General features: G+C 37.4%; 237 protein-coding genes, 3 other RNA genes, 4 riboswitches and 1 other annotated feature. Of the genes, 165 read left to right on the forward strand and 75 right to left on the reverse strand.

Annotation, left to right across the window (positions count from 1 at the left end; genetic code table 11):
• Both ACHUFV_RS00005 and ACHUFV_RS00010 read right to left on the reverse strand, forming a co-directional pair.
• A partial coding sequence (locus tag ACHUFV_RS00005) for a hypothetical protein (protein ID WP_394231245.1) occupies positions 1–1,047 on the reverse strand: 1,047 nt, incomplete at its 3' end.
• A 258-nt stretch (positions 1,048–1,305) separates the two neighbouring features.
• Positions 1,306–3,573 carry a nitric-oxide reductase large subunit gene (locus ACHUFV_RS00010; protein WP_394231247.1) on the reverse strand — a complete coding sequence of 756 codons (2,268 nt, stop codon included), beginning with the start codon at positions 3,571–3,573 and terminating at the stop codon, positions 1,306–1,308.
• A gap of 199 nt (positions 3,574–3,772) precedes the next feature.
• Here ACHUFV_RS00010 and ACHUFV_RS00015 point away from each other — a divergent pair, with 199 nt between their 5' ends.
• A complete protein-coding gene (locus ACHUFV_RS00015) occupies positions 3,773–4,699 on the forward strand; it encodes an aldo/keto reductase (protein ID WP_394231248.1) in 927 nt (308 codons plus the stop codon).
• A gap of 91 nt (positions 4,700–4,790) precedes the next feature.
• Here the strand turns inward: ACHUFV_RS00015 and ACHUFV_RS00020 are convergent, their stop codons facing one another.
• On the reverse strand, positions 4,791–5,399 hold the full coding sequence (locus tag ACHUFV_RS00020; RefSeq protein ID WP_394231250.1) for an undecaprenyl-diphosphatase: 609 nt from the start codon (positions 5,397–5,399) through the stop codon (positions 4,791–4,793).
• Between the two features lie 213 nt (positions 5,400–5,612).
• On the opposite strand from ACHUFV_RS00020, the gene ACHUFV_RS00025 reads away from it, so the two are divergent.
• From ACHUFV_RS00025 to ACHUFV_RS00090, 14 genes are all read left to right on the forward strand, one after another.
• Positions 5,613–5,960, forward strand: coding sequence for a PadR family transcriptional regulator (locus tag ACHUFV_RS00025; RefSeq protein WP_394231252.1), 348 nt, complete (start codon positions 5,613–5,615; stop codon positions 5,958–5,960).
• The gene (locus ACHUFV_RS00030) at positions 5,941–6,579 is read left to right on the forward strand and encodes an HAAS signaling domain-containing protein (protein WP_394231254.1); all 639 of its coding nucleotides are present in this window, start codon (positions 5,941–5,943) and stop codon (positions 6,577–6,579) included. The genes ACHUFV_RS00025 and ACHUFV_RS00030 overlap by 20 nt, the downstream gene beginning before the upstream one ends.
• A gap of 117 nt (positions 6,580–6,696) precedes the next feature.
• On the forward strand, positions 6,697–8,151 hold the full coding sequence (locus ACHUFV_RS00035; protein WP_394231255.1) for a DUF4153 domain-containing protein: 1,455 nt from the start codon (positions 6,697–6,699) through the stop codon (positions 8,149–8,151).
• 230 nt (positions 8,152–8,381) lie between these two features.
• Positions 8,382–9,041 (forward strand): hypothetical protein, encoded by a 660-nt coding sequence (locus ACHUFV_RS00040; protein ID WP_394231257.1) that lies wholly within the window; start codon positions 8,382–8,384, stop codon positions 9,039–9,041.
• 203 nt (positions 9,042–9,244) lie between these two features.
• On the forward strand, positions 9,245–9,787 hold the full coding sequence (locus ACHUFV_RS00045) for a glutathione peroxidase (protein WP_394231259.1): 543 nt from the start codon (positions 9,245–9,247) through the stop codon (positions 9,785–9,787).
• A 168-nt stretch (positions 9,788–9,955) separates the two neighbouring features.
• Positions 9,956–10,606, forward strand: a complete 651-nt coding sequence (locus tag ACHUFV_RS00050; protein WP_394231261.1) for a TetR/AcrR family transcriptional regulator — start codon at positions 9,956–9,958, stop codon at positions 10,604–10,606.
• A 16-nt stretch (positions 10,607–10,622) separates the two neighbouring features.
• Entirely contained in the window at positions 10,623–11,507 is an 885-nt protein-coding gene (locus tag ACHUFV_RS00055) for an ABC transporter ATP-binding protein (RefSeq protein WP_394231262.1), read from the forward strand.
• Positions 11,508–11,513: 6 nt separating this feature from the next.
• Complete coding sequence (locus tag ACHUFV_RS00060; protein ID WP_394231264.1) at positions 11,514–12,311, forward strand: ABC transporter permease subunit; 798 nt, start codon at positions 11,514–11,516, stop codon at positions 12,309–12,311.
• A 42-nt stretch (positions 12,312–12,353) separates the two neighbouring features.
• Positions 12,354–13,154 carry an ABC transporter permease subunit gene (locus ACHUFV_RS00065; protein ID WP_394231266.1) on the forward strand — a complete coding sequence of 267 codons (801 nt, stop codon included), beginning with the start codon at positions 12,354–12,356 and terminating at the stop codon, positions 13,152–13,154.
• 233 nt (positions 13,155–13,387) lie between these two features.
• On the forward strand, positions 13,388–14,476 hold the full coding sequence (locus ACHUFV_RS00070; RefSeq protein WP_394231267.1) for a metallophosphoesterase: 1,089 nt from the start codon (positions 13,388–13,390) through the stop codon (positions 14,474–14,476).
• 281 nt (positions 14,477–14,757) lie between these two features.
• Entirely contained in the window at positions 14,758–15,081 is a 324-nt protein-coding gene (locus tag ACHUFV_RS00075; protein WP_394231269.1) for a BC1872 family protein, read from the forward strand.
• Between the two features lie 221 nt (positions 15,082–15,302).
• Positions 15,303–16,229, forward strand: coding sequence for a TIGR01777 family oxidoreductase (locus tag ACHUFV_RS00080; protein ID WP_394231271.1), 927 nt, complete (start codon positions 15,303–15,305; stop codon positions 16,227–16,229).
• A 71-nt stretch (positions 16,230–16,300) separates the two neighbouring features.
• Positions 16,301–16,531 carry a hypothetical protein gene (locus ACHUFV_RS00085; RefSeq protein ID WP_394231273.1) on the forward strand — a complete coding sequence of 77 codons (231 nt, stop codon included), beginning with the start codon at positions 16,301–16,303 and terminating at the stop codon, positions 16,529–16,531.
• A gap of 167 nt (positions 16,532–16,698) precedes the next feature.
• The gene (locus tag ACHUFV_RS00090) at positions 16,699–17,454 is read left to right on the forward strand and encodes an AAA family ATPase (protein ID WP_394231275.1); all 756 of its coding nucleotides are present in this window, start codon (positions 16,699–16,701) and stop codon (positions 17,452–17,454) included.
• A 78-nt stretch (positions 17,455–17,532) separates the two neighbouring features.
• Here ACHUFV_RS00090 and ACHUFV_RS00095 read toward each other — a convergent pair whose 3' ends face one another.
• Together ACHUFV_RS00095 and ACHUFV_RS00100 are read right to left on the reverse strand one after the other, a co-directional pair.
• A complete protein-coding gene (locus ACHUFV_RS00095; protein WP_394231277.1) occupies positions 17,533–18,342 on the reverse strand; it encodes a 3D domain-containing protein in 810 nt (269 codons plus the stop codon).
• A gap of 249 nt (positions 18,343–18,591) precedes the next feature.
• The gene (locus ACHUFV_RS00100; RefSeq protein ID WP_394231279.1) at positions 18,592–19,623 is read right to left on the reverse strand and encodes a GIY-YIG nuclease family protein; all 1,032 of its coding nucleotides are present in this window, start codon (positions 19,621–19,623) and stop codon (positions 18,592–18,594) included.
• A 248-nt stretch (positions 19,624–19,871) separates the two neighbouring features.
• On the opposite strand from ACHUFV_RS00100, the gene ACHUFV_RS00105 reads away from it, so the two are divergent.
• The 9 genes from ACHUFV_RS00105 (at position 19,872) to ACHUFV_RS00145 (ending at position 26,494) form a co-directional block, all read left to right on the forward strand.
• Positions 19,872–20,633, forward strand: a complete 762-nt coding sequence (locus ACHUFV_RS00105; protein ID WP_394231281.1) for a SagB/ThcOx family dehydrogenase — start codon at positions 19,872–19,874, stop codon at positions 20,631–20,633.
• 119 nt (positions 20,634–20,752) lie between these two features.
• The gene (locus tag ACHUFV_RS00110; RefSeq protein ID WP_394233325.1) at positions 20,753–21,490 is read left to right on the forward strand and encodes a YjjG family noncanonical pyrimidine nucleotidase; all 738 of its coding nucleotides are present in this window, start codon (positions 20,753–20,755) and stop codon (positions 21,488–21,490) included.
• 338 nt (positions 21,491–21,828) lie between these two features.
• Positions 21,829–22,181, forward strand: a transfer-messenger RNA (tmRNA) gene (ssrA, locus tag ACHUFV_RS00115).
• Positions 22,182–22,359: 178 nt separating this feature from the next.
• Positions 22,360–22,602, forward strand: coding sequence for a hypothetical protein (locus tag ACHUFV_RS00120; RefSeq protein ID WP_394231282.1), 243 nt, complete (start codon positions 22,360–22,362; stop codon positions 22,600–22,602).
• Positions 22,599–22,970, forward strand: coding sequence for a hypothetical protein (locus ACHUFV_RS00125; RefSeq protein WP_394231284.1), 372 nt, complete (start codon positions 22,599–22,601; stop codon positions 22,968–22,970). Before ACHUFV_RS00120 ends, ACHUFV_RS00125 begins: the two co-directional genes overlap by 4 nt.
• 20 nt (positions 22,971–22,990) lie before the next feature.
• A complete protein-coding gene (locus ACHUFV_RS00130; protein ID WP_394231285.1) occupies positions 22,991–23,242 on the forward strand; it encodes a hypothetical protein in 252 nt (83 codons plus the stop codon).
• 128 nt (positions 23,243–23,370) lie between these two features.
• Positions 23,371–23,745 (forward strand): c-type cytochrome, encoded by a 375-nt coding sequence (locus ACHUFV_RS00135; protein WP_394231287.1) that lies wholly within the window; start codon positions 23,371–23,373, stop codon positions 23,743–23,745.
• A gap of 362 nt (positions 23,746–24,107) precedes the next feature.
• The gene (gene abc-f / locus ACHUFV_RS00140) at positions 24,108–25,739 is read left to right on the forward strand and encodes a ribosomal protection-like ABC-F family protein (protein ID WP_394231289.1); all 1,632 of its coding nucleotides are present in this window, start codon (positions 24,108–24,110) and stop codon (positions 25,737–25,739) included.
• Positions 25,740–25,963: 224 nt separating this feature from the next.
• Positions 25,964–26,494: a CueP family metal-binding protein gene (locus ACHUFV_RS00145; protein ID WP_394231291.1), complete on the forward strand. Its 531-nt coding sequence runs from the start codon at positions 25,964–25,966 to the stop codon at positions 26,492–26,494.
• Between the two features lie 74 nt (positions 26,495–26,568).
• Here ACHUFV_RS00145 and ACHUFV_RS00150 read toward each other — a convergent pair whose 3' ends face one another.
• Entirely contained in the window at positions 26,569–27,144 is a 576-nt protein-coding gene (locus tag ACHUFV_RS00150; RefSeq protein ID WP_394231293.1) for a hypothetical protein, read from the reverse strand.
• A 347-nt stretch (positions 27,145–27,491) separates the two neighbouring features.
• Here ACHUFV_RS00150 and ACHUFV_RS00155 point away from each other — a divergent pair, with 347 nt between their 5' ends.
• Positions 27,492–28,862, forward strand: coding sequence for a polysaccharide deacetylase family protein (locus ACHUFV_RS00155; RefSeq protein ID WP_394231295.1), 1,371 nt, complete (start codon positions 27,492–27,494; stop codon positions 28,860–28,862).
• Between the two features lie 79 nt (positions 28,863–28,941).
• Here ACHUFV_RS00155 and ACHUFV_RS00160 read toward each other — a convergent pair whose 3' ends face one another.
• From ACHUFV_RS00160 to ACHUFV_RS00185, 6 genes are all read right to left on the reverse strand, one after another.
• Positions 28,942–29,367 carry a hypothetical protein gene (locus ACHUFV_RS00160; protein ID WP_394231296.1) on the reverse strand — a complete coding sequence of 142 codons (426 nt, stop codon included), beginning with the start codon at positions 29,365–29,367 and terminating at the stop codon, positions 28,942–28,944.
• Positions 29,368–29,648: 281 nt separating this feature from the next.
• A complete protein-coding gene (locus ACHUFV_RS00165; RefSeq protein ID WP_394231298.1) occupies positions 29,649–30,098 on the reverse strand; it encodes a MarR family winged helix-turn-helix transcriptional regulator in 450 nt (149 codons plus the stop codon).
• A gap of 10 nt (positions 30,099–30,108) precedes the next feature.
• A complete protein-coding gene (locus ACHUFV_RS00170; protein WP_394231300.1) occupies positions 30,109–30,585 on the reverse strand; it encodes a glutathione peroxidase in 477 nt (158 codons plus the stop codon).
• A 123-nt stretch (positions 30,586–30,708) separates the two neighbouring features.
• Complete coding sequence (locus ACHUFV_RS00175; RefSeq protein ID WP_394231302.1) at positions 30,709–31,800, reverse strand: TDT family transporter; 1,092 nt, start codon at positions 31,798–31,800, stop codon at positions 30,709–30,711.
• Between the two features lie 362 nt (positions 31,801–32,162).
• Positions 32,163–33,161: an HAAS signaling domain-containing protein gene (locus ACHUFV_RS00180; RefSeq protein ID WP_394231303.1), complete on the reverse strand. Its 999-nt coding sequence runs from the start codon at positions 33,159–33,161 to the stop codon at positions 32,163–32,165.
• On the reverse strand, positions 33,148–33,495 hold the full coding sequence (locus ACHUFV_RS00185; RefSeq protein WP_394231305.1) for a PadR family transcriptional regulator: 348 nt from the start codon (positions 33,493–33,495) through the stop codon (positions 33,148–33,150). Before ACHUFV_RS00185 ends, ACHUFV_RS00180 begins: the two co-directional genes overlap by 14 nt.
• A gap of 238 nt (positions 33,496–33,733) precedes the next feature.
• Here ACHUFV_RS00185 and ACHUFV_RS00190 point away from each other — a divergent pair, with 238 nt between their 5' ends.
• Positions 33,734–35,248, forward strand: a complete 1,515-nt coding sequence (locus ACHUFV_RS00190) for a catalase (protein ID WP_394231307.1) — start codon at positions 33,734–33,736, stop codon at positions 35,246–35,248.
• A 92-nt stretch (positions 35,249–35,340) separates the two neighbouring features.
• Here the strand turns inward: ACHUFV_RS00190 and ACHUFV_RS00195 are convergent, their stop codons facing one another.
• Positions 35,341–35,586 carry a DUF1450 domain-containing protein gene (locus tag ACHUFV_RS00195; RefSeq protein ID WP_394231309.1) on the reverse strand — a complete coding sequence of 82 codons (246 nt, stop codon included), beginning with the start codon at positions 35,584–35,586 and terminating at the stop codon, positions 35,341–35,343.
• Between the two features lie 283 nt (positions 35,587–35,869).
• Here ACHUFV_RS00195 and ACHUFV_RS00200 point away from each other — a divergent pair, with 283 nt between their 5' ends.
• Positions 35,870–36,151: a DUF2325 domain-containing protein gene (locus tag ACHUFV_RS00200; protein WP_394231311.1), complete on the forward strand. Its 282-nt coding sequence runs from the start codon at positions 35,870–35,872 to the stop codon at positions 36,149–36,151.
• 190 nt (positions 36,152–36,341) lie between these two features.
• Positions 36,342–36,743, forward strand: coding sequence for an IDEAL domain-containing protein (locus ACHUFV_RS00205; RefSeq protein ID WP_394231313.1), 402 nt, complete (start codon positions 36,342–36,344; stop codon positions 36,741–36,743).
• An 82-nt stretch (positions 36,744–36,825) separates the two neighbouring features.
• On the opposite strand, the gene ACHUFV_RS00210 is transcribed toward ACHUFV_RS00205, so the two are convergent.
• The 3 genes from ACHUFV_RS00210 to pdxR form a co-directional block, all read right to left on the reverse strand.
• Positions 36,826–38,076 (reverse strand): erythromycin esterase family protein, encoded by a 1,251-nt coding sequence (locus ACHUFV_RS00210; RefSeq protein ID WP_394231315.1) that lies wholly within the window; start codon positions 38,074–38,076, stop codon positions 36,826–36,828.
• Positions 38,077–38,167: 91 nt separating this feature from the next.
• Positions 38,168–38,740 (reverse strand): biotin transporter BioY, encoded by a 573-nt coding sequence (locus tag ACHUFV_RS00215; RefSeq protein ID WP_394231317.1) that lies wholly within the window; start codon positions 38,738–38,740, stop codon positions 38,168–38,170.
• A gap of 153 nt (positions 38,741–38,893) precedes the next feature.
• Positions 38,894–40,327, reverse strand: coding sequence for a MocR-like pyridoxine biosynthesis transcription factor PdxR (gene pdxR, locus ACHUFV_RS00220; RefSeq protein ID WP_394231319.1), 1,434 nt, complete (start codon positions 40,325–40,327; stop codon positions 38,894–38,896).
• Between the two features lie 149 nt (positions 40,328–40,476).
• On the opposite strand from pdxR, the gene ACHUFV_RS00225 reads away from it, so the two are divergent.
• Together ACHUFV_RS00225 and ACHUFV_RS00230 are read left to right on the forward strand one after the other, a co-directional pair.
• Positions 40,477–41,736 carry a benzoate/H(+) symporter BenE family transporter gene (locus ACHUFV_RS00225; protein ID WP_394231321.1) on the forward strand — a complete coding sequence of 420 codons (1,260 nt, stop codon included), beginning with the start codon at positions 40,477–40,479 and terminating at the stop codon, positions 41,734–41,736.
• Between the two features lie 132 nt (positions 41,737–41,868).
• Positions 41,869–42,423: a class I SAM-dependent methyltransferase gene (locus ACHUFV_RS00230; protein WP_394231323.1), complete on the forward strand. Its 555-nt coding sequence runs from the start codon at positions 41,869–41,871 to the stop codon at positions 42,421–42,423.
• Between the two features lie 39 nt (positions 42,424–42,462).
• Here ACHUFV_RS00230 and ACHUFV_RS00235 read toward each other — a convergent pair whose 3' ends face one another.
• Entirely contained in the window at positions 42,463–45,024 is a 2,562-nt protein-coding gene (locus ACHUFV_RS00235; RefSeq protein ID WP_394231325.1) for a YfhO family protein, read from the reverse strand.
• A 202-nt stretch (positions 45,025–45,226) separates the two neighbouring features.
• Between ACHUFV_RS00235 and ACHUFV_RS00240 the strand changes: the two genes are divergently transcribed.
• Positions 45,227–45,988 carry a DUF3050 domain-containing protein gene (locus tag ACHUFV_RS00240; RefSeq protein WP_394231327.1) on the forward strand — a complete coding sequence of 254 codons (762 nt, stop codon included), beginning with the start codon at positions 45,227–45,229 and terminating at the stop codon, positions 45,986–45,988.
• 78 nt (positions 45,989–46,066) lie between these two features.
• Here the strand turns inward: ACHUFV_RS00240 and ACHUFV_RS00245 are convergent, their stop codons facing one another.
• The 5 genes from ACHUFV_RS00245 to dapA all read right to left on the reverse strand — a co-directional run bounded on the left by ACHUFV_RS00245 (position 46,067) and on the right by dapA (position 49,752).
• Complete coding sequence (locus ACHUFV_RS00245) at positions 46,067–46,786, reverse strand: toast rack family protein (RefSeq protein ID WP_394231329.1); 720 nt, start codon at positions 46,784–46,786, stop codon at positions 46,067–46,069.
• Between the two features lie 229 nt (positions 46,787–47,015).
• Positions 47,016–47,281: signal recognition particle sRNA large type (gene ffs, locus ACHUFV_RS00250), an RNA gene on the reverse strand.
• Positions 47,282–47,346: 65 nt separating this feature from the next.
• An RNA gene (gene rnpB / locus ACHUFV_RS00255) (RNase P RNA component class B) lies at positions 47,347–47,737 on the reverse strand.
• A 105-nt stretch (positions 47,738–47,842) separates the two neighbouring features.
• Positions 47,843–48,688: a carbonic anhydrase gene (locus ACHUFV_RS00260; protein ID WP_394231331.1), complete on the reverse strand. Its 846-nt coding sequence runs from the start codon at positions 48,686–48,688 to the stop codon at positions 47,843–47,845.
• A 158-nt stretch (positions 48,689–48,846) separates the two neighbouring features.
• On the reverse strand, positions 48,847–49,752 hold the full coding sequence (gene dapA / locus ACHUFV_RS00265; protein ID WP_394231333.1) for a 4-hydroxy-tetrahydrodipicolinate synthase: 906 nt from the start codon (positions 49,750–49,752) through the stop codon (positions 48,847–48,849).
• 125 nt (positions 49,753–49,877) lie between these two features.
• Positions 49,878–50,057: riboswitch (Lysine riboswitch) on the reverse strand.
• Between the two features lie 393 nt (positions 50,058–50,450).
• Here dapA and ACHUFV_RS00270 point away from each other — a divergent pair.
• The 7 genes from ACHUFV_RS00270 (at position 50,451) to ACHUFV_RS00300 (ending at position 57,822) form a co-directional block, all read left to right on the forward strand.
• A complete protein-coding gene (locus tag ACHUFV_RS00270; protein ID WP_394231335.1) occupies positions 50,451–51,419 on the forward strand; it encodes an alpha/beta fold hydrolase in 969 nt (322 codons plus the stop codon).
• 19 nt (positions 51,420–51,438) lie between these two features.
• Positions 51,439–52,332: an efflux RND transporter periplasmic adaptor subunit gene (locus ACHUFV_RS00275; protein WP_394231336.1), complete on the forward strand. Its 894-nt coding sequence runs from the start codon at positions 51,439–51,441 to the stop codon at positions 52,330–52,332.
• Positions 52,332–53,015 carry an ABC transporter ATP-binding protein gene (locus ACHUFV_RS00280; protein ID WP_394231338.1) on the forward strand — a complete coding sequence of 228 codons (684 nt, stop codon included), beginning with the start codon at positions 52,332–52,334 and terminating at the stop codon, positions 53,013–53,015. Before ACHUFV_RS00275 ends, ACHUFV_RS00280 begins: the two co-directional genes overlap by 1 nt.
• On the forward strand, positions 53,015–54,187 hold the full coding sequence (locus tag ACHUFV_RS00285) for an ABC transporter permease (RefSeq protein WP_394231340.1): 1,173 nt from the start codon (positions 53,015–53,017) through the stop codon (positions 54,185–54,187). The genes ACHUFV_RS00280 and ACHUFV_RS00285 overlap by 1 nt, the downstream gene beginning before the upstream one ends.
• A 55-nt stretch (positions 54,188–54,242) precedes the next feature.
• Entirely contained in the window at positions 54,243–55,301 is a 1,059-nt protein-coding gene (locus ACHUFV_RS00290) for a flavin-containing monooxygenase (protein ID WP_394233327.1), read from the forward strand.
• A gap of 168 nt (positions 55,302–55,469) precedes the next feature.
• Positions 55,470–57,245, forward strand: a complete 1,776-nt coding sequence (locus tag ACHUFV_RS00295) for an ABC transporter ATP-binding protein (RefSeq protein WP_394231342.1) — start codon at positions 55,470–55,472, stop codon at positions 57,243–57,245.
• Positions 57,246–57,339: 94 nt separating this feature from the next.
• Positions 57,340–57,822, forward strand: coding sequence for a DinB family protein (locus tag ACHUFV_RS00300; protein WP_394231344.1), 483 nt, complete (start codon positions 57,340–57,342; stop codon positions 57,820–57,822).
• A gap of 42 nt (positions 57,823–57,864) precedes the next feature.
• Here the strand turns inward: ACHUFV_RS00300 and ACHUFV_RS00305 are convergent, their stop codons facing one another.
• Both ACHUFV_RS00305 and ACHUFV_RS00310 read right to left on the reverse strand, forming a co-directional pair.
• Positions 57,865–58,356: a PCYCGC motif-containing (lipo)protein gene (locus ACHUFV_RS00305; RefSeq protein WP_394231346.1), complete on the reverse strand. Its 492-nt coding sequence runs from the start codon at positions 58,354–58,356 to the stop codon at positions 57,865–57,867.
• A gap of 494 nt (positions 58,357–58,850) precedes the next feature.
• Entirely contained in the window at positions 58,851–59,405 is a 555-nt protein-coding gene (locus tag ACHUFV_RS00310) for an LOG family protein (RefSeq protein ID WP_394231348.1), read from the reverse strand.
• Positions 59,406–59,660: 255 nt separating this feature from the next.
• Between ACHUFV_RS00310 and ACHUFV_RS00315 the strand changes: the two genes are divergently transcribed.
• From ACHUFV_RS00315 to ACHUFV_RS00330, 4 genes are all read left to right on the forward strand, one after another.
• Positions 59,661–60,134, forward strand: coding sequence for a CarD family transcriptional regulator (locus tag ACHUFV_RS00315; RefSeq protein ID WP_394231350.1), 474 nt, complete (start codon positions 59,661–59,663; stop codon positions 60,132–60,134).
• A gap of 138 nt (positions 60,135–60,272) precedes the next feature.
• Positions 60,273–60,491, forward strand: a complete 219-nt coding sequence (locus tag ACHUFV_RS00320; protein ID WP_394231352.1) for a YdbC family protein — start codon at positions 60,273–60,275, stop codon at positions 60,489–60,491.
• A gap of 265 nt (positions 60,492–60,756) precedes the next feature.
• Entirely contained in the window at positions 60,757–62,631 is a 1,875-nt protein-coding gene (locus tag ACHUFV_RS00325) for a hypothetical protein (protein WP_394231354.1), read from the forward strand.
• 257 nt (positions 62,632–62,888) lie between these two features.
• Positions 62,889–63,710: a glycerophosphodiester phosphodiesterase gene (locus ACHUFV_RS00330; protein WP_394231356.1), complete on the forward strand. Its 822-nt coding sequence runs from the start codon at positions 62,889–62,891 to the stop codon at positions 63,708–63,710.
• A gap of 131 nt (positions 63,711–63,841) precedes the next feature.
• Here the strand turns inward: ACHUFV_RS00330 and brnQ are convergent, their stop codons facing one another.
• Positions 63,842–65,200: a branched-chain amino acid transport system II carrier protein gene (brnQ, locus tag ACHUFV_RS00335; RefSeq protein WP_394231358.1), complete on the reverse strand. Its 1,359-nt coding sequence runs from the start codon at positions 65,198–65,200 to the stop codon at positions 63,842–63,844.
• A 52-nt stretch (positions 65,201–65,252) separates the two neighbouring features.
• Positions 65,253–65,496: a binding site (T-box leader), on the reverse strand.
• Between the two features lie 91 nt (positions 65,497–65,587).
• A complete protein-coding gene (locus tag ACHUFV_RS00340) occupies positions 65,588–66,751 on the reverse strand; it encodes an acyl-CoA dehydrogenase family protein (RefSeq protein WP_394231360.1) in 1,164 nt (387 codons plus the stop codon).
• A 269-nt stretch (positions 66,752–67,020) separates the two neighbouring features.
• Here ACHUFV_RS00340 and ACHUFV_RS00345 point away from each other — a divergent pair, with 269 nt between their 5' ends.
• The 10 genes from ACHUFV_RS00345 to ACHUFV_RS00390 all read left to right on the forward strand — a co-directional run bounded on the left by ACHUFV_RS00345 (position 67,021) and on the right by ACHUFV_RS00390 (position 75,292).
• Positions 67,021–67,845: an electron transfer flavoprotein subunit beta/FixA family protein gene (locus tag ACHUFV_RS00345; RefSeq protein ID WP_394231362.1), complete on the forward strand. Its 825-nt coding sequence runs from the start codon at positions 67,021–67,023 to the stop codon at positions 67,843–67,845.
• Between the two features lie 2 nt (positions 67,846–67,847).
• Positions 67,848–68,882, forward strand: coding sequence for an electron transfer flavoprotein subunit alpha/FixB family protein (locus ACHUFV_RS00350; protein ID WP_394231364.1), 1,035 nt, complete (start codon positions 67,848–67,850; stop codon positions 68,880–68,882).
• A complete protein-coding gene (locus ACHUFV_RS00355) occupies positions 68,866–70,161 on the forward strand; it encodes an FAD-dependent oxidoreductase (RefSeq protein WP_394231366.1) in 1,296 nt (431 codons plus the stop codon). Before ACHUFV_RS00350 ends, ACHUFV_RS00355 begins: the two co-directional genes overlap by 17 nt.
• The gene (locus ACHUFV_RS00360; RefSeq protein ID WP_394231368.1) at positions 70,161–70,457 is read left to right on the forward strand and encodes a ferredoxin family protein; all 297 of its coding nucleotides are present in this window, start codon (positions 70,161–70,163) and stop codon (positions 70,455–70,457) included. Before ACHUFV_RS00355 ends, ACHUFV_RS00360 begins: the two co-directional genes overlap by 1 nt.
• A 272-nt stretch (positions 70,458–70,729) precedes the next feature.
• The gene (ggt, locus tag ACHUFV_RS00365; protein ID WP_394231370.1) at positions 70,730–72,385 is read left to right on the forward strand and encodes a gamma-glutamyltransferase; all 1,656 of its coding nucleotides are present in this window, start codon (positions 70,730–70,732) and stop codon (positions 72,383–72,385) included.
• 91 nt (positions 72,386–72,476) lie between these two features.
• On the forward strand, positions 72,477–73,064 hold the full coding sequence (locus ACHUFV_RS00370) for a chromate transporter (protein ID WP_394231371.1): 588 nt from the start codon (positions 72,477–72,479) through the stop codon (positions 73,062–73,064).
• Positions 73,061–73,591, forward strand: a complete 531-nt coding sequence (locus ACHUFV_RS00375; protein ID WP_394231373.1) for a chromate transporter — start codon at positions 73,061–73,063, stop codon at positions 73,589–73,591. The genes ACHUFV_RS00370 and ACHUFV_RS00375 overlap by 4 nt, the downstream gene beginning before the upstream one ends.
• Positions 73,592–73,732: 141 nt before the next feature.
• The gene (locus ACHUFV_RS00380; protein ID WP_394231375.1) at positions 73,733–74,128 is read left to right on the forward strand and encodes a DUF488 domain-containing protein; all 396 of its coding nucleotides are present in this window, start codon (positions 73,733–73,735) and stop codon (positions 74,126–74,128) included.
• A 142-nt stretch (positions 74,129–74,270) separates the two neighbouring features.
• Entirely contained in the window at positions 74,271–74,633 is a 363-nt protein-coding gene (locus tag ACHUFV_RS00385; RefSeq protein WP_394231377.1) for a group I truncated hemoglobin, read from the forward strand.
• 194 nt (positions 74,634–74,827) lie between these two features.
• The gene (locus tag ACHUFV_RS00390) at positions 74,828–75,292 is read left to right on the forward strand and encodes a DinB family protein (protein ID WP_394231379.1); all 465 of its coding nucleotides are present in this window, start codon (positions 74,828–74,830) and stop codon (positions 75,290–75,292) included.
• 108 nt (positions 75,293–75,400) lie between these two features.
• Here the strand turns inward: ACHUFV_RS00390 and ACHUFV_RS00395 are convergent, their stop codons facing one another.
• Positions 75,401–75,994 carry a hypothetical protein gene (locus ACHUFV_RS00395; RefSeq protein ID WP_394231381.1) on the reverse strand — a complete coding sequence of 198 codons (594 nt, stop codon included), beginning with the start codon at positions 75,992–75,994 and terminating at the stop codon, positions 75,401–75,403.
• Between the two features lie 228 nt (positions 75,995–76,222).
• Here ACHUFV_RS00395 and ACHUFV_RS00400 point away from each other — a divergent pair, with 228 nt between their 5' ends.
• The 3 genes from ACHUFV_RS00400 (at position 76,223) to ACHUFV_RS00410 (ending at position 78,206) form a co-directional block, all read left to right on the forward strand.
• Positions 76,223–76,681, forward strand: coding sequence for a DinB family protein (locus tag ACHUFV_RS00400; protein ID WP_394231383.1), 459 nt, complete (start codon positions 76,223–76,225; stop codon positions 76,679–76,681).
• Between the two features lie 167 nt (positions 76,682–76,848).
• Positions 76,849–77,424 (forward strand): LemA family protein, encoded by a 576-nt coding sequence (locus tag ACHUFV_RS00405; protein ID WP_394231385.1) that lies wholly within the window; start codon positions 76,849–76,851, stop codon positions 77,422–77,424.
• A complete protein-coding gene (locus ACHUFV_RS00410; RefSeq protein WP_394231386.1) occupies positions 77,424–78,206 on the forward strand; it encodes a TPM domain-containing protein in 783 nt (260 codons plus the stop codon). Before ACHUFV_RS00405 ends, ACHUFV_RS00410 begins: the two co-directional genes overlap by 1 nt.
• Before the next feature lie 77 nt (positions 78,207–78,283).
• Here ACHUFV_RS00410 and ACHUFV_RS00415 read toward each other — a convergent pair whose 3' ends face one another.
• Positions 78,284–79,555: an ATP-binding protein gene (locus tag ACHUFV_RS00415; protein ID WP_394231388.1), complete on the reverse strand. Its 1,272-nt coding sequence runs from the start codon at positions 79,553–79,555 to the stop codon at positions 78,284–78,286.
• A 313-nt stretch (positions 79,556–79,868) separates the two neighbouring features.
• On the opposite strand from ACHUFV_RS00415, the gene ACHUFV_RS00420 reads away from it, so the two are divergent.
• The gene (locus ACHUFV_RS00420) at positions 79,869–81,572 is read left to right on the forward strand and encodes a methyl-accepting chemotaxis protein (protein WP_394231390.1); all 1,704 of its coding nucleotides are present in this window, start codon (positions 79,869–79,871) and stop codon (positions 81,570–81,572) included.
• A gap of 76 nt (positions 81,573–81,648) precedes the next feature.
• On the opposite strand, the gene ACHUFV_RS00425 is transcribed toward ACHUFV_RS00420, so the two are convergent.
• Complete coding sequence (locus ACHUFV_RS00425; protein WP_394231392.1) at positions 81,649–83,322, reverse strand: ABC1 kinase family protein; 1,674 nt, start codon at positions 83,320–83,322, stop codon at positions 81,649–81,651.
• A gap of 270 nt (positions 83,323–83,592) precedes the next feature.
• Between ACHUFV_RS00425 and speD the strand changes: the two genes are divergently transcribed.
• Together speD and ACHUFV_RS00435 are read left to right on the forward strand one after the other, a co-directional pair.
• Complete coding sequence (speD, locus tag ACHUFV_RS00430) at positions 83,593–84,411, forward strand: adenosylmethionine decarboxylase (RefSeq protein ID WP_394231394.1); 819 nt, start codon at positions 83,593–83,595, stop codon at positions 84,409–84,411.
• A gap of 128 nt (positions 84,412–84,539) precedes the next feature.
• Positions 84,540–85,325 carry an SPOR domain-containing protein gene (locus tag ACHUFV_RS00435; protein WP_394231396.1) on the forward strand — a complete coding sequence of 262 codons (786 nt, stop codon included), beginning with the start codon at positions 84,540–84,542 and terminating at the stop codon, positions 85,323–85,325.
• A 35-nt stretch (positions 85,326–85,360) separates the two neighbouring features.
• Here ACHUFV_RS00435 and ACHUFV_RS00440 read toward each other — a convergent pair whose 3' ends face one another.
• Together ACHUFV_RS00440 and ACHUFV_RS00445 are read right to left on the reverse strand one after the other, a co-directional pair.
• Positions 85,361–85,546 (reverse strand): hypothetical protein, encoded by a 186-nt coding sequence (locus tag ACHUFV_RS00440; protein WP_394231397.1) that lies wholly within the window; start codon positions 85,544–85,546, stop codon positions 85,361–85,363.
• Between the two features lie 230 nt (positions 85,547–85,776).
• Positions 85,777–86,037, reverse strand: coding sequence for a small, acid-soluble spore protein, alpha/beta type (locus ACHUFV_RS00445; RefSeq protein ID WP_394231399.1), 261 nt, complete (start codon positions 86,035–86,037; stop codon positions 85,777–85,779).
• A 149-nt stretch (positions 86,038–86,186) separates the two neighbouring features.
• On the opposite strand from ACHUFV_RS00445, the gene ACHUFV_RS00450 reads away from it, so the two are divergent.
• The 5 genes from ACHUFV_RS00450 to trpB all read left to right on the forward strand — a co-directional run bounded on the left by ACHUFV_RS00450 (position 86,187) and on the right by trpB (position 91,779).
• Positions 86,187–86,516 (forward strand): hypothetical protein, encoded by a 330-nt coding sequence (locus tag ACHUFV_RS00450; RefSeq protein ID WP_394231401.1) that lies wholly within the window; start codon positions 86,187–86,189, stop codon positions 86,514–86,516.
• Positions 86,517–86,712: 196 nt separating this feature from the next.
• The gene (locus ACHUFV_RS00455) at positions 86,713–86,940 is read left to right on the forward strand and encodes a hypothetical protein (RefSeq protein WP_394231403.1); all 228 of its coding nucleotides are present in this window, start codon (positions 86,713–86,715) and stop codon (positions 86,938–86,940) included.
• Positions 86,941–87,037: 97 nt separating this feature from the next.
• Complete coding sequence (gene adhE / locus ACHUFV_RS00460) at positions 87,038–89,659, forward strand: bifunctional acetaldehyde-CoA/alcohol dehydrogenase (protein ID WP_394231405.1); 2,622 nt, start codon at positions 87,038–87,040, stop codon at positions 89,657–89,659.
• A 377-nt stretch (positions 89,660–90,036) separates the two neighbouring features.
• Complete coding sequence (locus tag ACHUFV_RS00465) at positions 90,037–90,375, forward strand: hypothetical protein (protein ID WP_394231407.1); 339 nt, start codon at positions 90,037–90,039, stop codon at positions 90,373–90,375.
• 237 nt (positions 90,376–90,612) lie between these two features.
• On the forward strand, positions 90,613–91,779 hold the full coding sequence (trpB, locus tag ACHUFV_RS00470; RefSeq protein WP_394231408.1) for a tryptophan synthase subunit beta: 1,167 nt from the start codon (positions 90,613–90,615) through the stop codon (positions 91,777–91,779).
• 43 nt (positions 91,780–91,822) lie between these two features.
• Here the strand turns inward: trpB and ACHUFV_RS00475 are convergent, their stop codons facing one another.
• Positions 91,823–91,945 carry a bacitracin ABC transporter ATP-binding protein gene (locus ACHUFV_RS00475; RefSeq protein ID WP_394231410.1) on the reverse strand — a complete coding sequence of 41 codons (123 nt, stop codon included), beginning with the start codon at positions 91,943–91,945 and terminating at the stop codon, positions 91,823–91,825.
• 146 nt (positions 91,946–92,091) lie between these two features.
• Positions 92,092–92,235, forward strand: a riboswitch (cyclic di-AMP (ydaO/yuaA leader).
• Between the two features lie 136 nt (positions 92,236–92,371).
• On the opposite strand from ACHUFV_RS00475, the gene ACHUFV_RS00480 reads away from it, so the two are divergent.
• Both ACHUFV_RS00480 and ACHUFV_RS00485 read left to right on the forward strand, forming a co-directional pair.
• A complete protein-coding gene (locus ACHUFV_RS00480) occupies positions 92,372–94,198 on the forward strand; it encodes an APC family permease (RefSeq protein WP_394231412.1) in 1,827 nt (608 codons plus the stop codon).
• A gap of 290 nt (positions 94,199–94,488) precedes the next feature.
• Entirely contained in the window at positions 94,489–94,680 is a 192-nt protein-coding gene (locus ACHUFV_RS00485; RefSeq protein WP_394231414.1) for a hypothetical protein, read from the forward strand.
• 179 nt (positions 94,681–94,859) lie between these two features.
• Here ACHUFV_RS00485 and putP read toward each other — a convergent pair whose 3' ends face one another.
• The 6 genes from putP to ACHUFV_RS00515 all read right to left on the reverse strand — a co-directional run bounded on the left by putP (position 94,860) and on the right by ACHUFV_RS00515 (position 100,057).
• Positions 94,860–96,332 carry a sodium/proline symporter PutP gene (putP, locus tag ACHUFV_RS00490; RefSeq protein WP_394231416.1) on the reverse strand — a complete coding sequence of 491 codons (1,473 nt, stop codon included), beginning with the start codon at positions 96,330–96,332 and terminating at the stop codon, positions 94,860–94,862.
• Complete coding sequence (locus ACHUFV_RS00495; RefSeq protein WP_394231418.1) at positions 96,322–96,474, reverse strand: hypothetical protein; 153 nt, start codon at positions 96,472–96,474, stop codon at positions 96,322–96,324. Before ACHUFV_RS00495 ends, putP begins: the two co-directional genes overlap by 11 nt.
• A 35-nt stretch (positions 96,475–96,509) precedes the next feature.
• Positions 96,510–97,631, reverse strand: coding sequence for a glutamate 5-kinase (gene proB / locus ACHUFV_RS00500; RefSeq protein ID WP_394231419.1), 1,122 nt, complete (start codon positions 97,629–97,631; stop codon positions 96,510–96,512).
• A 105-nt stretch (positions 97,632–97,736) separates the two neighbouring features.
• Positions 97,737–98,600, reverse strand: a complete 864-nt coding sequence (gene proC / locus ACHUFV_RS00505) for a pyrroline-5-carboxylate reductase (protein WP_394231421.1) — start codon at positions 98,598–98,600, stop codon at positions 97,737–97,739.
• Between the two features lie 303 nt (positions 98,601–98,903).
• Positions 98,904–99,722, reverse strand: coding sequence for an EcsC family protein (locus ACHUFV_RS00510; protein ID WP_394231423.1), 819 nt, complete (start codon positions 99,720–99,722; stop codon positions 98,904–98,906).
• 143 nt (positions 99,723–99,865) lie between these two features.
• On the reverse strand, positions 99,866–100,057 hold the full coding sequence (locus ACHUFV_RS00515; protein ID WP_394231425.1) for a hypothetical protein: 192 nt from the start codon (positions 100,055–100,057) through the stop codon (positions 99,866–99,868).
• Between the two features lie 288 nt (positions 100,058–100,345).
• Here ACHUFV_RS00515 and ACHUFV_RS00520 point away from each other — a divergent pair, with 288 nt between their 5' ends.
• Both ACHUFV_RS00520 and ACHUFV_RS00525 read left to right on the forward strand, forming a co-directional pair.
• A complete protein-coding gene (locus tag ACHUFV_RS00520; RefSeq protein WP_394231427.1) occupies positions 100,346–100,897 on the forward strand; it encodes a GNAT family N-acetyltransferase in 552 nt (183 codons plus the stop codon).
• Positions 100,898–101,011: 114 nt separating this feature from the next.
• The gene (locus tag ACHUFV_RS00525) at positions 101,012–101,707 is read left to right on the forward strand and encodes an alpha/beta hydrolase (protein WP_394231429.1); all 696 of its coding nucleotides are present in this window, start codon (positions 101,012–101,014) and stop codon (positions 101,705–101,707) included.
• Positions 101,708–101,786: 79 nt separating this feature from the next.
• On the opposite strand, the gene ACHUFV_RS00530 is transcribed toward ACHUFV_RS00525, so the two are convergent.
• From ACHUFV_RS00530 to ACHUFV_RS00540, 3 genes are all read right to left on the reverse strand, one after another.
• On the reverse strand, positions 101,787–102,929 hold the full coding sequence (locus ACHUFV_RS00530; RefSeq protein ID WP_394231431.1) for a glycosyltransferase family 4 protein: 1,143 nt from the start codon (positions 102,927–102,929) through the stop codon (positions 101,787–101,789).
• 36 nt (positions 102,930–102,965) lie between these two features.
• Positions 102,966–103,496 carry a phosphatase PAP2 family protein gene (locus ACHUFV_RS00535; protein ID WP_394231433.1) on the reverse strand — a complete coding sequence of 177 codons (531 nt, stop codon included), beginning with the start codon at positions 103,494–103,496 and terminating at the stop codon, positions 102,966–102,968.
• A gap of 88 nt (positions 103,497–103,584) precedes the next feature.
• Positions 103,585–104,925 (reverse strand): UDP-glucose dehydrogenase family protein, encoded by a 1,341-nt coding sequence (locus tag ACHUFV_RS00540; RefSeq protein ID WP_394231435.1) that lies wholly within the window; start codon positions 104,923–104,925, stop codon positions 103,585–103,587.
• A gap of 255 nt (positions 104,926–105,180) precedes the next feature.
• Between ACHUFV_RS00540 and ACHUFV_RS00545 the strand changes: the two genes are divergently transcribed.
• Complete coding sequence (locus ACHUFV_RS00545; protein WP_394231436.1) at positions 105,181–106,341, forward strand: TIGR04053 family radical SAM/SPASM domain-containing protein; 1,161 nt, start codon at positions 105,181–105,183, stop codon at positions 106,339–106,341.
• A 43-nt stretch (positions 106,342–106,384) separates the two neighbouring features.
• Here ACHUFV_RS00545 and ACHUFV_RS00550 read toward each other — a convergent pair whose 3' ends face one another.
• The 4 genes from ACHUFV_RS00550 to aspA all read right to left on the reverse strand — a co-directional run bounded on the left by ACHUFV_RS00550 (position 106,385) and on the right by aspA (position 111,729).
• Entirely contained in the window at positions 106,385–107,410 is a 1,026-nt protein-coding gene (locus ACHUFV_RS00550; protein WP_394231438.1) for an LLM class flavin-dependent oxidoreductase, read from the reverse strand.
• Positions 107,411–107,593: 183 nt separating this feature from the next.
• On the reverse strand, positions 107,594–108,622 hold the full coding sequence (locus tag ACHUFV_RS00555; RefSeq protein WP_394231440.1) for an LLM class flavin-dependent oxidoreductase: 1,029 nt from the start codon (positions 108,620–108,622) through the stop codon (positions 107,594–107,596).
• 165 nt (positions 108,623–108,787) lie between these two features.
• Positions 108,788–109,735 carry an amidohydrolase family protein gene (locus ACHUFV_RS00560; RefSeq protein ID WP_394231442.1) on the reverse strand — a complete coding sequence of 316 codons (948 nt, stop codon included), beginning with the start codon at positions 109,733–109,735 and terminating at the stop codon, positions 108,788–108,790.
• Positions 109,736–110,289: 554 nt separating this feature from the next.
• Positions 110,290–111,729 carry an aspartate ammonia-lyase gene (gene aspA, locus ACHUFV_RS00565; RefSeq protein WP_394231444.1) on the reverse strand — a complete coding sequence of 480 codons (1,440 nt, stop codon included), beginning with the start codon at positions 111,727–111,729 and terminating at the stop codon, positions 110,290–110,292.
• Between the two features lie 215 nt (positions 111,730–111,944).
• Here aspA and ACHUFV_RS00570 point away from each other — a divergent pair, with 215 nt between their 5' ends.
• Entirely contained in the window at positions 111,945–112,781 is an 837-nt protein-coding gene (locus ACHUFV_RS00570; protein ID WP_394231446.1) for a YitT family protein, read from the forward strand.
• A 76-nt stretch (positions 112,782–112,857) separates the two neighbouring features.
• Here the strand turns inward: ACHUFV_RS00570 and ACHUFV_RS00575 are convergent, their stop codons facing one another.
• From ACHUFV_RS00575 to ACHUFV_RS00595, 5 genes are all read right to left on the reverse strand, one after another.
• The gene (locus ACHUFV_RS00575; protein WP_394231448.1) at positions 112,858–114,054 is read right to left on the reverse strand and encodes an MFS transporter; all 1,197 of its coding nucleotides are present in this window, start codon (positions 114,052–114,054) and stop codon (positions 112,858–112,860) included.
• Between the two features lie 185 nt (positions 114,055–114,239).
• Positions 114,240–114,545, reverse strand: a complete 306-nt coding sequence (locus ACHUFV_RS00580; RefSeq protein ID WP_394231449.1) for a hypothetical protein — start codon at positions 114,543–114,545, stop codon at positions 114,240–114,242.
• Between the two features lie 336 nt (positions 114,546–114,881).
• Positions 114,882–115,772, reverse strand: a complete 891-nt coding sequence (locus tag ACHUFV_RS00585; protein ID WP_394231451.1) for a glycine betaine ABC transporter substrate-binding protein — start codon at positions 115,770–115,772, stop codon at positions 114,882–114,884.
• A complete protein-coding gene (locus tag ACHUFV_RS00590) occupies positions 115,772–116,620 on the reverse strand; it encodes an ABC transporter permease (protein WP_394231453.1) in 849 nt (282 codons plus the stop codon). Before ACHUFV_RS00590 ends, ACHUFV_RS00585 begins: the two co-directional genes overlap by 1 nt.
• Before the next feature lie 2 nt (positions 116,621–116,622).
• Positions 116,623–117,882, reverse strand: a complete 1,260-nt coding sequence (locus ACHUFV_RS00595; RefSeq protein WP_394233329.1) for a quaternary amine ABC transporter ATP-binding protein — start codon at positions 117,880–117,882, stop codon at positions 116,623–116,625.
• A gap of 262 nt (positions 117,883–118,144) precedes the next feature.
• Between ACHUFV_RS00595 and ACHUFV_RS00600 the strand changes: the two genes are divergently transcribed.
• From ACHUFV_RS00600 to ACHUFV_RS00610, 3 genes are all read left to right on the forward strand, one after another.
• The gene (locus tag ACHUFV_RS00600; protein WP_394231455.1) at positions 118,145–118,678 is read left to right on the forward strand and encodes a GbsR/MarR family transcriptional regulator; all 534 of its coding nucleotides are present in this window, start codon (positions 118,145–118,147) and stop codon (positions 118,676–118,678) included.
• A gap of 146 nt (positions 118,679–118,824) precedes the next feature.
• Positions 118,825–118,932 carry a YjcZ family sporulation protein gene (locus ACHUFV_RS00605; RefSeq protein WP_084786733.1) on the forward strand — a complete coding sequence of 36 codons (108 nt, stop codon included), beginning with the start codon at positions 118,825–118,827 and terminating at the stop codon, positions 118,930–118,932.
• A gap of 35 nt (positions 118,933–118,967) precedes the next feature.
• Complete coding sequence (locus tag ACHUFV_RS00610; RefSeq protein WP_394231458.1) at positions 118,968–119,093, forward strand: YjcZ family sporulation protein; 126 nt, start codon at positions 118,968–118,970, stop codon at positions 119,091–119,093.
• Between the two features lie 64 nt (positions 119,094–119,157).
• Here the strand turns inward: ACHUFV_RS00610 and ACHUFV_RS00615 are convergent, their stop codons facing one another.
• Genes ACHUFV_RS00615 through ACHUFV_RS00635 form a run of 5 tightly spaced genes read right to left on the reverse strand, consistent with a single transcriptional unit; the run spans position 119,158 to position 122,728 of the window.
• Positions 119,158–119,922, reverse strand: coding sequence for a TatD family hydrolase (locus ACHUFV_RS00615; protein ID WP_394231460.1), 765 nt, complete (start codon positions 119,920–119,922; stop codon positions 119,158–119,160).
• A gap of 9 nt (positions 119,923–119,931) precedes the next feature.
• Entirely contained in the window at positions 119,932–120,663 is a 732-nt protein-coding gene (locus ACHUFV_RS00620) for an ABC transporter ATP-binding protein (RefSeq protein WP_394231462.1), read from the reverse strand.
• Positions 120,660–121,427: an ABC transporter permease gene (locus ACHUFV_RS00625; RefSeq protein ID WP_394231464.1), complete on the reverse strand. Its 768-nt coding sequence runs from the start codon at positions 121,425–121,427 to the stop codon at positions 120,660–120,662. Before ACHUFV_RS00625 ends, ACHUFV_RS00620 begins: the two co-directional genes overlap by 4 nt.
• Complete coding sequence (locus tag ACHUFV_RS00630; RefSeq protein WP_394231466.1) at positions 121,424–121,714, reverse strand: thiamine-binding protein; 291 nt, start codon at positions 121,712–121,714, stop codon at positions 121,424–121,426. Before ACHUFV_RS00630 ends, ACHUFV_RS00625 begins: the two co-directional genes overlap by 4 nt.
• 12 nt (positions 121,715–121,726) lie before the next feature.
• Positions 121,727–122,728, reverse strand: a complete 1,002-nt coding sequence (locus ACHUFV_RS00635) for an ABC transporter substrate-binding protein (protein WP_394231468.1) — start codon at positions 122,726–122,728, stop codon at positions 121,727–121,729.
• A gap of 146 nt (positions 122,729–122,874) precedes the next feature.
• A riboswitch (TPP riboswitch) is annotated at positions 122,875–122,987 on the reverse strand.
• Positions 122,988–123,193: 206 nt separating this feature from the next.
• On the opposite strand from ACHUFV_RS00635, the gene ACHUFV_RS00640 reads away from it, so the two are divergent.
• Complete coding sequence (locus ACHUFV_RS00640) at positions 123,194–124,774, forward strand: peptide chain release factor 3 (protein ID WP_394231470.1); 1,581 nt, start codon at positions 123,194–123,196, stop codon at positions 124,772–124,774.
• A gap of 102 nt (positions 124,775–124,876) precedes the next feature.
• Here the strand turns inward: ACHUFV_RS00640 and ACHUFV_RS00645 are convergent, their stop codons facing one another.
• Positions 124,877–125,074, reverse strand: a complete 198-nt coding sequence (locus ACHUFV_RS00645; protein ID WP_394231471.1) for a small, acid-soluble spore protein, alpha/beta type — start codon at positions 125,072–125,074, stop codon at positions 124,877–124,879.
• Between the two features lie 244 nt (positions 125,075–125,318).
• On the opposite strand from ACHUFV_RS00645, the gene ACHUFV_RS00650 reads away from it, so the two are divergent.
• From ACHUFV_RS00650 to mntR, 17 genes are all read left to right on the forward strand, one after another.
• On the forward strand, positions 125,319–126,677 hold the full coding sequence (locus tag ACHUFV_RS00650; RefSeq protein WP_394231473.1) for a TrkH family potassium uptake protein: 1,359 nt from the start codon (positions 125,319–125,321) through the stop codon (positions 126,675–126,677).
• Positions 126,678–126,856: 179 nt separating this feature from the next.
• Positions 126,857–127,087 carry a glutaredoxin family protein gene (locus tag ACHUFV_RS00655; RefSeq protein ID WP_394231475.1) on the forward strand — a complete coding sequence of 77 codons (231 nt, stop codon included), beginning with the start codon at positions 126,857–126,859 and terminating at the stop codon, positions 127,085–127,087.
• 159 nt (positions 127,088–127,246) lie between these two features.
• Positions 127,247–128,365 (forward strand): GerAB/ArcD/ProY family transporter, encoded by a 1,119-nt coding sequence (locus ACHUFV_RS00660; RefSeq protein ID WP_394231477.1) that lies wholly within the window; start codon positions 127,247–127,249, stop codon positions 128,363–128,365.
• Between the two features lie 5 nt (positions 128,366–128,370).
• Positions 128,371–128,517: a hypothetical protein gene (locus ACHUFV_RS00665; RefSeq protein WP_394231479.1), complete on the forward strand. Its 147-nt coding sequence runs from the start codon at positions 128,371–128,373 to the stop codon at positions 128,515–128,517.
• 93 nt (positions 128,518–128,610) lie between these two features.
• Positions 128,611–130,218: a spore germination protein gene (locus tag ACHUFV_RS00670; protein WP_394231481.1), complete on the forward strand. Its 1,608-nt coding sequence runs from the start codon at positions 128,611–128,613 to the stop codon at positions 130,216–130,218.
• Between the two features lie 11 nt (positions 130,219–130,229).
• Positions 130,230–131,414, forward strand: a complete 1,185-nt coding sequence (locus tag ACHUFV_RS00675) for a Ger(x)C family spore germination protein (protein ID WP_394231483.1) — start codon at positions 130,230–130,232, stop codon at positions 131,412–131,414.
• Between the two features lies 1 nt (position 131,415).
• Positions 131,416–131,661: a hypothetical protein gene (locus ACHUFV_RS00680; protein ID WP_394231485.1), complete on the forward strand. Its 246-nt coding sequence runs from the start codon at positions 131,416–131,418 to the stop codon at positions 131,659–131,661.
• Between the two features lie 53 nt (positions 131,662–131,714).
• Positions 131,715–132,833 (forward strand): GerAB/ArcD/ProY family transporter, encoded by a 1,119-nt coding sequence (locus ACHUFV_RS00685; protein ID WP_394231487.1) that lies wholly within the window; start codon positions 131,715–131,717, stop codon positions 132,831–132,833.
• Between the two features lie 196 nt (positions 132,834–133,029).
• Positions 133,030–134,295: a S1C family serine protease gene (locus ACHUFV_RS00690; protein ID WP_394231489.1), complete on the forward strand. Its 1,266-nt coding sequence runs from the start codon at positions 133,030–133,032 to the stop codon at positions 134,293–134,295.
• 47 nt (positions 134,296–134,342) lie between these two features.
• A complete protein-coding gene (locus ACHUFV_RS00695) occupies positions 134,343–134,801 on the forward strand; it encodes a hypothetical protein (RefSeq protein WP_394231491.1) in 459 nt (152 codons plus the stop codon).
• 16 nt (positions 134,802–134,817) lie between these two features.
• Positions 134,818–135,489 carry a PspA/IM30 family protein gene (locus ACHUFV_RS00700; RefSeq protein WP_394231492.1) on the forward strand — a complete coding sequence of 224 codons (672 nt, stop codon included), beginning with the start codon at positions 134,818–134,820 and terminating at the stop codon, positions 135,487–135,489.
• Between the two features lie 230 nt (positions 135,490–135,719).
• Positions 135,720–136,424, forward strand: coding sequence for a winged helix-turn-helix domain-containing protein (locus ACHUFV_RS00705; protein ID WP_394231494.1), 705 nt, complete (start codon positions 135,720–135,722; stop codon positions 136,422–136,424).
• Complete coding sequence (locus tag ACHUFV_RS00710) at positions 136,414–137,823, forward strand: sensor histidine kinase (protein WP_394231496.1); 1,410 nt, start codon at positions 136,414–136,416, stop codon at positions 137,821–137,823. The genes ACHUFV_RS00705 and ACHUFV_RS00710 overlap by 11 nt, the downstream gene beginning before the upstream one ends.
• Positions 137,824–138,006: 183 nt before the next feature.
• A complete protein-coding gene (locus ACHUFV_RS00715; protein ID WP_394231498.1) occupies positions 138,007–138,546 on the forward strand; it encodes a hypothetical protein in 540 nt (179 codons plus the stop codon).
• Positions 138,533–139,213, forward strand: a complete 681-nt coding sequence (locus ACHUFV_RS00720; protein ID WP_394231500.1) for a PspA/IM30 family protein — start codon at positions 138,533–138,535, stop codon at positions 139,211–139,213. Before ACHUFV_RS00715 ends, ACHUFV_RS00720 begins: the two co-directional genes overlap by 14 nt.
• Positions 139,214–139,470: 257 nt before the next feature.
• The gene (locus tag ACHUFV_RS00725; protein WP_394231502.1) at positions 139,471–140,196 is read left to right on the forward strand and encodes a hypothetical protein; all 726 of its coding nucleotides are present in this window, start codon (positions 139,471–139,473) and stop codon (positions 140,194–140,196) included.
• Between the two features lie 201 nt (positions 140,197–140,397).
• Positions 140,398–140,829, forward strand: coding sequence for a transcriptional regulator MntR (gene mntR, locus ACHUFV_RS00730; RefSeq protein ID WP_394231503.1), 432 nt, complete (start codon positions 140,398–140,400; stop codon positions 140,827–140,829).
• A 65-nt stretch (positions 140,830–140,894) separates the two neighbouring features.
• Here mntR and ACHUFV_RS00735 read toward each other — a convergent pair whose 3' ends face one another.
• Complete coding sequence (locus ACHUFV_RS00735) at positions 140,895–141,107, reverse strand: DUF3892 domain-containing protein (RefSeq protein ID WP_394231505.1); 213 nt, start codon at positions 141,105–141,107, stop codon at positions 140,895–140,897.
• Between the two features lie 232 nt (positions 141,108–141,339).
• Positions 141,340–142,677, reverse strand: a complete 1,338-nt coding sequence (locus ACHUFV_RS00740; RefSeq protein WP_394231507.1) for a S1C family serine protease — start codon at positions 142,675–142,677, stop codon at positions 141,340–141,342.
• A gap of 246 nt (positions 142,678–142,923) precedes the next feature.
• On the opposite strand from ACHUFV_RS00740, the gene ACHUFV_RS00745 reads away from it, so the two are divergent.
• Positions 142,924–143,625 (forward strand): AIM24 family protein, encoded by a 702-nt coding sequence (locus ACHUFV_RS00745; protein ID WP_394231509.1) that lies wholly within the window; start codon positions 142,924–142,926, stop codon positions 143,623–143,625.
• A 75-nt stretch (positions 143,626–143,700) separates the two neighbouring features.
• On the opposite strand, the gene metA is transcribed toward ACHUFV_RS00745, so the two are convergent.
• Complete coding sequence (gene metA, locus ACHUFV_RS00750) at positions 143,701–144,609, reverse strand: homoserine O-acetyltransferase MetA (protein WP_394233331.1); 909 nt, start codon at positions 144,607–144,609, stop codon at positions 143,701–143,703.
• Between the two features lie 132 nt (positions 144,610–144,741).
• Here metA and ACHUFV_RS00755 point away from each other — a divergent pair, with 132 nt between their 5' ends.
• The 10 genes from ACHUFV_RS00755 (at position 144,742) to ACHUFV_RS00800 (ending at position 155,413) form a co-directional block, all read left to right on the forward strand.
• Positions 144,742–145,266: a hypothetical protein gene (locus ACHUFV_RS00755; protein ID WP_394231511.1), complete on the forward strand. Its 525-nt coding sequence runs from the start codon at positions 144,742–144,744 to the stop codon at positions 145,264–145,266.
• Between the two features lie 362 nt (positions 145,267–145,628).
• Positions 145,629–146,825, forward strand: coding sequence for a coiled-coil domain-containing protein (locus ACHUFV_RS00760; RefSeq protein WP_394231512.1), 1,197 nt, complete (start codon positions 145,629–145,631; stop codon positions 146,823–146,825).
• 101 nt (positions 146,826–146,926) lie between these two features.
• A complete protein-coding gene (locus ACHUFV_RS00765) occupies positions 146,927–148,807 on the forward strand; it encodes an ABC-F family ATP-binding cassette domain-containing protein (RefSeq protein ID WP_394231514.1) in 1,881 nt (626 codons plus the stop codon).
• A 118-nt stretch (positions 148,808–148,925) separates the two neighbouring features.
• Positions 148,926–150,053, forward strand: coding sequence for a conserved virulence factor C family protein (locus ACHUFV_RS00770; RefSeq protein ID WP_394231516.1), 1,128 nt, complete (start codon positions 148,926–148,928; stop codon positions 150,051–150,053).
• 163 nt (positions 150,054–150,216) lie between these two features.
• The gene (locus ACHUFV_RS00775; RefSeq protein WP_394231518.1) at positions 150,217–150,651 is read left to right on the forward strand and encodes a BrxA/BrxB family bacilliredoxin; all 435 of its coding nucleotides are present in this window, start codon (positions 150,217–150,219) and stop codon (positions 150,649–150,651) included.
• 71 nt (positions 150,652–150,722) lie between these two features.
• Entirely contained in the window at positions 150,723–151,496 is a 774-nt protein-coding gene (locus tag ACHUFV_RS00780) for a class I SAM-dependent methyltransferase (RefSeq protein ID WP_394231520.1), read from the forward strand.
• Between the two features lie 318 nt (positions 151,497–151,814).
• On the forward strand, positions 151,815–152,399 hold the full coding sequence (locus ACHUFV_RS00785) for a YpjP family protein (RefSeq protein WP_394231522.1): 585 nt from the start codon (positions 151,815–151,817) through the stop codon (positions 152,397–152,399).
• 771 nt (positions 152,400–153,170) lie between these two features.
• Positions 153,171–153,821, forward strand: coding sequence for an anthrax toxin lethal factor-related metalloendopeptidase (locus ACHUFV_RS00790; protein ID WP_394231524.1), 651 nt, complete (start codon positions 153,171–153,173; stop codon positions 153,819–153,821).
• A gap of 114 nt (positions 153,822–153,935) precedes the next feature.
• A complete protein-coding gene (locus ACHUFV_RS00795; protein ID WP_394231526.1) occupies positions 153,936–154,892 on the forward strand; it encodes a thymidylate synthase in 957 nt (318 codons plus the stop codon).
• A 35-nt stretch (positions 154,893–154,927) separates the two neighbouring features.
• Entirely contained in the window at positions 154,928–155,413 is a 486-nt protein-coding gene (locus ACHUFV_RS00800; protein ID WP_394231528.1) for a dihydrofolate reductase, read from the forward strand.
• 52 nt (positions 155,414–155,465) lie between these two features.
• Here the strand turns inward: ACHUFV_RS00800 and ACHUFV_RS00805 are convergent, their stop codons facing one another.
• Positions 155,466–155,765, reverse strand: a complete 300-nt coding sequence (locus ACHUFV_RS00805) for a hypothetical protein (RefSeq protein ID WP_394231530.1) — start codon at positions 155,763–155,765, stop codon at positions 155,466–155,468.
• A gap of 330 nt (positions 155,766–156,095) precedes the next feature.
• Here ACHUFV_RS00805 and ilvA point away from each other — a divergent pair, with 330 nt between their 5' ends.
• The 20 genes from ilvA (at position 156,096) to msrB (ending at position 174,275) form a co-directional block, all read left to right on the forward strand.
• Positions 156,096–157,364 carry a threonine ammonia-lyase IlvA gene (gene ilvA / locus ACHUFV_RS00810; RefSeq protein ID WP_394231532.1) on the forward strand — a complete coding sequence of 423 codons (1,269 nt, stop codon included), beginning with the start codon at positions 156,096–156,098 and terminating at the stop codon, positions 157,362–157,364.
• 179 nt (positions 157,365–157,543) lie between these two features.
• Complete coding sequence (locus tag ACHUFV_RS00815) at positions 157,544–157,747, forward strand: twin-arginine translocase TatA/TatE family subunit (RefSeq protein ID WP_394231534.1); 204 nt, start codon at positions 157,544–157,546, stop codon at positions 157,745–157,747.
• A 139-nt stretch (positions 157,748–157,886) separates the two neighbouring features.
• Positions 157,887–158,648, forward strand: a complete 762-nt coding sequence (gene tatC, locus ACHUFV_RS00820; protein ID WP_394231536.1) for a twin-arginine translocase subunit TatC — start codon at positions 157,887–157,889, stop codon at positions 158,646–158,648.
• Between the two features lie 196 nt (positions 158,649–158,844).
• Positions 158,845–159,912, forward strand: coding sequence for a hydrogenase small subunit (locus ACHUFV_RS00825; protein ID WP_394231538.1), 1,068 nt, complete (start codon positions 158,845–158,847; stop codon positions 159,910–159,912).
• Positions 159,912–161,633, forward strand: coding sequence for a nickel-dependent hydrogenase large subunit (locus tag ACHUFV_RS00830; RefSeq protein ID WP_394231540.1), 1,722 nt, complete (start codon positions 159,912–159,914; stop codon positions 161,631–161,633). Before ACHUFV_RS00825 ends, ACHUFV_RS00830 begins: the two co-directional genes overlap by 1 nt.
• Positions 161,634–161,645: 12 nt before the next feature.
• Positions 161,646–162,416 (forward strand): Ni/Fe-hydrogenase, b-type cytochrome subunit, encoded by a 771-nt coding sequence (gene cybH / locus ACHUFV_RS00835; protein WP_394231542.1) that lies wholly within the window; start codon positions 161,646–161,648, stop codon positions 162,414–162,416.
• Complete coding sequence (locus ACHUFV_RS00840) at positions 162,406–162,894, forward strand: HyaD/HybD family hydrogenase maturation endopeptidase (RefSeq protein ID WP_394231544.1); 489 nt, start codon at positions 162,406–162,408, stop codon at positions 162,892–162,894. Before cybH ends, ACHUFV_RS00840 begins: the two co-directional genes overlap by 11 nt.
• On the forward strand, positions 162,891–163,337 hold the full coding sequence (locus ACHUFV_RS00845) for a Rieske (2Fe-2S) protein (RefSeq protein WP_394231546.1): 447 nt from the start codon (positions 162,891–162,893) through the stop codon (positions 163,335–163,337). Before ACHUFV_RS00840 ends, ACHUFV_RS00845 begins: the two co-directional genes overlap by 4 nt.
• Before the next feature lie 10 nt (positions 163,338–163,347).
• Positions 163,348–163,725 carry a hydrogenase maturation nickel metallochaperone HypA/HybF gene (locus ACHUFV_RS00850; RefSeq protein WP_394231548.1) on the forward strand — a complete coding sequence of 126 codons (378 nt, stop codon included), beginning with the start codon at positions 163,348–163,350 and terminating at the stop codon, positions 163,723–163,725.
• Positions 163,685–164,350 (forward strand): hydrogenase nickel incorporation protein HypB, encoded by a 666-nt coding sequence (gene hypB / locus ACHUFV_RS00855; RefSeq protein WP_394231550.1) that lies wholly within the window; start codon positions 163,685–163,687, stop codon positions 164,348–164,350. Before ACHUFV_RS00850 ends, hypB begins: the two co-directional genes overlap by 41 nt.
• Entirely contained in the window at positions 164,329–166,623 is a 2,295-nt protein-coding gene (gene hypF / locus ACHUFV_RS00860) for a carbamoyltransferase HypF (RefSeq protein WP_394231552.1), read from the forward strand. Before hypB ends, hypF begins: the two co-directional genes overlap by 22 nt.
• Positions 166,614–166,856: a HypC/HybG/HupF family hydrogenase formation chaperone gene (locus ACHUFV_RS00865; protein WP_394231554.1), complete on the forward strand. Its 243-nt coding sequence runs from the start codon at positions 166,614–166,616 to the stop codon at positions 166,854–166,856. Before hypF ends, ACHUFV_RS00865 begins: the two co-directional genes overlap by 10 nt.
• Positions 166,822–167,934 carry a hydrogenase formation protein HypD gene (gene hypD / locus ACHUFV_RS00870; protein WP_394231555.1) on the forward strand — a complete coding sequence of 371 codons (1,113 nt, stop codon included), beginning with the start codon at positions 166,822–166,824 and terminating at the stop codon, positions 167,932–167,934. The genes ACHUFV_RS00865 and hypD overlap by 35 nt, the downstream gene beginning before the upstream one ends.
• The gene (gene hypE, locus ACHUFV_RS00875) at positions 167,934–168,938 is read left to right on the forward strand and encodes a hydrogenase expression/formation protein HypE (protein ID WP_394231557.1); all 1,005 of its coding nucleotides are present in this window, start codon (positions 167,934–167,936) and stop codon (positions 168,936–168,938) included. The genes hypD and hypE overlap by 1 nt, the downstream gene beginning before the upstream one ends.
• 129 nt (positions 168,939–169,067) lie before the next feature.
• Positions 169,068–169,913: a DegV family protein gene (locus tag ACHUFV_RS00880; RefSeq protein ID WP_394231559.1), complete on the forward strand. Its 846-nt coding sequence runs from the start codon at positions 169,068–169,070 to the stop codon at positions 169,911–169,913.
• A gap of 287 nt (positions 169,914–170,200) precedes the next feature.
• On the forward strand, positions 170,201–171,814 hold the full coding sequence (locus tag ACHUFV_RS00885; protein ID WP_394231561.1) for an ATP-binding protein: 1,614 nt from the start codon (positions 170,201–170,203) through the stop codon (positions 171,812–171,814).
• 111 nt (positions 171,815–171,925) lie between these two features.
• A complete protein-coding gene (locus ACHUFV_RS00890) occupies positions 171,926–172,498 on the forward strand; it encodes an SCO family protein (protein WP_394231563.1) in 573 nt (190 codons plus the stop codon).
• A gap of 198 nt (positions 172,499–172,696) precedes the next feature.
• Positions 172,697–173,290 carry a YpmS family protein gene (locus ACHUFV_RS00895; protein WP_394231565.1) on the forward strand — a complete coding sequence of 198 codons (594 nt, stop codon included), beginning with the start codon at positions 172,697–172,699 and terminating at the stop codon, positions 173,288–173,290.
• A gap of 20 nt (positions 173,291–173,310) precedes the next feature.
• Entirely contained in the window at positions 173,311–173,847 is a 537-nt protein-coding gene (gene msrA / locus ACHUFV_RS00900; protein WP_394231567.1) for a peptide-methionine (S)-S-oxide reductase MsrA, read from the forward strand.
• Entirely contained in the window at positions 173,847–174,275 is a 429-nt protein-coding gene (gene msrB / locus ACHUFV_RS00905; protein ID WP_394231568.1) for a peptide-methionine (R)-S-oxide reductase MsrB, read from the forward strand. Before msrA ends, msrB begins: the two co-directional genes overlap by 1 nt.
• Before the next feature lie 41 nt (positions 174,276–174,316).
• Here msrB and ACHUFV_RS00910 read toward each other — a convergent pair whose 3' ends face one another.
• Entirely contained in the window at positions 174,317–175,405 is a 1,089-nt protein-coding gene (locus tag ACHUFV_RS00910; RefSeq protein WP_394231570.1) for a GDSL-type esterase/lipase family protein, read from the reverse strand.
• A gap of 392 nt (positions 175,406–175,797) precedes the next feature.
• On the opposite strand from ACHUFV_RS00910, the gene ACHUFV_RS00915 reads away from it, so the two are divergent.
• The 17 genes from ACHUFV_RS00915 (at position 175,798) to ACHUFV_RS00995 (ending at position 193,052) form a co-directional block, all read left to right on the forward strand.
• Positions 175,798–177,264, forward strand: coding sequence for an NAD(P)/FAD-dependent oxidoreductase (locus ACHUFV_RS00915; protein ID WP_394231572.1), 1,467 nt, complete (start codon positions 175,798–175,800; stop codon positions 177,262–177,264).
• An 82-nt stretch (positions 177,265–177,346) separates the two neighbouring features.
• Positions 177,347–178,336, forward strand: a complete 990-nt coding sequence (locus ACHUFV_RS00920) for a S66 family peptidase (RefSeq protein WP_394231574.1) — start codon at positions 177,347–177,349, stop codon at positions 178,334–178,336.
• Positions 178,337–178,569: 233 nt separating this feature from the next.
• The gene (locus tag ACHUFV_RS00925) at positions 178,570–179,832 is read left to right on the forward strand and encodes an ammonium transporter (RefSeq protein WP_394231576.1); all 1,263 of its coding nucleotides are present in this window, start codon (positions 178,570–178,572) and stop codon (positions 179,830–179,832) included.
• Between the two features lie 93 nt (positions 179,833–179,925).
• Positions 179,926–180,906 carry a DUF294 nucleotidyltransferase-like domain-containing protein gene (locus tag ACHUFV_RS00930; RefSeq protein ID WP_394231578.1) on the forward strand — a complete coding sequence of 327 codons (981 nt, stop codon included), beginning with the start codon at positions 179,926–179,928 and terminating at the stop codon, positions 180,904–180,906.
• 2 nt (positions 180,907–180,908) lie between these two features.
• Entirely contained in the window at positions 180,909–181,640 is a 732-nt protein-coding gene (locus ACHUFV_RS00935; RefSeq protein ID WP_394231580.1) for an exonuclease domain-containing protein, read from the forward strand.
• Between the two features lie 196 nt (positions 181,641–181,836).
• A complete protein-coding gene (locus ACHUFV_RS00940) occupies positions 181,837–183,195 on the forward strand; it encodes an aspartate aminotransferase family protein (RefSeq protein WP_394231582.1) in 1,359 nt (452 codons plus the stop codon).
• The gene (locus ACHUFV_RS00945; RefSeq protein ID WP_394231584.1) at positions 183,188–183,880 is read left to right on the forward strand and encodes a CoA transferase subunit A; all 693 of its coding nucleotides are present in this window, start codon (positions 183,188–183,190) and stop codon (positions 183,878–183,880) included. The genes ACHUFV_RS00940 and ACHUFV_RS00945 overlap by 8 nt, the downstream gene beginning before the upstream one ends.
• Positions 183,865–184,533 carry a 3-oxoacid CoA-transferase subunit B gene (locus ACHUFV_RS00950; protein WP_394231586.1) on the forward strand — a complete coding sequence of 223 codons (669 nt, stop codon included), beginning with the start codon at positions 183,865–183,867 and terminating at the stop codon, positions 184,531–184,533. Before ACHUFV_RS00945 ends, ACHUFV_RS00950 begins: the two co-directional genes overlap by 16 nt.
• Before the next feature lie 28 nt (positions 184,534–184,561).
• On the forward strand, positions 184,562–185,830 hold the full coding sequence (locus ACHUFV_RS00955; protein ID WP_394231587.1) for a peptidase: 1,269 nt from the start codon (positions 184,562–184,564) through the stop codon (positions 185,828–185,830).
• A gap of 29 nt (positions 185,831–185,859) precedes the next feature.
• Positions 185,860–187,176, forward strand: a complete 1,317-nt coding sequence (gene gabT / locus ACHUFV_RS00960; protein ID WP_394233333.1) for a 4-aminobutyrate--2-oxoglutarate transaminase — start codon at positions 185,860–185,862, stop codon at positions 187,174–187,176.
• A 152-nt stretch (positions 187,177–187,328) separates the two neighbouring features.
• On the forward strand, positions 187,329–188,180 hold the full coding sequence (ablB, locus tag ACHUFV_RS00965) for a putative beta-lysine N-acetyltransferase (protein WP_394231589.1): 852 nt from the start codon (positions 187,329–187,331) through the stop codon (positions 188,178–188,180).
• Positions 188,181–188,281: 101 nt separating this feature from the next.
• The gene (locus ACHUFV_RS00970; RefSeq protein ID WP_394231591.1) at positions 188,282–189,673 is read left to right on the forward strand and encodes a sigma-54 interaction domain-containing protein; all 1,392 of its coding nucleotides are present in this window, start codon (positions 188,282–188,284) and stop codon (positions 189,671–189,673) included.
• Between the two features lie 178 nt (positions 189,674–189,851).
• Positions 189,852–191,261, forward strand: coding sequence for a lysine 2,3-aminomutase (kamA, locus tag ACHUFV_RS00975; protein ID WP_394231593.1), 1,410 nt, complete (start codon positions 189,852–189,854; stop codon positions 191,259–191,261).
• A 1-nt stretch (position 191,262) separates the two neighbouring features.
• Positions 191,263–191,538 carry a YokU family protein gene (locus ACHUFV_RS00980; protein ID WP_394231595.1) on the forward strand — a complete coding sequence of 92 codons (276 nt, stop codon included), beginning with the start codon at positions 191,263–191,265 and terminating at the stop codon, positions 191,536–191,538.
• A gap of 156 nt (positions 191,539–191,694) precedes the next feature.
• Positions 191,695–191,886: a hypothetical protein gene (locus tag ACHUFV_RS00985; protein WP_394231597.1), complete on the forward strand. Its 192-nt coding sequence runs from the start codon at positions 191,695–191,697 to the stop codon at positions 191,884–191,886.
• Between the two features lie 142 nt (positions 191,887–192,028).
• Positions 192,029–192,250 (forward strand): YozE family protein, encoded by a 222-nt coding sequence (locus ACHUFV_RS00990; protein ID WP_394231599.1) that lies wholly within the window; start codon positions 192,029–192,031, stop codon positions 192,248–192,250.
• A 118-nt stretch (positions 192,251–192,368) separates the two neighbouring features.
• Entirely contained in the window at positions 192,369–193,052 is a 684-nt protein-coding gene (locus tag ACHUFV_RS00995; protein ID WP_394231601.1) for a hypothetical protein, read from the forward strand.
• 12 nt (positions 193,053–193,064) lie between these two features.
• Here ACHUFV_RS00995 and ACHUFV_RS01000 read toward each other — a convergent pair whose 3' ends face one another.
• Positions 193,065–193,232, reverse strand: a complete 168-nt coding sequence (locus tag ACHUFV_RS01000; RefSeq protein WP_394231603.1) for a hypothetical protein — start codon at positions 193,230–193,232, stop codon at positions 193,065–193,067.
• Between the two features lie 148 nt (positions 193,233–193,380).
• On the opposite strand from ACHUFV_RS01000, the gene ACHUFV_RS01005 reads away from it, so the two are divergent.
• From ACHUFV_RS01005 to ACHUFV_RS01020, 4 genes are all read left to right on the forward strand, one after another.
• Positions 193,381–193,554, forward strand: coding sequence for a YozD family protein (locus tag ACHUFV_RS01005; protein WP_338447902.1), 174 nt, complete (start codon positions 193,381–193,383; stop codon positions 193,552–193,554).
• 429 nt (positions 193,555–193,983) lie between these two features.
• Entirely contained in the window at positions 193,984–194,778 is a 795-nt protein-coding gene (locus ACHUFV_RS01010; protein ID WP_394231605.1) for a serine/threonine protein kinase, read from the forward strand.
• A 41-nt stretch (positions 194,779–194,819) separates the two neighbouring features.
• Complete coding sequence (locus ACHUFV_RS01015) at positions 194,820–195,590, forward strand: sporulation protein (RefSeq protein WP_394231607.1); 771 nt, start codon at positions 194,820–194,822, stop codon at positions 195,588–195,590.
• A 171-nt stretch (positions 195,591–195,761) separates the two neighbouring features.
• On the forward strand, positions 195,762–196,070 hold the full coding sequence (locus ACHUFV_RS01020) for a YodL domain-containing protein (protein WP_394231609.1): 309 nt from the start codon (positions 195,762–195,764) through the stop codon (positions 196,068–196,070).
• Between the two features lie 33 nt (positions 196,071–196,103).
• Here the strand turns inward: ACHUFV_RS01020 and ACHUFV_RS01025 are convergent, their stop codons facing one another.
• Positions 196,104–196,238 (reverse strand): hypothetical protein, encoded by a 135-nt coding sequence (locus tag ACHUFV_RS01025; RefSeq protein ID WP_394231611.1) that lies wholly within the window; start codon positions 196,236–196,238, stop codon positions 196,104–196,106.
• 275 nt (positions 196,239–196,513) lie between these two features.
• Between ACHUFV_RS01025 and ACHUFV_RS01030 the strand changes: the two genes are divergently transcribed.
• The 3 genes from ACHUFV_RS01030 (at position 196,514) to ACHUFV_RS01040 (ending at position 199,959) form a co-directional block, all read left to right on the forward strand.
• On the forward strand, positions 196,514–197,323 hold the full coding sequence (locus ACHUFV_RS01030) for a M15 family metallopeptidase (RefSeq protein WP_394231613.1): 810 nt from the start codon (positions 196,514–196,516) through the stop codon (positions 197,321–197,323).
• A gap of 186 nt (positions 197,324–197,509) precedes the next feature.
• Entirely contained in the window at positions 197,510–198,976 is a 1,467-nt protein-coding gene (locus ACHUFV_RS01035; protein WP_463515149.1) for a lmo1851 family serine protease, read from the forward strand.
• A gap of 74 nt (positions 198,977–199,050) precedes the next feature.
• Positions 199,051–199,959, forward strand: a complete 909-nt coding sequence (locus ACHUFV_RS01040; protein ID WP_394231615.1) for a CobW family GTP-binding protein — start codon at positions 199,051–199,053, stop codon at positions 199,957–199,959.
• 99 nt (positions 199,960–200,058) lie between these two features.
• Here the strand turns inward: ACHUFV_RS01040 and ACHUFV_RS01045 are convergent, their stop codons facing one another.
• Positions 200,059–200,301, reverse strand: a complete 243-nt coding sequence (locus tag ACHUFV_RS01045; protein WP_394231617.1) for a DNA alkylation repair protein — start codon at positions 200,299–200,301, stop codon at positions 200,059–200,061.
• A 234-nt stretch (positions 200,302–200,535) separates the two neighbouring features.
• Here ACHUFV_RS01045 and ACHUFV_RS01050 point away from each other — a divergent pair, with 234 nt between their 5' ends.
• The 4 genes from ACHUFV_RS01050 to ACHUFV_RS01065 are packed head-to-tail and all read left to right on the forward strand — an operon-like array spanning position 200,536 to position 204,054.
• A complete protein-coding gene (locus ACHUFV_RS01050; protein WP_394231619.1) occupies positions 200,536–201,498 on the forward strand; it encodes a YncE family protein in 963 nt (320 codons plus the stop codon).
• 4 nt (positions 201,499–201,502) lie between these two features.
• Complete coding sequence (locus ACHUFV_RS01055; protein ID WP_394231621.1) at positions 201,503–202,183, forward strand: response regulator transcription factor; 681 nt, start codon at positions 201,503–201,505, stop codon at positions 202,181–202,183.
• Positions 202,180–203,586 carry a sensor histidine kinase gene (locus ACHUFV_RS01060; RefSeq protein WP_394231623.1) on the forward strand — a complete coding sequence of 469 codons (1,407 nt, stop codon included), beginning with the start codon at positions 202,180–202,182 and terminating at the stop codon, positions 203,584–203,586. Before ACHUFV_RS01055 ends, ACHUFV_RS01060 begins: the two co-directional genes overlap by 4 nt.
• 36 nt (positions 203,587–203,622) lie before the next feature.
• A complete protein-coding gene (locus tag ACHUFV_RS01065; RefSeq protein WP_394231625.1) occupies positions 203,623–204,054 on the forward strand; it encodes a FixH family protein in 432 nt (143 codons plus the stop codon).
• Positions 204,055–204,119: 65 nt separating this feature from the next.
• Here ACHUFV_RS01065 and ACHUFV_RS01070 read toward each other — a convergent pair whose 3' ends face one another.
• The 6 genes from ACHUFV_RS01070 to ACHUFV_RS01095 all read right to left on the reverse strand — a co-directional run bounded on the left by ACHUFV_RS01070 (position 204,120) and on the right by ACHUFV_RS01095 (position 209,830).
• Positions 204,120–204,596, reverse strand: a complete 477-nt coding sequence (locus ACHUFV_RS01070; protein WP_394231627.1) for an Hsp20/alpha crystallin family protein — start codon at positions 204,594–204,596, stop codon at positions 204,120–204,122.
• A 51-nt stretch (positions 204,597–204,647) separates the two neighbouring features.
• Complete coding sequence (locus tag ACHUFV_RS01075; protein ID WP_394231629.1) at positions 204,648–205,136, reverse strand: Hsp20/alpha crystallin family protein; 489 nt, start codon at positions 205,134–205,136, stop codon at positions 204,648–204,650.
• A gap of 181 nt (positions 205,137–205,317) precedes the next feature.
• Positions 205,318–206,685, reverse strand: coding sequence for an MATE family efflux transporter (locus ACHUFV_RS01080; RefSeq protein WP_394231631.1), 1,368 nt, complete (start codon positions 206,683–206,685; stop codon positions 205,318–205,320).
• Positions 206,686–206,904: 219 nt separating this feature from the next.
• Positions 206,905–207,456 carry a GNAT family N-acetyltransferase gene (locus tag ACHUFV_RS01085; RefSeq protein ID WP_394231633.1) on the reverse strand — a complete coding sequence of 184 codons (552 nt, stop codon included), beginning with the start codon at positions 207,454–207,456 and terminating at the stop codon, positions 206,905–206,907.
• 353 nt (positions 207,457–207,809) lie between these two features.
• Positions 207,810–208,943, reverse strand: coding sequence for an amidohydrolase (locus ACHUFV_RS01090; protein ID WP_394231635.1), 1,134 nt, complete (start codon positions 208,941–208,943; stop codon positions 207,810–207,812).
• 107 nt (positions 208,944–209,050) lie between these two features.
• Complete coding sequence (locus ACHUFV_RS01095; protein WP_394233337.1) at positions 209,051–209,830, reverse strand: undecaprenyl-diphosphate phosphatase; 780 nt, start codon at positions 209,828–209,830, stop codon at positions 209,051–209,053.
• A 236-nt stretch (positions 209,831–210,066) separates the two neighbouring features.
• On the opposite strand from ACHUFV_RS01095, the gene ACHUFV_RS01100 reads away from it, so the two are divergent.
• The 7 genes from ACHUFV_RS01100 to dapF all read left to right on the forward strand — a co-directional run bounded on the left by ACHUFV_RS01100 (position 210,067) and on the right by dapF (position 216,903).
• A complete protein-coding gene (locus tag ACHUFV_RS01100; protein ID WP_394231637.1) occupies positions 210,067–210,390 on the forward strand; it encodes a DUF4870 domain-containing protein in 324 nt (107 codons plus the stop codon).
• Positions 210,391–210,521: 131 nt separating this feature from the next.
• Complete coding sequence (locus ACHUFV_RS01105; RefSeq protein ID WP_394231639.1) at positions 210,522–211,301, forward strand: hypothetical protein; 780 nt, start codon at positions 210,522–210,524, stop codon at positions 211,299–211,301.
• Positions 211,302–211,443: 142 nt separating this feature from the next.
• Positions 211,444–211,588, forward strand: a riboswitch (FMN riboswitch).
• Between the two features lie 274 nt (positions 211,589–211,862).
• On the forward strand, positions 211,863–212,513 hold the full coding sequence (gene ribE / locus ACHUFV_RS01110) for a riboflavin synthase (protein ID WP_394231641.1): 651 nt from the start codon (positions 211,863–211,865) through the stop codon (positions 212,511–212,513).
• Between the two features lie 54 nt (positions 212,514–212,567).
• Positions 212,568–213,764 (forward strand): bifunctional 3,4-dihydroxy-2-butanone-4-phosphate synthase/GTP cyclohydrolase II, encoded by a 1,197-nt coding sequence (locus ACHUFV_RS01115; protein ID WP_394231643.1) that lies wholly within the window; start codon positions 212,568–212,570, stop codon positions 213,762–213,764.
• A 120-nt stretch (positions 213,765–213,884) separates the two neighbouring features.
• Positions 213,885–214,355, forward strand: coding sequence for a 6,7-dimethyl-8-ribityllumazine synthase (gene ribH, locus ACHUFV_RS01120; protein ID WP_394231645.1), 471 nt, complete (start codon positions 213,885–213,887; stop codon positions 214,353–214,355).
• A gap of 190 nt (positions 214,356–214,545) precedes the next feature.
• Positions 214,546–215,814 (forward strand): EAL and HDOD domain-containing protein, encoded by a 1,269-nt coding sequence (locus ACHUFV_RS01125; protein WP_394231647.1) that lies wholly within the window; start codon positions 214,546–214,548, stop codon positions 215,812–215,814.
• A gap of 105 nt (positions 215,815–215,919) precedes the next feature.
• Complete coding sequence (dapF, locus tag ACHUFV_RS01130; RefSeq protein ID WP_394231649.1) at positions 215,920–216,903, forward strand: diaminopimelate epimerase; 984 nt, start codon at positions 215,920–215,922, stop codon at positions 216,901–216,903.
• Positions 216,904–217,002: 99 nt separating this feature from the next.
• Here the strand turns inward: dapF and ligD are convergent, their stop codons facing one another.
• Entirely contained in the window at positions 217,003–218,865 is a 1,863-nt protein-coding gene (gene ligD, locus ACHUFV_RS01135) for a DNA ligase D (protein ID WP_394231651.1), read from the reverse strand.
• Between the two features lie 139 nt (positions 218,866–219,004).
• On the opposite strand from ligD, the gene ku reads away from it, so the two are divergent.
• The 7 genes from ku (at position 219,005) to ACHUFV_RS01170 (ending at position 225,553) form a co-directional block, all read left to right on the forward strand.
• The gene (gene ku, locus ACHUFV_RS01140) at positions 219,005–219,844 is read left to right on the forward strand and encodes a non-homologous end joining protein Ku (protein WP_394231653.1); all 840 of its coding nucleotides are present in this window, start codon (positions 219,005–219,007) and stop codon (positions 219,842–219,844) included.
• 117 nt (positions 219,845–219,961) lie between these two features.
• A complete protein-coding gene (locus tag ACHUFV_RS01145; protein WP_394231655.1) occupies positions 219,962–220,621 on the forward strand; it encodes a phosphatase PAP2 family protein in 660 nt (219 codons plus the stop codon).
• A 48-nt stretch (positions 220,622–220,669) separates the two neighbouring features.
• Positions 220,670–222,160: a glycerol kinase GlpK gene (gene glpK, locus ACHUFV_RS01150; protein ID WP_394231657.1), complete on the forward strand. Its 1,491-nt coding sequence runs from the start codon at positions 220,670–220,672 to the stop codon at positions 222,158–222,160.
• Positions 222,161–222,818: 658 nt separating this feature from the next.
• Entirely contained in the window at positions 222,819–223,019 is a 201-nt protein-coding gene (locus ACHUFV_RS01155; protein ID WP_394231659.1) for a cold-shock protein, read from the forward strand.
• 288 nt (positions 223,020–223,307) lie between these two features.
• Positions 223,308–224,756, forward strand: coding sequence for a DEAD/DEAH box helicase (locus tag ACHUFV_RS01160; protein ID WP_394231661.1), 1,449 nt, complete (start codon positions 223,308–223,310; stop codon positions 224,754–224,756).
• A 113-nt stretch (positions 224,757–224,869) separates the two neighbouring features.
• On the forward strand, positions 224,870–225,070 hold the full coding sequence (locus ACHUFV_RS01165) for a cold-shock protein (RefSeq protein WP_394231663.1): 201 nt from the start codon (positions 224,870–224,872) through the stop codon (positions 225,068–225,070).
• A 75-nt stretch (positions 225,071–225,145) separates the two neighbouring features.
• Positions 225,146–225,553: a cytosolic protein gene (locus ACHUFV_RS01170; RefSeq protein ID WP_394231665.1), complete on the forward strand. Its 408-nt coding sequence runs from the start codon at positions 225,146–225,148 to the stop codon at positions 225,551–225,553.
• Positions 225,554–225,590: 37 nt separating this feature from the next.
• On the opposite strand, the gene ACHUFV_RS01175 is transcribed toward ACHUFV_RS01170, so the two are convergent.
• A complete protein-coding gene (locus tag ACHUFV_RS01175; protein ID WP_394231667.1) occupies positions 225,591–225,881 on the reverse strand; it encodes a DUF6509 family protein in 291 nt (96 codons plus the stop codon).
• Between the two features lie 156 nt (positions 225,882–226,037).
• Here ACHUFV_RS01175 and ACHUFV_RS01180 point away from each other — a divergent pair, with 156 nt between their 5' ends.
• Positions 226,038–227,468 (forward strand): NAD(P)H-hydrate dehydratase, encoded by a 1,431-nt coding sequence (locus tag ACHUFV_RS01180; protein WP_394231669.1) that lies wholly within the window; start codon positions 226,038–226,040, stop codon positions 227,466–227,468.
• Between the two features lie 98 nt (positions 227,469–227,566).
• On the opposite strand, the gene ACHUFV_RS01185 is transcribed toward ACHUFV_RS01180, so the two are convergent.
• The 3 genes from ACHUFV_RS01185 to ACHUFV_RS01195 all read right to left on the reverse strand — a co-directional run bounded on the left by ACHUFV_RS01185 (position 227,567) and on the right by ACHUFV_RS01195 (position 229,645).
• Entirely contained in the window at positions 227,567–228,256 is a 690-nt protein-coding gene (locus ACHUFV_RS01185; protein ID WP_394231671.1) for an LrgB family protein, read from the reverse strand.
• Positions 228,253–228,621 (reverse strand): CidA/LrgA family protein, encoded by a 369-nt coding sequence (locus ACHUFV_RS01190; RefSeq protein ID WP_394231673.1) that lies wholly within the window; start codon positions 228,619–228,621, stop codon positions 228,253–228,255. Before ACHUFV_RS01190 ends, ACHUFV_RS01185 begins: the two co-directional genes overlap by 4 nt.
• 133 nt (positions 228,622–228,754) lie before the next feature.
• Entirely contained in the window at positions 228,755–229,645 is an 891-nt protein-coding gene (locus ACHUFV_RS01195; RefSeq protein WP_394231675.1) for a LysR substrate-binding domain-containing protein, read from the reverse strand.
• A 136-nt stretch (positions 229,646–229,781) separates the two neighbouring features.
• Here ACHUFV_RS01195 and ACHUFV_RS01200 point away from each other — a divergent pair, with 136 nt between their 5' ends.
• Entirely contained in the window at positions 229,782–230,642 is an 861-nt protein-coding gene (locus tag ACHUFV_RS01200; protein ID WP_394231677.1) for a Cof-type HAD-IIB family hydrolase, read from the forward strand.
• Positions 230,643–230,686 lie beyond the last annotated feature (44 nt).

Consider the following 230,686-nt stretch of genomic DNA (forward strand, 5'->3'; position numbering starts at 1 on the left):
AGTGTTATCGCTATCAGCAAGCTCTAGCGCAGTCTCATCAGCAGGTAAGTCGACCTCAGTGTTATCGCTATCAGCAAGCTCTAGCGCAGTCTCATCAGCAGGTAAGTCGACCTCAGTGTTATCGCTATCAGCAACCTCTAGCGCAGTCTCATCGTCAGGTAAGTCCACGTCAGTGTTATTAGGAATATTCTCATTATTTGTTTCAACTTGGTCGGTAACATCCAAATCTCTAGATGGTTCACTGGCAGCTGAGCCTTCAACTAAATGATCGTCTGTCAAATCTTTAGTCATCTCAACAATAGATGGACCTTCAACCGCATTATTGACAGGCTTTGCTGCATTGTCACTTGTATGCGAACTTTCAGCCTTTTGGTCAGTGGAGAAGTCATTAGTGTGGTTAATGGAAAGTGATTTGATGTTCTCTAAAATGATTGTAATGGATTCGACATTGTTAGAAATAGGTAAAACCTGGTTAGCAGGATTCACTGCTTGCTGTGGTTGTTGTGGTTGTTGAATCAGATTTGGTGAAGTTCCTCCGGTACAATTTGCACAAAGAGAAATCGTTAGGTCTTGATTAGCAAGCTGTTTGATTTTAGATATTGTTAGTAATTTTCCATTTTTAGGATTAATACCGGAATACATAAAACGCGCTGAATGGTGTCTTCCGATTTGATTTTGTTGTAAAAGAAGCGTAAAGATTCCGGTAGTGTGTTCTCCTGTTTTAGGATTTGTAGCCATACCAGTTCCAGAAGATAGTAAGTATATCCCTTCAGGTGTTGAATAACTAACAGGAGGATTAAAACTTGTTGGAGTAAATTGATGTTTCGTTTTAACTGTAATTTGACTGTTAGAAGTGGAATTGTTAGGAGAAATATTTGCTCGAATGATTCCTGCTTTTGTGGAACCGCTGCATTCACATGCACCTGTAACATTCGTCAAACTATTATTACTTCCACCATTAAGTTGAATCGTGGGTTTCACCTCAATGTGTGGCATAAAATTAGGATGAAATTTATTCTTAACTTTTACTTTTCTCTTTTTACCCATTAAAACCATCCCCTTCCTGAGATACAGATTATGTTACAGACCCCCATGCTGTACAAGGTATCTACCTATTGTCATATAAATAATAAAAAGGCACAGACAGAGGTCGGTTCTTCTACATCTATTGACAGATTCCAACAGCTGATAAACTTCATAGTTTTACAGAATGTGGAACAAACTGTGCCGTAAGGATGAGTTAAATTTATCGACAAAAAAGCATGGTACTTTCATACCATACTTTTAACAGTGTTTAACTTTTTCTTATTGTTTGATCTCGTTACGACTATCTTTAATAGACCAGCCTGTTTTTAATCCTAGAATGAACCATCCAAGTGCAAGGGCTCCTATTCCAAAAATGGTATCTCCAATCATTCTAAGCCAAATAAAGGTTTGTACCGTATCCTGATGGAGGAAATCAGCAGACCTAGCATACCACATTCCGTGCTCAACGCTAGCCCATGTCTGCATAAGTCCAACTGGAAGGAGACTTAATAGAACCATTAACGCAAGTCCGATATTAATAGCCCAAAAAGCAAAGCTGAGCATTTTTGTTTTCCATACCTTTTGACCTGTCAAGCCTTTTAAACAGAACAGCATGAGCCCGATGCCAAGAACTCCGTAAACACCAAAAAGGGCCGTATGTCCATGTACCGGTGTTGTATTAAGTCCTTGCATATAATAAAGCGCAATCGGAGGGTTGATAAAAAATCCGAAAAGACCGGCACCTACTAAATTCCAAAAAGCGACTGCCACGAAACAATAGATTGGCCACTTATAGGCTTTGACCCATGGCTTAACACGGCTATGTGTCAGATTTTCATAGGCTTCAAATCCGATTAACACAAGCGGTACAACCTCTAATGCACTGAAAACAGCCCCAAAGGCCATAACTCCCATCGGTGTTCCGCTGAAGTATAGGTGATGAAACGTTCCAATGATGCCTCCAAATAAGAAAATAATCGTTGAAAAAAGTACAGACGCCGTTGCAGTTGTTGTACGTAAAAGTCCCATTCTGGTAAAAAGAAAGGCCATAACAACCGTCGCAAATACTTCAAAAAATCCTTCTACCCATAAATGCACAACCCACCAGCGCCAATATTCAGCCATGGATAAATGGGTTTGCTGACCCCATAATAAACCTGGGATATAGAATAGTGGAATTGCAGTTGCAGCAATGATAAACATCATTAAGAGATGACGGTCCTCTTTCGATTTTTTAAAGGCAGGTAACAGGGCTCTCCCCATTAAATATAACCAGAGGAATAGACCAATTGTTAAGAAAAGCTGCCAGAAACGACCTAAATCTACATATTCATACCCCTGGTGGCCAAACCAGAAGTTTGTTGCAAGGTCGAATTTCTGAAACACACCCATCCATTGTCCAGCCATCGAACCCACAACAATTATTAATAGGCAAACAAATAGAAAGTTTACGAGTGCCCGTTGAAATTTTGGTTCATGACCTGAAACAGCAGGGGCCATGAACAAACCGGTAGCAAGCCAAGCGGTTGCAATCCACAAAATTCCCAATTGGGTATGCCATGTACGCACAACAGAATAGGGGATCCATTCTTGAATCGGAATGCCATACAAACCAGAGCCTTCCACTGCGTAATGGGCAGAAAGTACCCCTAGTGCAATTTGGACGACAAATAAAGCCGCGACAACCCAGAAATATTTTAGGGTCGCTTTCATAGAAGGTGTTGGGGATAGTGCCAATAATGGATCCTTTTCTGGATACACCTCCTCAATATGCGGTTCCTTTTGCCTTTGGACTGCAAAATACCAAGCTAAAGCACCGACTCCTGCCAATAGCATAACAAAACTTACAACAGACCAAACGACCATTTCGCCAGTTGGTTTATTATCAATTAAATCTTCATTTGGCCAGTTATTTGTATAGGTAATATCGCTTCCAGGGCGATTTGTTGCCGCTGCCCATGTACTCCAAAAGAAAAAGGTATTCATTGCGCTCATCCGTTCAGTATCCTTTACCGTATTCTTTGGGATGGCATATTGATCACGAAGCTCGGTAAAATCCGGATCATCCATAAATAATCCTGTATAATAATTATTTAAATATTGAAAGGCATCTGCACGATCATTTGAAATGACAAGTGTTTTAGTTTCCTTATCAAAGGTATTCGTCCGTATTTCCTTCTTTAAGCGGGCTTTCAATTGGGCTTGCTGCTCTTCATTTAAGCCTTCAAAGTCCTTCCCAAACTCTGCTTTTCCCCATTTATTCAAAATAAACAGTGATTCCCGATGGAGCCAATCTGCATTCCAGTCAGGAGCGACATAAGCCCCATGTCCCCAAATACTTCCTACCTCCTGACCTCCAATGGATTGCCATACATTTTGACCATCTTTAATATCTTGGCCTGTAAATAGTACAGTACCATCTTCTGTAACAACAAGTTCAGGAACGGGAGGCATAACCTGATAAATACGACCACCAAAATAACCTAAAATAGCAAAAGATAGAATGATTACTAAACTTAATGTTATCCATAAACGACGATAGTTCATAACATTCCTCCTCATTTCAAATGGAATTCTTCCTAAATATTTTGTAAACCAAGCATTGCTAGTTATATTTACCAAAGATGTTTATTTTATGTATGTTTATAGCTCTTTACTATTTTTGAAAGAATAAAGTCAATCTTTTTTGGTTCGTTCAAGCAGTTTGGTATGATGAAGTTAGTATGTATTAAGGAGATGATTGTCAGTGGAGAAGAAAGTTCAAATTGGAAAAACAGAGCTTTATGTTCATCCGATTGGATTGGGTACGAATGCGGTCGGAGGTCATAATATATTCCCAAATCTAGATGAAGAGGCAGGCAGAGAATTAGTACGTTCAGGCTTAGAGAATGGGATTAACTTTATTGATACAGCCTATATGTATGGTCCCAAACGCTCTGAAGAAATTATCGGTGAAGTCATAAAGGAAAGGGCGAATCGATCTGAAATCGTGATTGCCACAAAAGCTGCTCATCAATTTATTGGGAATGAAATAAAAGTAAATAATTCGCCTGCTTTTTTAAAGCAGTCAGTAGAGGAAGCCTTACAACGCCTTCAAACAGACTATATCGATTTATTTTACATACATTTTCCTGACCAGGATACACCAAAGGATGAAGCGGTCGGGGCATTGAAGCAGCTGAAGGATGAAGGGAAAATACGCTCAATTGGGGTATCGAATTTTTCCATGGATCAATTACTAGAAGCGAATAAAGATGGCTATGTTGATGTTATTCAGAACGAGTATAATCTATTAAATCGTGAGGCTGAGAAGGAGTTGTTTCCATATGTAGTAGAAAATAAAATTTCCTTTATCCCATACTTCCCGTTAGCTTCAGGATTACTGACAGGAAAATATGATAAACATACAAATTTAGCAGAAAAACGTGGGAAGTTTTTTGAAAGGGAATTGTTTGAATCTACCCTGGAAAAAGTAGAGAAAATCCGCAAGCTGGCGTCAACCAAGGATGCAGAAGTGGCTCATCTTGTGTTGGCTTGGTATTTGACTCGTGAGGCTATAGATGTGATTATTCCGGGCGCGAAAAGGGCTGAACAAGTTCTGCAAAATCTTAAAACGTTAGAGGTTCGGCTGAATGAGGACGAGATACGAGAGATTGATCGGATTTTTCAATAGTAAAAGGCTTGATAGTAAGTAAATAAAACAACAACTAGGGGACTTCTACTGAAGATCCCCCCTATGTTGTTTGTGGAATGTAATCAACCTATTAGTAGTCTTTTGAATTAGACTTTTTGGATTTTAGCTGGGAAACTATTAATTGTTCCAGACGTTCATAAAGGTTCAACAGTTTCTTTGTGAAGTCTTGTTTCGGAATGATCTGAAAAACGACTAATGCAACAATGCTGCTAATTAAGGCTCCAGTTAGAACGTCTGCGGGATAGTGGACACCTATCCAGATGCGTGAAATTCCTACAAAAAGAGGGGGAATTAACCATAAAAATCCGATCTTTTTGTTAAAAAGCCAAAACGTAACACAAAACGAAAAAAATAAGATTGTATGGTCACTTGGAAAGGAATTATCAACAGCTTTCTCAATTAATTGATTCACGTCGGATAACTCGGCAAAGGGTTGATTGTTTGAGTGAAAGAGACCTGCCACCTTTCCTGTTATCTCGGACAAGATAAATGTAATGGAAGCACATAAAATCATAATTCTATTCTTTTTAACCCGAGAAACCCAAAATATTATAATCATTGCTGCTAAAAATAAGATCAAATACTCAGCGATGAAAATCATAACTGGATTTAAGAATGTGTAGTGTTTCCCTAATTCATTAATCATTCTAAATAAATGGATATTTAATGTTGATTCCATACCGTACTACTCCTTCCAAAATAAAACTCATAGATGTATTCTAGAAAAAAAGCATTCTATTCCCCATCGATTCTCCTTACAGTTTCAAGGTCAAACATTACATTTTTGTAATCTTTGAAGGCAGAACGTCAGTCTTTCCCAAAATTTGCTTTACAAGTCGACTAATTAGTTATAGAATTCCTATGTACCTAAAAATTCTAGGTAGGTGAGAACATGTTTGATCGTGAGTTAGTGAAGGGAAGTACATCGCTATTATTGCTACAGCTGTTAGGCGAGCGGGATATGTATGGATACGAGCTTGTCAAGGAGCTGGAAAAGCGAAGCGGAAATGAGTTTTCTATAAAGGAAGGCACATTGTATCCGGCATTACATAAGCTTGAAAAGCAGGAATATATCGAGTGCTATTGGCAGGAGCAGGAAAAAGGACCAGCCAGAAAGTATTATTGTATTACTGAGGCTGGTAAAGAAATGCTTCAAGAAAAAACCCGTGAGTGGAATGACTTTGTTTCCGTTATTAACAAGGTGATAGGGAGAAAAAATCATGGAACGGCTAAAGAATGAGTTCTTAACAGAGCTTGCTAATTGTCTTAACGGTCATCAAGAAAAGGCTTCCATCCTTTTGGAATATGAAACCCATCTTAATGAACTGCTTATAGAACTTGATCAAATAAATGATGAATCTGAAATCCGTGATCAAATGAATAGGAGATTTGGGACACCAAAAGAAATTGCTGCCATGTGGGAAGAAGAGCTTTCTGTTACGCCGAGTAACATGAAATGGCTATTTATTGCTGTTAATATTCTTTTTTTCGGCGGTGGCTCCATTTTCACTCTCGCACATAATCTCTTTGATTGGAAGTGGCTTACGACTCTTTGGACTCAATTAACCTCAATTCCAATCTTGATTGCGCTGGTTTACATGGTTTTCTGGGCATTGCTAGGCTATGAAATAGGCAAGGGCTTTGGTCACAAAGGCAAGAGGCTGATGAAAAAGACATTCATATTAGCTTTAATTCCGAATCTAACGCTTATGGGTTTAACGGTTTTCCGAATTATACCGCATAAATGGTTTTATCCTTTATTAAACGAAAGCTTTATGGCTATCTGTATTTTGCTTACACTTCTTTTATACCCAGTTTGTTTGATAAGCTATCAATGGGGGAAAAAAGCTTCTATATAAGCTTTTTTTTACCATTCTACATAGAAATACTATATATGTAGAATATCGATAATGATGGTTCTTTTTTTACTCTTATACATAGAAAATCTATGTATATAAAATCAGGAGGTTTTGAACATGGAGATTAAATTGGAAAAGCAGGATTGGATTTTTTTTCTATTGTGTCTGCTTGTTGGTGTGCTTGCAGAGGAGTCTTTCTTTAGAGGTCAGATCGGTATTTCCTATTTTGTGTTTATCATAGTCTTTTATTCCGTATTTTTTTGGAGGTTTCGCTTATTTTCACTCTCAAACCAGCGGCTGGGATATCTTGTACTAATCATCATCTGGATATTGGCAGCATGCTATGCTTTGTATGACATGACTCTTTTTTATGGAATGAATATACTGGTGATTCCTGGACTTGTTATCTTTCATCTTGCTTTGAGTACATCTCCAAAGAACTTGAATGGGAGTCAACTATCTTTCTTTGTATGCATGATCATTCGTATTGCTGATAGCATTCGCTACAACGCCTTTTTTACAAAACATCTATCCACAATGTTTAAGGGGAAACATGGTAACAAGCACTTTGCTGTAGGGACAAAAATACTAATTGGAATCCTGATTTCAGTCCCCTTTTTATTTATTATATTAAATTTATTAATTGAGGCAGATACCCAGTTTGAAAGATTGATAAGTAGTATCCCGCATTTGCTAAGTTTTCGGGTTGAATATATTTTCCGTGTGGCAATTATCCTAATCTATACTTTTGGCTTCTTCGGCTATCAACAGGTGCTATTAAAAAAAGATTTTCAAATTATGAAGCCTATTCAATGGAGGGGAGTGGCGATAGATGGGATTATTACTTTAACTGTACTTGTTCTGCTAGATTTAGTGTACATCCTATTTGTTGCCGTTCAATTTACGTACTTCTTCAGCGGCACATTGGAAGCCGGCTACACCTATGCAGAATATGCACGCCGTGGATTTTTTGAGTTACTATTCGTCACCTTAATTAACTTATCCGTAACAACAGCGGTCATTACCTTGACGAAACATACACATGGGTTCCTGAAAAACTCAATTCGATCAGCTTTGACCATTTTAGTTCTATCCAGTGGTGTTCTGCTTGTTTCAGCTTTTATGCGTATGTCGATGTATGAAGAAGCATATGGTTTCACGTTCACAAGAGTACTGGTCCATTCCTTTATGATTTTCTTATTCGTTATTTTTGCTTATACTCTAGTGAAAATTTGGTTAGAGAGACTATCCTTGTTTCATTTCTACTTTATTGCGGCCCTAATATATTATGCGGGTATGAATGTCATTAACATGGACGAAATTGTAGTCGACCGTAATATTGCACGCTTTGAGAAAACCGAGAAAATAGATATCTACTATTTAAATGAGTTGTCGTCCACCGGAACCCTCGGGCTGATTAAGCTTTATGAAAAAAATCCTCAGATACCAGGGTTAAAGGAGCTGCTTCAACAACGAAAAGCAGAAAGCGAGTATTCCCATATCAGCTCGTGGCAGTCTTATAATCTAACTAGAGATAGAGTACATGAAAAGCTTGGTGAATTAGATTTATGATTTATAAAGCATAGGGACGGTTCTTTTGCTTCCTTGAAGCAAAAGAACCGTCCCCATGCTTATATTTTTGATTAGAGAAATGATTTTTTTTGAAATATATTGTTAGTTTGGAGCAATTGATGATGAAAATAACAAGTTTGTTACATACAAGGAATGCATTTTTTCGCATGCCCTTTGTTATATAGTTGCATATGAATAGAATTTTCTAGATGAAGAACGGGAGGTATTAGATGGTAGATTACGTTTATGCCGAACAACTGAAAAAGGAATTCAAAGTCGTGGCCAGCTTTTATAATCAGAAGGTAAAAGGGAAAGTTTTTCCATGCCGAAACCACGCATATGTTATCCGAAAAGGGAACCAGTTGAATCATGAAGTAAACGCCATCTTGATTCTAATGAATCCGGGAACATCCTCACCAATCCGAAAGGAAGCATTTGTTCCTACACTTAACCTGGAGCTTCCAAGCTGTATTCCTTACATTGAAGCTAAGCCGGATCCGACTCAATATCAAGTCATGCGGCTAATGAAAGTAAAAGACTGGACACGTGTTTCTATTTTAAATCTATCCGATTTATGTGCCGGGAATTCAGAAGATTTTAAGAAACTATTGCAGGAGGCAGAAGACTCCGGTTTTCATTTTCATAGTATATTTTCAGTAGAAAGAGAGAAAGAACTGCAATCTCAATTATCGACTGCAAACGGACCCATTCTACTCGCTTGGGGAACAAACGGAATACTCGAACCACTAGCAAACAAAGCATTAAAAAAATTACCCTCAGAAAGAATAAAAGGACTCAAATCTACCAACAAACCATTCTATTATCACATCAATCCCATCCTAAAAGAAAAACAAATAGAACTACTAACAAAAATGAATCAAACTATTTAAGAAGCAGGGGGACGGTTCTTGTGCTTCCGAATGAATAAGAATATAACGGGTTTAGAGTTATTCTCTTACCCGTTTTTTTGTGTTATGGCTTGGTAAAAATGGAAAAGAATAATAAAGATGATAAAATGAATGGTGCCAAATTTGAATTGTAAATCTGTTATGTTTACCGTTCACGTAAAAAAGAAAAGAAGGAGAGTGCAAAGATGTCAGTTCATACTTATAAAGCAACATTATCAAACGGAGAGGAAATTGGTCTCGATACCTATAAAGGAAAAGTAATGTTAATTGTAAATACAGCAAGTAAATGTGGCTTAACCCCGCAATATGAGGGCTTGGAAAAATTATATGATACATATAAGGACAATGGTTTTACAGTACTGGGCTTCCCGTGCAACCAATTCGGCGGTCAGGAACCGGGCACCGATGAGGAAATCAGCTCCTTTTGCTCACTAAATTATCAGGTAGAATTTCCGCTTTTCCAAAAAATTGAGGTAAATGGCGATCAGGCACATCCGCTATATCAATATTTACGTGAGCAGGCACCAGAAGACGTAAACTTTGATAAAAACAGTGGCTTATACAAACATTTAAGCACAAACGCACCTGAACTATTAGAAGGATCAAACATAAGATGGAACTTTACCAAATTCTTAATTGATCAGGATGGAAACGTAGTAAAACGCTTCGCTCCTACCACTACTCCTGAAGAAATAAAAAATGACATAGAAAAATTGTTAATGAAATAATAAAGCAAAGGGACGGTTCTATTGCTTCAAAAGAAGCAGCAGAACCGTCCCTTCACTTTTTGTAACATTAACTGTAGTGTTGGAAAATAATGTTTAACCGCCTATTGACCAGATAGGTCAGCGGGATTAAAATGGAATTGACTGATATGGTCAATGTCATAAAATTTGATGAAAAGAATGGGGCTGCTGCGCATGTTTACAAAATTTTTAAATTTGGATTCTGAAAAACAAGACCGTATCGTCAATGCGGCGATGAAGGAATTTGCCCAGAAAGGATATGATCTTGCGTCGACCAATGAAATGGTAAAAGAGGCAGGGATTTCAAAAGGATTGCTGTTTCATTATTTCAAAAACAAAAAGCAGCTGTATTTATTTCTGTTTGACTATTGCTATGACATGATTGTCGAGGAATTTTATCAGAAAGTAGATTTATCTGAGGATGATTTTTTTAAGCGCACGAGGGATGCAGTCATGATTAAAATGGAGCTGCTGACAGGCTATCCGGATATTTTTCAATTTATGGAAGAGGCCCTATTGGAGGATTCAGCAGAAGTGAAAGCTGAATTGGAAAAAAAGAAAAAGGAATTTATCGACATAAATATGGAGAAATTCTTTGAGAACATTGATTATTCGAAGTTCAGAGAAGATGTCGATCTAAAAATTGTCCTGAAAATTATTACCTTTACATTTGAAAAATTGAGCGATGAGGCTCTCTATAAAGCAAAGCTGTCACCAACACATGAAATCGATTATGAAAAAGTCCGCCTTGAAGCAGAAGACTATTTTGAAGTATTAATGAAATGCTTTTATAAACAATAATCGGGAGGCCATGACAATGAATGTCATTGAAATCAACAACCTTACCAAGAGCTATGGCAAGTCCAGAGGAATCACAGATGTCAGCTTTACTGTAGAAGAAGGGGAGATTTTCGGGTTTATCGGTCCAAACGGTGCTGGAAAATCGACGACCATCCGAACATTATTGTCATTGATTTATCCAACAAGCGGGAGTGCAAAGATTTTTGGCAAGGATTGTGTCAAATTTGCCCCTGAAATAAAGAAGCAGATTGGCTATCTACCTTCAGAGGTCTTCTATTATGACAATATGAAGGTAATCGATTTGTTAAAATACTCAGCCAGCTTTTATAAAAAAGACTGCAGTCAGCGAATCAAGGAATTAGCGGAAATCATGAACCTTGACCTAACGAAAAAAATTGATGATTTATCGCTAGGAAATAAAAAGAAGGTTGGAATTGTTCAAGGTTTGCTTCATGAGCCAAAGCTGATTATCCTTGATGAGCCAACTAGCGGGCTTGACCCGTTAATGCAGCAAAAGTTCTTTGAACTACTCGAGCAGGAAAATAAAAAGGGTGCCACAATTTTATTCTCGTCCCATATTTTAAGTGAGGTCCAACGATTATGTAATCGTGTCGCCATCATTAAAGAGGGGAAAATTGTTACCGTAGAAAAAATTAAAACATTAAAAGAAAACAACTATAAAAAGTTTAAAATTGAAACCATTGGCCTTGTGGAAACTAACATCTTCCAACTGCCAGGCGTGACGAAATTAGAAAGGAACGGAAGTACCATTAGCTTTTTATTTAAAGGCAATATTAATACAGTGTTAAAAAAGTTATCCGAATTAACAGTTGCGAATCTTTGGATTGAAGAGCCGGACCTTGAGGAGATATTCCTGCATTACTACGAAAAGGAGGCGTAAGTAACGATGAATATATTCCTGCATGAATTACGGGCTAATGGGAAATCAACGTTTATATGGTCAATATCCTTAATCATGGTGGTCGTTTTGTTTATGTCGTTCTATCCTTCTTTTGCAAAAGATGCAGAGGCCTTTACGAAGATAATGGAGGGCTACCCGGAAACGGTTCGGAATCTATTGGGTGTTAACCTTGGAAGCTTCTTTACGATTCTAGGCTTCTATTGTTTTCCGTTGACCTTTATTACACTTTGCGGTGCTATACAGGCAATGAATCTTGGAACTTCAATTATAAGCAAGGAAGTGCGGGAAAAAACAGCTGATTTTCTATTAACAAAACCAGTTACACGGACAAAAGTGGTAACTGCCAAGCTGCTGGCAGCATTCACCTCCCTTGTGCTAACAAATCTCGTGTATCTTTCCGCTGCAAGTATTATCGCTTTTCAAGTCAAGAATGAGAATTTTAGCTTCAAAGTGTTTATTATGCTTTCTCTAACCATGTTTTTCGTTCAACTAATCTTTTTAGCAATAGGTTTCATGCTTTCGGTCATGATTCCAAAATTAAAATCCGTTCTCCCGGTGTCTCTCGGAACGGTATTTGCCTTTTATTTTCTTGGAATGTTCAGTGACACGACAGGGGAAGATGCCAAACGGTATTTATCTCCATTTAAATATTATGATACCGCTTATATTGTGAAGCATGCTGAATACGAAGCAGCCTTTTTGTTTGCAGGTGTTGTTATCATCATCATTGCGGTTATTTCTAGCTATGTCGTTTATACGAAAAAGGATATCCATTCTGTTTAAGTAGTCCAGCTTGTTTGTCACAAGCTAATGGAGGATAGAATCATGAATATATATTTAAAAGAATTGAAGTCCCATAGAAAGTCTCTTATCATTTGGAGTATTGGCGTTGTCCTGATGGTTGTATCAGGGATGGGCAAATATGAAGCCTACTCCTCACAAGGACAATCGATTAATGACCTAGTCTCAGGAATTCCAAAATCATTGAGGGCAGTGCTGGGATTTAGTGATGTCGATTTATCAACACTTGTTGGATACTATTCAATCCTGTTTCTCTACTTGTTATTAATGGCCACCATTCATGCGGCGATGCTTGGTGCCACTATCATTGCGAAAGAGGAGAGTGACAAAACGTCTGAGTTCTTATTTGTCAAGCCTGTCTCAAGAAACTCGGTTATTTCGGCAAAGTTAGCAGCCGCTTTTACGAATATTTTAGTTTTTAATCTAGTAACCTCTGTGTCATTGTTTGCTATCCTGGGACATTACAACAATAACGGTGAAGAGGTGAATAAAGCTATCGTGGGAACGATGATTGGTATGTTTTTATTACAGGTGTTGTTTATGGTTATCGGCAGCGCACTCTCATCAGTTAAAAAGAAACCAAAAGCAGCAGTGTCACAAGCATCAATTATCCTTTTAGTAACCTACATGCTCTCTATTTTGATCGATTTAAATGAGAACATCGAAGGTTTAAAATACCTAACACCGTTTAAATATTTCGAAGCCAAAAACGTTATCTACGGCAGTGGACTCGAAACAATCTACATTGTCCTTACAGCCATGCTCATAATTGGATTAATCACGCTCACTTATATAGCCTTCCAAAAACGGGATTTAAATACCTAAACGAATGTACAGTTTCCTGCTTCTAAATAGGGGCATATAAGAATAGTGCGAGAAGCTGAATGTCTGTTGTATCAGACTTTCAGCTTTTTTGTTAAGGGTAACTATTAGCTACTGTGTTTATGACCAAGATATACTGTATAATGTGAATTGTCATTTTTTCGATCAAACAAGTTCAAAGAAAGCAGAGATAATTCTATACAAGAATTAATACAAAAAAGAGGTGAGAAGAACCCATGTCACTACCTACTATTCTATTTGTTCTTCTATTCGTCATCGTCTATAGTCTCCTCTGTATTTACATCGGTAAAAACGTCTGGGTGTGGCTGAAAACGTACACAAAGGGGAAGTATCAAAAATCCTTTTATTTTCTCTTCATTATGTTAGCGGCTTCCCCTTTTCTAGCACGAACAGTTACGATTCCGTTATTTGCCTGGATCAGCGGGTTTTGGATGGCGATAATTGGCTACAGCCTCATTCTGCTGCCAATAGCCAACCTACTGTATTTTATTTTTAAAAGGAAAGGTATTCAGTGGATTGGGCTTGGAATAATCCTGTTCTTTGCTATTATCTTTAGTGTGGGCACCTATAATGCTTGGAATCCCATTGTTCGTCATTACGAAGTGAACATACCGAAGAAATCTGAACTACCTGCAATTAAAATCCTCGCTGCCTCGGACCTTCACTTAGGTCCTATTGTCGGTGTCACACACTTGAAAAAGTTAATTAACATCTCAAATCATGTCAAACCAGATATCATCCTCCTTGCCGGCGATACTATTGATGACGATATCGAGCCATTTCTTGAAAATAATATGCAGGCAGTTATGCAAAATTTACACGCTCCTCTTGGGGTGTACGCTATTTCGGGTAACCATGATGTCTATGGAAATGATCTTGTGAGGCTGGAACATTATTTAACAAAAGCGGGAATTCAAGTTCTAAGAGATGAAACGGTTTTAATTAATGACCAATTTTATCTTACAGGGAGAAAAGATCCAGCAGAAGGTGAGCGTCTTGAAATTCAAGCACTGCTAAAGGATTTTGATAAGAAAAAGCCCATAATCATGATGGATCATCAGCCGAACGAATTGGATTCTGCTGAAAAATATGGTACAGATTTATTGGTTTCAGGTCATACTCACAATGGACAGCTGGCACCAGCCAATCTTATAACCGGTATGCTGTTTGAAAATGATGGCGGTTATTTACATAAAGGAACCATGCATTCATTTGTCTCTTCGGGATACGGAACATGGGGGCCGCCGCTGAGAATGGGAAGCCGTTCAGAGGTGATGGTAATTGACCTTCATTTTGAAAAATAAATGTTTATCATTAACCTAGTCCCTTTCAAACCGGAAGGGTCTATTTTTGTGGGGAAATAGTGAAAACATCAAAAACTACATTTTTTTCAAAAAATTTCAAATTAATAGTAGATATCATGTTAAAACTGTTATATAATTTCATTAATCAATTTTAGTTGTACTATAACAATCAAACAGTTATAAAAAGAAATTGGTGACATATAACAGATTGTAATGGACTTACCTACTGTCACCAGATGACAAAAAAATAAAAAATATTAAAAAGAAAAGAGGAATGTAGGATGTCAAAAACAGATTCCATTGCACGTAGAATATTAGGTTGGAAGTTAAATAGATGGGATAGATGGTATGATTATGAAAAAGGAGTTTTCATTCATGACTCTGAATTTCAACCAGAACAAAATCTTTGCCACGCCATGCTCATTGTAGAAAGACTGGAGAAATTTGGTTATAAATTCTCAAACAATGGCAATTCCGAGGTTCGTTTCAATAACATCTCAGCAACCGGTGATACGCTTGCAGAAGCTATCACTAATGCAGCCTACAACCTCATCGAACTTAACTCAGTTGAAGACACAAGCGATATTTGGGCACAGCTTTGCTAAAATAAACGTTTCTTGTGCCTCCTTTACATGACGTTAATCATGTAAACAACCCAATAATTTTATAATAAAGGGAAAGAAGTTCACCTCAGGGGAAGTGAACTTCTTTTTTAATGTATACGAGCAGGAATAAACTGACTGTTATCGAATAAAAGCTATTATACTATTAAAAATAAGCTTGTTTGAAAAGGAGTCCTTTCACTTGTGATAAAAGGAGGGGTACGATGAGAATTGTTATTGCCGGAGGTTCCGGATTTATCGGACAAAAATTGACTGAGCTTTTGCTTGCTAAGGGTCATTCCATTGTCATTTTAACAAGAAAGGATAGGTCAGCAACTGATTCTATTTCCTATGTTAAGTGGCTTGAACAAGGTGCCAATCCTGAAAAGGAATTAGGCGATGTAGATGCTGTAATAAATTTAGCAGGTGTGTCAATTAATAATGGAAGATGGAATGCAAATCATCAAAAAGAGATTTATGAAAGCCGAATGTCAGCGACCGCAGAGCTGTTAAGAATCATGACAGCTTTGCCAAAGCAACCCACCGTCTTAATAAACGCGAGTGCCATTGGAATTTATCCTGCCTCCTTTGACGCACGATACACTGAAGAATCGACTGCAAGAGCAACTGATTTTCTTGCAAAAACCGTTTCCGATTGGGAGGAAAACGCGCGAAAGGTAGAGGAACATTCTGTTAGGGTTGTCACTATGAGATTTGGTGTGGTGCTTGGGAATACCGGCGGAGCGCTTCCGTTGATGGTGCTTCCATATAAGTTATTTGTCGGAGGGACAGTTGGTTCTGGTAAACAGTGGGTGTCGTGGGTGCATGTAAAGGACGTAGCACGGTCCATTCTCTTTGCAATAGAACATAGCAATATAAGCGGTGCCGTTAATGTCACGTCACCTGTACCCGTTAGAATGCGTCAGTTTGGACAAACCATTGGCACCGTCCTCCATCGTCCACATTGGTTTCCTGTCCCTTCTATGATCATGAGGATCGTCCTTGGGAAAAAAAGTACTCTTGTGCTGGAAGGACAGCAGGTTATTCCTACAGTGTTGATGCAGGAAGGGTTTGAATTTATGTTTCCATCACTTCATGATGCATTAGAAGATTTACTTGTAATAAATAAAATGAAGGATTTTATCTTTTAAATGAAGATTGAATAAATTACTTGTCGATGGTAAACCCTAATACAAAACTTTGAAAAATAAGGAGAGTAATTGTGAAAGCATATGAATTACACAACATGATCATCGACAATGATTTTGACGGTGAAGAGTACGTCACAGCAGACTTTACCCATGAGGATCAAATTTATAGCATTACCTTCAAAAAGGCTGACCTCGAAATTATCAATACCTGGGTGTTCCAAGGTGATGGTACATCCTTACCAGCTAGCCTGCCCGATTATATTATTGAATCAATCAGAGAAGATGTACAAAAGAAAATCTAAGACCTTCAAAAAGGCTGTCCCAGAGCAAAACTACAGGCATAACCACCTGTTATCCAGTACCATGCCGCATAAAATTGACTGGTTGTAAAAAAAGGAGGTCCCTGCACTTTTGGGGACAGCCTCTATGCATTATGTGGTAAGCTGTTGTATAAGGGGTGAGCAAAAGGATGAAGTTAGATTTTGATACTCAATATGTAAAACGTGTATTTCTTAATGAACATCTTATCTCCTCATATGATCAATTTCCTCTTAGTCTGCCCGTAATGAAAAACCTGCACGAAATTGAATTCCATCCAAATGTAACCTATATTGTTGGCGAGAATGGAATGGGTAAATCTACTTTGCTTGAGGGAATAGCGGTGGCGTTAGGCTTTAACCCGGAAGGCGGGACATTAAACTTCAATTTTTCAAGCTATGATTCACATTCGAATCTTGATCAGTATCTAAGAATTGCCAAAGGTGTGTACAGGGCAGAGGATCAATTTTTTTTTCGAGCAGAATCCTTTTATAATTTAGCTACTAATATAGAAGAATTAGATAGGGAACCCGGTGGCGGGGGAAGAATTATTGATCGTTTTGGAGGGGAATCCTTACATCAGCAATCACATGGCGAGGCCTTTTTTGCTACATTTATGGAGCGGTTTCAAGGCCGCGGTCTGTATATTTTAGATGAGCCTGAAGCAGCGCTCTCACCATTAAGACAGCTGTCCATGCTGGCTAGGATTAATGAATTAGTAAACCAGGAATCACAATTTATTATATCAACCCATTCTCCAATCATCATGGCCTTCCCTGATGCGAAAATTCTACAGCTATCAGAAGAGGGGATAGCAGAAACTAAACTTGAGGACACCAACCACTATATCATGATGAAACAATTCTTCGATGACAAAGAGCGCATCCTGCATCATCTATTTCAGTAAGTAAAAAAGCCCTGCAAAAGTTGCAGGGCTTTCGTAAATTTAGTTGTAAGAACAATAGAAGACTTCACTATTACTAACTTAGTCTACAATTGTGACTTTCACTTGTTTTCTTCCCCATTGGAGGGCGTCATGTTGATTTTGAACATATACATCGATTTCGTGTCCATTAATTCCGCCGCCGATATCTTCAGCTGTTGCATATCCATACCCCTCAACATAGACTTTCGAGCCTAAAGGAATAACCGCTGGATCGACTGCAATCACTTTTGCATCTGGGTTTGCATTAAGGTCTACACCTGTTTTTGTAATCCCTGAACAGCCTTCACATTCAGCTGTATAGGCAGTTGCTTCAACTATGATTTCCTTACCTGCTGGTTCAGCAGCTGCAGCTGGTTCGGCCTGTACTACCGGCTCCGCTGGTGTTGGATTTTCAGCTGGAGCATTACTTTCAGCAGGCTGTGGATTATCCTGAACAGCTTGTCCAGCAGCTGATGCTGCTTCTTCTTTAACAGCTTCCACACTACTGTTATTTGTATAAATTGTTAAATTTAACCCAGGATGAATAAGGTCTGTAGCAAGATTATTCCAAGTCTTTAAATCATCAACGGAAACTCCGTAATTTTGTGATATGTTCCACAGTGTATCACCCTTTGTTACAAGTAAATGTTTAATAGGGGATACTTCTAAAAGATCATCTGGATGAATCAAATCACTTGAAAGATTGTTCCATTCCTTAATCGATTCTACCGATACTTTATTTTCCTTCGCAATTCCCCACAAAGTGTCTCCCTTATGTACAACAATTTGTTCCGCATGAACATTATTTGTTCCGACTATAAAAAATGCTGTTGCCGCGACAGCTGATAACCATCTTCGTTTCTTAATCATTTTTGTACCTCCCACAAGTTGTCTTGTTCGTATTTATGTCAATTATCGTAACATAGTACCTTTACAGAACATGGACAGGGAGATATTAATTAGATAACGATAATAACAGATTGATAACAGGATGTAACAATCTATAACAAATTCAAAAGACCTGTAATAAAAGAAGCAGGGGGCTTCCCTGCTTCCAAACCATTGGATTTAGCTTTTGTTAATCTGCAGAAGCAAGGGGACGGTTCTCCTGCTTCCAAACTATGGCATACAGCTTTTTTTCCTCTTTGAAACCAATTTCCGAACTTCCTTTTTAATCAAACTCTCTGATTCAAGCCATGAGTCTTGAATAATAATATAGCTACAGTTATTGCTTTTCATATAGTTATAGATAATCTGAGCCTCATCGATTTCATTAGGTGTAAGCTCTTCATCAGTAATGGGTGAGTGAAAGTACTTCATTATATTTGCAGATATAAGGGTAACAAACTCACTATTTTCTTTCGTATTACCGTACGTTTCACTAAATAATACTTCATTTCTTTTAACATAAAAGAGTTTATTTCGGTCTCCATCTATTCTTTCAAGCATAACGATATTATGATTTTCCTCTGTGAAATCTATTATTCTTTCTTTATGAATTAGTGTGTTCATATAATTTATGCTATTTCTATATGTGGCCGCTGTTTCGAAATCGTAGCTTTCCGCTGCAGTCACCATTCTTTCCTTCATTTCCTCAAGCAGAAAACTGTTGGAACCGTTGAGTAATGCGATAAGTTTATTAATAATGGAATGGTAATTGATGAGTGCGTCACCGCCTTGGCACATACCAATACACAATCCAATTGTATAATTAAGGCAAGGTGAATTCTTCCCTTTGAAGCTGTTACAGTTTATTTTATAGCAATCCTTCAATCCTGCGATCGCTTTTTCAGCTGTACTTTTGCTTGTATATGGACCAAAGCATAGATGATCCTTGTTCTTCCTACTCATATTATGACAGACTTCAATTCTAGGGATTGCTTCATCCCTTCTGATGACAATGTACGCATAGGAACGAGGATTTTTCATTAGTTTATTAAAATAAGGCTTTAATTCCTTTATTAAATGGCATTCGAGCATAAAGGCTTCAAACTCAGTATCCGTTTCTATATAATCGAAATCTTTTAAGGTTTTTACAAGCTTTTCAACCTTTCGCGAATGTGCTTTCGATTGATAAAAATAAGATTGAACCCTGCTTTTTAAATTCTTTGATTTGCCGACATAAATAATCGCTCCTTGCGAATCCTTCATAAGATAGACCCCAGGTGTTGAGGGAAGATTTTTTATTTTGTCGTTTATAAGCTGCAATGAAATCCACCTCATTCATACAAGATAGAATTGATTTTAATGGATTAGGCAAAAAGGTACAATATGTATAGAAAAGGACTTTATCAAGATTATGCGGTTTAGCTAGAGTCCTAACCGTGATACAGGACACAGTATATTTTATATAAGAGGCTATTATAGTAGATAGGAAAGACATCACGGGAGGAACTATCATGGCAAGATACGAGTTGCAAAGAAATTTATTAAAATCAAACTTTATAGAATTTAAAAAGATAAAAACAGACAAAATGAAAGGTATACAGAAGCCGCCTATAGTAAAACCGTATGATCCCAATTCTACTATCATTGAACTGCCATCTGTAAGTGATGAGGCTGTAAAACATGCGAGTATTTTTGATTGTATTAGGGATCGAAGAAGCACAAGATTTTATAGCCAAGACTCATTGAGTCTATCGGAATTATCCTATCTATTATGGGCTACACAGGGAATTACAGCCACAAATAAAGCTGGATTGACCCTTCGAACGGTTCCATGCAGCGGGGCTACCCATTCCTTTGAAACCTATCTATTCATTCAGAGGGTTGAGGGACTTCAGGAAGGCATTTATCGGTATCTGCCGGTAGAACACAAATTACTATTCATGTTTGAATTAAGTGAAATGGACCAGAAAATCGATGAAATTACGCTAGAACAGCCCTTTGTACCAAACTTCGCTAAAAAGGCTGCAGTGGTCTTTGCATGGAGTACCACTCCGTATCGTTCGGAATGGAAGTACGATATTTCCGCTCACAAAAAAATCCTGATAGATGTTGGACATGTTTGCCAAAATCTATATCTTGCTAGTGAATCTGTTGGCGCAGGAGCATGTGCGATCGGGATATATGATCAAAAACTTATTGATGAAATATTAGAATTAGACGGTGAAGAGGAGTTTGTCTTATATCTAGCAGCTGTTGGAAAAAAGAGAAATTAGTTTCGAGGAATCCTTAACTGTAAAATGTAGATTCCATGATATGTAAGAAAAAAAGAACTTCATATTTTCATGCTATAATAGTAAATATGGTAGAAATGATAGATATGGAGAGATTGAATTTGAAGAACTATCGAACTTTATTATTTGATGTGGATGATACATTATTGGATTTTGGAGCCGCTGAAAAATCAGCGTTGCGCTCGCTTTTTGAGGAGCAGCAAATTTCTTTTACACCACAACTTGAAGAACAATATAAAAAGATAAATCAAGGACTCTGGAAATCCTTTGAAAAAGGAGAAATTAACCGGGATGAAGTAGTGAACACACGATTTTCTCTTTTATTTAAAGAACTAGGTCAAGCTGTAGATGGAGTCTTATTAGAGAAAAAATACCGCAGTTATTTAGATGAAGGACATCAGCTTATCGAGGGTGCGTTAGAATTGATTACAAATCTGCGTCAGCATTATGATTTATATATTGTTACGAATGGTATTTCTAAAACTCAGCACAAACGTTTGTCTGATTCGGGGCTATTTCCTTTGTTTAAAGACATTTTTGTTTCAGAGGATACGGGTTACCAAAAGCCGATGAAGGAATATTTTGATTATGTTTTTGCGCGGATTTCTACTTTTTCAGCAGAGGAGACCTTGATCATTGGCGACTCCTTAAGCTCAGATATAAAAGGAGGACTGCAGGCTGGAATTGACACCTGTTGGTTTAATGCTAATGAAAAGTCAAATGTTGCTGATATAATACCTACCTTTCAAATAAAAAGACTTGATGAATTTTATCAAGTTTTAGGGTTTGAAAATGGGGAGGAGCTACCAACATCACGACAAATGACCGCTACTAAATAACATTACCTTGAAACGGACTTATCGACTGTAGTAAGTCCGTTTTTTTTGCGGAATGGCATCGATATGTACTATTTCTTATTATAAGAAATCAAGGTAATTCATACTTATTCTTTGCTATTAAAACTGTGTTTATTATGTATTTTAAAGAAAACGCAATGATAGAAAGCAGATATTTCCCAGTAACTTACAATTGAAACAAGCAAAATATATGTTATGATAATACATGTCAGCAGGAGCTGGCAAACATAATCTTTGCTCGGCCTTTGAGCATTCCTAACGTCAGCGCATTAGGCGCGAATCGAAAAGATAATTCAGTTTATCATCGATTTTCTCATCATGGGGACGCTACGGATTCGACAGGGGTAGTTCGAGCTTAGGTTGCGAGTCGAGGGGATCGGCCTCGTTAAAACGTCAAAGCCTATAACTGGCAAACAAAATCAACTTTTAGCTGCCTAATTAAGTCAGCTGTTCGCCCTTCCATTGCCTGCGTGGTAAGGTAGCGGACCCAAACTTTGCAGGATACGCCGGATTTCACCGTCTGAGGATGAAGGAAGAGAACAATCAGACTAGCCAGCCCGGACGCCCGTCGATAGGCATATGGTGCGGCGAAGCTCAAATATATCGACTACACTCGTAGAAGCTTAAGTGACGATATCTTTGGACGTGGGTTCGACTCCCACCGTCTCCACCATACATAAGCAATGGTGGTAAAATAAAAAATAGTACAAAACGAATGGAATGTGTTAAGATAAACGGGTCAGATGATGCTATCATCTGGCCTTTTTTATTTCCTATCTATTTAGGTTGATTAACAAAAAGTTTCGATAGGAATATGGCATTACAAATATCTAATTAAATCAGGTGAGGATATGGATCGCGATCATGTAATAAACGATGAAATAATTGAGGATAATTATAAAGTTTTTGCTTTACTAAACAACTATCTGAATCATGCACCTGACCTTATTAATCAAAAGGAAATAAATGAAATTGTTAAAAGCGGTGTTTCATATGAGTATGCATTCGCTGTCATATTGGCTGTTGAATTCGGACTGGATATCATTGACATGTTGAAGAGAAGGAATTGTTTCATAACTATTTTAAAAGGATGAATCACCTTGATGTAAATGACTATAACAACAATCCGTTTTATAAAAATATTAAGATACCAACGATAAAAGTTGGTAATAGTGAATTGAAATATGAAAAATATAAACCATTTGAAGGCTTTGTTTGTAATGATATCATTCAAACAAAAGCGGGCAGGCAAATTCCCCAAATCGGATTTTTTGAAACAGAATTCAAGTTTCCAGCTATTTTAGAAAATGAACGAATTTGGATGACCGTCACACCCAATGAAGTTGAAACAATGAAAGAAGCCGTTGACCAAGCTTTTGGCCATGTTCTTACCTTTGGACTTGGCTTGGTTATTACACCTACATGGTTTCTGAAAAAGATAATGTGGAAAGCATCACGGTAGTAGATATCAATGAAGATGTTATGAAGTTATTTACAGAATATGTATTACCACAATTTAAAAACGCTAATAAGATTACCATTATCAAAGAGGATGCCTTTGAATATGCACGAAAACATATCTGCCCGGGAAAATATGATTATGTGTTTACAGATTTATGGCATGATGTCTCTGATGGCATAGACTTATATCTAAAAATGAAACAATATGAAAAACAAAGTCCTCAAACAGTATTCTCGTATTGGATTGAAAAGTCTATTTTATGCTACTTATAAAGTAAACAGACCTGCTGACGATTCAATAGCGAGTCCGATTCTGCTTCAAAAGGAATATTCAAAAGACCAAATAAATATATATTTTAAGTGTTAATTTTGTTTATTATCGCTTGGATAGAGGTGTTGAGTTGAGAAGACTGTTTGGGGTATTTTTAATTGTTTTCCTTTTTGCTGCAGTAAGTGCATGCAATGGTAACGAAAAGGCAGGCGGTGATGCCGCATCATCGACCGAGCAGACAGGCAGCAATAGTACTTCCACTGATGAATCAGCCGAGCCTATTGCCGGGAATGAGGTTTTTCAAAAAAGCTGTATTTCCTGTCACAGTTCAGGAGACATTTCTGGAGGACATACGAAATTAGATGCTGCCGTAATCCAATCAAGCTATAAGACGCAAGAGGAACTATTTGCATATGTATCGGAAAGAATGCCATTGTCAGCACCTGGATCTTTAACAGAGGAAGAGTATCAGGCGGTCGTAAAATATCTATGGGACCAAAAGTAAGGTGTAAAAGCCGGGAGGAATGCTACCGGCTTCCTTTTCATACCTATAGAGCAAATTAAACGTAGATAGTATGGAAACCCATTTTTTTGGAACAGTTTAAATTCAACTAAAGGTATGTTATTATGAAGATACAAATCAAAAAAGAGGTGATGGGTGGACGATGATTAACTAATCTTATTTTTTACAGTTTGAAATAGCATATTTCAAATCAGTTAAAATAGGATTAGTCTGCCCATTTTTCAATACTAAAAAATTAAGCTATTTACGATAATAGTTTATTTAGATTTATTAAAATGCGACTAATCCTTCCAGTTAATTTGGGAGGATTTTTTTATTCTCCCTTTAAAGAAAGGGATGATTGGATGAAAGAACTACTTAAATTACAAAATATTAGTTATGAAATAATGGACCAGGTTATTTTTGAAAACGTCACTGCTAGTGTTCATCAAGGTGATATCATTGGAATTATTGGAAAAAATGGTTCAGGCAAATCAACTTTGCTGCAATTACTAGAAAATCAATTAGCACCTACAACAGGAGAGATTCTGTGGCTGCAAGACAATCTGGATATTGTTATGGTTGAACAGGAAACGGAGACACATTCTTTTACTGAGATGACATCATTAGAAGCTTGTTTATTAGAAAAAATGGACGTACCTACCCATGATTTTTCACAATTAAGCGGTGGAGAAAAGCTGAAAGCTAGACTAGCCAGAGGCTTTGCTCAGGAAGCGCCGTTGTTACTCTTAGATGAGCCGACTAACCATCTGGATCAGTCTAGCACGGAACTTCTTCGAGACCTTATGATGAGCTATAAAGGTACAATCATCTTTGTATCACATGATCGATATTTTTTAGATAAGGTGGCAGCAAAGATTTGGTCAATTGAACATAAAAGGCTGATTGAGCATAGGGGTAATTACTCTAGCTATATGAAGGCAAGGGAACAGAAACGATTGACACAGCAGCGTGAATATGAAAAACAGCAAAAAAAGATCAATCAAATTGAAGCGCAAATGAATGAACTCACTTCCTGGTCGAATAAGGCACATGCTCAATCGACGAAGCAGGAGGGCTTTAAAGAATATCACCGCGTGAAAGCAAAACGATTGGATTCGCAGGTGAAATCAAAACGAAAACGCCTTGAAAATGAACTAGAAAAGACCAAGGTAGAACGGCTTGAGCCAGACTATCAGGTACAATTTTCTCTTAAAGCAACTAACAAAATCGGGAAGCGGTTTTTAGAGGTAAAGAATTTATGCAAGTCCTTTAATGGGGTATCTTTATTTCAAAATGCCAATTTTACGATTCAGCATGGTGAGAGGATTGCGATTATTGGACCGAATGGAAGCGGCAAGACTACATTGCTGAAGGTTATCATGGGGCAGGAAAGTGCAGAAGGAGATGTATGGGTATCACCGTCTGCGGATATTGGTTATTTAACACAGGAGGTCTTTGATCTGCCAATTGAAAAAACACCTGCTGAGCTTTTTTATAAAGAAACCTTTGTAGAAAGAGGCAAAGTACAGAATTTAATGAAGCACTTAGGATTTACAGCGGCACAGTGGACTGAGCCAATCCAGAAGATGAGCATGGGAGAGCGAGTTAAATGCAAGCTGATGGCCTATATCCTTGAAGAAAAAGATGTATTGATAGTAGATGAGCCGACCAATCATCTTGATTTGCCATCTCGTGAACAGCTTGAACAGACCTTATCAAATTATAACGGAACACTCTTAGTTGTTTCACATGATCGTTATTTTCTTGAAAAAACGACAACTATCCAATTGTCCATATTAAATGGGACGATTAATAAACAATTGAAGGTAGATTCCGTACTAGTAAATGACAAGGAAGAAGAACGCTTAAAGCTTGAAACCGAAAGACAGGAAGTACTAGGAAAGCTCAGCTTCATGACACCAAAAGATAAAGCATACAAAGAACTTGATAACAAATTTAACGAGCTAACGAAAAAAATAAAAGAGTTTCAATAGAAGCAGGGGGACGGTTCTCCTGCTTCCAAAAATCAAAAAACGTCAGAATAGTACATTTATATAACAGTAAGTTGATGTGTTAACAGATATTTCACAAAGTTTTAATAGGTAATAATACTATTTTACGATAAAATATATTTATAAATTGTGAATGAATACAGGGCACCTGTGACATTTAAAAGGCAGGGGGAAATTTTAGTAAGAGAATGAGAGGTGAATACAACATGAAACGAACTCTCTTTCCATTTTTCTTATTTATTGCCATTAGTCTACTAACAGCTTGCGGCGCAAATGATGAAAAGATGGTGACAGAAAAGGAAACAACGGATATTAAGGCATTAGTGAATGATTTTACAGAGGGTAACATCCAAGATCAATCTGCTTCCATTACATCACATGAACTAATGGTCACAAACAGTGATGAAAGTCAAGAGGTCTATGATCTATCTGAAGAAGACTTCTTTGTCTCAATCGCTCCTTATATTAAGGGGACACATCCTTGACAAGCTCATAACTTGACAGGTTGTCAAGGTGAAATGGTGAAGCAGGACTTTGCTCTACACATAGTGGACAAAGAAGGCAACGTGATAATGGATGAAACAGTGAAATCTCAAGCTAACGGTTTTATTGACCTATGGCTGCCACGCGACAATACTTATCACGTAACGATCACGCAAGGCGATAAGTCAGTAGAATCAGAGATTTCTACGTTCAAGGGTGACAATACTTGTATTACCACGATGCAGCTAAAGTAGAAAAGACACCTGGATAATATAAGAAACAGCTCCGTTCAAGTGAACAGAGCTGTTTTTATTCTATTTCCATTCAATTATTTTACTTTAAATTCTACCTGTGCTTTTAAGTGGTATTTATCCGGCTCAAGATTTGGATCTTTTGGTACCATAAAGTCAGCATAACCATTTACAACATAGTATCCTGTTGGAAAACCATTCTCGATAAAGTCCTTCATAAATTCAATGTATGCTTTCTTATCCTGCTCGCTATAAGCACCGCTGCCTGTATAGTTAACTCTAAGCGGTTCGTCTTTATTCAGCGTGGTAGTCACTAGAGGCTCAGGCATTGGATAAGGAATGTCAATCCCACGGATTTTTTCCTCTATTGGAAAATAAAACGGTGATGCCGCATGCTGGATAGTAATTTCCTGTTCATTACCTATATACTCCAGTTCCCCATATAATGTAACAGATTGACCATTAGGATACACCTTTTGCTCAGAAACAAGACGATAAACAAAATCCCCCTCCTTTACTTCTGCATTTGGATTTTGAACATCATATTGATCCAATTCTCCTGCCACATCCTTACTACTTTTTCCTTCTGTACCGCAGCCACTGCCAATAACGAAAAACGCTAGAATACTAATGAATACTAACCATTTTTTCATAATCAATCACCTCATTCATATAGACGTAATGAAACGTGGAAAAGTTAGCAGGGGGACGGTTCTTTTGCTTCTTTTATTAGGAAGCAAGAGAACCGTCCCCCTGCTTCTTGAACCAAAAGTACCTCTTTTGGATGGGTCTCTTGTTCTATATTCTTGTTGTTGAATTTTGGTTAAAATTGTTAATGGGGAGTAGGTTTGTTTGAAATGCAAAAGATTCAAAGAATGAAAATAAACCAGCTTAATATAATGATATTATCATGCGGTTATTCTGATATAAATCGATTTACATCGAATAGGAGAAAGCATTATGTTCATTTTTATAACCGATCTGAAAGGAAATAAAAAGCTTGATTAGACGTATAGGGTGGATAATTGGAACGGTCATTATTTTATCCTTGATGGTAGCGTTTGCAGGGACAGCACAGGAGGAAATCACTCGATCGCCTGTTGTTTCGACAGAAAAAATAGAGTCAGTAACAAATCTTCCTGATTTTCAACGGAGAACAAGTACAAAAGAAACTAGTACGTATTACTATTCTGTTAGTACCATTTTCACTACTAGCGAACCAATAAATCAGTATATTCAAATGTGGCTGGAGAAGGAGACAGACCAGTTTCTTGGATATGTTGAAGAAAATAAACAAAACAATTTTAAAGAGCATCGAGCCCAATTACATATTTCGGTAAAACTAGATACCGTAACAGATGAAATACATACTCTAACCTTTTCCATAAAAAATAAGGGAACTGATAGGCAGGATGCTACCAAAATTTTTAATCTTGATCTTACAGATAACAAGATTTTAAGTTTATCAGATGTTTTGAATGTAGATGAAAGCAATGTGGAAGGATTTCGTTCAATTTTAAAAGAACAGTCCAATACAGAAGCGGAAATCAGCCTATCTGAATGGCTGGGAGCGGCATTCGACAAGCCTGAGCAATTCAATTGGCAAATGAACCAATCATTTTTGACTCTTTATCAGGTTGAACGGGAAAACAGTAACAAAATAGAAATTCCAGTTGAATCATTGTGGCCGTATGTAACAGAGTATATCATAAATCGCTTACAACTGACTCCACCGAAGGAAGGAGTCAAGTTACTTGATCCTGCAGAGAAGTACGTTGCGCTTACTTTTGATGATGGACCAAGTCCAGCTGTGACACCGCTGATACTTGAAATACTTAAGCAGAATGGGGCAAAGGCAACCTTTTTTATGATTGGGAACCGGGTACAAAACTATCCTGAAATTGCCAAACAGGTAGCAAATGAAGGGCATGAGATTGGAAATCATACAGGCAGCCATCCAAATCTGACAAAATTAAGTGAGGCACAAATTTGGCAGGAAATAGTAGGAAACAGTCAACTGATTGAAGGGGTTATTGGACGTTCACCCACCTGCTTCCGACCTCCTTATGGGGTGTACAATCCAATTGTTGAAAAAGTGGCCTTCGAACATTATGTGCCAATTGTATTATGGTCAGTTGATTCACTCGATTGGAAAAATCGGAATCCGGAGGGAGTCAATACGCGGGTAGAGGAAACCGTTACACCTGGATCCATCGTACTTTTACATGACATTCATCAATCAACAGCAGAGGCTTTACCTGCTTTAATGACGGGGCTACGAAATCAGGGGTACCAGTTCGTTACCATTTCTGAGCTTATTTCGTTGCAAGGGATAAGCGGTAACGGCCCATTTTATGGAGTGGCAAAATAAAATAGGGCAGGGAGATAACCTGTCCTATTGTAGTTGCAAAAAATAAGCGAACAGCTGCTGCAAGCTGTTCGCTTAACTATTACCAACGTAAAGCAATTAGCAGATCGCAGCAATCTCCCCCATACTTTGCGTTATCCAGGATGATCCGAATACCTGTTGGAGTAAAGGCGGTTTTAACCTTAATTGTAATGCCTGTTGATTTAATTAATTTCATTACTTTTTTTTCATCTGACACTTGGGCTGCACTCATCAAATCATGGGCAAATTGTTTGGAGTTAGCAAGCTTATTTATCAGTAATTCAGCCTGTTTAATAAGCTGCTGGAATCTGTGGACAGATGCTTCAAGTTGTTGAGTATCAACGTTAGGATATTGTCTTTGCTGTGGAATAGAATTCCATCCTTGCATGGGTACTTGATTATGCCATGAATAATGTTGGAAACAAAAAGGCTCTGTTAAAGGCGGATTATAATAAGGAACTGCCGGATAAGAAAACTGGTAATACAAAGGAGCTCCTCCTCAAATGTATTTGGCTGTGTGAATGTGAACGACATTTACAGGTAATAAAACAGGAATACACAATACGCATCTATCCATGTAATCATTACCAAAAAAAGTGAAACAATGATATCATATGGCAATCATTTCTAATGGTTACCATCATGCATGTGTTAATTTTGGATTCAAACGATGTTCAGTTAGGTTTCTCGAAGAAAATGAGGAAAGAGTGTTTGTTATTTTGAGAGCGATGCTACATTAAAAAGAAGCAAGACAAGCTTACTTCTTTGTTAGTTTTCATTGCGATTTTTTAATTTATTATGCAACTTTTTTAATTGCTCCATGAGCTGTTCATATTCCCGGAGTTCAATATGACAGGATAGGATTTCTTCCTTCACTTTTTGTGTGATTTCCTGCTGTTCTTGAATGGCTTTTGGTTGTATATAAATATACACTTTTCTTTCATCCGTTTTGGAGCGTTCTTTTCTAAGCCAGTCATTGTCGGACATTCGTGTAATCATAGGTGTTAACGTTCCAGTTCCAAGGTTTAACTTTGACCCTAATTCTTTTAATGTAACTCCGTCTTTTTCCCATAAAGCCAATAGAACTAGATATTGAGGATAGGTAAGTCCGAATGGCTGAAGGACGCTTGTATAAAGTTTATTAAATTCACTCGATGTTTCGTAGACAGCGAAACATAACTGTTTTTCTAATGATAAAAAGTTTTCCACAAGAATCACCTAGAGCTTCTTAGAATAATTTGACTAAATCCTCTTCAATTTTGGCAGGGTCTGTAGTTGGTGCATAGCGTTCCACAACCTGACCCTTAGAATCAATAAGGAATTTCGTGAAATTCCATTTAATCTTTTTAGAAAGGACACCCTTTTTCTGTTCTTTTAAGAAGGTGAATAAGGGGTCTTCATTGTCACCATTTACATCAATTTTTGCGAACATTGGAAAGGTTACACCATAATTCATTTGGCAAAATTGAGTGGTTTCATCAATATTATCGAATTCTTGGTTATTAAATTGGTCACAGGGAAAACCTAGAACCTCCAATCCTTGCTCCTTGTATTTATCATATACCTCTTGAAGTCCTTTAAATTGAGGAGTTAATCCGCATTTACTGGCTGTATTTACAATAATGAGCGGTATTCCTTCAAATTCCTTTAAGGGTTTGTCCTTACCATTCGGCATTTTTACTGTAAAATCGTAGATTGAAGACATGATGATTCCTCCTGGGGATAAATAATTAGATACAATTAAATCGTTTACGATTAAATCTTACACGATTTAAATCTATTTAGCAAACCATCCATAAAAAAGAAGCAGAAGAACCGTCCCTCTGCTTCAAAATGGCAATTGTTGCTGCTGTTGATGTGTTTGCTTTTGTTTCATATTTTTATAGGTGTGCATGCTGAGTAGATAGATTTCGATGAGTATGTGTACGACGATGACAATGGGTAAGTATGTGAGTACTAGGTGTCGTAGGATTTCTATTGGCACCCAATTGTTTAAAGGCAGTTTTTCTGTGAAAAATAAAAGCATCCCGAATGTAAAAATTCTCGCCCATTGGGTAGGGGAGTATATCCATATCCCTTTTGTCCATCCATATAGTTTGATTCGCTGAACTGCCCGAATAACTTCAATTGTTTCAACTGTAAGAAAGAGAGTGAAAGCTGTTAACCAAATGAATTCAATTATCATAGCGGCTTCAAGATGGGAAATAGTCAAGGATACTCCGGTAATCGATAGTGCGCCATGAATAATACAATTGGTATTTTTCCAGCTTTCAGTAAAATCTCCATTTTTTCTGAGACTATAATGAAGGACAATGAGTCCAAGATTTAATAGGTAAAAAATAAGACCTATAATTAGTAGAATGCTCGCGAACAATGGTGGAAAAGAGCGTCCAAATGAATGATACCCAGAAATGACAATGGATTGGGTAGCCACACATGACAGGAGCAATCCCCCGTGAATGTTATGTATATAGGAGGGAAACTTTCGGAATATAACCAAATAATTCCTTACAAGCAAAACAATATATAAAAACCAAAAGAGCAGATTTAGAAATAAAAGGATATGCGATATGAGCTGAAACTGCTTATCCGCAAGGATAATGATTATAATGGATGTTGCTGCAATCCATGTACCGATTGAAAAACTGGCCAATGGATCTTTTATATGTGATGAAAAAAATACTCCCTGAAGCAGATCTAACATGTAATGAATAATCACCCAATAGGCTACACAGATGATGGCGTAAAAAAGAAAAGCATGTATGAAAGGACTTTCTAATTCCGTAAATATTCCCTTCAACATGATCCCCATAGCCATAATAGGGGCACCTGCAACGGTTGAAATAGTAGGCCGATCCATTTTCACGTTAACGAAAATCGCTAATAGAAGTATGGGTACTAATAACAAAATACAAATCATATTAAGCTCCTATGTTGTCAAAATAGTATTGTTTCATTAATAAATTTGAATAGCTATTCTTCCTTTATCATAATCCATTTAAATAATATTGCGAAGAAAATTTTCACTATTTCAATATTATTAATAGTATTATATAACATTACCGTGTTTTAAAGGAGAAATCACTTCTTTCCTTTTCAATAGACGCCCATACAAAACGCAAGTGTAGGTATTGCTGCCATGGTGGTGCGATTCAAAAAACGGCAGATAAGTTATTTATCTTTTCTCAAGAAAACTAAAAATGATCAAGGCAGAAGATAATAAATTATCGTTTGACTAATAAAAAAAGCGAACAATTTTGTTCGCTTTTTTGTGCATAAATTCTATCGAATGCGAGCTTTCCGGAAACCATCAATAATTGAGAGAATCGAAAACACGACAAACATGAGAATGATACCGCCAGTCAGCCATGCAGTAAATTGCTCTGGGAGTATTGAAAAGATGTCGGCCATATACGAAACAAACTCTTGCTGTAATAGATTGTTGTTACTGATAATGAATATAAATAAACCAGTAGCAATAATCTCGTGAGCAGTGTTCCATATGGCCATTTTTTGCGTCCACTGTCCTTTAATAAACTTGTAGAGATATAGTGCAATCTCAATTGTAATGACAGCTATTACAGCCGGCCAGTAAGAAAGAAGCACCTCTTGGTTTAAAGCAGGCATAATGAAATCAAGCCGGCCGCCACCGCCTTCATAGACACCAACTAAATGATCAGCATAAAAATATATACTTGCCCAAATCGCTGTCCATAGAAAACCACCAAACACTTCACATTTCGTAATGGCCTTTTTCTTTGGTATATAAGGGAGGTCTTTCAAATCATCAGGGGTCCATGGTTTATAGTTTTTTGTCAATGGTGAGTTATCATTACTTTTATCAGCTCGTTCAATGATCGCAAATGTAAGTGTTAACCAGAAAAAGACTTGCATGCCGACTTCAATTAATACCCAAATGCCTTTAGAAAAAATCGTGATAATCACATTCATAACCGCTTCCTCACCATTGTAGCTGACAAAATAAGAAGCGAACATCGAAATGAGTGCAATCGTTCCGGCAATTGGTAAAATCATTTTCAATAACGAGACATATACATCATAATATCGCGGACCAATCAGATGCATAGGCTGATCCCGATACCTGCTGGCTAACAAAACGGGACTACCTAATTTTTTAAGAACGGATTTCACATCTTCCTCCGAATAATCATCAGGTAGCATATCCTCAATAGTGGACCTCAGCTCAAGACCAATATCCTCACGATTTTTCTCCGGCAGCCGTCTTGTAACCTCATGAATATAAATCTCAATAAGATTCATCGTCTTCCTCCCCTTTTAATAATCCGTACAGCTCCTTAGAATTCTTAATCCATTCCTTTTTTAGCTGTAAAAAAATCTCCAACCCATAATCACTTAACACATAATACTTTCGCGGTCTGCTTTCTGAAGTATCCCAACTGCTTGTCACCAGCTCTTGCTTTTCTAAACGGCGAAGTAATGGATATAAGGTACTTTGGTCAATTGAAATGCCTGATTGTTCTAAGAGCTGTACAAGTGAATAGCCGTACTGGGGCGATCGTAATTGGCTAAGCACTGCTAACGTCAATGTTCCTCGCCTAAGCTCTGTTAATAATGAATTCAGTAATGTACTCATTCACCCACCTCATTTATTAATACTATATGACATACACTATATGGTTTATACTATGTATCATACACTATTGTTGTTCCAATAACAATTGAAAATCAGCAATATCCTTATATATTTAATAAATAAAAATAATATTGATAACTTGAACGATAATTGCATACTGTCTTATAATGGAATTTTTTTAATATAAACTAAATATCTTTTAATAATGAATCTAACTGGGTAGGGAGGATATCTCTTAATGGCAGATAAAAACAACCAAAACGGTAATGAAGAGAAAAAGCAGGATAAAAAAATGACAACGGCCTTTGGTGCTCCGGTGACAAATGATGATGATAGCAAAACAGCTGGAAAACGAGGTCCATTGTTAATGGAGGATGTTTGGTTTCTAGAAAAGCTTGCTCATTTTGATAGAGAAGTAATTCCTGAAAGGCGAATGCATGCGAAGGGCTCTGGAGCATACGGTACCTTTACGGTAACTAATGATATAACAAAGTATACAAAGGCAGCGATTTTTTCAGAAGTGGGCAAGAAAACAGACATGTTTATTCGATTTTCTACTGTGGCAGGGGAGAGAGGGGCAGCTGATGCTGAACGAGATATTCGCGGTACGGCTATGAAATTTTATACAGAGGAGGGGAATTGGGATTTAGTTGGTAATAACACACCGGTATTTTTCTTAAGAGATCCAAAGCGCTTTCCAGATTTGAACCATGTCGTAAAACGTGATCCGAAAACAAATATGCACAGTGCGCAGGCAAACTGGGATTTTTGGACATCATTGCCGGAGGCTCTTCATCAAGTAACTATTACCATGAGTGACCGCGGGATTCCAGCATCGTATCGAAATATGCATATGTTCGGCAGCCATGCATTCAGCTTCATTAACGCAAATAGTGAACGTGTATGGGTAAAATTCCATTTTGTCACACAGCAGGGTATTAAAAACTTAACAGATCAGGAATCAGTCGAAATAATTGGAAAAGATCGTGAAAGTCATCAACGAGATTTATTCGAAGCAATTGCACGCGGTGATTATCCAAAATGGAAATTGTATATTCAGGTCATGACAGATGAGCAGGCAGCAAATCTGCCGTACAATCCATTCGATTTAACAAAAGTGTGGTATAAGAAGGATTTTCCACTGATTGAGGTAGGGGAAGTGGAGCTTAATAGAAATCCGGAGAATTATTTTGCTGAAGTAGAGCAGGCGGCATTTGCCCCAACCAATATTGTGCCAGGTATAGGCTTTTCACCGGATCGAATGCTGCAAGGGCGTTTATTCTCATACGGTGATGCGCAGCGCTATCGTTTAGGAGTTAACCACTGGCAGATACCTGTGAACTATCCGAAAAAGGCGAAGAACTTCCACCCCTATCATCGGGACGGCGCAATGCGAATCCATCATGCTTCAGAAGGAGTAGTATCCTATTCACCGAACAGCAGCGGGGAATGGCAGGATTCAAAGGAACACCAAGAACCCGTTTTCAATCCTCAAGGCGGTACGGATTTTTACAATTTCCGTGATGATGATGATCTTTATTATGAGCAGCCAGGTAAGTTATTTAATCTAATGACAAAAGACGAGCAGCAGCGATTATTTGATAATACAGCCAGAAATATGCAGGGGACGACAAAGGAGGTTCAATTAAGACATATAAATAACTGCTACAGAGCGGACCCAGCCTATGGAACAGGTGTTGCGAAAGCACTCAGCATTCCGATGAGTGAGGTTGAGGCAGCGAAAGGAAACTAATAAGTGAATAAAAGCAATGCCCTTCCTCCGGTAAAAGAGTTAGTGCATTGCTTTTATCTTAGAAATCAGTCCTATTCATTTATTAGAAAAGCTTAACGAACGGGCTCTACTTCTAACTGTTGATAGATCTTTTCAACTAATTGGTCAGAGGTATCCGCATAAACGTACTCACCGTTTACAACCGCATACAACGACTTAGCACATTGATGACAATTTGTCATACATCCATAAGCTGTTGTTTCAATGTGTAAATCCCTTTCAATCATTTGACGAGCCTTTTTCGAACCATCCCGTCTCTCTAAATTCAACATACAAAATTCAATCTTCGGGTTTATCATTCTATTACACTCCATATCTCTATAATTTTCTGCAAGAAAAAGAATCCAATAATTAATCCTTATTTTCTACTAATAGTAAGCCATTTAAAAACATTTCACAATATTTATAATTTGGAAGCAGGTGGACGGTTCTCCTGCTTCCTTTAATTTTATATTTTTAGAATTTGTTGACAATGATAATCGTTATCACTTAGAATAATACATATACAAATGATAATCATTTTCAATTAATGAATAAAAATCTTTTAATACAAACAAAAATAGACTATTGGAGGAGATTGACGTGAATTCCCTGCTTATTATTGGAGGAGATAGTCTAGGAGTAATCCCGGATAAATTATCTTCATATGGTTTTGATGAAATTTTACATACAAACGGAAGAAAGGTAAAAATGATTAATCAAAAAATTCCCGAACACATTAACTGCATCCTTGTGTTAACAGACTACGTAAATCATAATCTATCAACTGTAATCAAAAAAAGGGCTAAAAATAAATCAATTCCTATCTTCTATGCAAAGCGCTCCTGGTCTTCCATCCATCAAGCGCTCGAAGGAGTTATATAGGTGGGAATTCTATTCGCACAATTGATAACTTAATGGGCATGTATTTGCATGATAGAAAGAATCTCCTACTGCATCCTCAAGACTATACCCACACCAACAGAATGCAGATTCTGTCCTTTTACCAAACAACCTGTATAGAGAGTCAAACTGATCATATGAATCATAGCTTGAATAAAAAGGAGAGAAAAGAATGTACCGGCATTTTATTGTAAAAGAAACCTTTAAACATAGAAAAGAATGTTTTTGCCCTGATCAAGCACATGCGCATGATGTTACTATTTATGAAGGAGATATTATTGAAATCATCAATGATCGCAGATATATCGATGATAAAGGGTGGTATTTTTTAATCAGTATAAATAGTCTGAATGAATTCTATCTGTCACTTGAAGAATTAGAAAACTATTATGCAAGTGGAGTAATAGTATCAGCCACAGATATTGAATTATCGTTAAACTACTTTCAATTTAAAATCGATGAAGCGTTAGATATGGGAGATGAAGAGCGATTTTTCCAGTTTACACAGAATTTTATTGAAGCACGGTCACTTTTGCAAAAAATTGAGAATTATGTACTTAAAGTGCCGCTATGACCGGTATACAGGTAGTTTATCATTTCCAAAAGGTACCCCGACAAAATTCAGGGTTACCTTCTTATTCTTATAAATTTACCACTTATAGTGGAGATAATGCCTTTGTCTTTTCTATATGAATAAAAGCATCGTACCGTTCAGAAAGCCGTGATGGAACATAATTTCCATGATGTTCATACTGTGGGTGATAGACAACGCCAATGGCACGGTGTCCGATTACATCACAAAATACATTTCTATTTTCTTCAGTAAACATCAAATATTGATTTGCAGGAAGTGCTCTGTGGAGGGATTCTTCCCAGCTGCCATTCGTTGCCTGTGGGACAGGCATTATTTCATAAGGGACTCCCCACTTTGTCGCAGCAATTACGGTTCCTTGGTAGGTACCAAATCCAATGGCATAAATGTTTTCGCGGCCGTATTTTTCACGTGTTAATTGACCGACATTGACCATGCCTTCACTGGCCATATCTGTGGCCCGAGCATCTCCAATATGTGTGTTATGTTCCCATACAATCCCTTTTGCATTTGTACCATAGAATTGTCCAATATAATCAAGGGTCTCAACCATATGGCGGTCGCGAATATTCCAGGATTCATTATCATCGGTAATCATGGTATGATAATAATGCTCGGCATTGCTTGTAACGATCGCATTAATTTTCATATTAAGCTCAGATTCAGACTCATCTGGATCCAGTTCTTTATTTTTCCATATTGAATGTAAAAGCTCTAAGATCTCATCTACGCAGTTTTCACCGTAAAAAGCAGCGGAGATACCATACTTTTCGGATTTTCGTTCAAACGGGTCAAAGCATTCAATGGCCTTTAGAGCTTTCTCTAAAACGGGTGAATGACTTTTTTGCAGGTAATCAACTATTGCTTCCATTGATTCCCATAAGCTGTATACATCAAGACCGTAAAATCCGACTTTTTTTCCTGTTTGGGTTTGGTTATAGGAGTAGAGCCAGTCTATTAGTTCAACAATTTCTGCATTAGCCCACATCCATCCAGGCCAGCGGTTGAAGGATTTCTTTAAGACATCCATTGCTGAAGCATACTCCGGTGCCATACCTTTTATGTAGCGATTTACCTCGTAACAGGCCGGCCAGTCACCCTCAACAGCCACAAATGAGAAGCCATGCCCCTGTATAAGCTGCTTTGTTAAGCCTGCACGGGTTGTGTAAAACTCACTTGTGCCATGGCTTGCTTCCCCAAGCAGGACATATTTTGCCCGGCTTGCCATCGTAATTATAGGATTTAGCTCTGATAATGATGAAAATGGAACAGTATATTGTTTAATCTGATCAATTAATTGGACTGTTTTAAGCATTTTTTCACCTCTATCACGTAGTATGTACAAAAAATAAAGCAAAAGAAACCGTCCAATAAATGGATGGTTTCTTTTGCTAAAGTGGGCATTTTTACATATTCACATTTGTATGTGATGATAATAAAAGCTTTGAGGATATTAATCGCTTTCTGACAACGACGCCAATCCACGAAGCGAGGGCAGCTTTAATGATTCCAACAATAATAAAAGGTGTAAAACCGCTGGCTAATGCGGCAGTCCAAGAAAGGTTAGCAGATATTTTCAACCATACAGTTCCAAAAGCAAGGGTGATCAACATTCCGATGATATTAGCAATTAGTGCATTTGTAAAAGTAAATCCCCATTTTTCCATATAAAAGCCGATAATAAATGCCGCTGGGATAAAGCCAACTAAAAATCCTCCCGTTGGTCCAACAAGCTTGGATATCCCTGCTGAAAATTCAGCAAAAACGGGAACTCCGGCTGAACCAATGATTAAATACAAAAGGACAGCAAGCGTACCATTCCGGGATCCCAGAATTGTTGCTGCAATTCCAATCGCTAACGTTTGCCCTGTAATGGGAACAAGCGGGAGAGGAATTGTAATTTGAGCAAGAATCCCTATTATAGCAGCAAACAAAGCAATCATAATCATGGATCTTAATTTTATTTGATCTTTTGTCATCAAGCATTCTCCTTTATGTTAACTAAAAAAAAATATAGTTTACATATAAACTATAAGGTTGGCAGAATTATTTGTCAATAGAAAATTTTAATATTATAGTATATCAGAAAGAGAGGTACCAGTTTCATCTTCTGAACCTCTCAAATTATTGGATTATATTTGTTCAAGAACCTCAGCAAATCGTGAAACAGCCTCTCTGATGGATTCCTTTTTTAAATGGGCAAAGGTTAAACGAACATAACCGTTTGGTGAGCCATACACACTGCCAGGCATAAAAAGTATTTTATGCTTGATTCCCTCATCAACCAGTTTTTGATCGTCCACATCCCGGTTTATTTTACACCAAATAAAAAGACCGCCTTTTGGGACAGTAAACGCCACTTTATTCCCCAAAATCTCATGAAGTACAGTAACCATTTCATTTCTTCTTTCTACTAATTCATATCGCAAAAAATCCAAATGCCTTGGATATTCAGGCGATTGTAAAAACTGATTGGCAATCATCTGAGGAAATACACTTAAACCAAAGTCAATTTGTTCCCGTGCATCAGCCAATCGGTTAATAACTGATTGAGGACCAATCAACCAGCCGATTCGCAAACTGGAGCCGATCACTTTGGAAAGTGAACCAACATATAATACGTTCCCACTGCGGTCAAGGGATTTCATCGGCATATGCTGTTCATCCTCAAAGGTGAGCAAGCTAACAGGATCATCCTCTACAATCGGAATCCCTAGTTCAGCCGATATTTCCAATACTTTCTTTCTGCGTGTTTCACTGAGAATGGCACCGGTTGGACTATGATAGGTTGGATTCAAGAAAATCATTCTAATTTTATGCTTTTCGTGTAACGTCAAGATATCATCCGGATTAATCCCGTTTGCATCGACGGGGAGTCCAAAGATTCTTAGACCCGCAGATTGAAACAACGGCAGGGAATAACAATAGGAGGGTGCTTCAATTGCAACTGCATCACCAGGGTTCAGTAAACACTGTGTAATCAAATGCAATGCCTGCTGCGCTCCTGAAGTGATGAGGACAGAAGAACTTGTAGTATGAATTTGATGATATTCCTTTACATAGTTGGCAATCGTCTCACGGAGAGATAATAAACCTTGTGAATGCTCATACTCTAAATCATTTGGAAAAGGTTGTTTAGAGAGCACGGACTGCAGGTACTCCGTTGGGAACAGGTCTGATGATAATTTCCCATTTGCTAAATTAAAGCCGTTCTCCATTATTTTTGCTTCGCCCCTGATGCGTCTTATTAAGGGATAGGAAGGGATAAAGGATCCGCCTTCAATATATCTCCGCCAATTTGTCACACCTTTTGGGAGAATACCCCATTTATGTGAGCTGACACGGGTACCACTGCCTTTTTTCCTTTCCACAAGCCCGGATGCCTGAAGTTCATCATACACATGTGCGATTGTCATCCTGTTTACATTTAATTGCTGTGCTAATTTCCGTTCCGACGGTAAAAGGCTGCCTGGCGGATATTCCCCATATGAGATTTTTTCTTCTATATATTCGTAAATTTGCTGATAAAGCGGTTTATCATCATCGCGGTTTACTTTCCATTCCATTCTATAACACCTCAGCCAATCATGACTTATCTTTTTCTGAATTGGATTATTCGACGACAATCCAATTGGATGAGTACAAAGTGAATTTTTTAACTTATCATATAAATTACATATTATCATTAAATAATCATGTTCGAAAGGAGTTAGAAATGAATACATTTCGTACGAATCTTAAAGATCTACGCCAAAATCTTAATGTAAATACAGTAAGTGCTGGTTTAGTAGCGGCTATTTTTGGCTGTACAGGTCCGGCGTTAATCATCATTGGCGGTGCAACAAATGGTGGGTTAACTTATACGGAAACAATCAGCTGGATATTTGCTGTTTACTTCTTCAGTGGATTACTTGGTATGTATTTAGCATTAAAATACCGTCAGCCAATTTCTGCTGCACATTCCATTGCGGGAGCTGTATTAGTTGCAGGGTCATTAACCCATTTTTCTATAAGTGAGGCAGTGGGAGCCTATTTGGTCGCACATATCCTTGTTATTGTCCTTGGTGCATCCGGACTGATTGATAAAGTCATGAAGTTAATTCCGCTTCCGATAGTAATGGGAATGATTGTCGGGGTGATGATTCGTTTTGCAACAGAAATGATCACCGCTGTTACCGTATCACCGCTATTGGCAGGTGCTGCTATTATCGTATTTATGCTTTCAACTCGTTTTCTGAAAAAGGTTCCGCCTGTTTTATCAGCCTTAATTGTTGCAGTCGTGCTAGCCGTAGTGACAGGTGCCTTTAGTGTTCAGAATGTCCAGGATACATTTATTTTACCGCATTTAGTTATGCCAGCTTTTAGCATTGATGCTATTATTTCTATCGGTATTCCATTAGCCTTACTTATTATTTGTACTGAAAACGCACAAGCAACAGGGGTGTTGATGGCTCAAGGATACAATCCACCTAATAATGCGATGGCCTATAAAGGCTCAATCGTCGGACTTATTGCTTCATTATTTGGTGGTCATGCAATCAATATCGCAGGACCAATGACAGCTATTTGTTCTTCCAAAGAAGTTGGAGAAAAAGATAGCAGGTTTGCAGCATCGTTTGCAAATGGTGGATTCTTTGCTATTTTTGGCTTATTTGCTTCACTTGTTGTTCCATTTGTTATTGCAATGCCAAGTGTGATTGTTACAGTCATTGCAGGACTTGCCATGCTGGGCGTTTTAATCAACTCGCTTAAAACAGCTTTTTCTGATACGAAATTTCAAATGGGGGCCTTTTTTGCCTTAATTATTGGAATGTCAGGTATTACCTTTTTCAACATCGGGGCACCGTTATGGGCCATTATCGGAAGCTTAATTGTTTCTTTCCTTGTTGAAAAGGATCATTTTAAATCAAGAGTAAAAGAAGCTAAAGAACAGGTTAAAACAGTGAAAAAAGGAAAAGTGGAAACAACCGCTTAAATAGAAAAAATCATTAAGTAGCAGATTCATGGAAAAAGAAATCTCTAAATAATCGGAGGTTTCTTTTTTGTATGTCCAAGAGATAATGGTAAAATGGGTGGCAAATGAAAAGTGACAAGGAGATATGCGCATATGGATTCTAAACGGAAATGGAATGGAAAGTATAAAGAAAGACTTCTGAAGAGTGAAGAGTCTTCACCAAATGTAAGGCTGCAGGAATTGTCATCCTATCTAATCGGTGGAACGGCCCTTGATCTCGCATGTGGTCTTGGCGGTAACAGCATGTTCCTCGCAAATCTTGGCTATCAAGTAAAGGCTGTTGATATCTCTGACGTAGCGATAGAATACCTTCAATTACAGTCTGAAAAGAAACAGCTTACCATGCAACCGAGAATGGCCGACTTGACCGATTGGCAGAGCCTTGGTTTAGTGGAGGAATCGTTTGATTTAATTCTTATAACGTATTATTTGGATCGATCCATTTTTCCACTACTTAAAACTGTTTTGAAGGAGAACGGGTATTTTTTTATGGAGACGTTCTATCTGTCACCTAAAAACGAACAAATCGTATCAGATCAATTCAAGCTAAAGCCAAATGAACTTCTTGAGGTGTTTGGCAGCTGGAAGATTCTTTACTATGAAGAAAATGAATTAGAGGGGAGACAGACTATTTTTTGCCGGAAATGATATATAAAAAACGAAAGCAGGGAGGAGCAGCTGATTAAACTACTTCTCCCTAATAATTTTCTTTCTCTTCGCTAAAACAAAAGCAGCCAACAAACCAACTAAACTGATAATGGAAATCACACTTCCAGCCATAAACCCTCGTGGGATAAACTGCAATTCAACATCATGTGTTCCTTTTTTGAGATCCACGCCAATAAAACCGCCAAGCTTCATAACAGGGACCGTTTTCCCGTCAACCTTTGCTGACCAGCCTTTGTCATAAGGAATGGAAAAGAAGAGGACATTTGATTCTTCTGACTTGATGCTTCCCTTTACGGTTGTATCCGAGTAATCAGCCAATTGAAAGGTTTGCTTTTGTATTTCCGTAATCCTATCCTTAAAGGCAGGAATTTCTAAGCCATAAAATAGCTGATGGGCCAATTGTGTCTCAGGAACGAGAAATTCAATTTTAACTGTAACGGTTTCATTCGTAAAAGCACCTAAATCTAAAATTCTTTCATAATGTGCGGCAGGATATGTACCGAGTGATTTTCCGTTTACATATACGTTCGTTTCACCTAATCCCGGAATTCCCTTACCAGCAGCCAATAATGTATAAAATTGCTGTTTTCCTACAAGGTCAAAGGTCATTTCAATCGAACCTTCTGCATCCTTATTATTCTTTTTTACATAAAGAATTTGTCCCTCTTTTTTAACAGACAGATTATGATAGGTTGTTTGAACCGGTTTTCGTTTTTTAAAATAATCCTCTGAACCGCCTAAAAAGAGATTTTGATTAACAAAAGGAGTTTCTTCTTTTCTTGCTAATGCAACTTGATCTTTATCTATCATAAAACCAATGGGAAGAGCCTGCTGATTTTTATATACACATGTTTCCTTTACGCAAAGCTCCTTTGTGTAGCCGTGTTTATTGATTTTTTGATCAGTAATGGCGTATTTAAAACCTAATAAAGCATCTGACGCCAATATCCCGTTATTCTGAGCTAAAGAACGGACTCCAAGCGTTGTACTATAGCCTAAATGATACATAAAATCATGCAACGTTCCATTGGATAGTGTATTAAAATTACTCATTCCCTTATAGTGGTAACGAATGGAATCATTAGGAGTCATACGAATGGTAGAATTCAGCCGGTAAAACCCCGCATCCTTCTCACCCAATTCTGTTAAAACATCTTGAAACCCTGGTGCAGCAATATTGTACTGATCTCTCGAATAGCTGTACCCCGGATAACTATTGAGTGTTTTAATTTGCTGGTATGCATTCAAGCCGATATCACATAAAACAATAAACAATAACGTCCATAAAGCTGCTGAACGAAATTTCAAGTTCGTTTCTCTAATATAAAGAGTGAAGCAAATGAGTATCAAGAAAAGGGCGTTCACTAAAGCTTTTGCAACGGACATTTGCTCGGGTTTCAACTCTGTTAACAGAACCAAAATAAAAATAGCGATACATGTGACCTTGTATAAGGATGGCAGTTCCTCTTGACTAAATACAGTAAAAACTCTGTAGGCAAGAAAGATGATGATAAAAGAAAAGACAAAAGCAAACCGATGAAGATAGCCTGTCGGCGATTCAAAGGCATGCCAAATGATGTTCAACCCATGGATTTGAAAGCTTAGTAGTAGCCCTAACAACAGAATAAAATAAATGATTTTTTCTTTCGGATTGATTTTCTTACTAAGAAAAAATAATGGAAATAATAAAAGAGTGAGTAAGCCACTGTATATATTAGGTTGTTCTAAGAGGTTCTCACCGCTATTGTAGGCCTTGGCTAGTAATTCAAAAAAACCAATGTCAATTGCAAAAAGGCTGTTCCAATCAAACGGAGGATACTCATTCGATTTCAGTTGAAGATAAGTAGGGATTATAAGAAAGGCAGAAATCCCAAAAGCGATCATGGTACAGAACATGAATCTGCTAAAATGAACAAGGATTGATTTCAAAGAAAAAGTGTCTTGTAACGAACCTTTTGCCAGAAAATATAAGAAGGCAAACAGACCTACAATATAGGCCATATAAAAATTAGATATGAAAAGCACAGTTAAGCTTAAAGTTAGAAGCATGTACCTTTTCTGAAACAATTGGTCAATACCTAATAGAACAAGCGGCAGTAAATAAAGACTATCAAGCCACATGATGTTAAAAAAATAGCCTATCGTGAATGACATGAGTGCGTACATGGAAGAAAACGGAAGCGCATTTTCCTTCTGGCGTTCTTCTGTTTTCAATAAATAGATGCTCATAGTTAAACCGGCAAGAGCAGTTTTTGTCAAAGTCATGAGAATAAAGGCTTCCGGTAAATGTGATTTCGGAAATAAGAAAATAAGAATTGAGATTGGACTAGAGAGATAATAAGCAAAAGTTCCCCAAAAGTTAAGTCCCATTCCTAATTCCCATGTATATAAAAGGCTGCCGTTTCCACGTATAGCATCATAGAGATGATGATAAAATGGCAGATATTGTGTAAATTGATCAGCCATTAATAATGAATGGGTTCCAAATGGGTAGACTCTTAACAGGACAAAGACAGCACCCAATAAGAAAAAGGGCAGTATAAAAGCCATGATAAACATTCGAAATTTAACAGAAAGCATAATATCCTCCAAGTCTTATAAAAACTCGACGGTTGTTTTAAAGACAATTAATTTAAATGGTACATATTGGTAACAGTCTAAACCATTATACGTAATTTTAACCATATATATAAAGAAGAAAGGATTGGAAAATATAGAAATATATTGCTTTTTCGTTTATGATGAGGGAGGAATACATATTCATGACGAAGGGGTACTTACTATGAGTCTATTACAATTAGAATCTGTTCGATCGAATTTATTATCACATCCAATTTATCAAGAAATCACAACACCTGAGCGAGTAAAGGTTTTTATGAAACATCATGTATTTGCGGTTTGGGATTTTATGAGCTTGTTAAAAAGATTACAAAAATCGGTTACTTCTGTGGATGTTCCGTGGTTTCCCTACGAGAAACCACTGTTTTCCCGATTAATAAATGAAATTGTCGTGGCAGAGGAATCGGATATCGATGGAAGAGGGGGATACAGCAGTCATTTTGCTCTCTATCTAGAAGCAATGGAGGAGTGCGGTGCAGATGTAACCATGTTTCAATCCTTTTTAAAGCCCTTGAAAGAAGGAAATGATTACCAAACCGTGTTATCAGAAAACACTCTAATCCCTGAGAGTGTCAAACAATTTGTCGCATTTAATTTAGATTTAGCCATGAATGGGGAACTATATGAAGTTGCCGCCGCCTTTTTCTATGGACGGGAAGGCTTGATTCCTGAAATGTTCAAGCCACTTGTAGACTCTTTAATGGAGACAGGTGCATCCAGCGAAAGACTAGTTTTCTATTTAAATAGACATATAGAGGTTGACGAGGAACATCATGGTCCACTTGCAGAAAAGCTCTTGCTTGAGCTATGTGAAAAAAATTCGGAAAAACTTAGCAAAGCGAATCGAATTGGAGAGATGTGCTTAGAGGCACGCTCTAATCTTTGGGATGGGGTACTAGAAGAAATTAAGGAAAGAAATCTATAAAAAGGGATAGTAGAATAATGTGAACATGAAAAGGGAAAAGGGAGCCTACTCCACATCTTAGGTTCCCTTTTTCTAGTATTATTCTATTTTAAAAGTTACTTTCCCAACACCTAATTCTGTATTTACATTAATCACTACCTTTGCGTCTTCATAGGCCTCGTTTACATAAATTCCATTTCCATTGGAAATGAACCCGTCATAATCTGTTTTTCCAATTCCGTTTGCTGAATTAATTTTTACTCCGACATCTTTCGGTAAGATGATAGTAGAATCTCCAACCCCCATGTGTAAGGTAGCATCAAAGCTTTCGTCAAAATTGCCGCTCATGTCAATGGTCATATCGCCGACGCCAGCATTTACTTCAAGGTCGTTCATTTGCAGTCCTTTTAAATCTAGATACGTTTCAGAGGCACCAGCATTCACCTTTAAATCAAGTGGTATATCATTATTAAGCTTAAGATTCCAAGTGTTTTTCATATCGCCTATATTAAGGTTTTTGAAGATACCATCATCCTGTTCGATAACTGCAATTCCTTTATCGTCTTTAAGCTTATATGTGATATCCGGTGTTAGCTTGTTATTTGTGTATTCGATCGTTCCTTCAGCCCACTCATTAGCGCCGCCATCAACCCGTAATTCTCCTGCACCGATATTAAGCTCAAGCACCAATTCATCTGCCTTATCCTTCTCAATCAGTACGGTCTTGCTGTCGTCATTTCCATTAAAAAATGGTCCACATCCTGCTGCTATCACTAAAAATGAAGCTGCAATAATACTTCCAGCTAATTTCTTCTTCATTTTGAATTCCCCCTTGGTTATCATACCTTTATTGTAAGGGAGTAGAGGAAGGGGGGAAAACGGCTATAGCTTTAATTCAAAGTCAGTCTAAAGACGTACTGCAGGTAAGCTAAAAAGAAAAGAGGCTGACTTATGCTTATAAGTCAGCCTCTTTAATGGTGAAAAATGGTATGTATTTTATGTAGGTTATAACATCGAAGCAACTAAATGAATCGATAGTAGTAAAACACCGTGCGCCTGCTCTCGATAGGAACAACCAAGCGTTACTTGCAAAAGAAAGCTCGAACTAGGCAACCCTGCGGCACATGGAAAAGTCTACTTATGGCTGCTTCCTTCCGGATCTGACCAGATTCATAGGTTTCCATTGCGCAGGACCCAATCGTCAACACTACTTTTACAAGGCAGGCCTCACATGTTCAAACCTCAAACAGGCATTCAACCCCGCTATGGCGGATTGCGGGTTACAGGGCACCGCCAACTCCCCATCTAGCACGGTATGTATGAAAAACAACATACCTATGATATACGTAGATTTTTAAGATGACTTCGGCACATGAAATGGCTGTAAGCCAGGTTCTGTTCCTGCGTGCTCAAACGATGCCAAACTCGCACTGCAGGTGTAGTCATATAACTATCGATTTTATACAATCGATCCATCCTTTTGGTTCAAGATTCCCGCCGGATGGTGCCCCTACCTAAATTTGGGTTGCTCGCTCGCGGGGTTTACCCGTTCCATTCCTTCCGTTTCCAGAAGAACTCCGTTACTGTGGCACTTTCAGGATACTCTCAGCATATCCAATGAAGGACTTAGCATGATTTCTCCGCCGTCAGCAGAATAATATTCTGCTGCCCACCTTTGCAGATGGCACGAACACTCCGGGCATCTCAGCACCGGGCGAGCCTGGACTTTCCTCAACTCATGTGTTCCATGAGCCGCGACTACTCACCATTTCATGTTGTTGCTCATCTCTTACATGTATTAATTTATCATAGTAACTGCAACAAGTCTCTAGTGTATCGCTCCCAGAGATGGAATATTTTGCCGCTTAGCTTCGTTTACTTTTTTATGATCTCTCTTTGATTAATAGGCTGAACAGGACGATGATTATCAGGGAAGATGCCTTTGAATACTTGAATTTGATTTTTCGACATTTGAATCGGCTGTTCAAAAACGATCCATTTTATCCCTTCCGTACAAGGGGGAGTGGTCAAAGAGCCATTATAATGAAAGCCTGTTTGATTATGCGGAATCAATGTCTTTACGTCTATCGGCTCTTTCACGATTGACTTATCTAATTCCTTCTTCGGTAGGGCATTCCAAGCTGCTGCTAGTATTTCATTTTCACTGCCTTCCTGAACCATAACTCCTAGGACGGCAAGCTTTCCATAGGGATCTTTATGGACAAGATGAAATTCCATAGCGAAATTTTTCCCATTAAATTGATGTTCACTGGGAGTATGGAAATGAAGTTGCTCAAGCGAGTATGTTTTACCATCCAAAACGATTACGTTCCTTTTTGTAATGGGATTTGCTTGTATTGTATGACCAGTGTTCACGAGTGTAAATGTTGTTGGCTCAGATTGAATAATCATCTTTTCTGGGCTGGTTGATTCAATTAGTTGGGAGGCTTCAATATTGATCGGTGATTGTTCTTTCCCTTTAGCACACGTAGAGTAAGCTGGATCTAACTCTCCCCAATGTTTAGGACCGGTTTTTCCTTCATATGACCATTCTGAAGCATGGCTGCTATTGACTTCTATTGTATCAGATTCCAAATGATTAGAATGATTCTCCGCTTTGACATCATAAATACTTTCTTCCGAAGGTAATGGTTGAGTAGAGCAGGCAGTCAATAGCAAACAGCACAACATCTTAGCAATAAAAAAATCATTGATTTTCATTATTTTATATCCTCCTTTTGAAGCGGTGAATCTAAAAATTCAACATATGTCATTATTCGTACTAGCATACGTTTTTATACAAGGATCAGGGTAGGGAGGATAGGTAGAATAAAAAAAGCCTAGACAATTGTCTAAGCTTTTTACAAGGAAGTCAGGCTTTAGCTTGCTGCTTCTTCAACAGTTGCTTCATATTCTTGTAGCTGGTTTAAAACATCCTTTAATGCACTGAGTTCAGCATCATTTAACGGAATCAGTGGTAAACGGACACCGCCGACAGGGACACCGGTTAAATTTAATGCTGCTTTGACAGGTGTTGGGTTTGGAGCAGCAAATAATGCCTTCATAACTGGTAACAGGCTGCGGTGCATTTCTGCAGCCTTTTGATGATTTCCGCTCATAAAATGCTTAATCATAGTCTGCATTTCGTTACCAATAACGTGGGAAGCAACAGAAATGACACCTGTTCCACCAATAGATAAGACTGGTATTGTAACACCGTCATCACCACTGTATAATGCAAAGCCTTCAGGGGTTTGCCTGATAATTTCAGACATGGCATCTAAATTACCGCTTGCATCCTTTATTGCCACAATATTAGGTATTTGTGCTAGACGAACCGTTGTTTCTACTGTCATATTAATGCCTGTTCTTCCAGGGATATTATAAAGCATAACCGGTAATTCAGTGGACTCGGCAATTGCTTTAAAATGCTGATATAAACCTTCTTGAGACGGCTTATTATAATAAGGAACAACCAGCATAACTCCGTCAACACCAGTTTGTTCAGCTAACTTTGTTAAGTGAATAGATTCTCTTGTGTTATAGGAGCCGGTACCAGCAATAACGGGAATTCTTCCGCCTACAACCTCTACGACAAACTTGAATAATTCAACTTTTTCATCAGTTGTTAGGGTAGGTGATTCACCAGTTGTGCCAGCTACGACTAATCCCTCAGTTCCATTTTCAATTAAATAATTTACCAAATTTCTTGTAGCGCTAAAATCCACCTCGCCATTTTGATCAAATGGGGTCACCATTGCAGTTAATAATTGTCCGAAATTCATTACTTCTCCACTTCCTTTTAATTTTTTTAAAATTAGAGGGAGAAGGCCACTTTGTAAGTAAACGCAAAAAAGCACCAACGAGGGTTCGCTGCTGCAGTAGAAACATAAATGAAAATCGTTTCTGTGCGTAAGATAGCCCTCCATATAGTTACCTATATGACAGTTCTGTATTTATTCAATAGCAGAACCAGCTTCAAGAAGAATGAGATTCTCTCAGCTTCGGCAAATTCCCCTTTCCACAATTTTCAGCAGATCTCATTATCCTCCTATTGTGTACTTATGGTCTTTGCGCCTCTATCCTTACTTCAATAGTTTTGAAATAAGAAAATATGTAATTGATTAAATAATATAATAGTTCTGCCTAAATTGCAATGAAAAGTTAGAAAAATTTGTTCAAATTACTATAACCACAATGAATGAATAACTAAACAAGCTTTAGCCTATAACCTGGGCTTGAAATTATTTGCGGCAGGTCCCGACGAATCTACGGGGAATACACGAAATATCTGCGGAAGTTACTCTTAATGTCTGCGGATTGGAAGGGGTGGAAACGCCGTACAATGTGAGTAACTAATATATCAGAGTTACCTGAGTTATAAAAATTAGCATCTCATTAATAAATGTGAGAGGAGGTTTAACTTTACTATTCAAGTGAGGGATACAAGGTTTTAGACAAATGGGGAGAAAGGATAATTAATATGAAGAAAAAAGGGATTTGGAAGAAAATTCAAACGTTTATGCTTTATTCTCTACCCCTACTTTTATTCTTAGTAACGATTGGATTTGTTTACCAAAAGAAAGGTGAATCGAGGGATTATGACAAATACACAGCGGTAGGAGAGACATACGAAGTCTATGGTAAAAAGATGCATATTTATACAGGTGGTAAAGGGAGCTCTACCGTAGTTTTTCATGCTGGGTCAGGAACGCCAAACCCATATGTAGATTTCTCAACGGTATACGAGAAAATAGGTCATGAAACAAAGTATGCTGTTATTGATCGATTTGGGTATGGTTATAGTGATCTAACCAATCGTAAACGGGATATTGACAACATCGTTGATGAAAATCGTAAGCTGCTGCAAGAGGCTGGTCAAAAGCCACCATATATTTTAGTAGGCCATTCATTAAGTTCCCTAGAGGTCATTCGCTATGCTCAAAGGTATCCAGAGGAAGTAAAAGGGATTGTTCTATTGGATGGAGGAAGCCCGAAGTATTATTCTGAACAAAAACCCTTGACCTTCTTTTCACATGTACTCCAATTTTTCCGAACAACAGGTGTGTTTAGATTCGTATATGAAATAAATGAGGAATTTTTCATAGGTGGACGCAACAACCTGAAGTTTGTTCCGAATGAATTAAAAGAGGTTGATCAGGCATTCACCCTTCTTAAACTAGGTAATAAAAATGTAACTGATGAACTGCGGCAAGCTCAAAAAAATGCAGTAAAAGTATTAAAAGATAATAATGGCTTAGCGATGCCCATGACTGTTTCGACAGCTGATAGCTTTGGCGAAGTCAAAAAAGATTGGCTTGAAAGTCAAAAAGAATTAACCGAGTGGTCTTCTGCTGGAAAACATATCGTTGTAAAAGATTCGCAGCATTATATTCATCACTATCGTCCAGATCTCATTGCAGAAGAAATACTGAACTTGGCTAAGAAATAAGTAAAACGAAGGAAATGAAATGAATTCCATACAAAAAAATTCAAGTAATAAGAAAATGATGATTTTGTCTATTTTCTCAGTATTGCTTTTGTCTCTTATAGCGGCGTTTGTATTTGCGCCAAAAGGAACAGGTGCTTTTGTAGAAGAAAAAGTAGAAAAAGCAGAAAAAGCGAATATTACAACTTACTACAGCTTTACCGGTGCAGTAGAGGCAGCGGGGAAGCAAAATGTAATCAGTCAGAAGGAAATGCATATTGAAGAGGTTATAGTGAATGAAGGGGATTTGGTAAAGACCGGGGATGTATTGCTGAGGAATGCAGAAGGAGAGGAAATAAAAGCTGAAATCGATGGAGAGGTGACTAATGTCTTCACTAAAAATAATTCCCATGCTTTAAAAGGATCCCAGCTATTGGATATTGTAGATTACAGCCATTTACTGATTAAAGTAAAAGTTGATGAATATGACCTAAAATACGTTACGGTTGGTCAAAAGGTAGATGTTCGATTGAACGCTCTGGATAAGAACATGAAAGGTACCGTTCAATCGATTTCAAAGGAAGCGATAAACGAAAACGGAATTTCATACTTTACATCTATGATTGATTTCGAGGAAGATCCCGCTATACGACTTGGAATGAGTGCAGAAGTGAAGATTATAAAGCAAAAAGCGGTTGACTCTACGACTGTATCAATGAAAGCCATTCAGTTTGATAGTAAATACAAACCATATATTTTAAAGCTCTCTGAAACAGGTGAACCAACAAAACAATATGTGGAAATCGGAATTCATGATGAGATGACCATTGAAATTAAGAGCGGAATTCGTATAGGAGAAGTAGTTTTGGTCCCGAATACAACCTCGAAGAGTAATAGTGAAGCTGCTGCTATGATGCACGGGGGAGGTAATCAATAATGAACAGACCAATTCTTATAATGGATCAAATAACAAAGAACTTTCACATGGGTGAAGAAGAACAAACAGTATTAGATCATATCAATCTAACAGTGAATAATGGAGATTTTGTAGCCGTTCTAGGACCATCTGGATCAGGTAAAACGACACTCATGAATATTGTTGGATGTTTGGATTCCCCGACAAGCGGTCAGTATATCCTTTCAAACCAGCAGGTAAATACATTAGATGAATCGAAGTTGGCTTCTATTCGAAATAAAGAGATTGGATTTGTGTTTCAGCAGTTTCAATTACTTCCGCGATTGAATGCATGGCAAAATGTAGAGCTTCCTCTTGTCTACAGAGGATTCCCGGAGAAAGTACGTAAAGAGCGTGCTGTGGAAATGCTTCAAAAGGTAGGTCTTGCTGATAAATTACAAAATCGGCCTAATCAGCTCTCAGGTGGGCAGCAGCAAAGAGTGGCCATTGCCAGAGCATTGGTAACAGAGCCGACCATCTTACTGGCAGATGAACCGACTGGGGCGCTAGATCAAAAAACGGGTCAACAGATCATGGAGCTTTTTCAAGAGCTCCATGATGAAGGAAAAACAATCATTATGATTACACATGATAAAGAGATTGCCACGCATGCAAGCAGGATTGTTCATATTTTGGATGGTCAGCTTAGCGAGGAGTGTGTATGATGTTTAAAGAAAATGTAAAGATGGCCTGGATGAATGTGATCCACAACAAAATGCGCTCTGCCCTTACGATTCTTGGGATTGTAATAGGTGTAAGTTCGATCATTGCACTAATTACCATTGTTAAAAGTTCAACAAATGAGATGACAAATGAGTTCGCTTCCTTCGGTGCAGATAAAATAACAGTTCAAGCGATGGGAACCCCGCTCAAGCAAGGACTTTTTGAAAGTGACATTCAAAAGCTGGATGAGATTGAAAATGTTGCTGGTGTTTCGCCAACAACTTCAGGTAAAACAACAATCGTCAGCTCAGGTGTTGAAAAAACAAATGTGACCGTTCAAGGTAAAAATGAGGAGTATTTTTCAAGAACAAAGGATCTGGTAGAGTCCGGAAGAGGTATAAATAGATTAGATATCAATCATAACAATCAAGTTTGTTTGATTGGATCAGATATTACAAGAGATTTGTTCTATGGAGAAAATCCTATTGGTCAAAAGCTGATCGTTGGCGGAACAACTTACACTGTTATTGGTATTTTACAAGAATCAAGTTCTTTTTCAAGTTCCTCTACAAACGAGACTGTTATCGTTCCATATACCACTTCAATGAGTTTACTAGGAAAGGGATATATATCAAGTGTTGATGTATACATGGAAAACTCAAACGAATCAGAGAAAGTAACGAGAGAGATCGAATCGGTATTAAATGAAGCATTTAATGATAAAAAAGATGGTTTTACTGTGATGAATATGCAGGATATGCTCGTTTCTATCAAGAAGATGACTAATATGCTATCCCTTATGCTCGGTGGGATTGCCTCAATTTCTCTTATTGTTGGTGGCATTGGCATCATGAATATGATGCTTGTATCTGTAACAGAAAGAACAGCAGAAATCGGCTTAAGAAAGGCTTTAGGAGCTGAACCCAAAAGAATCCAGCAGCAATTTTTAATTGAAGCGGTGTTTCTCTCCCTTTTTGGTGGTTTGATTGGATTAATGCTCGGAGTACTAGTAGCCTATATCGTATGTCTGCTGATCGGAACAACATTTGCCCTTTCGGCCTCGACCGTACTGCTGGCCCTGGGATTCTCAGCGGCAGTTGGTATTCTGTTTGGAATTGCACCTGCGAGAAAGGCTTCCAAGCTGAATCCGATTGACGCATTGAGAAGTATTTAATCTAAGTTTACTATCAGCATTAATTTATTTGAGAATAGAAGAGAGTGTGATTACGATGATATATGATGTCGTTATTATTGGTGCGGGTCAAGCCGGATTATCGATGGGATATTTCTTAAAGCAAACAGGCTTATCTTTTATCATCCTCGATAATCAAAATGCAGTTGGAGATGTTTGGAGGAATAGGTATGACTCACTGATTTTATTTACACCTAGAGCATACAGTTCATTGCCAGGATTGGCGTTAAAAGGCGATCCAGCAGGATTTCCAACAAAGGATGAAATTGCAGACTATCTGGAAAAGTATGCTCGAACTTTTGATTTACCGATACAATCAAAATGTCATGTGGAAATAATTCACAAGGAGAATCATTTATTTTTCATTTCAACGAATGCGGGAGTAGTGATAAAAACAAAAAAAATCGTTATTGCAACAGGTCCTTTTCATACCCCAAAAATTCCAGCCTATGCAAAAGAACTCCCAGAGCATGTTGTTCAATTACATTCTTCCCAATATAAAAACAAGTCCCAGCTTAACGATGGTCCAGTACTAGTAGTTGGCGGCGGGAATTCAGGAGCACAAATAGCAGTGGAATTGTCCCAAGACCGTGAAATTTACTTATCAGTCGGTCATAAACTTCGCTTTCTTCCATTATCCATTGGAAAGAAAAGTTTCTTTTGGTGGTGCGAAAAATTAGGGATTTTACAAGCAAACCATGATTCATTTATTGGGAAAAAAGTTCAAGGGCAGCCTGACCTGATATTCGGCTATGAACTAAGAGCGAGAATAAAAGACAATTCGATAAAACTAAAAAACAGAACCACTACCATTAAAAAGGATGAAGTCCAATTTGCCGACCAGTCTACAATAAAGGTTCAAAATGTTATTTGGGCAACCGGATATACGTTAGATTATTCATGGATTGACGTACCGGGGTTATTAGATCCTGACGGCAAAGTAAAACATATTAGAGGAATGACCGATATTAAAGGCCTTTACTTTTTAGGATTGCCTTGGCAGTACCGCAGGGGGTCTGCACTTCTGTTAGGGGTAGGAGAAGATGCGGAATATTTGGTAAAGCATATAGCAAACCTGTCGAAAAACTCATCTTGATTGATGGGTTTTTTATTATGGTAATCCGCAGAAAGCTTGCGGGAAGCCTCTATTTATGTGGGATTTTATTCGATAACTATGCGGTTTTCATACGCAAAGTTGCGGATTCTACTGGGGAAGAATACCGTAGAATAATATCATCCAATAGTTACGGAAGGGGTTTTTACCTTGAATCAATTTAAATTGTTTTTACCTTATGTAAAACGGGAAGGAAAATATTATTTGACTGGTTTTTTAGGAAGTATCTTTCGTTTTCTTATTCCACTTTTTGTCCCCTTAATTTTAAAATACATCTTTGATGATTTACTTCAAAATGATTCACTTTCACATTCAGAGATCCTTGAACAGCTCTTGACTATCGCGATCGGAATGCTGATTGTCTTTCTTTTCATAAGAACACCGATGGAGTATGTAAGGCAATATTGTATTCATAAGGCTAATAACAATATTATGAAAAAGCTTCGAAAGGATGCATTTAGTAAAGTCCACAAACTGGATGCAAAGTATTTTATTGACAATAAAAGTGGAGAAATAGGAACACGCTTTTTCGATGATATTGAAAAGGTCAAAGGGTATTTAACGGCTATGTTTGGGAATATCTGGATTGAAATGATTTCACTATTTTTTATTATGTTTGTTATGTTTTCAATGAATAGTAGATTAGCAATCCTGTCTGTCGTACTGGTTAGTATTCAGTTTTTCCTTGCCCATATCCTCTCAAAGAGATTAAAGAAATCAACTCGTGATGTCATGCGTTACAGGTCCGTGATGAGCGGGTTTGTATTTGAGAAAATTCAAGGTGCTTTTCTATCTAAATTATTTTCTTCTGAAAAACGTGACAGGGAACAGTTGGACCATCATTTAGTTCATTTTGACACGTTAACAGATAAGCATGCCAAAGTAAATGCAGTGATGCTATCTTCAGTTAATGTGTTAAGTGACTTGACTCCCTTTGTTGTTGCAATTACTGCTAGTCTTTTTGTGATCGATGGAAGTTTAACACTAGGTAGTTTAATTGCCTTTTTTGCCTATGTTGATAAAATGAGAAGTCCTGTTGCGGCATTAGTGAATGCTTATCCTGCTATTACGGAGGGCAGTGTTGCGTTACAACGGATATTTGAATTCTTTCATACCCAAGCAACTATTAAAGAACTAACGAATCCTGTTGAGTTAACGGAATTTAGTCATTCCATTCAGTTTAGAGATGTATCGTTTTCCTATGATGGAAAACAAACAATCATAAAAAATACTTCATTGAAAATGGAAAAAGGGAAAACATATGCATTTGTTGGTGAGAGCGGGGGTGGAAAGAGTACTATTTTACAGCTTCTATTAAGAATGTATGATGTAACAAATGGTGAAGTATTAATCGATGATGTGAATATCAAAAATTACTCAATCTCCAGTTTGCGGAATAGTATGGGAATTGTTACTCAGGATAACTTTTTGTACAGTACTTCAATTGAAGAAAATATAAAAATGGCAAAGCTGGATGCAACAAAAGAGGAAATCATTGCGGCTGCGCAAAAAGCCTTTGCACATGAGTATATTTCTGCTTTACCGAAAGGCTACGCTACGGAAATAGGCGAAAGGGGAATGAAGTTATCCGGCGGACAAAAGCAGCGTTTGGCTCTTGCTCGCGTCTTTTTAAAGGACCCTTCAATTATCATATTAGATGAGGCTACAAGCGCACTTGATAATGAGAGCGAAAAGCTGGTGCAAGAATCTATTAGCCAATTCCAACATGATAAAACGATTATTATGATTGCACATCGATTATCAACGATTGTGGACGCTGATACCATTTTTGTAGTAAAAAATGGAGAAATTGTAGAGTATGGCAACCACCAAAGCCTATTAAAACGAAATGGATATTATAAGGAGCTCTATACGAAACAGGCAAACTCACATACTGAAAATCTTAAATTAGCGGCTGGTTCATAAGACTTACGAATATTTTTCTTTCAAGATAAAGAAAGCTTCGTTATAATGAATGGTATTATTTTTGTAATAGTAAAAATAATTTGGAGGGATTATTTTGAAAGAACACGGTATTCATATGCTTCAATATGACTATTGGGCAAATATGAAACTTTTAGGGCATGTAGAAAGCATAGAAGAGGATATTTTTCATAAACAGATGAATAGTGTATTTCCATCAATAGCAGAAACATTTTATCATATTTTTAGAGGTCAGCGAATTTGGATAAAAAGATGTATCACGGATTTAGCGGTAGATGATAGCATAACGTCATTTCAAGATATTGACCAAGCGAAGAAGGGTTTTACCGAGCTTCACTCTATTATGATTGATAGTATCAATCTTCATTATGAAAAGCTGTCTGAGGTTGTATATCAAAATACAAAAGGAACTACGTTTAAGAATCATATTGATGAGATTATGCATCACCTTGCAAATCATGGAACCTATCATAGAGGAAATATCGCTTCGATGATCAGAGAATGTGGTTATAATGGAACTTCAACCGATTATATCCAGTATCTAAGGGACTTAGGATGATAAATAAAAGCACAATTCAATTGAATTGTGCTTTTATCATGATTAAATCTCTGGAGTAGGGGTTGGCTCAGCATACCCTTCTTTATAGGTGTCATCGATTTTTGCTCGGATTTCTTTTATCGTCTTACCATTTTGATAATCCACTACAGATTGTGCGGCTATATCCAGACAAACACCGCATTTTGTTCCATGATCGTCCCAAACAACCGTACCATCCTCCTTGTTCTCATGAACAAAGCAGTTATAGCTATTTTTATGATGCACTGAATCACCGCATCCGCAATAGCATGGAATTTGCTCTAATAATTCTTTATTCTGTGCTGCCGCCATGTATACTAATTTCATATCTTCAGGCTTACCCTGGAGGAATTCCGGAATTACTTTTATACTACTGGTTTCTTCTCGAATATCACCCATAACTGTTTCAGTATGATTTTCATGTTCTTCCTTTTGGCCGGCACTTTGATCATTACTAGCACAGGCTGTTAATAATAAAACTGCAATAATATGGCAAACGATGAATTTTCCTTTCACTGTCAATACTCCCTTATTTAAATAGTCACTCTATTATGATATTTTCCTAGAAATACATTAAATAAGCAAGTATTTTCCGATATTCAAAAAATGATAGGAGCCCTAGATGAAAAATAGAGAAATATGAGGAAGCTGTTAGGGAAATCCTTAGGAATTGACTTAATGTCATGTATGAGGGAAGAGTCCTAAACAAGAAAAGAATAAATTTCCTAGTTTCTTCATTAATATAAAAACAAGACAGCATTTATCAATATTCAGTGGGGATTTAAACAACCTGCTGAATTTTAAGTTAAGCGCTAGGTTAGAGAGCAATGTTGATTGTCCACTTGTTGATTCGAAAGGAGTAAAAGGAGTACCTTCACCTTGAATCCGAATCTAATCATTACCTTAGTTAAGTTAAAACAAAATATGGATTTCACATTATTACGGGTATGAAAAAGAAAAGCACTTGATAATGCTCATTGGTATTTTGAGCAATTTCAAGTGCTTTTTTTCTATAGTATAGCAGATTGATAATGTAGAAACTGATCAAGTAAACCTCTGGCATCCTCATCGACCAACGCCAACGATCGATGTTTTTCATCCATGAAATGTTCATCAGCCATATGATTAAATAAAGCTACAATTGGATCGAAGTAATGATTTATATTAAGAAGACCTATTGGTTTTTTATGGAGGCCAACCTGTGCCCACGTAAATATTTCGAAGAATTCTTCTAAGGTTCCTGGTCCGCCAGGAAGAGCGATAAAACCATCTGCTAATTCACTCATTTTTGCTTTTCTTTCATGCATCGATTCTACAATAATAAGCTCTGTTAAGTTTTTATGGGATCTTTCCCGGCTATCAAGGAATTGAGGCATAACACCAATGACTCTTCCTCCAGCTTCTAAAACAGAATCCGCCACAGCACCCATAATACCCGCGCTGGATCCGCCGTATATCAGCGTCGTATTTCGATTTGCTAATTCTTTTCCAAGTTTTCTTGCTTCATTAATATAAACATCAGATGCACCATTTCTTGATCCACAAAATACGGCTAAACCTTTCATACTCGTTCACCTCCAAAGATGTGTCTATCATTAATTATATATAATTTTTCTAATAGATAGATATTAATATGGTTGAGTACCCAATTATATTTTTAAACATGGAAGAAATAGGCTTGGAAACTGAAAGTGTTTTTTTACAATAATGTGATTTAAATTTTATATTGACAAATAAATATTTTGTGTGTTATATTAAAAATTTGTATATTCTATTGATGCATGATACCATATATATTGAACATATATGGGGGTGCTAATTTGTATCAAATTGGTGAAAAGGTCTTTTATCCAAATCATGGTGCAGGTATTATTCAAGCGATTGAAGAGAAAATAGTATTAGGTAAGATGCAGGAATATTGTGTGATCAATATTCCGATTTGTAAGATGGAAATTATGATCCCCGTTAATTCACTAAAAAAATGTGGTGTCCGTTCTATTGTAAATCAGCGTGAGATGGAAGATATATTATTAGACTTCCATCATTCAGAGGATCAAGATGCCCTGCCTTGGAAAGAACGATTTAAATTAAATACGGAAAAAATTAAGACAGGGGATATGCGAGATTCTATTGAAGTTGTGCATGATCTCTTACTACGAAATAAAGAAAAAGCACTAAATGTAAGTGAAAAAAAGATGCTTCATGATGTGCAGCGATTCTTGATTAGTGAAATGATATTAGTCGATGATCTTACCGAAAATCAAGCAGCAGATCTGTTAAAACTATCTAGTTAAATGGTAGCTGATTCAAGAATTAAATAAATTTCGAATAAAAAGGATACAAAATCAAATGGTTTTGTATCCTTTTTAACTGTGAATAATAATAGTAATCTATGTTAGAATAACCGAAAAGTATAGGAGGTGGACAGAAAAATGGCTGAAATCAAATTTGAAATAATGAAAACAATAGGAGCAATCTCAACCTCACCGAAGGGCTGGAATAAGGAATTGAATTTAATCAGTTGGAATGGAAAAGAACCTAAATATGATTTGCGTGATTGGGCACCAGATCACAGCAAAATGGGAAAAGGTGTCACATTATCTGATCAGGAACTAAAAGCCCTAAAAGAGTTATTAAATACAATCGAATAATAGTAAGAAAAGCTGTTTATAAGAAGGTAACTAACTTATAACAGCTTTTTTAAATTTTGTTAAATTATACCTGGTATATTTGGTATAAATTAGGTTATTTATCTTAGACATCAGACCTATTATCTATTCAAATTTTTGGTAATAAATTGGAGATAAATGTCCAAATTTAGCGAAAATATAGAATTGATATTGAAAGTTGTATATCATGAATAGGGTCTGTTTGTTTGTGATATTAGTTCATTTGAAGGGGAAAGAGGGAGAAAGAATGAAAACATGTCAGTCATGCGGCAAGCCATTAGGAGAGGAGGCCAAATTATGTTCATCCTGTGGCACGTCAGTCCATCAAGAGGAACAACTATCTAAGAACCAAACGAGTGCGGCAATAGAGGCGGAAACGCGTAACCAACATGCCGAAATGAAAAGCAAAAAAGGATTTTTACCAAAAAAAGCAATAATTATAGCACTCATTATTTTACTCATCGGTGCGTCGGGGGCAGCTGCTCTATTGCTCAAAAAGTCTGCGAAAGAAATCTATTTGCTTTCTGAATATAAATCCTATCAGGAAGCACAGAAGGAGTGGGATACTCAATATGGGGATGCAATCGAATTTCAAGAAAAACTACTTGAAACACCGTCTAATTCAGAACTTGTAGTAAGCGGTGATATCGAGCTGGATTCTCTAAAGGGTGACCAAGATTTTGAAATGGTACGTGAATTGTTGAAAGCAACTACCATTTCAGCTAATACAGTCCAAGATCCAGTTCATAAAGAGGGTCATTATTCATTAGCCTTAAATGTGGAAAAAGAAAAAGCAATTGATCTTGAAATGTTCCAATCTAAAGAACAAATGGGAATCAAGGTTCCGTTACTATATGAAAAGTTCTTTTATTTAAACTTTGATGAATATGGAGAATTCATGCGCATGATCGATCCTTATTATGAAGGTCCGGAAACATTAGAGATGTCAGAGCTTGACCTTCAGGACTTGAAAATAACGGATAAAGAGAAGGAATACTTGAAAAAACGGTATAGTGATTTTCTTTTAGCAGAATTAAAGGATGAGTATTTCGATGTTCAAAATGGAATGAAATATGAGTATGAAGGAGAAAACATGAAGCTCAGAGAGGTTACTTTATCCCTTTCAGAAGCTGAAACAAAGGCATTATTAAATAAATTCATGGATCATATTATCGAAGACAAAGAGCTTCATAATATGATAGCAACTAGAATTGATAAAGTTGCGAAAGCTGCTGCTTTAGAGGATTCAGATGTTGAAATTCCTGAAAAGAATGTAATGATTGAGGAAATGGTTGACGGTCTTAAAGATGTAAAAGATGAAATGAAATCAATCGACTATCCGAAAGGTATTACATCAACCCTATTAATTGATAAGAATGAAATCATTATTGATCGAAAAGTACAAGCAGCGATAAGTATTGACGGTCAGCAGGTAAATGCTGAGTTAGCAAGTAAGCATGTTCCTTACGGTGATAATCAGAAATTTAATGAATGGAAGCTGACTATGGTTCCTAAATCTGACAAGGATTCAAGCCTGGTTTTCCAAATTAGCAATGATATCAAGAATGGAGAAGAAACACGAACTGAGAAACTTAAGGCATCTGCGATGTTGGAAGAATTCGGTGAAAAAGAAGATATTTCGTTCACATTGACAAGTAGTTTTAAAGGGGAAGCAGGAAGCAAACAGGATATTAATCGTGAGTTTTCACTTGCCTTTAACGGGGACAGCTTCTATGATGGGCCAAATATATTAACGGGTGAAATCAAACAAGTAAGTGATCTCAGCCTAAAGGAAAACTATCAAAATGAAAAGTTCAAGATTAAGGTTAACATGGAAGATGATTATGATTCAGGCACACTTACGTTAAACCTTGATTCAAAAACGAAGCTAAAGGAAAAAGTAAACATCCCAAGCTTTGACACGAATTCTGCTGAAGGGGTAAATGTAGTTCAAATTTCCGATGAACAAATGCTTGAAATAAGTGAAGCCGTTGGTACAAATCTTTTAACGCTTGGGGAAAAGTACGGGCTTATTCCAGAGGATTACTTTTATGGATATGAGGAAGAGCTTTATGGAACGGATGCCTATTATGATATTCCTTTAGAAGATTATTATTATTAATTTTTTGAAAAATAAAGTGGTTATAGAAATTAATCTTAATAGTAAATAGTATTTTTAGTGAGGGCTTTCATTAATTTGTGGAAGCTCTTTTTTTGCCTCCTCTTAAACTATAAACAGTTACTTAATATTCATTAAATCCATATGTAATAATTTTACAATCTTTTCATGAAACTCACATTCTATTTACATATAATATTGATCGCTTTCCAATAATATATTAAGTAAGACACCATCCAAATTGGAGTTGAACAGCCTTGATGAAACACACAATATTTGGACCTATGTTGGCTTTTACTTTGTTTTTCTGTCTGCTTCAGGTTGTGTTTGTGCCAAAATCAGCAGGAGAAGTACGAAAAATATTCACTATTGCCCATCGGGGAGCATCTGGTTATGCACCAGAAAACACGATTATAGCCTTTGACAAAGCCGTTGAAATGAAAGCAGATTATATTGAAATGGATGTTCAAAGAAGTAAAGACGGCAAATTAGTCATTATTCATGATACAACAGTCAATCGTACAACAAATGGAGCAGGGGCAGTCAAGGACCTAACCTTCGATGAATTACAGCATTTAGACGCGGGTGGCTGGAAAGGGGAGCATTTTTCTGGAGAGAGAATCCCTTTATTTGAAGAAGTGCTTGCCCGATATAAAGGGAAAATTGGTATCTTAATAGAATTAAAAGCACCGGAGCTCTATCCTGGTATTGAGGAAGAAGTTGTAAAAAAATTAAAAAAGTACAATCTTGATAAAAACGAAAGTGAAAGCATCATCATTCAATCTTTTAATTTTAAATCAATGAGAAAAATGAAGCAGCTTTTACCGCATATTCCAATCGGTGTACTAATCTCAAGGCAAGAAAACGCGACTAAGCAGTCCATAAAAGACTTTTCTGCTTATGCTGACTATTACAATCCAAGCATTGACCTATTGACTGAGGAATTGGTTCTAACCGCAAAATCAGAGGGGATGAAGGTGCTGTCATGGACAGTCAGAAGCCCTGAGACTGCGGAATTTCTCTTAGGTCATAATATTGATGCAATCGCAACGGATTATCCTGATTACGTTCTTGCGCAATAATGTGAGTTATCAACATAATTGCCCGACCAGGATTTATGATTACCTAATAGGTCGGGCATTTAATTGTTTATTCGAAATACTTGTATTTATATTTGTAGAATGTTACAAAAGAGTTTGAGAACATGCAATTATTATTTGACCATGGTCATTTTTGATGCTTTTATATCAAGTCCTTCAGAAGTAGATGAGGCTTTCGGTTTCTTAAGCTGACTTAAAAGAACACCGATCAGAGTTCCTGCAACAGCTGGAAGGATCCATTCTAAACCAACTGATGAAAATGGAAGCAGATCACGTAGAGTTTGAACTGGACCAAGCTCTAAACCGAATGCATTTAATCCGCCAATGACTGCGAAGATACCTGTAAATAACATAGCGCTGCTGTATACCATTCGCGTATTTTTAAAGTAACGATTAAAGAAAGTTAATGAAATAAGGACGATTGTTAATGGATATGCAGATACAAGGAACGGAACAGATACTTTTAATATTTGATTTAAGCCAAGATTTGAAAGCGTGAAGCCTACTAACGTAACAATGGTCATAACTGTTTTATAACTAGCTTTTGGAATAAGCTTTGAAAAGTATTGTCCACATGCCGTTGTTAGTCCGACAATCGTTGTAAAGCAAGCTAATGTAAAAATAAGGCCAAGTAAGACGGAACCACCTTTTCCAAATAAAAGAGATGCTGCTGCTGAAAGGATTTCAGTGCCGTTTTCATATGATCCTGTAGCAGCCATTTTAGCGCCGACCATTCCAATTGAGACATAAACTGCAGCAAGTAATCCCCCAGCAATAAGGGCTGCTTTTAACGTATAGTTTGTCAGCTGCTTTTCATCGCTGACACCTCTTTGTTGAATAGCTGTTAGAATAACAATCCCAAAGGCAAGCGATGCAAGTGCATCCATTGTATTATAGCCCTCTAAAAAGCCTTTAAAAAATGCTCCTTTTTCGTATCCGCCTGCAGGGGCTTGGAAAGTACCATCAAGATGGATGAAGCCTGCCACACAAAGAACAACAATCGAAAGTAACAGTGCCGGTGTAATCCAACGACCCATAAATTTCTCCATTTTTCCAGGATTTAAACTTACAAAATAGACAAGTAAAAAGAACACAATTGAGAATAAAAATAAGACTAGTGTATGATTCCATGAAGTGCTGACAAATGGAATTACTCCCATTTCAAACGCGACATTTGCATTCCGAGGAATGGCAAGGAAAGGCCCGATTGATAAATAAACGATAACCATAAAAATAGTACTGAAAACAGGGTGTACTCTATCACAGATTGTTTGAATTCCACCTTTTACTAAAGAGATAGCAAGAAGTACTAAAAGTGGAAGTCCGACTGCTGTGAGAATAAAACCTGTCATAGCCACCCAAAAAGAAGATCCGGAAAGGGCACCTAGAAAGGGTGGGAAGATGAGGTTTCCAGCTCCAAAAAACATTGAAAATAACATAAGACCGATAAACATGTTATCAAACTTTTTCATCAAAAATCTCTCCTTTTAGTAGTTTAGAAAAATAAAAAAACTCGTCCCTATAAAAAGGGACGAGTTTGTGCTCGCGATACCACCCTAATTCCGATGCTTAAAAAGCATACGGCACTTAGTCAACGTACAATCATACGTGTTCCATTGTAACGGCGGAAATTCCGTCAAAGCCTACTGATTTCAGCTTTGCATCTCAGAGATGATTTTCGGAATGGCACTGAACATCGACTTACACCAAATGTCGACTCTCTGTAGAACAGCAATCCAATCTTACTCTTTCTCGTCATCGATTTATTATTTGAAAATAATTTATCAAATAAAAATAGATAAGTCAATATATTTTTAATCAAAAAAATTTTGTTTCTTTTAGCATACTTCTACCTTGGTTTAGTTGTTTTCCATTTCTTTCAGGGCAGTTTGTGCGATTTTTGTTATCGTCATATCATCCATTGGAGGATTATGAAGTCCTGCTCTTACATCACGATAATAGCGTTGAAGCGGGTTTGAAAGGTGGAGACTTTTAGCACCTACGATTCTCATTGCCTGATCCACGATGTTAATGCTTGAGTTTGTGACAATATGCTTTGCTGCTCCTAGTTCATTTGTAATGAAAGGACGACGCGCTTCGTCATCATAGATTTGAGCTACACTATACAAGAAGTGTCTTGCTTTCATTAATTCCAGATCTATTTGTCCGATTAAACTTTGGACATTGGGTAATTGACCTATCGTTCCATTTATACTGTTTGGAGAGTATTCAGATGCAAATTTCACAGCATAGTCACGGGCAGCTTGGGCAATTCCTAAGTAGCATGCAGGGATATGGAGAAGCCAAGCATTCACATTGTTTGCTCTTGGTGCTTGATAATACTCTACAAAGTGATCCTCAGTAACCTCAACATGATTAAGAACAAGGTCATGACTTTCAGTTCCCCTCATGGACATTACTTCCCAGGTTTCCTCGATGGAAAGTCCGACAGCCTCTCGTTCAATTAAGAAAATTCCCATCCCCTCTTTCTCTTCAATCCATGCTGTTACGAGGAAATGGGTGAGGACAGGTGACATGGTTGTGAAGATTTTTCGTCCAGTAATAACCCACTTTCCATCTTTCTTCACTGCACGCGTACCCGGACGGCCGCCTCTCGTAGGGCTGCCAGTTTGCGCTTCACTTGCTGCTCTGTTTACCAACGCTCCAGAGCATACTTCCTTTGCAAAAGAGGTGAGCTTTTCTTCCTTCCAAAGCTTTTTCTCGTACAGCTCACCAACAACACTTTGATGCCAGCCGATTGCTAATCCTGTTGCACCGTCAAAGCTAGCAACGGTTTCCTGCAGCAATACGAGGTCAGTTATGGAAATGTTTTCGCCACCGTACTCCTTTGGCAAAGGCAATTTAGTAAATCCCATATCAATCAGTGCTTGAATATTTTCCTTTGGAAATTTTGCTTTTTCATCCGTTTCTATTGATCGACTCTTAAATACCATTTCCTGCTGGTGGAGCTGATTCATCCAATTTCTTTGAAAATCATTTTTGATAAATAGTTCCTTTAACAAATTCTACACTTCCTTTAATAAAGTCCGTTCAAAAGAATAGCTATTATAATAGTTATATTTTTATTATATCAGCTTTCGTGAATAAGATGGAAAAGGATACCTGCTTAAATTTAAAAGGAATTCTCTTAATTTAATATCGATAAATAAAAAATATCTAAAAATTCCGAATGTAAATGGGTGTTCATTAATAAAGTAAATGTAAACAGGCTTTACCTGTTTCTAACTAACGAATGGGAACAGAAAGCTATTGACGAGATGGAGGGGGTAACATGCTACATATTGTTGCTTGTATCAAGCAGGTACCTGACACGAAAATCATTAAAATGAACCCGAAAACAAATACAATGGATCGGAGGACTGCACCCGCCATATTAAATCCATATGATGCACATGCAGTAGAGGAAGCTGTCCGCATTAGAGAAAGATATGGTGGAACAGTTTCCGTTGTCTCTATGGGACCGCCGCCCGCAGTGAAAGCAATTAAAAAATGTATAGAAATTGGTGCTGACGAAGGGTATTTAATCACGGATCGTCGGTTTGCCGGTGCGGATACATTAGCAACAAGCTACGCACTAACGAAGGCATTGGAGAAAATTTCAAAGGTGAAGCCTATTGATCTCGTAATCTGCGGGAAAATGTCAATTGATGGTGACACGGGACAAGTTGGTCCAGGAATTGCCCGCAGGCTTGATATACCGCCGTTAACCTCTGTAAATAAAGTGGTCGAAATTAATAAGGATGAGGGATATGCAATTATCCACCGAAAGCTTGAGGACGGTTATGAAGTAGTTCAATCTACTTTACCATGTTTATTTTCAGTGGAAAAAACAATCAATGAGGTGCCGTATTCTTCATTCCAAAACATGCTGAAGGCAGCAAAATACCAACCGCATATCTGGTCTGTTGATGATTTGGAGGATGTAGATATCAAACAGCTTGGTTTGAAGGGATCGCCAACGATTGTTTCCAAAGTATGGGCACCAGCTAAACCGGAAGGAGGAACTTTTATTGACGGTATTCCACAGAAACAGGTGGAGGAATTGCTTTCGATCCTGCTTGAGAAGAAAGAATTATTTAGTATGAAGGAGGGATGATCATGGATTTTAAAGATTATAACGGTGTCTGGGTTTTTATAGAAGAAAAGGATGGAGTTATTTCCCAGGTTTCACTTGAACTCTTGGGTGCCGGACGAAAACTTGCCGATAAACGCGGTGTGGAGTTGGCCGGTATTATCATAGGTGAAAACGTAAGGTCATTGGCCAGCACTATTTTTGAATATGGTGCAGATACAGCATATGTCTATGATCAGCCGATTTTTAAGCATTATCGAACAGAATCCTATATGAAGGCATTACTCGAGTGTACCAATAAATACAAACCTGAAATTATCCTATTTGGTGCAACCTCAACTGGAAAGGACTTAGCTAGTGCGGTCGCAACAGATTTACCAACCGGTTTGACCGCTGATACAACTGAACTCGATGTAGATGAGGAAACAGGGTTATTACTTGCAAGCAGACCGGCCTTTGGCGGTAATATTATGGCTACCATTTTATGTAAAAAGTATCGTCCGCAAATGGCTACCGTTCGGGCTAAGGTCATGAAAGCACTTGATCCGCAGCCGGGGAGAAAGGGAACCATTATAGAAGAAGAGATTTCATTAAGGGAAGATGATATTCGGACAAAGGTATTGCAGATAGTTGAAGCAACAACTAAAAAGGTTCGTATTGATGAAGCTGACATCATTGTTGCAGGTGGGAAAGGATTAGGCAGCAGTGAAGGCTTTCAAATTGTACATGAGCTAGCAGATGTTCTTGGCGGGGCAGTAGGTGCAAGCCGGGATGTCGTGGAAGCTGGGTGGATTGAGCATCCTCACCAAGTCGGGCAGACAGGAGTAACTGTAACTCCGAAAATATATTTTGCTATCGGGATTTCAGGTGCGATTCAACATATTGTTGGAATGAAGAATTCTAGTTTAATCATTGCAATCAATAAAGACAGTGAGGCTCCAATCTTTAATACTTGTCATTATGGAATTGTTGGAGATGCGTTTGAAATTGTGCCGTTATTAATTGAACAGTTTAAAACGGCTATAAGAAAAGAGGGGCTGACACATGCCAGAGAAGTTTGATTGTATAGTCGTTGGAGCAGGACCTGCTGGGATTTCGTGTGCATTTGAGTTAGCAAAAGGGGGTGCAAATGTATTACTTATAGAAAGAGGAGAATATCCGGGTTCAAAAAACGTCATGGGTGGTGTTCTTTATCGGAAAATGATGGAGGATATTATCCCGGAGTTCTATAAAGAGGCACCGCTTGAACGCCCTATTGTTGAACAAAGATTTATGATGATGGATAAGGAATCCGCGATAACTGTCGGGTATAAAGGATTGGAGTGGGGTCAGGAGCCTTACAATAATTTTACTGTGTTAAGAGCAAAGTTTGATCAATGGTTTGCCGATAAGGCGGTAGAGCAGGGTGCCATTCTGATAAATGAGACCGTCGTATTAGAGTGTATTGTGGAAAATGGAAAGGTTGTCGGGGTACGTACAGACAGACCTGGAGGTGATGTTTATGCAGATGTAGTTGTGTTAGCTGACGGCGTAAACTCCCTTTTGGCACAGAAGCTGGGCTTCCATAAGGAATACAGACCAGACGAAGTAGCCCTAGCGACGATGGAAGTCATTAAGCTTGATAAAAAAATCATTGAAGACCGTTTTAATTTGGAAGAAAATCAGGGCTGTACGATTGAACTGTTTGGGGATGCCACAAAAGGAATCCTCGGTACAGGATTTGTTTATACCAATAAAGAATCGATTAATATCGGGGTTGGTACACTGCTTTCAGGCTTAATTAAGCATAAACTGAAGCCGTATGAATTGCTGGAATATGTTAAAAAGCACCCGATGATTCGTCCGTATATTCAAGGCGGCGAACCACAGGAATATTTAGCGCATTTGATTCCTGAGGGCGGCTATAAATCGATGGGGAAAATAGTCGGGGACGGAGTGATTGTGATTGGAGATGCGTCTCAATTAGTCAATGCGATCCATCGCGAGGGGTCCAATTTAGCCATGACATCAGGAAAACTTGCGGCGGAAACGATTCTTACGGCAATGGAAGCAGAAGACTTTTCTGAAGGAATGCTTGACAGCTACCGAGTTAACTTATTGAATGGATTTGTCGGACAGGATATGAAGAAATATAAAGATTCAACCCATCATTTTGATAAATTCCCGCAATATTTTGAGCAGTATATTCCAATGGCAAATAAAGCTTTCAGTCAAATGTTTACGGTTGACGGTACATCCAAATGGCAGAAGCAAAAGAATATTTGGAGTAACCTTGGCTCACCAAAGGAGAAAATGAAATTGGCACGCGATATGTATAAAGCTTGGAAGGTGATTAAATAATGGGTGAACAGAAAAACTATCAGTCTATCGAAGAAAAGCAATACCTCGTTCGCTTTAATGCCGATACAAAATCACATCTTCATGTGAAAGATACTGATATTTGCCTCACTCAATGTCCAGATAAAATTTGTACAATCTTTTGTCCAGCTGAAATCTATAAATGGGAAGACATCCGAATGCATGTCGGTTACGAAGGCTGTCATGAATGTGGTAGCTGCCGTATCGGCTGCCCGCACCAAAATATTCAATGGGAATATCCAAAAGGCGGTCATGGGATTGTATTCCGATTAGGCTGACCAATACTCATACTTTGGGACTAACAATAGGTTAGTCCTTTTTAGTTGCTATCCATCCTCAATCTTTCTTAATGCTTTTGAACTAATTAGATTGAATTATTAGAAAATATTTTCTAGGAAATAATTAGTAATATTCAAAAAACGTAAATTTATGGTAATAATTGTAAAATAACTATTAAACATAATATTTGTTTTGCTATTTTTAAAAGTTTAATATGAACATAACGAGGAATACATATGACATCCTTTATTCTAGGAAGAGGGGGGATAGAATGAATCAAAACGGCCGTTTTACCTATCGTGCTACAACAATGGCACCAAATGCGATGGTAACGACACCCCATTATTTAGCATCGCAAGCAGGAATCAAGGTGCTTCAGGAGGGCGGAAATGCAGTCGAGGCTGCTATTGCAGCAGCTGCGACAATTAGTGTCGTCTACCCTCATATGAATGGAATAGGCGGAGATAATTTTTGGCTTATTTATGATGCAAAGAATAAAGAATTGAAGGCATTGAATGCCAGTGGCCGTGCAGGAGAGAACGCGACCCTTCAATATTATCAGAAACAAAACCTTAAAAAGATTCCATCAAGAGGTCCTTTGGCTGCCAATACGGTGCCGGGTGCAGTTGCAGGCTGGGAAAAAGCCCATCAATACTCAACTCAAAAGATGTCAGGAAGCTTTAAATGGGATCAATTATTAGCATCTGCAATCTTTTATGCAAAAGAAGGTTTTCCTGTTACACCAAGTCAGGAATATTGGACAAATATAAACTTAGATGAACGTGACGACGAGTTCCGACACTTACAAAGATTCCTAGAGTTTCGTAAAATCTTTCTGAAATCAAGCGGACTTTCATACAAGGCTGGAGAGCTGATGAAGCAGACTGATTTAGCCTTGACATTAGAAGGGATTGCCCAAAAAGGTGCTCAATTCCTTTATAATGGAGAAATAACAAAAATGATGGTAAAAGACCTTCAAGAAAAGGAAGGGCTATTAACCTTCAGTGACTTTGTTCATCACACCTCTGACTGGGTTGAACCTATTTCCGGTACATACCGGGGATATAAGGTCTATAATGTTCCGCCAAATTCACAGGGCTTTGCTTCACTATCAATTTTAAATATATTAAATAACATCGATTTTGAGTATATTAAAGAAGGCTCCGCTGATTATTATCATGTTCTAGCGGAAGCAACAAAGCTCGCCTTCTTTGACCGTGACCGTTATTTGACGGATCCGGATTTTTCACCAATTCCACTCGATGATATTTTGTCAGTTAAAAGAGGCATGGAGTTAGCAGAGAAAATTGATTTTACAAGAGCGATAGATATGGAGAAACAGTTAGATCCCAAAGGAGATACAGTATGGCTTGGTGTCGTCGACAAGGATGGGAATGCGGTTTCGTTGATTCAAAGTATTTATCATGAATTTGGATCAGGCTTTATTCCTAAAAATACAGGAATTCTATTACAAAATCGTGGAAGCTACTTTTCATTAGATCCAAATCACGTCAACTGTTTACAGCCCAAAAAACGCACCTATCACACACTAAACCCTGCGATGATTTTTAAAGGGAATGAGCCGTATCTAATTTATGGAACGATGGGAGGCGAGGGACAGCCTCAAACACAGGCAGCTCTTGTTACCCGAATTCTTGATTATGGGCATGATGTACAGGCTGCAATCGAAGCACCGAGATGGCTGTACGGTCGGACATGGGGAGCTGATTCAAATAGTCTTAAATTGGAAGGCAGGATTTCAACAGCTGCAATCCAGTCTCTGAAAAACAGGGGCCATAATGTTGAGATTTTGGGTCATTTTACGGATGTTATGGGTCATGCGGGTGTGATTAAAATAGATCCTGAGTATAATGTCAAATATGGCGGTGCGGATCCTAGAGGAGATGGAGCAGCGATAGGATATTAAAGTACTAGAGTATGAGAAACAAATAGTATACGATAAAACCATCACTGCATAGGTTGGGAAATAGACTACAAGAATTGAAGGTGGTTGTACATTGAAGTTGCACTTACATCTTTTTATTGCATTTTTCCGATCTGGAATTTTAGGATTTGGAGGAGGACCATCAGCGATTCCGCTTGTTCATAAGGAAGTAGTTGAAACATTTAAATGGATGGATGATCAGGAATTTAGCGAGGTACTGGCATTAGGGAATACACTGCCGGGTCCGATCAATACAAAAATGGCTGGCTATATCGGCTATAGAGTCGGAGGATTTTTGGGGATGCTGACTGCCCTTCTCTCCTCTATGCTGCCAACAATAATACTAATGTTAGTGCTTTTATCTTCCTTTAATCAATATAAGGACAACCCAAGAGTTCAGGGAATGACAAATGGCGTTGTGCCAATTGTTGGTGTGATGATGGGTGTTCTGACCTGGCAATTTTTGAAAAAAACAAAAGCGGGATTGGGCTGGAAACTGGGCATGATCATTCTAGTCGGCAGTTTTATTTTGATAGAGATTGTTCATATTCACCCGGGGATTGTAATTGGGGCTTTGTTAATCGGAGCATTAGTTATACCTGATAAGAAAAAGAATGCTGTGGTCGAAGTACAAGTTAAAGGGAAAAGTGAGAGTTTATGATTTATTTACAGATATTTTTAGCGTTTTTTGTACCAGGAATTGTTGGGTATGGCGGGGGGCCCGCATCCATTCCACTCGTAGAGCATGAAGTTGTCAGCCGCTATGGTTGGATGACAACAAGTGAATTTAGTGAAATCTTGGCATTGGGAAATGCCTTACCGGGACCGATTGCTACTAAAATGGCAGGTTACATCGGCTATGAGGTTGGAGGGGCATTGGGATCAGTTGTCGCTGTTTTTGCAACAGTGGGTCCATCCTTATTTTTGATGATTGTTCTTCTGCAGTTAATAATGCGCTACAAGGATTCGCATAGGGTTAAACGCCTCTCAAAAATTGTTCTTCCTGCAGTTGCAGTTCTAATGGGAACATTGGCTTTTGATTTTTTCCAAACCTCCAAAACATCAAACGGGCTTATGGAAACCATTTTTATCGCTATTATTAGCTTACTTCTATTAGAGAAATGGAAGGTCCATCCTGCTTTTGTCATCATAGGGGGACTGACTTTCGGTGCTCTGTTTTTAAGTTAAGCGTTATAAGAATCAAGGTGGAGAGTATAAGAACTCTCCACTTTTTTTATTATTTTGCTCATCCATAAAATTAGGAATACTAGCTGAGGCATGTCTATGTTTTAAAATTTTAGTGAAAAAGACGTATACTGAATGAGATAAATGAATTCTATTGAAGGTGATTGTATGGCTGAAATCATATTAAAACGAATATACGAACCGTATGATGACAGGGATGGTGACCGTATCCTTATTGACAGATTGTGGCCGAGGGGAATAAGCAAAGAAGAAGCAAAATTAACGGACTGGGCTAAAAGTATTGCTCCGAGCAGTGAACTCAGAAAGTGGTTCTGCCATAAAGAAGAGCTATTTGAGGAATTTAAAATCAGATATCTGGATGAATTACGAACAGATAGGCAAAAATCAGAGAAGGTTACGGAGCTGTGCCAGCGCGCGGAACATCAACGTGTTACATTATTATATGCAGCAAAGGATCCTATTCATAATCATGCAAGAGTTTTGTGGGAAGAATTGCAGCGTAGAATGGAAGAAGAATAGAAGATAACAAGATAAGCTATTAATTTCCTGTAACTTTTCTGAGAAAAAGCATTTACGATTTTTTTATTAAATAAAAAAGAATAAAAAGCTGTGTGTTTGGCAAACTATTTTGGTAAGAATTACGAGGAGGCTAAGGAATAGTATGACAGAATCACTTTACGAAAAAGTAGGCGGCGAAGCAGCAATTGAAAAAGTAGTTGATTATTTTTATAATGAATTAGTGTTAAAAGATGAAACAGTTAATCACTTCTTCGAAAATACAGATATGGAAAAACAACGCAGGCATCAAAGTAAATTTATCAGCTTTGCTTTAGGGGGACCGAATCAATATTCTGGTAAATCGATGGCAAAGGCACATGAAGGGATGAATCTGCAGCCTGAGCATTTTCAGGCAATTGCTAATCATCTGCATGATGCATTGGCACATTTTGGCGTAGAAGAAAGTGATATTGATGCCGCATTAACGAAAGTGGCAACTCTTAAAGATGATATTATATATAAGTAATGCAGTTCCTAGCATGCCGGCTGTTCCCCTTTGGAACACCGGCATGATTCTTTTTCTAAATTGAGCGGATCATTTATGGTATACAAAAAGTTAGAAAAAATAGAAATTTAATGATATTATAGCTTTAATATATTATGTAAAAATGATTATAATACATAATTTAGTAGAAATTGGGATACTGGAGGTTTCAACAAATGGGAGAGGTTATCAAAAAAGAGTTTGAAATCATTAGAACTAGATTGCACGCGAGAATAGCGGAAATATCTGATGAGGTTGCTGATATTCAGCCGGAAGGATTTAACAATACTATCCGCTGGAATATCGGTCATTTATTAGTCGTTACAGAAGGCTTTCTATTTCCGGTCGAGCAGAACCTTCCTGCTCAGTATAAAGAGTTATTTGCTCCGCGTACAAAGCCATCTGATTGGAATGGTGAGGTTCCAACGATTGCGGAACTTATTGAGCAGTTAACAAAACAATATGATCGCATGAAGGAAATACCAAATGAAAAGTTTAATGAAAAACTTGCAGAACCAGTTTTAGGTAATGACACTGTTGGTGAGCTGGCTGTTTTCGGCTGTTTCCATGAATCGTATCATCTAGGACAAATTATGGCTATGAAACGGACAATTGAAGCTTCATTGGCAAAATCAAAATAATAAACGAAAAAAGCTGAATTCAATAGGATGAATTCAGCTTTTTATATAGTAAAAGAGTCATAGATAATGACAAGGATTATAGAAAACGAAGGTGTGCTTTCTTAACGATTAATCCCAGCCAGCATTGGCATTATATTTTGTTCTTGTTACATCCTCGTTGCTACCTCTCCATAAGGATGTTCCGAGAAGGATAAATGCAACACCTGCAATAATTTGTGACACAAGTGACCCATATGGAACTAATTCTGCAAGCACTGCAATGATGAGAAAGGCTGATCCCCAGCGTGAGAGGACCCCTTTCCAAAAGGAGATAGCCGCGAAAAGTAAAATGCCAATTAATAATGAATAAAGTGAAAGATTCATACCAAAGACAGCTGTGTGTAGACCAGTATCCATTAATTCAGGGGCACTTTTCAAAATATCTGCCACAACAAAGGTTTGAAACCATTTAAAGCCAAGCCACAGGGATGTACCAAGAGATAAGATGATAAAACTAAATAGACCAAATCCCCCAAAACTCTTATATTGTGATAGATAAAGTCCAATGATTCCAAATGCTATGAAACTGTAGCCAACCTGGTCAAAATAGGTTGCGATAAAAGAATCCTGGTCAAAATAAAACCAAACCTGCACAAGCGCAATTGCCAACCCTCCTATAATTGAACTTAATCCAAAAAGGCGAAGCAATCCAGCAAATGTCATTTTAATCACCTCTATACGGATTTTTATATAACAGTAAAATGTATGCGCTTGTTCTGATAATTATGGTTTAGTGATTATTTGAACATTAAATAATTTAAACTAAGCATGTGATGATGTCTTTAATGTATTTAGTTACAGCAATTTGGGGAAATAGGTTAGGGTTGAATAGTTGTTTTATCTTCATAACTATTACATAATAATAGAGACAAATTTAAGTGGAGGGATCTTATGAGTGATTTGCTTAAAAAGCAATTTGAAATGGGCAGAGAAGGTTTATTTAAAGATATGGGGAATGTCTCAACGGAAATAGCTGATGTTCAGCCAAATGGACTTCCTAATACGATTCATTGGCAGCTAGGACATATTTTAACAGCGGCTGATAACTTTATTTTTGGAGCAGATAAGCAGCTTCCAGCTCGATATAATGAGTTATTTGGCTATGGTTCCAAGCCATCGTCTTGGCAGGATGATGCTCCAAGTATTGAAACACTTATTGAGCAGCTGAAAAAACAACTGGAGCAAATTAAGGAAATCCCGAATGAGCGTTTTAATGATCCATTACAGGAGCCTATCTTAGGTAATTCTACATTTGGAGAATTAATCAGTTTTACTTCATTTCATGAATTAGCCCATATTGGACAAGTACATATCATGAAAAAGGTTGCAGAAAATGTAAATAGAAATTAGAAGTCGGCTGATTTGATTCAGCCTTTTTTAGTTTATACCTAAATGGAAAGGTAGGAGGTTCAGCTCTACTTATGTTGGAAATATTTTTCTAAAGTGGTATATATAATAAAAGTGTAACTCTATAAAAGATAATCTGGTTCTATTTGTAATAGGAAGGGGAATAAGTGATGAAAAAAGGTTTGTTAGGCTTTGGGATAGTTGCAGCCGTGTTAATCGTTCTGGGGATAACGTTAGCCTCAAGCTATAATGGCTATGTCAACCTAGAAGAAAATGTTGATCAATCCTATGCTCAAATTGAAAACCAACTGCAAAGACGGCTTGATTTAATTCCAAATCTTGTAAATACAGTGAAGGGATATGCAGCGCATGAGGAAGAAGTATTGACTGCGATTTCTGATGCACGCGCAAGGCTTGCTGGTGCAAAATCCCCGGAGGAAGAGGCAACAGCAAATGCTGAGTTGTCTGGTGCTCTTAGCCGGCTGCTCGTTGTCGTTGAAAATTACCCGAATTTGAAGGCGGATCAACAGTTTACTCAACTAATGGATGAGCTGGCCGGGACAGAAAATCGAATTTCGGTGGCACGAAAAGATTACAATGAGCAGGTAGCGGTATATAACAAAAAGGTAAAAAGCTTTCCGGGGGTCATCGTTGCGAATGTGACAGGATTCGATGAAAAGGAATATTTTGAAGCGGACCCTAATGCAGGGGAAGCACCCAAGGTTGACTTTGGAGGCAGTCAATAATGAAAGGAATACGGTTCTTCAGCATTTTATTCCTGCTGCTTCCTTTTTTTCTTTATGAAGGGAAAGCGGCTGCTGAGGATAATCAAATTCCACCACCGGTCGGAGATATATATGTTCAAGACTTTGCTAATGTTTTAACTGAACAGGAAAAGCAGGATATTCGTAGTTTAGGACGGTCGGTAGAAGAACAAACGACAGCCCAAATTGTTGTATTAACAGTGGATACTATTGGAGACCGAACTGTCGAGGAATATGCAAACGAGGCTTTCCGGCAATATGGAATAGGGAATGAAGAAGAAGATAACGGAGTTCTCTTCCTTATCGGTATGAACCCTTCTCCTGGGATGGAAAAACGACCGTTAAGAATTGAAGTAGGTTATGGCTTAGAAGGAAGGCTACCAGATGGGAAGGTTGGCCGGATTCTTGATGATATTACACTTCCATTCCTGCAAAATGGGCAGCTTGGCTTAGCGGTTACAGAAACCTATAAAGTGCTGGTAAATGAAGTATTAACTGAGTATGGTATCGAAGGTGGTCTGCAGCCAATTGAGCAGCCGAACCAGCAAGCAGCAGATGATGCTGGATCAGGGATTCCCTCATGGCTGTTTCTAATTATTGTTGTCATCGTATTATTTTTAGATTTTAAATTTTTTGGCGGTTTTCTTACACATATCCTGCTTTCTATTTTGTCTCGTGGCGGGGGCAGAGGTGGAGGAGGGGATGGTCCTCGTGGTGGGGGAGGTGGTTCTTCTGGTGGAGGTGGAGCTAGCAGAGGCTGGTAAAAGGATAAACTTCTTTTTTCAAAGTAAAAAAAGTCTCGAGGTTTCCTCAAGACTTTTTTTACTTGTACGAGTGTGCTTTAAGCAATAAAGCTTTCATTCTGAAAGCTTGGAAGAATTAATGTAAAGCAGGTTCCCCTGGAGTATTCACTTGACACCTGGATGGTCCCATGCATACTTTTTATAATACTAAAGGATACCATCATACCTAACCCCGTGCCCTTTTCCTTTGTTGTAAAGTATGGTTCGCCAAGACGATCTATTTGTTCTTGTGTCATGCCGACCCCTTCATCCTGAATATCAATTTTAATCATGCCATCATTGTAGCTCTGCGTAATTGTTAGTTCACCATTTGTTTTCATGGATTCTATGCCGTTTTTAAAAATATTTATTAAGCATTGTTGGAATTTTTTTCTTTCTCCTTTTGTAAAATGATCATGCTCTAAAAGAGAGAGCTTTATTTCTACCCCATTCATGGTTGCTAATGGAATCACTACGTTAACCGCATGCTGAATTTCTTCACTAATATTTACTTTCTCTTCTCGATCTGGTGTCGGTTTAGCAAAGGTAAGATAATCATTTATGACCTCTGTGGCACGATCTAATTCTTTTAAGGCAATGTCACTGTACTGCTTTCGCGTTTCCTCTGAGATATCATCTGATAACAACTGGATAAAGCCTCTTGCAGCTGTTAACGGGTTACGTACTTCATGTGAAATACTTGCAGCTAAATGACTGACCGTTTGTAATTTCTCTGCTTTAATAAGTTTTTGGAGTACCTGGAAGTTTGTTTTAATACCTTCCCAAAGCAATGTTGCAATAGACATTGCTATCATATGGATAATCACTAAATTGAGCCAGAAGGCGATACTAATTTCATAGTTAAATTGAACTTTTGCTAACAATAATGTAAATGAAAGACCGATAAAAGTAAGGACTAAATTTAACACTACTTTATGCTTCAACAGTATTTTTGAATAAAATTTAGAAACGAAAACGATAACAAATCCCATAATAGTGAACGTTACTAGTGATGTATAAAAACCATCTCCGCCTTGGAGAAACCGAATGATGAGCGTTAGGATGATTAATAGGTAACCTAGTTTATATCCACCGTATAGTCCGCCTAAAATAAAGGGAATCCAACGCAAATCCCAAATGAAATTTTCATTTGTATACACAGGAAATATCATACATAAGATCAGTGAAACAATTGGAAATAAGGAAAGAGTCCAATCTCGGACACTTTCTAAACGGTAAGCATACTTAATCATATATAGGATTTGCATTAAACATAATGCAAGCAGTATAAATAAAAAATTAATAAGCAAATCTTTTGTTACAAGATCCATGGGTGCACCGCGCCTTTAAAAATTTTGAATTATCACAAATTTATAATCAAATCATACCAAGAGACGCAGAATTTTGCTAGAAAAAAATAGCATATTGCTATTATTTATTATAGGAATTTTATTATAGGAGTATTTTACTATAAAAAGTATTCTCTATTCATGTTGAATGGTGTAAAATTTCAGGAGTATATCATTGAATGTGTGATATTTATCACTTTAATAGCAGTGAAAAAGTACTATTCTGAATTTTGTAGGAAAAATACGAAAACGAATTCAAAGTAAACGGGCTAAAAGAAAAAGGGGAGAAAAATAGATGAAAAGAGGGATAACTTGGCAATTGGGTACCATCATTGTTTGTGTGTTATTTGTCTCAATGGTGATTACCTCTTTATCCAATTATTGGGTTACGTATAAACATACATATGAAGCAGCAGGTATTGAAGCTGTAGGATGTGCCAATATTACAACAGGACTAATTTCCCCTGAAGATATTGTCAAAGTAATAAAAGGTGACGAAGCTACAAGGGAGAAATTAGAGGAGACCATTAGCTGGACGGTTCAGCATAAACAACTTTTTGAAAATCAATATATTATCAGCATGGATGGCACGCTTATTGCTGTTGACGAAAACATGAAAAAACAAGGATTTAAAGCTGGTGATACATTTTATATTGATAAAAAACTTATCGAAACGAGTATGGAAACAAAACATCCGCAATACTCTGAAATTTACGATTTTGGCGGGATGAAAAGGTTAACAGGCTATGCTCCCATTTTCGAGGATCACAATCCAAATAAAAAAATTATTGCTTTCAATGCCATTGATTTCAATGCGAAAATTGTCTCGGAACGTACATGGGAGTCTGTGAAAGGAACGGTTATTTTAGGCCTATTACCTATGCTGATTGCATGTATTATAACCATTTGGATGATTAGAAAAAGGACGAAACCGATTACTAGTTTAATAGAATATGCACAAAAGATTTCAAATGGAGATTTAACTGCCCCTAACATAAATACAAAGAACCATGATGAGATTGGTGATTTGGGACAGGCATTGAATGATATGGCGAAAAACCTACGTGAACTGATCCAGCAAGTTAGTTCCAGTGCTGAACGTGTAGCAGCATCCTCTATTGACTTGCATCAGGGTGCTAAACAAACAAGTTATGTTACAGAGCAAATTACAGTTACGATGAGTCAAATGGCATATAGTGTTGATAAACAAGCGCAGAGTGTAGATGAAACCTCTCAAACAGTGAATGAACTATCTGCAGGAGTTTATCAAATCGCCAATAATGCACAAAATGTGACTATTACGGCAAAGCGTGCTTCTGATAAAGCCTCTGAAGGAGGACATGCAATTAATACAGCTGTGAAGCAGATGAATTCGATTCAGGAAACAGTGACTGGACTGGCTCAAGCAGTAAAGGGTTTAGGTGATCGTTCAGAGGAAATCGGTGAAATAGTAGAGGTCATTACGGGGATTGCAGCCCAAACGAATTTACTAGCCTTAAATGCTGCAATCGAAGCAGCTAGGGCAGGTGAAAACGGACGCGGGTTCGCGGTGGTTGCTGACGAAGTGCGTAAATTAGCAGAACAATCAGCTGGATCAGCAAAACAAATCTCAACGTTAATTTCAGCTATTCAGGATGAGACAAGTAAAGCTGTACGATCGATGGAAGTTGTTTCAAAAGAAACAGTGACAGGAATTGGGATTGTCAATCATGCAGGGGAATCCTTTGAAAATATTGAGGAGTCTATTATTGAGGTGAATGAGCAGATTCAAAAAGTAACGGCAGCTGCTCAACAAATGGTTGCGGGTACAGAAAAAATGGTACAATCAATGGTGTTAATAACAGACGTTGCAGAAATGGCTGCATCCGGTACACAGCAAGTATCGGCTGCAACGGATGAACAATTAGCATCAATGGAAGAAATCTCAGCATCTGCGAGTATTCTTGAAAATATGGCCGAAGAACTTCAGATGATTATTAGAAAGTTTAAAATTGAATAAAGATGACATCGGAAAAATAGTGGTTACACTAATTTAGCAGGTGAAAAAGGACGGATCATGGTGAACCGTCCCTTTTTCACATTTTTCCAGATTTAAGAATTGCATAAAGGATAAATAAGAACATAAGCGTAGCCACAATAGAGCCAACCTCTATGGCTGGAAATTCCCATAATAAATTTCGCTGGCCTGCAATGGCACCTCCAATAATAAGTCCAACCATAAGAATGCTAAAGGAAAGTAAAATAATGCTAAAAGCAAGTCTATTACTTATTTTATCGAGTCTAAGTAAAAATTGTTTAAATTCAGGAACACTGATTTCAAAGTGCAGTTTTCCTTTTTGAATCGTTGTCGTTAGATCTTTAAGGCTTTTCGGTACCTTTGATAATAAGTGTATATTTTCGACTAAGTCATTCCAGGAACCTTTAATGACCTTCTTTGGTTCAAAACGATGCCGTAATAATTTTTCACCAAAGGGTTTGACCGTATCCATAATACTAAGAGTAGGATCTAAGTCCTTGACGACCCCCTCAATAATCAGCAGTGTCTTACCCAATGCAGTCAAATCGGAAGGAATCTGAATATGATGATGATGGATGATCGTAAGCAGGTCGCTTAATGCTGAGCCGATACTTATTTGACTTAATGGAATATCAGAATATTTCATGACAAATTCATCAATTTCATTATATAAAGAAGTAAAATTCGTTTCTTCTGTGTGTATTCCCAAACCTGCAATAGCTTTTAGAAGACCTTTTGTGTTTTTGCGCTGCAAATTAATAACCAATGAAGCAAAATGATATTTAGTGTCTTCGCTTAATCTTCCAACCATGCCAAAGTCCAAAAAGGCAATTCGATTTCCTGGCAGGATATAGATATTTCCTGGATGCGGGTCGCCGTGGAAAAAGCCCTCGATTAAGATTTGGTGAAGCATCGCTTCAGTAATCCGTTCGGCAATAATTTTTCGATTATAACCTTCCTCATCAAGCTTTTTTTTATTATTGACTTTTACTCCATCAACAAAGTCCATTGTTAATATTTTTTTGGTTGTAAGGTTCCAATGTACCTTTGGTATGTGTATGTCCATATTATGAGTGAATTGATGAGCAATGCGTTCGCTGTTTCTTCCTTCAATTTGATAATCTAGTTCCGCTCTCAAGCTGTTTGAAAATTCTTCAATGATTTTGCGAATTTGATAGGTTTTGGCCCAGGCAATTTTTTCTTCCATAATTCTGGCTAAATCATCCAATATTTCTAAATCTGTTTCAACAATTGGTTTAATATCCGGACGTTGAATCTTAACTGCAACCTGTTCTCCCGTATGTAACGTCGCTACATGAACTTGGCCAATAGAAGCACTTGCGAGAGGAATTTCTGAAAAGGAATGAAACAAATTACTAATAGTGTCTCCTAATTCTAGTTCAATCATTTCACGTGCTTGTTGATAAGAAAAGGATGAGACTTGATCTTGCAGCTTTTCTAACTCTTCCGCAATTTCAATCGGAACAAGGTCACGTCTAGTACTGGCAATTTGTCCAAGCTTAATAAAGGTGGGTCCTAAACCTTGAAGTACTTCTCTTAATTTAATTCCAGCATATTTCTTGCTCAATTGTGCATCGGTTTCCTTGTGCTTGTTAGGTAAATGATGCTTTGTTAAACCTAATCGATAAACTAAATGACTAAATCCGTTGCGTAAAAAAGCATTGCTAATTTCTTGATATCTATGTGCATGTTTTAATCTTTTGCCAAGCATGTATGTTCCCCCAAATCAAGAATTTCTAGTAAGTTCATTTATCCCGCCAGTATTGCCATGCTTGAGTTTTCTATAGTAGGGTTTGACAGATTCACCTTATTCTATATGATACAACATTTTATATGATTCGTATGCTAATTCATAAAATAGACATCTGATTCTGCTTTTTACTATGTGTGTTTTTTAAAAAGAATTGGGGAATATACTAATATTTAAGAAGAAAATTTGCCGCAATTTCTAGATGGACTACAAAGAAAGGGGCAAAAAGAAATGACACTTACGCCACAACAGCGTATTGAATTGCATGGTTTCAATAACTTAACCAAGTCATTAAGCTTTAATATGTATGATATCTGTTACACAAGTACAAAAGCGGAACGTGAAGCCTATATTGAGTACATTGATGAGCAGTACAATGCAGATAGATTAACCAATATACTGAAACATGTTGCAGATATTATTGGTGCGCATGTATTAAATGTCGCAAAACAGGATTATGTACCCCAGGGAGCGAGCGTTACTGTACTTGTGTCAGAAGGTCCAGTTGTGGAAGTACCGACGGAATCCTTTGAGCAAACGCCTGGTCCTTTACCAGACAATGTTGTTTTGCAGCTTGACAAAAGCCATATTACTGTACATACGTATCCAGAGTATCATCCGGAAGAAGGAATCAGTACGTTCAGGGCAGATATTGATGTATCAACCTGCGGTGAAATCTCCCCGCTAAAAGCATTAAATTACTTAATTCATTCTTTTGAAACAGATGTCATGTCAATTGATTACCGGGTAAGAGGCTTTACAAGAGCGAAAGACGGACATAAGCTTTTTATCGACCATGATATTAACTCGATTCAGAATTATATTCCGAAAAAAATGAAAGAAATGTACGATATGATTGATGTAAATGTTTATCAGGAAAATATTTTTCATACTAAATGCAAATTAAAGGAATTTGATTTAAACAACTACTTATTTGGATATACAAAAGACAAGCTGAATCCGGATGAGATTGAAGAAATTACGGCTAATTTGACTGCTGAAATGGATGAAATATTTTATGGGAAGAACATAAATCGTCATTTACAATAAACAGGAGTTCCTTGATAAGTTATATTTTTTCCTTTAAAACAGGAATCAAATAGAATACCTAACACTGTATTCATTCTGTTCCCATACTATAATAATGAAATGTAGATATTATTGAATGGGGAAATTAGATGAATAATTCTCAGTTAAGCTCTGATGGGGCAAAAAATGTTTACAAGGTAATCGCAGGTTCTTTTAGGAGTAGGGAAAATGCTGATAGTCGTCTCTTGTTATTACAAACAAAAGGAATAGAAGCATTTGTGCACGCCGTGACTATTTCAAATGAAAAAATGTATCGAGTTCAAGCCGGTGTATTTTCAATCAGAGGAAATGCCGATAAAAGGCTGGAGGAAGTAATCCTTGCGGGAATAAAAGATGCATTTATTGTTGCCGAAGCTACATCGGACAGGCAAAACCCTGTACAAGTATCTATAATGGGTGGGATTCTTCTAACTCCAGAGCAATTGGATCTTTTTGTGCAGGAAATAAATCCTCAAGCACCTGAAATAGGAAAATATTATATTAGCTATGGAACCGATTATGGAATAAGTGGGGATATCGCTTTTGCTCAGGCAATTCTTGAAACAGACTATTTCCGTTTTACCGGAGTGGTACAACCATACCAAAATAATTTCTCTGGATTAGGTTCAACTGGACCCGATGATCCTGGTGCCATTTTTAAGACACCAAGTGATGGGGTTCTTGCACATATTCAACATTTATTTGCATATGCGTCTAAAAGTCCGCTTCCTAATCAATATCCATTAGTTGACCCTCGATTTTATCTTGTAAAAAGAGGCAGTGCACAAGCATGGGTAGATTTAAATGGAAAATGGGCTGTTCCAGGAGAAAATTATGGACAAACAATCTTAAATATTTACAAAAGGATGCTGAATAAGTCGAACGCTAGTAAATAGTAAAAGCTGTTGAGTAATCAACAGCTTTTACTATTTCAAGATCGTTGGATCATAGAACTGGAATAATTTTTAACAAGCTTTTGTAAATTTCGATGGCTCTCTCTTACTTTAATGGATTCATCAATAATTCTCTGAAAGCCCTCTAAGTCTTTATCGTTGGCATTGAGAACGGATCTTGTCACACTTTCGGCGATTTGTTGTAAGGTTGGTTCTGAGCTCATAATAATGACCACCTTTCCTTAATTTGCTCCTTAATAATTTATCGAAAGGTACCTTATTTTCCTGCCAAGAAGAACCTAAATTTATCAACAATTATCAGCAAATTCATTTCTATTTAGATATACTTCAACATAATCCTGTTTTATTAGTCTAATTAATATAAAAAAAATCAACCAAATTCTGATTAATAGAATTTGGTTGATTCCATGTTTCATTGAAACATCTGAAGGATTTAATGCTTATCCTTTAAATTTTGCTGGGCCATCTTTACAAGCTCTTTTACCATATTACCACCCAGCCTTCCTCCAACCTTTCCAGCTTGTTCGGCTGTAAGCTGTCCATTGTAACCTTTTTTTAGCGGTACGCCGACTTCTTCGGCTGCTTCAAACTTTGCATCTTCAGGACTTTGTGTCCCGGCAACTTTTGCTTTTAATTGATTGAGTTCTGCTCGCGCCTCAGGTACAAGTATTTTATTTCTATTTTTACGTGCCATGGTCAATCCCTCCTTTTTCTAGAATGCCCTAAAAGTGTTAGGAAAATGAAAAATCAAATGATGAGCAATTAAATTGTATGTTTTTTGAGAATAATGATATTATTTGAATAATAGGGATTGGCAGTTAATGTTGGTGAAAGGGGAACAGTATGAGGAATCTATTAACGATCGATGAATATTTAGATTTGTATCTTCTTGCAGAAGATCTTGGTGATCAAGCATGGCAAAATGAAATTATCCAGAAGCTTAAGAATGGAGAATTTATTGCTGAACATACAGTCAAAATTCGTAACCTCTGGAAACGTTATAAAAAGGTTAATATGGAAATGCTGGATCTCTATCGACGACTACATGACGATTCATCTAACGAAGCATTAACGGAAAAGATTCGTATTCTTAAGCAGCAGCGAATCACATTAAACCGCCAAATTCAATTTGAACAAAGGAAGTCAAAGCAGCACCATTCAAATACACAATAAAACTGCACACTATATCAAGGGACAGTCCCAGTTGTTCTAGAAGAACAGGGGATTGTCTCTTATTACATTAATAAGATAAATAAATTGTTTAAGTTAGTTTGTGAAAAAATGTTCATATATTGTTCAATATTTCACAAACTTTTATAGAAATTTATATGTTATGCTTTAGCCATAGAAAAACAAGGGAGTGATAAACATGATGATTAGTAAATGGAAAAACTTCAGCACCGACACAGAAACATACACACAAGATGCATTTGAAGGTTTAGTCGGTGATTGTTTTGAAGCGATGATTATTCAGGAAAGTGACCATATTCCTTCCTATATATGGACAAATAATTTCGTGGTTATCGTAAAAAATAATTCAAGTATGTTTACCGATATTTCCTTTGAAAAAATCCCGAGAAACCCTATTGTTGGATAGTAAGGATGTATTACGAGTAAGAATGGTTAAAAGCAAGGCTGCATTTTTTTTAAGATATCATGTGAAATATTTCACATAAAAATGGAGGAAATTTAAAATGGCTATTAAAGAAAAAGAGTTAACAACAGAAAAGGTAATAAAGGAAAATCAAACTGCTTCAGATATGGTAAATAAACTAGTTGAAAAAGGTCAAGAAGCATTAAAAGAATTTCAAAGCTTTGATCAAGAAAAAATAGATAAAATTGTAAAAAATATGGCCTTAGCTGGATTAGATCAGCATATGCCGCTTGCAAAACTTGCGGTTGAGGAAACAGGCAGAGGTGTATATGAAGATAAGATTATTAAAAATATCTTCGCTACTGAATATATCTACAATAATATTAAATATGATAAAACGGTTGGAATTATTAGAGAAAACGAATTGGAAGGCACCTATGAAATTGCTGAGCCTGTTGGTGTCATTGCAGGTGTAACACCCGTTACAAATCCAACCTCTACAACAATGTTTAAGGCCTTGATTTCAATAAAAACTCGTAACCCAATTATTTTTGCTTTCCATCCATCAGCACAAAAATGCAGCAGTGAGGCTGCGAGAATTTTAAGAGATGCAGCTATTTTAGCCGGAGCTCCTGAGAATTGTATTCAATGGATAGAGAAGCCGTCATTAGATGCGACTCAAGCGCTAATGAATCATGATGATATTGCCGTAATATTAGCTACAGGTGGTTCAGGAATGGTCAAATCTGCTTATAGCTCTGGAAAACCAGCCCTTGGTGTTGGTCCTGGAAATGTTCCTTGCTATATTGAAAAAAGTGCTAATATTGGGCGATCTGTCAATGATTTAATTCTATCTAAAACCTTCGATAATGGTATGATCTGCGCATCTGAGCAGGCTGTTATTATTGATAAAGAGATCTATGCAGAAGTTAAAAATGAATTAATTGCAAATGGCTGCTACTTTTTAAATGATGAAGAAAGAGCAAAGGTTGAAAAGCTGGTTATTAATGAAAAATCCTGTGCAGTAAATGCACAAATTGTTGGGAAACCAGCCTATCAAATCGCCCAAATGGCGGGGGTTACGGTGCCTGAAGATACTAAAATATTAATTGCTGAATTACAAGGTGTTGGACCACAATATCCGCTATCCCGTGAAAAATTGAGTCCTGTATTAGCCTGCTATAAAGTAAATAATCATCAAGAAGGGCTTAGAAGAGCGGAAGAAATGCTTGAGTTCGGAGGTTTGGGCCATTCAGCAGTGATCCATACGACAAACGAGGAAATTATGAAGGAATTTGGCCTAAAAATGAAGGCTTGCCGTATTATTGTTAACGCACCATCTTCACAAGGTGCCATTGGTGATATTTACAATGCCTTTATGCCATCACTGACACTCGGCTGTGGTACATTTGGCGGTAACTCTGTGTCATCAAACGTTGGGGCAATTCATTTGATTAATACAAAAAAAATGGCAAAAAGGAAAGTGAATATGCAATGGTTTAAAGTTCCAGCAAAAATATATTTTGAAAAGAATTCAATTCAATATTTAGCATCCATGAAAAATATCTCAAGGGCATTTATTGTAACAGATCCTGGAATGGTCAAATTAGGTTATGTTGATAAAGTTCTATATTATTTAAGGAAGCGTCCGGATTTAGTACAATGTGAAGTATTTTCTGAAGTTGAGCCAGATCCATCTATTGATACAGTCATGAAAGGTGCAGAGATGATGGCGAAGTTCCAGCCTGATGTCATCATAACGCTAGGTGGAGGATCTGCAATGGATGCTGCAAAAGGCATGTGGCTGTTCTATGAATATGAGGATACTGATTTCTTTGGTCTCAAACAAAAGTTTATGGATATCAGAAAACGGATTGTTAAATTCCCGGAATTAGGCAGAAAGGCACAGCTTGTTGCGATTCCGACAACGTCCGGAACAGGCTCTGAGGTAACATCCTTCTCTGTTATTACAGATAAAAAGGCAAATATGAAATACCCATTGGCAGATTATGAGTTAACACCGGATGTTGCCATTATTGATCCACAATTCGTGATGTCCCTGCCAAAAACCGTTACAGCTGACACAGGTTTAGATGTTCTGACACATGCAGTTGAAGCCTATGTCTCTGTGATGGCGAATGATTATACTGATGGCTTAGCACTAAAGGCTATCCAGCTTGTATTTGAATACCTGCCAAGAGCGTACCGTAATGGCAATGATGAAGAAGCTCGTGAAAAAATGCACAATGCATCAGCCATTGCTGGAATGGCGTTTGCCAATGCATTCCTAGGAATTAATCACAGCCTTGCACATAAATTAGGCGCAGAATTCCATATTGCACATGGCCGTGCTAATGCGATTCTTTTACCGCATGTGATTCGCTATAATGCAACTAAGCCTAAGAAATTTGCTGCTTTTCCTAAATATGAAAAGTTTATCGCGGACAAACGCTATGCTGAAATTGCCAGATTTCTTGGATTGCCTGCTCGCACAACTGAAGAAGGTGTAGAAAGCTTTATTCAGGCTGTAATTAAACTAGCTAAAGAGCTGAATATTCCTATGAGCATCGAAGCAAATGGAATCGATAAGGATCTGTTTGAAAGAAAGGTGGAATTTTTGGCAGATAAAGCATTTGAAGATCAATGTACAACAGCAAATCCAAAGCTTCCTCTTGTAAGAGAATTAGCAGAAATCTATCGTCAAGCATATAAAGGCATTTAAATTAAGCAAATTAATGATAGATTGATAGAGAAAAGGTCAGCTCAATTTCCTTGCGAGCTGACTTTTATTCTATCAAAAAGCTTTCATTTATATAATCAAGTGATTTTTTTTCGGAATTGTGACAAATTTGAGTCAAAACATTTTGAAATTAAATATAAATAAGGTTATAATAAGGTTAATCAATAATGAAAGCGCTTTAAAAATGATGAGAGAGATTTAAGGACTATCCAGATTAATCTATTAATAGTCATATGTAAAAGTGGATGGCAGAAAAATCTAACATAAGCTTCGTTAGAAGGATAAGAAGAGATCTCTTTGGTACAAAAATAGTTCTCTTCTTAAGAAGATCATTTTTGTATACGAAAGGGGAATAAAACATGAATGCAAATGTAGTAAATTTAGAGATTGATGATTACTTAGATTTGTATTTGCTAGCAGGACAAATGGGAGATAAATCTTGGCAGAATGATATATTGAATGCTCTAGAACATTACGAGGAAAATAAATCGAATGAAGACCCAGTTTTAATCATTCATAATCTTTGGCTGGAACATAGAAAGATTAATACGGAGCTTCTTGATACTTATCGTCTATTGCGTCAAGATCCCGATAATGATGTATTACAACAAAGGGTTTCAATATTGAAAAAACAAAAAGTTGAAGTATGTCGGAAACTCTACAGCGGAGAAAAGAGAGCCCACCATTATATTTTATAATAATAGATGATTGTCTTACCATTTGTGTTAAGCGCTTACAAAACAGGATTGTTAATACTTTTTGAAACCACTTTCCTTCTTGAAAGTGGTTTTTGTTTCGGTGGAGATACATATAAAAGATATAATTCTACAAATACAACCAAAAATATTTGGAATATAGAAGATTTACCGCTATAATATAAATGATAATTATTTTAATAGTCTATTAATTTATTGTTTGAAGGAGACGAGTTGAGAATGGCAAAGAATAGTGTAGAAAACAAAGGATATTTTGGAGAGTTTGGTGGAAGCTTCATTCCAGAAGATCTCCAAAAAGTTATGGATATCATTGAAGAACAGTTTTTAAAATTTAAAGAGGATCCTGATTTTCAAAAGGAACTAGACTATTATTTACGTGAATATGTTGGTCGTGAAAATCCGTTAACATTTGCAGAAAATTTAACGAAACAAAATGGCGGCGCAAAGATATATTTAAAAAGAGAAGATTTAAACCATACAGGTTCACATAAGATTAATAATGCACTTGGTCAAATTCTTCTAGCAAAAAAGATGGGTGCGAAAAGAATTATTGCTGAAACAGGCGCAGGACAGCATGGTGTAGCAACAGCAACAGCTTGTGCAATGTTTGGTTTAGAGTGTGTTATTTATATGGGGAAAGTAGATACTGAACGCCAGGCCCTTAACGTATTTCGTATGGAGCTGCTTGGGGCAAAGGTGGTACCGGTAGAAAAGGGACAAGGCAGATTAAAGGATGCCGTAGATGTTGCGTTAAGTGATTTAGTAGAGAATTATGAAAATACTTTCTACTTAATCGGGTCTGCAGTGGGACCACATCCATATCCAACAATCGTAAAGCATTTCCAATCAATCATAAGTAAAGAGTCTAAACAACAAATTCTTGAAAAAGAAGGTAAATTACCAACAGCAGTCGTTGCTTGTACAGGAGGTGGAAGTAACGCGATTGGTGCCTTTGCCAATTACCTAGAGGATGAACAGGTGCGTCTAATTGGGGCTGAACCGGCAGAAGCACCAACAATGTCTGAAGGAGTTCCAGCTGTTCTTCATGGATTTAAGAGTTATACATTAATAGATGAAGACAATCAGCCAAAACCAGTATTCTCAATCGCTGCTGGCTTGGATTACCCTGGTGTAGGTCCTGAGCACAGCTACTTAAAAGCAAGCGGTAGAGCAGAATATGTGACTGTTACAGGAAAGGAAGCGTTAGAAGCCTTCCAAACACTTTCAAAAGTAGAAGGGATTATTCCTGCGTTAGAAAGCTCCCATGCCGTGGCACATGGTATCAAGCTTGCAAAAGAACTGTCACAGGATGACATCATTGTAATTAATCTTTCCGGACGTGGAGACAAAGACGTGGATCAGGTCTATCATATGTTAAATAAATAAGTTTAAAGGGCAAAAAGGGACATTCCTGAACGTATCTATGATTTCAGGCTGTCCCTTTTTGTTCATCCTCTATTGCTGTATCCGGTTCTCCGTATAGTTCATTAATTTCCTTCGCTAATTCTTCTAAAAATTCATCAGAAATTAAAGGTTTATTGTCTGTAGTCATTTTAATTCTCCTTTTGATTATCTTTTTTTTACCAGGTTATAAAAGGATTCTTCAATATTATGACCATAAAGCAAGTTTTTTACTTAAACATTAAAATTCATATTTACATTTTCATATTTCAAGAGTAATATAATCATCAGTTTCAAATTCTTAAATCGCTGAAACCGTTTGGTGCGGGGGAACCATTTCACAGGATGCACTGTCATCCATGGGGTGAATCCTTTTTAGGTAGGGCTACTCAATGGTCCGAATCCGACAGCTAACCTCGTAAGCGTTATATGAGAAGGAAGGTGGAGCTTGTGGGACAAAAATTATAATGTCTACAAGTCTATTTCTTGAGGGCTTGTAGGCATTTTTTTTTTTTGATTGAATTGCTAAAGAGTATTGATAAAAAGTATTTTACGTTTTTTTGGATGGTGATCGTAAATGGTTTCTAATTTGAAGAGATTATTAATTGGAAGACCCTTAAAGTCAACAGAATTAGGTGAGCAGAAGCTTACTAAAACAAAAGCATTAGCCATACTGTCTTCTGATGCTTTATCATCTGTTGCTTATGGACCTGAACAAATACTAATTGTCTTGATGACAATCGGGGCTGTTGCGTTCTGGTATTCTATTCCGATTGCAATCGGTGTTTTGATTCTTTTGATGGCCTTGATTTTGTCTTATCGGCAAATTATTTTTGCATATCCACAAGGTGGTGGAGCCTATGTTGTGTCAAAAGAAAATCTTGGTATCAAACCTGGATTAATTGCTGGTGGTTCATTATTAGTAGATTACATTTTAACTGTGGCAGTTAGTGTATCTGCAGGAACTGATGCGATTACCTCGGCTTTTCCAGCTTTGCATGGATATAATGTACTGATAGCTACACTGTTTGTTATTATTTTAACCATATTAAACTTAAGAGGGGTGACAGAATCTGCTTCTGTTTTAGCCTATCCAGTATATCTTTTTGTATTGGCACTCTTTATTCTCATTGGAGTTGGACTATATAAAATCATTACTGGTGATGTATCACCTAACCTGGCTACACCGATTGGTACTCCAGTTGCAGGCTTAAGTTTATTTATTCTTCTTAAAGCATTTGCATCAGGAAGCTCTGCATTGACAGGGGTTGAGGCTATTTCAAATGCAATCCCAAACTTCAAGGAACCGGCACCGAATAATGCAGCAAAGACACTTTTTGCAATGGGAACGATCCTTGCTCTATTATTCTCTGGGATCGTATGTTTAGCTTACTTTTATGGAATCTCACCTAGGGAAGAGGTTACTGTTGTATCCCAAATTGCTGAAGCGATTTTCGGTCGTAATGTCATCTATTTCTTTATCCAAGGAACGACAGCGTTAATCTTAATTCTTGCGGCAAATACAGGCTATTCCGCCTTTCCTTTGCTAGCTGTAAACCTTGCAAATGATAAATTTATCCCTAGAATGTTTACGATTAGAGGAGACCGTTTAGGCTATTCGAATGGCATTATCATCCTAGGTCTTTCTTCTATTATATTAATATTTGCATTCAATGGTCAAACAGAACATCTTATTCCACTGTATGCAGTTGGTGTTTTTATTCCATTTACATTATCTCAAACGGGTATGATGGTCAAATGGATTCGCGAAAGACCTATGGGATGGATGCCGAAGCTGGCCATTAATTCCCTAGGTGCATTAATTAGCTTTGTAGTTACCATTGTATTCTTTTTGACAAAGTTTCCACAGGTTTGGCCGGTATTAGTCTTTTTACCTATTATCATTTTTTTCTTCTATCAAATTAAAAATCATTATGACTCAATTGGTGAGCAATTAAGAATTGCGGAAAGTATAGAAAATACTCCAATTGAAGGAAATATTATCATTGTACCAGTAGCTGGCATTACAAAGGTAGTGGAAAACTCATTAAATTATGCGAAATCCCTTTCTCCAAACCAGATTATTGCCGTTAACGTTTCGTTTGAACGAGATGCTGAAAAGAAATTAGAAGAGAAGTGGAAAAGATGGCAGCCAGATGTGAGATTAGTAACATTACATTCGCATTATCGAAGTATTATTCAGCCTTTAACTAAATTTATCGATACGATTGAGAATAAGGCAGGGGAAGCAAACTATCGCGTTACCGTCATTATTCCACAATTTATCTTGAAGAAAGGCTGGCATAATGTGCTCCATAACCAGTCAAGTATTTTAATACGGACGATTTTGCTTCATCGAAAAAATGTAATCATCACAACAGTTCCGTATCGTTTAAAAAAATAAAAGAAGGTATCTTCTTTAATATTGAATTATAGAAAAAGTCAAGGTATAAAACCTTGGCTTTTTCTATAAAATTTTATTAATATATTTTACACTATGAAAATGTTGTTAACTATTTTAAATATTTAGAAAATTTAATTGACGATAATTATGGGATTTTGATAGAATATATACATAATAACTTGATTTTTATGGATAAATTTTATGTTTTCATAGTGGAATAATAAATTATTTTTATCAAGCATATAAGACCATTACTATATAAAAATAATCAAAAAACTGGAGGGATCTAAATGATTGTAGTTTGTAGAAATCATGTAACTGATGGATTAAAAGAAGTATCTGCACCGCATATCGAAAAAGTACCACCAGAAAATAATAATTGCTGTGCATTTTGTATGGACAAGGCCACATATCGTTTATTCTATTTCAGTCCGCCTCCTATAGGTGAAAAAAGTCTCGTTGGCTCTCATAATAAAAGCTGAGAAGGGGAAATATCCCCTATTTTTTGTGAAACTATAATGGTCAATTATTTCCTTTCATTTTACTATCATCTATAGGATGCCTCGTCATTATCTACTATCTATTTAAACAAAAAGAAAGTGCCAAAAGGTTAGGTCTTTTGACACTTGATTGATCAGTATTCACTTTTTTCATTCAATCATTAGTTTTCTTTTAGAATTGCTTTATACATATCAAAGTTTTCTTTGACAGCAGTGGAAGGTGCTTTATCAAGAAGGCTGACAATTACAATGGCTATAGTTCCAAATACGAAGCCTGGTGCAAGTTCATAGATATCAAACAGACCACCCGTCATCTGGGCCCAAATGATAACCGTTAAAGCACCGACAACAATACCGGCAAGTGCACCGTTTCTTGTCATGCGTTTCCAAAACAAGCTAAGGATAATTACCGGTCCAAATGCAGAACCAAAGCCGGCCCAGGCATAACTGACAAGCTCCAGTATTTTACTATCAGGATCATAGCCTAATAGAATCGCAATAATAGCGATACCAAAAACAGCAATTCTTCCAACAATCATTTCTTCCTTTTGGGAAGCATCTCTTTTAAACATGGACTTATAAAAGTCGTTTGCTAAGGCGCTTGAAGAAACGAGCAATTGTGAGTCAACAGTACTCATGATTGCTGAAAGAATGGCTGCGAGTAAAAAGCCCGCTACCCAAGGATTAAATAGTACCTGTGAAAACATAATAAAGACGGTTTCGGAGTTTTCTAAAGGGGAGTCGGCAAAATATGAAATCCCGGCGAAACCAACAAATACTGCTCCGAAAAGAGAAAGAATCATCCAAACCATCCCGATTAAACGAGCCTTTGGTATTTCCCTTGTGGATTTAACGCCCATAAAGCGGACAATAATATGTGGCTGGCCAAAATAGCCTAATCCCCATGCCAACAAGGAAATGACTCCAACGGCAGTTGCTCCAGAATAGACATTCAGGTGAGAGGCATCAATGCTGCCAATCATTTGAACCGTTGCATTCCAGCCTCCAAGCTCGTAGACCGCTGCAGCGGGGACGATGATTAATGCTAAGAACATGAGGATTCCCTGTATAAAGTCAGTCCAGCTTGCTGCCAGGAATCCGCCAAATAAAGTATATGATAAGATAACGGCTGCTCCAACCCATAGTGCAAGCTTATAATCCATGCCAAAGGAATTCTCCAATAGTATGGCTCCTCCTACAAGACTTGAAGAGGTATAGAATGTAAAAAATACGAGAATAACAATGGCTGAAACAACACGGAGGATTTTGGAGTTATCATGGAATCGATTTTCAAAATAATCAGGAACCGTAATGGAGTCATTTGCCACTTCTGTATAGACACGTAATGGCTTAGCGACGAACTGCCAGTTTAGATAAGCACCGGCAGCGAGCCCAATTGGTAGCCAGATTTCACTCATACCGCCTACATACATAGCACCCGGTAATCCTAATAAAAGCCAGCCGCTCATATCTGAGGCACCGGCACTAAGCGCTGCAACACCACCGCCAAGCTGTCTTCCGCCAAGTACATAATCCGTTAAGTCTTTTGTCTTATTTGCTGCATAAATGCCAATAATCATCATTGCAACTAAATAAATAATGATCGAGGTTAACGTGGGGAGATTAATATCCATTTTGTTTCATCCTCTCCTTCTCTAATGTAATAGATGAATCATGTTTTTCTGAAAAATAAGTAATGATGCTGAGCACAATTAATAACGGCATTGGAATAAGCAGCCAAGCCCAGGTAGCAGCAGTCAAACCGAATTCCTCCATATTATCACCTCCTTAAAAGCTATGACCTAGTAGGATTAAACTGTAATCGGAACATCTAAATGACAAACAAAATGATTAATATCCATAATATACGGCTGACCAATAGATATATTTGTGTTTTGTTTACTTATTTGATGCAGGTCTTCAGTTGAAAAATTAACGACACCACAGCCAATTTCATTTCCTGAGGTATCAATGATGCGGATAACTGAACCCTTATCGAACTGACCATTTATATGGTGAATTCCTGAAGGCAATAAGCTTTTATGTTTCTCAATCATTCGTACCTTTGCCTGATCTGTAATGATGATTTCGCCTTCAGGGTTTGAATTAAAGGCTATCCATTTTTTTCGCTGATTTAAATTAATCGTAGGTGTTTCTGATTGAAAGTAGGTTCCTTTTGCTTTTCCTACGACTGCATCAACAACAATATTATTTCTACTTGCATTGCCAAGAAAGGTACTAATACCTGAAGCCATTGCGATTTTCACAGCTTCGATCTTTGATTTCATTCCGCCAGTACCGACCTCACTTCCTGATCCGCCTGCAATGGCTTCAATTGCGGGCGTAATCACATTGATATATTCCATCAATGAAGCGTTTGAATATTTAGTTGGATCTGCATTATACAATCCATCAATATCAGATAAGATGACCAATAAATCAGCATCCACTAATCCAGCTACCTTCGCCGATAGTGTATCATTGTCCCCAAATTTTAATCGGTCAACAGTAACCGTATCATTTTCATTTACAATTGGCACAATGCCTCTTTCTAACAATACATTCAACGTATTACGCATATTTTTATAGCGGTCTTCATCTAAAAAATCGCTTCTCGTTATTAATATTTGCGATGCAACGTAGCCGTTTGATAGAAATAGCTTGGAGTAAGCTTCGATTAAGAGTCCTTGACCGATTGAAGCAGCAGCTTGTTTCTCAGGTAATGAACTTGGACGCTTCAGACAGCCTAGTTTTCGATAGCCAGCTGCAATAGCACCTGATGAAACAAGGACGACCTCATGTCCAAGATCCTTTAAATGCACAATTTCATTTGCTAATTTTTCAAGTTTTTTATGACTAATCTCTCCATGACGGCTGGTTAACGAACTGCTGCCTATTTTGATGACAATCCTCTGTAGCTTTTTCGAGGTCATCTAATCACCCCTGTACCATTTTATTTATATATCAATTCTCCTGTAAGCAGAACTAAGCTGATCATATCTACTATTCGATAGATAGAATTGTAGTCAAGTTGACAATTAATCTAAAGAAATTTTTAGCTTATCTGTGACTGGTGACTCTACCAGTTGTTTTGTCATTTCTTTAGAGCGTGCTGCTGCTTCTTGGACGGCCATTTTAATCGCCATACCTGCACCATGGAGGTGGAGTGCCTTTAATCCAGCGGCAGTAGTTCCATTAGGTGATGTGACATTGTTTCTTAAGACAGCTGGTGTTTCGTTTTGCTCAAGTATCATTTTTGCTGCACCAAAAATCGTTTGAGCAATGATTTGACGTGCTGTTTCCTCTGATAAGCCTCCCTCAGCAGCTTGCTTCTCCATATGCTCCATTAAGTAGTAAAAATAAGCAGGTCCGCTTCCGGCAATTCCTGTAAATAGGTCCATTTTGTCTTCTGTCATGACATATACTTTTCCGATACTTTCTAGTAATTCCTTGGCAATCATCATGTTTTGATGGAGAGTATATTTTCCTGATGAAATGCCGGTTGCGGATTCTCCAATCATACTTGAGGTATTTGGCATAACCCGAATCACCTGTTGTCCGGTAGGGAAGTAATTTTCAATAAATGAGGTTGTAATCCCAGCTAAAACAGAAAGTATGATGTGATGTGGTTGAATGGAGTCACGAATAGATTGTAAGGCTCTATGTGCATCTTTAGGTTTCATTGCGAGGATAATTATATCAATAAGGCTGAAATCTAGGTCACCACTTGTTGTACCTTTTATTCCATATTTTGTTTCAAGCTGCTTCAAGCGTTCTTGATTGCTTCGATTAGAAACAATGATTTGATTTTGCGGTATTTTACCGGTGCTGGCAATCCCTGCAATCATTGCTTCAGCCATTGATCCAGCACCAATAAATGCAATTCTTTTATTTTTTAGCATGCAACCTCTCCCATTGTGTTCGTATTTTGTTCTTGTTTTGTATCAACGCTCTTATACTAACAATCAAAAAAAACATAATCAAGGAGTTTTTAGAAAGTTATGAGTATTTGATTCAATTAGTAAGCATATGTGAAGACACATACCGTTAGATAAGCAAAATCAGCTCTCAAGGCTATATATCACTTCTCAGCACGGAATATGGAGATTATCCTTTGTGAAAATAGATGATTTTTTACATTGGGCTTGTCTACAATTTACTTCATAACAGGCAAAAAAAGAGTCCTAATTCCCACAAAAAGGAAATCAGGACTCTTCGGAAGCTGTTTGAGGTTCCGCGGTTAGTCTTTCAAGAATTCTTCTTTTACGATAAAGCATCATACCAGCTTCAGCTACGTCATTTACTGCCGAACGATTGATAAATGCACCAAAAACAAGTCCGGCAATGGGAATCATTTGAAAAAGCTTTTTCCAGCCCATTTGATCTCTAAAAGTAAAGATTACTTCACGCCAGCCCTGGAGTTCTGATAAAACTTCTCGTTTTGCTGTCTCATCCTCAAGATCAAACTTAGATAATTGCGCTAATATGGCATTTTTACCAACAATGTCAGCTGAAACAAATTGAAGACATTTAACAATAAATAAACGCTCCTTTTTATCATTAGGATTGAATCCATAGCAAATGGCAATATCCTGCAATGTTTTTAATTGCAAACCAAGCAGGAGGGGGATATCGATTGTCAAGGTAAAAATTCCTCCAATGCCAGTGCTCGCTCCTTGAATGACCGCTAGTTTTTTTCGGCTGCCCGATAATTTTTCTACCGCCTGATCCATAGTGGAAATCGGCAATTTTACTGCCTCCTCCAGATTATGTACTTTTAAATCTGGATAATAGGAGGATACGGATGTAACAGAACTTAAGTAACTCCCGCCAGTTTGCACATATTGCCCCAATTCATCAATAATAAGACCAATCTTTTTCTGGATAAAATCGGGTGTCCATTTATCAATAATTTTAAATGGCAGTCGTCCCAGCCTTTCCCAAAACCATAAATCACCTTGATCTTTTTCCCAAGCCTCTACTTTAGTTAGTTCTTCTTTTAGCCATTCTTTTGATTCATTCATGCATATTCTCCCTTAAAATAGAATACTTACTAGTACGTAAATTTAAACGGAAAGTTTCATAATGGCAATAGATTTATTACTTAAAAGCCTTGGCTAGAATAGAACAAGAGCCGAACTTTATAAGTCCGGCCCTCTGCTCCATATTATTCAGCTTTTTCTTCAGTATCTGCTTCAGTACCTTCATCAGTGCTGTCTTCTGTTTCTGTACTATCTTCCGTTTGATTTTCTTCAGTGTCTGTTTCATTTTGAGGTTCTTCATTCGTACACCCGGCAGCAACTCCTACAAACATAAAAGTTGCCAATAAAATTAAAAGCCACTGTTTGACGTTTTTCATTTTTGCTTACCTCCTCGAATGTTGCAAGTTTTATTGCATTTTTAGTATACAGGCTATTAGAGCAAAAAAAGGGATATTTTCAAACTATTAACAATAATTAAACTTCTGTTAGCATTTGCTTTACAAAGAATATAAAAGTTAACATTCTTGCGATACTAACATATTGAGGAAATGAGAAAGGTTATAAGGTGGGAAAGGGATTTTTTTCTTGTTCAAATGGGTAATATGATTGAAAATATAGATAGTGTTTAAGTAAATTCTTGTACGAACAAGAATGGAGGATAACGTGTGAAAACAGAAATACTGTCAGGAAGAATAAAGCTTATACAGTCTGAACGAAAGCATGCATCAGCTTTATTCACGTTTTGGTCAGACCCAGAAGTTAGCCGCTATATGAATATTGAATCATTTGCAAGTATTGAAGAAGCAATTACAATGATTGATTTTTTAAATAAACTAGCTGAGAAAAAACAAGCTAATCGGTATACCATCATGACAGGGGTCAAGGAAGAAATTATCGGAAGCTGCGGATTTAATTATATTGATTATGATAATGAAAAAGCAGAAGTAGGCTATGATTTAGGGAAAGCGTATTGGGGCAGGGGATTTGCAAGTGAAGTTGTCACTATTTTGTTGAGATATGGCTTCCTGGAGCTGCAATTGAATCGAATTGAGGCTAAGGTTGCTCCGGAAAATGAACGATCAATAAGGCTATTAGAAAGATTGGGTTTTTTTTACGAAGGTCTTCTTCGACAATCTGAAAAGACAAAGGACGGATTTATGGATGTTAAGCTGTATTCCATGCTTAAGCGGGATTTTTCTAAGGGAGCTTTAGATTAAAAAGAAAAATAAAAGGAAATTTGTCTAAATATATAGAATAATTGACAAAGTGTGAGTTTAAAGATAGGAAAGCAGTTAAGGCTAAAATGATTTTCTTTAAAAGGAGAGGAAATAATGATGAATAGTCCCTATGAATATAGCATTACATTACCCAAAAATATTGAAAATGACAGAAAATATCCTGTTATTATTACCTTGCATGGAATTGGCTATGATGAGAGATTTTTGATGGACGCAGTCGGAGAGCTCACAGAAGACTATATTATTATCGGCGTTCGTGGTGATTTGCCCTATGGAAAGGGTTATGCCTATTATTCTCTCAAGGGATATGGAAACCCTGAACGTGACCAATTTGACAGCGCTGTTGAGAAATTGAGTTATTACCTTGAATATGCCTTTAAAACCTATCCTATAGACCTAAAACGGGTTTATTTAATAGGCTTTAGTCAAGGGGCAATCCTTAGTATGTGTTTAGCACTTGTGCTAGGAGAAACGATTAAAGGAATTATACCTATGAATGGGTTTATTCCGGAATTTATCAAAACAGAATATCCAGTAAAACCAATAGACCATTTGTCTGTTTTTCTTTGTCAGGGTGAAAACGATCCTATTTTCCCGCTACATGTAGGACAGGCTAACTATGAGTACTTCCGGAGTAAAGCTTCATCCGTTAAATATGTCATTTATCCTACTGGGCATAAAGTAACAAGTAATAATAAGAGTGATGTAGTGGCATGGCTTCGTAATGAGCTAGCAATGAGTGATCAAGCCAATTCTTCAGGCAATCAAAATAAAGTAAGTTCATTGTGAAGTAGCAAATCAAACTCTTTTAATAGAATGAAAGGGAACAGACAACTTCGATAAATGGTGTCTGTTCCCTTTCATTCTATTAAGCATAAATTTCATTTGTTTCTTTCTTTATTACCTGATCATAATCGCTAAGAAGTTGATCAAATATGTTTTCCCAGCGCTGTGTTAAGGCAAACTTTCTTCCTTCCATCCCCATTTGCCAGCGTAAACTATCATGTGATAATAGCTGTACAATTGCTTCATTAAACTCCTCAGCCGCTCCTGGCGCACATAATAAACCTGTTTTTCCTGAAGAGATGATATTTTTCACACCGCCGGAATCCGCGCCAATAACAGGTGTTCCACTTGCGAGTGCTTCAAGAACAACGTTGCCGAAGGTTTCGGTTGGTGAAGGGAAAATAAATAAATCTGAGGCACTATATATCTCTGCTAAATCCTTGCCATTTAAATAACCAGTAAAAATGACATTTTCAGGTGCCTCTTTTTCAAGGTCCTTTCGCAATGGTCCATCTCCAGCCCATATCCATTCAATATCCTTGTTTAATTCTGCAGGGATTGTTTTTGCTACGCGGAGGAGCGTACTAATATCCTTTTCCGGTGCAAGCCTTGAGACAAACAAAAGCAGATATTTTTTTGAAAGCCCGTATTTCTTTCGAACCGTGTCTTTTTCATACAAAGGATGAAATAGTTGACAATCTACTCCGCGCGGCCATATTTTTAAATTTTTAAAGTTACGCTGCTTTAAATGCATTAGTGTTTCATTTGAAGGGACAAAGGTTGTTTGAAATTGATTATGAACCCAAGCCATATAATTCCAAACCCACTTAGATAACAATTGAAGATCATAAAAAGCTAAATATTGATCAAAGTCAGTATGAAAGGAACCGACAAGAGGAATTTCTAATTTCTTTGCAAAATAAATTCCGCAAAGTCCCAAATTAAAAGGAGTTGCAACATGAATGAGATCAGGAGAAAAGCTTTCTAATTCCATTTTAATCTTCATGACATTAGGGAGTGCTAAACGGCACTCGGGGTACAAGAAAAAAGAAAGACTTTCGAACCTGTGTATATGTTCTGCCACGTATTCAATCGAGGGGGGCTTGGGGGCAAAAACTCTAAAGTCAATCTGTCGATATGATAAATGGTCAGTAAATTTCTTAAGTGTACGGGCAACTCCATTAATATCCGGGTAATAGGTATCAGTGAAAATAGCCACTTTCATCTCACAACCCCCTTAAGATGATGATAAACTCTTTCATTAACTAAAAAATATCAAAAAGGATAGAGTTCCCACACCTGTGCCCAGCAAGAATCCAGCAATACAATCTGACGGATAATGAAGACCTAAATAAATTCTTGATAAACCAACACAAAATCCAAGGGGAAAGAGGATCAATGACAAATATGGATGTAACAGCACATAAGGAATAATGATTGAAAAAATTGCTGTTGTGTGACCCGATGGAAACGAATGGTCCTGTAAGGGGTTCAACTGCACCTTTGTTTTTTCTAATGTTAAATAGGGTCTTTTACGTGGAAAAAACTTTTTAATCATCTGTACAGGCAGGTGACTGATGGCTAATGCAAAAGCACTAGAAATGGCCGTGATTTTCATAGAGTTGGATGTTAAGAGAATGAATAGAACTGTGGAACCAATGGTAAACATAGCCCCTCCAGCATGTGTTACCGTTCGGAAAAATAGATTAAGTATTTTTTTATCAAAATGGGAGTTTACCTTTTTAAATATCTGACATTCAAATTGATAAAAAGACAATAGAAGTCTTGTCATGGTCAGCACTCCTTTACCAGTCATGTATAAATTATAGTTTTATCGTACTAAAGGGTTGTTTAGCAAATGATAAAGGAATGTTAAATTTCTATAAAAGTAACGACTGATTTACCTCTACAATTGTAGGCATATGTGATGGTCTGCCAATCGATACATAATGGATGGGATATTTCTTGACTTCATCCATCGAATAGCAGTTTCTTCCGTCAATAATGACCGGATTCTTCATATATTCAGAATACAAATATAAGGGGAACTTTTTTATTTGCTCCCAATCTGTTGCAATAATAGCTAATTCACTATCCCAAAGCGCTTCAAGGATATCATTTGTATAAGTAAAATGGTTTCCTAGTTCTTTTTGCATAGTTGAAATCGCAATAGGATCATATGCCGTGACAATGGCTTTTTCCTGCTGTAATTCCTTTATTATCTTCAATGAGGGTGATTCCCGTATATCATCAGTACCAGGCTTAAAAGCTAGACCCAGTACCGAGACTTTTTTTCCTGCTAATGAAGGGATAATCTCTTTCGCTTTTTTAACAGGAATGGACTGTTGGCGGTTGTTCACGTTAATTACCGCATCCAGTAATTCAAAGGGATGCTGTACATTACCTGCAAGCTGGGCGAGAGCTTTTGTGTCCTTTGGAAAACAGGATCCACCGTAGCCAATTCCTGCACGGAGAAAATGATTGCCGATTCGTTTATCACTGCCAATGCCAATAGCAACTTCTTCGATATTAGCATCCAGCTTTTCGCAAATGGCTGCAATTTCATTAATAAAGCTTATTTTCGTTGCTAAAAAAGCGTTTGAAGCATATTTAATCATTTCAGCGCTTCTAATATCCGTCTTAATGACAGGGATATGTATGGGGGCATATAGTTTCTCGATCGTCGCTGAGGCTTCCGGGTTATCAGAACCGATAATAATTCTGTCTCCATGAAAAAAATCAAAAATGGCAGAACCCTCTCGAAGGAATTCTGGATTAGAAATAACGGTCGTTTTAAAGGGGCCGTTTTTTTCTTTGTCAATCATTTGTTTTATTTTTTCGTTTGTTCCGACTGGGACAGTACTTTTTGTACAAATAATAACATCATTAGTAATCTGACTAGCAATTGTATCGGCAGCAGCCGTAACCTGATCTAAATCTGCAGTACCATCCTCTTTAGCAGGTGTCCCTACAGTAATAAAAATAATTTCTGCATGTTTATAAGCCTTTTCTGGGTTTGTCGTAAAAAAAAGACGGCCGCAAGAGATATTTTTTGTAAGAAGGGGCTCAAGACCCGGTTCATAAATCGGGGAACGGCCTGAATTAAGCAGGTTGACTCTGTCTTTCTGAAGGTCCACACAGGTTATTTCATGACCTAATTCTGCTAAACACACACCTGTCACTAAACCTACATATCCAACACCTGCTATTGCTATTCTCATGAAATCCCTCCGTTGTAGTGATGTGCTTTCATTGTATTCTATTGATGAAGGGCTATTATTTTCTTAATCTCTTGTAAAATAACTGTTAAGAAATTGTACTTCATTCAATATCCACAAAAGGGACCGCTTTTTCAAATTGTGAACCGCTTCGTTATTTTAAAATTTTAAGAGTGACTTTAGTTGCTTTAGAATGCTGATTCTTATCTTAAAATGAAGTAATAGTTTTACGATAAAATCGAAAAGAATGGTGATAGAATGGAACACGGAAAAATTCATCCACATATGCAGGGAACAAAAGTTGATTATAATAAAAATCCCTTTATCGTGATCTGGGAGGTAACCCGGGCATGTCAGTTGAAATGTGTTCACTGTCGTGCTGATGCACAGCTAACGCCAGATCCCTGTGAATTAAGTCATGAAGAAGGGCTCAAACTAATAGATCAAATATATGAAATGAACAATCCGATGCTTGTTTTTACAGGTGGGGATTGTATGTTAAGAGAAGATTTATTTGAGTTGGCACAATATGCCGTCAATAAAGGAATGCGGGTTTCCATGACACCAAGTGCTACGAAGAATGTGACAAAAGAGAAAATGGAAAGGGCAAAAGAGGTAGGTCTTGCACGATGGGGCTTTAGCCTCGATGCGCCAACGGCTGAAATTCATGATCAATTTCGTGGTACACCAGGGTCGTTTGATTTAACAATTGAAAAAGTAAAATATTTAAATGAATTGAAAATGCCGGTCCAAATTAATACTGTTATTTCACGCTATAATTATGATCACTTAGAGGAAATGGCAAAATTAGTAGGCGAATTAAAAGCTGTGATGTGGTATATATTTCTGCTTGTACCAACCGGAAGGGGACAAATAGATGACTGTATCAGTCCTGCGGAGCATGAAAAGGTGTTTCGCTGGTTATATGAACTAAGTAAAACAGCCCCCTTTGATATCAAAACAACAGCAGCCCAAGCCTATCGGCGTGTTGTATTACAACAAAAAATGCAAGAGCATAGAATTGAAAAGGGAGAAATTCATTATGAGGATACAATTACGACGGATATGGCATCAAGAAATGACGGCTTAAAACGGGCACCAAAAGGGGTGAATGATGGAAATGGTTTTGCTTTTATTTCTCATATTGGCGATGTATTACCAAGCGGATTGCTACCAATTAAAGCAGGAAATGTAAGAGAAACACCACTGGCAACCATTTATCGGGAAGCAAAAATATTTAAAGATTTAAGACAGCCTGATCATTATAAAGGGAAATGCGGTGTATGTGAATATAGGAACATTTGCGGCGGATCAAGGTCAAGAGCATATGCTGTCACAGGTGATTATATGGAAAGTGAACCATTCTGCACTTATATTCCAGAGGTGCTAAGAAACAAAGAAAAATCAATTCTTTCCTAACTAATACAAAAAAGGAGCCTGTGAATCAGGCTCCTTTACTTGTTTAATTCGATTCGTTCATAATATCTGCAATAATCTTTAATGAATGTAATCGTGCTTGATGGTCATATATTTGGCTGTTTACGATGATTTCATTAGCTCGTGTTTCCTGGGAAAATTTCTTTAGTTTCTTTTTGATTGTACTAGGACTTCCGATGATTGAGCGGCTAAGCTTCTGCTGAAGAATGGCTTTTTCAAAATCACTGCAAAGCTCATCCATATTATCAACTGGCGGCTGTAATAGTATAGGATTGTTTCGTAGTAGATGTAGATGCTGCTGTTGAAGCGAGGTTGAGAGTAGTAAGGCTTCATCATCATTGTCAGCAGCAATGATATTCATTGCAACTAAAGCATATGGCTTATCCAGCACATTGGAAGGACGGAAGCTGTTTCGGTATAAAGCGAGGGCAGGTAATGTATTTTCTGGTGCAAAATGGCTGGCAAAGGCAAAAGGAAGACCAAGCTGTCCTGCCAGCTGTGCACTATATCCGCTTGAGCCTAACAGCCAGATTGGAACTTGTAAGCCTTGACCTGGTATTGCTCTTACCTTGGATTTTGTTGATTGACGGTCTTGAAAATAGGCCCTCAGTTCAGTCAATAGTTCAGGAAAGTCTTGCCCATCATTTCTACGGTCACGACGTAAAGCATAAGCAGTTAATTGATCCGTACCAGGTGCACGTCCGATTCCTAAATCAATTCTACCCGGAAATAAGGATTCTAACGTTCCAAATTGCTCGGCAATAACGAGCGGAGCATGATTTGGCAGCATGATCCCTCCGGAACCAACACGAATTGTTGAAGTATTAGCGGCAACATGGCCGATTAAAATGGATGTTGCAGAGCTTCCAATACCGGGCATGTTATGATGCTCAGCAAGCCAATATCGTTTATACCCCCAATTCTCAACATGCTTTGCTAGATCAACCGTATTTTGAAACGTTACGGCTGCTGAGCCGCCTTGAATAATAGGTGATAAGTCAAGTACAGAATATGGAATAGAATTAAGGGAGATAAATTCTTGTTTCGACATTACTTCATCTTCTTTCTATAGGTTAATATCGAATTATATAAATATTCTATCAATTAATCCATTATAATTCAAAAGAGAGGGCTTAAGATTTAATAAAGTTTCAGTAGAGAGAGAACAGGGTTTATGCCGATATAAAAACCGGTGCACGTTATGTTCACCGGTTATTTATCGATCGTTTATCTATTAGAGCCTGTCGTTCAAAATGTCTGCAACAATTTCAAATGAACGTAATCGAGCCTGATGGACAAATATCTGACTATTGATCATGATTTCGTCAGCCTGCGTGTCTGCCAAAAATCTTTCTAATTGTGTTCTTACTGTGGCATGACCACCAATAATGGATTTTGCAAGCTTTTGATCCAAGTATGCCTTCTCATAAGCATTACAAATACTGTCAAAAGAATCTACAGGAGGTTCAAGAGGACCACGTGTGTTGCGAATAATATTTAAGTGATACTGCTTTAATGTGGATGCAAGCTTATGTGCTTCTGCATCACTATCCGCTGCAATAACGTTCACGCACACCATCGAATACGGCTTCTCAAGAGTATCGGAAGCCTGGAAGCTACTTCTGTATAGGGAAAGGGCAGGCAGTGTATTTTCAGGTGAGAAATGGCTCGCGAATGAAAACGGAAGTCCAAGCAAGCCAGCCAGCTGTGCACTAAATCCACTGGAGCCTAACAGCCAGATAGGAATTTGTAAGCCCAATCCTGGAATAGCATTAACACTCATTTTCTCCACTTGGTTTCCTGGTTGGAAGTATGCACGTAATTCAGCTAATTGCTCAGGAAAATCCTGTCCATCACCTCGATAGTCTCGTCTTAAAGCCTTTGCTGTCAACTGATCAGTACCAGGTGCGCGACCTAGACCAAGATCAATACGTCCTGGAAACATGGATTCAAGTGTCCCGAACTGCTCGGCAACGACTAGGGAAGAATGGTTAGGCAGCATTACTCCACCTGATCCAACCCGAATGGTTGATGTATGTGCAGCTACATGCCCGATTAATACAGGTGTAGCAGAACTGGCGATTCCAGGATTATTATGATGTTCTGCCATCCAATATCGTTTATACCCCCATTTTTCTGCATGGCGGGCAATATCAACTGTATTTTTTATTGAATCACCAGCAGAACCTCCTTTTAAAACGGGAACTAAATCTAGTACTGAATAAGATAAATCACTTAATTTTTTTTGCTCTTGATTTGCCATTTGTTCATCTCTTTTCTATGTTGTATGTTCATATTTTTACAATCAACCTTATATCAAATATTCTAACAATATTTTAATCTATTGAAAACAGTCTTTCATTATAAAAAAATAGTCCCCTATAAAGATGAATCGATTGATATCTTTAGGGGACTATTTGAAATTTTATTATTGTATGTTTACTGATTCAGCTAATAGTGAATGAACACCTTTATCGCTAATATTTAAAGCGCTTTCCCAAAGGGAGAGATTTGCGTCAGATCCTGGAACAACCCGGTCTTCTCCGACCACCTTAGTTAAAAACTCGATGCTTTCCTTGCTGCCGAGTACAGAATCATACCAAAAGCGCTTCAAATATTCAGAAGGTGGTGATTGTAAATTTGCAGAAACCACATCCCATTGTTCATATCCTTTTTCTAAGCGGCCGATTTGGTATGGAAGAAATCCACCGCCATGAGCAAATAGTATTTTAACCTCTGGATATTTATCAGCGAATCCGCTTAATACTATATCAGTTGCACAAACCGTAATATCCCATGGTTCTCCAATGATAGCAGGCATCATTCTTCTTTTTAATCGTGGATCATTATTTGTTAATGGGTGTATGAAAAGGATGGCCTTTAATCGGTTAGCTTCTTCGAAGAAGCCTTTAAAAAAAGGGTCTGTCAGCATTCGTTTTCCTAACCCAGTCCCGATAATAGCACCCTTTAAGCCAAATTTTACGGCTTCGTTTAATACTTGAGCTGCCTTGACAGGGTTTGCTAATGGAACAGTAGCGAGAGCAGAAATTTTTCCTGGATGCTTAGCCACTAATTGTGCCAGTGCTTGGTTATAGACTTTAGAAATTTCTGTACTAATTGAGACTGAGTCATATAGAAAAAGCTGCGGGAGGGGTGAGATTACGGAATGGTTAACACCAGCGTTTTTCTGACCTTGTAGGAATGCATCGAAGTTGATTAAGTTTTTTTTCAATTCTATCCTACACTTTTCGTTTATCACGAGGGATTCTTCATTTGTGTCTTCGTTAACGATCCACCGGGCATTAATTCTATGTTGGTTGTCCTTAATCCATTCTAGTACTTCACTAGGGATGAAATGTGTATGAAAATCATGCATGATAATCCGCTCCTTATTTGAATATAAAAAATATTTAGTATATTTAATAGACGCTCTCACTAGTTAACTTGCAATAAATCATTTTGGTAAACGAATGAATCTTATAGATAAAACTATACACCAAAAATAATATTTTGAAAAGTAAATATTCTAAAAATTTTAAAAACAAACAGTTATTATTATAGATAAAGTAGAAATGATAGTTAATTAGCGCTTTTTGATTTCGTTTAGGACATGATTTCAAATTATGAAACAGATTGATAACTCCTAAAAAGAAAGAATATGTATATTTTGTAATAAATTCTAAATTATTATATAATAAATTTGTCATAATAAATATGTGCATAAAAATGGGAGAAATGCTAAAGAAACAAGGGGTAGTGGTATAGTAACGCTTGGGGAAGCGTCTACCACAAAGTTTTTGTGATTAACAACAGTACGGATGATCATGAATCAATAGAATGGAGAAAGCGAAAGTAAGGCAGGTGCAGATATCCATTCGAAGAAAAAAGGATGACGATTGAAGTCATCCTTTTTTCATGCTGTTCAATTAATTAATCCCTTTCAAGCAACGAGGCCCCGGCTATGCCTGGGTTTGTCATTTCATAGGGATTTAATATAAGATCAAGCTCCTCCTCAGTTAAAACATCATATTGAAGACAAAGCTCCCGGACCGAGCGGCCTTTGACAATTGCTTCGCGGGCAATTCTTGCTGCAACTTCGTAGCCAATATGTGGATTAACCGCAGTAATTAGTCCGACACTCTTCTCGACATATTCTGTTAAACGCTCTTCATTTGCTTCAATACTTTTTAAACAGCGATCAGTAAAGACTCGAAATGCATTATTCATAATACTTATGGACTGATGAAGATTGAATACCAGTACAGGTTCCATTACATTTAACTCTAGCTGTCCGGCTTCAGATGCAAGACTGATGGTATGGTCGTTACCTATCACTTGAAAGGCAACCTGATTAATCATTTCCGGCATAACTGGATTTACCTTACCTGGCATAATAGATGAACCAGGCTGACGTGCCGTTAAAGAAATTTCTCCTAATCCTGCACGTGGTCCTGATGCCATTAAACGTAAATCATTTGCTATCTTTGACATATTAATCATACATATTTTGAGGCTTGAGGATACTTCGGTATATGCATCTGTATTTTGTGTTCCATCAACTAAGTGCTCGGCTTTTTTCAATGGGAGACCGCTAATATCTGCCAAAAACTCTACGACATATTCAATATATTTAGGTTCAGCATTTAAGCCTGTTCCAACAGCCGTTGCTCCCATATTGACTTCGTATAAATGCTGGCGTGATTGATTGATGCGTTTAATATCACGACTAAGGACACGGCTGTACGCCTCAAACTCCTGACCGAGACGGATGGGGACAGCATCCTGTAGATGAGTTCTTCCCATTTTAATAATTGGATCAAATTGCTTTGCTTTTTCCTGAAATACAGAATGCATGTATTGCATTGTCTCAAGGAGCTCTGTCAGTAAATGTAATGTTGAAATATGGATCGCTGTTGGGAAGGCATCATTTGTTGATTGAGCCATATTTACATGTGTGTTCGGGCTCAATTGCGTATAGTCTCCCTTATCCTTCCCCAATATTTCCAATGCGCGGTTTGCAATGACTTCATTTGCATTCATATTAATAGATGTACCGGCACCGCCCTGGATAGGATCAACAATAAATTGATCATGCATGTGGCCAGCAATAATCTCGTCAGCTGCTTGTACAATAGCATTTCCCAAGCCCTCGTAAAGCCCTTTAGTTTTCATATTGGCTAAAGCTGCTGCTTTTTTTACCATTGCAATGGCACGGATTAATTCCTTGTGAAGCGGATAGTGTGTAATCGGAAAATTCTCAGCAGCCCGTAATGTTTGAATCCCATAATAGGCATCAAATGGTATTTCCTTTTCACCTAAGAAATCCTTTTCAATTCTTTTTTTTGAGCCATTTGAAACGGGTAATGACAAGAAAAGCTCCCCCTTTAATAAACTTTTAATAATTGTATTATGTCCTATCGTAACGTATCATTATCTTTTTTAAAAGTTTTTACACTTTAATAAATGTAGAAAGATTTCATATTATCTTTATGATAAAATTTCATAAATCTCGTTATCTGTACTGCTTTTGAGGCAATATAAATAAAAGAATATTTTTTCCGCAAGGAGTGCAGGGGAGAGATCATATGACAAAAACAAAAGGAAGAAATGAATTTTATTTCTTAATGCTGATTATTATAGGGACATTGATTATAAGTGCTGCCTTTAACTTATTTTTTATTCCACACAAGATTCTAAGCAGCGGTTTGAGCGGGATTGCGATATTACTTGGTTTAATTACACCATTTGAAACGGGTTTAATTAACTTTGTTTTAAACTTACCATTATTAATCGTTGGTGTTTTCAAGCTTGGAAAACGATTTATCATTTATACGATTATTTCAGTTGTAGTGCTGTCGATTGGTTTGTATATCATTCCTGTTACAGAAGTATCATCAGAACCCATCTTGTCTTCCATTTTTGGCGGTGTAATTGCAGGGCTTGGCGGGGGACTTATTTTCCGAGCCTCTGGTTCATCTGGGGGATTTGATATTATTGCTGTTCTACTGACGAAAAAGAGGGATTTTCCGCTTGGAAGTATTCTCTCGGCATTAAATGCGGTAGTTGTTATTTTTTCAGGGTTCATCTTTGGATGGGATGCAGCATTACATACACTAGTCGGAATTTATGCATCAGGGAAAATGGTTGATATGATTCATACAAAGCATATTAAACTGACATTAATGATTGTGACAAAAAAAGGGGATGAAATAAAAGATAAAATGCTCGCAAATTTTTATCGAGGTATTACTGTATGGGATGGTGAAGGGGCCTATACTGGTGAGAAAAAGAAAATATTAATGACAGTCATTACCCGCTATCAATTGACAGATGTTAAATTACTAATTAATGAAATTGATCCGCAATCCTTTGTTAATATCACACAAACACAGGAAGTAATGGGTGCCTTTGATAGAAGCTAAACGATTGATTCCTATTGCCTAACTCAAAAAAACAACAAAACGTTGATCGTTTTTGTTGTTTTTTTGATGGATGGAATCATTTATGTGCTTCTTTATTAGATCCTTTGATGACAAGAAAAAGATAGAGAAGAATCGATATGAGAACGGAGGCTGCAGCAGATAAATAGACACTTTTATAACCAAATAAATAGCTGATTTGACCAAAAAACATCGCACCTAGTCCAATACCAATGTCAAAAAAAGAATAGAAGGTGGCGTTAGCCATTCCTCGTCTATGTATTGGTGTCTTTTCAACCGACCATGCTTGCAATGCTGGCTGAACCGTACCAAATCCAAATCCATATAAAATGGCTGCAGTAAACAAAATTTCTTTGTTCGGAAGCCAAGCTAATAAAAGCATGGCAATAATAATTAGAGATGTTCCAGGGATAAAAATAGCTCGGTGTCCTTTTTTATCGTACAGCTTACCGGCAAATAGTCTTGATACCATAAGAGCTGAAGCATATAAAAGGAAGTACCACTGAATTCCAGTAACACCTTCTTCTGCCGTATATAATGGCAAAAATGTAGCTATACCACCAAACGTAACAGTGATAAACATAATAAGAACGGAAGGTTTAATGGCACTTTTTTCATATAAATCCCATTTGTTTGTTTGTTGATTTTCTTTATTTGGAACCACTTTTTTGTATTTAATAAAAGAAGAAGATATTAAAGCTGCTAAACCAAGACCGGCACAAATGAAAAAGAGTTGATGAAAGGGGAGTACTCCTGATAGGGTTAGTCCCAGGGAGGGGCCAAAAGCAAGGGCTAGATTTCCTGAAAGTCCATAATAGCCCATTCCTTCGCCACGCTTATTAGCTGGTATTAAATCAGTTGCGATTGTACCAGATGCAGTAGTTGATAACCCCCAGCCAAACCCCTGTACAATTCGCATCATAAACAGGAATGCAATACTCGCGGCAAAAGCATACGAGCCTACCGAAATAACAAAGATGGCAAGACCAGTCAAGTAGACAAAAGCTCTGCCTTTTGATTCCAATGCATGTCCTGCAAATGGACGGATGATAAGAGCCGAAAAAGTAAAAATCCCCACTACTAATCCAATTAATTGATCATTCCCACCCAATTGCTCAATAAAAAGTGGGATAGTAGGTAAAGTCATTTGAAATCCAAGAAAAATAAAGAAGTTGGCCAGGACGATTAAGGTGAAATCCTTTGTCCAAATCTTATCTGATGCCTTGTTGTTTTCTTTTATTTGTCTATTCTCCATTAATCACTAAGGACCTCCTCTCGTATTGTAGCGTATCTATTTTACCTTATTTATTTAGAGACCTGTTAATAATATAGCAGTAATCAATTGAAAAAATTTAATCATTGAAGAACGATAACTGTAGTAGTAGAAGAAAATAAAAAAAGCTCGATTATGGTGCATGAATCGAGCCTTTTACTTATCATTTACTCCCAGTCCTGCTGTACAACTACTCCTCCTGTTAAATCAATTGTGTTTATTTCTCCTTTATAAAGAAGCTTTCCCTCTTCTCGAACAATTAAGTTTTCGTAGGTATAGACCGTTTTACCAGATGGCATGGTAATTACGACCTTTTCACCAAGCTCTTGTTTTGGTGATTCAACACGAATTAAACTTTGTGAATATAGATAAAGACCGACAAGGATGATAATTAAGAACCCAAGTACATAAACTGACCAAAGCTTAAACCACGGTTTCGTTTCTGTGAACACCTGCTCATTTTGACTTAACATTTCACCAAATCCCCTTTAAAAACGTTTCATTCTAATACAGGAAGGTAATAAATCCCAACAATACAATATGCTGATAATGATAAAGAAATGACAAAATGGTATAAACGCAATCTTTATAGAATATTTAGAATTATTAAAATTATAGTTCAAATAGGTAAAAAAATAAAGTGCTAGTGTTGAAAATTACCTAATTTTCGGGTGATTCGTAAAAAAAGGGGAGGGATTGTATAAAAAACAAGAAGAGGGGGATGTTTCGCTTGGACACTTCACCGAGATCTAACAAAAAAAGCGGTATTCCTCATTAAAATAAGGAATATCGCTTTATACAACTTTCTTTTATTTTAAATCCTCTATAGAATCAATTTCCATATATGCTGGAACAGTTAATCCAAGTGTCGTACCTTCAAGATTTGTACCTAAATCCTCAAATTGCCCTTTATATTTTTTGACATAATCTTCATGAGTAATGGGTAACCAACCTGAAACCTGTGCATCAAGGCTGCCATCTGCGATTCCAGTCCACAATGGACCTGCTTCAACCTGACTTAGGGTAACATCATAACCTAGATCTGATAACACTTTTCCAATGACATGTGTGCTGGCAATTTCACTATCCCATGCAACATAACCTAGCTTCAGCTTTTCTCCATCCGCTTTTTCAACACCTTTTGTCCATTCAGCAACTTGTTCTTTATGAGCTTTTACCCATGCTTCTGCAGCATCCTCTGGATTTTTACCCTCTTGAATCTGCATCATCACTTCACCCATATCATCTGAAGTCCAGTGGAATTGATCAAGAACCTGATAGGCTTTAGTGTGGTCCTCTTGTAATCCAGTACGAACGATTGTATGGATATTTTCTTTCTCTCCAAATGAACCTTTTGGATCATCTAGAATTTTTAAATCATATTTAGAATACATCCAATGTGGAGTCCAGCCTGTTACAATAATCGGTTCTTTCTTTTCGTAGGCTTTTGTTAAGGCTGCTGTCATGGCTGCACTAGAACCCTCGACTAATGTCCAATCCTGTAACTCGTAATCATCAATGGCTTGAGCTGCAGCTTTCATTATGCCGGCGCCTGGGTCAATGCCGACGATTTCATAATCGACACTTTCCCCAACAGATGTTGCAGTATCTGTTCCGCCGCTGGTTTCATTAGAACCCCCACATGCTGCTAAAACAGTCGATATAAGTAATACAATTAATCCGAATATAAGTTTCTTCATTAATTTACACCCCTATGATTTTTATTTCCTACCTTTTGTGTCAGGCGATCTAAAATAATCGCAATAATAACAATGGCTAGCCCAGCTTCAAAGCCTTGCCCAATTTGAATTTGTGTGACTGCACGGTACACATCTGCACCAAGGCCTGGTGCCCCAACCATTGAAGCAATCACGACCATCGAAAGCGCAAGCATAATGCTTTGATTAATTCCCGCCATAATTGTTGGCATAGCAAGTGGCAATTGCACTTTCGTCAACCTTTGCCATGTTGTTGAGCCAAACGATTCCGTCGCCTCAATAATATCTGAAGGAACCTGCTGTACACCTAGAATTGTTAAACGGATTGTAGGCGGCATGGCAAAAATCACGGAAGAAACAACGCCTGGAACCACTCCTATATTAAAAAAGAAAATCGCTGGAATCAGATAAACGAAAGCAGGCATTGTTTGCATAAAGTCAAGAATAGGGGTCACAATTTGTTTTACAGTCCGATTTTGTGAAGCCCATATTCCTAAAGGAATTCCGATAACGATAGATATCACTACGGAAGTAAGCACAAGCGCAAGTGTTTCAATCATATTTTCCCAGTAGCCAAGATTATCAATGACTAATAATCCAATAAATGTAAAAATGGCAATATTCCGATTGGCTATTTTCCAAGCAAGCAGTGCTAGTAGAATCATAAAAATATAGCTTGGGATAAAACTAACTCCAGTTACCATTCCTTCAACTAATAATTCCAAACCTTCTGTTATGCTATCGAAGACAGGCTCAAAGGTATCTGTCAGCCATGAAACAAGCACATCAATCCAATCGGCAATTGGTAGTTTTGGTAGTAAACCATCCATTATCAAGCATCCCCCTTTACAGTTGTTTCTGCGGAAGCGGCTGCTTCTTCTTGGATTTCCGGTGTTGAGTTAAGTATTTCGTTATTCCCTGCAAGAGCACCAATAACAGCCCCTTTTATCACAATTCCTAACAGACGGTTCTTATCATCTGTAACTGCTACGGGTATCGATGAAACAGAAACTGCTTCAAATAGATCAGTAAGTAATGTTTCTTTTGTGACCGTTTGAACATTAGTGTGCATAATATCTTGCAATGGGATTTTCTTTTCAATTGCTGATTTTGCATCATCAGCTGTTATTGCACCAAGCAGCGTTTTCCTTTTATCAACAACATATATACTCGAGATTCCTAAATCTCTCATGTGTTGTAGAGCAACTCTTGGTCCTTTATCAATCTGTACTGTTTCTGGACGTTTCATGATATGTCCAGCAGTAAGTACTTTTGATAAGTCCACGTCTTCTACGAATCTCTCAACATAGTCGTTGGAAGGATTCATCAGTATTTCTTCCGGTGTGCCTATCTGCACAATGGAACCATCCTTCATAAGGGCAATTCTATCTCCAATTTTTAACGCTTCATCTAAATCGTGGGTAATGAAAATGATCGTTTTATTCATATTTGTTTGTATTTCCAGTAATTCATCCTGCATGTCCTTACGAATAAGCGGATCCAATGCACTAAACGCCTCATCCATTAATAAAATATCAGGATCATTCGCTAGTGCTCGTGCCAATCCAACACGCTGCTTCATACCACCGCTTAATTCATCAGGATATTGATTTTCATATCCTTTTAAGCCTACGAGTTGAAGGGCTTCCAGTGATTTTTTCTGTCGAAGCTCTTTTTCTACGCCTTGAATCTCCAAGCCGTATTCTGTATTTTCAAGAACTGAACGGTGGGGGAGAAGGGCAAATTGCTGAAACACCATGCTAATCTTTTTCCGACGTACATTACGGAGCTGCTCTTTGTTCATTTTGACAATATCTTCACCGTCAATCATCACTTTTCCAATTGTTGGATCAATTAAGCGGTTTAACATTCGTACCAATGTTGATTTGCCACTTCCAGAAAGACCCATAATAACGAAGATTTCTCCGCTATATACATCAAAGGAAGCTTGATTAACACCAATCGTAGATCCGGTTGTTTTCAAAATGTTTTGTTTTGAATCTCCCTTTTGTAAAAGCTGTAATGCCTTTTTCGTATTTTTTCCAAATATCTTGGTTACATTATGAATACGAAGCTTTACTTGTTCTTCTATCAAATTGTCTCACCTCTTTATGAATGTTGATTGAATCTATCATTATTGTAGTATGTCTGAAAAATTTATACAAACAGTAAATTTAGTTGAATCCGTATGTATTGTACGTACAGAAATAACTGTACATACAATACATACTGAATTCTTAAGATTCCTCCATAATCCTCCTAATAACGCCTACATTTCATGTTTTACAATTCACTTAAACGTGATAATCTAATATTTAAATAAACATGAATTGATAGTAATGGATGTGAAAAATATGAATAACCAAGCAAAACTTGATCAAGCCCGTGAACGTGTGATTGATGCTGTTAGTCATAATATGAATTTATATGGAATATCAGATTCAATTGGAAGACTGTATGGGTTACTTTATTTTCAAAATCATCCGCTTACCTTGGATGAGATGAAGGAAGAGCTTGGAATGAGTAAAACGAGTATGAGTACATCAGTGCGGACCTTAATGGAATTAAAGATGGTCGAGAAGGTGTGGAGAAAAGGAGTTCGCAAAGACCTCTACAAGGCAGAAGAAGATTGGCACAAAAACTTCTTTGATTTCTTTGACATTAAATGGAGAGCAGCTATTTCTCTAAATGTCCATGCCATCAAAAAATCATTGCAGGAATTACATGAAATAACAGAATCTAAGGATGCAGATGCAGAGATACAAGCTTCAGCAAAAGCTGATATTCAAAAACTTACGGAGGCATTAGATTACTACGATTGGTTAATAAGACTAATCGACAGCTTTGCATCAAAGGATATATTTAATTATATTCCGCTGAAAAAATAAAATGGAGTAAAAAACACACAGAGTATTCAGATGTCTGTGTGTTTTTTTGTACGCTGGGGAAAAAACCTAAAATTGTGTATTTGTCTATCGCATAATTGAGTGGAGCTGAATAGGATATAGGGAAATGAGAAAAGGAGGTTATTTAAATGTCAGGTGAACATCATGGATACGGCGGCGGATTCGCCTTATTAGTTGTATTGTTTATTTTGTTAATTATTATTGGAGCTTCTTGGGGCTACGGTGGATTTTACTAAGTAACTCTTAAGTAAATTTGAAAGGTGGCGTTTATATGTACGGCTACGGCTATGGCGGATATGGTCATGGATGCGGATATGGATATGGCGGCGGATTTGCGCTAATCGTCGTTCTATTCATCCTATTGATTATTGTTGGTGCTGCATGTTTTAAATGGTAATCTCCTTATAATAAGGAGGTAAAGGAGAGAGGCAGTTTGAAAACTGTCTCTTTCCTTTATAATATTATAGTTGATAAAAATTCTTTGCGTTCGTATGTAACTGATAATATACTTCCTCAATCGATCGTTTTTTTATTTCAGCAATCTTTTTGATTGATAAATGAATCATAGTCGGATGTGTCAGCTGTCCCCGGAAGGGTCCTTCAAACTGCCACGGTCCATCTGTCTCCGTCATCATTCGTTCCAGTGGGTACTGATGGACAAGCTGTTGGATTTCTTCTTCATACAACACATCCGGTGTAATCGAGATAAAATAATCATTTTGTATGAATCGGGCTACAGTCTGTTGATCTCCTTTAAACCAATGGAAATGAGCCCGTTTTATCGAATACTTTTCAAGCAGATTACATACAAGGGGTGCATCATCATAGATGGCATGAAGGATGATTGGCTTCTGCCATTTATCTGCTAAACGAATAAAGGCTTCCAATCGATCCAGATATCCCTTGAGAGGAATTTTTCCTTCTTTTCGTAAGTAATAGGGAAGTCCAACTTCACCAATTGCAATCATTTCCTGCTCGTTCAAAGTCATCCAGTCAAGCAATTGAGAAAAGTCATGATCTGATTGTAATGGCTGCTCAGGGTGCCAGCCAAAGGCAGGCTTGACCTTATGATATTTTCTTGAAAAAGTAAGATTTTGAATGCATGAAGCCAAATCGTAAGAAACACCAATTAACGCTTCGAGTGCTCGATCTCCATTTACAATATCCTCAATATCCTGTTCGTGATAATGATCGAGGTGGATATGTACATCAATAATTGAATTCATGACTAATCACTACCTTAGTGCATAATAGATCTTTCGTTTCCAAGCAAGGAATTCATCAGTTAGCAAAAGTTCCTCATCCCGCGGTCTTGAAAATGGAATGATAAATTCTCCAGTTATCGATGCAGGCTTTTTTGACATAATGACAATGCGATCAGACATAAATAAAGCTTCATCAATATTATGGGTAACAAATAGGATCGTCCTTTTGTGTTCTTCCCAAATGGAAAGCAGCCATTTTTGCATGTCAAGCCGGGTTAATTCATCCAATGCAGAAAAGGGCTCGTCCAAACAAATAACGGGCTGTGGACTTAATAAGGCCCTAATAAAGGAAACTCTTTGTTTCATTCCTCCAGATAATTGAGAAGGGTATGCATTCGTATAGCCGGCTAATCCAGCCTTTTCAATCATTTCTACTGCTGTATCATAATCCTTCTTTCCTTGCAGCTCTTGTCCAAGCAGAACGTTTTGCAATACCGTTCTCCAGGGTAATAGGGAGGGTGACTGCGGCATATAGCTGATTGACCCTTTTTGGCCATTTATTGTTTCGCCATTTAGTCTAATTTCACCTTCGTCAGGCTTGAAAATTCCGCCGATTAAATGGAATAAAGTACTTTTACCGCTGCCGGATGGACCAAGAATGGAAACAAATTCACCTGCTTGAACATCCAATGATAAATGATCAATAATTTTTTCGGAGGAAAAGCTTTTCGTGATTGAGTCTAAATGTAATAACTGGGTCATTTGGAATCCTCTCCTTTCATTTTCCAACGAATAACAATTCGCTCGATGACAATAATACAGACAAAGAAAAGGAGGCTAAGAATCATAATCGCGAAAATGGCCACAAAAACACGATCGGTCCGAAAGGAGGATGAGGCAAGTGTCATATAAACGCCGATTCCCTCTTTTGCTCCTAACCACTCCGAGATTACGGCACCCATCACACTATATGTAGCAGAAATTTTCAGACCAGAAAAAATGGCTGGAAGTGCAGAGGGAAATTCTAGCTTCCAAAAGAGCTGACTTTTATTAGCACCTGCCATTGCTAAATAGTGCTTTAATTCAATAGGTGTTTGTCTAAAGCCGTCAATTGCAGCAACCGTAACAGGGAAAAAACAAACTAGCGTAATGACAATCAATTTAGGCAGCACGCCAAAGCCGAACCAAATAACCAATAACGGCGCAAGTACGATCGTTGGAATGTTTTGTGAAAGAATTAGTAATGGATATAAGGTATCTTTTAAAATTGGAATTAAATATAATAATATCGCGGTTAAAAGTCCGATGGCCGTACCAACAGCAAATCCAGATAAGCTTAACCGAAGTGTTGATAGCAGATGGATGGAAAATTCACTCCAGTGTATTGCCGCTTCTTGAAAGATTTTTACCGGAGATGGAAGAAGCCATTGCGGTACTTCAAAAACCTTAACCATTGTTTCCCAAGCGATGAATAAAAGAAGGAGAGCCAATAAGGATCTCCAGCTTTTAGATATAAACGTCATCACCGGTATTTCTCCGTTAAATCGACCATTTGGATTCCAGCTGGTTGATATAGTGCTTTAATTTGAGTAATAACATTAGGGCTTCCGATTTCTATCATACGTTCATTCATTTTTGTTATCATGGAAAAGATGGACGCTAAATCACCTTCAACAGTTGTTTCAAGCGGATGAACCTCATATTTCATACCTGATTCCGCAATGACTTTGATTGCTTCATCGACAAATGGGATTACGTTCTCACCATTTGGGGTTTTCGGGATAATTTGAATACTAACTAATGAATTTGCCATGCTTTTCTCTCCTTATTCTGGTAAAAAATCATTTGTGAATGCTTCTTCAGCCTTCAGTTGCTTTTCTAATAAGCCATTTTCATACATCCAATCAGCGTAGTTTTCCCACACCTCAAGTTTCTGTTCACCCCAGCGCTTAGCATCATCCTGGTATCGTGGTGACAGCCATTCCTGACTCTTTTTAACTAATTCTGAATCAAGGTCAGGTGCTGCGGCCAGTAGTATATCTGCAGCTTTATCCGGGTTATCAATGGCATACTGGTATCCCTTAGCAGCAGCTTTAACAAAAGCTTTGACTGTTTCAGGATTTTTGTTTATCATTTCTTCGTTTGTCGCAAGTACAGGGGTATAATAATCAAGCTTATCACTGTAATCCGTTAAATAAATCATATTGATTTTTTCACCGCGCAGTTCGGCCTCAACACCTGTCCAGCCGTAGTAAATCCAGGCAAAGTCTACATCACGTTTAATCGCTGTAAAAAAATCTGTATCCCCAATATTTATAATAGAAACATCCTTAGGGTTCGCGTTTTCCTGCTTCATTAAAGAGGCAATGACAGACTCTTCAACAGGTGATCCCCAGCCTCCGTAGGATTTTCCGGCAAAATCCTTTGGTGTTTTAATGTTTTTGTCTGCAGCAGAAGCAAATCCGGATGTATTATGCTGGATAACAGCTGCAATGGAAACAATCGGAACATCTTGGATACGTGCTTGTGTGATGCTTTCCTGATAGCTTACGCCAAACTCAGCTTTACCTGAAGCGACAAGCTGGTCTGCACCCGTTTCTCCTGGCATGATGATGTCAACATCAAGACCTTCTTCTTCAAAAAAGCCTTGATCTTTTGCAACATATAAGCCTGTATGGTTGGTGTTTGGTGTCCAATCAAGTACAAGCGTTACCTTTTTTAGCTTTTCGACCTTTTCATTTGTATCAACTGACTTTTTGTCAGGCTGTTCTGTATTACAGCCTGCTGTAAACAAAACAACAATCAAAACCATGAGCCATTTTTTCAATTGAAATCCTCCTATTGTATGTAGTATTGGATGATGAAAATTGTTATAGAGCAGAATTATTGATCCCCGGGGAGCGTGCTCAAATTGAGTTCCGGAAAAACAAAAAAGCACTCGGTTTAGTACCGGTGCATATTGAAAACAATAGTTGATTGTCTAGAATATGTTTCCTCCGCCGGTTTTAACCAGATCAGGTTCAAAGGGTTAGCATCAAATGAGGATACACTCTCAACCGGCTTATCCGGTTCCCCTACTATTCTTACCTATTCAATTAACTCTATCCAATTATAACAAATTTCGACAAATTGAAAAGAAAAATGCAAATATAGTAAAATTAATTATTCCTATAAGAAGGGAATGATATCGAAGAAGGTAAATTTCTTTTATTTCATATTGCAAACTACGAGCTGTAGATATAAGATTTAAGTTATGAGTAAAAATTGAATGGAATAAAGTGAGGAATTTTTCATGTCGAATACATTTATAGATGAAGTGCAGTCACGCCGCACTTTTGCTATCATATCTCACCCGGATGCGGGGAAAACGACATTAACGGAAAAGCTTCTATTATTTGGAGGAGCCATTCGTGATGCGGGAACAGTAAAAGGAAAGAAAACTGGGAAGTATGCAACCAGTGACTGGATGGAAATTGAAAAACAACGGGGAATCTCGGTTACATCAAGTGTCATGCAATTTGATTATGATGGAGCACGGGTTAATATTTTGGATACTCCTGGACACCAGGATTTCAGTGAAGATACGTATAGAACGCTAATGGCTGTAGATAGTGCTGTCATGATTATTGATTCAGCAAAGGGGATTGAGGAGCAAACTTTAAAGCTGTTTAAAGTCTGCCGCTTAAGAGGCATTCCTATTTTCACCTTTATTAATAAATTAGACCGTGATGGGAGACCACCGCTTGAATTGCTTGCCGAGCTAGAAGAGGTAATGGGAATTGAATCGTACCCAATGAACTGGCCAATCGGGATGGGAAAAGAATTTTTAGGAATATATGATCGGTTCCATAATCGAATTGAGCAATTCCGTGTAGACGAATCAGAACGCTTTATTGCATTAAATGAAGATGGCGAAATTGAGGGCGACCATGCAATGAAACAAAATGCATTGTATGATCAAACATTAGAAGAGGTCCTTCTCCTGAATGAAGCTGGTAATGAATTTTCAAGGAAACGTATTGCGGATGGGGGATTAACACCTGTATTTTTTGGAAGTGCCTTAACAAACTTTGGCGTTCAAACATTTTTGGAAACCTATTTACAATTCGCTCCATCTCCACAGCCAAGAGAATCAACCATCGGGAAGATTGATCCGGTTTCAGAAAATTTCTCTGGTTTTATTTTTAAGATTCAAGCAAATATGAATCCTGCTCACCGAGACCGTATTGCCTTTTTGCGTATATGCTCTGGAAAATTCGAACGAGGTATGACGGTGAATCTCCCAAGAACAGGAAAGCAAATTAAGCTTGCGCAATCCACTCAGTTTATGGCTGATGATCGCAGTACTGTGAATGAAGCAGTTAGTGGGGATATCATTGGTCTTTACGATACAGGCACATACCAAATTGGTGATACATTGACATCAGGTAAGGACTCATTTCAGTACGAAAAACTGCCGCAATTTACACCAGAATTATTTGTTCGTGTGACGGCGAAGAACGTCATGAAGCAAAAGCATTTCCATAAAGGAATTGAACAATTGGTTCAAGAGGGAGCCATTCAATTATACAAAACAGTTAAATGGGATGAGATTTTGCTTGGAGCGGTAGGCCAATTACAATTTGAAGTGTTTGAGCATCGAATGAAAAATGAATACAATGTAGATGTCGTATTGGAGCGTCAAGGATCTAAGATTGCCCGCTGGATTGAAAACGAAACGATAAATGAATCTTTATCCAGCTCACGAAGCTTACTTGTTAATGATCGTTATGGTAATAAGGTCTTTCTATTTGAGAATGATTTTGCATTAAGATGGTTTCAAGAGAAAAATCCGGATATTAAATTATATAATCCAATGGACTCATCATCATAATTATTGAATTGGAAGAACCTATAGATGGCTTTGCTACAGAAAAAACAAATAGTTAAAAGTCCGGTTTTGAACCGGACTTTTTCCATTTACTATAAAGTTGTCTTATTGGTTTCTCCCAGCTAATTCAGATTGTGCTTGTTGAACTAAGCGTTTTGTTATTTCTCCGCCTACAGACCCGTTGGCACGTGAAACGGTATCAGAACCTAAATGAACACCAAACTCCTGAGCAATTTCATATTTCACTTGATCAAGATATTGTTCAATACCAGGAACAAGAAGCTTATTGCTGCTTCTAGACATACACTTCAACTCCTTAAGGACTATATTTTTATATTCAGAGAAAATCTCCTCTGTAGTAGTATTATGAGTAGTAGGCTAGAAAAAATAAGTGGAAATGTTTTTCGGTAAATATCAATCATTCCCTTCAATTGATAAGCACAAGCAAGTAGTGAAAAAAGTTTTTTGTCGAAAGTTCTTATATTCCTTTTAAAAGGGGAGAATATTCTTTAAGATAGGATTAGTTATTAGCGAAAGGAAAACTAACATGTGGAAAAAGCTTAAATATAATCTTGATAATATTACTCCGGCACAAGCAATTATTACTTTTTATTTTATAGCAGTAACCGTCTCTGTCTTACTGCTTCGAATACCGGCAGTACATAAAGAGGGAGTGGAAGTATCATTACTCGATACCATTTTTATTGCCATTAGTTCTGTAAGTGTAACTGGTCTTACCGTTCTTAATATATCTGAAACATATAGTACATTCGGTATCTTTGTTCTTATGTTTGTGTTCCAGTTTGGTGGAATCGGCGTTATGTCACTAGGGACTTTTTTTTATCTGATTTTGGGAAAGAAAATTGGTTTGCGGGGCAGACAGTTAATTATGGTTGACCATAATCAGACCAATCTAGCCGGACTTGTTGCCCTAATAAGAGAAATTATCAAAATTATTTTATTGATTGAACTCGTCGGTGCAGTCATACTTGGATTTCATTTTCTGCAATATTATCCGAGTGCAACTGATGCATTTATCCATGGTTTATTTGCTTCCATAAGTGCTACGACAAATGCAGGCTTAGATATTACAGGTGCATCGCTTAAACCATTTGCAAATGATTATTTCGTTCAATTAATAACCATAATCTTAATTACACTAGGTGCCATCGGTTTTCCTGTTTTAATTGAATTTAAAAACTATCTTTTCCAAAAAGACACGATGCCGCTGCCTTTTCGTTTTTCACTTTTTACAAAAATTACAACCATTACTTTTGCGTGCTTGCTTGTTTTTGGAACAGTCATGATTATCATTCTTGAATTTCAGCATTATTTTAAGGATATGGTTTGGCATAAGGCCTTTTTCTATGCCTTTTTTCAATCAGCATCGACAAGAAGCGGTGGTCTTTCGACCATGGATTTAAGCGAGTTCTCAGAACCGACATTGCTTGTTTGTAGTGTGCTCATGTTTATCGGTGCCTCACCAAGTTCTGTCGGAGGTGGTATACGAACAACAACATTAGCTCTAATCATTTTGTTCTTATTTCATTTTGCCCGTGGAAAACGTCATATTAAAATCTTTAAGCGGGAAATACACGAGGACGATATCACAAAGGCATTAGCTGTAACCATCCTTGCGGTTTTGATTTGTTTAATTGCAGTGATTGTTCTAGTCATTACAGAGCAGCATTCTCTTTTAAGTATTCTTTTTGAAGTAAGTTCCGCATTTGGAACAACAGGATTATCAATGGGAATAACACAGGATTTATCGACAGTTGGAAAATGGGTTATCATGATTCTGATGTTTATTGGCAGAATTGGCTTAGTTTCATTTCTCCTATTACTTAGGGGAAAGGAACAGGATGTCAATTATCATTATCCAAAGGAAAGAATTATTATCGGTTAAATGTAATAAACAAAAAATGCGGCTTTCGGGTGCAAATAAACTGTACCTGAAAGCCCTATTCTTTGAAAAGGGTTTACAGAATGATCCTAAGAGCTGGTCATGGATATTTTGTAATGAACATGGATGGAGGAACGAATTCTTGGTAAGGTGATATAAATATATAAAAGGAGAAAATAAAGATGAATCAAATTACTGTATACACAACTAACACATGTTCATATTGTGTGATGTTAAAGAATTTTTTAACACAAGAGGGACTGACCTTTAAGGAAATAAATGTACAAAAAGACCAAAGGGCAGCCAATAAACTGGTATCCACTACTGGACACTTGGGAGTTCCTCAAACGGAAATTAATGGTCAATGGGTGCTTGGATATGATCCGGATACGATAAAGAATTTAGTGAGATAAATAGGATAGAAATGAAAAAGTCGAATGCTTTATTCGACTTTTTTCTTTTTATTCCAAAGTGAAGTAACTGGTATAGTTTGTCATGTAAAGGAAAATATAAGAAGAATTCCATCACTTGGAAATAAAACGTAGAAATACATAAAAATTAAGGTGTTTTTTATGGAACGAATCTCTCTTTCCCAGTTATTTACGTTAACTGTTTTTTTTCAAATTGGTACGACGATAATATTTGGTTTTGGTGCATCGACCGGAAAAGATGCTTGGATTGCCACTATTATTTCTATTATTTTAGGAACTGCAGCAATTGGACTTTATCTCACACTTTCGTATCTAAACCCAGGATTAACACTAGTCGAATGGTTTCCTGAACAATTTGGAAAATGGATTGGAACGCCAATCGCATGGCTGTACCCTCTATTATTTTTATACGAAGCTGGAAGAGTATTAAATGATGTTAAATATTTATCAACTTCATTAATTTTGGAAGGGACCCCTTACTGGTCGGTAATCGTTTTATTTCTACTGGCGGTTACTTATATCCAACTATGTGGAATAGAGGTTTTGGGAAGAGTAGGAGAAATATTTTTACCGTATTTCTTATTCATGATCGTAATCATTATTATTCTTCTATTGGTTGGTGATTTGTTAAAAGGTGAAAATCTACAACCAGTTTTACAGAATGGATGGCAGCCGATATTAAAGTCATCATTTCCATTAGGTGCAAGCCAGGGGTTTGCACAAACGTTAGAATTTGCTATGATTTGGACTCTTGTTCATTCTAACTATAAAAATATCGTTAAAACAACCTGTTATGCGACTATTTTCTCAGGATTCATCATTTTAGTAACGGTACTCATGATGATTATGGGTTTAGGTGAATCTTATTTTAAAATGGAGATTTTTCCTATGTTTTCTCTAGTATCAAAGGTAGATGTTGGGGAGGTGATCAAAAATTTAAATGTTTTTGCTGTCTTACTTTTTGTTATTTCGGCCATTTTCAAAATCTCATTACATATCTATTTTGCCATTAGAGGGATTCAGCTTCTTACTGGAATGAAAAAAAGTCGAAAACTAATCTTCTTCATCTTCATTTTGTCGATTTATCTTGGTTATAGTATTTCAAACAATATTCAAGAGCATCTGCAGGTTGCTTTTGAAATATTTCCTTATAATCTATGGCTTGTACTTTTATGGATAGTTCCTTTTCTTCTTTTATTTGTCACCCTAATCAGAAAGCTTATGGCAAAAGGTAAATACTTCGGAAAACTAAAGGAGTGAGTAGAATGATGAAAGATTGGCTGTTTCCTTGGGAATCTCATATCATGATGACGAATCCTTTAGCTATGCCTGTATCTATGGTTATGCTTTCTTTACTATTATCCATTATTACCTGGACAAAACAACGTAAAACAAATAACAAGGATGAATAACCATGGATATATGCTGGGCTGAGTAACCGATTATGTTGCCTTAGGTTAGATGAAAAACATATATATTTGAGCATGAATCTAGGAGTTTTGGACATGAAACTGAGTGAGTTTTTGAAAAATAAAAAACATAAAATGGATAATTGGGAAAATGTTGAGATACAAGTTGATGATGGTACGATCCCACCAGATGTTTCAAACGTTCTAACTGGTATAAGGCAAACAATGGGGAATAGTACTGATATCATTACGAGACAATTTAAAACGGGGAAAAATGGTTTGATAGAGATCGGAATTGTATACATAGATGGTCTTGCTGATAAAAACTTTATTCAAGATTTCATTATTGAACCATTGATGACAGATTTGAGGATAACGAAGCTTGATTTTGAGGTGAATAAACAAACAAATTTATTTGAAGTGATTAAGGATTTTAACGTAGCAGGAGGCGATATGAAGGTCATTTCGGATTTGAAATTACTTTATTCTAATATGCTTTCCGGTGACACGATTATTTTAGTAGATGGCTATTCAAAAGCATTCGCCGTAAGTTCGAGAGGCTGGGAAATGAGAGGTTTAGAGGAACCGTCTTCCCAAACTGTTGTACGCGGGCCCAAGGAAGGCTTTACTGAAACGTTAAGAATAAATACTTCGCTAATAAGAAGAAGAATTAAAAATACCAATCTTTGGATTGAGACACTGTCTGTAGGAGAGAAGACACAAACGGATGTCGCTCTCCTTTATATAAAAGGAATCGCAAATGATAAGATTATTCAAGAAGTTAGAAATAGAATGAACAAAATTAACATCGATGCCATTTTGGAAAGCGGTTATATCGAAGAGTTGATTCAAGATGAAAGCTATACAATATTTCCTACCATTCATAATACGGAGCGTCCAGATGCAGCATGTGGATCTTTATTAGAAGGCCGCATTATCATAATGGTGGATGGAACTCCATTTGTACTCATTGTACCTGCTTTATTTATCGAATTCTTTCAATCGAGTGAGGATTACTATCAAAGAGCAGATATTAGTACACTATTGAGGTTATTACGATTTTTATGTTTATTCCTTGCATTATTAACTCCTTCAGCCTATATTGCTGTTACAACTTTTCATCAGGAAATGCTACCGACCCGTTTACTAATCAGCCTGGCTGCACAACGAGAAGGTGTTCCCTTTCCGGCTATTGTGGAAGCGATCATGATGGAAATCACTTTTGAGATTTTAAGAGAAGCAGGTGTCAGAATGCCGAGAGCGGTAGGTCCTGCAATCTCAATTGTAGGAGCACTTGTGTTAGGGCAAGCAGCAGTTGAAGCAGGAGTTGTTTCAGCGACCATGGTTATTATTGTTTCATTAACCGCAATAGCCAGCTTTGTCAGCCCAACATTTAATATGGGGATAGCCATTAGAATTTTACGTTTTGTATTTATGATTTTAGCGGCTACATTTGGATTGTTTGGGATTATCATCGGCTTGATCATAATGGTTGCCCATCTAGCCAGCTTACGTTCATTTGGCGTTCCTTATCTATCCCCGATGGCTCCGTTTATTGCAGGAGATCAAAAAGATGCTATTTTAAGAATCCCTCTTTGGGGTATGCTTTCAAGACCGCGGCTGATAAGTCAAAAGGATATTAAGAGAGAAAATTCGTCAAGTCCAAAGCCTCCAAAACAATTTATTAAAAACGGAGAATCGTGAGGAGACATTATATGAAAAAAATAGCTCCTATCATTATTACTTTACTAATCATTATTGGTTTGACAGGATGTTGGAGTTCAAAAGAACTGTCAGAAATAGCGATTGTAACAGCCATGGGGATTGATAGGACACAGGATGGCTACCGAATTTCGATACAAATTGTTAATCCGGGAGCGATTGCAGCTAAAACGGGTGGTCAAGATTTAGGGATGTCTGTTTACACTGCCGAAGGAAGAACAGTAATGGAAGCAATCCGGAAATTAACAACTTTAACACCCAGGAAACCTTATTTTTCTCATTTAAGAGTCGTTATTTTTGGTGAAGAAACAGTCAAAGCAGGGATAAGGAAACCATTAGATTTTTTATCAAGGGACCATAACATGCGGACCGACTTTGTCATTGTAATCGCCAAAAAGATGAAAGCAGAAGATCAAATAAAAATATTAACACCGTTGGAAAAAATATCAGCAAATAAAATATTTTCATCCATTGAATCAGCCGAAAAAAATTGGGCACCAACTAAAATCGTGCTGTTAGATGAACTGGTCAGTTCTCTCATTAGTGAAGGTAAACAGCCTGTAATGAGCGGGCTTGAAGTCTTGGGTGATCCGGAAAATGGAAATAAAAAAGAGAACCTTGAAAGTGTACAAGCACCTGTTACGATTAAAACTGATTTTATTGGAATATTAAAGGATGATAAATTAATTGGCTGGCTGGATGAAAGTGAAAGTAAAGGGTTTAATTATATAACAGACAATATTTCAACCACGGTAGGGTATATCGAATGTGACGGGGGTGGGACAGTTACGATTGAAACGGTACGAAGTAAAACAGATATGAAAGGGCTGTTTGAGAATAATACTCCTAAAATAAAGATTCAGGTTACGACAGAAGCAGATATTGCCGATGTAGAATGTCCCGTTGATATAGCTAACACAGAGGCTATAACTGATTTGGAAAAACAGTTTAATAAAAAAACAGAAACAATTATTTTAAAAAGCATTGAAAAGGCCAAGAAGATGAAATCTGATATATTTGGTTTCGGTGAAGCATTAGGAAGGACAGATGCAAAAAGGTGGGAAGAATTAAAACATGGCTGGGATGAAGAATTTACAAAACTGGATATAGATGTAGAAGTAGATATTAAAATTAGAAGAACAGGTACGATAACTGAATCATTCCAAAAGGAAGAGTAAGATGTGGGGTATTATTTGGGTTATAGCTGCAGCATTAATTGCAGTTCTATTGGAAAAAGACCATATTAGACAAAGCTGGAAAAGAAAAGAAAAAGCTGTATTTTTTATTACTTTATTATTTGGAACCATTGTCTGCATTGCTTGGGTGCTGCGTATAGAGTTAGGAAACCCCTTGGAGTTTATTGCAGAGGTCTATCGACCGATTTCAGATCCATTATCCTCGTATATTAGACAATTTAAAGAGTGATAAAATTCCCTGATTTATAAACTCTCTAATCCAATAAAAAGGAGGGGTAACCGGTGGAAAAAGTGAAAATAAGTGTGTCTCAATTTACTGTATTAGTTCTGATGTATACAATTGGTAGCTCTGTCCTTGTTATGCCATCTACGCTTACATCTATTTCACGGAGTAATTCATGGATAACATCATTCCTGGTATTATTAATTGGACTCGTTTTCATTTTATTGTACGTCAATATTTCCACTGTTTATCCAGATAAGACTTTTATTGAAATAAATAAACTCGTTTTTGGAAAATGGATTGGCAGTGGCTTTTCCATTCTATTTTTATTTACTGTATTCGTGATGGAAATTGGCATCCTAAGGGATTTAGGTGACTTTTTTATCACACAGGTTATGGTCGATACACCCATCCATGCTATTCATATACTTTTTTTGATTACAACCATTTATGTCATACGAAAGGGACTGGAGGTGATTTCAAGAACCTGTGAAATATTCTTCCCATGGACAGCAACGCTTTTGATTCTTCTTATTCTTTTTCTTATTCCAGTGATGGAGTTGCAAAATTTACAACCAAATTTGGCAAAAGGATTTGGTCCTATAATTGGTGGGGTTATTGTCCATGTAAGCAATCCATATAGTCAATTAGTTGTTTTTTTAATGATTTTGCCATATGTCAATAACATATCAAAAGCAAGAAAGGGATTCTTTATTGGAGTCATCTTTGGAGGTTTAGTCATAACCATTATAACTGCCATGTGTCTAGCTGTTTTAGGGGATGACTTTACTGCCAGAAATATGTATCCGACCTATATACTTGGAAAGAAGATTAGAATTGGAAACTTTTTAGAAAGAATTGAAGTGTTTGTGGCAATAAGCTGGGTGTTTACTATTTTCTTTAAATTTTCAATAAATTTTTTTGTACTCGTACTTGGAGTCTCCCAAATCTTAAAATTGAATGATTACAAACCATTTATATTTCCGTTGGGATTTATTTTACTGGTTTATTCCATGGTTAGTTTTCCTAATACAATCTACATAAAGAATTATATGTACGAAACATGGACACCCTATTCTGTTACCTTTTTTTTTCTATTGCCGTTAATTGTATTTTTTATTGCAATTATAAAATCAAAAGCAAATAAAAAACGTTCGAAAAAGACGAATCCTCAATAGGACTTTATTTTTGAGGAACAAGACGAGCAGGCTGATAAGCTTGCTCGTTTTCCTATTTATTCACTATTTTTCCTTCCTTCTTAAAAATTTGTTAATAATTTAGTCATATTTACAAATTATGATGAATTTAAGGGAAGAAGGTTATGAACTCTCGTGAAATAGCCACGAGGGAAAAGGGAAAAAGGAGGAAATGCATATGGACAATTTTAATCAATTAAACCCATGGCCAGTGGAGACAGAGGAAAAAAAACGTAAACAAGGAAAGGCTAGATTAAAAGGTTTTATGAATACCGTTGCAGGAGGCATTATCGGCTCTGTTCTGACAATTACCATTATCCCTCATACTGACTATCTTGAAAATATATATTCAAATGTGGAGACGAAAGTGTCCCAGCTTTCAGAGCAACCGGGAAATGCTCGTTCTACTTCAGAGGGGATAACAGTACAAAAAACTGCAGCAATGAATAATTCTCAGGGAAACATTGCAAATATGGTTGAAGAAGCTTCAAAATCGATTGTTGGAATTGTAAATAAACAAACTCAATCTAATCGCTTCCCTAATGGTGCTAATATCAATGATTCAGAGGCAGTCGAAAGTGGATCAGGTACCGGAGTTATTTATAAGATTGATGGCAACAGTGCATTTATTGTGACAAATAATCATGTGATTGAAGATGCAGAGGAACTTGCTATCACTGTTTATGGCGGAGAGCAAACAACAGCAGAGCTAATAGGTGCGGATCCTCTGACAGATATAGCGGTGTTAAAAATCGATGCGAAATATGCAGAAAAATCCTTGGAATTTGGAGATTCAAGTACATTAAGAGCAGGTGACACAGTACTTGCAATTGGAAACCCTCTTGGTTTGGATTTATCTAATACGGTAACACAGGGGATTGTCAGCGCCGTGGACCGTTCGGTTTCTGTATCAACGTCTGCAGGAAATTGGGAATTAAACGTTATTCAAACAGATGCAGCTATTAATCCAGGGAATAGTGGCGGTGCTTTAGTAAACACTTCCGGACAGGTGATTGGGATGAATAGTTTAAAAATTGCAGAAGATGGTGTAGAAGGACTAGGGTTTGCGATTCCAAGTAATGACCTAGTCCCTATCATTAACGAAATTATGAGAAATGGAAAAGTTGAACGCCCATATATTGGAGTTGGGTTAGCGAGTCTTGAAGAAATTCCACAAATGTATAAGCAAAGCCTTCCTAATGATGTTCAAGGCGGTGCAATGGTAACAAGTATTGACCCAGACTCAGCGGCTGCAAAGGCGGGGCTCCAAGTACAGGATGTTATCGTTTCTATTAATGATACAAAAGTAACAAACTCTGTTGATTTAAGAAAATATTTATATAGTAATTTAGAGGTCGGCGATAAGGTATCCTTAAGCATTTATCGCGGTGGTGAAAAAAAGACGATCCAATTAACGCTGACAAGTAACAGCAAAAGCTTGTAATAATCTGACCAAGCCGATTCCGCATTTCTGTGAAAGGGGGTGAGAGTTTGAGGAGGTTACGTTCGTTATTGGTTTTTGCTGCAATTGTGATTGCCTTTGCTTTAGGCTATAAATCAGCAGCATGGATTCAGATGGCCGGCAGCTGGTTTTATTCATTTCAATATGGGGATAGCTGGCAACTAGTCAATTCATATATTGATTTAGGAATTTCTATAGCTAGACTAATTGGAAAAGTAATATTAATCCTAATCGGATTATATATGTTGATACAAACAAAACACATTGGAAAATGGGTAGGGGCGGGGCTAATCATGACCGTAAGCATATCATTACTACCAAGCAACCTTACCATTCCGCTGATCCTTTTGGCTGCGTTAATAGGGTATACATGTAATAAAATAAATCATAGAAAGCAAAAACAGAAAGTATCAAGTGAATCATTGTTACAGGAGGATAGGCAAAATTATTCTGCCATTCTCGAAAAATGGGAAAACACAGTTCGTTAAGGAGGAACCTAATATTATGGGCATTTTTAAAAGAATGAAAGATATTGCTTCAGCTGATCTACACAATAGATTAGACAAAGTAGAGGATCCAATAAAGATGTTAAAACAATACTTAAGAGAACTTGAAAAGGAAATCCAAAAAGGAAAGAATTCTTTAGCTAATCAAATGTTTGTGGTGAAAAAATATGAAGCTCTAATTGCAGAGACAAACGAAACAATCGAAAAAAGAGCCAGTCAGGCTGAGCTCGCTATCAGCCAAAATGAAGAAGAGCTGGCGAAAATGGCGATCGAGGAAAAGATTAATCTAGAGAAGAAATTAACCTCCTACCAATCACAACTAGATTCCGTTAAAAACCAAACAGAAGCTCTAGTTCAGCAGTTAAATAGGATGAAGGAAAAATATGAAGAATTATCGAACCGGAAATTAACGCTACTATCAAGAGCAGCAGCTGCGCAAGCATCAGATACTTTTGGACAATCACTGATTTCTCTTAATTCTGAAAATGCCTTATACGGATTTTCACGTATAGAGGATAAAATCGTAGAGATGGAAGCAAAGGCTTCCGCCAATCAATACCTTTTAAGCAAAGCCACCTTAGACAATTATAAAGAACTACCTAGCTTACTTGATGTTGAAGTGGAGCAAGAGTTGGGAAAATTGAAAGAGTGCTTAGTAAAGCAGACTTAATATAATGAAATAAAAAGGAAGCATATTGCTTCCTTTTTTGCTTTTGATCTATATTATTTAGTTTGAGACTTTATGTCTCCTATTAATAGAATATGAAGAAATTATGACCAAATCATTACGAAATCTGTAAGAATCAGGGAAGAATATACAAGATAGTTGATTAATAACGGATTTCGTTTAAAGTTGATTACATAGTAAATCATTTGTACGGATAGTAGGAGATGGAGTAAATGAAAATTTTAGTTATAGAAGATAATGAAAGTGTTGCTTCGATGTTAGAGATGTTTTTTATTAAGGAAGGGATCAAAGGTGAGTTTATCGCTGATGGTTTAGAAGGTTATAATCGGTATAAAACCGGTGAATGGGATGCAATCATCATTGATTGGATGCTTCCTGGGATGGATGGCATGACGATTTGCCGAAAGATTAGAGAAGAAAAAAGCTCTGTACCCATTATTATGCTGACAGCGAAAGACAGTGAATCGGATCAAGTGCTAGGACTGGAAATGGGTGCTGATGATTATGTGACAAAGCCCTTCAGCCCCTTAGCCTTAATGGCACGGATAAAAGCTGTGACACGTCGTTATCGTTCGAATCGTCAGGGTTCTGAGGAAAATGGAACGTTAAAAACAAATCATTTTCAAATCAACAAAGACACGAGAGAAGTAATCCTTAACGGAGAGGCCGTCGCTAACTTAACTCCAAAGGAATTTGATCTTTTATATTATTTTGCTCAGCATCCAAAACAGGTGTTTTCAAGAGAACAGCTGCTTGAGCATGTTTGGGGCTATGAATTTTATGGAGATGAACGTACGGTTGACGTACATATAAAAAGGCTGCGTAAAAAAGTTGGGACACCAAATCAGCCATTTTTTCATACCGTTTGGGGGGTAGGTTATAAGTTTGATGAGGTTGTAACGACCAATGAAAATTAAGTATATTTATCAGCAAATTATTAGTCATATCAGCATCCTTGTTGTAGCTTTTATAGTCTTAAGCATCTTGTTTACGCATTATGTTGAAACATTGGTCTATACCAATAAAGCAGATGAATTAGCAGAGTATGGTGAAAATATCATCCATGACCTCCAGCGGAGCAGGGATAGCGGCAATCTGGTGTTAAATGAATATAATCATGTCTTAAGCGGCAGGAACATACAATACATGATTTTTGATGAAAGTCGAAGAATTGTCTATCCTACCGGTGGTCGAATTATTTTAAAGGATGAAGAGTGGAATAAAATCCGTGCGGGGCAGACAGTTACTGTGAAACAGGAAAACAATAGGTTTGATCAGGCTGTTACGTTTGTATTGTTACCATATATGCAGAATGGTACGTTCATTGGAGGTATTTTACTCACATCTCCCATTAGCGGTTTGAGAGAGATGATTTCTCAAATTAATCAATATCTATGGTATGCAGTTGTTGCTGCGCTTTTTGTGGCAATCATGTTAAGCTGGGTATTATCAAAGGTTCATGTGAAACGGATTAAGCGGCTTCAAGAAGCAACATCATTAGTATCAGCTGGTGATTACAGTGTAAAGCTTCCAGCCTCTAATTTTGATGAAATTGGTGAATTGGCAGAGGATTTCAATGAAATGGTGCAAAAATTGAATGAATCGAATGAAGAGATTGAGAGTCTTGAAAACAGAAGACGTCAATTTATGGCAGACGTATCCCATGAACTACGGACGCCATTAACAACGATAAATGGGGTAATTCAAGGGATAAAAAATAATATGATTCCTGAGGAAGAGAAGGATAGAAGCATTAAATTGATCAGTAAGGAAACAAATCGTTTAATCAGACTGGTCAATGAGAATCTTGATTATGAAAAAATTCGCTCCAATCAGGTGAAACTGCAAAAAAGTAATATAGAGCTTCTAGATGTGCTGGAAATCATAAAAGATCAATTAGATATCCTCGCTGAGAAGAAAAATAATGAAATCGTTGTAAATGTGGAGCACAATGTTATGATTTATGCGGATTATGACAGATTGGTCCAGATCCTCATAAATATTACCAAAAACAGTATCCAATTCACAGAAAATGGTACAATTATGTTAAGTGGGAAAGCTGTCTTTGAGGAAACAATCATAGAAATACAAGATACCGGAATTGGAATTGACCCAGAGGATGTAGAAAATATTTGGCGTCGTTTTTATAAAGCTGATCTGTCTAGAACCACGAATCCATATGGTGAATTCGGGTTAGGACTTTCGATTGTAAAGAAATTAGTACAGCTTCATGATGGGAAAATTGATGTTTTTAGTGAAAAAGGAATGGGAACGAAATTTGTTATTCGTTTTCCAGTTAAGCATTTGCAAGGTTAAGAAAAAAGCTGCATGGACTTTATGCAGCTTTTTTCTGTGTAATGATTACCCTGTTGAAAATAATTCAAGGAATCTTCCTTGTCTATTAAAATTTTGTTAATAGTTTCGTCATAACTTCTTTTTATGATGAAGATAAGCATCAAACAAGGGTTTAATTCAATAAAAAAAGAGGGGGTGATATGTGTGAAGACAGTGATGAAGACTATTTTTTATTTATTACCTATGCTTATGCTATTTATTATCGGGTTGATCGGTCTAACTGGTGACCATAGTGCAGCTGCATATTCTATACAGGGTGGACCACATTTTCATCACCAGGAGTTCAGACCTGTTTATGAAGTCCGGCATGTTTATGTGAGGAATGCTGTCCCTACTCTGGGATTTGAATGGCTGACTTTTATCTACAAGCTCGTTTTTATTACAGTTGGGGCATTGTTGATAGGATTTGGGAAACTGACGAAGAGTCTGAAGATTACCGGAGTGATTCTTCTTTCATTAGGCGTATTATGGTTATTGCCTAATCTTTTGGCACTACCAATAATTCTTGTGATTTTCTATCTATTATATAAAAGCATAAGGGCACAGGATTCATCTATAGAGGATTTAACATTGGCAGATTTAGCGGGTTTTCATGCGGATATAGAAAATCCTGCAAAGGACTTTCTTGATGAATGGGAGAAGATGGTTCGTAAGGAGGAAAAAGGTCATAATGGGAATCTATAAAAGAATAAAGGATATAGTAGTAGCTGATATTCATATGGCACTTGATAAATTGGAAGATCCAGAAAGCATGCTAAAATCATATTTGCGGGAGCTTCAAAATGATATGGCTAAAGCACATCATGCTTTAGCGGCACAGCTGTATATTGAAAACAAATACGAAAAAATGATTGAAAAGACTGTTCAATTAATTGTTAAAAGAAATCGCCAAACAGAGCTTGCTGTAGATCAGAATGAAGATGAAATAGCAAAATTAGCGATTGCAGATCGAATAAAACAGGAAGAAAAATTAAATTCCTACCGACAACAATATGAATCGATTCAAGCTCAAACACAAATGATGTGTGAACAGCTCGATAAGCTGAAAGAGAAGTATGAAGAATTGCAACATAAAAAGCTGTTTCTGCTATCGCGTGCAAATATGGCAAAGGTTTCAAGTGAATTGGGTAAAACATTACTAACGAATATGCCTGAAAAAGCTGCTAGAGGGTTTGCCAGAATAGAGAATCAAATTCATCATTATGAAGCAATGTCAAAAGCCAATATGTGCTTAGCAAATACAACCTGTTCAACTGCGTTGGACAAGCTTGATAGGTTGTCTACTGATGAAATTGAAAATGAGCTTGAAAGAGTAAAAAAACGAAAAGCGGATAAAGCAAAAAAAGAGTAGTAATCATTGCGAGCTATGGTAAACGACAGTTTCTGCCAACTTACCATAGCTTTGTTTTTTTTTCAAGAAAGAGATTGTGATTTTACGGAAATAGAGAAAAACTTAAAATAGATAATACATTATCAAGTGAAGCCTAAAAGTAATTGGAGAAAAGTTTCCGCTTTTCTCTAATTTTTCAATTTCTGTTCATAATTTTTTCATATTTTCTGGGCATTCTATCATCTGTAAACAAAACCAAATTTTAGGAGGATTTACAGATGAAAAAGATGTTAATGTTGTTGATCATATCCGCTGGTATAACAATAGGATACCAGCAGGCTAGTGCAATGGATAATACTGAAAGTGCGAGTATCAATCAAAAAGCAAACCATAGCGATAAATTAAAACATAATAGTGAGTTTATAAAAAAACGCGCAGAAGAACTGGGTATTAAGACAGACGGTAAAGATGCAGAAACACTTTTAAAGGAAATCAAGGCAGTCTATATAGTCAAGCAGGCAAAAGCTTTAGGAATTGATACAAATGAGAAAGATATGGACACGTTAGCGAAAGAGGTAAGGGAAGTATTTATTAAGAAGAAAGCGAAAGAGCTTGGAATTGCAACTGAAAGGAAAGACTCCCAGCAAATAGCACAGGAAGTAAGAGAAACGATGATAAAGAATAAAGCAAGGGAACTCGGAATTGCAACTGAAGGGAAAGATATAACAGATCTATCACATGAAGTACATAAAGCTTCAATAATAAAGGAAGCGAATGAATTGGGCATTACTACTGAAGGTAAAAAACTTCATCAGCTTGCCCATGAGGTCCGGGAAAAAAGAATTATCGAAGGGGCAAAGAAATTAGGAATCCAGACAGACGGGAAATCCACACGTGAGATTGTAGAAGAGATCTTTACCAATCACCGGGAGGAAGCTGTTAAGCTAAAATTGTTTCCCAGCCATGAAGAACGATATTTAATGCAAGAGGATAAAAGTGAATAGTGGAGAATTGTATTAAAAGAATTTTGCTCTAACCCAACAATTTGGAATAATCCTTGTTTCACTTCCATTTCTATAGTAATATTTATGATAGACTGAGCCATTTTAAAGAATATGAAGTGAACACTTCTTTTTACTGCTTCAAACGAAATAAAACATTTTTACTTCGTTGAAGTCTTGGTTCTTATTTGGAGGGGAAAATTGTTGCCTACACCTAGTATGGAAGATTATATAGAGCAGATTTATCTTTTAATAGAAGAAAAAGGCTATGCACGAGTATCTGATATTGCTGAGAATTTATCAGTACATCCCTCTTCCGTGACAAAAATGGTCCAAAAGTTAGACAAAGATAACTACCTAATATATGAAAAATACAGAGGCTTGAGTCTGACATCAAAGGGAAAGAAAATAGGACAGCGTTTAGTATATCGTCATGAACTTCTTGAACAATTTTTACGGGTTATTGGTGTAAAAGAAGATACGATATATGAGGATGTTGAAGGAATAGAACATCATTTAAGCTGGGAATCGATTGATCGAATTGTTGATTTGGTTCAATTTTTTGAAGAAGATGAGAAGCGAATTCAAGAGTTACGAAAAATACAAATAAAAAATGAAGAACATCAACAACAATAATCTAAAAATCCACCTTGCTGAAAAGTGCAAGGTGGATTTTCTGTATCTAATCAACTAGGGTTACATTAAAATATAGGATACTCATCAAAAGAACTAATCATACCTGGAGTTAGATAGCTGCTTCCATCATGACCTTCGTTAATAGTAACACCATCAATCATTCCTTCCTCAGCTTCTTGAATAGCTTTCCGATAGGAAATGACTCGTCCCGTAGATGTTTGAAAACTAATGATATCTCCAAAATAATTGCGTTGTATCGCTACTAATTGTTCAGCCATAATACTCCTCCAGTCCATTTTGTTTTTCATTACATTATGTTGGTCAAAATAGCTGCTAAACATTCACAAAAGGAAAAAGAGTAGTGAAACATATGTATATTACAAATACTCGTCCAAGGATGTGCTTATTCCTAATTAAAGGATTTTAGCTGAAAAATATTTTTATACTAGTTTCTAAAAATAACGTCCCAAGAACACGGAAAGGAACTTGGGACGTTTACTAAAAACGAGATTATTTGTTTTTCTTCTCTTCATCCTGTTGTTTTTTCAGAGCAAGCATTACATCTTCCATATCAATTTTCCCATCTCTATTTAAATCAGGGAGGTTATCAGATAGAGTTGAAGAACCAGTTGATGCTGCAGCTGATTTTGGTTTAAGGACGAAGGTGAAAATCATTAAGAAAATAATCACTAAAGCTAGCACACCATTAATAATATAGAACAGTAACTTATATTCAGACCAGAGGATTTTACTCTCATCTGCTTTTTTCTCAGAATTAGTAATGTATTGTTTGATTTCTGAGTGGTTCGGATAAATTCTTTGAACTGCTTCGAATTTTTCTAAAGCATCCTTGTAGTAGCCGCCCCAATAGAGTTCCAATCCTTCCTTAAATAGTGTATCTGTACTGCTCCTTGTATTTTTGGCACCTGCTTGATTGACAAATTCTTTAGCGGTATTAACTGGAATAGCGAAATTAAATCCTTGAACTTCAGGACCAAATGTAAGTAAACCAATAATCTCTCCTTTGTCATTAATAACTGGTCCGCCACTGTTACCATGTGTGGCAGCAGCATCTATTTGAATCACAGAGCTTCCGCCTTGCTCAAGTGTTTTGGAGGTAGCGGTAATCTGTCCTGCATTCATAGAAGATTCCAGGGCTGAATCAGGTGAAAGTAGCTCTGAGTCTGCTGCGCCTGGATAGCCAATAACCCAAATGTTATTTTGATCTTCAATCGTTTCTGAATCGCCGAGCGGCAGTGTAGGGAGGTTCTTTCCTTCAATTTTCAAAACAGCTACATCCTTTCCTTCATTAAAAGGAGCGCCATAGCTTTTTACTTCGCCATCAAGAATGTCTCCACCAGGTAATACAACTTTTTGTACTCTTGTGACGGTCGTGTATTCAAGGAAATTCCATAAATATTCATAGGCAATACTATAATCCTCTTGGTAATAGTCTGCCACAATTGTTGCCAATTGCTCTAATCCGGCTGTTGCAATATCTACATCTTCCATCTGAGAGGTTTCTACGACATGCGCATTTGTGACAACATAGCCGTTAGGGCTAATGATTGCTCCAGAGCCGGAGCCACCGACAATCGTTTGATAATTTAATTGCTGGAGGATGGCATCGACTTCGAGGCCAACATCGGTGTAAAAGTCGTAAAACTGCCAATCTACAATAGCATAATCAATTATTCGAACAACGGCTGGTTTCGAGTATTCCGATAATTTTTGAGCTTGAGAGATTTTCGAAGTATCAGGCTTAATATTTAATAAGAAGAAGGAAGTAACGATTACTGCAATAAGCAAAATACTAATCGGTACCGTAATAAATGCTCTTTTTTTCATCATACTCACCTCTTGGATGGGAATGGGCACTAATAATCAAATTTAATATATTCGATTTGTTTGATAAATAAATTTTGTACACTTAAATAAATAAGCTATAGCTGGACATAAGGATAGTAATGAAGTTCTGAAAAAAAGTGAACACAAGGATAATAAAAGGGATAGCTGCATGAATAAAGAATATATAACAATGAGAAAGTATATACCATTTGTCATTGAGAATTCTTTGTGAAGGGACGCGTTAGTATGGATAGGTACTCGATACAAGAATTTGTTAATGAAACAAAACAACAGGATAAAGGGGAAGGGCTTTTTGAACTGGAAACACCAAGGCTACTGGAAATCAATTTAATAGATAAAATATGGACAAAGGCGGGTGCCATGGTATCTTATCGAGGAAATATTAAATTTGAGAGGGAAGGTGTCTTTGAGCATGGGTTAGGAAAAATGTTTAAAAAAACGCTAACAGGCGAAGGAACTTCTTTAATGAAGGCAACCGGGCAGGGGAAATTGTATGTTGCCGACCAAGGTAAGAAAGTTTCGATTCTTCAATTACAGGGAGAGTCCTTGGTCGTTAATGGAAATGATCTGTTGGCCTTTGAACCATCGATCAATTGGGATATTAAATTGATGAAGAAAATCGCAGGAATGTTGTCGGGTGGTTTATTTAATGTAAAACTTGAAGGAAAAGGTTTGGTTGCCATAACTTCCCATTATGAACCACTCACACTGCTAGTTACCCCTAATAATCCCGTTTTTACAGATCCCAATGCGACTGTAGCATGGTCTGGCAGCCTCCAGCATGAATTTGTTACTGATATTTCTTTCAAAACCTTTATCGGCAGAGGGAGCGGCGAGTCAATACAAATGAAATTCTCCGGACAAGGTTTTGTAGTTATTCAGCCGTTTGAAGAGGTCTATTATAAGCAATCTAATTCAATAGGCTAACGTGAAATAAACCCCTTGATTTCAGTACAAAATCAAGGGGTTTATTTAGAGACGGCTTAAAGGCTTCTTACCTTTTCAATTCCACTCGAATGGTGTTTCCTGGTAAACATAGTAATTAAGCCAGTTAGAAAATAACAGATGCGCATGGGAACGCCAGCGATTTAACGGTTGATTTTCAGAGTTATCATCAGGAAAGTAGTTTTCCGGTACTCTAATGTCAATTCCCCGTTTACAATCACGTTCATATTCCTCTGCTAACGTTTGGGCGTCGTATTCTAAATGCCCTGTAACCATTATTTGCTTGCCTCCATTTGCACACATGATAAATGGACCCGCTTCAGGCGAGGAGGACAATATTTTTATATCAGTACAGTTTTCCAAATCTTCAATAGCAACATCTGTATATCTCGAGTGCGGTGCAACAAAAACATCATCAAAGCCACGTAATAATTTCTCTGAATGATCATTTATGATATGCGAGTAGATTCCCGAACATTTTTCCGGTAGCTCAAACTTATCAATATCAAAGTGATAAAATAATGCTGCTTGGGCTCCCCAGCATATATGTAATGTGGATGTCACATTAGTTTTTGTCCACTTCATAATTTCAATTAGTTCATCCCAATATTCAACATTTTCAAAAGGCATCATTTCGACAGGCGCGCCAGTAATAATCATCCCGTCAAATTTTCGATCTTTAATTGTAGCAAATGTTGTGTAGAACTGATCTAAATGCATGGGACTCGTATTTTTAGATTCATACGTTGCGGTTTTAAGGAAAGAAATATTCACCTGTAACGGAGTATTTCCAAGCAATCTAAGCAACTGTGTTTCAGTTTTTTCTTTTTCAGGCATTAAGTTTAAAATGACTATATTTAATGGACGAATATCTTGTTGGCTTGCGCGCTCATCGTCCATAATAAAGATATTTTCGTTTTCAAGAATTTCCCGCGCTGGTAATCGTTTAGGTATTTTTATTGGCAAGGAACCATCCCTCTTTTCCTTTTTTTCAATAAATTCATTATAATAACCTTTATTCAATGTCGCAATCTTAATCGTTCAAGTAATAAGAAATTTTATAATTATCATAATTAATGAGTAAAGGTGGGGATTTTTATGTTTGATCCAACAGCATTTGAAAATATGAGAGTTGTGATGGAAGGCTGCTTTTATGACAAAGACTTAAATGGAGAAATAAAGATTGTAGATAGGAATGACGGTATAAACACGGCCAAACTATCTCGAACATATGATCTTTCTATTCAATTGGCATTGCCAAATCCAAATGTGATTTGTAGATTTTCTTTACTTGCATCTATAGAAAATCTAACGGCAGAGCTATTACCTTCTCTTCAATCAAACAAGCATACAGGGTGTATGGTTACAATTGAATTTTTGTTTGATCAAGTACACGAGAAGTCCATAATGAAAGAAGTCGAAGCGATTTTAAAGCAAATTTGGGGAACTGAACGAATAATTACATTAATCTACTGCTATGAACCCCTTGTACTTGAACAAAAAGGAAGGTTAATCGCTCAAATTTCATTTAATCGATTAATTTCCGAAGATCAGATTGACGATTTACTGGTTATGACAGATTATATGCTTTTGACACTCGAAAGATTGGAAGGGATTTTGTAATTACATTACGGTTCGTTTTTCACTAAATCAGGATAATGTCATATATATTACAAGCATTTGACAGGAGGGGGCTTAGTCGCAATAGATTAAGCCTTTTGAATTTTGCGAACTATGTCGAAAAAAGTAGAAATTGAAATATAATTGTAATATTCCTATTACATAACTGATACGATATGATGCTATACTAGCACTGTTATAAAAAAAGACTGCGAGATTAATAAGAGCAGCAATATATAAATCAATTAAATGGAAGCGTTAAATCTTTTATACATAGGTTTTGTACATAATTAACTAAGTGAGTTAACTGATATTACATAATTAATGTAAAGGTTTGACTGCAGAGCGCAGGGAGGATTTTCGTAGTGAAGACAAAACTAGTAACCCTCAGTACCACTTTTATGCTTGGAATGGGAAGTTTACTAGCCGTACCGGCAGTAAAAGCAAATACTATTGATAGTATTAACACCGAAATTTCTGATGCACAAAATGAGCTAAGCAGTATTCAAGCGCAAAAAGTTGATTTAGAAGCACAAATTGCGCGGATGGAACAAGCGATAAAGGATAACACGATTAAAATTGAAGAAGCAAATATCCAATTAGCTGAAACTCAGGCAGAAATTGATCGTCTAAATAGTGAAATTGCTGTATTCGAAGAAAGGATCGCAAGCCGGACAGAAATCCTAAAGGAACGTGCTGTTTCGTTCCAAGAGAACGGCGGTCAATTAAGCTATTTAGAAGTAATTCTTGGTTCTTCAAGTTTCAGTGACTTTATTGATAGAGTTGGAGCAGTTGCGACAATTGTCGAAGCGGATCAAGGAATTATCGAGGATCATGAAAATGATAAAAAAGAATTAGAAATCATGCAGGCATCAGTAGAGAAAAAACTAGCTGATTTGACTAACCAAAAGACGGAGCTTGAAGGAATGCAAATGCATACCGAAGAGCAAAAGGCGCAAAACGAAGCTTTAAGGGCGCAGCTAGACTCCAAAGAGAGTGCTAAATTAGCAGATATCGAGGGTTATAAGCAGCAGATAGCAGAATTAACTGCAGCTGCTTTGGCTGTTAAGAATAGCAGCAGTGTAAGTGATAATACGGCTGCAACCGGAACAACTGCCAGCAATGGAAGTTCAGCTGCTGAAGCTGATAGTTCCGCTGCTGTCAGCGGTTCAGGTGGTATTTCGACAGTAATTAATGCAGGTAACAAATATATTGGTAATTCTGTCTATGTTTTTGGCGGAGGAAGAACTGCATCTGATATAGCTAATGGTCGTTTTGACTGTTCTGGTTTTGTATCTTGGGCTTTTGCTCAGGCAGGTGTTAAAGTGGGTGCCAGCACAGAAGTATTGAAAAACACAGGTACACGAGTATCTGCGAGCGAAATGCGTCCAGGCGATATGGTATTCTTTAATACTTATAAAACAGACGGTCATGTTGGAATTTATATTGGGGGCGGTAAATTCATCGGATCCCAAAGCTCCACCGGTGTAGCAATTGCCAATATGACAAGTGGCTACTGGGCACAAACCTTTAATGGCCGTGTTATGAGAGTAATTAATTAATAGAATGATACAAAAGGCAGGGGTGTTAACTCCTGCCTTTTGTTATCTGTTATAATAGATGAACTAACATATATTAATATTCAATGATTGGAATGGTCCAAATGAAAACAATTTCGATTGAACATGTAACCAAAACATATGGAGAAAAAACTTTATTTCAAGATATTTCATTCGTCATTTCTGAAAAAGAACGTGTTGGTCTTATTGGAGTAAATGGAACAGGCAAGTCTTCATTACTTAAGCTAATAGCTGGCATTGATTTACCCGATGAAGGTGAATTTATCTATGCAAAGGATTATCAAATTTCATACCTTGCTCAGCAGCCGGAATTAAATCCAAATTTGTCGGTTCTTGAGCAAATATTTGAGGGTGAAGGTCCTATCTTCCGATTGCTTAAGAATTATGAAATAACCCTGATGCAATTAACTGAACAGCCTGAGAATAAAGAGCTTCAGGGAAAACTTTTTCAATTGCAAAAGGAAATGGATACATTCAATGCTTGGGATGTAAGTACAAATGCAAAAACGATTTTAACAAAGCTAGGAATTGAAGATTTTAATAAAAAAATCGAAGCTCTATCGGGGGGCCAAAAGAAGCGAGTGGCACTTGCTCAAGTATTAATTCAATCTCCAGATTTATTGATATTGGACGAGCCAACCAATCATCTTGATTTTGAATCCGTGAAATGGCTTGAGGAATATTTAAGCCGCTATCACGGTGCGATTCTACTTGTGACACATGACCGATATTTTCTTGATGCAGTGACAAATCGTATTTTTGAACTTGATGGTGGCAAGCTGTACAGCTATAAAGGTAATTATGCTGCTTTCCTTGAAGCGAAAGCCATCCGTGAAGAGAATGAAGCGGCAACCATCGATAAGCAAAAGAATCTCTTCAGACAGGAGCTTGAATGGATCCGCAGAGGTGCAAAAGCACGAACGACTAAGCAGAAGGCAAGAATTCAGCGATTTGAACAGTTGGATGAGGAGCTTTCAGCAGTAAAAACAAGTGATAAGCTTGATATTTCTCTAAAAGGAAGCAGACTTGGAAAACAGGTTTTTGAGCTGAGGGATGCTACGAAGAATTTTGATAATCAAACAATTATTGATCATTTTAATTTGCTTGTGAAGCCTGGAGATCGAATTGGTATTATTGGCAATAATGGTACAGGTAAATCCACACTGTTAAATATCTTGGCTGGAAAAACCCCACTTGATTCAGGGGAGCGTATAATTGGGCAGACGGTAAACGTTGCCTATTACACTCAGGAAAGCGAGGATATGGATGAAAATAAACGAATGATTGAGTATTTAAGTGAAACTGCCCAAGTCATCCATACGACAGATGGAAAAACAATATCCGCTTCGCAAATGCTCGAACGTTTCCTATTTCCTTCTTACTCACACGGTACACCAATCCGTAAGCTTTCAGGGGGAGAAAAGAGAAGATTGTATTTGTTGAAAATATTGATGCTGGAGCCGAATGTTCTACTGCTGGATGAGCCGACAAACGATCTAGATACACAAACTCTAACGGTTTTAGAGGATTATTTAGAGGACTTTTTAGGCGTTGTCATTACAGTATCCCATGATCGATATTTTCTTGATAAAGTGGCTGAGCAGCTTATTGTTTTAGAAGGTGAAGGCAAAGTCGATACCTTTTATGGGAACTACTCAGATTTTCTCGAAAAGCAAACGCAAAAACCAGATAAGAAAAAAGAGGAACAAAAGGAAGTAAAGGTTCAGGAAAAGCAAAAGAAAAAAAGGATGTCATATAAGGAACAAAAGGAGTTTGAAACGATTGAAGATGATATCGCTGCAGTAGAAAGCAGACTAGAAGAAATCTCCGTTGAGCTAAATAGTACCGGGAGCGATTTTGAAAAAGCACAAAAACTGGCTAATGAGGAAACGGAGTTAAATGAAAGACTGGAATATTTAATAGAAAGATGGACCTATTTAACGGAATTGGCGGAACAATTATAGAATATCAGTAAAAGGAAGCAGCCTGATTATCATGTCAGGCTGTTTATTTTTATAGCGAATTTCCGTATGGTAGAATAATATGTATAACAATATGAATATGCTGTAAAGGATGATGGGATTGAATATTAAATCAATCGAACCAACACCAAGCCCTAATACCATGAAAATTATTCTTGATCAAGAATTGCCAATGGGTAGAAGCAATAATTATAAAAAAGATCAAATTGAGGGTGCTCCGAGTGTTATTAAGGAAATTTTGCAAATAGATGGGATAAAGGGTGTCTACCATGTAGCAGACTTTTTAGCTGTTGAACGTAATGCAAAATTTGATTGGAAGGATATTTTACAAAAGGTTAGGCTTGCTTTTGGAGAAGTTGTTGAGAAAGCTACAAATCATACAACAATCAATGATCATTTTGGTGAAATCAAAGTCCAGGTTCAAATGTATAAAGGAATTCCTATGCAGGTGAAACTGTCCGACGGACAAGATGAAAAACGAATCGGATTACCAAATCAGTTTGTTGAATCTGTTAAAAAGGTACAGCTTCCTGGTGATAATGTGGTTATGGAGCGCAGGTGGAAGGATTACGGTAATCGTTATGGGGACGTAGCAGCAGTAGGGGAAATTATTGTTGAGGAAATACTTGCTGCTTATCCAAATGACCGCTTGCAACTATTAGTGGAGGCAGCCATTAATCCCCAAGGTCAACAAGAAAAGCAGGGCCGAAATAAAAGAAAATTGCAGATCTCAGATTTTTCTGTAGCAGACTGGAGAATTCGTTATCAGTTATTAGAGCAAATGGAGGATCCTAAAGTAGAAGATATCCCACTTCTTGAAAAAGCATTAGGTGATGAAAAGGCTTCGATCAGAAGACTTGCTGTTGTGTATTTCGGCATGATAGAAGATAAAAGCGTACTGCCTCATCTTTATAAAGCATTGAAAGACAAAAGTGTTACAGTAAGGCGGACGGCTGGTGATACGTTATCAGATTTAGGGTATATTGAAGCAATGAATGCCATGATGGAAGCGCTAAAGGATGAAAGTAAGCTAGTTCGTTGGCGTGCTGCAATGTTTTTATATGAAGTAGGTAATGAAAAAGCCTTGCCGGCCTTAAAAGCGGCAGAGAATGACCAGGAATTTGAGGTAAGCTTGCAAATAAAGCTTGCAATTGAACGGATTGAGCAAGGAGAAGAAGCAAAAGGATCTGTATGGAAGCAAATGACGGATGCAAGATTGGATAAATAGAATATAAGTATTTCAAAAGGTTTTTTTAAAGAGTACGATATAGTAACTGAAATATTACGCATCTGAATCGCCTTTAACAGTTCTATTTTAAAAAGGATAACATTGCCTGTTATTCATATTTTATAGTATGCTTATATTGAAAAAATGAGGAGGAATGGGAATTATGTCAATGGCCTATGAAGAATATATGAGACAGATGGTAAAACCAATGCGCGAAGAATTAGTGCAATCTGGTTTTAAAGAATTAGAAACAGCTGATGACGTTGAGCAATTTTTTGAAAATGTAGAGGGAACAACACTTGTTGTCGTCAACTCTGTTTGCGGATGTGCAGCAGGGTTAGCTCGTCCGGCAGCAACTGCTGCCGTTGCAGAGAGTGAGAAAAAACCAGATCATTTGGTAACTGTTTTTGCAGGTCAGGATAAAGAAGCAACTGCTAAAATGCGTGAGTTTTTTGGCGATATTCCGCCATCCTCACCTTCAATGGCCTTATTAAAGGGAAAAGAGGTTGTTCACTTCATTCATCGCCATGATATTGAAGGACAGCCACTTGAAGTGATTATGGAAAATATCCAGACAGCATTAGCGAACAACTGTTAAAATAAAAAGGGTGCAAATGCACCCTTTTTATTTATAGTAATGGATGGTAATGAATGAAAGGATTGTTTCACATGATTGTTACAACTGCCGGCAGAACAAATACTGAAATGATTCAGCTTGCCGAAAATACGGCGAGAATGTTAAAGGTACCTTATATTCCCAGAAAGAAACGCTCAATTCAAGCTGTCCAAAAAGAAGTGCAAGAGGATTGCCTTGTTGTAGGAAAAGAAAGATTGGAATTATTTCCTCTTGGTGAGCATGAACCTTGCTTTTTCCATCCAAACTCGGCAATGTTTAGAATTAAACGCTTGCAAAATGGTGAAAAGGATCCTTTTATTGAAGCCTGTAATTTGTCATTGGAAAAGAAACTGCTTGACTGTACATTGGGCCTTGGATCTGACAGCATCACAGCAAGCTTTATCGTCGGTGAAAAAGGGGTTGTTACCGGCTGTGAAGGCAACCGCTTTCTTGCCTATCTCATGAAAACAGGATTACAAACATGGGATGATGGAGATCAATCAATAGTAGCAGCCATGAAACGAATCGAAGTAAAGTCCCAACTTGCTTTGCAGGTATTAAAGGGTCTCCCTTCTAATTACTATGATTGCGTTTATTTCGATCCAATGTTTGAAGAAAATATATCCGAGTCAAATGGAATTAAAGGAATTAAAAAACTGGCTGTTTACGAGTCTCTCACGGAGGAAACGATCTTCCACGCATATCGGGTAGCAGCTGATCGTGTTGTTTTAAAAGATCATTTCCGCAGTGATCGATTCAAGCAATTTGGCTTTCATGTGTCAATTAGAAAAACAGCTAAGTTCCATTATGGTATTTTAGAGAAGTAGATATGAACTAGCTCTCATTACAATCATTAATCTGCATATGAAAGATAGATAAAATATCCCATCAACAAAATCATTCCAATGGATATCGTTATGGACCAATCCATTTTATGACCTCCTAACTTTAATTTAATTGAAAGAAACAGCCTATTACTTTAACGTTTCATTTCATATCATTTTTATTCGCACTACATGAAAAAAATGAAACCATCCTATCTTTTTACTCGTAGTAATAGAGTAAAATATAGTACAATAATGAATAAGAATTCTTTTTTGTATTCATTAACTCTCTACACGGGAGAAAAAAGGAGATGAGATCAAATGCCAAAATGGCTTCGGAAATCCCTATTGGTACTTGTAACGATTGCAACATTTGGACTGGTAACGCCACAAGCATTATTGACTGATCCTCCTAATGAAAACAAACAGGCGAAACGGGATACATATGAAACCAATCCTACCATAGCTGAAGAGTATTTTGAGACAGAAGTTGTTACTGAGAGAGATAAGTTTATGAATGAAATGATAAAAGCAGCCGAAGAGCACTCATTTGAGAAGTTCGGTTCAAGAATTAAACCGGTCATTCAAGATGAATTTAAAGAACTGATTTTACCGAATATGGAAAAGGCGATTGCCGAAGTTGCATCGCAGTATCCAGATGAAGATTTGAGTCAATTAATTGTTAGTGAAGTTCCAAGCGGCGGGGTATCCGAAAGAATATTCCATATTATGGACAATCAAACGCGGAAAGATGTTATCCGGTTTCATGTAAGAAGGGACCACCCTCCACAGGAAGAATATGTGTTTAACTTTCACTATCATACAAATCATGACCAATTTCAAGCACACCATGATTTAGGTGTCATAAATTGGGCTAAAAATACTCCACCTAAATGGATGACCTGATTAATTTTATTGAAAATAGATTAGTTAGACCCGTATGGAGCAGGTCTTTTTCAGTTAAAAAAAAGAGGAGTGCATAAACGTCTGCAATCCTCTTTCAATCTACTCCATTATCCACTTTAATCACTAAAGGGAAACCAAGGCTAGTCCTTGAACAAGCCTCGCAGTATTAAAAATATACTGATACCAAATACATAGTAACTGACATATATAATAACGGCGAGTAAGAAGGATCTGTGTGATGGGGTTGTGAAAATGGTTAACAACAGAGCCCAAAATAATAAATCAATGAATATTAAATATCCTGAATTGAGAATATCCAAGACATTATTTAAATCGTTCTGCAAGTCCTCACTTGCTGCCCGTTTAAACATAAACCTCATACAATTCACCCTTTATGACATCCTAGTAAAAATGTAATTTCCACTAAATAGATTATTAATTAAATAGTTTATTTGATACTATTGGAGTATATGCATAGTACTCTTTAATGGTGAATGAAGAACTGCCTATTCCTCCTCGGGTAAAAATCAGATGGGAAACACTTTGGTGATCAGGATGAACCAAATCCACTAACAGGTCTGGTGCCGTTGTTTTGGTTTCCTAATATTCTCAGCTAGCTCACACTCTCTAAGGCTTTCATCATATGTTATAATCCTAGTAATTGTTCCAAATCATAGTTTCATAACCTCCTGGATTTTACAATGACAAGGACTGAACCAGATGAAAAAACACCGTTTTCTTTTTTTCATAGTTGTGTTGTCTTTATTGCTAATGGGAAATTCTCAAGCAGATAAAGAAGGAATAAGCTTACTTAAATTTTCTGACCACTCTATACTGAAGACCTCGATGAATTTGCAAAATGAAGAGGTACTTAGTCATATCATTATCCTGCCTGCAACACCTTTTAATCAAGTGGAGGCAGCACAAATCATATCCCGTATAGATAAACTGCCTTTATCAATTTTAGAGAAAGTTAATAAAGAGGGGATTGTTATACAATTATTTACCGGAAAGTTAACTGGGAATAAGACAGCATCACAACTTGCCAATGTTGTTCCGCGAGGATATGTCCATAAAACGACTTGGGATGATGTCCCTGGGATGGGAGGAGGTAAAACGGTCCTGGTAAAAATTGGAGCTAGTAATAAAGGAAAGGGCCATAGCTCGGTCAATCTGGAACTTCATGAATTAGCCCATTCTATTGATAAGCTTGTCTTTAATGGTATTCGCAGCAAGCATAGTTTTTTGGGAATTTGGAGTCGTGAGAAAGAAACGATGTTCCCGGGAAAAAGTTATTTTTTGACCTATCCGGAGGAGTATTTTGCGGAATGCTTTGCTTACTATTATATTGGTGGTCAGTATCGCGAGGAGCTAGAAAGAAAAGCACCGATGACCTTCCAATTAATTAAAAATTTGTCGTAGTTTTTGTTACAATAGATATTGGTTATTGCTTTTCGAAAACCAAAATAGGCTGATTAAACAGCGGCCAGTCAACGACGTAAACTGTCATGAGTTATCAAAAGGGAGTGTAGATAATTGCAGCATCCAGAGTATGAATATTTAAATATGTGCCGATATGTATTAGAAAATGGCAATCAAAAAAGTGACCGGACAGGAACCGGAACATTTTCTGTGTTTGGCTACCAGATGAGATTTGATTTACAAAAGGGCTTTCCATTATTGACAACCAAAAGAATTCCCTTTCGCTTGGTAGCAAGTGAGTTATTATGGTTTATTAAAGGTGATACCAATATCCGCTATCTCCTTAAGCATAATAATAATATTTGGAATGAATGGGCATTTAAAAATTGGATTGAAAGTGATGAATATAAAGGGCCCGATATGACTGATTTTGGATTACGAAGTCAAACGGATGAATCCTTTCGGGAACAATATGAACTAGAAATGGATAAATTTATCAGCAGAATTCTAGAGGATGCTGATTTTGCTAAGCAATACGGTGAATTAGGGCCTGTATATGGTAAACAGTGGCGTTCATGGGAAACAACAACTGGAGAAACAATTGACCAGTTAAAGGACCTAGTAGAACAAATCAAAGTGAATCCTGATTCTAGAAGGTTAATTCTTTCATCATGGTCACCTGAATTCACACCGCAAATGGCACTGCCTCCTTGTCATACTTTATTTCAATTCTATGTTTTTAATGGGAAGTTAAGCTGTCAATTGTATCAAAGAAGCGGAGATATTTTCCTAGGCATTCCTTTTAATATCGCCAGCTATGCCTTATTAACACATTTGATTGCACATGAATGCGGGTTGGAAGTCGGTGAATTTGTGCATACAATTGGTGATGCTCATATTTACAGCAATCATTTAGAGCAAATAGAAACACAGCTACAACGAGAACCTAAGCCATTTCCAAGTGTCCTTATAAATAAAGAGAAGCACTCATTATTTGAATTAGAAATGGAAGACATCACACTGGAGGGCTACAATCCGCATTCAGCTATTAAAGCCCCTGTTGCTGTGTAAAATGAAAGTAACAATATTTCTAAAGGAGGAATAGGATGATTTCATTTATTGTGGCTATGGATAAGAACCGAGTGATAGGGAAGGATAATCAGCTGCCATGGCATTTACCTGCTGATTTAAAATTTTTTAAGAAGGTAACAATGGGCCATCCGATTATTATGGGCAGAAATACATTTGAATCGATAGGGAAACCGCTGCCAGGCCGGGAAAATATCATTGTATCGAGAAACAAAGAATATAAGCATGAAGGCTGCACAAGTATTCATTCAGTAGAAGAATTGCTAGATTATGCCACTCGTAAAAATGAAGAAGTATTTGTGATTGGTGGATCTGAGCTTTTTAAAGCAACCTTCCCTATGGCAGATCGACTTTATATTACAAAAATAGAAGAAGAGTTTGCCGGGGATACATATTTTCCAGAGTTCATAGAATCAGAATGGGAATTGGTTTCACAAGAAAAAGGTTTAAAGGATGAAAAAAACCCATATGATTACTACTTTACAATCTATGAACGGAAATAATGATGATTAAATAAAAAGAAAGCAGCCTGCGTGCTGCTTTCTTAATTTGTTCTTATCGTGTAATACGAATATAAGCCACACCATATGGAGTTAAATAAGTATGGTCAGCGTCGATAACTAAATATTCACCAGCTGTTTTGGCGTTTACTTCCTGCATATCTTCAATTGTTACAGAAGCCAATTTTTGAACTAATTGTTCTTGTGTATAGGGACGAAGTGGATTTTCTTCAGAGAGAAAAATCCAGTTAAAGGCCTCGTCAACTGTTTTAAAATACTCTATTGCTTCAACTACATACCCATAATCCAAACCAACCATATCTGCGACCATTTCTGCTGCTTTAAGCTTACTCATTTCAAATATCCTCCCCAGATTTTATTATTTTCCTATTTTTTAAAATGTTTTCTAGAGATAAATAATTAAAAACATTTTTAATGTATATAACATATATATCATATTTATAGCGCTTACTTCAATGAATTCAGACATTTTTCTTTAAAATGGACAAGAAATCGATAGAAAATTTTATTATTTCTAATAGATGGAACGTTATTTTACAAATATTTTTGAAAAAAGCTACCAGAATTTTATTTATATTTAGAAAGGGTAATGGAAAATCTCGAAATTCATGATATAATTTACTGATTAAAATATTAGGATATAGAATGAATTGAGGGTGAAGGTATGGAACAGAAAGTAATGAAAAAGAAATGGTTGCAAGTGGAGGATATTCTCATAGCATACCAACATCTGAAAGATATCGTTACCCAGACGCCATTGCAGAAAAACGAACGATTATCCGAAAAATATGAGTGTAATATCTATTTGAAAAGAGAAGATTTACAAGTTGTTCGCTCATTTAAATTACGTGGGGCATATTATTCCATTAAGATGCTGCCGCAAGAAAAGCTTGTTAACGGCGTTATATGTGCAAGTGCGGGAAACCATGCTCAAGGTGTTGCATATGCATGCAGAAAATTAAAAATTAAAGGTAAAATTTTCATGCCTACTACAACACCAAAACAAAAAATCAGCTCTGTAGAAATGCATGGTAGAGAATATGTTGAAATCGTTTTAGCCGGTGATACTTTTGATGCTTCTTATAATCAGGCAGTTCTTTGCGCTGAAGAGGAAGGCAGAACGTTTATTCATCCTTTTAACGATGAATTGGTAATGGCAGGTCAAGGAACGGTTGCAGTTGAGATTTTGAATGACTGTGAAGAGAAAATTGATTATGTATTCGGCAGTATTGGCGGCGGCGGACTGATGTCAGGGATGAGCACCTATATGAAAAGTGTGTCACCTGAAACAAAAATGATTGGAATTGAGCCAGCGGGTGCTGCATCTATGAAAACATCGATTGCAAACCATGCTGTTACGCAGCTAGAATCAATTGATGGTTTTGTCGACGGTGCTGCAGTGGCCTGTGTCGGAGAAAAATCCTTTGCAATCTGTGAAGAATTATTGGATGACATCATTGTTGTTCCGGAAGGCAAGGTTTGTACATCCATTTTACAGCTATACAATGAACATGCTGTTGTAGCAGAACCTGCCGGAGCAATGCCTGTTGCGGCACTTGATTTCTATAAGGATAAAATAAAAGGTAAGACTGTTGTATTGGTTATCAGTGGAGGCAATAATGATATTGGCCGGATGCAGGATATTAAAGAAAGATCCTTATTATATGAAGGACTTCTTCATTATTTCATCGTGAATTTCCCGCAGCGTGCTGGTGCACTTCGTGAATTTTTAGATGAAGTACTTGGACAAAATGATGATATTACTCGTTTTGAGTATACGAAGAAAAATAATAAAGATAATGGGCCGGCACTCGTTGGGATTGAATTAAAATGTAAGGATGACTATAATGATTTGATAGTCAGAATGCAGAAAAAAGGTTTTACTTACACTGAAATAAACAATGACAGCACATTATTCCACTTGTTAATCTAGTCAAAGTGGATAGATCAATTCCTAATTTGTTCAAAATAAATGATAATCATCACACATTGTAAAGGATTTATGTTTTTTGTGAAGATTACATGAAAATTCATCGTCCATTTCCCAAAATGATAGCCAATGTAATATAATCATGGTAGTAAGACAAGTAATCACAAAGGGAGATGTATCATATGTTATCTAATATAGGGGTTCCAGGATTAATATTAATTCTTATTCTAGCTCTTATTATTTTTGGTCCAAAGAAATTGCCTGAAATAGGACGTGCATTTGGTCAAACATTACGTGAATTTAAAAAGTCTACACGCGATCTCACTAGCGATGTATTGGACGAAGTAGAAGATGTGAAAAAGGAAGTAAAAGAAGTGACTAAATAAGGTGTGAGAATTATTCTTGCACCTTTTTTCTTCTTTTTAAAAGGTTCATTATCAAATCAATGGGATAGCTCAGTCTGTAACACATAACTGTCAGTGTCCTACGTTTTTTCGTAATTTAAGAAAAAAGCAGGGGAAATAGATGGAAGATAAAGAATTAAATGTAATAGATCATTTAGATGAATTAAGAAAAAGGCTCATTATCACTGTTGCGGCATTTATCATCTTTTTTGTAGTTGGTTTTATATATGTGGAAGAATTGTATAATTGGATTACAAAGGATTTGGATGTAAAACTGATAGTATTGGGGCCTAGTGATATCCTGTGGGTATATTTTATGATAGCCACTGTAATAGCTGTTGCTGGAACCATTCCGGTATTAGCCACGCAAATTTGGCTTTTTGTGAAACCAGCTCTGAAGCCAATTGAAAGAAAAGTGTCACTTTCGTATGTACCAGCTTTGTTTTTCCTATTTATCATTGGTCTTTGTTTTGGTTATTTTATTATTTTTCCAACCATAATGGGATTTTTAATTGAACTCGGTGGAGAAATGATGGCCACTAATTTTACGGCTGAAAAGTATTTTCGCTTCATCTTAACAACGACTGTACCTTTTGGTGTTTTATTTGAACTTCCTGTTGTCTTAATGTTTTTGACATCACTTGGAATTGTAAATCCATATGTTCTGTCGAAGATTCGCAAGTATGCCTATTTTATTTTGATTATTGTTGCGATTGTCATTTCACCACCAGATTTTATGTCAGATTTTCTAGTTGCTATTCCCTTATTATTCCTTTATGAAATCAGTGTGAATTTATCTAAATTCGTCTATAAGAGAAAATTAAAAAAGGAAAAGCAGCGAGAAGCTGAGCTTGGCTATGATGAAGATGTGATAAGTGAATAAGAAAAATAACAAAAGCCTTTGAATCAAAAGATTCAAAGGCTTTTTATTATTTTAGTTACCACTATAAACACAAGAAATATACAGTTAAGAACAATAAGTTACAATATTTAGAATTTAGGAAAATGATTTGTCAATTATGTTAAATTTAGGGTGAAAGCAAAAAATTTCCAATAACTTATAGAAAGGGGATTCCGTCATGAAAAGACCAACAGTTTATGAAACTGCTTTGTCTCATGGCGTAACAAGAAGGGACTTTTTGAAGATGTGCTCCATGCTAGCAGCATCAATGAGCCTTGATTACACGCAATCAAACAAAGTAGTAAAAGCATTAGAAACAAATGCTAGAGTTCCAGTGGTCTGGCTCCAGTTTCAGGATTGTACAGGCTGTTCAGAGTCTTTCATCCGTTCAACACATCCAAAGACTGAAAGTGTATTATTTGATTTCATTTCACTTGAATATTCGGAAGTATTATCAGCCGCCTCTGGTTATCAAGTTGAATCAGCTCTAAAAAACGTAATCGAAAATTATAAAGGGGAGTATGTCCTTGCAATTGAAGGCAGTATACCTGATTCGGGTTATGCAATGATTGGTGGGGTTGACGCAAAGGAAAGTCTCTTGGAGGTAGCTGCAGATGCTAAAGCCATTATTTCCTATGGCAGCTGTGCATCTTGGGGTGGGATTCCAGCTGCGAAGCCAAATCCAACAGGTGCAAAACCAATAAAAAGCTTCGTCAATAATAAGCCTGTCATCATAGTCCCTGGCTGCCCTCCAATTGCAGAGGTTATGACAGGGGTTATTGCTCATATTATTACGTTTGGAGAGATTCCTGAACTAGATTCTGTTGGCAGACCAAAAGCCTTTTATCGACACCGTATTCATGATAAATGTAACAGGAGAGCCTATTTTGATGCAGGCTTGTTTGTAGAGTCCTTTGATGATGAGGGGGCAAAGCAAGGATATTGCTTATATAAGATGGGCTGTAAGGGGCCTACAACGTATAATGCATGCGCTGAAATGCGCTGGAACGGGGGTGTCAGCTATCCGATTCAATCCGGAAATCCATGTATTGGCTGCTCGGAAAAAGGGTTCTGGGATAACGGTCCATTCTTTGTAAGACGTGCAAAAATTCCAGGCTCTCAAACAACAGCAGATATCGACAAAATTGGTCTTACTGCTTTAGGTGTGACTGCTGCAGGTATTGCTGCACATGCAACGGGAACAGCCATTAAGAAGAAAAGTGATGATCGTCGAGGTGAAGAATAATGAGTGAAAGAATCGTAGTCGATCCGATTACAAGGATTGAGGGACATCTACGTATTGAAGCGGATATTGATGAAAGCGGAATGATTCAAGATGCATTTAGCTCAGGAACAGCTGTCCGTGGTATTGAGTTAATTGTAAGAGAACGTGATCCTCGTGATGTGTGGGCATTTGTACAGCGTATTTGCGGTGTCTGTACGTCTACACATGCATTGGCTTCCGTACGTTCAGTTGAAGATGCATTGGATATAAAAATCCCACCAAATGCCAGCCTCATACGAAATATTATGAATGAAGCGATATTTATTCATGATCACGTTGTTCATTTTTATCATTTACATGCATTAGACTGGGTCGATGTGGTAAGCGCGTTAAATGCCGATCCTAGTGAAACATCAAAGATTGCCCAATCGATTTCGAATTGGTCAAAATCATCACCAGGTTATTTTAAAGATGTTCAAAATAAGGTGAAAAAGGTAGTTGACAGCGGACAGCTGGGAATTTTTGCGAATGGTTACTGGGGACATCCAGCATACAAGCTTCCTCCTGAAGTAAATTTACTTGCAGTAGCACATTACCTGGAAGCGCTTGACTGGCAAAAGGAAATCGTAAAGATTCAAACCATACTGGGTGGGAAAAACCCTCATCCACATTATGTTGTCGGCGGGATGGCTACACCGCTTGATATTAACAGTGACAATGGTATTCATTCAGAACGTCTTATGCATATTTCCCAATTAATTGACCAGGCAAAGGAGTTTGTGAATCAAGTCTATATTCCTGATCTACTGGCAATTGGTTCTTATTATAAAGATTGGACCTATGGAGGGGGAATTAATAATTATTTAGCATATGGTGATTTCTCAACAGGTGATCATTACGATAAAAGTAAATATCGGATGCCAGGCGGGGTTATTTTAAATGGCAATGTAAAAGAAATCCACGAGGTGGATCTAAAGGATACATCGCATATTCAAGAGTTTATCGACCGTTCTTGGTACACATATGATGGAAAAGAAGGAAAACAAGGTAAACACCCGTCAGAGGGGGAAACGTCACTCCAATACACAGGACCAAAAGCACCTTACAAGAATTTAAATACTGATGAAAAGTACAGCTGGATAAAAGCACCGCGTTGGAAAGGGAAACCAATGGAAACAGGACCGCTTGCCCGCATGATGATTGGATATGCCGCAGGTAAAGAGGAAATTGTTACTATTGTGGATGAGACATTGAAAAAACTAGATCTACCGATTAGTGCTCTTCATTCAACACTAGGTCGAACGGTAGCTAGGGGGGTTGAATCCGTCCTTATTGCTGATTGGATGAGAAATGATATGGATCAACTATTAGCTAATATCAAAAATGGTGATCAAATCACATTTAATAGTTCAAAATGGGAGCCTGCTACATGGCCAAAGAATGCAAAAGGAGTCGGATGGATCGAGGCACCGCGTGGGGCTTTAGGCCATTGGATTGAAATTGAGAATGGTAAAACGAAAAACTATCAAGCTATTGTTCCAACAACCTGGAATGCATCACCGAGAGATGCTGAAAATAATATTGGCGCTTATGAGTCTTCCTTAATTGGAACGCCGCTCCTAGTGAAGGATCAGCCGCTTGAAATCATTCGGACCATTCATTCGTTTGACCCTTGTTTAGCTTGTGCTGTGCATTTGACTGACCTCGAAAGCAAGGTTCTAACGGAAATTAGGATTGGTTAGGAGGGCTGTAACATGTCAATTCCAACTCCGCTACAGAAAAGTAAAAAGGTTTTTTTAAAAAGAAGTAGAGAACCAAAGGTAACAGCTATCAAGCATGATGTCGTGAAGGTTTATGTCTGGGAGCTGCCAGTAAGGATTTTTCATTGGTTAAATGTAATTGCGATTATACTACTCATGTTAACTGGATTTTATATTGGTAACCCAATAGTTGGTGCATCAGTACACGAAGAAGCCTATTATTCGTTTGTGATGGGATGGATTAGGTACATTCACTTTTTTGCTGCATTTCTCTTTTCTTTAAATCTATTGTTCCGTTTTTACTGGGCTTTTAAAGGAAATAAGTATTCAACCTCAAACCCTTTTAAAATAGTTTTTTGGCGAGAAATCTTTGAAACTGTTAAATATTATTTATTCCTGAGAAATAAAAAGCCGCACTATGTAGGACATAATCCGCTTGCCCAACTAAGCTATTGGATATTCATTGGATTGGGTTCTGTTCTAATGGCTTTTACTGGCTTCTATATGTATGTAGAGCCACAGCCCGAGACATTCATTGGCAAAGTTTTTGCGTGGGTTCCAATACTGTTTGGTGGAAGCAGCTTTGCTGTTCGTTCATTGCATCATATTGGGGCATGGGGATTTATGGTTTTTATGCTGATTCATATTTATATGGCATTTCGTGAGGATTATATGCAGAGAAATGGTACGATGTCTTCCATCTTTACCGGTTATAAAACAGAAGCAAAACATGTAATGACAAATGGTGAGAAGCATGAAGGATAAACTACAGGATTATAACATTACAATAATGGGGATAGGCAATACGCTTTATGGAGATGAGGGGATAGGCATTTATGCTTTACCCCTCCTTGAGGAGTCCTTGAATCATCTTTCCGGAATAGATTTTGTAGATGGTACAACTGATGGAATGCGTCTGCTCGGACCTGTAGAGGACACTGATTATTTAATTGTCATTGATGCAATAAATGCCGGAAAACCCGGTGGTACCATTATCACTCTTTTTGATAACGAAATTCCGGCCTACATAGGACTTAAAATGTCTATCCATCAGTTAGGTTTTCAAGAGGTATTATATGCAGCGAAGCTTAGGGATAGATATCCAAAACATATCGCACTAATTGGAATGCAGCCTACAAATTTAGAGTTAGGTGTTGGTCTCTCAGAAATAAATCAGCAGCAGCTGCCATTTCTTGTTAATAGAGTCAAAGCACAGGTGCTTGAATGGAGAAAAGTGCAATGAATCGATTAGACTTTTTAAAAGAAATGAAAATGGGCTTTCTTAAAACAGTGTCTGCCTTATATGAGCCGGTAATGGATGAGGATCTTGCAAAGATTAATCAGGCTGCAGATCAATTATTAGGTGTCCAGTGGACTTTTCTTTTAAAAGAATGGCAGGGGATAGGAAAAATCGATCAAAAATTCGTGAAAGGGCAGCCTGTTGTAGTGATGTATAGGGATGATAATGTTTATGCCTACAGCGGAATCTGCCCTTCCTGTTCAAAGCTGATTCACATCAGCATACAAGAAGAAGTTTGTAAATGCCTATACTGTGAAAAGCAAGCTTCATTTATAAACGAAAAGGTGCCAGACAATTTAATTCTAACAGAATATCCACTAAAAAAGGAAAAGGATGGATATTATATTGCAATGAATAATGAAATACAGGATGGTCTATATGCATGAAATGGCATTAATGGCAGATATTTTAAACCTTATTCAGGAAGATGCGTATCTAAAGAAGATAGTGAAACTGAGTTCAGTGGAAATCATTGTCGGTGAGTTAAGTAATATCATGCCAGATGCGCTAGAAATGGCATTTGCTATTTATAAGGAGCAAAATCCCTTTTTATTTACAGAACAAGCTACATTACTTATATACATTGAAGCAGCAGAAGCAGAATGTGTTCTTTGCAAAACCGTCTATAAGCCTAGTCAAAAATTATCCATTTGTCCTAATTGTCATTTTCCTTCTGGAAGGATGATATCAGGAGAAACGTTTCAAATTCAATCTTACGAAGGAGAGAAACAAAATGAAAGTCACCTTGAGAACAGATGTACTGACAAACAATAACAAAGCAGCTGAATTTAACCGTGAATTATTCAAGGAGACGAATACACTGGTTATTAATATTATGAGTTCACCAGGTGCAGGTAAAACGACTATATTGGAGGAAACGGTGCGTGCATTATCTTCTCGTTATCGAATAGCTGTCATTGAAGGGGATTTGGCAACAGAACGTGATGCGGACCGAATTCGGGCTCTTGGTGCACAGGCTGTGCAAATCAATACACATGGGGGCTGTCATTTGGATGCTCGTATGATTGCTGCATGTCTGGCAGAATTTAATCTGGAGGAAATAGACCTTTTATTTATTGAAAATGTTGGGAATCTAGTTTGTCCTTCAGGCTATGACCTAGGGGAACATCATAAAGTGGTGGTCCTTAGTGTTCCTGAAGGGAATGATAAAATTCCTAAATACCCCATAATGTTTATGCGTACAGAATTAGTGTTATTAAATAAAGTTGATTTACTTCCATATCTTGATTTTGATGTTCGTGTTGCAATAGCTGATCTAGAGGGAATCAACCCAGCTTCTAAGCTTCTGTCGGTTTCCGCAAAAACAAAGGAAGGTCTTGCTAGTTGGTTTTCCTGGATTGAAGAGGCATATAGCTTATGCTTGAAGCGAGAAATGTAATCGTTCAAGGAAGAGTACAAGGTGTTGGTTTTCGTCCTTTTATATATCAACAAGCAAAGAAATGGTGCTTAACAGGGACTGTTCAAAATAATATGGATGGCGTAAAAATTCACATCGAAGGAAAAACAGATGACATAACTGGATTTCTGGCTGAATTACCTGTTAACAAACCCCGGCTATCAAGGATTGATGACATTCATGTAGAAAATGTAGTAAGACAAAATGGACATTCTTTTACCATTATCGCAAGTGAAAGAATAGGGACATCTATGCTAGTGATTCCGATAGATTCGGCGACTTGTGATGATTGCCTAGAAGAAATGAAGGATCCACTGGATTTTCGTTTTCAGTACCCCTTTATTAATTGTACGCAATGTGGACCGCGATATACGATTATTAATGAGCTACCCTACGATCGTCCATACACGTCAATGGGCTCATTTTCATTTTGTTCGAAGTGTGAAAATGAATATGTAGATCCAACAAATCGTCGCCATCATGCACAGCCAGTTGCGTGTCCAACGTGTGGACCTCAAGTAAAACTAATTTCAGTTAACAGTGAGGAAATAAACGCAAAAGACCCACTGGTGGCGGCTTCCGCTTTCCTAGCTGAGGGGAAAATTCTAGCCATTAAAGGAATTGGTGGATATCATCTATGCTGTGATGCGACTAACGCACAGGCAGTGCGCTTATTACGTGATCGTAAGGGAAGACCCATCCGACCGCTTGCAGTGATGAGCGCTTCAATAGGTGAAGTAAAGAGATATTCCGTGATTTCGCCTGAAGAAGAAACATTGCTAAAAAGTCCCGAAGCTCCTATTGTCATCTTATTAAAAAACAAAGAGGGTATTTTAGCTCCCGAAATTGCCCCAGGAATGGGTACAGTCGGTGTGATGCTTCCTTATACACCGCTTCATCATTTACTCATGCAACAAAGTCAGTTGAATTCACTTGTCATGACAAGCGCTAATCCATCCGGGCTGCCCATTTTGTACGAAGATAGGGAGGCGGTCCATTACTTATATGGAATAGCTGATTATATTTTGACACATAACCGCGATATTCTTCATCCTGTTGATGATTCAGTTCTGCAAATATCTGCTGGAAAAACGGACTTCTTCCGCCGCTCAAGAGGATATGTGCCAGATCCATTTTTAACGACACAGGATGTACATGGGATTGTCGGTTTTGGAGGTCAGCAAAAAACAACCTTTTCAATTGGTCGTAATCAACAGGTATTCATCGGTCCTCATATTGGTGACCTTGAAAACATGGAAACACTTGAGCATTACAAACAGGAGCTTGATCATTTATTGAAATGGATTAGCATCCCATATGAGACAGCTGTCATTGACCTGCATCCATATTATAATGTTCGCAATTTAGTAGAAAGATACCCATTTAAGGATGTAGTTGAGATTCAGCATCACCATGCACATATGGCTTCATGTATAGCAGATAACGAACTTGAAGGTAAGGTATTCGCTGTAATTTTAGATGGAACTGGCTATGGGCTGGATGGGAATATTTGGGGTTTTGAGGTATTTTATGGTGATAGCGGGAATTTTGAACGACTTTCCCATTTGGCATATACGCCTCTGCCAGGCGGTGAAAAATGCATTAAAGAACCATGGAGGAATGCTGTTGGAATGATGCTGGCATTACATGGTAATAAAGGCAGAGAACTTTGTCTTGAGAGATTTCCTGGACGTGAGCCTGAAATAAATGTCTTGGAGAGAATGGTTGAAAAACAGGTGAATACTGTTTTGGCTGGTACCTGTGGAAGACTATTTGATGCGGTCTCAGCCTTAACTGGTATCTGTACCATATCTACTTATGACGGTGAGGCTGCTATCCGGCTTTCTGAATATACAGAACTGCAAGCTAATACATATATCTATCCTTTTCAAATCCAGCAATCTGAAAAGTTATTACGTTTTGATTTTTCCAATATGCTTCTCGAAATCTGTCAAGATATCAATCGGGGCCGTGACATCAAAATGATAAGCACTGCCTTCCATGAAACACTTGTTCAAGCCATTACCTGCTGTTTAAAACAATTAAAGCATCGGAATCCGAATTACTCCAATCGCGTTGTTTTTTCTGGCGGCAGCTTCCATAATCGTTATTTAAAAGAGAGGCTTTTGGAGGAGCTGGCTAAGCATGATTTTCAAGGGTATGTACATCAAAAGGTACCCTGCAATGATGGAGGTTTATCATATGGGCAATTAATGGCGGCAGCTGCGAAAAGGAGGGCTGAAAAATGTGTGTAGGAGTACCGGCTAGAATCATTGAACTCTATGAATACAGTGCGCTTGTTGATGTTATGGGTGCTCAAACAACGGTAGGTATCATATTTGTTCCGGAGGTATGTATCGGAGATTATGTAATTGTCCATGCAGGGCAGGCAATGTCTGTCATTGATGAAGAGTATGCGAAAGAAAGTGCAGAGGAATGGAGGAAGTTTTCTTATGCTCGAAACAATGCGGCAATCGACCAATCCTGATATTTGTAAGGCCATGTTAGAAGCAGTACATAAAAAAGCAGAGCAATTTCAAATTAACAACGGACGTCTGCCAGTATATATGGAGGTATGTGGCTCTCATACGATGGCTTTGGCAAGAACAGGTATCAAGCAAGCGTTAAAGGATAGTGTGCAATTCGTTTCTGGACCTGGCTGCCCTGTTTGTGTAACAGCCCAGGAATCAATTGATAGCATGATTGGATTGGCTAAGGATGAACGAACAATTATCTGTACATTTGGAGACATGATGCGTGTGCCCGGTTCAACAAAAACGTTAGTAGAGGAGAAAGCAAGTGGGAAAGATATAAGAGTCTTATATTCTCCTATAGAGGCCATTTCTATTGCGGAATCTAATCTGGATAAGGAGGTAATATTTCTTGGGATTGGCTTCGAAACAACGATCCCCATCCTCGCTTTTTTGGTTCAAATGGCCGTTGAAAAACAAATGACTAATTTTTCAATTTGGATGGCAACGAAGCTGGTTGAACCTATATTGCGATATTTGCTTGAAGCAGCGGAAGTGCAGCTTGACGGGTTTATTCTTCCTGGCCATGTATCCATCGTGTTAGGTGAAAGCTCCTATCAATATTTGCCACAAGAGTATGGAATGTCGGGTGTCATTACGGGCTTTGAACCTGCTGAATTGTTAAGCGGTATAAATAAACTTCTTGACCTTTCATTAAAGAAGGAAGCAGCTATTATTAATGACCATCCTTCAATTGTTACAAAGCAGGGAAATGCCGTAGCACAAGAGTTAATGCATCGTTATTTTTATAACAGCAATGAAGCCTGGAGGGGGATTGGAAATATTCCTTCAAGCGGAATGGATTTGAAACCTGAATATGAGCGGTTTAATGCTAAAACGAAATATCAGGTACATACGGTAACGGTAAAGAAAACAAAATGTCGTTGTGGGGAAGTAATAAGAGGAATGATTTCACCTGAAAAATGTCCGTTATTTGCAAAGGCATGTCATCCGTTACATCCTATTGGTCCTTGTATGGTTTCAACAGAGGGAAGCTGCTCAGCCTATTATCACTATATGAGGGAGAGTTATTGATGAATAAGGTCATTAGTCTTGCCCATGGAGACGGAGGAGAATTAAGCCACAGACTGATCCGTGATCTTTTTGTGAAGAATTTTGGTCATTATAAGGAAGCGATGTTCGATGCTTCATATATACAGTTACCTGCAAACAATATTGCAGTCACGACAGATTCTTTTGTCGTGAAGCCACTATTTTTTCCGGATTGTTCAATTGGAAAGCTGGCAGTAGCAGGCACAGTAAATGATCTAGCTGTGAGTGGGGCTAAGCCATTGTATTTAACCTGTGGTTTTGTCATTGAAGAGGGCTTTTCAGTTAATGATTTAGAAAAAATTGTCTCAGACATGGCAAACGAAGCTAAGGCGGCAGGCATTTCTATAATTGCTGGTGATACAAAAGTGGTTGAAAAGGGAAGCTGCGATGGGGTATATATCAATACAACCGGTATAGGAATTATTCAAAGGCAGAACGTGATTCCTAACTTTAAGTCAGGTGATGCTATCATTTTGTCGGGAACACTTGGTGACCATGGCATCGCTATCCTTACAGCACGAGGAGAGCTAGGTATACACGTTCCGGTAGCAAGTGATTGTTCCTCATTGAATTCAATGCTTGAAGATGCAGTCCAAGCTGCGGGTGACGTGCGGATCATGAGAGACCCTACTAGGGGAGGGCTTGCGACTACTCTAGTTGAGATTGCAGAGGATTTTTCCCTTTCCCTTGTTATTTGTGAAAAGGATATTCCCGTGAAAGAGCAGGTACAAGGTGCCTGCGATTTACTTGGATTTGACCCGCTTTATCTAGCAAATGAAGGAAAAGCAATTATTATTGTAGAAAGTGAAAAGAAGGATGCTGTATTACATGCGTTACATATGTATCCTGAAGGAAAGGATGCAGTTTGTATTGGGAAGGTTGTCAAAACAGAGCAGCCCTCCGGTCAATTGTACTTAGAAACACTGCTTGGAACAAAGCGAAGAATAAATCGTTTGGCAGGCGTCATGCTGCCGCGAATATGCTAAATAAAGAATAATCAAAAGTACCGGATACTTTCGGTACTTTTTTTATGCATATATTAGAAAATGTTATTTCCCTAAAATTATTATTGCTAGTATAATGGTAAATGATTGCATAATAAGGAAGTGAATAGATTGACAAATAAAGTTAAAATTGTAACAGATTCGACTGTGGATCTTACTCAAGACGTATTAGATAAATATGATATTGAAATTGTCCCATTAACGATTAGTATAGGTGGAGAAACATATACAGATAGAGTCGACATTACACCTTCTCAATTTATGTTGAAAATGAAGGAGTCACAAGAATTACCAAAAAGCTCACAGCCTTCTGCAGGTGCATTTGTAGAAGTATATGACAGGCTGGGGTCACAAGGCTATGATGTAATTTCAATACACATGACCGGTGGAATGAGCGGGACGGTAAACTCTGCTGAAAGTGCGGCAAAGATGACAGAGACAAATGTAACGGTTGTCGATTCGCGATATATTTCGAAAGCGTTGTCTTATCAAGTAATTGCGGCAGCGTCCCTTGCTTTAGAAGGCACAAGTGTAGAAGCGATAATAAGGAGAGTAGACGAGATTCGGAAGAATACTAGGCTTTTTGTTGTAGTGGATACATTAGAAAATTTGGTTAAAGGAGGGAGAATTGGAAAGGGGAAAGCAATCATAGGGTCCCTTTTAAATATTAAACCAATTGCTTCATTAGAAAATGGTGAATATACGCCGGTTGCTAAAGTTAGAAGCCACGCCCAGGTCGCAAAATTTCTTGCAGCCCAGTTTGCTGAGGATACGAAGGGGAAATTAATTAAAGGTGTAGACATTGTTCATGCAGATGGATATGCGCTAGCGCAAAAAGTCAAGAAAGCCATATTTGATACAACAGGATTTGAGAAAATTACCATTGAAGAAACTACTCCGATTGTCAGCACCCATACAGGACCTGGAGCGATAGGATTTATGTACTATTTTCAATAGGTTAAAGAAAACCGTTTGAATTTTCTTCGAATGGTTTTTTTATTTCAAAAAAAAGCCTGTTTGCTGAAATCATATTATTTTCTTTGGATGAAAAAACATCTAATGATAGAATGATAGTAGTGTTGTTTTCTATTATTTACAAGTCATTAATAGTTTAATAGAAATATGGTCTCTTTAGAAGGAATTGTATCAAGGATTGTCGAATAACCTAGAAGTGTTATTTTTTAAATATTCGAGATATTGAATCGAAGCTAATAGACATGTGAAAAGGAATTGAGGACAAACGAATGAAAGACTTTCTCAAAAATATATCACTGTTTAAAAAACTGCTTATTTTATCGTTTTTTATTACGTTTATGATTGTGGCTATTACATCTGTCTTTAGTTATTTTCTACAGTCCAAGCAAATGGAAGAACTTTTGTCTGAACATGCAATGGATGTAGCAGCTTTATGGAGCACAACGATTAACTCTGATGATGTCGAAACCGTACTGATAACTAAAAATGAGCGTAATGCAGATTTTGTGGAATTGAAAAACAGCCTTTCAAATTTTACGAATAAAAATATTCTATATTTAAATAGCTTTATTGTTGATAGTGAACAAACAAAAAAGGATGAAGTGTTTATTATTACCTCTGATGAAAGAAAGAAAAAGAATGGATGGCTTTCACTATCAAGCTATAAAACAAATGAAGAATGGCTGGCTGGCTATCAGAAAGTAGTGCAGTCAAAAAAGGCGGCACACAGTAAGGTTTACCGTGATGAGAATGGAGCATGGATTACGGCTTTTTCACCAATCGTTAACAATAAAGGTGAAATGATTGCCTTGTTTGGAGTAGATATTCATGCAGATTCCATCGTAGCTGCTCAAAAGAAATATATATTCTTTTTAATTGCCCTGTTTTTATTCATGTCACCATTTATTTACATTATTTTGAAAAAAGGGTTTAATAAGGCATTGGAGCCGGTTCATGAATTAATAAAAGGGTTTAATGAAGTCAGTAATGGAAATTTTGATGTAAATCTCAAAGTAACAGATAATTCAGACTTAGGTTTGTTATGCGATCGATTTAATCTCATGGTTAAACAGCTGTCCATTCTTGTTGAAAAACTTCCTGTTACCAATGACAAAAAGAGTTCAACTGACCAACAGAATGCGATACATAAATTAGAAGAGGTTTTTGATGAGGTGGAAAGCATTATCGAAAGCTCAAAGCTGATACGTGAATTACAGCGGGCTGAGAAAATGAATGCAATTGGACAATTGGCTGCATCTGTTGCACATGAGATTAGAAATCCAATGACTGTTGTAAAGGGCTTTTTACAGATATTCCTTGCAAAAGAACAAATGAGTGAAGAAGAACGTATGTATATTCGACTGATGATTGATGAGATGAATCGTGCTGAGACAATTATTAATGATTATCTATCATTGGCCAAGCCGGATATGGAGCAAACGGAAAGTATTGCTGGAAAAGAGCTTGCTGAAAAGGTAATGGATTTAATGAACTCATATGCCATGATGTCAAAGAATATTTTTATGCTGACACCAGTTCTGGAGGATATCACTGTAAAAGGGATTAAAAATGAGCTTCAGCAGGTTTTGATCAATATGTTAAAAAATAGCATAGAAGCAATGAAGGAAGGCGGAGAATTACGTTTAAGCCTTTATCAAGAGGGTCAATACGGTATTTTTGAAATTAGTGATACTGGAATTGGTATGACAAAAGAAGAAATGGAGCGGCTTGGTACTGCTTTTTATTCCTTAAAGGAAAAAGGGACCGGTATGGGGTTAACGGTTTGTTATCAAATTATTGAAAGAATGAAAGGTAGAATTGAGGTTGAAAGTGAAAAGGGAGTGGGGACAACATTTAAGATTTTTGTTCCTATTTGCCAATAATTTTATACTAGAAGGTGCTTTTCACAAATCAGACAATCATTTTTCTTTCTTCTTTCATGAAGTTTTGCTAAAATAATAACAATTAAGAATCGTTCAAACGGGGGTTGCATTGTGAAATTTCGGATTCTTTTGTTAGTTTTAGTATCCGCAGTAGTCCTGCTATCTGCATGCGGCGGCATAAAAAATCCAAATAATTGGCCTGTATCAGACTTTACCTATACAGATCAAAATGGAGAGTCTTTTGGTTTAAAGGATTTAAAAGGAAAGGTTTGGGTTGCAAATCTTGTTTTTACAAACTGTGAGGACGTTTGTCTACCAATGACCGCTAACATGAAAAAATTGCAGGATGAAATGAAGAAAGAAGGAATCGAAAATATCCAGTTTGTCTCCTTTAGCGTTGATCCAGAAGTGGATACACCGCAGGTATTACATGAGTTTGGAAAGAAATTTAGTGCAGACTATAGTAATTGGCATTTTCTAACTGGATACACACAGGCGGATATCGAAAAATTTACGTTGGATACCTTTAAAACATTGGTAAAAAAGCCTGAGGCTGAAGACCAGGTCATACATGGTACAAGCTTCTATTTAGTTGATGGCGAAGGCAAGGTAATGAAGGATTACTCCGGCTTAGCTGATATTCCAATGGAACAGATAATAAAAGATATTAAGACTTTGCAATAGGCCTAATTTTAGGCCTTTTTTATTTCGGTTCTATCAAATATGCATGATATAATGAATTTACTTTCCAAGGGCTTAGAGATGGGATGAAAAATCCTCATCCCTCAAAAAGACCTCTTGAGACAAAAAGGGATTAAACAAAGATGCTTTAAAAAGCAGTTGAGTCGTAATGACTAGTTTCGAACACAGGAGGAAGTTTCGTTGAAGGAAGTACAATGGAAAAGGTTGTTTTACCTGCTCTTGGCTATTAACGGTGCAGTGTTGGTTGCTTTTTTTATCTTTTTTACATTATTATTCAGTAGTCCGACTGAAGAAGGGAGAATTCCAAATAAAGCTAGGAATGAGAATGATGTTTATTTTCAAGTAAAAACAAATAAACAGGATTTAAATAGAGTAATTAATCATTACTTAGAAGAGGAGCTATCTGGAAAATTTGATTATGAACTAATACTAACGGATGAAGTGGAATTATATGGGACTCTCCCTGTTTTTAGCAGTGAGGTGGGAATGAAGCTGACATTTGAACCGCATCCTCTTGAAAACGGAGATATTGAATTAGAGCAGAAAACCATGTCGATTGGTAGATTATCACTGCCTGTAACCATGGTTTTAAAATTTATTCAAAACAGTTATCAGGTCCCTGATTGGGTAATAATCCAGCCGGATGAAGAAAATATATATATATCGTTACAAAATATGAAACTAAAGAGTGATCTTGACGTTAGGGTAAATGAATTTAATTTGAAAAAAGATGATATTTCATTTTCCTTAGGGGTTCCTATGAAAGAAAAATAGTATCATAAAGAGGTGTAGTTATGCAAGAACATAAATATGAATTGGCAACATTTGCAGGTGGCTGTTTCTGGTGCATGGTAAAACCCTTCGATGAAGAACCGGGTATCATGAAGGTGGTATCAGGGTATACAGGTGGAACAAAGGAAAATCCTACATATCAAGATGTATGCTCAGAAACGACCGGCCATTATGAAGCCGTTCAGATTACGTTTGATCCAGCGATTTATTCCTATGAAAAGCTGTTATCGATTTATTGGCAGCAAATTGATCCAACTGATGCAGGCGGACAATTCTATGATCGGGGACAATCTTACCAAACAGTGATCTTTTATCATAATGATAAACAGAAACAAGCGGCAGAGCATTCAAAGCTGCAGTTAGAACTAAGCGGAAGGTTTACTAAGCCAATTGCAACAGTCATTCTTCCAGCCAAAACATTTTATCCGGCAGAGGAATATCATCAGCACTATTATAAGAAAAATCCGGCGCATTATGAAAGATATCAATTCGGCTCAGGTCGAAGGGCATTTATAGACAAACATTGGGGGAATATATAATGACAAATATGGAAGAAAACAGAAAAAAATTAACATCAATCCAATATGAGGTTACACAAAATAATGGAACAGAGCCACCATTTCGTAATGAATATTGGAATGAATTCCGCGAGGGAATCTATGTAGATATTGTTTCAGGCAAGCCATTATTTTCTTCAAAAGATAAATTCGATGCAGGCTGTGGCTGGCCAAGTTTCACAAAGCCATTGACGGAGGAAGAAATGGTTGAAAAAACAGATACAAGTCATTTCATGGTTCGGACGGAGGTTAGAAGTAAAACAGCTGACTCGCATCTTGGTCATGTATTTAATGACGGACCAGCACCAACAGGACTTCGCTACTGCATCAATTCAGCATCAATGAAATTTATTCCGAAAGAAAAATTGGAGGAAGAGGGCTTTAAAGAATATTTAAAGCTATTTGAATAAGAGTAAGGAGTGACGGTTTCTATTCCCGGTCACTCCTTTATTTATTTAAATACGAGAACAGAAGAAAGCTGGACATTGTGCTCAGTAGTTTTATTGTTAACTGACTTTGTACCTGTTGTTATAAAGGTAACGACATGATCTCCTGGCGGTATACCGCTGGTGATGTATAGTACTCTATCCTTTCTAATCGGCCACCATGTAGAGATTCTTGTAACAAACTGATTATCAATTAATACGTCCATCTCTCCGCCTTGTTCATGTTTCAACACCTTTACACCTAGATTTGTGCCATTAAAGGGAAATGTGATACGAGCTCCCTTTTCATCGCTTACGTAATAACTATTAAAAGGGTGGAATAAATCGTTTTTCTCCTTATATTGTGAGATTTCGTTTATCGTTAACTCATTTACATGTGTGAGTGGTGCATTTTTAATTGAAACCTGTTTTCCTGTTTCAATTCCACTTGTAATGGCAGCGAAAATGGAATCTGCGTAAAGCTTATAGCCTAATCCGTTTGGGTGGATGAAATCGGCTGTAAGTTGAGCTTCCGTATAGACTGACTTTTGAAATGGGATACGCATATCAATGTGGTTAGCATGATAATGTTCTGAGATCTTTTTGATCTCAGCTGCAAATGGTTCCTGCTTCAGACAGCTTTCTGTAATGGTTATTAGTTCTGCATCGGGATATTTTGTTTTAATTTCGCGAATTAGCCCTTCATAATAATAGGAAAATTGTTTTACATCCATATATTTTCGATCATTTTCACCGAATATCAAGAAGACTAAATCAACAGTAGAAGGAATTTTTGCTTTTTTAAATAAATAGAGACCTTCAAAGGCAGTTGCCCCGCTTTGGACAACGGAGTGTCTTTTTAATTCCATTTGATAGTTTTTCTTCATTTCCTTTTCCCATTGCGAATACCACGTAAGAGAACGGTCTTCAACGCCGGCGCCTCGTCCTATGCTGTCTCCGATGATTAGGTAATCTATTCTATGCTTTTTACCAATCTTTTCATAGACTGGAGTGGATTTACTTATGGCTGTTTCATGATAAATGAGGAAAAACAAGCTAAAGCATATTGAGATTATCAGCATTAGGGCAGCTATATTTCTTCCTTTTGTACTCATACAAATTGCCTCCCATGCAGATTACATATGTATATATGATTAGAGTTGAGTCCGTTATGTCATCCATATTATTAGATTACCGTATCCTGAGAGTTAATATCAGTCTATTTTATTGAAATTGAAAAATAAGATTTTTTCGAATTTAATTATAATTCTGCTTCTGCTTCTGCCGTTTTTATTTTACAAGGAGAGACGGAAATACATAAGGTACAACGAATTTGGAAATAGATTATTTATTTGTGGAATAGAGTAGAATTCTCTCTAAAACACGAACAATTAGTTATTAATAAAAAATATTATTCGTATTATTGATTGACGAAAGCCCTTTCTTCTGATATATTTACTGATGGTTAAGTTAAACGCGAAAGAGTGACAGCTAGGGGGAAGGACATATGAAGCAAAATTATGATGTAATTGTTGTTGGAGCTGGACCTGCGGGTATTTTTACCTGCTATGAATTAACATTGAAAATGCCTGAAGCAAAAGTATTATTAATTGACAAAGGCCATGATATATATAAAAGAAATTGCCCGATATTAGAAAAGAAAATTGAAAAATGTCCTCCTGCAGCTGGAAGGAAAGAATTTGCAGGATGTCTTCCAGCATGCTCCATCACGAATGGATTTGGCGGTGCAGGTGCCTATTCAGATGGAAAGTTTAATATTACGAGTGAATTTGGCGGCTGGATGACAGATTATTTGTCAGATTCAACCGTATTAGAGCTGATCAAGTATGTTGATGAAATCAATTTACAGCATGGTGCAACGACTAGTATAACAGATCCATTAACAGATAAAGTGCGGGAAATTGAAAGACGCGGGTATGCAGCTGGCCTGAAATTATTAAGAGCTCAGGTGCGTCATTTAGGAACGGAACAAAATCTTGAAATAATGAAAAGTATTTATGAATATTTAAAAGATAAAATTGAAATGGCATATAAAACAGAAGTAGAAGATTTAATTACAGAGCGCACTGCAGAAGGCTGGAAGGTAAGTGGAGTACAGCTGAAAACAGGTGAAGAAATTACTTCTGAAAAAGTGGTTATTGTACCTGGCCGTGATGGATCTGTGTGGCTTTCTAAACTTCTGAAAAAACGCCGCCTTCGCATGTATAATAATCAAGTGGATATTGGTGTAAGAGTTGAAACCTCCAATATTGTGATGGAAGAGATTAATGAGCATTTATATGAAGGAAAGTTTACGTTTAATACATCTGTGGGTACCCGTGTACGTACCTTCTGCAGCAATCCATCCGGACATGTCGTTGTCGAAAACCATTCGGGCAGTATGTTGGCTAATGGTCATGCGTATCGCGATCCTAAGCTTGGAAGCCCGAATACAAATTTTGCGTTATTGGTTTCACATGTCTTTTCAGAGCCGTTTGATAAACCTAATGAATTTGCCCACGCTATTTCAAAATTAGCCAATAGCTTATCGAACGGGGGAATTATTGTACAAAAATATGGCGACATTTTAAAAGGAAGACGATCAACAGAAAAAAGAATTAAAGAAGGTTTTGTTGAGCCAACCTTAAAAGAAGCTGTGCCTGGTGATTTAGGACTTGTTCTTCCGTATAATACATTGAAGAGTTTAGTTGAAATGACGGAAGCGTTAAACCACGTAACTCCTGGTATTGCTTCAGAGCATACATTATTTTATGGGGTGGAGGCTAAATTTTATTCCGCAAGACCAAAGCTGAATGACCGCTTCGAAACTGAAATTAGTGGTTTATATGTAGGAGGAGACGGAGCCGGAGTGACCCGCGGCTTGGCGCAGGCAAGTGCATGCGGTGTTTGGATTGCTCGTGACATCATTGAACACGTAAAAGGAGCCTCCAAGAAAGAAACGGCATTATTATAATTTTGGTGTCAGGCACCTCAAAAAGACAGCTGTCCATTTGAGGTGCCTGACACCTGACTGAAAGAAAAAGGTGGAGATTAGGATGTTTGCAGATCGGCTTAAGCCTGGTGATGAAATACGTGTCATTGCACCATCGGCAAGTATGGCATTATTGAAAGAAGATCAAATAAATATTGCGGTTAACCGATTAACGCAACTTGGCCTTCGTGTTACGTTTGGTGAACATGTTTACAAGCATGATGAATTTTATAGTACATCGATTGAAGAAAGAGTAAAAGATCTACATAATGCTTTTTCGGATAACAGCGTAAAATGCATATTGTCAGGATTAGGTGGCTATAACGCTAACCAGCTTTTAGACCATCTAGACTATGATTTAATCCGCAAAAATCCGAAAATTTTTTGTGGATTTGGTGATATGTCTGTTTTAAGTCTAGCTATTTATCAAAAAACAGGCCTCGTTACATATATTGGTCCCGACTTATCTGTCTTAGGTTATAAACATGGTGTGGAGTATACCATTGATATGTTTTTAAATGCGTTAACAAATGACGCGCCATACGAGATTTACCCATCCTCACAATGGAGTGAAGATCATTGGTATAAGGAAAAGGATGATGTTTCATTTTACGAGCAGAAAGAGTATCTGGTTTTGCAAGCTGGAAAAGCAGAAGGAGTGATTGTGGGAGGAAATATAACAAATCTATCCTTGCTTCAGGGAACAGTGTACAGACCATCACTTCAAAATGCGATCCTTTTCATCGAGGCAGACAGTGAATTGTATCCGCAAACCTTTGATCGCACATTACAATCGCTGCTACAGCAGCCGGATGCAAAGGATTTAAGGGCTGTTTTAATCGGTCGTTTTCAAAAAGAATCGAATATGACAGAAGCTGCTATTCGAAAGATCGTTGACACGAAAGCTGAATTAAAACATGTACCGGTCATTGCAAACGTAAACTTTGGTCATGTGCATCCGGTAGCAACAATCCCTGTTGGAGCACATGCGACGGTTGTTGCAAATGTTGATGATATTGAAATAATGATAGAGCAAACGGAAGAAATTGAATAGCGATTAAAAGTGTAAAGAGTATCTTTACACTTTTTTACTTTTTAACAAACTGTATATTCAACCAAGGAATAGGTTAACTTGTTTTTCATGTAAACTTTCCTTACGTAAATTTTCAGAAAGTATTGACAAGTAACATAAATCTGCATAAAATAGAGAATATCAAACGGATGTTATATTTCCTTACATCTAATGAAATATTATATAACATCTGAATAAAGAGGGGAGATAAAGATATGGATCCAATATTTTTAATGAATAGTTTATGGGTTATGCTAGGTGCAATCTTAGTCATATTTATGATTGGCGGCTTTATTCTACTTGAAGCAGGCTCGACAAGGATGAAAAATGCGGGGCATATTGCAGGAAAAACGATTTTTACTTTCGGCCTTGCTTCCATTATCTATTGGGCTGTTGGATATGGTTTCACGTTTGGTGATAATGCAAATTTCTTTGTTGGATTAAGTGATTTCTTTTACTCAGGAGCACAAATTGAAGATGCAAGTTTAGCAACATCTGTGTTCTTTGTCTTCCAGCTAGCATTTGCAGGAATTTCTATTACGATTGCATTAGGTGGTTTTGCAGAGCGAGCGAAATTCTCTGCTTATGTAATCTTTACGATTCTTTTCGGAGCACTTATTTATCCAGTTATTGCTCATTGGATTTGGGGAGGCGGCTGGTTAGCTGAGCACGGTAAACAAGACTTTGCGGGTTCTACAGTTGTACATTTAACGGGTGCGATGGCTGCTTTAGCAGCAACGATTTTATTAAAACCACGAATTGGAAAGTATAATGCGGATGGGACCGCGAATAATCTTGCTGGACATAACCAAGTGTATACAGCTTTAGCTGTATTAATCCTCTGGGTAGGCTGGTTTGGATTTAATGCTGGTAGTACTGTAGCAGTTGATGAAGGCTTCTTCGGATTTGTTGCCTTGAACACAAATCTAGCAGCAGGAGCTGGTGCGGTTGCAGCAACATTAATTTCTTGGGTTGTACTCGGTAAACCGGATGTACCAACCATTTTGAACGGTGCTTTAGCAGGGCTTGTGGCAATAACTGCATCATGTGCATTTGTAGATACTTGGGGAGCGGTCGTCATAGGTTTTATCGCAGGAATCATCGTTTTCTACAGTGCCAGATTCTTTGAAAAGAAAAAAATCGACGATCCAATCTTTGCTTTATCCGTACATGGTACAGCAGGGGTTTGGGGAACATTGTCCACTGGGTTCTTTGCAACACCCGAGCTTGCTTCAGTTGGTCTTCCTGGTTTATTTTACGGAGGCGGACTTGAACAATTAGGTGTACAATTAATGGGAGTTGTTTCTTCAGGTCTATACGCCTTTGTCATTTCTTTTATCATCCTGTTTGTCATGAAAAAATTGGTTGGAATTCGTGTAACGGAGGAAGAAGAGATAATGGGCTTGGATATGAGCGAGCATGGAAGCTACGGATATCCGGAGCAATTTACGGCAAGTGAAGCAAAATTGGATTCATAATAAACAAATGCCTCTGAAAAGGAGGCTTTTGTTTTAACTATTGTTTTCAGATTAATTTAATGAAAGCTACCTAATTAGTTGAGGTGTGTATGGATGGCAAACGATTTTGATTCTTATGAATCTATCAGGAAGTGGAAGGAAAACCATTTAAGCGAATATGCTTATGATACGTATACACTTAATCAGTTTCATGACCTAATCATGAACAAAGTGTTTGAAGCGGCCATTACACGCATAGATAATGGAAAACCTCCATGTGATTTTTGCTGGTTTATAGCTGGAAGCGGAGGCAGGCTGGAGCAGGGTCTGATCAGTGATCAAGATCATGGAATCATTTTCAAGAAATCAAGCGTTGAGAACGAAAGTTATTTTTTACAGCTCGGGAAGGAGGTTTCCTATGGACTTCATGTTGTTGGATACCCATACTGCCAAGGGAAAATTATGAGTTCGAATCCAATGTGGTGTAAATCCTTGGAAGTCTGGCTGGAGCAGCTCTACCGTTGGATGGAAGAAGGTAGCTTAGAATCGATACGTAATCTGCAAATATTCTATGATGCCAGGGGTTTGTATGGAGAGGGTGATTATGTTCAACAGTTGAAAGCCTTTATTTATCAATACCAAAGCAATCAGCCGGGAATTATTAAGCGTTTGATGGAGAGTGTCATGCATATCAAAAATGCTATCGGACCTCTTGGTCATTTTATTCCCATTGAATATGGCAAATATCAAGGTTGTATTGATTTGAAGTATTCTGCTTTTCTCCCATACGTAAATGCCATTCGTTTATTAGCTATCAGGGAAGGGCTATACGAAACATCTACTTTAGACCGAATGGATGCCTTATTACAATGTAATGGTGCTGAAGTAGAGCTGATAAATAGTAGAAGTAATTTTCAACAGCTTTTAGATTACCGGCTTATTTTAGCAAAAGGGAATCGGTATGAAGATGCTCATTATTTACAAATAAGTACACTTGAAAAGCATGATAGAAAAGTCTTAAAACAAATTCTAAAGGATGGGAAAAGGCTTCATCAGCATGTCATCAAACTTATTGAAAAAGAAATAGGGTGTTAATTATGGCGTTTGAACCGTTTTTCCATTTTATGAGGGGAATACGTGGTAAGTTAAATAGCGGTGCTCTTACTGGCGCTTCAGGAGGACAAAATGCGCAGCAAATAGCGTATGTTAGAAATTTGCAAAAGGAAATAAAACAGAGTGACGATTTGCACCTCCCATTAAATCAATTGAGTGTTGTTATTTTTGATATAGAAACCACTGGGTTTTACCCTGAAAAGGGTGATGACATCATTTCAATTGGAGCGGTAAGAATGGTTGGTGATACAATTTGTGACGACACCTTTTATTCGCTAATCCGATTAGAAAAAGAGCTTCCTGTAAAAATTGAACAACTAACAGGATTAACCTCTGAAATGTTAAAGGATGCACCTGCGTTAGCAGATGTTATGATGCAATTTTATCACTTCACAAAAAATTCCACCCTCGTTGCCCACCATGCGAATCATGAAAAAAGCTTCTTACAAAGTGCAAATTGGAAGCTTTTTCGTACTCCATTTAAATACCGAATTGTTGATACATCTTTTCTCTATCGAGTTGCAGAACCAGAATGTCAATTTTATAGATTAGAAGAGTTATGTGATTATAATCAAATCCCGATTGTTAACCGACATCATGCCTTAGGAGATGCAAAACTAACAGCTGAGCTCTGGCGTATATACATAAAAAAGGTTCAGGATTTAGGCTGTCATACCTTACATGATGTTTATCATCGTATCGCAAAACAAAGCTAAAAAAGGCTGATTCCTTCACTCTGCTTTTTCTTTTCAAGGAATGCAGATAATGAGAAAGATTTTAACTTGTGATTCATACAATTTAGTAATTGACACAAAAATGTTTCAATCATGACAGATTGAATGTCTTTGTCTCTGTTCAAGTATATGGCGGGCATCTGCCGTTTTTCTTTTTGAAGACATGGAGAGTGAGAGGATGAAGCGAACGTACTTAATAAAACCGATGCTGGGCGAAGATTATCCAATAATTGATTTTGGTAAGGGTGTATATTTGTATGATATTGAATTTAAGGAATATTTAGATGCTTCCTCTGGTGCAGTAACCGCTAATATCGGTCATGGCGTGAAGGAAATCACTGAAGCGATGAAAAAGCAGGCCAATAAAGTATCATTCGTATATCGCTCCCAATTTACTAGTGAGCCTGCTGAACTGCTGGCCCAGAAGATTGCGAAACAGGCTGCGGGAGATTTGAATTGGAGCTTCTTTGTAAATAGTGGTTCAGAAGCTACTGAGACAGCAATGAAAGTGGCCATCCAGCATTGGCAGGAAAAAGGGCTAAAAACGAAAACAAAAATCTTATCACGCTGGGTAAGCTATCATGGAATTACCTTAGGGGCATTATCAATGTCAGGTCATGCCGCAAGAAGGGAAAGATTTACTCCACTCCTTGAAGATTTTCCTACTATTCATCCTCCTTATTGTTACCGTTGTCCATATAACCAAACTGTCCCGGGCTGCGGCTATCTTTGCGCCCAAGAGCTGGAAACATCCATTAGACGCATTGGGGCAGAGCATATTGCGGCTTTCATTGCTGAACCTGTAGTAGGTGCAGCAGGCGGGGCCATTTCTCCACCGGAACCATATTATCAAATAATAAAAGAAATATGTGATCGTTATCAGATACTATTTATTGCAGACGAAGTGATGACAGGTTTCGGACGTACTGGAACCATGCTTGCCTGTGAGCATTGGGGAATCGTCCCTGATATCGTCGCACTAGGAAAAGGGATGGGGGCAGGATATGCTCCGATTGCTGCTACAGTCGTAAGTGACCATGTAATGGAACCAATACTATCAGGTTCAAAAATTGTTATGAGCGGTCACACTTTAAGTGCAAATCCGCAGAGCTGTGCCGTTGCATTAGCGGTAATTAACTATCTTGAACAAAATAATATTATGAAGCTGGTTTCCGAAAAAAGCTCCTATTTATTTACTAAACTGCAAAAATTGAAGTATCAGTTTCCTTTTATTGGTGATGTGCGGGGGTTGGGGCTATTAATTGGAGTCGAATTTGTCCAAGACCTAAAAACTAAGACTCCATTTCCACGATCAGCCGGATTTACTCAAAGGGTCATTAAGACTGCAATGAAGCATGGTTTATTGCTATATCCTGCAGGTGCAGGTATTGACGGAATCAATGGAGATGCGATTATCATTTCTCCTCCATTAACGATTTCAAACGAAGAGATGGACGAATTGATTGCGAGAATGACAATCACCTGCCAGGAATTATATGAATCTTTTCAAAAAGGAGGTCCAATCACTGATGGATAATCCTTTTGGAAAAATCACAGACATAAAGCAAGTGATGGAACATTTTGATAACGGTATGACCATCATGTTTGGTGGATTTGGCGGTGTAGGGACACCGCCGAGCCTTATTGATGCGATGATAATGAAAGATTTACGTCAGTTAACATTAATCGGCAATGATGCCGGTTTCCCTCAAATTGGGATTGGAAAAGTAGTCTCAAGAGGGATGGCAGACCGTTTAATCGCTTCACATATTGGATCGAATCCCATTGCCGGGAAGCTTATGACGGATGGAAAGCTTTCGGTTGAATTTTCCCCTCAGGGTACACTTGCAGAACGAATCCGTGCAGGAGGAGTTGGGATTGCTGCAATCTTAACAGATATTGGTATGGATAATGAAATGGTAGCAGGGGATAAACAAATTTGCTACATTGACGAAACCCCCTATTTAGTTGAAACTGCACTGACTGCAGAAGTGTCGATTGTGTACGCGAAAAAAGCCGACCCCTTTGGAAATCTGGTATATGACAAAAGTGCCCGTAATACGAATCCACTTGTTGCAATGGCAGGGGACATTACCATTGCAGAAGTTGAGGAGATCGTTCCGCTTGGAGACCTTCAACCCGGAGAAATCATTACTCCAGGGGTCTTTGTTGATTATATCGTGCCATCCGTGGGGGTGAACTGGAAATGGGCATGGCAATAACGATAAGAAATCAGATTGCAAAGAGAGCGGCAGCTGAAATTAGGACCGGAATGGTTGTTAATTTAGGGATAGGGATTCCTTCTATGATTCCCAATCATCTAGCAGAGGATGTTCACGTGATGTTTCATGCTGAAAATGGAATTGTTGGAATGGGGGCAAGTCCCATTCCTGGTGAAGAGGATGAAAATCTCTGCAATGCCGGTGGTCTTCCGGTTACGATTATTGAAGGTGCATCTTATTGCGACAGTGCCATTGCATTTGCAATGATTCGCCGCGGCAAGGTTGATATTACAATACTTGGAGCATTACAGGTAAGCGGAAAAGGAGATCTTGCTAATTGGATTGTGCCTGGGAAAAAGATTCCAGGTATGGGTGGGGCAATGGAGCTTGCCCAAAAAACACAGAAGGTCATTGTTGTTATGGGTCATACAGATTCAAAAGGACAGCCGAAGATTCTCCAACAATGTACATTGCCGTTAACGTCTAAAAGCTGTGTCGATATGATAATAACCGATATGGCTGTTTTTGATGTGAGGAGAGAAGGACTTGTTCTTCGGGAATATTTTGATGGATGTACAATCGAGACGATAAAAAGGCTCACCGGTTGTCAGTTTACAATCTCTGATCAGGTTCGTGTGATACCAAAAGAGTGATCAATATAGCAGTTAAGGAGGAACCCTATTGGAAAGACTCGAGGATGACATTAAAAAGTGGCTTTCAGCCAACCGGACAACAGGAACAAGATTTTTACAAAGGCTTGTTCAGGAACGGAGTATCCGCGGGGAAGAGAGCAAAGCACAGGCCATTATTGTTGAAAAATTACGTCAAATCGGATTGCAGCTTGATATCTGGGAAATAGGCGGCAAAGAATTAACTAGCCATCCTGTATTTAGCAGTGATCGGAAGGAATTTAAAGGGAATCCAAATGTAGTTGGCATCTGGAAGGGAACCGGCAATGGTAAATCAATGATTTTGAATGGTCATATTGATGTTGTACCTGAAGGAGATTTGGATGAATGGGAGTATGATCCATACAGTGGCATCATTCGAAACGGGAAGCTCTATGGACGTGGGGCAACGGATATGAAGGGCGGTACAGTTTCGCTTCTATTAGCAATTGAAGCTATAAAAGCTTGCGGTATCAAGCTGAAAGGAGATGTAATTTTTCAGAGTGTAATTGAAGAAGAAAGCGGAGGGGCTGGAACGCTTGCAGCCGTTCTAAGAGGATACAAAGCTGATGGAGCGATAATCCCAGAACCGACAAACATGAAGCTATTTCCGAAACAGCAGGGATCAATGTGGTTTCGGATCAAAGTGAAGGGACGTTCAGCGCATGGGGGCACAAGATATGAAGGAGTCAGTGCGATTGAGAAAATGATTGCACTGATAAAGGAGCTGCAGCAATTAGAAATGAACCGGAATCAAAAAATCAATGATCCGCTTTATGAAGGAACGCCAATACCAATACCAATCAATATTGGCAAAATATACAGCGGTCAGTGGCCATCCTCTGTGCCTGATTTGGCGATTATTGAAGGTCGTATGGGTGTGGCACCAAATGAAACCATGGAGAATGCTCAAAAAGAAATGGAAGCTTGTTTAGCTAAATTAGCTATAAAGGATCTTTGGTTTACCGAAAATCCTCCTGTTATTGAATGGTTTGGCGGAAGGTGGCAGCCGGGAAATCTTGATTTGGGTCATACATTAATTCAAACCGTTTCCCGTTCTTTTCAAAAAATCAAAGGTAGCGCGCCAATCATCGAGGCGTCACCGTGGGGAACGGATGGGGGAATCCTATCAAGTGCAGGACAGACACCAGTCGTTGTGTTTGGTCCAGGGGTAACAGAGGTTGCTCATGATACAAACGAACATATCGTGATAGACGATGTGTTTGAAGCAGCAGAAGTAATTGCGTTAACACTCTTGGAATGGTGTGGTGTTGATAAGTAAGGGAGGTGAGCCTTATCGGTGCGATCAAAATGGTCACAGGCGTACCTGGACCAAAAGCCAGAGAGCTGCTGGAAAGAAAGCTCAATCATGTACCAAGAGGTCCATTTAATACGCTTCAGACTTTTGTAGCAAAAGCTGAAGGTGCATTAATAACAGATGTAGACGGGAATACATTTATTGATTTAGCTGGTGCAATTGGGACATTAAATGTCGGACACCGTCCAACAGGTGTTGTGGATGCTTTACATCATCAAATTGATCAGTATCTTCATACTTGTTTCCATGTGATGATGTATGAACCCTACATTCAATTGGCTGAAAAGCTAAATAACATAACACCGGGAGAACATAAAAAGAAGTCATTCTTTCTTTCAAGTGGAGCAGAAGCAGTTGAAAATGCGGTAAAGATTGCCAGGAAATATACAGGACGAAAAGGAATTATTTCCTTTGAACGTGGCTTCCATGGCAGAACCTTTATGTCTATGTCGTTAACAAGTAAGGTAAAACCGTATAAATTTGAATTTGGTCCCTTTGCTCCAGAGACATATAAATGGCCATATCCTTATTATTACCACTCAACATTAAAGCCCCGTGAATTAGATGACCAACTCATTAAGCAGTTCCAGGCCTTTTTCCAAAGTGAAGTGGCTCCAGAAGAAGTTGCAGCCATTATAATGGAGCCTGTTCAGGGGGAAGGGGGATTTATCATTCCCTCAGCTTATTTTGTACAGCAGGTAAAAGCTATTTGTGAAAACTATAATATTTTGTTCATTGCAGATGAAATTCAAACAGGATTTGGCAGGACAGGGAAAATGTTTGCCATCGAGCACTTTGGCGTAATTCCGGATATTATCACAATGTCTAAATCATTGGGAGCAGGTATCCCAATAAGTGCAGTTACGGCTAGGGCAGAAATTATCGATGCACCGAATCCAGGTGAAATTGGCGGTACCTATGGTGGAAGTCCGCTAGGCTGTGTAGCTGCACTTGAAGTGATAGAAACAATCAAGGAGAAGAATCTGCTGACAAGATCCGTTGAAATCGGAAACGCTTTCATGAAGCGGTTTGCCCCATTGCAGACTAGTAATAAACAAATTGGTGAAGTTCGGCAGCTCGGTGCAATGTGTGCCATTGAATTTGTTAAGGACCCGATAACAAAGGAGCCCAATAAAGAGCTGGTTGGAGAAATTCTGGCAAAGGCACATCAAAAAGGCCTAATCATCATGAGTGCAGGCTTACATGGAAATATCATCCGGCTTCTTACTCCGCTCGTCATTACGGAAGAATTACTGGAAGAGGGCTTTGATGTTCTGGAAGAGACGATTATTGAATGCTGCAGCAATTAACCGGCAGAAAATAGTTTATATTCGAATTTTCCACCTTATCTTCGACAAAAGTCAGCATCTATTATAAACTGAAGGTGATTAAGGAATGGGAATACCACTGACTTCAGGTGTATAGAAGTCAGTTTTTTTAATCTTAGAAAGGAAGTAATATGATGGAAGAAGCATATATGCAGAAAATAACAAATGAGCATTACGATATGGATGTTTTCATTGATCCATATAATAAACGCCTGCGTATTGAAGATTATCGTGGAGACCTTCATAAAATAATCGATAAAGCGTTAGATATATCTACACATTACAACGCTGAAAAACTGATTTTTATATGCAGAAGAGAGCATTTTTCCATTTTGATTGAACGGGCATTTCAATGTGAGGCTATGATTGATTACTTTTATCGCGGTTCAGCGGCATACTATTTTACAAAATATTTTTCAATCGATCGTAAAAAAAGTGACGATTGGCTGGTGGAGGACGGGATTATTAACAATGTTAGTAAACTCGCGCGCAATAAGATGAAGCAGCCTATCCCATCAGGCTATGAACTTAGAAAAATAGTGGAGAATGATGCAGAGCAGCTTGCCAAGCTATATCAAGAAGTGTTCCGGGTTTATCCAACTCCGCTCCATGAACCAGAATATATCAAGAAATCAATCAAAAAAGGAACGATCTATTACGGTTTCTTTCGAGACGGATCCATCGTAAGCGCTGCATCTGCAGAAGTAAATACTCACTATAATAATGCGGAGCTTACTGATTGTGCAACAGTACCACATTACCGTAAATTTGGCTTTATGAAATTTTTATTAGAAAAGTTAGAAGAGGAATTAAGAAAGCAAGGTGTTTTCTGTACTTATTCAATTGCTCGGGCCCAATCATTCGGGATGAATGCAGCATTATATCAGCTAGGCTATTCCTATCGGGGAAGGTTACTGAATAACTGTTATATTTTTGAAAATCTTGAAAACATGAATATGTGGGTTAAAGATCTTTCTAAAGGTTAATCGTTTCGTTCTTATCAACTTGAAGATGCTTAATTTTCGGCATCCTTTTGGCAAATTTTCGGCATTAGCACATATGCTAGTAATGAGGGCGGTGAGATTATTTGATAAAGGAAAATACGATTTCAAAGGAAATACTAACAGCTATTTTACATGGAATTGATGAAGGAATCCATGCTGTTAATTTAGCAGGTGAAACGATTTTTTATAATAATATTGCAGCAGCACATGACGGATTAACAGTTGAGGAAGTCATTGGAAAATCGATTTTAGAGGTATTTCCGTCGCTGACAAGGCATTCAAGCACTCTCTTAAAGGTGATGTTTACGAAAATGCCCATCTATAATCAGCCGCAAAGCTATGTAAATCTTCATGGTAAAAAAATCGAAACCATTAATACGACACTGCCTATTTCAATCGGCGGGGAGCTTGTTGGTGCCGTTGAAATTGCAAAGGATTATTCCCGTTTGAAAATGATGTCTGAAATGCTTCTTGATTTACAGCATAAGATCCACTATAAAAAGGAAAACAAAACCATTTCAAAGGGGAAAGTATCCTATCGTTTTACGAGTTTGAAGAGCAGGAATCCCGAGTTTATTGGAATCATAAAGGAAGGTGAAAAGTTAGCGAAATCACATTCACCCATTCTAATTTATGGTGAAAGCGGGACTGGAAAGGAGCTTTTTGTACATGGAGTCCATCAAGCCTCGCTAAGATCGAGCGGTCCCTTTATTGTCCAAAATTGTGCTGCGATTCCGGAAGCGCTGCTAGAAAGTCTGTTGTTTGGAACCTCTAAAGGGAGCTATACAGGTGCCGTTGAAAGAGCAGGTTTATTTGAATTGGCTGACGGAGGTACCTTGTTTCTTGACGAAATTCATGCCATGCCGATAGAACTACAGGCAAAGCTGTTACGAGTTCTTGAAGATGGTATCATACGAAGGATTGGAAGTACAAAGGTTCATTATGTGGATGTCAGGGTTGTTGCGGCAATGAATATTCCGCCGCTTGAGGCGCTTGAAATGCAAAAACTGCGTCCGGACCTGTTTTATCGCTTGAATGTATTGATGTTCCGACTGCCTCCACTTCGAGAACGAAAAGAGGATATTCCCTATTTAACTAACCATTTCATATCTATTTATAATGATGATATGCAAAAAAACATTACTGAAGTTGACCGTTCAGTAAGTAGCTTATTTTTATCCTATCCATGGCCTGGAAATGTACGCGAGCTTAAACACGCTGTCGAGTATATGATGAATGTATGTGAAGGAAATGTTCTGACTGATAAAGAACTGCCGATTATGCTGAAACAGAAAAAGAAAGATGAGAGTGTGACAGAGATCGACCAGTTTTCACTAAGGGAAAATCTTGACCGTTTTGAAAAAAATCTGATTGCAAAGGCTATGTTGCGCTGTGAAGGGAACATTCAGCAAGCGGCAAAACTTCTTTGTATTCCACGTCAAACTCTACAGTATAAATTGAAAAAGAAGATGTAAGAGTCTAGAAATGATCCTTCCTTAAAAATGAACTGCCGAATAATTGGCATCTGATTGTAAAGAAAACCTCTAAACGTATGAATAACCGAATAGTCTCCTCATTTTAGCATTGGCATAAAACTTGCATATAAATAGTGTAAGACTGTTTTATGTGCAATAGTTATGAGGAGGAATTAACTTGAAACCGTTTTTATATAAACCGGACCGACACTGGAAGGATATTGAGCTATGGAAGGATGTCACAGAAGAGCAGTGGAATGACTGGATCTGGCAGTTAACAAACACCATCCGTACACTTGAAGACTTAAAAAAGGTCATTAATCTAACTCCAGATGAAGAAGAAGGAGTTCGAATCTCCACAAAAACCATACCATTAAATATTACCCCATACTATGCTTCACTTATGAATCCAGATGATCACAGATGTCCTATCCGCATGCAATCAGTACCCGTTTCGAAGGAAATTCATAAAACAAAATATGATTTAGAGGACCCGCTTTATGAAGATGAGGATTCTCCTGTCCCAGGCTTAACGCATCGATATCCTGACCGTGTATTGTTTTTAGTAACGAATCAATGCTCGATGTACTGCCGTTATTGTACGCGCCGCCGCTTTTCGGGGCAGATTGGTATGGGAGTTCCAAAAAAACAGCTGGATGCAGCAATTGAGTATATCCGTTCAACACCAGTAGTTCGTGATGTCCTTATTTCCGGTGGTGATGGACTTTTAATAAATGATCAAATTCTAGAGTATATTTTAAAAAATCTACGTGCGATTGATCATGTTGAAATCATCAGAATCGGTACAAGAGCACCAGTTGTATTTCCACAGAGAATTACAGAGAATTTATGTCAAATTTTAAAAAAATATCACCCGGTTTGGTTAAATACTCATTTTAATACCTCAATTGAAATTACAGAGGATTCAAAGCGGGCATGCGAAATGCTTGCGAATGCAGGTGTACCAGTTGGTAATCAGTCTGTTATCCTTGCTGGCATTAACGATAGCGTACCGATTATGAAAAAATTAATGCATGATCTCGTGAAAATACGAGTCAGACCATATTATATTTATCAATGTGATTTATCGGAAGGAATCAGCCACTTCCGTGCTCCTGTATCAAAAGGACTTGAAATTATTGAAGGTTTGAGGGGTCATACAAGCGGCTATGCCGTTCCGTCGTTTGTTGTCGATGCTCCTGGCGGGGGAGGGAAAATTACATTGCAGCCGAATTATTTGATATCCCAAAGCAGTGATAAAGTAGTTTTGCGAAACTACGAAGGAGTCATAACGACATATCCAGAACCGGAGAATTACATTCCGGGCCGGGCCGAGGATTATTTTAAAAAGATTTATCCAGATATGGAGGAGAAACGCTCAAGTACAGGAATTTCTTCCTTATTGAACGAACAGCAATTTAATCTGATCCCAGAGGGTCTTACACGTATAAATCGCCGAAAGGAGTATGCGCAGAATCCAAATCATCAAACATTGAAGGATAAACGAGAAAAACGGGATGAATTAAAAGAAAAGAAGTTTCAAGCCCAACAAAAGAAGAGTACACCGAAGGAAAAGGAGGATGAGTAGCATGGAAATCTGTCCATGGTGCGAGGTGGGAAAGCTTTCATCGGTAGCTGATACGGTGTATTGGGAATTACCTGATGGAACAAGGGCTGTTGAAATTAATGAAACACCATCCTTCTATTGTGATAATTGCCGGGCATTATTCCAAAGTGATGAGATTGTAAGAGATATTGAGGATCAGTTGTTTTTAATTGATACAAAGCAGTTAGGGAGGCATACTACATTTGATGAGCTAATGAAGATGAAAAGGTTATTGAAGCGGAATTATTTTGATTTTTGAACGAAAGAAGGACTGAACAAATTCAGTCCTTCTTTTCGTTCTAGCTCCAGCGCTTTTCTTGTGTTCACATATTTTTCATATTTATTTCACAAAGGCCATTCTTTCGGTCTTTATAATAAGAATGGGATTGTTTTTCGAATACTGGGAGGAATTAGAATGAAATTAGCTTTAATGATTTTACTTGCCTTAGCCATGTTTGTTTTATTTTTTTGCGGATATTTTGCAGGGGTGATTAAAGAAAAGTACGGCAAAAATTGGCTTCAAGCCGTACCAATTACGGTTGCCATCTTAATGTTTAATGTTATTTGGGCCTTAACTGAATTAGCTAAGACAGAACGGTGGCAATAAAAAAATAGTGAACAGGAAAGCCCGGAAACATCTCCGGGTTATTTTTTTCTACAAATAAATATTGCAAACTAGTGGACGGATTGATTCTTTTTCCTTTATAGTAGGAACAATTAATGATAATGGAAAGGAGTTTTTTTTATCTATGGCCAAGTCCTTTTATCATTTTTTGATGAGATACCGCCATCCTGAACCAAAAGATGAAATCAGTTTATTTGCTAACCATGCTTATCAAGATCATAGTTTTCCAAAGACTGATAAGAGCTACCATCAACTAAGCTCATATTTAGAATTAAATGGATCTTATTTATCAAGTATGAGGGTGTTTGATGATGCCTGGGAGTTATACAAAATTCATGAATCTTAGTTTAGGATAGTTGTTTGAATGAATGAAATTAAGTGATTATGATTATTTCCATATCGACTGCTCATGCATATACTATGTTAACTACCTTAAACGGCTTGACCATGAGGAGAGGGATGATATGGGAAGAAGAAGAAAATCAAAGTTCCAAATTGACGATACAGTCGTAATAACAATATATGGAACAGTGGGTAAAGTGACAAATGTCCTATGGCTTGATGGTACTTACGTATATGAGGTTAATAAAAGTGAGGAATTGTATAAAGAATCAAGCCTGCAATTATTATCAGAGTATGATGGTGAGATTTATGAGAAAGAACATATTGATATTGAATATAAATTTTTTATCGGTGATATTGTTCAAGTAAAAGGCCAAGGATATGATTTGTATAAAGTGGTTGGTTTCCGAACGGAAATTTGGCGTTACAAGGATAGCTCTTGGGAAGATATTATCTATGAATTAGCGCGTATAAGTGATGGTGAGTGGCTTGAAGCAGGCGAAGCTGACTTAACATTGCTGGCGGATGAAGAAAATGCCGAGGCGTTTCTTCAGAAGCTCGGACTCCTATATTTTATTAAAAATCAAAATGGCCAGCAGGTGAAAGAAGCATCGATCTTACTTGAAAATAAGGAACCAGCTTCTGATGAAGAGAAGCGGATGGAACAGATTAATCGCTTACTTGATATTTATAATGATTACCGTTTTTTATATGACTGGTTTAAGGATGAAGAGTATGTCCAAATTATGCGTGCAGCCATCTTGGAATTAAAAAAGTTAACGGTTGACGATAAAAAAACATCTTAATCCTATTTAGCGTTAAGGAAGCTTACCAAATGATGTCAGCACATAAATAAGAAATGGGATACCTAGCAGCATGGCCAGCTGAAAGCCTGTTTGAAGTACTCTGTTAAAAAATGTAAGCGTCATACTCTCTTCGTTATTCACATCTTCTTTTATGAACTCAATCATTTGGGCAATCTTCACCATAATTCCCCCTCAAAAATTGATTTTCCGTATTACAAATGTATGCTTGTCCTCATGAAAAATGACTGATCACTTTTCATGAAATATATCTCTTTTCGGTATAACCAGACTCATAGGTTCATATATTTTTTATAAAGGGGGCGACGCTGTGAAAGAAATTGAGGTCATAATAGATACGGATGAAATTGCTGAGTTTTTCTATCAAGAATTATTGAAAAGAGGCTATGTTCCTTCAGAAGAAGAATTAGATGACCTCGCGGACATCACTTTTGATTATCTGCTAGAAAAATGCATTATAGATGAAGAAATAAATGATGATTAAAAAATATGGAGAATGAACGAAACCAAAAAGATCCGATCCATCAGGTCAACGGGACTTTTATTAGGTTTTTTGAATAACATGAAAATAGATAAAGGACAAAAATGACGAGCAATTGTTTCGTCATTTTTGTTCTTTTTTCATGAATCGTTGAAACTTAATTTATGCTTGAATCGTATAGTAGACAGAAGATTTTTAAGGAGGAAACAACATGTTAAAAAAAATACTGAAATCGCTCTTGAATCAGTCATCGCACCGAAAGTACAGCAGTTCAAGTAATGCGTATAGACGCCATAGTCATCATCGCCACTCACATATGGGACATGGATATTATAAAAAAAGCCGTAAAAGCAGTTTTTTCTCGAGCAGGAGCAGTTTTTTTAGCAGTTAATAATAAATAAGCTACGGCACGAGATAAAGGAAGAGTCATTCATGTTTAAAGGTGCATTTTTATTCGCAGTAAATTTACTTGAAAAAAAAATAACAATTGGTTCGGTCATTACATCAAGGTATGAAATTGTCAAGTTTCTTGGCAGAGGAAGCTACGGAAGCAGCTATTTAGTCTATGATAAAAAGAAACAAAGTGAGGCTGTTTTAAAATTTTTACGTATGCACAGAAGGTTGAAGAAATCAGGAAGACTGGCCTTTGAACACGAGCAGCAGCTGCTTAAAGAAATCCAGCACCCATACTTTCCGCAATTTTTTGAAAAGGGAGAATATAACGGAAAACCTTTTTTTACGATGGAATATGTAAATGGCAAGACATTTGAGGAATTAATTTTTGAAGAAGGAAAGGCATACAGTGAAGCTGAATCATTTCAAATCGGCTATGAATTGCTGCAAATGATTGATTGGCTTCATTCGAATGGTATTATTCACCGTGACATCCGAATTCCAAATGTCATGCTTGATCAACAGCGTTTAAGATTAATTGATTTTGGACTTGCACGGAGATATGACACAAATAAGCTGCCTGCAGTGCCTCTCGATTACATCAAACGGGCTATTTCTCCGGTGAGTGATTTTTATGCTTTAGGTCATTTTCTATTATTTCTTTTATATTCAACCTATGATGTAAAGGGAAATGAACGTGAAAAAAGCTGGGAGGAGGAATTGAGTTTATCCTTTCAGGCAATAAAGGTGATTCGAAAATTATTAGCCATCGAGGATCCCTATCAATCCTGCAGTGAAATTGCACAGGATGTTTTACCTATTATTCATTCTTAGAAAAAAGTTTCAGAGGCCTTGATAAAGGGAGGAAAAAGAAAATGTCATTTTTTAATAAGGTGTTAGCAAGTGTTGGAATTGGTGCGGCAACCGTCGATACAAAGCTTGAGAGGGATCGAGTATTTCCTGGTGAAGAGATCAAAGGAGTTGTTGAGATTCGCGGTGGAAATGTTGAACAGCAAATTGATGATATTTATCTTTCTGTGAACACGCAATATAGTAAGGAATCAGATGATAAAAAATATTATGTAACCGCAGTAATTGAGCGTATACGCTTAGCATCTGGCTTTACTGTCGCAGCTAAGGAAACTCGTGAAATTCCATTCTCTTTTCGGTTGCCGTTAGAAACCCCCGTATCCATGGGCAAAGCGAAGGTATGGGTGGCAACTGGACTTGATATCAAAAATGCTGTTGATCCATCTGATAAGGATTACTTAAATGTTAAACCAAGTGCATTATTGGATGGTGTGTTAAATAGTATTACATCATTAGGTTTTCGCCTTCGTGAAGTAGAGTGTGAGCAAGCACCATATCATCTACGTGTTAAGTCTCCATTTGTACAGGAGTTTGAGTTTGTCCCAACCTCTGGTGCATTCCGTGGACTTCTGGATGAACTTGAACTGGTTTTTCTACCTACGTCAAATAATACAGCTGATTTGTATTTCCAGGTCGATCGGAAAGCACGTGGATTAGGTGGCTTTTTATCGGAAGCGCTTGAAATGGATGAAACAAATGTCCGCATGTCAGTTTCAACTGGCGATTTAGCAACATTACCGCAAAGTTTGCGATCTCTTTTACAAAAGTATTCGTAATTCGAGCAAAAGATGGTGCATGAAGCACCATCTTTTTTGCAAATTAGCCAAATTAGATAGGATTCGACAAAAATAGAAGAAATTCTTTAAAGGAATCGACACGTCTTTTCGCTAATACTTATAGTAAAAAATTATATGAGTATTTGGAAAAGTATGTGGGGGGAAATAAGAATGTTGCTGGAATTATTACGAACAAGAAAAAAAGAATACGATGTAACGATTTTTCAAACACCCATATTTAGACAGAAAAAGGGCTATCAGCAGGTATACAGACTCCAAATAGAAGGAATATCGCATAGTGATTGTTTGGATGAAGTGTTTTCTCGTTTTAATATAACCGATCGAATTCCAACCGATTTTGAAGGCCGTTTTGTTGGCACTGGAGACATTTGCTTTATTGATGAGGGCAGAAAAGGCCAATACTATTATCAATTAAAACCAGGAGGCTGGGTGGAAGTAAATCGGATTCATGTTTGTTAATGAAAGAGAGGGGGGTTCCCCCTCTTTTTTTCTTTATTGATTATTTTTTCTTCCGCCTGTTGCCCTATTTTCTTTACCATGTGCTTCCTGCTCGGCAATAATGGCCTCTGGTGGAATATGGTTATTTTTCTTTGGTGAATTAATGCGATTACGATGTTTTTTTCCCATAATATCCTCCTGAATAATGAAATTAACATATGGTTAGGAAGTTGCTACAAATAGTAGTATTAACTCTACAAGGTATCTTCATGCAGATGAAAGTGCTTGGTCAAATATGGCAGAAAATTCATTATTGGAAGCCCTATTGGAAGAGAGCCGTTCGGCTCTTTTTGTCTTCATAGGACTTCATCACTATTCTACTGCGTCCATGAATTAAGTCTCGTATTTAGTTGGAAAAATGATAGAATAAAGAATGAAGTTTTTAAAAAGATAAGGTGGTTAACATGAAGAAATTTGCAGTAACGATAGGCAGTCTTGTGCTTCTAACGGGATGTAATGGTATTCCATTTCTCGAACAGGAAACAGTTAAGCAGGAAGCGCAAGCACCTTCAGAAGAACATAAGGTAACTGAAAGTGCTAGTAATAGTGAACTGGACAATTCTGAAGGATTCGTTTTAGAGTCCGATTACTTTAATAATATTGCGGTCATAAACGGTAAAAATGTGATTCAAAATCCAACTAATATAATGGTTCTTGTTAATAAGGAATTTGCTCTGCCAGATGGTTATGCGCCAGATGATTTAGTGCGGCCAAACGTTGCCTTTTCATTTGGTGATCAAGATATTGAAAAAAGTTATTTACGTAAAGAGGCAGCAGATGCGCTAGAAAGGATGTTTGGAGATGCAGCAAACAATGGGATCCAACTTTTTGCTGTATCCGGATATCGCTCATTTGACAGACAACAGCAGGTATTTGATGCGGAGGTGAGTAGAGTGGGTGAGGAGCTTGCTGTCCAGGCAGTAGCGGTTCCAGGCTTTAGTGAACACCAGACAGGTCTTTCGATGGATATTTCCAGTGAAAGTGCCGGTTTCGCTCTGTCAGAGGAATTCGGTGAAACAGTAGAAGGTAAATGGCTGCATGAAAACGCACATCGTTTTGGATTCATTCTTCGCTATCCAAGTGGAAAAGAAGGGATTACAGAATATCAATATGAATCATGGCATTATCGTTATGTAGGAGTAAAAGCGGCTGCTGAAATATATGAGAACGACTTAACACTTGAAGAGTACTTTAATAAAGTGAAGAAAATATAACGATTGCTGTCATGTAATCGGGTGCTGTTGTATTCGGTGGGATACCGAATTACAAAAACATCGCTTTTTTGAAGATTGTTCATTTTTTTTGTTAAAATCATTATAAAAATGTTATTCTAAAAAGTAAGGAATGAATGAGCCTGTCTAACAGGTTGTTAGTTTGAATCATGAAAGTGGTGAACGTGGTTGGAAAATGAAAATGTAAACAAAGAAACTCAGGAACAAAAATCCGGGTTTATTCGCATGAAAAGATTTCATTTTATCATGCTGCTATTTTTTGTTGTCTTTCTCTCAGCTGGTATTACAACCGTTGCATTAGCTTTTGGAGATGAAAAGGCTGTAACGGTAGCTGCTAATCGAAGTGAATTTGACAAGTTGTATGCAGCATTTGATACGTTGAAAAATAATTATTATGAAAAAGTAGATCAAGAAAAAATGATTAACGGCGCAATCAATGGAATGGTAGAATCTCTTGATGATCCATATTCTGACTATATGGATTCAGAGGAAGCAAAAGGGTTTCATGAGAGTATTTCGTCATCATTTGAAGGAATTGGAGCGGAAATTCAGGAACAGGATGGTAATATTACAATCGTTTCCCCAATAAAGGACTCCCCTGCTGAAAAAGCAGGCCTAAAACCAAATGATAAAGTAATTAGCGTTGATGGAAAAAGCATTCAAGGAATGAGTGCTACAGAAGCCGTTCTATTAATTCGCGGTGAAAAGGGGACAACCGTTAAGTTATCCATACAACGTCCTGGTGTCGAAGACCTGATGGAAGTTCCAATTGTAAGAGATACAATTCCGATTGAAACAGTTTACGGAGAAATGCTAGAAGACGGAATTGCAAAAGTACAGATTACCTCCTTCTCTGAAAATACAGCAAAAGAACTTGTTAGTACCTTACAAACTATGAAGGATCAAGGGATGAAAGGTTTAATACTTGATTTAAGACAAAATCCGGGAGGCTTATTAGACCAAGCCATAGCGATTTCAAGTTTATTCCTTCCTGATAATGAGGTTGTTGTCCAAGTAGAGGATCGTGATGGGAATAAACAAGAAATGAAATCCTCGAAAACCAAAGAAAATCCAGGTGTTCCATTAGTAGTGGTGACTGATAAAGGTAGTGCAAGCGCATCGGAAATACTAGCTGCAGCGGTTAAAGAATCTGGCAACGCTACACTTGTCGGTGAAACAACGTTTGGGAAGGGTACCGTTCAAAAGGCGCAGGATTTCAGTGATGGCTCTAATTTGAAATTTACAACTGAAAAATGGTTAACGCCAAAGGGTAATTGGATTCATAAGAAAGGAATTAAACCAGATATTGAAGTAGCATTACCTGATTATGCATCCTTAACATTAATAAACCCAGAAACAGAACTTAAAATATCCTCTTCATCTTCTGAAGTAAAAACAGCTCAACAAATGCTAAAGGCTCTAGGCTATGAACCAGGCAGGGAAGATGGTTTCTTTGATGAAAAAACAGAAGAAGCAGTAAAAAACTTCCAAAATGCGAAAGGGATTGAAGCAACTGGTATTTTAACCGGAAGCTCAACGACTGCATTAATGGAGGGGCTGCGTGAACAAATTAAAGCAAATGATACACAGATAGTAAAAGCAGTTGAAGTATTAAAAGGAAAGATAGCACAATAACTAAAAAACTCTCCAATTGGAGAGTTTTTTGTGGGTCTAGGCAGTCATGGAGTTAGACAATTGGAGGTCCTAACATGAATAAAACAGAAATCTACTTATTATCTGGTTTTCTTGGTAGCGGGAAGACCACATTACTAAAAAATCTATTGCAGCAGGAAAAACAGGCTGGCCGAAAAGTAGCTGTATTAATGAATGAACTTGGCAGTGTTTCGATAGATTCTGATGCTGTTCAGGATGATGTCCCTTTAAAAGAATTATTAGACGGCTGTATTTGCTGTACCATTTCGGACAAGCTGGAGGCACAGCTGCAAGGGCTGCTAGTAGAGAGTAATCCGGAGGTTATTTATATTGAGGCGACAGGTGCTGCACATCCTGTTGAAGTGCTAGATGCGGTAGTATCACCGATATTCGCAGAAAAAATTGACTTTAAAGGGATTATTACAACGGTGGATAGTAAACGCTGGCTTGACCGAAAAAAGCTTAGTCCTCAAATTCAACAATTACTCACAGAGCAGGTCAAGCATGCTAATTTATTAGTAGTGAATAAAACAGATATGTTAAGTGAGGAAGAGCAAGCAAAAATTAGCATGGATATTTCAATGATCAATCATCATGCATTTACTATTTTAACGACCTATTCGAAGGTTCCCATTCAAGAAGTGAGGAAGATAGGCTTTTCAAATGAAAAGAAGAACCACGTTCATATCGATCTCCATTTGCGAACGTTTGTTTATCATTTTAAACGTCATATTATTCTGGATGACTTCGAAAATTTTCTTAAATCAATGCCGGATACAATCTATCGCATTAAAGGCTATGTGAAGTTTGCAGAAAACAGCTATCCGTATCTTTTTCAATATTCCTATGGTATGCCTCTTTATATGAAGGAATATATGAACATGCCGTTAAATCTCGTGTTTATCGGGGAGGAAATGGACTGGAACGTACTTGCAGCACAACTCACAGCGATGGAAGAAAAGTAAAGCAGCCTGATGATAGAAAAAGCGTTAAAGCCTAAACCATGTTTGATAAAAGCATTGTTTAGGCTTTTCGCTTTTTAAAACAAGAAGGGAATGAAATAGCTATTTCATTTCACCGAATTTAACAAAGGTCCTTTCATCCTCAATTAATCCACAGGCAGCACATTGTACTCTTAATTCTGGTCCCCGGTAGGGCATATGAAATGCACTTAAATTCTCATTTGAATATTCTTCAAGTATCCCGCCAGTGCTTGGGTCCATTTTCACGGATTGCGGTACTTGCCTAATCAAATTAAAACGGCTTTTATTTGTTTTGCAATTTGGACAGCGATATGGTGTTGTCATTAGAATCTCCCTTCCAAATATCATTAGATTTATTTTTTGCAAATAGTTTTTTATTTATGTAAAAATAGGAGTAGATAGTCATAATATGCGTTGAAATAATGATCAATTCATTCGTTTACATCTTGCATCAATTGATGATTTGAATAAATTGCTATAATTAATAAGAGAAATTTCACAGTTTTCTCACAAGTTATTTATATAATGCTAGGATAAAATAGAGTCAGGAGCTATAGCATGAAAAAAGTAATCAGCGTTTTCATCATCCTGTTATTCATTCTAGCAGCCTGTTCAAATAAAGAATATCAACCAATACCGAATGATAAGGATCTAATCATAAGTATTAATATTAAAGATTCAACCATTTCCTTTATTGATGCAGCTGGGAAAAAGAAATTACAGCAATGGGAAATGGAAAAACCCTATTCGGGCGGAATGCTATTCCCCGATGGAAATACCTTGCTGCTATATGGGAAACAGATCGATACGGTTGATCTATATTCTTTATCTACAGGTACACAACTGTCAAGCTGGCAGACAGGTAAAGGAATAGTAAATGCGTATGTCTTAAAAAATGAAAAGGAAATCGTATTTGCAGACCAAGAACGAAATCTAGCACGATTTTTTTCGTTAAAGGGGAAAGAGCTTTTCGCTATTTCGACGAACGCTAAGCCGTTTACCATTTTAGAAAGTCATAATAAGCTGTTCGTATTAAATATTAGCTCTGAAGTACTTACGGTTATTAATGTAAAGGAAAAAGCTAAACAGGATGATATTAGAATTCATCCGTATGCTGCTGGGGGCTTATTGTTAGAAGAAAGGAATGAGCTATGGATTGGTGGACATGGAGTAGGAACAGACATAGAATCGAATATCCATGTATATGATTTGACCTCCGGAAATCTAATCAATACCTATTATGCACCGATGATGCCGATAAACTTTGCGAAATGGAAAGAATATATTTTTGTTCTCAGTCATGGTTCAAATATGCTGTATAAATTAACAGAGACAGGCGAGCAGGTCATGTCAATTAAAATTGGCGCAAATCCATTTGAACTAGTTGTCTATCAAAATGATCTGATTGCTGCTGGCTATGACAGTGATGAAATCTACTTTATTAACCCTATAAATCTAAAAATAATACAAAAGGTAAATGTGGGAGAAGGCCCTTTTCAACTGATTGTAAGGGAGAGGTAACAAAATGACGAAATATCGAATCTTATTAATTGATGATGAAGAAGACATGCGTCATTTAACGCAAATGTATCTTGAAAATTCAGGCTTTGAATGCATTCAAGCAGAAGGTGGAAATGCAGCCTATAAAGTCCTTCAGGAAGAAACAATTGATTTAATATTACTTGATATTATGATGCCTGAAGAAGACGGCTTTCAAGTATGTCAAACGATTCTTAAAAACTATGATATACCTATTATTTTTCTTTCTGCAAAGGGGGAAGAATGGGATAAAGTTCGAGCTTTCCAATTAGGAGGTGACGACTATATTGTCAAACCATTCAGTCCTGGTGAAATGGTGGCAAGAATCCAAGCTGTATTACGCCGCTTTAATCAACAGCATCAACAGGAAGATTTGCAAAAAATTGGTACTATTACCCTCAATCAGCATGCAAGGACAGTGATGGTAGATAACAATGTTGTTCCGTTGACATTAAAGGAATATGAATTGCTATTATTTTTAATAGAACATCAGCATCAGGCGTTAAGTAGAGAGCAGCTTTTAGAAAAAGTCTGGGGTATGGACTATATTGGCAGTTTGCGCACTGTAGATACCCATATCAAAACACTTCGAATGAAACTTGGACTTGCAGACTATATTCAAACGGTTTGGGGAATAGGTTATAAATTTGAGGTAAAAGAAACATGAAACCATTTTCACATAGTTTGGCAAAAAAGCTATGGATATCCATTTCTGCAGCCATTCTTATAACGATCCTGTACTCCTATTTTTTATCATACTTTTTTTATGAGAAATTATATGTTGAAAATATTGAAACCGCTCTATTAAAAGAAGGAAATCGATTAGCAGCTGACTACACAGGAGGCGCATTAACTGACGAATGGAAAAATAAAATGGAGTGGTATAATTCAAAAACAGAAGCTGAAGTGTTTGTTGTTAATAATCCAAAGGAATTGAGCGCTTGTTTACCTTTTGAGATGGAAACACATGCGTTAATTGGTGCCGAAGAGCGAGCGCAATTACTTGCGGGAGATGCAATTGAAAAGGTCGGCTATGAAGAAAGATTTGACCGTAAGATTATTTCAGTTATTATTCCATTATTGGATGGAGAGCGCCTAGAAGGAATTATTTATATGTATATGCCGCTTGCGAAGATTACAGAGCTGACAAAGGAATTTGCTTATCTTTGGTTTATTTCTGCTGTCTTATTTCTCATAATCGCATTATATGTCGGGATCAAAGTGATTCAGAAGTTAACAGATCCTCTTTCTGAGATGAAGCAGGCAGCCATTCATGTTTCTAATGGGAACTACTTAACGAGACTTACCGTTCATTCGAAAGATGAGATAGGTGAATTAGCTGCAGCCTTTAATCATATGGCAGAATCCATTCAAAAGGAAGATGAACGAAAAAAGGAGTTTCTCGCAAATGTTTCACATGAATTAAGAACACCTATCAGCTATGTGAAGGGCTACAGTGATGCACTTCTTATGGGACTTGTACAGAATAAAGAGGATAAGAAGCAATATTTGCACTTGATTCATCGTGAAGCAGGCCGAATGGAACGCTTAGTTGGTGATCTGCTTGATTTATCCAAGCTTGACAGTGATGAATATGAATCTCAGCTTGTCAAAATACCGCTGCCGCTGGCACAGCTTATTGAAGAAGCAACAGAAAAATATGGTCATGTCATGAAAGAAAAGGGACTCGAATTTCAATTAGATTTAGATCCAGAGATTATTATTAATGGTGATGAGGGACGGATTGAACAAATAGTACTTAATGTGATGGACAATGCTATTCGCTATACAGAAAAAGGCGGTATAAAAATTGAACTAAAAAAATCAGGGGCTGAATGCTGCATTTCGATTCAAGATACAGGTAAAGGGATCCCTGCCGAGGATATCAATAAAATTAAGCAGCGCTTTTATCGTGTGAATAAAGCAAGAACTCGTTCTGATGGGGGGACAGGTCTAGGTCTTGCGATTGTTGATAAGCTGGTTATACTGCATGGCGGACATGTAAAAATTAGCAGTGAAGTGAGAAAGGGAACGACGGTTGATATTTATCTTCCGATGCTAATAGATTAACAGGAGCGTATTAATTTGTGATAGGGGAATTGGAAAATGAAAACGAAATTATCTGTAGTATTGCTTATTGTATTAGTTTTCCTTACTGCGTGTACAGGCAGTAAGGAAAGTGAGGAAGTGGAGCCTCAATTTTTAGATGTAAAACTAAGTGTGAACCCTGAGCAGGGAAATATTGATGAGCCAGTTACATTTGAAGCAAAGGTAACCTATGGCGATAAAAAAGTAACAGAGCCTAATTCAATCGATTTTGAGATTTGGCGTGCTAACGATGAAAATCATGAGAAAATCATACCAGAGCATATCGGTAATGGTGTTTTTAAACTGGAAAAAACATTTACCGTTGAAGGAACCTATTATATATATTCGCATGTAACAGCTGAAAATATGCATAGCATGCCTAAAAAGGAATTCGTTATCGGTACGCCGAGCGATCCGGAAGATAGTATTACTTCAACAATTATGGAGTAATCAAAACGATACATTGCTGATAAGAAATTGAGAAAAAGAACAGTCTCTTATGGAGTCTGTTCCTTTTAATTTTCAGTCTCTTTATTAATCTTAATTGGGATTTCTTTAGCATCATCTATTTGAATAGGTAAAATTAGTGTGAAAAGACCGTTTTGAAATGTATGGCGAATAGATGGCTTTATGACGGGGAAGGGGAGCGCAATTTCTTTTTTAAATGCTTTGCTTACTCGTTCCTTAATAAAATAATTACTGCCTGTTTTCAATGTATAATAGCTTCCTTGAATAACTACATTGCCCTGGGATAATGAAACTTGGATATCATCCGTGGTTAAACCTGGAAGCTCTAATTCGAGAATGAGAAGATGATCTTTTTGGTATAGGTCACATGGTGGAAAGGTATCGTTGTTTTTGATGAAATTTTTTTCAAAATTCATTTTTCCTTCTTTTGCAAGCGTATCAAGGTCAAGGACCTGATTCCAAAATTGATCCTGTTGAAATTGCTGTGTTAAAGCAAACCATTGTTTTAGTTTTTCTGGATTCATACTGTTCTCTCCTTATAAACATTATGAGTCTTGGCCCTTCAAGAGGAGATGTTAAAGTAGTTCAGTCACATTTATTTCAGAATAATGTGTATCAATGTCCTTTGGAATTTTTATTTCAAGCGTATTATCTTTAAAGTTAGCTGTGGTCCCTTTTTTCTTCACCAAGGACGGCAGTGGAATCGAGTGTTTATTCCCTTGCTCAGGGATATTTTCTAATAAAAGCAAATGTGACGTGTGGGAGAGCTTTAGTCTTGTTAACCAGTCTTCAGAGTCAAGGATTATCCGAACAAATATATTGTCATGGGTTTCGAATACAGAATAGTTAATTTTGGAGTTCCCTTTAGCCGGGACATCTGTTTGAGTATAAGGAAATCCCTGAAAATGCTTCATCATTTCCTGTGGGTTCATATTGTTTGGAAAAGACGGCTGAAATACTTTACCCATTATATTTTGCACAAATTGATTTATCTCTTCAGGCTTCATATTCTTTACTTTTGACTGTACCTCTTTGTCAAAGGGAAATAAATTCCATGGAAACATTGGATTCATCCTTCCTTCATATTACACATTGTTAATTTATTAGCAGAAAAGGTCCAATCTATATCAATTCTTACTAAAAATATAGTATGCAGAATAGTGCAGAGGGTTAAAAAAAACCACACACTGTTATTAAATGTAAACCAGTGCGTGGTTTTCATCGTTATAATGGATTGCGCAGGACCTAACTAGCACGAGCCTTTCTGTACACGAATTTTTTTCTCTGAATATAGAGAAGTCTCCCTAAAAGGCTAAGCGCACCAACAGCTAAACCGACAATTAGCCCAATCCAATAACCATATGGTCCTAATTCTGTATATTTGGCTAGTAAAAATCCAAATGGCAGGCCGATAATCCAATAGGATAGGAACGACATATAAAACGTTGTATTAACATCTTTATAGCCACGCAGCGCTCCTTGTATAGGAGCTTGGATAGCATCCGATAACTGGAAGAAAAGAGCAAATAATAAGAAATGAACGGACAATTGAATAACTTCCGGATCCTTCGAGTAGAGACCTGCGACTTCTGTTCTGAATGCAAGGATGATAATCCCGCAAATACATGCCATCAGAATGGCAACACCAATACCAAGTAAGCTATATTGCTTGGCATCCTGGTAGCGTTTTGCCCCAATTTCAAATCCAACTAATATAGTCAGGGTCATAGAAATGCTTAAAGGAATCATATAGAGCAAGGAAGCAAAATTCATTGCAACTTGATGTGACGCAATGGTAATTGTGTCGAATTCACTCATAAACAGTGTTACAGCTGAAAAAATACTTGTCTCAAAAAAGATGGAAAGTCCAATCGGAACACCGATTTTAAGGATCTCTATTATTTTAGACTTTATTATTTGATAGGAGCCTCGAAAAATGCTATAGCTCGAAAAAGGCATTTCCTTATGAACAATCAAGATAGCTATCAGCAATAATACCCAATAGGTGATTGTAGTTGCATATCCTGTCCCCACTCCGCCTAGTTCAGGAAATCCTGCTTTACCAAATATCAGTAAATAGTTTAAGACGATATTAATCGGTAAGGCAGATAAAGTAATGAACATCGACACACGAGTTTTGCCAAGTGCATCAATGAATGCACGAATGGCATTGTACATAAATAAAGGAATAATTCCAAAACTTAATGCTGATAAATACTCAAATGCAACTTTTTCAACGTTGGGATCAAGGCTCATTCTGTTTAATAAAGGTTCCAATGCTAGGAATCCTATCACAATGATACATACAGCCATTATAACGGCAACATATAATCCTTGAATGACTGTCTGACTGACATCTTTCTGTTGTTTAGCGCCAATCAACTGTGAAACAATGGGTGTAATGCTAATTAAAATCCCTGTTAAGCCAGTTGAGATAGGGACCCATAAAGACGATCCAATTGCCACTCCAGCAAGATCATTGGAACTATAGTGACCGGACATGGTTGTATCAAAGAAATTCATAGAAAACATTCCAAGCTGCGTTATGAAGATAGGGATTAATATAATAAATAATTGATGTAATTTTTGTTTTTTACTTTTTGTTATAATCATCATTCTTCCTCTGTTTCTCTCATTAGCTACAAAACTAAATTATACCACAATAGTTAGTAAGAGGTAAGGAATTACGATTGAGGATGCTAGCGAGCGGAAAAGATAAAAAGCGGCCGACCCAATTAAGGTCAAACCGCTTGTATTGAAAAAGTGCTGTAACTAGCTGATACACCCGTATTTTTTGTGTCCAAGAAGTATGTTTGAATAAAATAGTTGATGCTATGCTTCCAACCTATGAGTATCCTCGATTGTTTGTCTTTTCGTGTGTAATGTATAAAGATCCTTAGGGATTTCGTATAATTTAAAAATGTTTCCAGTAGAGTTTAATTGTTCAAAAAGGGATTTACGGGATTCTTGAGCATTGATGGTGTAGGGAAGTTTTTCAGCGGCTTTTTGAGAGCGGATATTTTCTGTGCGGATGCGCATAAAGACGGTTTCTATGTTAAGCTCATAGAACAGTTCTTCAAAGAAGGCAGCTTTTGCACGCTGGTTATATCCTTTTCCGTGATAGCCCTTACCGAGCCATGTTCCTAAGAATCCTGCATTTTCCTGTATATCGTATAAACTGATGGTTCCAATAGGTGAGCCCCAATCATCTAAAATGGTTCTTGATATTAGCTCACCACGTTCTTCAGCCTCAATCATCTGCTTTGTTATAAATAAAAATTCCTCGTAGGATGCAGCTTTATGACGCACAAAAGGGAAGACATCTGGATGTGTCATCAAGTCATATAATTCATGGCATTCATGTAGTTCGCGTTTCTTTAGCACAGTTATTCCCTCCATTTGAGGGCAGTTTTACTCCATGACAAAGAGTTACAGCCCACCCTCGAAATTTTTTATAATCTTACTAAAAAATTTCGGGGTGGGAATCGAACCCACTAGAACCAGTTTGACTGGTGGCGCACCATTTGCCTTCCCAATTACTTAAACACAATATGATTTTTTGAACGTAAAGTAAGCAAAATCGTCACAGATGTTTGCTAAAATCGTCTCCTTTGATAAACAACTTATTTGTATAAATAAGTAACATATCTAATCGTATTTTACATAAAAAAATTAAAAAAGAAAATGTAGTTTTTGTAAATTATCATGAAAGTTTATGGACAATTTTTGACAGCAATTCATTCTTTAGCTAGAAAAGCGAATTCACCGTCGATCATTGTCCATTTTGGTTTGGCCATGAAATGAAAGGGTGGGTGCGACCAAAGTACAAGGTCAGCATCCTTTCCAGTTTCAATGCTGCCGATTTTATGATCAAGCCTTAAATTACGGGCGGGTAAAATAGTAATAGCTTCCAATGCCTGCTGTTCAGAAAGGCCTTCCCGAACAGCAATAGCTGCACAGATATTTAAATAATGAATGGGTATATATGGATGGTCTGTTGTGAGGGAAACTTCTATATCTTTTTGCATTAAGATGGGATAGGTCTCCCATGTTTTGTTCGCGAGTTCAACTTTGGATTTGCGGGTTAAAGTGGGACCAACCGATACTTTTAGATTCAAACCTGTTAGTTCCTTTACAATCAGGTGGCCTTCTGTACAATGTTCAATACGTAAATCGAGATCAAATTCATCTGCAAAGCGAATGGCGGAGAGTATATCATCTGCACGATGAGCATGTATTCGTACAGGAATTTCCTTCTTTATGGCTTTTAATATAGGGGAGAAACGGAGCATATCAGGATAATCGCAATATTGTGCTTCATAAAAAATTTCGCGCAGCATACCCATAATGCCCATTCGTGTGATCGAGTCATTTTTTCCGTGACTGTGAACCCGTTTGGGATTCTCACCAAGGGCAATTTTTAGACCTGCTGGTTCCTGTAAGATCATTTTCTTTATATTAGTCCCTCTTGTTTTTATGACAGCAGTTGTTCCACCGATAATAGTAGAGCTGCCAGGCATTACATGGACGGTCGTAATGCCTGCTTTAACAGCATCTAGAAAAGCGGGATCAAAAGGGTTCACACCATCGATTGCTCGCAGATGGGGGTTTAATAGACCGCTTGTTTCATTTGCATCATTGCCGGGCCAACCGATCCCCTCATTATACAAACCGAGATGTGTATGAACATCAATAAAACCAGGTAATAGCCAAAGCCCGCTGCATTCTACAATTTTTGTATCTGAACCTATTGGCAGCTGTGCTGCAATTCGCTTTATTTTACCGTTTTCAATCGATACATCCCCGAAGAAGGGAGATGCTGTGATTGGGTGGATATGGGCGTTTTTTAATAGAATTATCTTACTAGTCATTGTGAGAACCTCAATGTATTGGATTTGCCTATTAAGAAATGAATAGTCAATAGGATTTTCATCTCAATAGTATATGTAGCAAACAGCTATTTGGTTAGAAATATGAGTTAAAAAGTACCTGTGAGCTGTAAAGCTAGAATAATGAAGCCTAAAATCCATACGTATACGGCAAATACTTTTAACGAGTTTTTTTGCAAATATTTAATCATCCATACGATTGCAGCGTAACCAAATAATGCTGAAGCCAGTGTTGCTACTAATAAGGCGCTGAAGGAAATTGCTTCAACATGTCCGGATGCTAATTCACCAACCTGAAAAATAATTCCGCCCGCGATCGCTGGAATAGATAATAAAAATGAAAACCATGCTGCTGTTTCTCGGTTGAGTTTTCTAAATAATCCTGCCGCTACAGTTAAACCTGATCTGGAGACAGCAGGGAAAATTGCAGCCGCCTGAAATGTCCCTATAAATAAAGCATCCTTATAGCTGATTTGTTCCATTTTCTTGCCGCCCTGTTTAACGCCGTCAGCCATCCAAAGTATGACACCGGTAAATAAAAATTCCCAGCCAATCGTAACACCTGTTTCTGAAATTGAATCAAAGAAATCGTTTAACAAGAGTCCGACAATGACTGCTGGGATTGTTCCAATGACCAGTAGCATAGACAGATGTCCAAACGGTTTTTTCAGAATTTGAACCAGCTCATCCTTATAAACGACAAGTACAGCCAATAATGTCCCAACATGTAGCATTGTATCGAGGAAAAGTCCTGCTTCATCCAGACCAAATAAATGTCTTCCCAAGTACAAATGTCCCGTACTGGAAATGGGTAAAAATTCAGTTAATCCTTGAATCAATCCTAAAATAAAAGCTTCTATTTTAGACATCATGAATCAATCACCCTCAATTCATTTCTTACTTAGTGAATATGCATAGATAAGGTTGTCTATCTCAAATATATTCACAATCACTAAATCAAGAACAATTAAGCGTATCCGAAGGATAAAAAGATGAATCCTTTCTGATATGAGAACGTAATATAGTTGGGAAATCTTTTAAATCGTAGTTTATGGACGTATGAATTGCCGATAGTAAATAAATAAAAAGAGAGGGGAAGATGGAAATGCCATCACAAGAAGAAAGAGTATTAGCAGCAATACTTTATGTTGCGAGTTTCTTTACTATTTTTATTGGGCCGCTTATTATTTGGTTAATTAAAAAAGATGATTCAGCCTTTATTGATTATCATGGGAAGGAATATTTTAACTTTTTAATTTCGTATACAGTCTATACAGTTGTCAGTATTATTCTCATGATCGTATTGATTGGAATACTAACGATCTGGCTTGTTGGAGTTTACGTGTTTGTGTTTACGATCATTGCAGCTGTAAAGGCATATGAAGGAGACACATACAGAATTCCGTTTGTCTTTCGCCTAATTCGTTAAAATAGTAAAAAAACTGCCTTGCTAAGGCAGTTTTTTTCATATATTTATTTTTCATATTTATAGGATTGAAAAAATAGAATTGTAATAGCGGGTTTCAAATACGGGTGATAATTAGGACAAGGAGTATTATAATGAATATCCAACAATTTTATCAGCAATCAGCAGCAGCCTCATTAAATGCAAGTCTCGCTGCCTTCATCCCATCTATTGCATTACTCATTTATGCAATTTTTATTTCAAAAACCTATCATCTTTTACTATTAGTCATTCCATTCCTTATTTATAGTTTTTTCTGTTATCAAAAGTTTCTTTTATATCAAAAACGAGCAAAAACTGTAAAGCTTTCGATACCACGCGTCGAACTCTCCAGTAAAAATTTGTTTGATAGAGAATTATTATTAACATTTTTACCGGCACCTTCACTAAGACTACTTTTCTTTACACCCACCGGAATGAAGGCAGGAGAAATAAGAGACCAATCTTTTTTACTGATAAGATGGTTTCTACCCAATTTTATTGATAGACTATTTACGAAAAAGTATGGGCTGTATGATTTTCAAGACGAGCCAATTGTATTTTATCATGATTTAAAGGACAGAATTATCATTACTTCACCAGTTAATCAAGAACTAGCTGTTATTTATAAAGCGAAAAACGGGAAAAATAAAGAGTATTTTTTTGAGACAAAAAGTATTGTAGTTAAACAGAGCAGTCTGCAGGATTATTCATTTCATTCATCAGAGGGAGTTCTCCTTGCCAATATTCAAACAGGGTGGATGCCGTTAGAATGGGGGGAGCGCTTTGTTCATACAAATACCCCGATTCTTACGATAGATGAGAAATTGACTGACATTGAGATTTTACAGCTGTTTTCACTTTTCATTAGTATGTATAAGTATGGTAACCATTGACTATAGAGGAATCCATTAATTAACACAATAAGTTAGTATTTTAGTATTTTGACACAAAGGTTTAACAAAAATAGTTATTTAATTGAAAGTTCTACATTGTCTCCTATTTTGAACTATGATACTATAATATTAATTTAATAAAGGAATCCTTCGGGGCTGGGTGAAATTCCCAACCGGCGGTGATGAGGCAATGCCTCTTAGTCCGTGACCCGGTTTCAGTAATGGAAACGGTGGATTTGGTGAAATTCCAAAGCCGACAGTGAAAGTCTGGATGGGAGAAGGACATGAATCACACACGTTAAAAATGAGTACATACTAACGTTTATTTGGTATTGCATTTTTATTTGGTATTGCTTTATTAAGCCCTGTACAAACTAATTGTATGGGGCTTTTTTAGATTTTACCATCTGCGAAATACCATTATAAGTGTATGTTTAGGACCACATTTTAAGATTTCCTCATATGTGTTTCACTATCCATATTTCCAGCCAAACCCCATGGCGACCGGATACCGATAAATATCCCCATTCAAAAACTGCAGGAAAAAGGAGGAGTACTGCCTTGTTCACTGGTCTCATCGAAGAGCTAGGAATCATAAAAAGAATTAATGCAAAAGGGCATACCCTGACTCTCGTGATAGAAGCAAAAAAAATCATGCAGGATTTACATCTCGGCGATAGTATTGCGGTTAACGGTGTTTGCTTAACCGTTACTAAGTTTTCTCAGAGTCAGTTTGAAGCAGATGTAATGCCGGAAACGTTTAAACATACTTCACTTGCCACATTAAAGGAAGGGTCAAGAGTAAATTTAGAAAGAGCCATGCTTGCTAATGGGCGTTTTGGCGGCCATTTTGTCACTGGACATATCGATGGTATAGGACGCTTACGAAAACGAACGAACATGGAAAATGCAATCTTAGTTGAGATAGAAATCCCTGAGGACTATTCTAAATTTGTATTAGAAAAAGGATCTATTGCAATAGATGGAACCTCGCTCACTATTTTTAAAACTGGTAAAAGTTCTGTAACAGTTTCATTAATACCGCATACGGCTAAAGAGGCTGTTCTTGGTTTTAAATCAGAAGGGGAAATTGTGAATCTTGAGTTCGATGTTATGGCAAAATATTTTTATTCATTCATGAATCATCAACAAAAAGAAGATAAGCCAAAGGGTTTAACAATGGATTTCTTAAAAGATAACGGGTTTTACTAATTTTTGAAACGGGTTGTTATGTGGGATAAGTGATCATAAAAGGAGGAAAACAATATGTTTCATACGATAGAAGAAGCATTAGAGGATCTAAAAGCTGGAAAAGTGATTATTGTTGTTGATGATGAAGATCGAGAAAACGAAGGCGATTTCTTGGCCCTTGCTGAATTTTCTTCACCTCAAGCGATTAATTTTATGGCAAAGGAAGGAAGAGGGCTGATTTGTACCCCTGTCACTGAAGCTGTTGCCAGCCGGTTGAACCTTCATCCAATGGTGAAAAATAATACCGATGTTAAAGAAACAGCCTTTACTGTGACAATTGACCATAAGGATACAACAACCGGAATAAGTGCCTACGAACGGGCTTTTACGATTGAAAAATTATTGGATCCGAGTACAAAGGCAGAGGATTTCAATAGACCTGGTCATATTTTCCCGTTAATTGCAAAAAATGGCGGTGTATTACGGAGGGCAGGACATACCGAAGCAGCGGTGGATTTTGCGAGATTGGCCGGAGCTGAACCGGTAGGGATAATCTGTGAAATTATGAATGATGATGGCACGATGGCCCGCTTAGACAGTCTAAAGCAGGTTGCTGAAAAATTTGACCTTAAGCTTGTATCCATCGAGCAGTTGATTGAATATCGGCTGGCGCATCATGATACTAATGTGAAGCAGGAAGTAGAAATCACATTACCAACTGAATTTGGTGATTTTAAAGCATATGGCTATACAAGTATTTTAGATGGTAAAGAACATGTCGCACTTGTAAAAGGTGATATTGATGGAAATGAGCCTGTTTTACTTCGTGTTCATTCAGAATGCTTAACTGGTGATGTGTTCGGATCAAAACGGTGTGATTGCGGTCCCCAGCTGACAGCTGCATTGCAACAAATTGAACAAGAAGGTAAGGGCATTCTTTTATACATGAGGCAGGAGGGTAGAGGCATAGGTTTAATCAACAAATTAAAGGCCTACAGACTGCAAGAAGAGGGGTATGATACGGTCGAGGCCAATCATAAGCTTGGCTTTGATGCAGATCTACGGGACTATGGAATCGGTGCCCAAATCCTAAGAGATTTAGGTGTTAAGAAGATGAAATTATTAACCAATAATCCACGAAAAATTGCAGGTTTAAAAGGCTATGGTCTTGAAGTGGTTGAACGTGTTCCGCTGCAAATGCCGACTGAGAAGGAAAACGAACGTTACTTGAAAACAAAAAAAGAAAAGCTGGGTCATTTATTATCTTTATAAATAAATTGAGAAAGCTAACAAGTCTATTTTGATTATTTAGATTCAACTGGACAACCTATTACGTAAGTAAAAAGGTTATACCTATAATAATATTAGATGAATATAAAGGAGAGTATAGAAATGAAAAAAGTAATTGAAGGACATTTGATTGGTACCGGACTGAAAGTAGCCATTGTTGTGGCTAGATTCAATGAATTTATTAACAGCAAATTATTATCAGGAGCTGAGGATGCATTAAAGAGACACGGTGTTCAAGATGACGATGTTACGATTTATTGGGTTCCAGGTGCATTTGAAATTCCATTAACAGCACAAAAGTTAGCAGAAAAAGGCGGGTATGATGCTATCATTACACTAGGATCTGTTATTAGAGGAGCAACGCCGCATTTTGATTTTGTTTCCAATGAGGTAGCAAAGGGCGTCGCGCATACAGGAATGCAAACAGGTGTACCAGTTATTTTTGGTGTTTTAACAACCGATTCAATTGAACAGGCAATTGAACGAGCTGGAACAAAGGCAGGAAATAAAGGCTATGATGCTGCAATGACTGCAATTGAGCTGGCAAATTTATATCGTCAAATTGAGCAATAATTAAATATATCGCTAATCATATGTTGAATAGTTTGTAATGAAGCAAGAAAAGGAGATGTTACAATATTGTGATATCTCTTTTTTATTTTTCTAATTTTAAGTACAATTTTCGACAAGATTATCAGTTTTTATAAGGTAAACTGTTCATAAGTGTAATTTACACATATATAAGAATGTCGGAGGGAGTCTTATGGAGGTTTTTGTAGCTAGACAACCTATCTTCAATATAGAGGAAGAAATTGTTGGGTATGAGCTCTTGTATCGTAATAATCTGACAAATGTCTTTCCTTATATAGACGGTGATCAAGCCACGGCAGAAGTCATTATTAACAGTTTTCTCAATATTGGGCTTGAACGCTTAACAGAAGGGAAAAAGTTTTCTATTCATTTTACAGAAAATTTACTAGAACAAAAATTGCCAACCTACTTTAGTCCAGACGACTTGGTCGTACAAATATCAAAGGAAGTGGTAATAAGCAATAAGTTGATTACCATTTGTCAGGAGCTAAAGGAACTAGGTTATTTACTTATTCTCGATGATCATTTTCTTTTTCAGGATCATCCATCTATGGACAAACTTTTACCGAACATTGCTATGATAAAAGTAGATTTTCGCGAAGAATATTCTCATCAACTTAAGCAAATTGAAACGATTGCTGCCAAACATAAGATAAAACTTTTTGCTGAAAAAATAGAGACTGAGGCGGCATATATTGAAGCCAAAAAAAGAGGCTATGTCTATTTTCAAGGTTATTTTTTTTCTGAACCAATAATTGAATCAACCTATGAAATTCCAGTTTGTTTTTCATCGCATTATCATGCCATTCAAAATATGTCATTAGAAGAATTAACAGTGGATGAAATGGCAGAATTGATTGAAAAGGATCTCTCACTTTCCATTAAACTACTAAGGTTAATTAATACAACATCAGCCAAATGTGATAAAAAAATCTGTTCGATTCGTGCAGCAATTGCTTCACTTGGTGTTGATAATGTAAAAAAGTGGGTCCATATCCTGTCTACAAGGGAGTCAGCGGATCAACCAACCTTTTTATCCGATCGTTGTATGCAATTAACATTAACAAGAGCGAAGCTGTGTGAAACAATTGCACGCCAAATTGGTACAGAGTTTCCATCAGGCTATTATATGGCTGGGTTAATTTCAACGATGGAAGAACTAGTTGATATATCAATGGAAGAAATACTTGCAGATCTTTCATTAAAGGAAGAAATTCATGATGCCTTATTGGGAAAAGAAAATAAATATAAGCTTGTATTAGATTTGGTTGAAGCGGTCGAGCAGGCAAAATGGAAGGAAATTAACCATTTCTGCAAAAAATTAAATATGACGGAACGGGATTTATTTCGAATTTATGCGGAGTCATTAAATTGGACAACTGAAATGATTCGCGAAGAAAAGATTGCAACGACTGGCCTGGATCCTTTGATTCATAATTAATTGCCGAAAATAGTATTCGATGAATCTGTTCTGCTATCTCCTAATCTGAAAAATGTGGTACAGTAAAACCATATCAATCAGAAATTTTTGCGGAGGTAGTGTTAAGTGAATATTGAGTTAATTAAATGCCATGGGTCTGGTAACGACTTTTTGTTAATTGATGAAATGGATGGGAAATTGTCGTTTAATGAGGAAGAACGTAAGGAACTAGCCATTGCCCTTTGTAATCGAGAAACGGAATTAGGCGCGGATGGAATTCTATTTGTATTAGACAGCGAAAAGTCAGATGCAAGAATGCGTGTTTTCAATAGTGACGGCTCAGAAGCGTCTATGTGCGGGAATGGTCTGCGATGTGTTGCCCGCTATGTTTGTGAAAAATTGAATAAAGACGAAGCTGTAATTGAAACGATGAAGGCTCATTTGCAGGTTAAGAAGCAGGACGATCTGTTCCCAGAAATTCCAACCTATATGGTGGAGATTTCACCGGTCTCGTTTCAATTGGAGGATTTGCCTCTTCAGTTGGAGAAGGAAACATTAATAAATAAGCATATAGAAGGTTTATCTGCTGATTTGACATTTACAGCACTAGCGGTTCCCAATCCCCATATTGTGACGATTGTTAAGGCAGAGGATATTCATTCTGATATTCAAAAGAATCTTAGTGAATATGTAAATGGCCCGAATCCTTTATTTCCGGATGGAGTGAATGTAAGCTTTGTTAATGAGCTGACAAAAGGAGCTATTTATGTTAGAACCTTTGAAAGAGGAGTTGGGTTTACAAATGCATGTGGAACAGCGATGTCGGCATCAAGTCTTGTTACATGCTTAAATGGATTAAATGAAAAAGAACAGGTTATAGAAGTTTATAATAATGGCGGTAAAGTAAGGTGTGTAGTTCATGAAATAGCGTCTGGTTATTGGATTGAACTAATTGGTAATGCCACATATGTATATCGAGCGACTGTTCAGCTGAGTGAGAAGGATAATTCTCATTTTGACGTAATAAATAAGGAGAATTTTGAAGCTGAGACCAATCAATATGCTAAATTAGGCGAAGCTGCACAAGAGTTTATTCGTCAATATATGTAATTTATTCAATAGATTATTATGAAAAGGATAGGTTCGTACATGACCTATCCTTTTTTGAATGCTTTACAATCATTTATTCAGTTTTTGTTTATAAAAGGTTTACTTTGTTTTTAGAAATTGTAAAACTGGATCAAAGTTTTGCTTTTTCTTCGCATCAAAAAATGCTCCAAATGGATCCCCATTCCCTTTTATCCTATCAAGGATTGAAGGTATTTGAAACGTTTCCATTGTTAATCCATCCTTTACTTCCTCCCAATAAAGCGGTGTTGCAACGGTTGCTTTGGGATTTCCTCTTGGAGAGTAGGGAGAGATGATGGTTTTTCCTTCAGCATGCTGAACATAGTCAATATAGAGCCGTCCGCCACGCTTTTTTTTCATTCGTTCAATTGTAAAAGAATCAGGATCCTTTGTAATTAAATATTCAGCGATAAAGGCTGTGAAAATCCTCGTATCCTCAAAGCTATAACGATGGTCAGGAAGTGGAATATAGACTTGTATCCCTTTATTTCCGGATGTTTTCACAAAGCTGATTAAATGTAAGCTGTCGAGGACCTCTTTTATTATATTTGCTGCTTTAATGGCTAATGGAAAAGCATCCTTTGACGGTGGATCTAAATCGAAGACAATTTCACTCGGACTTCCATTCCCGTCTATTGTTTGGAAAGGAATATGAAATTCGAATGCAAGCTGATTTCCCAGCCAAAGAAATGTGTCTAGGTTATTGCAAATAATATAATTGATTCCATCTGATTCTGCCGTTTTGATAAATTCCGGTGCGTAATCTGGACAATTTTTCTGATAAAAGGGCTCGCCAAACATACCATGTGGATAACGAATAACAGTTAATAAGCGGTTATGTAAAAATGGGGCAATATACGGGAAGATGTACTGTAAATACTCAATATACTGCTGTTTGGTTATTGCTGGTTTGTTCCACAGCGGTTTGTCAGGATGGCTTATCTCAAGCTCTTCACGTATGGACTTTGTCTGCTTTTGCTGTTCAACTGCTGCTTTCGGACCTTCAGGAAGCCTGCATTCCTTTGCTGGAATAAGGGTAAAAGCTTGAATACTTGGCTGTCTGAGTGTTCTTCCTTCAGGCCATTCAATAAATTGGACTTTCACCGTAATTTCTGGTCGAACCCACGTTACAGCTTTCATTCGTTCTGGATTATTATGGAATGGTTTGTCAGCTATTTTCAGTGTTTCTACTTTATCAGTAAGCTCCTTCCAATCATTTCGTGTCATTTTTCCAGTGCCGCAATTTCCGATATACCACAATTTTTCGTCTTGATCGTATAGCCCAAGCAAAACAGAATTCACTATTCCTGAGCGATAAGTGACTCCAGCAATGACGGCAATGATATCAAGATAATTTTTCACCTTTTGCCAGGATTGATCCTTGCCGTCAATTGTATATGGACTATTTAGGTTTTTACAGACTATGCCTTCTAACTGATGTTCCTTTGCCACTTTCCATAAAGCTTTATTATCCGTTTGTGAGGGTACAACTTGAATATGGGTAGTAGGCAGTACACATTCCCGAAGAATAGACATGCGGTTCTCTAACGGCTGATCGTGAATCCAGCTGCCATTATAATAGATAATGTCAAAGATCATGTAGAAAATAGGGACTTCATTTTTAACAAGTGTAACACGTTCCATTTTTCTCAAACCGTCCCTCCGCATAACCTGATGAAAAGAAGGGTTTCCATTTTCATCAAGTGCAATAACCTCCCCGTCAAAGATTACTGAATCTCCCTTAAAATAATCTTGAATGGACGTGATTTCTGGGTAATGTAACGTTCGTTCATGTAGCTTGCGATTAAATAATTGCACTTCTTTCCCATCAAAATACGTTAATATTCGTACTCCATCCCATTTAATTTGCGAAATCCACTCTTTGCCTGTAGGTATTTCATCTGAAGATACGGGTTCAAAGGGAATAATCGGTTTTAAATCCATTATGATAACTCCTTTTTTCAATAGTTTCCCCTTTGTCCATTAAAATTATTTCGTTGGGATTCCTGCAATAAATTACAACGTATTTGTCTTTTCATTTAACACAAATTAAGAAAAATAAAATAGAAATGGAGAATGACAAATGCATACAATTTGGAAAGGGAGTATTAGCTTTGGACTGGTCAATATTCCAATAAAGCTTCATTCAGCAACAGAAGACAAGGACGTTAAATTAAGGACCCTCCACAGAGACTGTCATTCGCCGATAAAATATGAAAAAGTTTGTTCTGTCTGTAATGTAGAAGTGAAACCTGAGGAAATAGTGAAGGCATATGAATATACAAAAGGAAAATATGTGGTTTTGGATGATGAGGAACTTGAAGCATTAAAAAAGGAAAATGAGGATAAAGCAGTTGAGATTATTGATTTTGTTAAGATGAATGAAATTGATCCTATTTATTATGATCGCAGCTATTATATGTCTCCCGGAGAAAATGGCGGTAAGGCCTATTCGTTATTACGAAAGGCCTTAGAGGAAGCGGGGAAAGTTGGAATTGCTAAAATCATGATCAGGTCAAAGGAACAAATGGCTGTCATACGTGTGCTGGAAAATACACTCGTGATGGAAACCATCCACTTTCCTGATGAGGTTCGACCAGCCATCGATGTTCCCAATGTTCCTCTAGAGGATAAAGTGACGAAAAAAGAACTCGATACGGCTATTATGCTGATCGATCAATTAACAACTGAGTTTGATGCGTCAAAATATACGGATGAATATCGAACAGCGCTATTGGATTTAATTGAGTCAAAACGAAGCGGCCAGGAAGTTGTAACATCGGCAGAGAAAACAGCGATAGCAAACGTTACGGATCTCATGGCTGCATTGCAAGCATCCATCGATCAAACAAAGCCGGCAAAAAAGGAGCCGATAAAGAAAAAGCGTACAGGTGCAAAACCTAAGTTGAAAAGGGAAGCATAAATTTCTGCTTCAAAAAAGCTGATTTACCCGTAGGAATACGGGTATAATCAGCTTTATGATTTTTCCAGTGGTTTTTATTTTTAAAAATTTTTACTTTACATATAAGGGATGAAACAAATGGATACCGATATACAATCAGGGAGAAATTTTCACTATATAGGCTTAGCTTTTCTAGTACTTGTCCTTTTTATCTATGGATTCATCAGGATTTCCCAGCAATTAAGGGGAATAGATATACGACGGTTTGATCAGACAGTGATTTCTCTTGTTCAATCTGCCATTGCACCACAATTGACAGACTGGATGTTAGGAATTACCTTTCTAGGGTCCGTCGGTTGGCTTGCTTTTGTTGTATTAGTGCTTGTTTTCATGCTTTATTGGAAGAAAAAGAAAGCGCTGGCCCTTTTCTTTGCTGCATCAAGCGGATTGGGCTCATTGATTAATATCCTGTTAAAATGGCTCTTTAAAAGGGAAAGACCTGATATTCTACCTGTTATAAGTGAGGAAGGCTACAGTTTTCCAAGTGGTCATTCAATGGGTTCATTTATTTTCTATGGTTCACTTGCATACGTAATCATTCATCTTGTTCACAAAAAAAGTCATCAATGGATCGCTGTCGTCATATCTAGCTTTGTTATCCTGCTAATTGGTTTGTCGCGAATTTATTTAGGTGTACATTATCCTAGTGATATTGTCGGTGGCTTTTTAGCGGGCGGTGCCTGGCTCCTCATCTGTGTGATTCTTTTTCGTTATTATGAGTACCGCCATCACTTGTAGTAATGATAAACTAAAGGGAGGAAACCATTTAGATGAAGGGAGAAATCGATGGATACTTATATTTTATCGTTAGATCAAGGAACAACGAGTTCTCGGGCGATATTATTTAATAAAAAAGGGGAAATCGTTCATATTGCACAAAAGGAATTCACGCAATATTTTCCACATCCTGGCTGGGTCGAGCATAATGCAAATGAAATTTGGGGATCGATTTTAGCGGTTATTGCAAGCTGTTTAACAGAATCAGGTGTTAAACCTGAACAAATAGCTGGAATCGGGATTACAAATCAGAGAGAGACAACCGTTGTATGGGATCGGACTACAGGAATGCCGATATATAATGCCATTGTCTGGCAATCTAGACAAACGAGTACTATTTGTGATGAGTTAAAGGAACAAGGCTATAACACCTTATTTCGAAAGAAAACCGGCTTACTGCTTGACCCATACTTTTCCGGGACTAAAGTGAAATGGATATTGGATCATGTAAAAGGTGCACGTGAAAAAGCAGAGCAGGGGGATTTACTATTCGGGACAATAGATACATGGTTAATTTGGAATCTTTCAGGTCGTACTGCACATGTCACCGATTATTCGAATGCGTCCAGAACATTACTATTCAATATTTATGATTTAAAGTGGGATGACGAGTTATTAGAAATTTTATCGATCAATAAATCCATGCTGCCTGAAGTAAAATCCTCTTCAGAAATGTATGCCTTTACAGCCGAAGAGCATTTCTTTGGCAAAAGTATTCCCATTGCAGGTGTTGCGGGAGACCAACAGGCTGCTTTGTTTGGTCAGGCATGCTTTAATAAAGGAATGGCGAAAAATACGTATGGTACCGGCTGCTTTATGCTTATGAATACAGGAGAAAAAGCAGTTGTCTCTGAACATGGGTTACTGACAACCATTGCTTGGGGTATTAATGGAAAGGTTGAATATGCGCTTGAAGGGAGCATTTTTGTTGCTGGATCGGCTATTCAATGGCTCCGTGATGGATTAAGGATGATCAAACATTCAGCAGATAGTGAAGCCTATGCCAGAAAAACAGCCTCTTCAGAGGGAGTTTATGTTGTTCCAGCTTTTGTCGGATTAGGAACGCCCTATTGGGATAAGGATGTAAAGGGTGCTGTGTTCGGCTTAACACGAGGAACATCAAAGGAGCATTTTATAAGAGCAACAATAGAAGCGCTTGCCTATCAAACAAAAGATGTCTTAGCAGCAATGGAGGCCGATTCGGGAATCAATTTGACCAACTTAAGGGTAGACGGAGGAGCAGTAAGAAATAATTTTCTGATGGAATTTCAAAGTGATCTATTAAATGTGCCTGTTGAAAGACCAGAAATTAATGAGACGACCGCTTTAGGTGCTGCCTATTTAGCTGGAATTGCAGTAGGCTATTGGAGTGGACAGGAGGAAATTGCTAAGCAATGGGCTGTTGAGCGCACCTTTTTACCTTCCATGAATGATGATACACGTAATCAGCTTTATGAGGGATGGAAAAAGGCGGTGACGGCGGCAAGGGTATTTAAATAGAATCATAGTTGGAATCTGTGCGTTGACTCCGCAGATTCCATCATGAAACTGGCAATGAATTGACAAATGCAAAAAAAAACCTTATATTTAATAAGGACATATTTTCGTCTTTAATGCTAGCTAGATGTTTTGGTGTGACTTCAAGATATTGAGGTCACAAGTAAGTACTATCACCTTCCAATATTACTTCCTTACATGAATGAATGTAATTCCTCTTCGGAAATCCAACACTTCTAATCAAAAAAACTCAAACATCGAGAATTCAAAAATATGAGCATAACCTGATTCCTATTGGCGCGGTCTAGGAACCGTATAGATGGAAGAGAGGCAGGGCTTCTGTTGTATTAGGTTTATAAAAGAATTTCAAACAAAAAATGAAAATAGTAATATGTCTAATCTGGATGATCAATGGGACTTGGTCATCCATTTTTATATCATGATTATTGCAAGGGAATTTGTTTGTTGACATTTTCGGTAAAAGGGATTATAGTAAAGGTACGCTATTAAGTTCGGATATATATTTTTGGATAAGTTGTCGTAGCTGCGAAATCTGTGGTCGATGTTTATTCCTACAGATAGATATTGGCTGCGATTTTTTTTATGGTTAAATATTATATGTAAAACTTAGAGTGAATTTTTTATTTTTGGAGGCAACACAATGAACACAGGTAAAGTAAAATGGTTTAATGCAGAAAAAGGTTTTGGATTCATCGAGTCTTCTGAAGGTCAAGATGTATTCGTACACTTCTCAGCTATTCAATCTGAAGGATTCAAAACTTTAGAAGAAGGCCAAGATGTTAATTTTGAAATCGTTGAAGGTAACCGTGGACCACAAGCTGCTAACGTAACAAAAGCATAATTCTTGCTTTTAAGGTGATGCATGTATATATGCATCACCTTTTTCATGTGGTTATACTAGAAAGAATCTAAAGTGGACGATTTTAATGATAAATGGTGAGCTATTCACCGGTATTAACCCTGTTCGGACTAGATTTTTTCAGGTGAATAAGCGATAACCAAAGCTCCCTATATATGGTTTCTTACTTTTTCTTTTATTTATGAAAAAAAGAAAGAGTAAATGGAAACCATAGTAGCGTACAGTGGGAATGAAATCGAATGATAGATATTTAAAGGAGGAAACAAAATTTTGACAACTTTTTCAGATTTCGGCTTAAGCAAAGAGCTTGAACAAGCCGTTTATAATATGGGATTCGAAGAGCCATCACCAATACAGGCACAGGCTATCCCAATTGCATTACAAGGTAAGGATATGATTGGACAGGCACAAACTGGTACAGGAAAGACAACTGCTTTTGGTGTGCCCTTATTAGAAAAACTTAGTGTTGATGAAGGAATTCAAGGACTTGTTGTATGTCCTACACGTGAGCTTGCTGTCCAAGTGGCAGAGGAACTAAACCGAATCGGACAAGTTAAGGGTATACGCACTCTGCCTATTTATGGCGGTCAGGATATCGGAAGGCAAATTCGTGCATTAAAGAATCGCCCGCAGGTAATTGCGGCAACTCCAGGACGTTTAATCGATCATATTGAAAGAAAGACGATTCGCCTTGATCATATCAAAATGGTTGTACTAGACGAAGCCGATGAAATGCTGAACATGGGATTTGTTGAGGACATTGAGAAAATCCTTTCAAAAGTTCCTGAAGAAAGACAAACTTTATTATTTTCAGCAACTATGCCAAGACGGATTCAATCATTAGCAGAGAAATTCATGGTAGAACCTGAGCTAGTAAAAATCAAAGCGAAAGAAATGACTGTAACCAATATTGAACAGCATTATATTGAAGTTCAAGAGAAGCAAAAGTTTGATGTGCTGTGTGGTCTACTTGATATACAGTCTCCAGATCTTGCTATTGTATTTGGACGGACAAAAAAACGTGTTGACGAGGTAGTAGAAGGATTAATTAAACGCGGTTATTCAGCTGAAGGTATTCATGGCGATATTCCGCAAGCCAAACGCGACCAAGTCATTCGCCGGTTTAAAGAGCAATCAATTGATATAATGGTTGCAACTGATGTTGCTGCTCGTGGTCTTGATATTAGTGGTGTTTCTCATGTCTACAATTTTGACATTCCACAGGATCCTGAGAGCTATGTCCACCGTATTGGACGAACAGGACGTGCAGGTAATAAAGGAAAAGCTGTTACATTTGTAACGCCAAGAGAAACAGATCATTTAAGAATTATTGAAAATATGACGAAAAAGAAAATGATGAAAATGCCAATTCCAACTACGCACGATGTTTTGGCTGGGAATCAAAAGGTTGCCATTAATCAATTGTTAGAGACAATTGACAATAATGATTATCAGGAATATAAGCGATTAGCAGAGAATTTACTTGAAGATAAGGATTCAGTAACGCTTTTGGCTGCAGCTCTCAAATTAATTACGAAAGAGCCTGATGCAACACCGGTTAAATTAACAGCAGTTGAGCCGTTAAGATCGAAAAAGCCAAAAGGTGACTTTGGTAAACGCCGCGGTAACGATCGAAATAGAAGCAGTGATAAGGGCAGATCACGTGATCGGGATCGCAGAAGAGGCAGAAATCGTCCTTCAAATGAAAAAAATAGATAAAAAAATAAAATTTTATCAAAAAAAGATTATAAAATTGGATAAAATAACCCATATTAGTAGGGACAGAATTTCATTCTGATTTTTTTAGTTATTTGATTTAGGAGGAAATGTAAATGGCAACAGGTAAAGTTAAATGGTTTAATGCTGAGAAAGGTTTCGGATTTATCGAAGTCGAAGGTGGAGACGATGTATTTGTACACTACTCAGCTATCCAGACTGATGGATTCAAAAGCCTTGATGAAGGTCAAGAAGTTAGTTTTGATATAGAAGAAGGTCAACGCGGACCACAAGCCGTGAATGTAACTAAAATTTAATGACAGTAAAGCCCGCTTTTAATAAAAGCCGGGCTTTATTTATGGCAGTATGAGTAAAATAATGGGGGTACATAAATGAAAACATTTAAAGTCCAATTTCATCAGGAAGATCTGACCGAAACGATGACTGTTCAAAAATTGAGTGAGGACGATTTTAACAATCGAACGGAAGGTGGTACAAGACATTTATTCGAACTTGATACAAATGTCGGCTTTTTTATTTTCTTTGATGCGGTTGACAAAGATGGAGCAGAATCATACCTAGTCCTTCAATATGAAGATGAAAGCGAAGATCCAAGTGCTTGTTATGGATTCGAATTGAGAGACTTTTATCAATTTACAGCTTTATATTTAAATGATTTAGAATTTCAAGATGAAATGGAAGAGGGAGAGGGTGATGATGAAGAAGTATATACGCCGATCCATCATCTGGCCCATCTCTTGTATCATATTGTTGAAGTGGGACAAAATATTGAAGCATAAAAAAGAGGAATTCAGCTTAGCTGGATTCCTCTTTTTATCAATCTGCCTCATGATAATGAGTAAGGCAAAAATCGTAAACCATTTTTTCTTCGTCATCCTCAAGAGCGAATTCTAAATATTTGTTTTCAATACTGTCATAGAAGTGGTAAGATACTATTTTTGTTTGCTCGTTGTTAACAAGAAACAAGACCTTTAATTGTAAACCATGTTCTGTGTATAGTTCATCGTCCTCCGGAACTTCAATTGTTAGGAAAAATTCATAACGCTCACCTTCAAGAATCCCAGTTGGATCTTTTATTTGCTCAACCGTATATTCAGTAATATTCACTATGTAATGCATCCTTTCAAAATAAACTCTTCTAGTGGTAGTCCGCTTATAATTTGTTAGACCTTTCTCATTATACACCAACTATCTTTCCTTGAAACAGATTTTCTCATGCAGGTGTTAAAAGTATTATAATAGGAATAGGAAAGAGGGGATAGAATGTATCTTTATACGAGTCAACAAATTAAAGAAATCGATAGTCGTGCCGAACAAATGGGGATGTCACTATTCTCGTTAATGGAGAATGCGGGAAACGGTTTATTTCATAAACTATCACCATTGTTAAGTAAAACAGATAAAGTTATTATTCTTGCTGGAAAAGGAAATAACGGTGGTGACGGGATTGTACTTGCACGTTATTTAAAAAATAATGGCTACAATGCAAAATTAGTCTTTCCAATCGGTGAACCAAAAACGGAAATTGCTCTCCAACATTTGTCATACTATCAAGTATGCGGCTATAACATTGAACCATTCTCACCAGATATGACGGCTGATTGGGTGATTGATGCTCTATTAGGGGTGGGCAGTCAATTACCATTACGTGCAGATATATCTCAAATGACAGACTGGGTCAATCAATCGGGTGCTAAAGTAGCTGCTATAGATCTCCCGACAGGAGTTTCGTCTGATAAGGGTGAGATTGATGAACATGCTGTTCAAGCAAATTATACATATGCGCTGCATGGGATTAAGCCGTCGGCATTCTTATTTCCTAGCAGTGAACATTATGGAGAAGTTTCGAGTATTGATATTGGTCTGCCTCAAACGAGCGGATGGAAAGTATGGAAAAGTGAAGATGTTAGAAAAACGTGGCCAAAGCATAAGGGCAATACACATAAGGGTACCTTTGGGTCAAACCTATTAATAGCAGGTTGTGATGAAATGCCAGGAAGTGCGGCATTAGCTGCCATCGGGGCTTTACGCTTTGGAACGGGTAAGCTCACAGTTGCAACAACAAAGCATGCATCTACCATTATTGGCCCGCTCGCACCTGAAGCAACCTTCTCCTTTGATTTAAAAGTGGATGAAATAGTAGGCAGCTATTTATCCGTAGCAATTGGCCCAGGACTCCATCCAGATGCAAAGCTTGAAGGTATCATTGAACAATTGCTTAAACACCCTGTTTCACTTATTCTTGATGCTGGAGCCTTAAGTAAACGCTATTATAAGGATAGCAAAGCTCAAATCATTATCACACCGCATCCCGGTGAATTCAGCCGATTATCTGGGAAGAGTTCAGTGGAAATCCAAACCAACCGTATTTCTTTGGCATCACGGTATGCAATTGAAAATAATCTAATTGTGGTTCTAAAAGGAAAATACACGGTTATTGCTTTTCCAGATGGAACAGGGATTATTAATACGACTGGTAACCGTGCTTTATCAAAGGGCGGTACGGGTGACACTTTAACAGGTATGCTGCTAGCTAGCATTGGAATTCATGAGAATATCCATGCCGCTGTTGCCAATGCTGTCTACATTCATGGAGCCTGTGCCGATTATTGGATAAAAGAGAATGGAGATCATACCTTATCTGCTCATGATTTTAATCATTTGCTTCCAAGGATATGTGGGCAATATGCTTAACCCTTGGAAATCCTTTTCCTGCTGGAGGAGTATACTTCGGAGAGAATTGAAATAAAGAAAAACATGATGCTTTAGAAAAAATTTGATTGTCTAAAGCATCATGGCATAATATTCATTAATGAAGGAATGAGAGAGTTAACCCAGAATAAAGAAATCCACGCCGCAAAGATCATCGCAATCATTGAAAAGGTGGCTTCTTTTTCACCGTATTCCATCGCAGCACTTGTACCAGAGCCATGTGCACCCATACCTAAAGCAAGGCCCCTCGCAATCGGTGATTTAATCGAAAACCATTTAATAATATATGGACCAATTATTCCTCCAGTAATTCCAGTAACAATCACAAATATCGTTGTTAAGGATGGCAGACCGCCGATGTCTTTTGAAATTTCAATGGCAACAGGTGTTGTGATTGATCTTGGCAAAAGGCTTAGCAAAAGATCTGGTTGTAAATGTGCAAGAAATGCTAAGGTAAATGAAGAAATAATCGCTACAAATGTTCCGCTTGTAATACTGACTAAAATATTACCGATATATTTTTTTAAAAGTGACATGTGCTTATAAATAGGGATGGCAAATGCTACCGTCGCAGGACCAAGCATATGCGTGACGTATTTGGCATCTGAAATATAGGTGTCAACTGGAACATTTACAAGAGAAACCATTCCAATCAATACCAATGTACTGATAACTAATGGATTTAAAAAAGGCAATGACCATTTTTTATAGAGGTTTTTCGCAAGTAAATAAATGAAAAACGTTACTGCAGAACACATAATTATATTCATTCATTTTCCCTCACTTTCCAATTATTAACTTTTTCAGCAATAAAAGCAGTGGAGCTGATGACAATAAACGTACTTAAACCAACTAATAATACAGATTCAATTCCTTGCCAGCTAAGTAGTTCATCATAATTCACAATACCAACAGCCGAAGGAATAAAGAATAATAAAAGCTCAGCTAACAACCAGTTTCCACCCTGTTCAATCCATTCTAATTTGACAATTTTAAGTAATAAGGCTGCTAAGAGAAGTAACAGCCCTACCATTGAAGCGGGAATCGGGACGGGGAATACCGCTTTAAGCATTGATCCAAGAAACAGAAATACATGAATAAACAGGATTTGTACAATGATTGTCATGATTTTCATGTTCTTCACTCCTTCATCATTCCGTTTGGTTACTCTTACTATAATTGGAATGATGCTTACCGTAAAATACCATTATTTCATGGTTGATATAACCAAAAGTTATGAAAGGGCTTTTCATTATAAGAAAAGGTTTTCATGGAAAGACTTCATTTTTTTGTTTTAGAATAAAATCAATGAACATTCGAGCCGCGTGTGATACATACTTATCCTTTTTTGTAACAACTGCTAGATTCCACGGTGTGGCTGGAATTAGATTGAGGATTTGGATCTGTTCGTTGTCTATCCTGTTACAAATGGATTCTGGAAGAATCGTAACGCCCATATTGGCCGCCACGATTTCAGACATAAAATCCCATTGTGAGCTTTTAAACAAAATATTTGGTACAAATCCTTCGCTAATACATTGCTTCCAAATAATATCATGAAGGGCAAATTCCTCACTGAAAAAGATAAACTCTTCATGTTCAAGCTCTTGTAAATGAACAACCTCTTTAGAAGCAAGGGGGTGATTCTTTTGAACAACCAGCTTCATGATTTCACTGACGATTGGAACAATTTCAAGGTCATCTCCATGGATAGGTAATACAGCAATTCCAAGTTCAATTTCTCCTTCGAGTACGTTTTTCGTCAGCCTTGGTGCTGCATATTCCGTAATATTTATTTTGATATTCGGATAAGATTTGTGAAATTCGGCTATCACCTTTGGGAAAAATAGGCTGCCCGCAATAGGTGGAATCCCGATTTGAATCATTCCCCGCTGTAGGTTTGACATATCTTCTAATGTAATCGACATTTCATCAAGAAGTCCTAGCATCTTACTTGCATATTCCATTACAATCAAACCGGCATCGGTCACTTCACTTGATTTATTACTACGGATAATTAAGGTCATGCCCAGTTCTTCTTCAAGACCTTTAACCATTTTACTTAATGCAGGCTGCGAGATATGAAGAATTTCAGCTGCTTTTGTCATGTTTTTTTGTTTGGCCACTTCTAGAAAATAAAGTAATTGACGTATTTCCATATATAAAACCACCTTTTCATTTTGTAACGTTACGTCAATGATACTATTTAGAAATGAAAATGGGGACAGTGTAGGGAATAATTTTGTTGGTTTAATATGAGATTTTTGATACATTATCATGGGAGGAGTTGATATTATGATAAAATTACTGGCACTTGATTTAGATGGGACCTTACTTGATAAAGGAAAATATATCAGTAAAAGGAATATTGATGCAATTCTAGCTGCGAAACAAAAGGGAATCGAAGTGGTCATTGCAACAGGCCGGGCTAATTTTGACGCACAAAATCTGTTTAAAGATTTCCCATTTACTCCTTGGATCATCGGAACAAATGGAGCAACAATACATAATCCCAGTGGAGAATTATTTCATTCTGTACCATTGGAAAAGTCTCTTGCTATCTCAATGCTGAAGGTGCTCGAGGAGAACCATCTCTATTACGAGGCGTTTATCGAAGGGGAAATATGTGCACCACAATATGGTCAGAAACTTTTATTTGAAGAAATCGCACAATTAAAAAAGACTGAACCAGAAATAGATTTGGACCACTTTCAATTGGAAGTAGAGATTCAATTTGGGCAATCTGAATTTCATTTTATTTCTTCTTATCAGAAATTAGTGGAAACAAACAGTGAAATTTATAATATTCTTGCGTATTCCTTTGATGAGGATAAGCTTAAGAATGGCTGGTCCCAATTTTCTGATATTCCCAATATAACAATTGTTCAATCAGGAGTTCATAATTTCCACCTCCAGCACAATCAAGCTTCAAAAGGGAATGCCTTAACAATCCTTGCCCGGAAGTTACAAATTGATTTAGTAGATTGTGCAGCAGTAGGGGATAATTATAATGATTTGTCGATGTTAGAAATTGCCGGACTAAGTGCTGCGATGGGAAATGCAGATAAGGAAATTCAAGAGGTCTGTGACTTTGTAACGAAGTCTAATAATGAGGATGGAGTGGCATACTTTATCGAAGCATTTCTTAAGGATTAATATAAACGAATAAAAAACAACCAACATCATTCTACATATTTATA

The sequence above is a fragment of the Niallia oryzisoli genome (assembly GCF_043641075.1).
Lineage (GTDB): Bacteria > Bacillota > Bacilli > Bacillales > Cytobacillaceae > Bacillus_BD > Bacillus_BD oryzisoli_A.

Bases quoted from the DNA above. Each gene is read 5' to 3' on its own strand.
- putP (WP_394231416.1), bottom strand. From the start codon at position 96,332: ATGGATATTAATCTCCCCACGTTAACCTCGATCATTATTTATTTAGTT.
- ACHUFV_RS00130 (WP_394231285.1), top strand. From the start codon at position 22,991: ATGAAGTTATTTACAGAATATGTATTACCACAATTTAAAAACGCTAAT.
- ACHUFV_RS01090 (WP_394231635.1), bottom strand. From the start codon at position 208,943: ATGACTAGTAAGATAATTCTATTAAAAAACGCCCATATCCACCCAATC.
- ACHUFV_RS00920 (WP_394231574.1), top strand. From the start codon at position 177,347: ATGTTTGCAGATCGGCTTAAGCCTGGTGATGAAATACGTGTCATTGCA.
- ACHUFV_RS00120 (WP_394231282.1), top strand. From the start codon at position 22,360: ATGGATCGCGATCATGTAATAAACGATGAAATAATTGAGGATAATTAT.
- ggt (WP_394231370.1), top strand. From the start codon at position 70,730: ATGAATCAAAACGGCCGTTTTACCTATCGTGCTACAACAATGGCACCA.
- ACHUFV_RS00945 (WP_394231584.1), top strand. From the start codon at position 183,188: ATGGATAATCCTTTTGGAAAAATCACAGACATAAAGCAAGTGATGGAA.
- ACHUFV_RS00330 (WP_394231356.1), top strand. From the start codon at position 62,889: ATGAAACACACAATATTTGGACCTATGTTGGCTTTTACTTTGTTTTTC.
- ACHUFV_RS00990 (WP_394231599.1), top strand. From the start codon at position 192,029: ATGGCCAAGTCCTTTTATCATTTTTTGATGAGATACCGCCATCCTGAA.
- ACHUFV_RS00445 (WP_394231399.1), bottom strand. From the start codon at position 86,037: ATGGCACGTAAAAATAGAAATAAAATACTTGTACCTGAGGCGCGAGCA.
- ACHUFV_RS00325 (WP_394231354.1), top strand. From the start codon at position 60,757: ATGAAAACATGTCAGTCATGCGGCAAGCCATTAGGAGAGGAGGCCAAA.
- ACHUFV_RS00765 (WP_394231514.1), top strand. From the start codon at position 146,927: ATGAAAACAATTTCGATTGAACATGTAACCAAAACATATGGAGAAAAA.
- ACHUFV_RS00535 (WP_394231433.1), bottom strand. From the start codon at position 103,496: ATGACAAGACTTCTATTGTCTTTTTATCAATTTGAATGTCAGATATTT.
- ACHUFV_RS00785 (WP_394231522.1), top strand. From the start codon at position 151,815: ATGCCAAAATGGCTTCGGAAATCCCTATTGGTACTTGTAACGATTGCA.
- ACHUFV_RS01200 (WP_394231677.1), top strand. From the start codon at position 229,782: ATGATAAAATTACTGGCACTTGATTTAGATGGGACCTTACTTGATAAA.
- ACHUFV_RS00280 (WP_394231338.1), top strand. From the start codon at position 52,332: ATGAACAGACCAATTCTTATAATGGATCAAATAACAAAGAACTTTCAC.
- ACHUFV_RS00940 (WP_394231582.1), top strand. From the start codon at position 181,837: ATGAAGCGAACGTACTTAATAAAACCGATGCTGGGCGAAGATTATCCA.
- ACHUFV_RS00850 (WP_394231548.1), top strand. From the start codon at position 163,348: ATGGCAGATATTTTAAACCTTATTCAGGAAGATGCGTATCTAAAGAAG.
- ACHUFV_RS00645 (WP_394231471.1), bottom strand. From the start codon at position 125,074: ATGTCTAGAAGCAGCAATAAGCTTCTTGTTCCTGGTATTGAACAATAT.
- speD (WP_394231394.1), top strand. From the start codon at position 83,593: ATGACACTTACGCCACAACAGCGTATTGAATTGCATGGTTTCAATAAC.
- ACHUFV_RS00275 (WP_394231336.1), top strand. From the start codon at position 51,439: ATGAATTCCATACAAAAAAATTCAAGTAATAAGAAAATGATGATTTTG.
- ACHUFV_RS01165 (WP_394231663.1), top strand. From the start codon at position 224,870: ATGGCAACAGGTAAAGTTAAATGGTTTAATGCTGAGAAAGGTTTCGGA.
- ACHUFV_RS00415 (WP_394231388.1), bottom strand. From the start codon at position 79,555: ATGGATCTTGTAACAAAAGATTTGCTTATTAATTTTTTATTTATACTG.
- ACHUFV_RS00070 (WP_394231267.1), top strand. From the start codon at position 13,388: ATGTCACTACCTACTATTCTATTTGTTCTTCTATTCGTCATCGTCTAT.
- proC (WP_394231421.1), bottom strand. From the start codon at position 98,600: ATGCTAAAAAATAAAAGAATTGCATTTATTGGTGCTGGATCAATGGCT.
- ACHUFV_RS00925 (WP_394231576.1), top strand. From the start codon at position 178,570: ATGGATCCAATATTTTTAATGAATAGTTTATGGGTTATGCTAGGTGCA.
- ACHUFV_RS00405 (WP_394231385.1), top strand. From the start codon at position 76,849: ATGAAAAAAGGTTTGTTAGGCTTTGGGATAGTTGCAGCCGTGTTAATC.
- ACHUFV_RS00675 (WP_394231483.1), top strand. From the start codon at position 130,230: ATGAAAAAAATAGCTCCTATCATTATTACTTTACTAATCATTATTGGT.
- ACHUFV_RS00665 (WP_394231479.1), top strand. From the start codon at position 128,371: ATGATGAAAGATTGGCTGTTTCCTTGGGAATCTCATATCATGATGACG.
- ACHUFV_RS00100 (WP_394231279.1), bottom strand. From the start codon at position 19,623: ATGAAGGATTCGCAAGGAGCGATTATTTATGTCGGCAAATCAAAGAAT.
- ACHUFV_RS00950 (WP_394231586.1), top strand. From the start codon at position 183,865: ATGGGCATGGCAATAACGATAAGAAATCAGATTGCAAAGAGAGCGGCA.
- pdxR (WP_394231319.1), bottom strand. From the start codon at position 40,327: ATGGAATGGAAAGTAAACCGCGATGATGATAAACCGCTTTATCAGCAA.
- ACHUFV_RS00985 (WP_394231597.1), top strand. From the start codon at position 191,695: ATGAAATTAGCTTTAATGATTTTACTTGCCTTAGCCATGTTTGTTTTA.
- ACHUFV_RS00285 (WP_394231340.1), top strand. From the start codon at position 53,015: ATGTTTAAAGAAAATGTAAAGATGGCCTGGATGAATGTGATCCACAAC.
- ACHUFV_RS00705 (WP_394231494.1), top strand. From the start codon at position 135,720: ATGAAAATTTTAGTTATAGAAGATAATGAAAGTGTTGCTTCGATGTTA.
- ACHUFV_RS00735 (WP_394231505.1), bottom strand. From the start codon at position 141,107: ATGGCTGAACAATTAGTAGCGATACAACGCAATTATTTTGGAGATATC.
- ACHUFV_RS00355 (WP_394231366.1), top strand. From the start codon at position 68,866: ATGCCAGAGAAGTTTGATTGTATAGTCGTTGGAGCAGGACCTGCTGGG.
- hypE (WP_394231557.1), top strand. From the start codon at position 167,934: ATGAATAAGGTCATTAGTCTTGCCCATGGAGACGGAGGAGAATTAAGC.
- ACHUFV_RS00930 (WP_394231578.1), top strand. From the start codon at position 179,926: ATGGCAAACGATTTTGATTCTTATGAATCTATCAGGAAGTGGAAGGAA.
- ribH (WP_394231645.1), top strand. From the start codon at position 213,885: ATGAAAAAAGTAATTGAAGGACATTTGATTGGTACCGGACTGAAAGTA.
- ACHUFV_RS01075 (WP_394231629.1), bottom strand. From the start codon at position 205,136: ATGTTTCCATGGAATTTATTTCCCTTTGACAAAGAGGTACAGTCAAAA.
- ACHUFV_RS00035 (WP_394231255.1), top strand. From the start codon at position 6,697: ATGGAGATTAAATTGGAAAAGCAGGATTGGATTTTTTTTCTATTGTGT.
- ACHUFV_RS00225 (WP_394231321.1), top strand. From the start codon at position 40,477: ATGAATACATTTCGTACGAATCTTAAAGATCTACGCCAAAATCTTAAT.
- ACHUFV_RS00290 (WP_394233327.1), top strand. From the start codon at position 54,243: ATGATATATGATGTCGTTATTATTGGTGCGGGTCAAGCCGGATTATCG.
- ACHUFV_RS00840 (WP_394231544.1), top strand. From the start codon at position 162,406: ATGAAGGATAAACTACAGGATTATAACATTACAATAATGGGGATAGGC.
- ACHUFV_RS00845 (WP_394231546.1), top strand. From the start codon at position 162,891: ATGAATCGATTAGACTTTTTAAAAGAAATGAAAATGGGCTTTCTTAAA.
- trpB (WP_394231408.1), top strand. From the start codon at position 90,613: ATGGCAAAGAATAGTGTAGAAAACAAAGGATATTTTGGAGAGTTTGGT.
- ACHUFV_RS00380 (WP_394231375.1), top strand. From the start codon at position 73,733: ATGAATTCTATTGAAGGTGATTGTATGGCTGAAATCATATTAAAACGA.
- ligD (WP_394231651.1), bottom strand. From the start codon at position 218,865: ATGGATTTAAAACCGATTATTCCCTTTGAACCCGTATCTTCAGATGAA.
- ACHUFV_RS01095 (WP_394233337.1), bottom strand. From the start codon at position 209,830: ATGTCTAAAATAGAAGCTTTTATTTTAGGATTGATTCAAGGATTAACT.
- ACHUFV_RS01060 (WP_394231623.1), top strand. From the start codon at position 202,180: ATGAAACCATTTTCACATAGTTTGGCAAAAAAGCTATGGATATCCATT.
- ACHUFV_RS00190 (WP_394231307.1), top strand. From the start codon at position 33,734: ATGGCAGATAAAAACAACCAAAACGGTAATGAAGAGAAAAAGCAGGAT.
- ACHUFV_RS00885 (WP_394231561.1), top strand. From the start codon at position 170,201: ATGAAAGACTTTCTCAAAAATATATCACTGTTTAAAAAACTGCTTATT.
- ACHUFV_RS01020 (WP_394231609.1), top strand. From the start codon at position 195,762: ATGTTGCTGGAATTATTACGAACAAGAAAAAAAGAATACGATGTAACG.
- ACHUFV_RS00150 (WP_394231293.1), bottom strand. From the start codon at position 27,144: ATGAAAAAATGGTTAGTATTCATTAGTATTCTAGCGTTTTTCGTTATT.
- ACHUFV_RS00690 (WP_394231489.1), top strand. From the start codon at position 133,030: ATGGACAATTTTAATCAATTAAACCCATGGCCAGTGGAGACAGAGGAA.
- dapA (WP_394231333.1), bottom strand. From the start codon at position 49,752: ATGAATTTCGGACAATTATTAACTGCAATGGTGACCCCATTTGATCAA.
- ACHUFV_RS00815 (WP_394231534.1), top strand. From the start codon at position 157,544: ATGTTATCTAATATAGGGGTTCCAGGATTAATATTAATTCTTATTCTA.
- ACHUFV_RS01125 (WP_394231647.1), top strand. From the start codon at position 214,546: ATGGAGGTTTTTGTAGCTAGACAACCTATCTTCAATATAGAGGAAGAA.
- ACHUFV_RS00910 (WP_394231570.1), bottom strand. From the start codon at position 175,405: ATGAGTACAAAAGGAAGAAATATAGCTGCCCTAATGCTGATAATCTCA.
- ACHUFV_RS00585 (WP_394231451.1), bottom strand. From the start codon at position 115,772: ATGAAGAAACTTATATTCGGATTAATTGTATTACTTATATCGACTGTT.
- ACHUFV_RS00755 (WP_394231511.1), top strand. From the start codon at position 144,742: ATGTTTGATCCAACAGCATTTGAAAATATGAGAGTTGTGATGGAAGGC.
- ACHUFV_RS01155 (WP_394231659.1), top strand. From the start codon at position 222,819: ATGAACACAGGTAAAGTAAAATGGTTTAATGCAGAAAAAGGTTTTGGA.
- ACHUFV_RS00215 (WP_394231317.1), bottom strand. From the start codon at position 38,740: ATGACAAAAGATCAAATAAAATTAAGATCCATGATTATGATTGCTTTG.
- ACHUFV_RS01010 (WP_394231605.1), top strand. From the start codon at position 193,984: ATGTTTAAAGGTGCATTTTTATTCGCAGTAAATTTACTTGAAAAAAAA.
- ACHUFV_RS00575 (WP_394231448.1), bottom strand. From the start codon at position 114,054: ATGGAGAATAGACAAATAAAAGAAAACAACAAGGCATCAGATAAGATT.
- proB (WP_394231419.1), bottom strand. From the start codon at position 97,631: ATGACCTCGAAAAAGCTACAGAGGATTGTCATCAAAATAGGCAGCAGT.
- ACHUFV_RS00915 (WP_394231572.1), top strand. From the start codon at position 175,798: ATGAAGCAAAATTATGATGTAATTGTTGTTGGAGCTGGACCTGCGGGT.
- ACHUFV_RS00385 (WP_394231377.1), top strand. From the start codon at position 74,271: ATGACAGAATCACTTTACGAAAAAGTAGGCGGCGAAGCAGCAATTGAA.
- ku (WP_394231653.1), top strand. From the start codon at position 219,005: ATGCATACAATTTGGAAAGGGAGTATTAGCTTTGGACTGGTCAATATT.
- ACHUFV_RS00320 (WP_394231352.1), top strand. From the start codon at position 60,273: ATGGCTGAAATCAAATTTGAAATAATGAAAACAATAGGAGCAATCTCA.
- ACHUFV_RS00260 (WP_394231331.1), bottom strand. From the start codon at position 48,688: ATGAAAATCAATGATTTTTTTATTGCTAAGATGTTGTGCTGTTTGCTA.
- ACHUFV_RS00425 (WP_394231392.1), bottom strand. From the start codon at position 83,322: ATGCTTGGCAAAAGATTAAAACATGCACATAGATATCAAGAAATTAGC.
- ACHUFV_RS00075 (WP_394231269.1), top strand. From the start codon at position 14,758: ATGTCAAAAACAGATTCCATTGCACGTAGAATATTAGGTTGGAAGTTA.
- ACHUFV_RS00180 (WP_394231303.1), bottom strand. From the start codon at position 33,161: ATGAATCTTATTGAGATTTATATTCATGAGGTTACAAGACGGCTGCCG.
- hypF (WP_394231552.1), top strand. From the start codon at position 164,329: ATGCTTGAAGCGAGAAATGTAATCGTTCAAGGAAGAGTACAAGGTGTT.
- ACHUFV_RS00350 (WP_394231364.1), top strand. From the start codon at position 67,848: ATGGATTTTAAAGATTATAACGGTGTCTGGGTTTTTATAGAAGAAAAG.
- ACHUFV_RS01040 (WP_394231615.1), top strand. From the start codon at position 199,051: ATGAATAAAACAGAAATCTACTTATTATCTGGTTTTCTTGGTAGCGGG.
- ACHUFV_RS01070 (WP_394231627.1), bottom strand. From the start codon at position 204,596: ATGAATCCAGAAAAACTAAAACAATGGTTTGCTTTAACACAGCAATTT.
- ACHUFV_RS00720 (WP_394231500.1), top strand. From the start codon at position 138,533: ATGGGAATCTATAAAAGAATAAAGGATATAGTAGTAGCTGATATTCAT.
- ACHUFV_RS00590 (WP_394231453.1), bottom strand. From the start codon at position 116,620: ATGGATGGTTTACTACCAAAACTACCAATTGCCGATTGGATTGATGTG.
- ACHUFV_RS00680 (WP_394231485.1), top strand. From the start codon at position 131,416: ATGTGGGGTATTATTTGGGTTATAGCTGCAGCATTAATTGCAGTTCTA.
- ACHUFV_RS01195 (WP_394231675.1), bottom strand. From the start codon at position 229,645: ATGGAAATACGTCAATTACTTTATTTTCTAGAAGTGGCCAAACAAAAA.
- ACHUFV_RS00725 (WP_394231502.1), top strand. From the start codon at position 139,471: ATGAAAAAGATGTTAATGTTGTTGATCATATCCGCTGGTATAACAATA.
- hypD (WP_394231555.1), top strand. From the start codon at position 166,822: ATGCTCGAAACAATGCGGCAATCGACCAATCCTGATATTTGTAAGGCC.
- ACHUFV_RS01170 (WP_394231665.1), top strand. From the start codon at position 225,146: ATGAAAACATTTAAAGTCCAATTTCATCAGGAAGATCTGACCGAAACG.
- ACHUFV_RS00825 (WP_394231538.1), top strand. From the start codon at position 158,845: ATGAAAAGACCAACAGTTTATGAAACTGCTTTGTCTCATGGCGTAACA.
- ACHUFV_RS00980 (WP_394231595.1), top strand. From the start codon at position 191,263: ATGGAAATCTGTCCATGGTGCGAGGTGGGAAAGCTTTCATCGGTAGCT.
- ACHUFV_RS00020 (WP_394231250.1), bottom strand. From the start codon at position 5,399: ATGGAATCAACATTAAATATCCATTTATTTAGAATGATTAATGAATTA.
- gabT (WP_394233333.1), top strand. From the start codon at position 185,860: ATGGTCACAGGCGTACCTGGACCAAAAGCCAGAGAGCTGCTGGAAAGA.
- ACHUFV_RS01105 (WP_394231639.1), top strand. From the start codon at position 210,522: ATGAATATCCAACAATTTTATCAGCAATCAGCAGCAGCCTCATTAAAT.
- ACHUFV_RS00450 (WP_394231401.1), top strand. From the start codon at position 86,187: ATGAGGAATCTATTAACGATCGATGAATATTTAGATTTGTATCTTCTT.
- ACHUFV_RS01185 (WP_394231671.1), bottom strand. From the start codon at position 228,256: ATGAATATAATTATGTGTTCTGCAGTAACGTTTTTCATTTATTTACTT.
- ablB (WP_394231589.1), top strand. From the start codon at position 187,329: ATGGAAGAAGCATATATGCAGAAAATAACAAATGAGCATTACGATATG.
- ACHUFV_RS00655 (WP_394231475.1), top strand. From the start codon at position 126,857: ATGAATCAAATTACTGTATACACAACTAACACATGTTCATATTGTGTG.
- ACHUFV_RS00230 (WP_394231323.1), top strand. From the start codon at position 41,869: ATGGATTCTAAACGGAAATGGAATGGAAAGTATAAAGAAAGACTTCTG.
- ACHUFV_RS00805 (WP_394231530.1), bottom strand. From the start codon at position 155,765: ATGAGTAAGCTTAAAGCAGCAGAAATGGTCGCAGATATGGTTGGTTTG.
- ACHUFV_RS01115 (WP_394231643.1), top strand. From the start codon at position 212,568: ATGTTTCATACGATAGAAGAAGCATTAGAGGATCTAAAAGCTGGAAAA.
- glpK (WP_394231657.1), top strand. From the start codon at position 220,670: ATGGATACTTATATTTTATCGTTAGATCAAGGAACAACGAGTTCTCGG.
- ACHUFV_RS00080 (WP_394231271.1), top strand. From the start codon at position 15,303: ATGAGAATTGTTATTGCCGGAGGTTCCGGATTTATCGGACAAAAATTG.
- ACHUFV_RS00040 (WP_394231257.1), top strand. From the start codon at position 8,382: ATGGTAGATTACGTTTATGCCGAACAACTGAAAAAGGAATTCAAAGTC.
- ACHUFV_RS00630 (WP_394231466.1), bottom strand. From the start codon at position 121,714: ATGGCAAATTCATTAGTTAGTATTCAAATTATCCCGAAAACCCCAAAT.
- ACHUFV_RS00540 (WP_394231435.1), bottom strand. From the start codon at position 104,925: ATGAGAATAGCAATAGCAGGTGTTGGATATGTAGGTTTAGTGACAGGT.
- ACHUFV_RS00400 (WP_394231383.1), top strand. From the start codon at position 76,223: ATGAGTGATTTGCTTAAAAAGCAATTTGAAATGGGCAGAGAAGGTTTA.
- ACHUFV_RS00375 (WP_394231373.1), top strand. From the start codon at position 73,061: ATGATTTATTTACAGATATTTTTAGCGTTTTTTGTACCAGGAATTGTT.
- ACHUFV_RS00475 (WP_394231410.1), bottom strand. From the start codon at position 91,945: ATGACTACAGACAATAAACCTTTAATTTCTGATGAATTTTTAGAAGAA.
- ACHUFV_RS00185 (WP_394231305.1), bottom strand. From the start codon at position 33,495: ATGAGTACATTACTGAATTCATTATTAACAGAGCTTAGGCGAGGAACA.
- ACHUFV_RS00640 (WP_394231470.1), top strand. From the start codon at position 123,194: ATGTCGAATACATTTATAGATGAAGTGCAGTCACGCCGCACTTTTGCT.
- ACHUFV_RS00710 (WP_394231496.1), top strand. From the start codon at position 136,414: ATGAAAATTAAGTATATTTATCAGCAAATTATTAGTCATATCAGCATC.
- ACHUFV_RS00030 (WP_394231254.1), top strand. From the start codon at position 5,941: ATGGAACGGCTAAAGAATGAGTTCTTAACAGAGCTTGCTAATTGTCTT.
- ACHUFV_RS00435 (WP_394231396.1), top strand. From the start codon at position 84,540: ATGAATAATTCTCAGTTAAGCTCTGATGGGGCAAAAAATGTTTACAAG.
- ACHUFV_RS00510 (WP_394231423.1), bottom strand. From the start codon at position 99,722: ATGAATGAATCAAAAGAATGGCTAAAAGAAGAACTAACTAAAGTAGAG.
- ACHUFV_RS00610 (WP_394231458.1), top strand. From the start codon at position 118,968: ATGTACGGCTACGGCTATGGCGGATATGGTCATGGATGCGGATATGGA.
- ACHUFV_RS00740 (WP_394231507.1), bottom strand. From the start codon at position 142,677: ATGAAAAAAAGAGCATTTATTACGGTACCGATTAGTATTTTGCTTATT.
- ACHUFV_RS00935 (WP_394231580.1), top strand. From the start codon at position 180,909: ATGGCGTTTGAACCGTTTTTCCATTTTATGAGGGGAATACGTGGTAAG.
- ACHUFV_RS00555 (WP_394231440.1), bottom strand. From the start codon at position 108,622: ATGGCAAATCAAGAGCAAAAAAAATTAAGTGATTTATCTTATTCAGTA.
- ACHUFV_RS00025 (WP_394231252.1), top strand. From the start codon at position 5,613: ATGTTTGATCGTGAGTTAGTGAAGGGAAGTACATCGCTATTATTGCTA.
- ACHUFV_RS00745 (WP_394231509.1), top strand. From the start codon at position 142,924: ATGGATAGGTACTCGATACAAGAATTTGTTAATGAAACAAAACAACAG.
- ACHUFV_RS00455 (WP_394231403.1), top strand. From the start codon at position 86,713: ATGATGATTAGTAAATGGAAAAACTTCAGCACCGACACAGAAACATAC.
- ACHUFV_RS00105 (WP_394231281.1), top strand. From the start codon at position 19,872: ATGGCAAGATACGAGTTGCAAAGAAATTTATTAAAATCAAACTTTATA.
- ACHUFV_RS00440 (WP_394231397.1), bottom strand. From the start codon at position 85,546: ATGAGCTCAGAACCAACCTTACAACAAATCGCCGAAAGTGTGACAAGA.
- ACHUFV_RS01190 (WP_394231673.1), bottom strand. From the start codon at position 228,621: ATGAAAATCATGACAATCATTGTACAAATCCTGTTTATTCATGTATTT.
- ACHUFV_RS00360 (WP_394231368.1), top strand. From the start codon at position 70,161: ATGGGTGAACAGAAAAACTATCAGTCTATCGAAGAAAAGCAATACCTC.
- ACHUFV_RS00245 (WP_394231329.1), bottom strand. From the start codon at position 46,786: ATGAAGAAGAAATTAGCTGGAAGTATTATTGCAGCTTCATTTTTAGTG.
- abc-f (WP_394231289.1), top strand. From the start codon at position 24,108: ATGAAAGAACTACTTAAATTACAAAATATTAGTTATGAAATAATGGAC.
- ACHUFV_RS00830 (WP_394231540.1), top strand. From the start codon at position 159,912: ATGAGTGAAAGAATCGTAGTCGATCCGATTACAAGGATTGAGGGACAT.
- ACHUFV_RS00050 (WP_394231261.1), top strand. From the start codon at position 9,956: ATGAAAAGAATGGGGCTGCTGCGCATGTTTACAAAATTTTTAAATTTG.
- ACHUFV_RS00235 (WP_394231325.1), bottom strand. From the start codon at position 45,024: ATGCTTTCTGTTAAATTTCGAATGTTTATCATGGCTTTTATACTGCCC.
- ACHUFV_RS00055 (WP_394231262.1), top strand. From the start codon at position 10,623: ATGAATGTCATTGAAATCAACAACCTTACCAAGAGCTATGGCAAGTCC.
- ACHUFV_RS00775 (WP_394231518.1), top strand. From the start codon at position 150,217: ATGTCAATGGCCTATGAAGAATATATGAGACAGATGGTAAAACCAATG.
- ACHUFV_RS00125 (WP_394231284.1), top strand. From the start codon at position 22,599: ATGAATCACCTTGATGTAAATGACTATAACAACAATCCGTTTTATAAA.
- ACHUFV_RS01180 (WP_394231669.1), top strand. From the start codon at position 226,038: ATGTATCTTTATACGAGTCAACAAATTAAAGAAATCGATAGTCGTGCC.
- ACHUFV_RS00800 (WP_394231528.1), top strand. From the start codon at position 154,928: ATGATTTCATTTATTGTGGCTATGGATAAGAACCGAGTGATAGGGAAG.
- hypB (WP_394231550.1), top strand. From the start codon at position 163,685: ATGAAAGTCACCTTGAGAACAGATGTACTGACAAACAATAACAAAGCA.
- cybH (WP_394231542.1), top strand. From the start codon at position 161,646: ATGTCAATTCCAACTCCGCTACAGAAAAGTAAAAAGGTTTTTTTAAAA.
- ACHUFV_RS00045 (WP_394231259.1), top strand. From the start codon at position 9,245: ATGTCAGTTCATACTTATAAAGCAACATTATCAAACGGAGAGGAAATT.
- ACHUFV_RS00780 (WP_394231520.1), top strand. From the start codon at position 150,723: ATGATTGTTACAACTGCCGGCAGAACAAATACTGAAATGATTCAGCTT.
- ACHUFV_RS00195 (WP_394231309.1), bottom strand. From the start codon at position 35,586: ATGATAAACCCGAAGATTGAATTTTGTATGTTGAATTTAGAGAGACGG.
- ACHUFV_RS01025 (WP_394231611.1), bottom strand. From the start codon at position 196,238: ATGGGAAAAAAACATCGTAATCGCATTAATTCACCAAAGAAAAATAAC.
- ACHUFV_RS00670 (WP_394231481.1), top strand. From the start codon at position 128,611: ATGAAACTGAGTGAGTTTTTGAAAAATAAAAAACATAAAATGGATAAT.
- ACHUFV_RS00485 (WP_394231414.1), top strand. From the start codon at position 94,489: ATGATTGTAGTTTGTAGAAATCATGTAACTGATGGATTAAAAGAAGTA.
- ACHUFV_RS00605 (WP_084786733.1), top strand. From the start codon at position 118,825: ATGTCAGGTGAACATCATGGATACGGCGGCGGATTCGCCTTATTAGTT.
- ACHUFV_RS00240 (WP_394231327.1), top strand. From the start codon at position 45,227: ATGAGTCTATTACAATTAGAATCTGTTCGATCGAATTTATTATCACAT.
- ACHUFV_RS00615 (WP_394231460.1), bottom strand. From the start codon at position 119,922: ATGAATTCAATTATTGATGTACATATCCACCTCGATCATTATCACGAA.
- ACHUFV_RS00175 (WP_394231302.1), bottom strand. From the start codon at position 31,800: ATGATTTGTATTTTGTTATTAGTACCCATACTTCTATTAGCGATTTTC.
- ACHUFV_RS00560 (WP_394231442.1), bottom strand. From the start codon at position 109,735: ATGCATGATTTTCATACACATTTCATCCCTAGTGAAGTACTAGAATGG.
- ACHUFV_RS00495 (WP_394231418.1), bottom strand. From the start codon at position 96,474: ATGGAGGAATTCGGTTTGACTGCTGCTACCTGGGCTTGGCTGCTTATT.
- ACHUFV_RS01055 (WP_394231621.1), top strand. From the start codon at position 201,503: ATGACGAAATATCGAATCTTATTAATTGATGATGAAGAAGACATGCGT.
- ACHUFV_RS00620 (WP_394231462.1), bottom strand. From the start codon at position 120,663: ATGACCCAGTTATTACATTTAGACTCAATCACGAAAAGCTTTTCCTCC.
- ACHUFV_RS01100 (WP_394231637.1), top strand. From the start codon at position 210,067: ATGCCATCACAAGAAGAAAGAGTATTAGCAGCAATACTTTATGTTGCG.
- ACHUFV_RS00790 (WP_394231524.1), top strand. From the start codon at position 153,171: ATGGGAAATTCTCAAGCAGATAAAGAAGGAATAAGCTTACTTAAATTT.
- ACHUFV_RS01050 (WP_394231619.1), top strand. From the start codon at position 200,536: ATGAAAAAAGTAATCAGCGTTTTCATCATCCTGTTATTCATTCTAGCA.
- ACHUFV_RS00700 (WP_394231492.1), top strand. From the start codon at position 134,818: ATGGGCATTTTTAAAAGAATGAAAGATATTGCTTCAGCTGATCTACAC.
- ACHUFV_RS00480 (WP_394231412.1), top strand. From the start codon at position 92,372: ATGGTTTCTAATTTGAAGAGATTATTAATTGGAAGACCCTTAAAGTCA.
- ACHUFV_RS00660 (WP_394231477.1), top strand. From the start codon at position 127,247: ATGGAACGAATCTCTCTTTCCCAGTTATTTACGTTAACTGTTTTTTTT.
- ACHUFV_RS00550 (WP_394231438.1), bottom strand. From the start codon at position 107,410: ATGTCGAAACAAGAATTTATCTCCCTTAATTCTATTCCATATTCTGTA.
- ACHUFV_RS00570 (WP_394231446.1), top strand. From the start codon at position 111,945: ATGACAAAAACAAAAGGAAGAAATGAATTTTATTTCTTAATGCTGATT.
- ilvA (WP_394231532.1), top strand. From the start codon at position 156,096: ATGGAACAGAAAGTAATGAAAAAGAAATGGTTGCAAGTGGAGGATATT.
- ACHUFV_RS00580 (WP_394231449.1), bottom strand. From the start codon at position 114,545: ATGTTAAGTCAAAATGAGCAGGTGTTCACAGAAACGAAACCGTGGTTT.
- ACHUFV_RS00390 (WP_394231379.1), top strand. From the start codon at position 74,828: ATGGGAGAGGTTATCAAAAAAGAGTTTGAAATCATTAGAACTAGATTG.
- ACHUFV_RS01015 (WP_394231607.1), top strand. From the start codon at position 194,820: ATGTCATTTTTTAATAAGGTGTTAGCAAGTGTTGGAATTGGTGCGGCA.
- ACHUFV_RS00995 (WP_394231601.1), top strand. From the start codon at position 192,369: ATGGGAAGAAGAAGAAAATCAAAGTTCCAAATTGACGATACAGTCGTA.
- ACHUFV_RS00095 (WP_394231277.1), bottom strand. From the start codon at position 18,342: ATGATTAAGAAACGAAGATGGTTATCAGCTGTCGCGGCAACAGCATTT.
- ACHUFV_RS00545 (WP_394231436.1), top strand. From the start codon at position 105,181: ATGGAACACGGAAAAATTCATCCACATATGCAGGGAACAAAAGTTGAT.
- ACHUFV_RS00525 (WP_394231429.1), top strand. From the start codon at position 101,012: ATGATGAATAGTCCCTATGAATATAGCATTACATTACCCAAAAATATT.
- ACHUFV_RS00210 (WP_394231315.1), bottom strand. From the start codon at position 38,076: ATGCTTAAAACAGTCCAATTAATTGATCAGATTAAACAATATACTGTT.
- ACHUFV_RS00530 (WP_394231431.1), bottom strand. From the start codon at position 102,929: ATGAAAGTGGCTATTTTCACTGATACCTATTACCCGGATATTAATGGA.
- ACHUFV_RS00600 (WP_394231455.1), top strand. From the start codon at position 118,145: ATGAATAACCAAGCAAAACTTGATCAAGCCCGTGAACGTGTGATTGAT.
- ACHUFV_RS00465 (WP_394231407.1), top strand. From the start codon at position 90,037: ATGAATGCAAATGTAGTAAATTTAGAGATTGATGATTACTTAGATTTG.
- msrA (WP_394231567.1), top strand. From the start codon at position 173,311: ATGCAAGAACATAAATATGAATTGGCAACATTTGCAGGTGGCTGTTTC.
- ACHUFV_RS00345 (WP_394231362.1), top strand. From the start codon at position 67,021: ATGCTACATATTGTTGCTTGTATCAAGCAGGTACCTGACACGAAAATC.
- brnQ (WP_394231358.1), bottom strand. From the start codon at position 65,200: ATGAAAAAGTTTGATAACATGTTTATCGGTCTTATGTTATTTTCAATG.
- ACHUFV_RS01030 (WP_394231613.1), top strand. From the start codon at position 196,514: ATGAAGAAATTTGCAGTAACGATAGGCAGTCTTGTGCTTCTAACGGGA.
- adhE (WP_394231405.1), top strand. From the start codon at position 87,038: ATGGCTATTAAAGAAAAAGAGTTAACAACAGAAAAGGTAATAAAGGAA.
- ACHUFV_RS00060 (WP_394231264.1), top strand. From the start codon at position 11,514: ATGAATATATTCCTGCATGAATTACGGGCTAATGGGAAATCAACGTTT.
- ACHUFV_RS01080 (WP_394231631.1), bottom strand. From the start codon at position 206,685: ATGATTATAACAAAAAGTAAAAAACAAAAATTACATCAATTATTTATT.
- ACHUFV_RS01045 (WP_394231617.1), bottom strand. From the start codon at position 200,301: ATGACAACACCATATCGCTGTCCAAATTGCAAAACAAATAAAAGCCGT.
- ACHUFV_RS00065 (WP_394231266.1), top strand. From the start codon at position 12,354: ATGAATATATATTTAAAAGAATTGAAGTCCCATAGAAAGTCTCTTATC.
- ACHUFV_RS00010 (WP_394231247.1), bottom strand. From the start codon at position 3,573: ATGAACTATCGTCGTTTATGGATAACATTAAGTTTAGTAATCATTCTA.
- ACHUFV_RS00395 (WP_394231381.1), bottom strand. From the start codon at position 75,994: ATGACATTTGCTGGATTGCTTCGCCTTTTTGGATTAAGTTCAATTATA.
- tatC (WP_394231536.1), top strand. From the start codon at position 157,887: ATGGAAGATAAAGAATTAAATGTAATAGATCATTTAGATGAATTAAGA.
- ACHUFV_RS00420 (WP_394231390.1), top strand. From the start codon at position 79,869: ATGAAAAGAGGGATAACTTGGCAATTGGGTACCATCATTGTTTGTGTG.
- ACHUFV_RS00865 (WP_394231554.1), top strand. From the start codon at position 166,614: ATGTGTGTAGGAGTACCGGCTAGAATCATTGAACTCTATGAATACAGT.
- ACHUFV_RS01145 (WP_394231655.1), top strand. From the start codon at position 219,962: ATGGATACCGATATACAATCAGGGAGAAATTTTCACTATATAGGCTTA.
- ACHUFV_RS00410 (WP_394231386.1), top strand. From the start codon at position 77,424: ATGAAAGGAATACGGTTCTTCAGCATTTTATTCCTGCTGCTTCCTTTT.
- ACHUFV_RS00270 (WP_394231335.1), top strand. From the start codon at position 50,451: ATGAAGAAAAAAGGGATTTGGAAGAAAATTCAAACGTTTATGCTTTAT.
- ACHUFV_RS00515 (WP_394231425.1), bottom strand. From the start codon at position 100,057: ATGAAAAACGTCAAACAGTGGCTTTTAATTTTATTGGCAACTTTTATG.
- ACHUFV_RS00170 (WP_394231300.1), bottom strand. From the start codon at position 30,585: ATGTCTTCAATCTACGATTTTACAGTAAAAATGCCGAATGGTAAGGAC.
- ACHUFV_RS00310 (WP_394231348.1), bottom strand. From the start codon at position 59,405: ATGAAAGGTTTAGCCGTATTTTGTGGATCAAGAAATGGTGCATCTGAT.
- ACHUFV_RS00650 (WP_394231473.1), top strand. From the start codon at position 125,319: ATGTGGAAAAAGCTTAAATATAATCTTGATAATATTACTCCGGCACAA.
- ACHUFV_RS01065 (WP_394231625.1), top strand. From the start codon at position 203,623: ATGAAAACGAAATTATCTGTAGTATTGCTTATTGTATTAGTTTTCCTT.
- ACHUFV_RS00090 (WP_394231275.1), top strand. From the start codon at position 16,699: ATGAAGTTAGATTTTGATACTCAATATGTAAAACGTGTATTTCTTAAT.
- ACHUFV_RS00205 (WP_394231313.1), top strand. From the start codon at position 36,342: ATGTACCGGCATTTTATTGTAAAAGAAACCTTTAAACATAGAAAAGAA.
- msrB (WP_394231568.1), top strand. From the start codon at position 173,847: ATGACAAATATGGAAGAAAACAGAAAAAAATTAACATCAATCCAATAT.